The sequence below is a fragment of the Janibacter sp. HTCC2649 genome, from assembly GCF_000152705.1.
Classification (GTDB): Bacteria; Actinomycetota; Actinomycetes; order Actinomycetales; family Dermatophilaceae; genus Knoellia.
In genome coordinates, this window is record NZ_CH672413.1 from 2,284,369 (window position 1) to 2,509,349 (window position 224,981).

Below are 224,981 nucleotides of genomic sequence, written 5' to 3' on the forward strand. Positions count from 1 at the left end.
CCGTCCTCGACCGCATCGAGGAGCTCGGCGAGGACGCGAAGTACGTCCCCGCGCTCCACTCGCTCGGCGCCCCCCTCGAGGAGGGCCAGGCCGACGTCAAGTGGCCCTGCAACCCCGAGAAGTACATCGTGCAGTTCCCCGAGGAGCGCACGATCTGGTCCTTCGGTTCCGGCTACGGCGGCAACGCCCTGCTCGGCAAGAAGTGCTACTCCCTGCGCATCGCCTCGGTGATGGCGCGCGACGAGGGCTGGCTGGCCGAGCACATGCTCATCCTCAAGCTCACCTCACCGGAGGAGCAGGTCTACTACGTCGCAGCCGGCTTCCCCAGCGCCTGCGGCAAGACCAACCTCGCCATGCTCAAGCCGACCATCCCGGGCTGGAAGGTCGAGACCCTGGGTGACGACATCGCCTGGATGCGCTTCGGCAAGGACGGTCGCCTGTATGCCGTGAACCCGGAGTTCGGTTTCTTCGGCGTCGCGCCCGGCACCAACGAGCACACCAACCCCAACGCCATGTCGACGATCAACAAGGGCAACTCGGTCTTCACCAACGTTGCGCTGACCGACGACGGCGACATCTGGTGGGAGGGCCTCGAGAACATGCCCGACCACGCCACGAGCTGGAAGGGCGAGGACTGGACGCCTGAGTCGACCGAGCTCTCCAGCCACGCGAACAGCCGCTACTGCACCCCGATCAAGCAGTGCGACATCCTCGCCCCCGAGTACGACGACCCGCAGGGTGTGCCGATCTCGGCCATCTTCTTCGGTGGCCGTCGCAAGACCACCGTGCCGCTCGTGACCGAGTCGCGCGACTGGACCCACGGCACGTTCATGGGTGCCACGCTCTCGTCCGAGACCACCGCTGCCGCGACCGGTCAGGTCGGCGTCGTCCGCCGCGACCCGATGGCGATGCTGCCGTTCATCGGCTACAACGCCGGTGACTACTTCCAGCACTGGATCGACATCGGCAAGGGTGCGGACGAGTCGAAGCTGCCGAAGATCTTCTACGTCAACTGGTTCCGTCGTGACGAGGAGGGCAACTTCGTGTGGCCCGGCTTCGGCGAGAACGCCCGCGTCCTCAAGTGGGCCATCGAGCGCATCGAGGGCAAGGCTGCCGCGGTCGAGACCGCCATCGGTCACGTCCCCACGCCCGAGTCGATCGACACCGAGGGCCTCGACATGGACCTCGAGGAGCTCGCCAAGGCACTCACCGTCAACAACGACGAGTGGAAGGCCGAGATCCCGCAGATCGAGGAGTGGTTCGCCAAGTTCGGCGACAACCTCCCGACCGCTCTCCAGGTCGAGCTCGACGGCCTCAAGGCTCGTCTCGGGGTCTGAGCCTGACTCGCTGAAACGCCGTAGAGGCGCCGCTTCCCTTCCGGGAGGCGGCGCCTCTCGCGTTGCCGGCCGCGGGCGTCCGCGCCGATGGTCACCTTCTCGACCATCGGCGCGGACATTGTGGGTGTGCCTGCCGCTTGCGTCCGCGCGGATGGTCGGGTTCCCGGCCACCCGCGCGGACACAAAAGGGTGGGTATGCCGCCCGCCCGCCTCGCGCGTGAACGTTCCGGGAACGGTGCGCACACCATGGGTGAGGCGGGCGCTCGGGTGGCGGGACGGCATACACAGGGATTCACTGAAGGGCATGACCTCTCATGGACCCCGTCGTTTCCCACTGGCCGTCGGTGCGGCCGCGATCGCTGCGACGGCTGCCTTCGCGTTCACCCCCGGGACCGCGCCATCTGCCACGGCCACCACCCCGATCAAGGCGGGTGCCGCAGCGGACGCCCGCATCGACCAGGTCGGGACGTGGGGGACGGCGGTCGACTCGACCGCCCTCAAGGTCGTCGACCAGACGGTGCGCAACATCGTCCACACGAGCGTGGGCGGGTCGAACCTGCGGATCTCGCTGTCGAACGCGTACGGCTCGGTGCCGGTGACGTTCGACTCGGTGTGGGTGGGGCAGGCCGGTCAGGGAGCGGCGATTGCAGCGGGCAGCAACCGTCGCCTGTCCTTCGGCGGCAGTCCGTCGGTGACGGTGCCGGTCGGTGCCGAGGTGCTGAGCGACCCGGTGCCGGGCGACGTGCCCGCGCAGTCGACGTTGTCCGTCAGCATCCACGTCGTCGGGGATGCCGGGACGGTCAGCGGCCACAAGCTGGCCCACCAGACCAACTTCATCTCGACCCCGGGCGACCACGGGGGTGAGGAGTTCGCGGGCTCGTTCCAGACGCCGACGACGAGCTATGCGTGGGTCGAGTCGGCTGTCGTCGATGCGCCCCAGCAGGTCGACACGGTCGTCGCGCTGGGTGACTCGATCACCGACGGCGACAAGTCCACGACGAGCACCAACCGGCGCTGGCCCAACCTCCTGGCGAGCCGGATCCTGGCCGGGCCGAAGCCGCACCAGTTCGGCGTCATGAACGCCGGCATCTCGGGCAACCGGGTGCTCGCCGACGGGCCGGGCGTCAGTGCGCAGGCGCGCTTCGACCGGGACGTGCTCGCCCAGCCGGACGTGAGCACCGTTGTCGTCATGGAGGGTGTCAACGACCTGCGCTGGGAGCTCGCGACCAAGCCCGCGGACCTCATCCAGGCCTATCGCCAGCTCATCGGTCGCGCCCATGCCCGCGGGGTCTGCATCGTCGGCGGCACCATCACACCGTGGGAGGGCGGGAGCCTCTGGTCCGAGCCCAAGGACGCGATCCGCGGCGAGGTCAACGCGTGGATCCGCACCAGTGGTGAGTTCGACGCGGTCGTGGACTTCGATGCAGCGGTGCGCGACCCGGCCCAGCCCTCGCGCATCCTCGCGGCCTACGACAGTGGCGACCACCTGCACCCGGGCGACGCGGGTTATCAGGCGATGGCGAACGCCGTCGACCTCGATTCCCTGGAGTGCACCCGCTGACCCGCTTGCGTCCGCGCAGATGGTCGAGTTCGCGACCAAGGGCGCGGACGTTGTGGGTATGCCGCCCGCTTGCGTCCGCGCCAATGGTCGCGTTTCCAGCCATCCATGCGGACGTTGCAGTTCAGTCGGTGGGGCGGGTGAGGCTGACCTTGACCGTCGGCACCGGCGATGGCGCCTGAGCCATGGTCCACATCCGGGCCAGTGCCGGCTGGAGCAGCAGTGCACCCAGCTGGCGGACGAAGACCGCCACCGCCTGCTCCTCGACGGGAATGCGGCTGCGGGCGATGCCGTGGTCACGCAGCGTCTGGGTCCGCCGGATGGTCTCTTCCATGAGCATGCGCGCCAGCCCCTCGGCCCCCGGGTCCGGCGTGACGACGGCTCGACGCAGGTAGTCGACCGCGTGGGGGTTGGCCTCGAACATCTCCGCCGCAGCCCGATCGCGTGCGGCGACCACCTCGTCGGCCGGTCCGTCGAGCGGCACGGAGTCGACCGCGACCCGGAAGAGGTCGACGACGGACTCGTCCACGGCGTGGCGCAGCCCGTCCTTGCCACCGAAGTGGTGCACCACGAGGCCCGGCGCAACTCCGGCCTCACGAGCCACCTCGCGCAGGCTCGTCGCCGCAGCGCCCTGTGCCGCGAAGAGCCGCAGAGCGGTCGCCAGGATGCGCGAGCGCGAGTCGCCGGCCTGAGTCGTGGTCATGGTGGGTGACAGTCAACACTCGACCCGGGGATTGCACAAGTGTTCAATGCCTGCGTATCGTGCAAAGCGAACTGAATCGCCTTTTCTCAGAACATCTCAGTACATCTCAGAAGGAGCCGGTCCATGCCCGAGCAGCCCCAGGCCGTCATCTATGACGCCATCCGCACCCCCCGAGGGAAGGGCAAGTCGTCTGGCTCCCTCCACGAGGTCAAGCCGATCGACCTCGTCGTCGGCCTCATCGACGCCGTCCGCGAGCGCAACCCCGGACTGGACTCCGCCCAGATCGACGACATCGTCCTGGGCATCGTGAGCCCGGTCGGCGACCAGGGAGCGGTGCTCCCCCGTGTTGCGGCGATGTATGCCGGCCTGCCCGAGCCCGTGGCCGGCGTCCAGGTCAACCGCTTCTGCGGCTCCGGCCTCGAGGCCGTCAACCAGGCCGCCTCGCGCGTCCGCTCCGGCTTCGAGGACCTCATCCTCGCCGGTGGTGTCGAGTCGATGTCCCGCGTCCCGATGGGCAGCGACGGCGGCGCCTGGGCCATGGACCCGGCCACCGCACTCGCCACCGACTTCGTGCCCCAGGGCATCGGCGCCGACCTCATCGGCACCCTCGAGGGCTACGACCGCGCCGAGGTCGACCGCTTCGCTGCGCAGTCACACGCCCGCGCCGCCGCGGCCTGGGAGGCCGGCCACTTCGGCAAGTCGGTCATCCCCGTCAGGGACAAGAACGGCCTGACGATCCTCGACCGTGACGAGACCATTCGCCCCGGCACGAGCGTCGAGTCCCTCTCGGCCCTCAAGCCGTCGTTCGCCGGCATCGGCGAGGCGGGTGGGTTCGACTTCGTCGCCCAGGAGAAGTACACGCAGGTCGACCAGATCAACCACATCCACCACGCCGGCAACTCGTCGGGCATCGTCGACGGCGCCGCCCTGCTCCTCATCGGCAACGAGCAGATCGGCAAGGAGATGGGCCTCACCCCCCGCGCCCGAATCATCTCGACCGCCGTCATCGGCTCCGAGCCCACGATCATGCTCACCGGCCCGGCCCCCGCCTGCCGCAAGGCCCTCGACCGCGTCGGCATGAGCGCCTCCGACATCGACCTCGTCGAGATCAACGAGGCCTTCGCCGCCGTCGCACTCAAGCTCATGCGCGACATGGGCTGGAACGAGCACCAGACCAACGTCAACGGTGGAGCCATCGCCATGGGTCACCCGCTCGGCGCCACCGGCGCGATGATCCTCGGCACCCTCGTCGACGAGCTCGAGCGACGCGACCTCGAACGCGGCATCGCCACCCTCTGCATCGGCGCCGGCATGGGCATCGCCACTGTCGTCGAACGCATCTGATCGCGCATCTGAGACACGGACAGGAACCCCACAAACCATGAGCGACAACATCATCCGTTACGAGCGCGACGACGAGGGCATCGTCACCCTGACGATGGACGACCCGAACGCGGGCGCCAACACCATGAACGCGGCATACAAGGCCGCCATGGGCGAGACCGTCGATCGGCTCGAGTCCGAGCGCGACGACATCACCGGCGTCGTGTTGACGTCGGGCAAGAAGACCTTCTTCGCCGGCGGCAACCTCGCCGACCTGCAGAAGGCCACCGCGGAGACCGCCGGTGACGTCTTTGCCGAGGTCGAGGGCATCAAGGCCCAGCTGCGTCGCCTCGAGCAGCTCGGCAAGCCCGTCGTCGCCGCGATCAACGGTGCCGCGCTCGGTGGCGGCCTCGAGATCGCGCTGGCCTGCCACCACCGCATCGCCGTCGACGACAACAAGATCAAGCTCGGCCTGCCCGAGGTCACCCTCGGCCTGCTCCCGGGCGGCGGCGGCGTCACTCGCCTCGTGCGCATGCTCGGCATCACCGAGGCCCTCATGGGCTGGCTGCTCCAGGGCCAGCAGCGCACGCCCGCCGACGCGCTGGCCAAGGGCGTCATCGACGAGCTCGTGCCCACCCGCGAGGAGCTCGTCCCCGCGGCCAAGGCGTGGATCCGCGCCCACCAGGAGGACGCCACCGCGGCGACCAAGCCGTGGGACGTCAAGGGCTACAAGCTCCCCGGTGGCACGCCCACCACGCCGGCCTTCGCGGCCAACCTGCCGGCGTTCCCGGCCAACCTGCGCAAGCAGCTCAAGGGCAGCCCGATCAAGTCCCCGCGCTCGATCATGTCGGCCGCAGTCGAGGGCGCACAGGTCGACTTCGACACGGCGAGCCGCATCGAGTCGCGCTACTTCGCCGAGCTCACTGCCGGCCGCGAGTCCACCGCGATGATCCAGGCGTTCTTCTTCGACCTCCAGTCGATCAACTCCGGCGCCCTGCGCCCGGCGGGCATCGAGCGGTCCAAGGTCAGCAAGGTCGGCATCCTCGGCGCCGGGATGATGGGCGCCGGCATTGCCTACTCCTGCGCCACGTCCGGCATCGACGTCGTCCTCAAGGACGTGAGCATCGAAGGCGCGGAGAAGGGCAAGGCCTACTCGGCCAAGCTCCTCGACGCCAAGGTCGCCAAGGGTCGTCTGTCCCAGGAGGACCGGGACGCCACGCTCGCGCGGATCACGCCGACCGCCGACGCGGCCGACCTCGCCGGCGTCGACGCCGTCGTCGAAGCCGTCTTCGAGGACCACGACCTCAAGGAGAAGGTGTTCGCCGAGGTCGAGGCCGTCGTCGGGCCCGACACGCTCCTCTGCTCCAACACCTCGACGCTGCCCATCACCGGACTGCAGGGCTTCGCCACCCGCCCCGCGGACTTCATCGGCCTGCACTTCTTCAGCCCGGTCGACAAGATGCAGCTCGTCGAGATCATCCGCGGCGAGCACACGTCCGACGCGGCCACGGCCCGCGCCATCGACCTCGTCCAGCAGATCCGCAAGATCCCCGTGGTCGTCGGCGACGGTCGCGGCTTCTACACCAGCCGCGTCTTCGGCACCCTCATCATCGAGGGCGCCCAGCTCGTCGCCGAGGGTGTCGACCCGCAGACCATCGAGCGCGCCGCGACGTCGGCCGGGTTCCCGGCCCCGCCGCTCGCCATGCTCGACGAGGTCTCGCTCACCCTGACGCAGCACATCCGCTCGGAGGCCGCCAAGGCTGCTGCCGCCGAGGGCCGCGAGATTGCCTCGACCCCCGGCGAGGAGGTCATCGACACCCTCGTCGAGCTCGGCCGCAAGGGCCGTGCATCGGGCGCTGGTCTCTACGACTACCCCGCGGGCGCTCCCAAGGTCCTGTGGCCCGAGCTGCGTCAGCGCTGGTCCAAGGACACCCAGATCCCGCTGCGGGACCTGCAGGACCGCTACCTCTTCCGCATGGCGCTCGAGACGGCCGCCTGCTTCGAGGAGGGTGTGCTCACCGACACCCAGGCGGCCAACATCGGCGGCATCTTCGGCATCGGCTTCCCGCCGCACACCGGTGGCCCGGCGACGTTCATGACGAACTACGAAGGCGGCCTCGCCGGCTTCGTGGCTCGCGCCAACGAGCTCGCCGACACCTACGGTGAGCGGTTCCGTCCGTCGGCGTGGCTCACCGAGCGCGCCGCCACTGGCACCCTCGTCGACGTCCAGGAGTCGGCGGCCTGATGACCGGGCCCCTGGAGGGCGTACGCGTCCTCTCGATCGCCATCAACCTGCCGGGGCCGGCCGCCGTTGCGCGGCTGGCCTCGCAGGGGGCGAGGGTCACGACCGTCCTCCCACCCACCGGCGACCCGATGGAGCAGTTCGCCCGGGCCTACTTCGACGAGCTCCACGAGGGTCAGACCATCGAGCGCGCCGACCTCAAGAGCGACGAGGGCCGGGCCCGGCTCGATGAGCTGCTCGCCGAGACCGACATCTTCCTCACGAGCTCGCGGCCCTCTGCCCTGGCACGGTTGGGACTCGACCACGCAACCGTGAGCGGGCGGCATACCCACGTCTGTCAGGTCGACATCGTCGGCCACCCCGGCGACGGTGCCGAGATCGCCGGCCACGACCTCACCTACCAGGCCGGGACCGGTCTCGTTCGGGACGGGCGTATGCCGGCCACGACCGTTGTCGACCTCGCCGGCGCCGAGCGGGCGGCTGGCGAGGCCGCGGCGGCTCTCGTCGAACGCGCTCGCACCGGTCGCGGCAGTCGTCGCGAGGTCGCGCTGTCGGACCTCGCGCACGCGATGGCGCGACCCGTCGTGCACGGGTTGACCGTGCCCGGTGGACTGCTCGGTGGCGGACTTCCGGTCTATGACGTGTATGCCGCGTCAGAAGGTCACGTGGCGCTCGCCGCGCTCGAACCGCACTTCACCACGCGGCTGCTCACCGCCCTCGAGATCAACCCCGACGACCTCAGCCGCGAGCGCCTGGCGGAGGTCTTTGCGCAGCGCACCGCTGTTGAGTGGCAGCAGTGGGCCGACGAACGCGACATCCCGCTGGCCGCTGTTGCCATTGCTTGACCGTTCCGCCTGATCCTCAGCTCGACCCGTCTCAGCTCGACCCGACAAAGGAGTCACCGTGCCCGAGATCCTGCCGCCCCCGACCTATGTCTCCCCCTGGATGGCGGATGAGGTCGCAGACGTCGTGACGCTGGCCCGCACCTTCTTCGAGCGAGAAGTGACTCCGAACGTCGAGCGCTTCGCCGGGCAGCACCAGGTCGACAAGGAGACGTGGCTGGCGGCGGGCGCGGCCGGGCTGTTGTGCATCTCGATCCCCGAGGAGTACGGCGGCGGTGGCGGCACGTTCGCCCACGAGGCGGCGGTCATGTGGGAGCAGGGGCGGGCGGCTGACGACGCGTTCGGCTACTCCGTGCACTCGTCGATCGTGGCGCACTACCTGCTCAACTACGGGTCCGAGGAGCAGAAGCAGCGCTGGCTCCCGCGCATGGCCACCGGCGAGCTCGTCGGCGCCATCGCCATGACCGAGCCGTCGACCGGGTCCGACCTGCAGCGCATCCGCACCACCGCCAAGCGCGACGGCGACCACTACGTCATCAACGGCAGCAAGACCTTCATCACCAACTCGTCGCACGCCGGGCTCGTCGTCATCGTCGCGCGCACCGGAGGCGAAGGGGCACAGGGGGTTTCGCTCATCGTGGCCGAGGTCGACGGCCTCGAGGGTTTCGAGCGGGGGCGCGTGCTGCAGAAGATCGGGCAGCACGGGCAGGACACCCGCGAGCTGTCCTTCACCGACATGTTGGTCCCGGTCGGCAACCTGCTCGGCGACAGTGAGGGGCAGGGTTTCTACCAGCTCATGCTCCAGCTGCCGCAGGAGCGCCTGGCCATCGCGGTCGGCGCTGTCGCGTCTGCCGAGAAGGCCGTCGAGCTGGCCATTGCCTACTCCAAAGAGCGCGAGGCGTTCGGCAAGCCCATCGGCTCGTTCCAGACCCTGCGGTTCACCCTGGCCGAAGTCAGCACCGACGTGCTCGCGGCCCGCACCTTCCTCGACTACTGCATCGGGCTGCACGTCGAGGGTCGGCTCGACGCCGCCACCGCGTCACGGGCGAAGTACTGGACGACCGATGTGCAGTGCGACGTCATCGACCGGTGCCTCCAGGTGTTCGGCGGCTACGGCTACATGCTCGAGTACCCGATCGCCCGCATGTATGCCGGCGCTCGCGTCCAGAAGATCTATGGCGGGACCAACGAGATCATGAAGGAACTCATCTCCCGCACCCTCTGACGCTCAGGTTGTGGTGGCGGTGCCCGGCTGGCTCGACTGGCCGGGCACTTGCTGGTTCTGCCCCTGCTGACCCGGCGCCTGGCCGGGCTGGAACTGCTGACCCTGCTGGCCCGGGAACTGACCACGCTGCCCGCCCTGGCCGCGCTGACCCTGTTGGCCCGGCTGGCCGGGGAATCCCCCACCGAAGCGGCCGTCCTGAGTCGGGGCGGACGAGCCTCGCTCGTGGGCCGCGGCCACACCGACGGCGCCGATCGAGGACAACCCGAGGGCGAGGGCTGCCGCAACGGCAGTCTTCTTGCCGGACCAGCGGACCGGGTTCACGGCCGGAGCAGTCGTGCTCTCGAGGACCGTCGTGTCCTCCGGGGTGGACGCACTCTCAGCGGTGGCTGCGTTCTCGGAGGGCGCGGCCCCCGACCAGTCCACGGAGGTGCCAGAAGTGGTGTCGTCAGTCGTCATGACAGCGACGGTGCCCCGCAACGCTGTGGCGAACCTGTGGTGAGCATGTCGACCAACTGGCACGACACAAATCGTCCAATAGGGCACGAATGGCGCTCACCCGGGGCCAACCATTCGTGCCCTATTGGACGATTTTGTTCCCGCCCTGGCCGCGCTTCTGGAGCGGACGGCATACACCGTCATTGTTTCCCCTCGGCTCACAGACAACGCACAGGCGATGCATGGGCAACACTGAAGGCATGAGGATTCACTGGGTGTCATGAGCACAGCACCGACCTCGTCCGCCAAACTGCAGCGCCCTGATGGGAGCCCCGTCCGGGTCCTCGTCGTCGACGACGAATCCAACCTGACCGAGCTGCTGTCGATGGCGCTGCGCTACGAGGGCTGGGAGGTCCGCGCGGCGGCCACGGGCCTCAAGGCGGTCAAGGCGGCGCGTGAGTTCCAGCCGGACGCGGTCGTGCTCGACATGATGCTCCCCGACTTCGACGGCATGGAGGTGCTGCGCCGGATGCGCGCCGACAACGACGCCGTCCCCGTGCTGTTCCTCACCGCGAAGGACGCCGTCGAGGACCGCGTCGCCGGCCTCACGGCGGGCGGCGACGACTACGTGACCAAGCCGTTCAGCCTCGAGGAGGTCGTGGCCCGGCTGCGCGCCCTCATGCGCCGCACCACCGTCGTCGCCGACGAGTCGTCCTCGATCATCGCGGTCGGCGACCTCACGATGGATGAGGACAGCCACGAAGTGACTCGCGGTGGAGTCGAGATCCACCTCACCGCAACCGAATTCGAGCTGCTGCGCTACCTCATGCGCAACCCCAAGCGCGTGCTGTCCAAGGCGCAGATCCTCGACCGCGTGTGGAACTACGACTTCGGCGGCCAGGCCAACGTCGTCGAGCTCTACATCTCCTACCTGCGCAAGAAGATCGATGCCGGTCGCACCCCGATGATCCACACGATGCGCGGTGTCGGCTACGTCCTCAAGCCGGCGGAATGAGCGACACCACCACGGCCCAGAGCATCGCGAGCACCCCGAAGCGCTCCTGGTTCGACCCCGCTGGGTGGTCGCTCTCGACGAAGCTCGTCGCGGCGGTCGTCGGCCTGTTCCTCGTCATCACCGCGGCGACGTCGACATTCACGGTCCTCGCCCTGCAGAACCATCTCGTCAACCAGATCGACCAGGACGTGAGCTCGACCCTGTTCCGCGCAGGCGGGCCTCGCGGACCCGTGGGCGGCGGCGGCCCGATCCCAGGCGGTGGCGGTGAGTCGCTCCTCCTCGTCCTGAGCGATGGCACGGTCAAGGCCAACCGCGTCGAGCACGGCCAGACCATCGACACCCTGACCACGGCCCAGATCACCCAGCTCCAGAAGGCCGGGATCGGGTCGAACCCCAGGACCGTCGACATCGAGGGGCTCGGCGACTACCGCGTGGCGAGCGCTCTGGAGGATGACGGCGACGTCGTCATCTCGGGCTTGCCCATGAGCGGCATCACTCGCATCGTGGACGCCATCATCGGGCTCGTCATCGGCACGACCATCGCGGGCCTGGCCCTGGTCAGCCTCGGCGGCCAGTGGCTCATCCGACGCAACCTCGCTCCCCTGTCTCGCGTCGCCCACACCGCCACCCAGGTCAGCAAGCTCGAGCTCGACTCTGGCGCGGTCGCGTTGGCGCAACGCGTGCCCTTCGCCGACACCGACCCACGCACCGAGGTCGGTCAGGTCGGCCTCGCCCTCAACAGCATGCTCGACAACGTCGAGGGTGCACTCAAGGCCCGCCACGAGTCGGAGACCCAGGTCCGTCAGTTCGTCGCCGACGCCTCGCACGAGCTGCGGACGCCGTTGGCGTCCATCCGTGGGTATGCCGAGTTGTCCCGTCGCGAGCGCGAGCCCGTTCCCGCTTCGGTCACCCATGCCTTGACGCGGGTCGAGTCGGAGGCGTTGCGGATGCAGGGCCTTGTCGAGGACCTGCTGCTCCTGGCGAGGCTGGATGCCGGCCGTCCGCTCGATCGCGAACCCGTCGACCTGTCGCTCCTGGCCATGGACGCCGTCTCTGACGCGCATGCTGCGGCGCCCGGCCACCGCTGGGAGCTCAACCTGCCCGAGGAACCTCTCGAGGTGACCGGCGACCAGGCGCGCCTGCACCAAGTCATCGCCAACCTGCTCGCCAACGCCCGCACCCACACCCCTGAGGGCACGCGCATCGTCACATCGCTGCGACAGGATGACGGCTGGGTACGCCTGGCCGTCTCGGACGATGGGCCCGGCGTGCCAGAAGCGTTGCAGGAGAGCGTGTTCGAGCGTTTCACCCGTGGCGACGAAGCTCGCACGCGGGCCAGCGGTTCATCCGGACTCGGGCTCTCGATCGTTGACGCCGTCGCGAAGTCGCACGGCGGTCGGGTCGAGCTCGACAGCACCCCGGGCCAGACGACCTTCACCGTCTCCCTCCCCGCCTGACCGGACCCCTTGACCACAATCGTCCAATAGGGCACGAATGGTTCGCGGGCGCCATTCGTGCCCTATTGGACGATTGTGTCCGGCCCCGAAGTCACCCAATAGGACGGTTGGGGACACACCCCGAATGTGCCCAAGCGTCCTATTGGGTGACTTCGGGACACGGCTCAGGCTGGGCAAGTGGGGGGCGCGACTTGGCTTGGACGGGGTCGGCGTGGGTTCATTTGGGTGCGACAGGAGGGGCACAGCAAGGGCACAGGGCGCGGCCCGACGGTGGAGACATGAACGCGATGACCTTCTCCCCCGGCCCCGCCTCCACGGCCACCAGCCCGCCCACCGAGCAACTCGCGGGCACGCCGGACGCCGCCCGTCCCACCACCTCGCGGGTCCAGCGGTTCATCCGCGGCAACGCGGAGGACCCCACCTGGGCGCGCCCCGCACTCCTGGCCCTGCTGGCCGCGACGGCCCTGCTCTACACCTACGGGCTCACGAGCAACGGCTGGGCCAACAGCTTCTACTCGGCCGCGGTGCAGGCGGGCAGCGACTCCTGGAAGGCGTTCTTCTTCGGCTCCTCCGACGCCGGCAACTCGATCACCGTCGACAAGCCGCCAGCAGCCCTGTGGGTCATGGCGCTCAGCGTCCGCGTCTTCGGCCTGAGCTCGTTCGCGATCCTCTTCCCCCAGGTCCTCATGGGCGTCGCGACTGTCGGTGTCGTCTACACGAGCGTCCGCCGCCACTGGGGCGCCGCCGCGGGACTCATCGCCGGCGCCGTCATGGCACTCACTCCCGTCGCCGTGCTGATGTTCCGGTTCAACAACCCCGATGCCCTGCTCGTCCTCCTCATGGCCCTCGGCGCCTGGGCGACGATGCGGTCCATCGAACGCGGCTCGGCCCGCTGGTTCGCCCTCGCCGGTGTCTTCATCGGTCTCGGCTTCCTCACCAAGACCCTCCAGGTCCTCCTCGTCGTCCCGTTCTTCGGCATTGCCTATCTCGTTGCCGCCGACACCACCCTGCGTCGCCGCATCATCGGGGCCGCAGCCGGAGTGGGCGCGATGCTGCTCTCCGCCGGCTGGTGGGTCGCCATCGTCGAGCTCATCCCCGCGAACATGCGCCCGTACATCGGCGGCAGCCAGACGAACTCCTTCCTCGAGCTCACCTTCGGCTACAACGGCCTTGGGCGCATCAACGGCGACGAGACCGGCTCCGTCGGTGGCGGGGGCGGTTGGGGCACCACGGGTCTCGGCCGCATGTTCAGCAGCAGCATCGGTGGCCAGATCTCCTGGCTCATCCCGAGCGCGGTCATCCTGCTCGCCGTCGGACTGTGGATCCGCGGCCGCGCACCTCGCACCGACATCCGTCGCGCCGGCTACGTCGTCTGGGGCGGCTGGCTCGTCGTCACCCTGCTGACCTTCTCGCTCATGGCCGGCATCTTCCACGAGTACTACACCGTCGCACTCGCCCCCGCCGTCGCCGCACTGGTCGGCATGGGCTCGGCCGAGGCCTGGGAACGCCGCAGTTCCTGGCTCGGCGTCGGAGCGCTCTGCGTCGCGACTCTCGCGGCAGCGATCTGGAGCTTCGTCCTGCTGAGCCGCACCACGGCATACGGAGACTGGCTTCGCGTCAGCGTCCTCGCGCTCGGCATCACGGCGGCACTCGGCTTCCTCGTCCTCGACCGGCTGCACCGTCGCGCCGTCCCGGCCGTCATCGCGACTGCCCTCATCGCCGCGCTCGCCGGCCCCACGGCCTACAGCCTCACGACCGTGAACACGAGCTACACCGGATCGATCATCACCGCGGGCCCGAGCACCGGGGGCATGGGCGGCCCCGGAGGCGGCGGCATGCCGGGCGGCGCGATGCCCACCCTCCCCGGTGGGACGATGCCCACGTTCCCCGGCGGAGGAGGCGCACCGACCGGTGGCGGTGGCGGCATGGGCGGTCTGCTCGACGCCAGCACCCCGAGCACCGAGGTCGTCGCTGCCCTGTCCGAGGGCGCGAGCAGCTATCGCTGGGTCGCGGCCGCCATCGGCTCGCAGAACGCCGCCGGACTCCAGCTCGGCTCAGGCCTGCCGGTCATGGCGATCGGCGGGTTCAACGGATCCGACCCGAGCCCGACGCTCGTGCAGTTCCAGGACTACGTCGACCAGGGCCTCATCCACTACTTCGCGGCCAGCGGCAACGGCGGCGGGATGCGTGGCGGCGGGATGGGTGGCAGCGGGACGGCCTCCGAGATCTCCGCGTGGGTCCAGGCGAACTTCACCGCGGTCACCATCGACGGGACGACGTTCTACGACCTCACCGCGCCGGTCGGCAGCACCGCCACGACCGGATCCAGCACGACCACGGCGACGACGGTATGACCACCGTCCTCGACGTCGTCGTCCCGGTCTTCAACGAGCAGGCCACGGTCGGGGCGTGCGTACGCCGGCTCCACGCCCACCTCGTCGCGACCTTCCCCTACCCGTTCCGGATCACGGTCGCCGACAACGCGAGCACGGACGCGACGTGGGCGACGGCGCAGGCCCTCGCCGCTGAGCTCCCCGGCGTCCACGCCGTCCACCTCGCCCAGAAGGGCCGGGGACGGGCGCTCAAGCAGGTGTGGCTCGGCTCCGACGCCCTCGTCCTCGCCTACATGGACGTCGACCTCTCGACCGACCTCGACGCGCTGTGGCCGCTCGTCGCACCCCTCATGTCCGGCCACTCGGACGTCGCCATCGGGTCCCGCCTCGCCCGCGGCTCCCGGGTCGTGCGCGGTGCTCAGCGAGAGGTGATCTCGCGCTGCTACAACCTCGTGCTGCGTGGCGCCCTCGGCGCCCGCTTCACCGACGCACAATGCGGCTTCAAGGCGATCCGTGGGGACGTGGCGCGCGAGCTCCTGCCACTCGTCGAGGACCCGAGCTGGTTCTTCGACACCGAGCTCCTCGTCCTCGCCGAACGCGCCCAGCTGCGCATCCACGAGGTCCCGGTCGACTGGTACGACGACCCCGACAGCCGCGTCGACGTCGTCAGCACCGCGCGCGATGACCTGCGCGGCGTGTGGCGGATGCGTCGCACCCTCTCGTCGTCGTCCGCGCCCGTCGCCGCGATCGCCGAAAAGATGGGCCGGCGTATGCCGGGTGCTCGCGTCGCGCGTCAGGCCGCCAGTTTCGTGGTGATCGGCGTCGCCTCGACGGTGTTCCACCTCGGGCTCTTCGCACTCCTGCGACAGGGCATGGCCTCGGCCACCCTCGCGAACGCCATCGCCCTCCTCGTGGCCACGATCGTCAACACCTCGTGGAACCGGCACTGGACGTTCGGCCTTCGTGGGCGAGAAGGTGCCGGGCGGCAGCAGCTGCAGGCGCTCGTCGTCTTCGTGCTGACCCTGGCCCTCACGACGGCCGGGTTGGGGCTGCTGCACACCGTCGCCCCGGGAGCGCCCACCTGGCTCGAGACCACTGCCGTGGCGATCACGACGGCCCTGTCGACCGCCGTGAAGTTCGTCCTCATGCGCACCTGGATCTTCGCGCCCGCGTCGACCTCCCCGCCAGTGGCCGCGCGAGCGACCTCAGTAGAGGGTGGCGAGATACCCACCCTCGTTGTCGAGGAAGACCAGCACGATCGTCGAGTCCAGCTCATCGACCAGGGCTGAGCAGGTCGCGACGGTGTCCTTCTTGGGGCCGGGAAGCGCTTCGCAGAAGACCTCGTCGACGGGGACGCCATCGTCGAGCGCTTCGTAGAGTGCGTCGGTCACGCTGCTGGTCAGGGCGAGCTCGGTGGCTGCACCGGAAGGCGCCAGATCGACAGAGCCCCAGGACGGCATACCGGCGTCGTAGTAGAAGTCCTCGCTCGACCCCGACGAGCCCAGTCGATCCGCGGCATAGATGATCCCGATGCTCATCGTGATGAGGAACGACAGGGCGCTGAGGCCCAGGGCCGTCCACGCCACCCACGAGGGGCGTGCTCGACCAGAACCCGGTACCTCCTGGGGCGGGCTCGACCACGGTGCGCCGGCCACGGAGGGCGAGGGGCCGGCATACGCCGGAGGTGCCGAAGGCACGCGGTACGGGTCGCCGGCGGACGGCGGGGTGACGCTCATGAAGGACTCCTGGAGGAGGGCGAGGGCAGCGGCTCATTGTGTCCCGTGAAGCCTCTGCAGGCGGCCGCTTTGCTCGGCGCGGTACAGGACGGTTACCCTGATCCGGCTGAGGAGGCGTCGCCTAGCCCGGTTTATGGCGCCGCACTGCTAATGCGGTTTGGGTTTAAACCCATCGGGGGTTCAAATCCCCCCGCCTCCGCACAACGGATCGGCCCTGGGAGCTTCATGCGCCCGGGGCCTTTTCCGTGCCCGTCCGCGCCCTTCACTCACAGTCGTCGGTGCTGCGTCGTTCAATGGGCATCATGACGACGACCCAGCCCCCACGGCGCCACACGACCCTGGCCACGGACCTGGGCGACCTCCTCGCAGTGGCCGAGGGTGACGCGCTCGCGGGCCTCTACTTCCCCGCCCACTGGCACCCACCGGCCGAGGGCACGATCGGCCCGCGGGTCTCACCCACGGGCGACACGGTCTTCGTGGACGCGGCACGCGAGCTGGCGGAGTACCTCCGTGGCGAGCGGACGACCTTCACCGTCGCCACCGTGACCCATGGCGACGCCTTCTCGGAGCGAGTGTGGGACCACCTCGCGACCCTCGACTACGGCACCACGACGACCTATGGCGCGATCGCCCGCGAGTTGGGCAACGCCGGCCTGGCGCAGCGCGTCGGGCAGGCGGTGGGCCACAACCCGATCAGCATCCTGATCCCGTGTCACCGGGTCGTCGGTGCCGACGGTTCACTGACCGGGTATGCCGGTGGGCTGGATCGCAAGGCCCGTCTCCTTGCGCTGGAGGAGCCTCCCGAAGCCGCCGAGTCCCGCCTCTTCTGAGCTCGGCGGCTAGGGGCTGGGCCTACCCGGAGGTCAGGAGCAGAGGTCGGCGTCGGCCTTGCGGGTCTGGATCGTCCCGGACGTGGCGGGTGTCGACGACAGGGTCGGGGTGGGGATGGGCTCGGTGCCGAGTCGGTTGGGGACGGCGACGACGTCGGGCGCACCGACGCCGAGGGTCACTCGGACCCGCGACCCGAGGTTGGTCTCGGCCTTCTTCACGGTGGCTCCGGGGAACGCCGCAGCGACCGTGCGCGCGTCTTCCTCGTGCTCGCCGGAGAACTCGATCGTGGCGCCCTTGGTCGCACCGTCGCCGTTGATCGAGGTCGGGTTGTCGAAGCCCTGCACGGCCAGTGCCGCGACAGCCTGCTTGGCCAGGCCCGGGACTCCCGACGCGTTGACGACCTGGACCCGGATCTCGTCGGGCGTCACGGTCAGCGGGACGGTCGAGGTGGGGGTGGGCGTGGGTGCCGGGGTGCCGAGGTCGCGATCGGTGCGGATGGCCTCCCACAGCTCGTCGGCCCCCGGCGCCCACTGGACCCGGTTGGTGTCCTTGGGGTAGGCCTCGGTGGGCACGGTGACGAACTGGATCTTGTCGACGCCGATGTTCTTGACGCTGGCCGCGATGTCCTTCATCGGACCCAGGCCGAAGTCCTCGTCCATCTGGAGTGAGCTCGTCGCCGCTCCGAGGAAGCGCAGGAGCTTGTCGGGTCGCAGCAACAGCTTGGAGTCCGTGGCCTGCTGCGCCACCGATGACAGGAAGGCCTGCTGGCGCTTGATGCGGCCGATGTCAGAGCCGTCGCCCAGCGAGTAGCGGGTCCGGACGTAGCCCAACGCCTGCTCACCGTCGAGGGTGTGCCGGCCGGCGGAGAGCGCAAACTTGGCCTTCGGGTCGTTGATCGCCGTCGGTGTGCAGACGGGGACGCCACCCAGGGCATCGACCATGTCCTTGAAGCCGCTGAAGTCGACCACCGCGAAGTGATTGATGAAGATGTTGGTGTTGCCCTCGAGGGTGCGGATCACGCAACCCGGGCCGCCGGTGTTGAAGTTCTGGTTCCACTGGTGGACGCGCCACTGCGTGACGGGAGCATTGCCGTCGCAGTCGACCGGAGAGGGCACCATCGAGTCACGAGGGATCGACACCATCGTGACCGACTTCCGGTCACCCGAGATGTGCATGACGATGTTGGTGTCCGAGTGCTGCCCCGGCTCCCAGTTGCCGGTGCCGTAGTCCTCGTTGCCGTCGCCCTCACGCACGTCCGAGCCGATGAGCAGGATGTTGAGCGGGCCGGTCGCGAGGTTGCCGGCCGGAGTGGGCCGGTCCTTGCCGACCATGTTGGAGACGTCCAGGCGGTCGATGTTGCCGTTGAGCTTGGCGTAGGTGGCCACCATGGCGATGACGAGCATCGAGGCGACGACACCCGAGGTGATGAGCAGGCGCCGGCGACGCACACGCTGGCGATCACGCTTCTGGGCACGCAGACTCTCGCGGGAATCGGCTCTGCGGCGGGCGTCGCTTCGACTCAGCGCGGTGTCGTCGACACCAGTCTCGTCGTCATGCTCGAACTGCACGGAGTCCTCTTCATCCGGGGGCAACATGGCGCGGCGCCCAACCCCCGTTCGGCGCCGCACCTGCCCGAGTGTAGGGGCCGACCCTGAGAGGTCTCTGGGACCCACGCGCACGTCGTGTCGTGCCCCGGACAGGCGACGAGGCCCCCACCGCCGGGGCGGAGGGGGCCTCGCTCAAAGACTGTGTGAGTCCTCGATCAGAGGGGGCGGACCTGCTCGGCCTGCGGACCCTTCGGACCCTGGGTGACCTCGAACTCAACCTGCTGGTTCTCATCGAGGCTGCGGTAGCCCTGGGTGTCGATGGCGGAGTAGTGGACGAACACGTCCGGTCCACCGCCGTCCTGGGCAATGAAACCGAAGCCCTTCTCAGCGTTGAACCACTTCACGGTGCCCTGTGCCATGGGGTAACTCTTTCCTGTGTGTAGCACGAGGACGCAGCAGAATCGCGGCGCCCGCGGAAGCACGCAACCAACCCCATCTCGAGTCCGGAGGTCACTCCGGCCCGGACACATCAACGCCCGCCTTCTGTGGAAGCGAGACGGGCGCGTACTGCGACCTGCGAGGACTTGCTGTTGTGCAACCGAGCACCAATTTATCAGGAATCCGTGCTCAGAACCCGTCGAGACGGCCGCCGTCACCGAGTGTTCACGAACTGCGCAAAAGCGAAAAGGCGGCGTATGCCGGGTGCTCGCAACCCGGCATACGCCGCCTTCTCGTGTGGTCACTCTTGCGTCGGTCAGGCCTTGACGGCCAGGACGGCGCAGGTCGCGTCGAGGAGCACCTGTTGGGCGGTGCTGCCCGTGACGAGCTTGCCCAGCGGTGACCGTTTGCGGACTCCGATGACGATGAGCTCAGCGTCGACCTCGGCGGCGACCGACAGGATCTCGTCGGCCGGAGCCAGACCACGCGTCATCTGGCGGACCTCGTGGTCGATGCCGCGCTCGGTGAGCTGGGCGTCGAGGGCGTCGAGGTCCTGGGGTTCGGCGAAGCTCGGGCCCGAGTAGTCACCCAGGACGCCGGAGTTCACGACGACGAGCCTGGAGTGACGGCGTTCGGCCTCGACGATGGCGGCGTCGACGGCTGCCAGCCCCGGCGGGGTGGGGATGTAGCCCACGACGACGGTCACGACGCCTCCGGCAACTTCGTGGCGCCGGTCATGATCGCCACACCTTCGCCCATGTCGTGCGTTGCCGGCGTGATGACTCCGGCGCGACCGCCGAGGCGTTGGATGTGAATCCGGTCGGCGACCTCCCACACGTGGGGCATGTTGTGCGAGATGAGGATGACCGACAGCCCGCGGTCGCGCAGCTGCTTGATCATGTCGAGGACCATCCCCGACTCCTTGACACCGAGTGCGGCAGTGGGTTCGTCGAGGACGACGACCTTGCTGCCGAACGCTGCCGCTCGCGCGACGGCCACGGCCTGGCGCTGACCACCGGAGAGGGTCTCGACGGCCTGACCCATGTTCTGGATCGTCTGGATGCCGAGGTCCTGCACCGATTCGCCGGCCCGCTTCTCCATGCCCTTCTTGTCGAGCATGCGGAACACCGAGCCGAGGGGACCCTTGCGGCGCTCCTCACGACCGAGATAGAGGTTGCTCGCAATGTCGAGCGCGGGGATGACGGCCAGCTGTTGGTACACCGTCTCGATGCCGGCGTCGCGGGAGTCCTGCGGCTTCTTGAAGCTCACCGGCTCGCCGTTCATCGTGATCGTGCCGGAGTCGGGGACGTAGGCCCCGGTGAGGCACTTGATGAGGGTCGACTTGCCGGCACCGTTGTCGCCGATGACCGCGAGGACTTCGCCCGGGTAGAGGTCGAGGTCGACGCCATCGAGGCCGACGACGCGGCCGAAGGTGATGACGAGCTTGCGGGCGGAGAGCACCGGCTGCTGGGCGTAGAGCTCCTCCTTGCCCGCCGGAATGCCGCCGTGGGCGACCTCGAGCTCCGACGTTGTGATGCTCATGCCTTGACCTTCCTGATCCACTGGTCGACAGCGACGGCGACCACGACGAGGACGCCGATGGAGAGGTACCGCCACTGCTGGTCGACACCCAGTTGGGAGAGTCCGAACGCGAACGTCTGGACGATGAGCGCACCGATGAGCGTCCCGACCAGGCGACCTCGGCCACCGAAGAGGCTCGTGCCGCCGATGACGACGGCGGTGATGCTCTGCAGGTTGGCATCGGGGATGGCGTTGGGAGTCGCCGCACCCGCCCGGCCGATGAGGATCCAGGCGGCGATGCCGTAGATGAGGCCGGCCACGGTGTAGACGGTCAGCAGGATCCGCTTGCTGGGGACACCGGAGAGGCGAGCCGACTCGGGATCGTCACCCACGGCATACACATATCGACCCCAGGCAGTCTGGGACAGCACGAAGGCCATGACCAGATAGATGAGGGCCACCACGACGATCCCCCAGGTCAGCCGGAACGAGCCGATGCCGAACCCGTCACCGAGGAAGTTGATCAGGTCGGGCAGGTGGCTGGCCTGGATGCTGGAGCCGCCGGAGTAGAGCAGCGCGATCGCACCGAAGATGCTCAGCGTGCCGAGGGTGACGATGAACGGCGGCAGGTTGATCCGCGTGACCAGGAGGCCGTTGATGGCGCCGGCTCCCGTGGCGAGCAGCAGGCCCGCGATCAGCCCGACGATGCCGGGCATGTTGCCGTCCTTGGACAGGGTGGCCATGACCATCATCGACAGCACCATGATCGACCCCACGGAGAGGTCGATGCCGGCGGTGAGGATGACGAGCGTCTGACCCACGGCCAGGGCGGCGACGACCGCCGTCTGCTGGAGCAGGATGCCCATCGAGCTCGCCGTGAGGAACGTCGGCGTGGCGACGAAGAAGGCGATGAACGCGATGAGCAGCAGGAACAGCGGACTCAGCCAGGGCTTGCCGTGCAGCTGGTGCTGCACTCGCTGGAGGGGCGACTGCTGCCGCCGAGCGAACTCGGCAGCAGCAGACGTGACGTCGGCGGACATGGTCAGTTGCCCCAGCAGATCTTGCTGCCTTCGTCGGACGTGATGCTCTCGACGCCTTCAGCCTTCTTGTCGGTGACGAGTGCGACACCGGTGTCGAAGAAGTCGAGGCCGGAGGTGACCTGCGGCTTCTCTCCGCCACGGGCGATCTTGGCGATGGCCTCCATGCCGAGCGTGGCCATCTTCAGCGGGTACTGCTGGGCCGTCGCCCCGATGACGCCACTCTTGACGCTGGCGACGCCGGCGCAGCCACCGTCGACCGAGACGATGAGGGCGGTCTTGTTGGCGGCCTTGAGCGCTGCGTCCGCGCCGACAGCGGTCGGCTCGTTGATCGTGTAGACGAGGTTGATGTTGGGGTTCTTGGCCAGGCACTTCTCCATCGCGGAGCGGCCACCGTCCTCGGCGCCCTGTCCGGCTTCGTTGCAGACGATCGTGTAGTCGCCGCCCTTGCCGCCGGTGTACTTGCCGGTCTTGGCCTCGTCGCCGTTCTTCTTGCCGTCGGCGACGTCGATGCCCATGCCCTCGAGGAAGCCCTGGTCGCGGTTGTAGTCGACCGAGACGATCTTGTCGTCGAAGAGGTCGAGCAGCGCGATGACGGCCGGCTTGCCGTCGAGCTGGGTCGCGGCCCACTGACCGTCGAGCTTGCCGGCGTTGCGGTTGTTCGTGGCAAACGTGATGTCGACGGTGTCGGCGGGGTCGGGCGGGGTGTCGAGGGCGATGACGAAGAGCTTGGCGTCGCGCGCCTTCTTGATGGCCGCGTTGACGCCGTCGCTCATCGGGGTGATGAGGATGCCCTTGTCGCCGCGGGCGATCGCGTCCTCGATGGCCGTGATCTGTCCCTGGTCGTCGCCCTCCTGCTTGCCGGAGGCCACGGTCAGCTTGACGTTGTTCTTGCTGGCGTCTGCCTTGGCGCCCTTCTGCATGGCGACGAAGAACGGGTTGGTCGAGTCCTTGGTGATGAGGGTGACGCCGACTGCGGCGTCACCGCCGGTGCCACCGGTGCCAGCCGTGTCGGAGTCGCTCGACCGGTTGCAGCCCGCGAGCCCGAGGGCAGTCGTGGCGGCCACCGCACAGATGATGGTGCGGGAAGCGCGAGAGGAAATGCGCATGGGGGTAACTCTCCTTTGAGTGTCCGATGACAACGTTGTCATGGCCATTTATATGCCCCTCTTGCGCTGAGGTCAAGGGATAGCGTAGAAATCGCTACATGCCCGTGACATCGTTGTCAGGAACGGCGCCTTCAGCCGGTCACCATGAGTGACCACGGTGGACGCGCCACCATGCGCGACGTCGCGGCCCTGGCGGGCGTGAGCATCAAGACCGTGTCGCGGGTCGTCAACGACGAGCCCGCAGTCGCCGACGCGGTCCGCGTTCGGGTGCAGGACGCCGTCGCGCGCCTTGACTACCGGCACAACCTCGGCGCCAGCAACCTGCGTCGCGGCAAGGGTCGCAGCGGCCTCATCGGCGCCCTCCTCCAGGACGTCAGCAACAGCTTCTCCGCCGCCCTGCTCCGGTCACTCGAGGATGCAGCGCGAGATCGTGGCACTGCGATCCTCGCGGCCAGCCTCGACGAGGAGCCCGATCGCGAGCGCTCCCTCGTCCACGACCTCGTGACCCGTCGCGTCGACGGACTCGTCCTCATGCCGTCGACCGACCGTCAGGACTACCTCGCGTCAGAGGTTCGCGCTGGACTGCCTGTCGTCTTCGTCGACCGCGAACCCCGCGGAGTGGCGGCCGACTCGGTCACCGTCGAGAACTTCGAGGGGGCCCAGATGGGCGTCGAACACCTTCTCGCACAGGGGCACCGGCGCATCGCCTGCCTGACGGACCTCGGTGAGATCTACACCGCTCGAAGCCGTCGCGACGGCTTCGTCGAAGCCTTCCGGGCCCGCGGCAAGCACCCCGACGAAGAGCTGATGGTCTCCGGACTGCGCGGTCCGGGAGCCGCCGAGGCCGCCGTCACCCACCTGCTCGATCTCGCCAGGCCGCCGACGGCGATCTTCGCCGGTCGGAACGACCTGACCCAGGGCGCGGTTCGGGCCCTGCGTCAACGCGGACTGAGCGAATCCGTGGCGCTCGTGGGCTTCGACGACTTCCCGCTCGCCGACCTGGTCACGCCGGCCCTCACCGTCATCCGCCAGGACGTCGGCCGCATCGGCCGCCTCACCGCCGACCTGCTCATGGCCCGCATCGACGGCGACACGTCTGCACCGCAACGCATCATCATCGAGCCGACCCTCGTCGTGCGCGGCTCGGGCGAGATCGCGCCACCCGCCTGACCATCGATTCGACTTCGTGCCCCGCACGGACGCGCTCGCGGTTTCCGCGGTCCGTGCGGGGCACGAAGTCGGGACGTGTCAGGGCGTCATCGGCGTGATCTTGATGTCGATCGCCTTGGCGGTCCCACCGACGACGTAGGTCCCGACACCCGTGGCTGATGCCGGCGGATAGATGAGGTCCGTGATCGAGACCTGCCCGGCCTGCGCCAGCACCTCGACGGAACTGCGATCGAGGTATGCCGTGAACGTCACCTCACCGTTCGCGACCGTCACCGGCGCCTTCTCGAGGCTCGCGAAGAGCGGGTTGAACGCCACGTTGCCGCTCTTCGTGCGGTCGACGATGAGCGTGCCGTCGTGACGAACGCCGACCTTGGTGCCGACGGCACCGTCGGCGCTGCGGCGCAGGACGACCCCGGCCTCGCTCGCCGAGCCCAGGGCGACCCGGACCTCGACTCTCGCCAGCTCCGCACTCCTGCCGGTCGGCGCCTCGCCGGCGGCAACCCCACGGGCCTTCACCTGCTGCTTGGAGCGGTTCACGAGGAGGTTGTCGATGCCCGTGACCGGGCTCTGCGACAGTCGGGGCCCGTCGGGCGTGGAGACCAACGACAACTGACGAGGCATCGTCATCTGACCCCGCCACGGGTCGGTCGGGACGTCGCCGGCGTACTGCCAGTTGTTCATCCAGCTGATCGAGATCCGCTGGTCCTGGGGCAGCCCGTTGAAGGTCACCCCGGCATAGTTGTCCCGACCGAAGTCGACCCAGGACGCTCGTGTCGTGCTGCTCTTGGCGGGTGCCGCGGCGAGCGTGAACTGGTCAGCGAGGATGTGACCCCACCCGCCACTGTTGTGGTCGACGACCCGGATCTGCGCCGACGTTCCCTGGAGGTCGGCGAGATCCCACGATGCCCAGTCCAGGGACTCACTGTCGCCGCCCGTCTCGCTGCGCACGACCTTGCCGTCGACGACCAGGTTGACGGTTGTCTGGGTGTCACGAGGTCCGGCCGCGGTGGCGCCGAAGCGGATGTCATCGACCATGAGGTGACCCCAGTCGCCGCTGCTGCGGTCGTCCCGGACGACGAGGTGAGCCTGCTTGCCCACCACCGAGGACGCGTCGATGTTGCGCCAGTCCATCTCACCGGAGTTGTTGCCGGTCACCGAGCCGACGACCTGACCCTCGACGACCAGCTCGACGACAGTCGGCGCGCTGGCAGCCAGCGGGTGCGTCCCGCCGGCGACGAGGAGGTTGACGAACTTCTGGGTCACCGTGAAGTCGGGCGACTCGAACGTGCCGACGGCGCTGTCGCACTTGTCGGGCACGACACAGGTGTCGAGCACGTTCTGCCCCTGGTGGTTGGGCAGACCCGACGGCGTCGCACCGAATCCGACGAAGTCACCCGTCGCCTTCCAACCGGTCGGCAGGTGCGTTCCGGGATCGAGGTTCTCGAAGTCGGCAAAAGGCGTGCCGCCCGGATCTCCCTGTGTCGCACCGGGAACCGCGGGATGACGACCTCCACCGACGAGGAAGTTGAGGTGGCGCGCATTGACCGTGAACGCCGGTGAGGTGAGCTCGCCCTGCGCGTTGTCGCCATCGATGAAGCTGTTGACGAGGTGCGATCCCTGGAAGCCGGTGACGGTCTGCTGCCCGGGGAAGGTCCCCGCAACGGGCGCGGAGCCGAAGGCGGTCCCGGTCGGCGACCACCCGGCATACCCTGCTTCGAAGTCCTGGAGGACTGTCCCAGCGGGCGGCTCATAACTCGCCGGCCCATCGGACGTGAACGTCGTGCCGTCGAAGTCGCCGACGAAGTACTGCGTGCCCGAACCACCCGCGATCCCACCGGGGTTGAGGCTCACGAGCATGACCCACTTGACGTTCGTGGGGTCCCCGTCGATCGCGAGCGGGAAGAGGTCGGGGCACTCCCACGCCCCACCCGTGGCGTTCTTGGGACCGAAGTCCGACAGGCGGGTCCAGTTCTTGAGGTTGGCCGATCGCCAGATCGTCACCTTGTGGTGGAGTACGCGAGCGACTGGGCCTGGATCCCGTCGCGTCCGCTCGCGGCCGTGTAGGCGCTGGTGTAGATCGCGACCATCGGCGGGTTCTGGGCCGTGCCGAGGCCGGAGCGGTTCTCCTGGTCGACGACGACCGAGCCCGAGAAGACACCCTCGTTGGCGTCGAAGGGGATGGCCACCGGCTGCTCGGTCCAGTGGACGAGATCCTTGCTCGTGGCGTGCCCCCAGGACATGTTGCCCCAGCCGGTCCCGATCGGGTTGTGCTGGAAGAAGAGGTGGTAGACGCCCTTGTGGAAGACGAGGCCGTTGGGGTCGTTGAGCCAGTTCTTCGACGCACTGAAGTGGTAGGCCGGGCGGTGCTGGGACGTGTCGGCACTGGCGGGAAGGCCAACCATCACGAGGGCGGCGGCGACGAGGGCGGTGACCCACGTTCGGGCCCGACGGGACAACTGCGAGGTGGTGCGCATGGGGCTCTCCGTGGCGTTGACAACGTTGTCATGCGTCAGTAAAGACGGCAGTGCCAAGGCGGTCAAGGGCCTGAGCGTCCACGTCGTGGACAGCACGGGCCATCCTGTGGGCTACTGCACCGCAAACGGCGGCGGGTGTGGGAACCACTGCGATCGGACCGCGCATTGTTGAGGGGCTGGATGCACGCATCCAGCCCCTCAACTATGCGGCGGGTGTGGGATTTGAACCCACGAGAGCTCTCACTCTGGTCGCTTTCAAGGCGACTGCACTAGGCCACTATGCGAACCCGCCAGGCACATCGGCTGGACCGACGAACCGACAGACAGGGTATGCCGGGAGTGCCCCGGATGCGGAACCCGGACTCACGCTTCGGGCAGGTAGGGTCGCAACCCAGAACGGAAGGGACACGCCTCATGCCCAAGTTGAGCTTCATCGTCGGCCTCACCGCCGGCTACGTCCTCGGCGCCCGCGCCGGCAAGCAGCGCTATGCCCAGATCAAGAAGGTCTCGGGCAAGGTCTGGCAGAGCAAGCCCGTCCAGAAGCAGGTCGCTGCGGCCAAGGAGAGCGCCCGCACCAAGGCCGCACCCGTCGTCGCCGACTTCGTGGCCGACGCCGCCAAGGCGACGAGCGAGAAGCTGCGCGCGTCCAGGACCATCCCCTCCCAGGTCAGCAACGGGCACATCCGCTCGACCACCGGCGACCCGTGGGTGGCCTCAGCCCCGGTCCGCGGCGACGACCCCTGGGCCACGGCCACCAAGCGCTGACGCTTCACCAGTCGACCTGACGCCACCGAGGCCGAGCAGCACGAGTGACGGCACGGTCCCGGGCTGAGCGAGGTCGGTGAGCAGCATTGCCGTGCCCGCGACCCCCGTGGCGAGCGAGACGTCACCGTCGGCGCCCTTGAGTCCCGACGGCCACTCCTCAGGGTCGGTCGGCGCCACCCGGACCTGGGCTGCCGCAGCCGCGACGGCGCGTTCGCGGTGCTCGGGCACCCCGAAGACGTCGGCCGCGAGCGCCACGACGCCCGCCGGCCCCCCGGCCCCGTGACAGAGCGTCCAGCCACCGGCGACGGCATCCACCCCGTGTGACACCGCTTGGTCGGTCGCCTCGTGCATCGCTGCGCCGCACCGCTGCACCGCCATCTCGGCCTCGGCGCGAGTCGTGTCGAGCGACCACGGCAGGTCGAGCCCGGCGGCCGCGAGCTCGAGCAGCCGCAACCTGACCGCACCCGCGCCCGCAGCGCCGTGGCACCACAGGTCGGGCCAGGTGACGTCTCCCTCGCGCAGGTCGGGCCACCCGCCGCGGGCCGGGTCGGACCAGGACGCCTCCCACGCCAACGCCTCGCCCGCCAGCTCGAGGGCTGCCGGCGCCACCCGTGGCCACACACCGGCGGCCTCGACCAACGCCCACGCAATCCCTGACGCGCCGTGGGCGAGCCCGCACAGGGGCCGGGCGGAGTCGCCGGGCAGCCTCAGGTCGGGCCAGCTGCGGCCCCATCCCTCCTTACGCGAACGGTGGCGCAGCTCGGCGACGATGCTCGCCGCGTGGCTCTCGTGGCGGCGGGCCCGAGCCAGGGACAGCAGGATCCCGGCGAGACCGTCCGTGAGGTCGCTGCCCTCGGACCATCCAGCGGCCACCCGGTCCCCTGCGCGAGCCAACAGGTCCACGCCGGCCTCCCCCACGAGGAGACCTGCAGGCGCGCCCAGGTCGGTGGGGCGCGCCTGCAGGAGTGTGCGGGCACCGGACGCCGCGAGTTCGGTCGCGTCCGGGCGGTGAAGGGCGGTGCCGAGATGGGTCAGAGCCCACACCACCCCGGCATCGCCGTCATAGAGGGAGCGCCGACCCGCGACGACTCCCAGGGCCTGACCGTCCGCGCCCAGCTCCCACGCCGGCCACGTCGGCCCCGCGCGGTCGATGACCGCTGTCCGCACGAGGAGGTCGACGCACCGGTGGGCGGCGTCGAGCACGCGCTCGCGGTCCTGTGAAGCGGGGTCTGTCGGCATGGCGCTCTCAAGCTCTCGGTCGTGCGTGGCGGCGCTCATGGCGCCACCCCAGCGGTCATCGGCGATCGGTGCGGGGCAGCGGGATCGAGCCCTCGACGACCGAACTCGGCCGCGACGGTCTCGAGCCAGACCCCTTCGGTGACTGGACGTCCAAGAGCCGCGTATGCCGCCGCGATCGCTGCGCATCGCACCTCACCGAAGCTTTCTCCCGTCCCGGGGTCCTCGGCCCACCCGACGCCGTCGGCGAGGGGTTCGGTGAGTGGGGGTGGCGACCCGTCGGTGAGCCCGACGACCGCAACAGCCACTGTGTCGCGGACCACCTCTCGAGCCGGGCCGGCGAGATAGGCGACCACGGCGTCGGGGCGAGCGAGCCCTTCGGGTGTGGGTGCCACCTTGAGCAGCCATGAATCTGCCTCTGCGAGAGCGCTGGTCACGGCACTGACCAGAGGTGCCACCTGGCCAGCAAGGGGCCGGAGATAGACCCGGACGAGCGGACCGGGGTGGTGCTGCGGATCCCAACCAGCTCCCCACGTGCGCCACCACCCATCCTGGACAACAGCGCCCAGCCGACGCGGACACCGCACCTTGTCGCCCACGCGCGGCGGAAAGCCGGGGCGACCGCTCGTCGTGACGTACTCCCCACGGCACAGCGCCCGTCGGCCTCGTGGCGTCGCCACGACGACGACTCCGGCGATGCCCGTCGCGAGCACCTCGACCTCGTCCCCGGACCAGTCGGACAGTCCACGATGGGCCGCCCGGGCCGCCGAAGCGGCCGGCGGATCCCAGCGACGCGAGCCGGAAGCGTGAGGAGAGCCGACGGCATACCAGTGCCGGTAGAGCAGTTCGGCGGGCGCGCCGTCACCGGATCCGTGACGCAGGACGGCGTAGGCCGCAAGCAGGTGATCGGCGTGGTCACGCCGCCACCCGCTCATGGCGTGACCTCCGAAGCCGCTGCGACGGCCCGGGCCAGAAGGCGGGTCACGTCGGCGGCCCCGTCCTCACCGTGGGTCAGGGCAACCTGCCAGGCCGTGAGCAGGGCGCGCACACACCGCCACGGCGCGGACGGCGAAGCCGGCCCACAGGCGGTCCAGTAGGCATCCAGGCAGAGCTGGGCCAAGTCGTCCCCGACCGGGGAGAGCTCACCGAGCATGGCTGCCGCGGAGGCCAGATCCATTGCAGGACAGCCCTTCCCGCCGAGTTCGAAGTCGACGAGCCCCACTCGCACGTCCCCGGTCGACGAGATCCGCACGATGACGTTGCCGGGCGAGACGTCGCCGTGGATGACATGCGTTGGACGCCACTGTTCGCGCGCGAGGTCAAGAGCTCGCCGGACCGCAGGTTCACCCAGCGTGTCGAGGATGGGGCGGGTGTCGGCTCGCTGCACCCCGCCCTCCATCGATGTCGGGAGCCGGTCGAGCAGCGGCCACGGGAGCGGGGCGTCGGGGACGCCGACACCGACGCCCACCTCGGGGACGGGATGGCGGTGGAGCCGCGCCAGGGCACGGCCCAGGTCGACCGCAGCCGGCCGGAGCACCGCCGGGTCACGGACCAGCGACAGCTCCTCACCCGGCAGAGCGGTCATCCACACCGAGCCCGATCCCCCCTGCAGGATCGGGCTCGGTGCAAGGTGCAGGGACGCGATCGCGCCCAGGAGTGCCGCCTCCACCGCGACGGTGTCGTCACCGTCGAGGCGGGCGGCCGCCCCGGCCTGCTTGACGTAGCCCACGGGTGCACCGCTGTGCTCGATGACGTGCACGGCGTTGCTGCGCGACACGGCGCGCACGCGGACCAGGCCGGCGCGGACGTCCGTCACGGGCACGAGCCCGTGACGGACGGCGGCACCGAGCAGGCTGGGGGAGGAAGCCACGGTCAGGCACCACCGGGGGTGCCGGAGCCCGGGCCGCCGGAGCCACCGGAGTCGAGCGCGTCGATCTCCTCGAGGGCGGCGAGGTAGCCGCCCCAGTAGGCCTCGTCGGCCGCCGACTCGATCTCGGTCGCGGACGTGCCGTAGCCGCCCCCGCCGCCCTTGAACCACTCCTCGATCGGCGGACGCTCCCAGTCGCCACCGCACGCCCGGGTCGGCAGGTTGCAGCCCGGCCGGGTGTACTGGAGGTCGCACAGCGGGATGCGCGTGACGTCGCACGTCGTCGGCCGAGTGATGAAGTCGCAGATCGCCGGCTTCGTGACCAGGGTCGGGCAGAGCGCCGGGATCCTGGTCTTGATCGTCGGGCAGCTGAGGTCGATGCGGGTCTTGAGGCAGACCACGATGCGCGTGTTGAGACACGTGCTGATCGGTCGGGTGAGCGTCAGGACGGGAGCGGTGAGCAGGTCCACGCCGAGCTCGTCGAGGACGGCTTGGACCGGGTTGGCGAAGGTCATCGATCCGTCGTTGCTGCCCGCGAAGAGGAGTCCGACGACGTTGCGCGAGTTGTCGAGGACGACCGACCCGGAGTCACCGTGGTCCGAGAAGCGCGGGTTGCGCGCCGTGTCGGTGTCGATGCGGATCTGGTGCCGGAGCGTGTGCGACCCCACGTCACTGCCGTAGTTGATGGTGACCGTGAAGTCGGTCGAGGCGACCGTGCCGAAGGTGTGCTCGGTCGTGCGACCGCGCTTCTGCACAGCCATGCCGACGGTGGCCGGCGTGCTGCCGGCGACGTCACCGACGCCCGTGACCGTGGCGGTCCAGGGCTGGGCGGCGTCGACCGTGATGACAGAGCCATCGACGTTCTCGGACAGCGTTGCTCGGGTCAGCGACCCGAACTCTCCCGTCGGGGCGCCACCGTCGACGAGTGAGGGCTGGACCTGACGGTCGCCGACGCTCCACGTGTTGTTGACGCAGGCAACGTGGAAGTTGGTGAGCGCCATCGTCGCCCCGGTCGCCCGGTCGCGGACCATGGCGCCGAGGGTGCCGACGAAGACATAGTTGCCGGGCGCGGGGACGTCGGGCGGAGAGAGGAAGACACTGCGCCGCGGCCCGATGCCGATGCCACCGGCAAGGGTCGGGTAGTCCGCCGGGTCGACCTGCAACTCCCCGTCGACGAGCTGGCGGTAGGCCGGCTGCAGCTCGATGACGAGCTCCTGGACGTCGGTCTTGATGCCGTCGATCTCCTTGGGGATCGTGGCAGCCTTGCTGAGCTTGGACGTCGGCTTCTTCTGCTCGACGAAGACGACGATGCTCTGCTCACCGGTCTTCTTGCCGTCCGTCACCTTCTCGGCGATGTCGACGGCGACGACTCCGGCCTTGGCCAGGAGCTCGTCCTCGATGGACTCCTTCACCGGCCTGATTGCGGCGCGCTGCGCTGCCAGTTCGTGCTGTGTTGCCATGGCGTGCTCCTCGGGGTGATGCGGGGCCGCCCCTGCGCGGCCCCGACGCAGACAAGGAGTCCGCCTGCACCCGCCAGATACGTCATGGCCGAGAAACTTCATCCCGACGAGGTCCGCAGAAAAAGTTCTGGCAAACGTGTATCTGGATCGCTCCCCGCAACTCTTTCCCTGTGACCGGACCAGTCCCTACGCTGAGTCGACGGCACCAGCCGTCGGGGTTCAGCTGCGAGCTCACGGAGCATCCACATGAAGCATGACGACGGTCGCGAGCAGAAGCCGCGACGCATCCCGCCACTCGTCATCCCCGACACCGCCGTGCGACGCCTGGGGGCGCGAGTCCTCGACCCGACCACCGCCGCAAGGGTGACGGGCGACGCGATGCCGGACCCCACGGCATACATCGGAGATGTGCTGCTCATCCCGGGCATCGTGGGACGGTCCGCGGACCGCGCGTTCGACGCCGTCGAGGCTGCCGCCAAGAGCCTGGGGTATGCCGCCGTCCCCCAGGACGATCCGAACCTCGCCAACGCGACCAGGAACGAGCTGCTGGACGTGCTCGATCAGGTCGGCAACACCGTGGTGGAGCTCACGCGGCTCGACGAGGTGGAGGGGCGCCGGGTCTCCGCCGAACCCCTCGACGCGTGGGAGGTCCTCCAGGCAGCGCGAGCGGCGAACCCGGAGGCCATGGCGGGCGTGGGGTTGTCCCACGTCATGACGGCCAGCGGGTGGGGTCAAGGAGTCGGCTGGGGCCAGGGTGTGGGCTGGGGCCAGGGCGTCGGTTGGGGACAGGGCGTGGGCTGGGGCCAAGGCGTCGGCTGGGGCCAAGGCGTCGGGTTCGGCCCGACCGACCGCATCCCCGTGGTCTGGTCAGCGCCACCGCCGGCCCGATCGCAGGCCGGCCCCGTCGTCGCCATCCTCGACACTGGCCTGGGTCAACACCCCTGGTTCAGCGGGGCTGATGACGCCGAGCGACTCCCCGAGCCGGCCGGCATGCCTCCCGAGACCGATGGCGTGACGATCGACCTGGTCAACGGCCAGCTCGACCCGCTGGCAGGACACGGCACGTTCATCGCCGGGGTGGTTCGCCAGCACTGCCCGGACGCCAAGATCCTCTCGATTCCCGTGATGTGGGGTGATGGGGTCGCCAACGAGGTCGACGTCCTCAAGGCCCTCACCTACCTGTCCTTGCGGCAGGCACTGGCCCTGCGCTCGGGCAACACCTCGTGCGAGGCCATCGACGTCATCAGCCTCTCGCTGGGCTACCGCCACGAGACGCCCGGCGCGTTCGATGACGAGGAAGGGCTGTTCCGCCTCCTGCGTGGGCTCGCCGAGCTGGGCGTGACCGTCGTGGCGGCGGTCGGCAACGACGCCAGCGACATCGAGTACTACCCGGCGGCCTACGCCGCAGCGGTGACGAAGGGCGCGCCCCTGGTGAGCGTCGGGGCACTGAACCCCGATCACCGGACCGTGTCCATCTACTCCAACACGGGCACCTGGGTTCGTGCGTATGCGGCTGCCACGTGCGTCGTGAGCACGATGCCGACCACGTTCAACGCCTCGCGCCGAAGTGAGCTCCTCAAACAGGCGAACCCCACCGTCCAGCCCGCTGTGCCGACCCGTGGCGCCGCTGACGGGGACGACTACAGCTGCGGTTTCGGTCTGTGGAGTGGGACGTCGTTCGCGGCCCCTGCCCTCGCCGGCGACATCGCGAGTCGACTCGGCACGGATCGTTCCGCTCCGGCCGACAAGCGCAGCGCGGTGGCCTCCGACGTCGTGACCTCGGTTCTCGAGGCAGCCGCCAAGGCCGTCGAGGACACGCCGTGAACGCCGGCAAGGTGGATCGCACGGACCGCGCCGGACACACCGCCCCCAGTCTCGCGGCAACCGCGGCCAAGGCCTTCGCGCTCCACCGTTCCGGTGACTCGAGTGCCATGGCCGAGCTCGTCGACGAGGTGACCCCCCTGCTCTGGCACACCGCTCGATCGCAGGGTGCCGACACCGCGACCGCGGAGGACGTGGTCCAGACGACCTGGCTGCGGCTCGTCGAGCACACCAACGACATCGCCGATCCACAGGCCGTGCTCCAGTGGCTGCTCATGACGACGAAGCGGGAGGCCTGGAGTTCCGTGCGACGTGGGCGACGGACCGTCCCGCAGGAGCCGTGGGAGGAGTCACCGCCCGGTGACCCCACGGGTCCGGCCGCCGTGGCCGACCCCGTGCTGGCCACCGAGGACGCAGAGTCGGCACAGACCGTCTGGCGCCATGTCGAGAGCCTGCCGGAGCGCTGCCAGCAGCTGCTCCGCCTCGTGGCCTTCGTCGACCGCCCCGACTACGGCGTCGTGAGCGCCGCCCTCGGAATCCCGGTGGGCAGCATCGGACCCACCCGAGGACGCTGCCTCGCGAAGCTGCGACTGGCCCTCATGTCCGACCCGACGTGGGAGGTGACGGCATGAACGCCCCCCAGAACCGCGAGGAAGCCCTTGCCGCGCAGCCCTTCGACCCCACGGACGAACGCACCCTCGGGCTCATTCGCGCGCACCTGGAGCTCACCGACCCCGTCCCCGTCGACCTCACCGAGCGCGTGAAGTTCGCGATGACGGTGGCCAACCTCGAGGCCGAGATCGCCCACCTCATGAACGACAGCGCCCTGTCAGGAGCCACTCGCACCACGGAGTACGACCGTGCCACCACGGTCACCTTCGAGAGCGCCGGGCTGAGCATCATGGTGACGCTCGAGCCCATCGGGAACGACCTCACCCGCGTGCGGGGTTGGGTCACCGCGCCCGGCGCCGACGTGGAGCTGCGTGAGCGATCACGCACCCAGGAGGCGACCTCCGACGACGAGGGCCGCTTTGTCTTCGAGCGGGTCGAACACGGCACCGTGCACCTCGTCATCCGGCGGACCGATGAGCCGGGCGCCCGCCCGGTCATCACGCCGGGGATCGAGATCTGAGAGGACGACTCGACGACACTCGACGCAGCTCGCGAACTCCACGCCCGGGGCCGGTCCGAGAACACGGCAGGTCACTACCGGCGAGCCGATGCTGCCCTCACTCGCGCCCTCGCGGCGTTGGAGGGGCCGGGTTCGGAGCGGCTGCCCGCCTCGGAGGTCTTGCCCCTGCGTGCTCGGATCCACATCACGCGGGCTGTGTCTCTCTTCGGCATCGACGGCCCCGAAGCGGGGCTGGCCCTGCTCGATGACGTCCATCGCATGCTCGAAGGGAAGGCGCCAACCCTGCTCGGGGCCATCGCCCACATCCAAGCGGGCGCCATCAACGTCATGTCGTCCAACTGGGGGGCAGCGTTGGTCGAGCTCGCCATGGTCGAACCCCACCTCGAGGAGCTGTCGCCACCCGAGCAGTGCGCGACGTTGATCAACCGTGGTCTGGCGCACGTCTCGCTCCACCACCTCGACCGAGGTCGCGAGGACCTCGAGGCTGCGGCCGCGCTGGCCGTGCGGCACTCGTTGCCCATGGAGGAGTTCAAGGCGAGGCACAACCTGGGCTGCCTGGCCTACCTCGCGGGTGACATCCCGGGCGCGCTGCGGCTCATCGGAGAAGCCGCCGAGATGGAGGTCGGCATCACGAGCGCTCGCGGTCACCTCGACCACGGCAAGGTGCTCCTGGACGCGGGCCTCGTCGACGAGGCCGAGCAGGTGCTCACTCGCGGCCTCGACGCTGCCCGTCACGACCAGCAGCCCATCGAACGCGGTGAGATCCAGCTCGACCTCGCCCGGGCGGCCCTGCTGCGCGGGGAGCTGAGCCAGGCGCGCTCCTGGGCAGGACGCGCCGCCCGAACCTTCCGGGCGAAACAGGCACCCACTCGCGCGGACGAGGCCGAGCTCCTCGGTGCAGCGATCGACATCGGCCTGGGTCGCAACCTCACCCGCGCCGCGGCCGTCGCCGAACGCTGGTTGACCCCGGTCCCGGTCCAGCCCAACGAACGGCTCGGCACTCGCATTCGCGCCGAGATCGCCCTGGCCAGACACGACCTCGAGACGGCCCGACGCGAGGTGTCGAGCCTCGCGGGCGTGACGTCGGTGCCTCTCGGGGTCTTCCTCCACGAGCAGCTGCTCGCGGCCCGCATTGCCGCGGCGGACGGGGACCGCGACCGCTCCACCTCGCTGCTCTCCGCTGCGGCGCAACGGTTGGCGCGCGACCAGGGCTCGGTCCACAGCCACGAGATGCGCGCCGGGCTGGCGCTCCACGCGGCCCGCATCCGCGACGCGGATGTGGCGATCGCCACCGACTCGGGCTCGCTGGAGGAGCTCTTCGACGCGACCGAGCGGTGGCGTGCCGCGTCGTTGCGGTCGGCCCCCATCCGCCTGCCCGACGATCCCGCAGTGGCCGAGCTGGTCGGGCGACTCCGTCAGCTCAGGCGCCGATCGGTCGCGAACGCAGCCACGGTCGACCACGGCCAGGGCGCCGCCTCCGAGGTCATCCGCCTCCAGGGCAAGATCACCGAACGCCTTCGTCGGACGGCCGGGCCCCGCGCCGACGCCGACGTCCAGGCCATGACCCTGCTCGACACCCACGCCCTCGTGAACCGACGCAGGGTCACGGTCGTCACCTTTCACGAGGTCCGGGGGACGGTCGTGCGACTGGTCGTGGGCGCGCGAATCCACCAGAGCGTCATTGGTGCGGCGGCTGATGTGGCGGCCGCGACCGGGCGGGCCGTCGCCGATGGGCGCGCTGTCGCCCTCTCTCGCCCATCCATGGCCGCCTTCCTCGCGAAGGCCCGGGAGTCCTCCCTGGCCCGGGTCGACGAGATGCTCCTGCGCGGTCTCGAACTCGACCGCCTCGTGGTGATCGTGCCGACGGTCGGCCTCGCCTCGATCCCGTGGCGGGCCCTCCCCTCACTCAGGGACGTCGCCGTCATCGCGGCACCGTCGGTCACCGCGTGGGCCCGCCGCAACACCACCGCCAGTCGCGTACCCGACGTCGTCGCCCTCGCCGGGCCGGGGCTTCACCGAGCCCACGACGAGGTGACCGCAGTCGAAAAGGCGTGGGGGCGGCATACGCGCGGCCGTTCCGGAACCACCACCACGGCGTATGCCGGCAGCGCAGACGTGCGCTCCGCACTCGCCTCCGCGAGTGTCGTGCACCTTGCGGCGCACGGGCACCACGTCGACCAGAGCCCGCTGTTCTCCAGCCTCGACATGGGCGACGGGCCGGTCTTCGCCCATGAACTGACCGCACCACTGGCGGCGGAGCTGGTCATCCTGTCGGCGTGCGACGTGGGACGCAGTCGCGGACGCGTCGGTGACGAACCCCTCGGTCTGGCCGCGGCACTTCTCAGCCTCGGCGTGCAGACCGTCGTGGCCGCGACGAACCCGGTGCCCGACGACGTGGCGGCTGCCTCGATGGCCGACCTGCACCAGCGGCTGGCGGCGGGTACGGACGTGGCGACGGCGCTGCAACAGACCGCGGCGAGCGTGCCTGGGGCAGAGGCGTTCTGCGCCTACGGCAACACCTGGTCCCGTCCCCCAGACCCGACCACAATCGTCCAATAGGGCACGAATGGCGAAAGCCAAACGCGTCCTATTGGACGATTGTGTCGCGTTAGATGAAGAGGGCGGGTTCGCGGAAGAGCGCCTCGTAGGGGTCCTCACCCGGGTGGTCCGGCATGCGCACGATCGCGGGGATGCCCGTGGCGATGGCTCCGTCCGGAATGTCCTTCACGACAACGGAATTGGCGCCGATCTGTGCGTCATCCCCGACCTCGATCGGGCCGAGGATGCTGGCGCCGGCGCCGATCGTCACCCGGTCGCCGACGGTGGGATGACGCTTGACCTTGGCCAGGGATCGGCCACCGAGCGTGACCCCGTGATAGAGCATCACGTCGTCGCCGACCTCCGCCGTCTCGCCGATGACGACACCCATGCCGTGGTCGATGAAGAAGCGTTTGCCGATCGTGGCACCCGGGTGGATCTCGACGCCGGTGACCGCGCGGGTCACGGTCGAGAGTGTGCGAGCGACCGGCTTGAGGTGTGGTCGCGTCCAGAGCTTGTGGGCCACGCGATAGGACCAGATCGCGTGCAGCCCAGGCGAATTCAGCACCAGGTCCGAGCGGGACGCCGCCGCCGGGTCGCGGGCGATCGCCGAGTCGACGTCCTCCCGAACGCTCGCCGCCGCCCGCTGGACGCGGGACCGGAGGCGAGCGAACGGCATACTCGAAAGTTTCGGAAGGTCAGTCAACGAGTCCCTCGAAGAGGATGGTCGAGAGGTAGCGCTCCCCGAAGCTCGGGATGATGACGACGATGGTCTTGCCGGCGTTCTCGGGACGGGTCGCGACCTGGTTGGCGGCGGCGAGGGCAGCGCCCGAGGAGATGCCGACGAGCAGGCCCTCCTGGGTGGCGGCCTTGCGGGCCCACTCCACGGCGGTGCCGGCGTTGATGTCGATGACCTCGTCATAGACATCGGTGTCGAGGATCTCGGGGACGAAGTTCGCGCCGAGACCCTGGATCTTGTGCGGGCCCGGGGCGCCGCCGTTGAGGATCGCGGACTCTTCGGGCTCGACCGCGATGATCTGGACCTCGGGCTTGCGCTCCTTGAGGACCTGGCCGACACCCGTGATCGTGCCGCCTGTGCCGATGCCCGAGATGAGGATGTCGACCTTGCCGTCGGTGTCGCGCCAGATCTCCTCCGCGGTGGTCTTGCGGTGGATCTCGGGGTTCGCGACGTTGGCGAACTGGCGGGCGAGGACGGCGCCTTCACGTTCGGCGGCGATCTCCTCGGACTTGGCGACGGCGCCCTTCATGCCCGTCGCCGGGTCGGTGAGGACGAGCTCGGCGCCGTAGGCACGCAGCAGGGCGCGGCGCTCCTTCGACATCGACTCCGGCATCGTGAGGACGACCTTGTAGCCGCGGGCCGAGCCGACCATGGCGAGGGCGATCCCGGTGTTCCCGGAGGTGGCCTCGACGATCGTGCCGCCCGGGGGCAGCTCGCCGGACGCCTCGGCCGCGTCGACGATCGCGACACCGATGCGGTCCTTGACCGAGCTGGCAGGGCTGTAGAACTCGAGCTTCGCGGCCACGGTCGTCCCCGAGTCACCGGTGTCGATGATCCGGTTGATGCGCACGAGGGGCGTGTTGCCGACTGCCTGGGTGACGTCGTCAAGGATGGGCATGAGTTCTCCGTGTCGTGTCTCGGGGACGACCCGAGCAGGGTCGCACTTATGACTATTCAAACATTGAGTTATCAATCAGCACAAGCAATCGTTCGAACCTCTCGCCCTGTCACACTCGGCGCGTGAGCGGACAGTTCCCAGGTGAAGGCACCCCACCCGAGGAGAACGTCATGCCGACACCACTCGACACCCTGCTCACCCAGTCCGATCCGCTGGCCGACAACCCGCCCGACACGGAGCGACTCAGCGCTCTGTCCACGGCTTTGGCACACGACGTGGTCGAAGCCGACCGGGCCCTCAAGGGTCGCCGGCTCGGCCTGCTCCGTCGCCACAAGTGGGCAGCCATCGCGGCCGCCGCTGTGGTCGTCGTCCCCACCACCGCGTATGCCGCATCGGCCCTCTTCGCGCACACCGGCACCTTTGGTGACCCAGTCCGAAACCCGGATTTCGAGGACGGCTCGGAGTACATCGAGATGTGCGCCGCCGACTACTCCACCTATGTCACGTCGGTCGCGCCCACGGACCTTCCCGCCCCTCCCCATCACCCGTGGGCGTCCTACGCGCCGACCGTGATGAAGGTTCTCGGCGGTTGCGAGGGCACGTCGTCGGGCACGTTCCAGGCCAGCCAAGTCGCGCTCAGCTACATCGCGCAGGCGCACAACGACTGGGGCTGCGCGTACGTCTGGGCCACTGAGGACGGCGACACCGCCGGCGCCCGCACCGCTCACGACGGCATGAACACACTCACGCAGGCTGCGGACCGGATCGCTCCGACGCCCGGGACCCACGGTGTCGGCATCTCCCCCGAGACGTTCCTCGCCAACAGCAAGCTCCCGCAATGGGTCGGGTGCAAGCGATGAGCGCAAAGACATCGGGACAGGCGCCGGCAGGAACCCCGGCAGAGCGTCGCCTCGAGGAGCTCGCCCGCGTGCAGGGGCCGCGGGTGCTCTCCTACCTGGCGCGCAGGACCACGCCGCGCGAGGACGCTGCCGATGTCTATCAAGCCGTCCTCACCACGACGTGGCGCAAGATCCACAAGGTGCCCGAGTCCACGCCGGGCGTCGAGGGTGGTGACGCGGCCCTGGGATGGATGCTCGCCGTCGCCCGACGCGAACTCGCCAACCACCGTCGTTCAGCCAGCCGACGGCTGGCGGCGACGGATCGCCTGCGAGGTGAGCTGACGGCATACCCGATGCAGGGAAACGGGACCGCAGCTGAAGGCGACGGACACGACCACGTCCACGACGCGGTCGCAGGGCTCGACGCCGACGACCGCGAGATCGTGACGCTCACCTATTGGGATGGGTTGACGAGTGCGCAGGTCGCTGCCGCCACGGGTCTGAGCGCGTCCGCCGTGCGCAAGAGGCTTGAACGCGCACGTCAGCGGCTCGCGCAGCATCTCGTGAGTCGCGACACAACTGCTGCGAGAGGCGTCACTGAGCGCTATGCGCGCGCTTAGCCGTCAGTAGAGTTGCGGGCATGTCCGCGCTCCAGATCGTCGCCTCCGCCATCTGTTTCCCGCTGATGCTCGTCGGGTGGGCACTGCTCTTCCGACAGATCGGGCGGTTCGTCGCGCTCTACCGCGTCGGACAGGCGGATCCGCGCCGCACGGACGCACCGCTGGCGCGCTCCTGGACGCTGGCCAAGGAGTTCCTCGGCCACACCCGCATGTCGCGCCTGCCCGTCGTCGCGGTGGCGCACTGGTTCACGGCCCTGTCGTTCATGTTGCTCTTCGGGACGCTCGTCACGGCGTTCGGCCAGCTCATCGAGCCCGAGTGGCAGCTTCCGATCATCGGACACTTCCCGCCCTATGAGTGGGTGACCGAGTTCTTCGCGTGGACCGGCCTCGTCGGCATCATCGTGCTCATCGCCATCCGCCAGCTGAAGCACCCGCGCTCGGCGGCTGGTGACGACGGACGGCGGTCGCGCTTCTTCGGGTCGAACTGGTGGCAGGCCTACTACGTCGAGTTCACGATCCTGGGCGTGACGCTCTGCATCCTCACGCTGCGGCTGCTCGAGGGCGCGCTGACCAAGATCGAGCAGCCGGGTGAGGGCCTGGCGCTGCACTTCCCGCTCACCGGCTGGCTGTCCGGCATCTTCTCGGGCCTGTCCGTCGACGGCATCCACACGGCCATCGTCATCGTCGCCACGATCAAGATCATCATCTCGTTCGCGTGGATGATCACCATCTCGCTCACCCCGACGATGGGTGTCGCCTGGCACCGCTTCCTCGCCTTCCCCAACATCTGGTTCAAGCGCGAGTCCTCGGGTCGCACCGCGCTCGGCAACCTCAAGCCGATGACGATGGGCGACGGCCAGCCGTTCTCGATGGAGGCCATGGAAGCCGCCTCGGAGAACGAGGACGAAGATGCGCCGGAACCCGTGCTGGGTGTCGGCAAGATCGAGGACTTCACCTGGAAGGGCCTCCTCGACTTCTCCACCTGCACCGAGTGCGGCCGCTGCCAGTCGCAGTGCCCGGCATGGAACACCGACAAGCCGCTCTCCCCCAAGCTGCTCATGATGACGCTGCGCGACCACGCCAACGCGAAGTCGCCGTGGCTGCTCGCCTCCGAGGAGGCCCGCGAGTCGCTGCCCGCCGCCACGACTGCTCTGGCCGAGGTCCCGCTCATCGGCGAGACCGGTTACGACATCCGCAACCCGCTTACGGCCTACAACCCGCACGGTCCTGACGCCGTCATCGACCTCGACGTCCTGTGGTCGTGCACCACCTGTGGCGCGTGTGTCGAGCAGTGCCCCGTCGACATCGAGCACGTGGACGCCATCGTCGACATGCGCCGCTACCAGACGCTCATCGAGTCGGCCTTCCCGTCCGAGCTCGGTGGCCTATTCAAGAACCTCGAGTCCAAGGGCAACCCGTGGGGCATGGGCTCGCGCGCCCGCCTCGACTGGGCCAAGGACCTGCCGTTCGACGTGAAGATCCTCGGCAAGGACATCGAGTCCGCCGACGAGGTCGACTACCTCTTCTGGGTCGGTTGCGCCGGCGCCTACGAGGACCGCGCCAAGAAGACCACCCGCGCCGTCGCTGAGCTGCTCGACACCGCTGGCGTCTCGTTCGCCGTCCTCGGTGACGGCGAGACCTGCACCGGTGACTCCGCCCGCCGCGCCGGCAACGAGATCCTCTTCTCGATGCTCGCGCAGCAGAACATCGAGACGTTCGGCGAGATGGGCGTCCAGAAGATCGTCGTCACCTGCGCCCACTGCTTCAACACGATCAAGAACGAGTACCCCGACCTCGGCGGCAAGTTCGAGGTCGTCCACCACACGCAGCTCCTCAACCGCCTCGTGCGCGACAAGAAGCTCGTGCCGGTGGCTCGCCCCGCAGATGTGCCCGGCATGTCGTCCGCCAAGAACGCGGCCTCGACCGCGGCGACCGTGACCTACCACGACCCGTGCTACCTCGGTCGTCACAACAACGTCTACGCACCGCCGCGCGAACTCCTCGGCGCCCTGCCCGGTGTCGAGCTGCGCGAGATGGAGCGCTCCAAGGAGAAGTCGTTCTGCTGTGGCGCCGGAGGGGCGCGCATGTGGATGGAGGAGAAGCTCGGCGGTCGCATCAACATGAACCGCACCGAGGAGGCTCTCGCGACCGGTGCTGAGCGCATCGCCATCGGTTGCCCGTTCTGCCGAGTCATGATCTCCGACGGTCTGACCTCGAAGCAGGCCGAAGGCGTCGGCGAGGACGTCGAGGTCGTCGACGTCGCCCAGATGCTGCTCGCGGCCGTGCGCCGTGGGCAGGACGAGGACGTTGACTCCGGTCCCGTGGACGAGGCGGCTGCCGCTTCGGTTGCGTCCGAATCTGCCGCGTATGCCGCAGAGTCCCCTGCCGCTCCTGCTGCCACTGCCGCTGCAGCTGGCACTGTCGCCGCTGGCGCGGCCGTGGCTGGTTCGACCGACGCGTCTGGCGACGAAGCCTCCACGGGTACCGCCCAGGAGAGTGCTGTTGCAACACACACTGAAGCAAGCCCTGCGGAAGCGCCGTCTGCCGAGGCGGACCCGTGGGACGAGCCCGCCGCCGCAGCACCCACAGCCGAAGACAAGCCGTCCGAGGCTGCTGCTGCTGCACCCGCAGCCGAGGCCGACCCCTGGGACGAGCCCGCCGCCGCAGCACCTGCAGCGGAGACCAAGCCGGCCGAAGCTGCTGCTGCTGCTGCACCCGCAGCCGAAGCCGACCCCTGGGACGAGCCCGCCACCGCAGCGCCCGCAGCGCAGACCAAGCCGGCCGAAGCACCCGTCGCTGAAGAGGCAACACCATCTGAGGCACCCGCCGCACCCGCAGCGACCGACGACGTCGACCCCTGGGACGAACCCGCCGACGCAACCCCGGCAGCACCCGCCACAGAAGAGGCAACGGCACCCACCGAGCCCCCGGCCGAAGAGCCGGCCGCTGAGGAAGCGCCGGTCACTGAGGAGGCGGCAACACCATCTGAGGCACCCGCCGCGCCCGAAGCGACCGACGACGTCGACCCCTGGGACGAACCTGCCGACGCAACCCCGGCAGCACCCGCCGCAGAAGAGGCAACGGCACCCACCGAGCCCCCGGCCGAAGAGCCGGCCGCTGAGGAAGCGCCGGTCACTGAGGAGGCGGCAACACCATCTGAGGCACCCGCCGCGCCCGAAGCGACCGACCTCGTCGACCCCTGGGACGAACCTGCCGACGCAACCCCGGCAGCACCCGCCGCAGAAGAGGCAACGGCACCCACCGAGCCCCCGGCCGAAGAGCCGGCCGCTGAGGAAGCGCCGGTCACTGAGGAGGCGGCAACACCATCTGAGGCACCCGCCGCGCCCGCAGCGACCGACGACGTCGACCCCTGGGACGAACCCGCCGACACAACCCCGGCAGCACCCGCCACAGAAGAGACAAAGGCACCCACCGAGCCCCCGGCCGAAGAGCCGGCCGCTGAGGGGGCGGCGATGAGCGAAGAGGTTTCGGACGAAACCGAGACGCCTGCCTCGACCGAGGCTGCATCGAGCGAGCCGACCTTGCCAGCTGCGGACGACGTGCTCTCGGCACCCGACCCCTGGGATGAGGTCGACACCTTGTCCGAGCGCTCAGCCGTCACGACGGACGCGGCCACCGAGGCCGCCCACACCGACGACGAGCTGGCGACGGCGGAACCAACGGAACCGGCCGAGGCCGCGGCCGACTCTGCAGAAGACGTCGAATCCAGTGACGAGGCCAAGGCGCCCGAGGCGGAATCTGCCGACATACCCAAGGCTGGCGATGAGGCCGAGCCAGAGGCTGAGGTCACTTCGAGCGACGAGGCCGAACCCGCCGCGGCCGAGGAGAAGGCGGCTGCACCGGAGGCGTCCACGCCGGCCAAGCCCGCCAACGCGGACGAACTGCTCAACGCTCCCGACCCCTGGGACTGATCAGACCCGCTCCACATTGAGCCCCGCCGAGAAGTTTGTCGGCGGGGCTCAATGAATTTCCATCCATTTTCTGGCCCACTCTGTGCCCTTGCGTCCGCGGATGTGGTCGTTAGAGCGACCACTTGCACGGACGCTACAGAGGCGGGGGCGAATACCCATTCACGGCGTGAATAGTGTTGCAGTGCAACCTGATTCAGTGGTCGATGACTGTCAGTGGTGGTCCGTAACGTTCTATCCATGAGCACGGCACCGGAGCTGACCTACACGCAATGTGTGGACCGGTTGCGCGCTGCCCAAGAAGCCGCCGCTGTCCTGCACTCGGTGGTGTTCCAAGCCACCGGGGCCGAACTGGCGCAGGGCCTCGAAGTGCTGGGCGAACTGTCCGCCGTCGCTGAGGGCGCCGAAGCCGCGATCACCATCGACGCGATCGAGCGTGGTGAACCCGCCACCTCCACCCCACCCGTCAACGCCCGCGAATGGGTCGCCCTGCACCACCGCCGATACGCCCAAGCCGGCGCCGGACAACTCGCCCACGTCGCCGACGCCTGCCGCGACCCCCGCCACAGCATCCTGCGCGACGCCGTCATCTCCGGCCGGGTCAGCATCTCCACCGCGGCGGTCATCCTCAAAGAGATGCGGCTGCTCAAACCCCACCTCAACCCCGACGCCATCGACAGCATCTGGCACGCGTTCATGACTCTGGGCGAGCATCACGACCACCGCACCGTGCGCCGACTACGCGAAGAACTTCTGGCCCGTCACGGCCTCGACGGCGAGTTCGACGACACCGAGAACCGCGCGAAGAAGGGCGAATCCCTGTCCCTGGGCAAGGAAATCGCACCCGGACTGTGGGAGTACGTCCTGCGACTGTCCCGCGAAGGACGCGCCGCCCTCGAAGCCGCGATCGAACCCCTGTCAGCCCCCACGCCCACCCCCGCCGACGAACACGGACCCGCCGAACCCGACCTACGCCCCCACGACCTCCGACGAGCCCACGCCCTCCTCGCGCTCATCGGCCGTGCCCAAAAAGCCGGCGACACAACCTGGTCCTGCACCAAAGCGCAGATCTTCGTCCAGATCAGCCTCGAAGACCTCCAACAGCGCGCCGGAGCAGGATCCCTGCTCGGAGGGCTGACCACCGGCGAACTCATCACCCCCGAAACCGTGCGCCGCTGGGCCTGCGACGCCACGATCATCCCCACCATGCTCAACTCCTGCGGCGAAGCCGTCGACCTCGGCCGCGCCGAACGCTTCTTCACCCCCGCCCAAATCAAACGCCTCTGGCTCAGGGACCGACACTGCACCTACCCCGGCTGCGACGCCCCAGCCGCCTGGACCGACGCCCACCACCTCATCCACTGGGCCGACGGCGGCCCCTCCGACCTCGACAACGCCGCCCTGCTCTGCGAACGGCACCACACCATCGTGCACACCCAGCGCTACCACGGCTGGATCGAACCCGACGAACACGGACGCCGACACGTCGCGTGGGACCGCACCCGCGGCGCCTACGACCACGCCCTCGCACAACTCGACTCAGGACACGGGCGTGGCGGACCACCAGGAGCGACCACCCAGCCCGGCCACGACCACCAACGCGCCTCCGGCGACCCCAACATCTGGCACCGACGATGACCACGCCCCACACCCCGACGCCACCAAGGCGACGGGGACAGTGGGCTGCTCAGCGCCGGGCCAGTGCTGCGATCCGCTCCATGTCTGCGGCACCCTCGAAGTCGGGGAGCGCGAGGAACACCGTCCCGACGCCTTCATCGAAGAGGCGGTCGTGCCGTTCGCGGTGGGCCTCGACCTCCGCGGCATGGTGGCGGGCCGCGAAGGCTGCCGCTTTCGTGCGCCCACGCAATCGCTCGACTCGGACCCACGTGTCGTCGCGGTCAGAGCCGACGATGGCGATGTCGAGCACCGTGACCCCGACCTCGTCGCGGGGTCGCCCCACGTGGTCGCAGTGGCGATGCAATACCGCGGTCTTGTGCCTGACGGTGTCCAGATCACCCTGGAGGTTGCAAGCGTCGCCCCATCGTGCCGCGATCCGCAGGGTGCGTTGCTCGCCTCCCCCGCCAATGATGAGGGGCAGCTTGCCCACGGGCCGGGGGTAACAGGTGGTCTCGGGCAGTGACACGCGCTCGCCGGCATACGCCTTGGTGCCGGGCGCCCACAGGGCCCGCACGGTCTCCGCAGCCGTCTCGAGTCCATCGAGCCGACCCGCGGCGCCCGGGAAGGGGAGGCCGAAGGCTGCATGTTCGCGCTCCCACCACCCGGCGCCGAGTCCGCAGAACGCGCGACCTCCGGTGAGGACGTCGAGGGTGGCGGCCGACTTCGCGATGATGCCAGCAGTGCGGAAAGTGGCGGGTGTGCAGAGCGTGCCGAGCTCGAGATCGGTGCCGAGCCCGGCCAGGGCGCCGAGCGTCACCCACGGTTCGGGGATCGGATCCCACGCACGACCCACCTGCGGGATCTGGATGAGGTGGTCCATCAGGGCGATGCCCGCGAAGCCCGCCTCGTCGGCAGCGAGCGCGACCTCGCGCAGCCATGCGAGCGGGTCCTCACCCCAAGGAAAGCGTGAGACCTGCAGCATCACCCGAGGCTCGCCAGGCGTAGCGGTCGACCGAGCTGGCGCGGCTACGGAAGCCTCGCGCGATCCGACGTCTGACCCCGTGACCGATCCAGCCATCGAGGCAACGTTCCAGCCGGGCTCGTCGCCGCTCACGACGTGGACGACCCAACCCTCGGCCTCGAGTTCACTCTGGACCTCGCGCACGCGTTGGAGCTGGGCGTTGAGCACGTTCGCCGGAACAGACCGATCACGGCGAGCGTTGCGCGCCCGGCAGGTGGCAGCCGGAGTGTCGAGGACAACCGCCACTGTGGCGAACCCGGCCTTGCGCGCCATCGCCGCCCAGCCCGCCCGCCGATCCGGATCCAGCCCGAGGGTGTCGATGACGACAGTGAGCCCACGCCAGGTTCGGCCCGCCACGACTTGGTCAAGGAGTGAGAAGGCGTCATCAGAGGCGTCGAGATCAGCCGTTCCGCTGCCGACCACCGCACGCAGGGCATCGGACGAGACGACTTCGGTGACTCGATAGTGCGTCGCCGCCCAAGTCGACTTCCCGGAGCCGGACGCGCCGACCAGCAGCACCAGCGCTGGGTCCGGGATTCGCATCATCGCAGTCTCGCAGCCAAGGACGACGTCAGCCCGTGAAAACCGATGGGGCCAAACGCGCGATGTGCCGCGCGTTTGGCCCCATCGGAGGTCCTTGCCGAGCGGGTCAGCCCAGGTTGTTGGCCTTGAGGAACTCGGCCGCCACGTCCTTGGCGTCCTTCTTGTCCGTCACCGTCTCCTTGAGCAGGCCGGAGATGACCTCGGTGGTGAGGGCCTTCGACACCGCGTTGAGCGCCGGTGCCAGCTCGTCGGCACGGTCCTTGGCGACGAGCGGGACGATGTTCTGCGAGCCGAAGAGCTTCTTGGTGTCCTCAAGGGAGACGAAGCCGTTCTCGGCGATCGACGGGTCGGTCGTGAAGATGTTGGCCGCGTCGACCTGGCCGTTCTTGAGCGCCTGGACAAGGCCCTGACCGGTGAGCTCACGGAACGACTTGAACGTCACGCCATAGGTGCTCGTCAGTCCGGGCACACCCTGCGGGCGGGCCTTGAACTCCGGCGGCGCTCCGAGGGACATCTGGCCGGCAACGGCCTTGAGGTCCTCGATCGTCTTGAGCGACTTGGAGTCCGCCGTCGCCTTGGTGACCACGATGGAGTCGTTGTCCTCGGCCGCCGACTTCTCCAGGAGGGCGAACTTGGCGGGGATGAGCGACTGGATCGCGGTGTAGACCTTCTCGGGATCGGTCTCCTTGAAGTTCTTGTCGTAGAAGAAGCCGATCGCCCCGGTGTACTCGGGGATGGCCTGGATCGAGCCGTCCTCGAGCGCCTTGAGGTAGATCTCGCGCGAACCGATGCGCGGCTTGGTCGTGGCGTCGATGCCCTTGGCCTTGAGCGCACCGGCATAGATCTCGGCGAGCAGCTCGGACTCGGGGAAGTCAGCGGAGCCGATGACGACGGCCCCGCCGCCGGCTGAGCTGCTGCCGGAGGGCGAGTCCGATGCCAGGGGGTCGCCTCCGCCGCCGCAGGCAGACAGGCCGAGGATCGCAGCGGTGGTGAGAGCGAGTACGGAAGTCATGCGCTTCATGAGGAAGTCCTTCGGTAGCGATCGCTCATGCGATCGGTCGTGCGTTCGGGCTGGGCAATGACGAACTGAGCAGTGAAACAGGGACAACTCGTGGCAGATCGAACATGCGACATCGCCGGGGGTCAGGCCGCATCAGGATCAACTCCACCACCGGGCACCGACATTCCGGCCTGAGGCAACGACTCGGTCTCGGCCGCGACGACATCCGGACTCGTGCGCCCCCGCAGGGACCGGCCCTTGCGCCCACCGGTGAGCCCGGGCGACACGACGAGACGCTGCACGACCGCGAGGATTCCGTCGACGATCAGGGCGAGGAGGGACACGACGAGCGCTCCGCCGGCCGTCGAGACGTAGTCACCGGTCTTGATCCCGTCGACGAGATACCTGCCCAAACCACCCAATCCAACGTATGCCGCGACGGTCGCCGTCGCGATCACCTGCAGGAACGCTGAGCGCAGGCCCGAAAGAATGAGCGGCAGAGCGTTGGGGATCTCGACCTGTCGCACGACCTCGAGGCCCCGCATACCCATGCCGCGCGCAGCGTCACGGGTGGCGGGATCGACCGCCTCGACACCGGCATACACGCCGGAAAGGATCGGCGGGATGACGAGGACGACAAGGACGACGATGCTGGGAATGAGGAAGGCGAGGTCGGACTGGAACTTCGGGCCGAGCCACAGGGCCACCGCGAAGAGCAGACCCAGAGTCGGCACGGCACGAAGTGAGTTCGCCAGTGTGACAAGCCATTTGGCGCGACCAGTGTGACCGACCCACAGCCCCAGCGGGATCGCGATGACAGCGGCGATGACGACGGCGAGCAGGGAGTACCAGAGGTGCTGGATGAGGCGAGCACCCAGACCGGTGTCACCCGACCAGGTTGCCGACGAGGTCAGCCACTCGAAGATGCTGGCGATCATGAGCGGCCTCCCTGGGCTCGGACCCACGGAGTGAGCAGGCGCTGGCCGAGCAGGATGAGCCCGTCGAAGAGGAGAGCCAGGACGACGCACGAGACGATGCCGATGACGATCTCGGGCGTGATGAAGCGGTCATAGCCGTCGGTGAGCAGGTTGCCGAGCTGGGAGACACCGATGAGCGAGGCCACCGAGACGATGCTGACGTTGCTCACGGCCGCGACACGCAACCCGGCCGCGATGACCGGGATCGCCAGGGGCAGCTCGATGCCGAAGAAACGCCGGAACCCGCGATAGCCCATCGCCCGAGCCGCTTGGAGGACGTGGTCCGGCACAGAGCCCAGTCCATCGGCGACGGTGCGCACGAGCAGTGCCACGGTGTAGACCGTCATCGCCACGACGACGTTGATCGGATTCAGCACCTGAGTGCCGAGGATCAAGGGCATCAACACGAACAGCGCCAGGCTCGGAATCGTGTAGAGCAGACCCGACGTCGAGATGAGCACGGGATAGAGCCGCGACCAGCGTCGGGCCGCCCACCCCAGCGGCAGCGCGATGAGCAGTCCGAGGATCAACGGGACCCCGGCGAGCCACACGTGGCTGCGCGCCAACGTGAAGATCTCGCTCCAGTGGTCGTTGATCCAGGTCATGCAGACGTCTCCGTGCCCGACTCGACGAACTCGGACTCGACGAACTCAGCGGCGTGGTCGACGTCCGGTCGGTCGGCCGACTCGATGAGCGAGAGCACCTCATGGGCCCGAACCGAGCCGACGAGCGAACCCGAGTCGTCGACGATGACGCCTCGACGCGAGGGTGACGACAGGGCGGCATCGAGAGCGCCACGCAAGGAGCCCGACGCGCGAGCGACGGTGCCACCGCGGTGCAGTGCCTTGGACGTCACCTCGCCGTTGACCCGCGAGGGTTCGACCCAGCCCAGCGGGCGACGCTCGTCATCGACGACGAGCACCCAGTCACCGGACACGCCTGCCGTGGACTCCCCGACGACCAGCGTGTGCTCAGCAGCCAGCGGTAACTTGGGGGCGGGCTGGAACTGCAGCGACCGGTATCCGCGGTCGCGTCCCACGAAGTCCGCCACGAAGTCATCGACCGGGTGCGCCAGCAGGAACGCCGGGTCCGAGATCTGGGCGAGCTTGCCGCCGACGCGCAGCACGGCCACCTGGTCGCCGAGCTTGATCGCCTCGTCGATGTCATGGGTGACGAAGACGATCGTCTTGCCGAGCTCGGACTGGAGGTCGAGGAAGACGTCCTGGAGCTGGTCTCGCACGACCGGGTCGACGGCGCTGAACGGCTCGTCCATGAGCATCACCGGCGGGTCGGCCGCGAGCGCCCGGGCGACGCCGACGCGCTGCTGCTGACCACCCGAGAGCTGCGAGGGATAGCGGTCTGCCAGCTCTGGCGCCAACCCCACGCGGTTGAGCAGGTCACGGGAGCGCTCGAGCGTCTCCTTCTTGTCCCAGCCGAGCAGGCGCGGGACGGTGCCGACGTTGTCGACGACGGTCCGGTGCGGGAAGAGCCCGGCGTGCTGGATGACGTAGCCGATGCCACGGCGCAGCTCGGACTCGTTCATGCCGGCCGTGTCCTGGCCGTCGAGACTGATCGTGCCGCTGGTGGGCTCGATCATCCGGTTGATCATCCGCAGCGACGTCGTCTTGCCACAGCCGGAGGGCCCCACGAGGACCGTGATCTTGCCGGTCGGAGCCGTGAGGCTCAGATGGTCCACGGCCACGGTGCCGTCGGGGTATTTCTTGGTCACGCCGTCGAACCGGATCATGCTCAGCCCCTTGCCAAACGAATGGTGAGGTCAAACGTAACCGCCGGGGACGGCATACGCGCAGTTCAGAGCCTTGACAATCGCTGATGGAGAAAAGCGACGTTGATTGGCCCCATGTGGTCAGAAAGTGGTCTGAGCGGCTTAGCATCAAGCGGACTGCCCACAACGATGAGGACATGACGTGACGCTGACTGCCCACTGCCACCGGGTGGCGATCGATGAGTAATCCCGTCACCAGCACCGTCGGCGCGGAGGGGCGCCGCGAACGGTGGGTCGCTGTCGGTTATCTGCTGCCGGCGCTCGTCGTCTTCGGGCTGTTCATCTTCTGGCCGCTCGTGAAGTCCATCCTGCTGTCCGTGCAGGGCACCGACATCCTCGGCAACCCGAGCGGCTACGTCGGCTTCGTCAACTACACGCGGATGTTCAACGACCCGGACTTCCTCCAGGTGCTGTGGGTGACGTTCGCGTTCACGATCCTCACGGTCATCCCGAGCATCGCCATCGCGTTGGTCATCGCCCTGCTCCTGCAGTCGCGCATCCGCGGGGTTCGGTTCTTCCGCACGGCCTTCGCGCTGCCGTTCGCCTTCTCGGTGGCGACGGCCTCGGTCATCTTCGGCGTGCTCTTCAACCCGGCTTCGGGTGTCCTCAACGGCATCCTCAGCCACCTCGGCATGGACAAGGTGCAGTGGCTGACCAACCCCGACCTCGCGCTCTGGTCCGTGTCGGGCGCGACTGTGTGGATGCAGGTCGGCTACAACCTCCTCGTCCTGTCGGCCGGTCTCGGCGCCCTCCCCGAGGACGTCATGGAGGCCGCGCGGCTCGATGGGGCCTCGGGGCTGCGGCTCCAGCGCTCCATCGTCATGCCGCTGCTCACCCCGCAGCTCTTCTTCCTCATCGTCGTGGGGACGATCCACTCGCTGCAGAGCTTCGGTCAGATCAAGATCCTCACGGTCGGTGGACCCGAGGACCGGACGACGACGCTCGTCTACTCGATCTACGAGCAGGCGTTCGCCAACAACAACAGCAACTACGGCTACGCCTCGGCGCAGGCCATGGTGCTGCTCCTCATCGTCCTCATCATCACGGCCTTGCAATTCGGGGTCCTCGAGAGGCGGGTGTTCTACCGATGAGCACTGACACGACCGTGAAGCCGACGACGGCCACATCGTCCAAGCCCACACGCAGCCCCCGCAAGCCGGGCAACATCGGGACCTACCTCATCCTCGGGGTGCTGTTCCTCATCGTGCTGTTCCCGGTCTACTACGGGCTCGTCGGATCACTCATGGGTGAGCGCGACACCAACAGCTTCCCGCCGGCTCTCTACCCCAAGAACGGCGTCCACCCGGAGAACTACTCCAAGGCGCTCGACATCATCCCGCTGGGCAACCAGTACCTCACGAGCGTCCTGCAGACGCTCGGGATCACGCTCGGCCAGATGGTCACGAGTGCCCTCGCGGCCTACGCCTTCGTGTTCTTGAACCTGCGCTGGCGCGGGTTCTGGTTCGCCGTGTTCCTGTCGACGATGATGATCCCGTTCGAGTCGATCATCATCCCGAACTACCTGCTCATCTCGCAGTGGGGACTCAAGGACACGATCGCCGGCCTGACGCTGCCGTTCCTCGCGACCGGCTTCGGGACGTTCCTGCTGCGCCAGTCCTTCCTGTCGTTCCCGATGGAGCTGCGCGATGCGGCGCGGGTCGACGGGGCCGGGCACTTCCGGTTCCTCTTCTCGATCCTCATGCCACTGAGCCGTCCCAGCCTGGCGGCGCTCGGCATCTGGTCGGCACTGTCGGCCTGGAACATGTACTTCTGGCCACTCCTCGCCACCGAGGACCCGAAGCACCAGACGATCCAGATCGGCATCAGCCAGCTGCAGAGCTCTGACTCCGACTCCCCCGGCATGGTGCTCGCCGGCGTCATGCTCGCCCTCTTCCCCACCCTGCTGCTCGTCATCTTTGGGCAGCGATTCATCGTCCGCGGTCTCACCACGGGTGCCGTCAAGTGATGCGCAAAGGAGTGCACGAAATGAAGAGAACAACCTCAGGTGGCACAAGCCGCCGACTCCGGTATGCCGTGCCGGCAGGCCTGGTGACCGTGTCGCTGTTCCTCGCCGCCTGCGGCGGCGGCTCGGGGGATGACGGCGATGGAGGCAACGGGAGCAGCGGAGGAGCTCCCGCCGCCGACGTCCTCGACAAGGCAACGGGGGTCACCACCGTCGCGTTCTGGCACGCGATGGACGGCACGAACGCCGAGGCGCTCGACAAGCTCGTCGCCGACTTCAACACCGCCAAAAAGGGCAAGATCGAGGTCAAGTCGACCTACGCCGGCAAGTACGACGACGCCATCACGAAGTACAAGGCGGCCATCCAGAGCAAGTCGACGCCGGACGTCATCCAGATCTACGACATCGGCAGCCGCTTCATGATCGACGCGAAGCAGACGATCCCGATGCAGTCGTTCATCGACCGCGACAAGCTCGACGTCTCGGACCTCCAGGCCAACATCACCGGCTACTACAGCATCGACAAGAAGCTGAACTCGATGCCGTTCAACACCTCCATGCCGGTCCTGTACTACAACAAGACCCTCTTCCAGAAGGCTGGCCTCGACCCCGAGAACCCGCCCCAGGACCTCGCCGGCATCCGCGCCGCCGCCGAGAAGCTCGCCAAGAAGGCCGGCGGCCCGGCGGACTACGGCTTCGGTGCCGCGATCTACGGCTGGCTCCTCGAGCAGTTCATTGCCACGGACGGCAAGGAGTACTGCGACCAGGGCAACGGTCGTGACGGCAAGGCGACCAAGGTGCTGTTCGACCAGCCCGAGAGCGTCGAGGTCGTCAAGTGGTGGCAGCAGATGGTCAAGGACGGTCTCGCCGCCAACACCGGTCGCGACACCAAGGCCGCGCAGGCAGCCTTCAAGTCCGGCCAGCTCGCCATCACGCTCGAGTCCACCGGTCAGCTCGGCGGCTACAGCAAGGCAGCCAAGGAGGGCGGCTGGGAGCTCGGCGCAGCCAACTACCCGCACATCAAGGCAGGCACCGAGGGTGGCCCGATCATCGGCGGCGCCTCGCTCTGGATCAACGGCGAGAGCCACAAGGACGTCAACAAGGAAGCCGCTTGGCAGTTCGTGAAGTTCCTCGCCGACAAGAAGAGCCAGTCGCAGTGGCACATCGGCACGGGCTACTTCCCGATCAGCAAGGGTGCGCTCGACGAGCCCGCTGACGTCGACTACCGCAAGGCCAACCCGCTGTTCGACGTTGCCGTCAAGCAGCTCGAGGACACGAAGCTGAGCAAGGCCACCCAGGGTTGCCTCCTCGGTGTCATGCCGCAGGCGCGCAAGGCGTCCGAGGACGGCCTCGAGGCTGCCCTCAACGGCACCGACGCGCAGGAAGCCATGACCAAGGCGGCCGAGTCCCTCACCGCTCAGATCAGCCAGTACAACAGCTCGGTCAAGTAGTCCCCACTGACCCACTGATTGCCAGGGTCGCGAACGGTGACGCCTCCTCGAGATCGAACGCGATCTCGAGGAGGCGTCGCTCGTCTCCGAGGCGTCCGGACAACATGATCCCCACGGGGCGGCCGTCGGCGCCCTGCCCCAGGGGCAGCGAGATCGCGGGCCCACCAGTGGCGTTGGCGAGTGGCGTGAACGCCGCGTAGTCGACCAGCTTGGCGAAGTGCTCCTCGAACGTCTGGTCGGCGTTGAGGTGTCCGATCGGCGGCGGGGTGTGGACAAGCACCGGTGAGAGCACCAGGTCCACGTCACCAAAACGCCTCTGCTGCACCGCTCCTGACGCCGCGAGTCGCGCGATGAACAGGGGCGCGCGGTGGGCGCGACGACGGAAGCGCTTGGCGAGTCCGAGCGTCAGGGGGTCGAGCTTGGTCGCATCGAAGTCGGAGCCGAACATGCCCCCACGATTGGACGCCACGGCATACGCAAGCAGTGACCAGTAGTCCTCGAAGTCTGTCTTGAAGGAGGTCGGCACGGGAGCGACGTAGTCAACAACGCTGTGCCCCAACGCTTCCAGCAGGTCACGAGTGCGCTCGACCGCGGCGCGGGTGTCGGCATCCGACGGCGGCGCGAAGGGCGAGTCGGGCAGGAAGCCGATGCGCAGGGGCCGCGCTGGTCCGTCCTCGACGTGACCGATGGGCTGCAGGCGCGGGTTGCGATAGCTTCGCTCGGACGCCTCGAAGAATCGCGCCGTGTCGCGCACCGACCGGGTGAGGACGCCGTCGACGACGACCTTGACCGGCATCGTCGCATTGCCCTCGTCGAGCCGCAGGCGACCGCGCGACGGCTTGAGGCCGACGAGTCCGCAGGCTGCCGCCGGGATGCGGATCGAGCCGCCGCCGTCGTTGCCGTGCGCGATCGGGAGCGCGCCCGATGCGACGAGGGCGGCAGAGCCGCCGGACGAACCACCCGTGCTGTATGCCGTGTTCCACGGGTTGCGGGTCACGTCACCGCCCACGCGTTCGGTCGTCGCGGTCCACCCGAACTCGGGCATCGTCGTCGAGCAGATCGGGATGACGCCGGTGTCGAGGAACTGGCGGGTGAACGCACCGTCGAGCTCGCCCGGACGTGCGGACACGGCCTGCGAACCCATCGTGGTCGGCATACCTGCGACGTGGATGTTGTCCTTCGTCGCGCTGGGGACGCCGGCGAAGGCACCGCGGATCCGGGTGGCGCCGGCACGGCGGCGGGCACGGTCGTGGTCCGTTGCGGCAACGGCATTGAGCGCACCGTTGACCGCCTCGACGCGGGCGATGGCGGCGTCGACGGCCTCGGCGGACGAGATCTCGCCGCTGGCGATGCGTTCGGCGACACCGGTGGCGTCGTCGGTGCCGAGCGCGTCGTCGGTGAAGGCGCTGACGACCTGGGGGCGCGATTCTGCAGAAGTCATGCCCCCAGTCCTACCGGACGGTAGCCAGTGACAATGGCCTGTGTGACAGAACTCCTCGCACGTGACTCGACCCGCGGCCGCCTGACCCTCACGGCAGTGACCCTCGGATCGGGCATCGCCATCCTCGACGGGTCGGTCGTCAACGTCGCGCTGCGCACCATCGGCACCGAGCTCGACGCCTCACTCGAGCAGCTGCAATGGGTCATCAACGGCTACATGCTGGCGCTCGCGTCGCTCGTCCTCGTCGGTGGCGCGCTCGGTGACCGGTTCGGGCGGCGACGGATCTATCTGGGGGGCATGGGCTGGTTCCTCATCGCGAGCGCGCTGTGTGCCGTGGCCCAGACGCCGGGCCAGCTCATCGCCATGCGAGTGCTCCAGGGGGTCGGCGCTGCCCTGCTCACGCCGGGCGGCCTCGCCATCATCCAGTCGGTCTTTCGTCGCGAGGACCGGGCGGCGGCGATCGGGACGTGGGCCGGGCTGTCCGGCATCGCGGCGGCGATCGGACCGTTCGTGGGCGGGTGGCTCGTCGACAACGGTGGCTGGCGCTGGATCTTCGGGATCAACGTGCCCCTGTGCATCGCGGTCATCGCGCTCACCCTGTGGGCCACACCGGAGTCGCGGGACGAGACACCTCGAACGGCGCAGGAGGGCGCCAGCCGCGGCTTCGACATCCCGGGCGGAGCCCTCACTGTGTTGTCCCTCGGGGCACTGACCTACGCCTTGACCTCGTCGGCGACGATGAGCCGGGGACTGCTCGCGGTCGTCGTGGCTGTGGCCGTCGCTGCTGCCGTGGGGTTCATCATCGTCGAGCAACGTTCTCGCACACCGCTCGTGCACCTGTCGCTGTTCGGGGACCGGGTCTTCTCGGCGGCCAACGCAATGACGTTCGTCGTGTATGGCGCGCTCGGCGTCGTCTTCTTCATCCTCGTGCTGCAGCTTCAGGTGTCGGCTGGTTGGTCGGCCCTGTCTGCCGGGTTGACCGGGTTGCCAGCAACGGTGGCGCTCATGTTCCTGTCGTCGCGGGCGTCGCAGCTGTCGGAGCGCATCGGGCCGCGCATCCCCATGGCCGTCGGACCGATCATCTGCGCGGTCGGGGTGCTCCTGCTGCTCCCGGCTGGTCGCGATGCGACGTGGTGGACGGTGCTCCCGGGGCTGGTCATCTTCGCTCTCGGGTTGGCGCTCCTCGTCTCTCCTCTCACGTCGACCGTGCTCGCGGCTGCGCCGGACCGGTATGCCGGTGTCGCCAGTGGCGTGAACAACGCCGTCGCGCGTGCGGGCTCGCTCATCGCCGTGGCCGCGCTTCCTGCCCTGGTGGGACTGTCCGGTGACGACTACCTCGACCCCACTGCCATGACGTCAGGCTTCCGCGCGGCCATGGTCATCTGCGCCGCCCTGCTCACCGCCGGCGGAGTCGTGAGCTGGTTCGGCCTCGCCAACTCCCCGCCTCCTTCGGGTGGCCAGCGCCTAGGCTGAGGGCGTGACTCTGCACTACGAGACACGCAGCTCCGACCACCCGCTCATCGACACGATCATGGTCGGCGAGATCGGCGCGTCGCAGCTCGTGCAACGTCCGGCCGAGCCACGGTGGCACCTCATCGTCCTCGACGGGCCCGGTCCCGACCGGGTCGTCCTCGCTGGCCCCAAGTCGACCGCCGCGGAGTTCGCGGTGCCCGGTGACGTGCGGGGCACCTGGGTGCAGCTGCGACTCGGCGCCCACGTCTCGGGGATGCGGATGAGCGACCTCGTCGACGCCGAAATCACCCTGGCCGACCGCGGGCGCCGCACATTCGAGCTGCGCGGGTCACGAGTGGAGATCCAGGAGGACGACGACGCCGAGGCCATGGTGGGCAAGCTCGTCGGCGACGGCGTCCTGGCGTTCGACCCGATCGTCGCCAGGGCACTGTCCGGCGTGAGCTCTGCCGTCCCCGAACGCACCGTGAGACACCGCATCCGCTCGTCCACCGGCCAGTCGCGCGAGCAGATCCGCCAGATCGAGCGCGCGAAGCAGGCCGCCGCACTCATCACGACCACTGCCCTGCCGCTGGCAGTCGTCGCGGCCGAGGCCGGCTACACCGACCAGCCCCACCTGACGAGGTCGATCAAGCGTTGGCTGGGCCGCACGCCGGGGCAGCTGCGTGTCGATGGCTGAGTTGCCGTCTCGTACAAGACCGTGACCCCGTCCCGCTCATAACGTCGTTCTCAGCAGCCGCACCACTCTGGTCGGCCTCGATGAAGGAGAACGGACATGAGCACGATTTCAGCAGGTTTCTCGGTGTCGCTCGACGGTTTTGTCGCCGAGGAGAACGACGACATCAGCAAGCTCTACGGCTGGATGGTCGGACAGGTCCAGCAGGAGACACCCCTGGAGGACATGGAGTACACGGACGAGGGCAAGGACGTCAACGAGACGAGGTCGACCAGCTTCGGCGCCATCGTCAGCGGTCGTCGGACCTTCGACCTCGCGCAGGGCTGGGGTGGCCAGCACCCGCTCGGCGTCCCGGTGGTCATCGTGACCCACGAGGCACCGTCACAGTGGGCCAACGACGGGAAGCCGTTCACGTTCGTGACAGGCGGCGTGGCGCAGGCAGTGGCCAGGGCCAGGGAGATCGCGGGCGAGGATAACGTTGCGGTCTGTGGACCCGACGTGATCCGGCAGTGCCTCGAGGAGGGCCTGCTCGACGAGGTGGGCATCGACCTCGTCCCGCTCCTGCTCGGGAAGGGCGTGCGGATGTTCACGGGTGAGTCGCCGGTCCAGCTCGAGAAGCTCTCGGCAGACGACGCCGACGGTGTGACCCACCTGCGCTACCGAGTCGTCCGCGACTGAACCCTCGCGACGGGCTGGGGCGGGACGGGCTGGAACGAGACGGGATCGGAAAAATCTTCCGTCACGGCATACACGGCTGTAGGGTTTCTCCGGTCACCCAGACACAGGAGATCGACGATGATCCGCACGCCCCGCCCGTCCGCCCCGATGAGTCTCGCGGCAGTCACCGCCGCCTCGCTGGTGCTCGTGAGCGCCTGCTCGAGCGGCGCCGGCAACGCGCCGGACGCCAGGACGGAGCCCGGAAAGGCGGGCGGCACGGCTGTCGTCGCGATGACGAGCGACCCGGACACGCTCATGCCGTGGAAGGCGACGCAGTTCCAGGCGGTCAACGTGCTGGGCAACATCTACGGGACGCTCACGGAGTACGACAAGGACCTCGGCACCGTCCCGGGCCTCGCCGAGAAGTGGGAGCCAGCGGCCGACGGGAAGTCCCTCACCCTGACCCTGCGCAAGGGCGTGAAGTTCACCGATGGCAGTGACTTCGACGCGGCCGACGTGAAGTTCTCGCTCGATGCCATCCGCGACGAGAAGACCGCAGCGGTCGCCCGCAGCGCCCTCGCCAACGTCACCGACGTCGTCGTCGTCGACCCCACCACGGTGAAGCTCGCCCTGTCGGCCCCCGACGCCGCACTCCCCTCGGGGCTGGCCAGCGTCAACATGGCGATGCTGCCGTCCGAGGCCAGCGCACCCGCCACGATGTCGGGTCTCGAGACGAAGCCCGACGGCACCGGTCCCTTCACCTTCGAGAGCCGCACTCCGTCGCAGTCGGTCAAGCTCAAGCGCAACGACGCCTACTGGGGCGACAAGGCGCTCCTCGACGGCGTGGAGTTCCGCGTGATGCCCGACGAGAACGCGATCGTCACGGCCCTCAAGTCCGGCAACGTCCACCTCGCCTCGATCAACGACCCCCTGGTCGCCAAGACGGCCGAGGGCGGCGAGCTCACCGTGACCAAGACCCAGCAGCTGAGCTATCACGCCCTGCAGCTCAAGGCGACGAGCACGACCAACCCGGCGCTCAAGGACCTCAATGTCCGCCTCGCCATCTCCTGCGCCATCGACCGGCAGCAGGTCCTCGACACCGCGGCCTACGGCGAGGGCGAGGTGACGGGCCCGATCACGGCACCGGAGTTCACGTCTGACGCAGCGGCTCGACCGTGCCCCAAGCGCGATGTCGCCAAGTCCAAGGACCTCCTGAGCAAGGCCGGCAAGCCCTCGCTCACGATCAAGACGATCGTCAGCCAGGGCGAGTACGCGACCTCGGTCAACGAGGCGCAGAACCTCAAGTCCCAACTCGCCGAGGCCGGCATCACCCTCGACCTCGAGGTCCTCGACATCGCGGCCTTCGTCAAGCGTTGGGTCGCCGGCGACTTCGAGGCAGCGGTCGCGCTCAACGGCGGGCGACCGGACCCCGACACGATGTACGGCCGCTACTTCACGAGCACCGGCAACCTGCAGAAGGTCGCTGGCTACTCCTCGCCCGAGCTCGACACGCTCTTCGCCGAGGGCAAGGCGACGTCCGACGAGGGCAAGCGCAAGGACATCTACGCGCAGGTGTCCAAGCAGCTCGAGGACAACGCGGCGTGGGTGTGGCTTTTCACCGGCAACACCTACACCGTCGCGTCCACGAAGGTCGCCGGCTTCACCCCGATGGCCAACAGCAGCCTGCAGTCACTGCGCACGACGACCATCCAGTGAGCCCCGGCTCCCTCACACTCGCCCGCCGCGTCGGTTGGCGCGTACTGGCCGTCGCCGCAACCCTCCTCGGCGTCGCCCTGCTCGTCTTCATCATGTTGCGCGCGATCCCCGGCGACCAGATCACGGCGTCGCTCGGCACGGAGGCAGCGGCGTTGACACCGGCGCAGCAGGCGTCCTTGCGGGAGTACTACGGTATCGACCAACCGCTCGTCACGCAGTTCTTCACGTGGCTCGGTGAGCTGCTGTCGGGCAACCTCGGCTTCTCGGTGCGGTCACACACGAGCGTGGCCTCGCTCACGGCCTCGGCGCTGCCGGTGACGCTGGAGCTGGCGTTCCTGTCGATCGTCGTGGCACTGCTCATCGGCATCCCGGTGGGCATGCTCGCGGCAGGCGCACCCAACACGTGGCGCGACGGAGTGGGCCAGGGGATCGCCCTGCTGGGCCTGTCGATCCCGTCCTTCCTGCTGGCGTCGTTCCTGCTCACCTATGCGGCTTCCGGACTCGGGTTCAACCCGAACGGCCAGCCGTATGCCGCGCCCTGGGTCGCGCTCTCGACGAACCTTCAGCAGATGGTGCTGCCCGCGCTGACTCTCGGTTTCGGGATCGCTGCGCCGATCGCGCGGACGACGCGCACCGCTGTGTTGGCGGTGCGGGACGAGGACTTCGTGCGGACGGCTCGCGCCAAGGGGGTGGGCGAACGGTTGCTGCGGCGACGCCACGTGCTGCGCAACGCGCTCCTCCCGGTGACGACGATGACCGGGCTGCAGCTCGGCTATCTCCTGGGTGGTGCAGTCGTCGTCGAGCAGATCTTCTCGTTGCCGGGGATCGGGCGACAGGTGCTGCTCGGCATCCAGCAGAAGGACTATGCCGTCGTGCAGAGCACCGTGCTCGTCATCGCGCTCGCGTTCGTCCTCGTCAACGTCGCCACGGATCTCGCCTATCGCGTCGTCGACCCGCGGGTGCGTGCGTCATGAGCGAGCTCACCGTCGACGTCACGTCGGCCCCGACGCGGCCGTGGCACCGGTTGCGACGATCCGTGCCGGGCGTCATCGGGCTCGTCATCATGGCCGTGCTCCTCGTGGTCGCCGTGCTCGCCTGGCTCGGCGTCACGCCCTTTGACCCGATCGCCCAGGACGCGCCGAACCGGCTCCAGCGCCCGTCGGGAGGGCACTGGTTCGGGACGGACCAGTTCGGTCGCGACGTGTACTCGCGGGTGGCTGCCGGACTGGCCAACTCGATGCTCATCGCTGGGGTGGCCGTCGCCCTGTCAGCAGCGCTCGGGACGGTGGCCGGAGTGGTCGCGGGCTACATCCGGGGTGCGGCCGACGCGGTCGCCGGCGGCGTGGCGAACGTGTTCTTCGCCTTCCCGCCGCTCCTCCTCGCCCTGACCCTCGTGTCGGTGCTCGACCGGACGTGGTTCACCGTCGCGCTCGCGATTGCTGTCGTCTATGTCCCGATCTTCTTCCGGGTCGCGCGTGGGCCGGTGCTGTCGCTGCGTGAACAGGACTTCGTGCGAGCTGCCGTGAGCACGGGGCAGAACCCCTGGGCGACCATGGCGCTCCACGTGCTGCCCAACATCAGCGGGCTCGTCATCGTCCAGACCGCGCTGTCCCTCTCGTGGGCCGTGCTCACCGAGGCGTCGCTCTCGTTCCTCGGACTCGGCGCGCCACCGCCCGCGCCCTCGCTCGGCTCGATGATCTTCGAGGCCCGCAACGTCATCTCCATCGCGAACTGGACGATGATCGCGCCCGGCATCGTCGTCGTGCTCCTCGTGGCCGGGCTCAACCTCCTCGGCGACGGACTGCGCGACGCCTTCGACGTCAAGGGACGTGACTGACATGGCTGAGACCACTGGGGCGACCCGCACAACCTCCATGCGCTGGCTCGGCATGATCTCGGGCACCTCACTCGACGCGGTCGACGCCGTCGTCATCGAGTTCACCCCGCGCGGCGACGGAAGCGGGGTGCTCGAGGCGCGCGTCGTCGGTGGGCGTTCGACGCCTTATCCGCCGGACCTGCGCGCCCGACTGGTCACCGCCCTCCCGCCGGGTCCGTGCACCGCCCATGAGCTCACACAGCTCGACACCCTCGTCGGTCAGCACTTCGCGGCCGTGGCGGCTGCGGTGATCGACGAGCTCGGACCGGTTGACGCCGTCTCCAGCCACGGCCAGACGACCTATCACTGGGTCGAGGACGGACATGCCCTCGGCACGATGCAGATCGGTCAGCCCGCGTGGATCGCCGAGCGGCTCGGGGTGCCGGTCGTGAGTGACCTGCGGGCCAGAGACGTTGCGGCACAGGGACATGGTGCTCCGCTCGTGCCCTTGCTCGATGTCCTCGCCCTCGCGGGGGCGAACGACGGGAACGCCACCTCCGAGGTGGTCGCTGCACTCAACCTCGGAGGCATCTCCAACATGACCCGGGTCGAGCCTGCGCCGAACACAGAAGGTGACCCGGGCCGCGAACCCAGCATCACGGCATACGACATCGGTCCGGCCAACGCGCTCGTTGACGCGGTCGTGACCGACCGCGGGCTCACACCCGAGGGTTATGACGTCGGCGGCGCGATTGCCGCGACGGGCACGGTCGACGACGACCTCCTGGAGCGCCTGCTCGCCGACCCGTACTACGACCTGCCGGCGCCGAAGTCGACGGGCAAGGAGTACTTCCACCTCGGGCTGGTGCGCGCGGCCGTCGGCAACCGAGAGCTCTCCGACGCCGATCTCATCGCCACCCTGACCCGGCTCACGGCCGAGGTCGTCGGCCGAGAACTGTTGCGCACCAATGTCACTCGCGTCCTCGCCTCTGGCGGTGGCTGCGACAACCCCGTGCTCATGCGGGCCCTGGTCGAGGCCGCACCGGGGGTGCAGGTCACGACGACGGCCGACCTCGGCATCCCCACGGACCTCAAGGAGGCCTTCGCCTTCGCCCTCATGGGCTGGGCCACGTGGCACGGCCTGCCCGGCAACGTGCCTGCGGCGACCGGCGCCGTCGGCCCACGGGTCCTCGGCTCCATCACGCCGGGCGCCACACCGCTGCGCCTGCCCGAGCCGCTCCTCTCACTGCCGCGCGCCCTCGTGGTCATCCCATGACCGACACCAACCCCGCGGAGGCGCTCGTGAGTCGACGCGTCTGCGCCGACGACACCGAGAACCCACCACCGGGCGCGGTCGTGGGCGCCTGGTCGTCCGAGCGGGCGCAGGTCTGGGTCGCGGGGTCCTGTGACACAGCAGGCGCACCGATGGAGGCCGACACCATTCATGACCTCGCGTCGGTGACGAAGCTCGTGACGACCTGCACTCTCATGGCGCTCGTGTCACGTGGCGACCTCGATCTGGACTGGCCCGTCTCACGGCACATTTCGTGGTCGGGTCCGGATCCGACCACTCGACAGCTGCTCCAGCATCGCGCCGGGCTGTTGCCCTGGCAGCCGCTGCACCACGCCGCTCGGCGGTCTGCCGACGTGCACGCGCTGGTTCCGGCTCTGCCGCGCGGCGGGCCCATGGACCTGGCGTTCGCCTACTCGGACCTGTCGTTCATCACGCTCGGGGCCGTGGTCGAGGCCATCACCGGCCACCCCCTCGACGTCAGCCTCAGCGAACTGGTCACCCGCCCGCTCGGCCTGGGTCTGCACTACCGGCCAAGCTTCGACTCCCCTCACGACGCCCACTCGGTTGCCGAGTCAGCGCTGGACGAGTCGTGGGAGGAGCGGATGATCGCCACCGGTCAGCCGTATGCCGTGCACCTGGCCCCCGACCCCCAGCTGTCGCCGGTGACGCGTCGGCCCGGCCCGATCGGCGGCACCGTCCACGACGGCAACGCCTTCCACGCCATGGGTGGCGTCTCGGGGCACGCCGGTCTCTTCGGGACAGTGCCCGACCTCGTGAGCCTGGGGCAGGCGCTGCTCGACACGACCCACGGGCTCTGGAGCTCTGACGTTGTCGAGGAGTTCACGACGCCCGGGCCAGATCCTTTGCAGGCCCTGGGATTCCGTGTCCGACCCCTGCCCCGAGGCCGACTCGCGTGGCACCCCGGCTTCACCGGGACTGCGCTGGGTGTCCGACTCGGGGGTGAGCCTGCGGTCATCGCCATGGCCACGAACCGGCACCTGCAGGACGGCGCGCCCGTCCCGACCGACCGCCTCTGGGAGCACGTCCTGCAGTCCGAGGCGACCGGCTCGCTGCTGCCGAACCCGACGGAGGTGCACCCGTGACCGCCCACCCCGCGCTGAGTGTGAGCGACCTGCACGTCGGCTTCCGATCGCGCCGCGGCCTGTCACCCGCGGTCCGCGGTGTCTCGTTCGACATCGCCCGCGGCGAGACTCTTGCCCTGGTCGGCGAGTCAGGATCCGGCAAGTCCACCACTGCCTCCGCCGTGAACCGGCTGCTGCCCGACACCGCCGAGATCTCCTCGGGCCGCATCGTCGTCGATGGCCGCGACATCGCCGAGCTGCAGCCGCGTGAGCTGCAGGCCCTGCGGGGTGCGGGCATCGGGCTCGTCCCGCAGGACCCGATGACCAACCTCAACCCCGTGATGCGCGTCGGCGACCAGATCGCTGAGGCGCTGGAGGTCCACGGCACCTCCGCGTCCGACGCGCGCAAACGCGCCCTCAACCTGCTCGAGGCCGTCGGCATCGCGGACGCCGTGGTGCGGTCCCGGCAGTACCCCCACGAGTTCTCCGGCGGCATGCGCCAGCGCGTCCTCATCGCGATCGGTCTCGCGTCCCGGCCCGCCCTGCTCATCGCCGACGAGCCGACGTCGGCCCTGGACGTGACGATCCAGCGCCGGATCCTCGACCTCCTCGACGAGCTCACCGGCGACCTCGGCACCGCCGTTCTCCTCATCACCCACGACCTCACCCTGGCCGCCGAGCGGGCCGACCGCGTCGCGGTCATGCAGAACGGCGAGATCGTCGAGATCGGCACCGCCCGCGAGGTCATGCACTCCCCCCAGCACGAATACACCAGGCGCCTGCTGGCCGCCATCCCCGGCACGACCGCCACACCTCGCCCCAGCGACCCCGCCGAATCCCACGGCACCGGACCCGGGCCAGCCCCCCTCCTCGAGGTCCGCAACCTGGTGAAGGTCTTCGGAGGTGGGCACACGGCATACACGGCGGTTGATGGGGTCAGCCTTGCCATCCCGCCCGGGAGGACGGTCTCGATCGTCGGTGAGTCCGGCTCGGGCAAGTCGACCGTCGCCAACATGTTGCTCGGCCTCGAGACGCCCACGTCGGGCGACGTGCTCGTCGGCGGCCAACCCCGCGGCACCGGTCGGCGGGCGCTCAAGGCCGTGCGGCGACAGATCCAGCCGGTGTTCCAGAACCCCTACGCGTCGCTCGACCCGCGCTACACGGTCGGCCGCAGCATCGCCGAACCCATGGCGGTGCACGGGATCGGGACGAAGGAGGCGAGGCGAGCGCGCGTCGCCGAGCTGCTCGACCAAGTCGCCCTTCCTGCAGAGGTCGCCGACCGCCACCCGCACCAGCTGTCCGGCGGGCAGCGGCAACGCGTCGCCATCGCCCGTGCCCTGTCGCTCGAACCCGACCTCGTCGTCCTCGACGAGGCGGTGTCGGCGCTCGACGTGCTCGTGCAGCAGCAGATCCTCGAGCTCCTCGCGCGCCTGCAGTCCGAGCTCGGGCTGGCCTATCTCTTCATCAGCCACGACCTCGCCGTCGTGCGCATGATCTCCGACGAGGTCCACGTCATGCAGGCAGGCAAGATCGTCGAATCCGGTTCTCCCGAGACGCTGTTCACCTCGCCGCAGGAGGACTACACGCGAGAGCTCCTCGCTGCCATCCCCCAGGGCGCCTGACTAGCGCAGGAGGGAGTCCGTCACGAACTCGGCGACCTCACGGTGCCAGGTGAGCGGGTGCCGCAGCATCGCGTGACCCTCACCCTCGACCGGTCGCCACGTCACGTCGGCCCCCTGACCACGCAGCACCTCGCCGAGCGCCTCCGTGCGTCGCGGGTCGGTGGTCTGGTCGTTCGCACCGTGCATGAGCAGGACCTTCAACCCGGGCCGACCCAACCGCGGATCCCCGTCCTCGACCCAGGGCGCGAGAGCCACCACCGTCGTCACGTCCGCCTCCCCCGCGAGGTGAGTCGCGACCCGACCACCCATGGAGTGGCCGATGAGCGCGATGGGCCGCCCGGCATACCTTCCACGGATCTCGTCCAGGGCCCAGCGAGCATCCGTGAGTGGCGTCTGCTCGTCGCCGTTCCACCCGAAGTGGCGGTTCCGGAGCCTCACGACGGCAATGCGGTCGCCAGCACGCCGTTCGATGGCCGAGGCAAACGGGCGCATGCGCACGACCGGTCCCTTGAGCCACGACATCGGCGCGTGACCGTGCTCCCCACCGCCGTGGAGGATCAGGGCGACCGCCTCGGCACCCGCTGGGGTGCTCCCTCGCAGGTCAGCGAGGTGGGCGGGCGGAACGGTCACACGCGCTCGCCGGAGGCGAGCTCACCGAGCAACCACGCGGCATACGCGGCACTGGCATCGAGAATCGGGACGGCGATGATCTCGGGCGTCTCGTAGGGGTGGATCTCGCCGACACGCTCGCAGATGCGGTCGAAACGGCCACGATGCGACTTGGCGAGGACGAGGTGCTCCTGGGCCGTGACGACTTCGCCATCCCAGCGGAAGGTCGACGTGATGCCGGGCAGGACTTGGGCGCAAGCGGCCAATCGCTCCGTGACGAGGAGCCGCGCGATGGCCGCCGCATCCCCTGCGGGAGCCGTGATCCGCACCTCGAGGATGCCGTGGTCGGACGCGCGGTCGTTCGTCATGGGCGCCCCGCGTCAGACCTGGGTGCGGTGGAAGTTCTTGAACGAGCGGCTGGCCGTCGGGCCACGCTGCCCCTGGTAGTGCGAGCCGTACTTCGCAGAGCCATACGGGTTCTCGACCGGGCTCGACAGGCGGAAGAAGCACAGCTGGCCGACCTTCATGCCCGGCCACAGCTTGATCGGCAGGGTTGCGACGTTGCTCAGCTCGAGGGTCACGTGGCCCGAGAAGCCCGGGTCGACGAAGCCAGCGGTCGCGTGGGTGAGCAGGCCGAGGCGCCCCAGGCTCGACTTGCCCTCCACGCGCGCAGCGATGTCATCCGGCAGCGTCACGGCCTCAAAGATCGACCCGAGGACGAACTCGCCCGGGTGCAGCACGAACGGCTCATCCGGCTCGACCTCGACGAGGCGGGTGAGGTCGGGCTGGTCCTCGCGCGGGTCGATGTAGGGGTACTTGTGGTTGTCGAACAACCGGAAGAAGCGATCGAGTCGCACGTCGATGCTGCTGGGCTGGATCATCTCCGGATCCCAAGGATCGAGGACGACCCTTTGGGAGTCGACCTCGGCCTTGATGTCTCTGTCGCTGAGCAGCACCCGCCAAATCTAGCCTTGATCGCCGAACTCGTGGGCGTCGGCCGGGATGAGTCGGGTCGCGAGGGCCACGAAGCCGAGGAGCACAGCCGCCACGACAAGGACGACGAGGTATGCCGGCCGGAACAGTTCCACGGGTACGCGCGACTCCTGCGCGCTGGCCACCTGGAAGAACAGCGTCCCGATTGCCGCGGCACCCACGGCGTTGGCGAGCTGGGTCGACGTGTTGAACAGCCCCGAGGCCGATCCGGCGTGACGCCCTTGGACCTTGCCGAGGGCGAGCGGCGCGATGGACGAGACCATGAACCCGAAGCCGAGACCGACGACCGCGAAGGCCCCGGCGAACACCCAGAAGCTGGTCGTGGTGGTCGCGTCGGCCACCACGATGCCGAGCAGCCCAAGTCCCGCAGCCATGATGACGGCGCCCATGAGGAGCACCTGCCGACCCATCTTGGCCAGGAGTACGGCCGCACCAGTGCCGGCCCCGATCGTCGCGGTGATCGCGAACGGGACGTTGACGAGCCCCGCCTTGAGGACCGACCAGCCCAGACCCACCTGCAGATACAGGGTCGTCGAGAGGAAGTAGCCGGCGCAGACGATGAAGAGCAACGAGCCCACGAGAGTGGCACCGCGGAAGCCGCGACCGGCATACAGCGACGTCGTCACGAGCGGTTCGCCACCGCCCGACTCGACGCGACGCTGGGAGCGGAGGAAGACGGCGAGGACGGCGAGACCGCCGGCCATCACGGCAAAGGTCCAGGTCGGCCAGCCGAGCTCGTGACCCATGGTGAGCGGGTAGAGGACGCCGAGCAGGCCGACCGCGAGGATGAGGACGGAGCGGATGTTGATGGGCGCGGGGTGCTCGGAACGCGACTCGGGGATGAAGCGCAGTGCCGCGGCGAGGGCGATGACGCCGACGGGGACGTTGACGAGGAAGACCGCGCGCCAGCCGCTGACGTCGGTGAGGACGGCGCCGAGGATCGGTCCGGCAACGCTCGCGAGACCGGCGAGACCCGAGAAGATGCCCATGGCCTTGCCGCGCTCGGCGGGTGCGTACATCACCTGGATGCTCGTGAGGACCTGCGGCACCATCGCGGCGGCGGCGATGCCCTGGATGGCGCGGAACGCAACGAGGAGCTCGATGTTGCCGGCGAATCCGCAGGCAGCCGACGCGACCGTGAAGCCGACGAGGCCGGCGATGAAGAGGCGCTTGCGACCGAAGCGGTCACCGAGACGGGCGCCGGCGATGAGGGCGATGCCGAACGCGAGCGGGTAGGCCGCGACGACCCACTGGAGCATTGACGCACTGGCGTTGAGCGAGCGCTCGATGGTCGGGAGGGCGACGTTGACGATGGTGACGTCGATGAGCTCCATCGTCGAGGCGAGGAGCAGGCTGACGAGCGCGAGCGTGCGCGCCCTTCCGGAGATCGGGGTATGCCGCCCACTAACCTCGGGCGCTTCGGTCATGTAGGTCGTGGGCTGGGCTTCTGCTGGCGTGGGTTCCGCTGTTGTCGTGTCCATGTCGACGACGCTAGAAGTCCTTCCGGTCACTTTCTGTCCGGTATTCCTGTCAGTCTTGATGCATGGCCAACACGAGCTCTCGCACCCTCCGGTTGCTCTCGCTGCTCCAGACCCACCGGTTCTGGCCCGGCGTGGAGCTGGCATCGCGACTCGACGTCTCGGACCGCACCCTGCGGCGCGACGTCGAGCGACTGCGCGAACTCGGCTATCCGGTGACGTCGTCACGCGGTGTCGAGGGCGGCTATCAGCTCGGGTCGGGCGGGTCGATGCCGCCGCTCGTCGTCGACGAGGACGAGGCGATCGCGATGGTCGTGGCATTGGGCCAGACGGCGTCGGCTCAGTCCGGGGCGTTGGCGGACTCGACGTTGTCGGCCCTGTCGAAGGTCGTGCAGGTGTTGCCGGCGCGGTTGCGGCGACGGGCAGAGGCGCTGCGCGCTGTCACGGTGGACTCGCCCTTTGCGGAGGCACCCGAGGTGGAGGCGTCAGTGCTCGGCGCCATTGCTCAGGCGATCCGTGACACGGAGCGAATTCGGTTCTCCTACACCGCTCGTGGCGGTGTCGCGGCGGGCGAGCTGGCCCGGCGGCATGTCGAGCCGCACCAGCTCGTGACCGTGGGGCGCCGCTGGTATCTCCTGGCTTTCGACCTCGAGCGTTCCGACTGGCGATCGTTCCGACTTGACCGACTCACCGAGCCACTGGGAACGAAGTCGATGTTCCGGAGGCGCGAGATCCCGGGGGGCGACGCGGCGGCCTACGTGCGAGCCGGCCTGTCCGGCCGCGTGCAGGGGCACCGGCTCGTCACGCTGGTCGAGGCTCCGGCGGCCGATGTCGAGAAGCGGATCGGTCGGTGGACGACGGTGGAAGCTGTCGGTGAGGGGCGGTGTCGGGTGACGGGCGAGGCGCCCGACGTCGGGTTCCTCCTGCTCGGGATGGGGCTCGTCGGAGCGCCGTTCACGATCGAGGAGGCGGGGCCGGAGGTGCGCGAGGCGATGGCGTCCTGGTCGGAGCGCTTCGGGCACGCGCTGGCCTGACAGCCTGACGGCCTGACGGCCAGGTGCGGTCAGGCCTCGGCACCTTCTGAGGCGGCCGCGCGACGCTCGCGCACCTTCCACACGATGAGGCCGATGACGACGATGGCCACGATCGCATATGCCATGTCCCGGCCCAGCACCTTCTCGACCTTCGCGTAGGACGCTCCGGCGAGATAGCCCACTGTCACGGCCAACGCACCCCAGCCCACCCCGCCAAGGGCGTTGTACGCGAGGAACTTGGGGTACGGCATACGCACCGTCCCGGCGAGAGCCGGCATGACCGCGCGAAAGAAGGCCGTGAAGCGACCGAGGACCACGGCGATGCCGCCACGCCGCGCGAGGAAGTCCTGGGCGCGGTCCAACTGCTTGCGTCGCTTGTCGAGGATGCGCCACGAGAGGATCCGCGGACCGAGCTTTCGGCCCACCTCATAACCCACTGAGTCGCCGACGACAGCGGCCACGATGACGGTGGCGAGCACTGCCGCAAACGAGACGTGGCCCAACTTGGCGGCGACGCCACCCAGGATCGCAGCGGTCTCACCCGGGATGACGAAGCCGACGAAGAGCGCGTCCTCCGCGAAGACCACGAGTCCGACGATGAGCAGGACCGACCACGCCGGAGCCCCGAGGACTTGGTCCAGGAACGATGTCACAGGGGGCCTTCCCGAGGCGGAGCAGTGATGTGAGCGTACCGAGACGGGTGTCGGCGACAGACCGTGACATCAACGCACAAACGGCACGGGGTATGCCGCGTGGTCCCGTGTGGTGCGATCGCGGCCTGGGGATGGCGTCGGGTTAGACTGCCTGCCGCGCTGTCATCCGGCCCAGAATTCGGGCTCCGGGCGGCTCGCGCCGGTGTAGCTCAATGGTAGAGCGCCAGCTTCCCAAGCTGGACACGCGGGTTCGATTCCCGTCACCGGCTCCACATTTCCGCAGGTCAGATGCCCAGAGCACTGATTCGCACGACTTCAGTTGGGCCCGCCACCGAACGGTTGGGACACAACTAGGGCACAAGCCACGCCGGATCGCGTCTCCGCCGCGTCACCTTCCCGCCGATGTGACGATTGCCCAATGGACCTTCGACTACTCACTCCCCTCGTCATGGCCGCCTTGTCCATCCTGGCCACGTCGGCGTGCAGCGGTCCGTCCGAGTTCGAGTACACGTGCTTCGAAAATGGTCGAACCACAACGGAGGGCCCCTTGCTTGATCGGGTCACAGCCTTGGAGTCCACAACCCGGACCCGCGTCGCCGACAGTTGCGACAGTGGCGATCCCTTGACTGTTGAGTTCGAAAGCACCGACCTCGAGAAGGCCATGGACGAGCTCCATGCAGCGGGCTGCCGTCAAAGGCCTCTCGATGGTGAGACGGAGGACTACGGAGACGTCGTTCGGTGCCCCTTCGACTTTGGCGAGACCGAGATCTGGGTCAGCGCCGACCCCACCGTCGGCAACTCGGCCCAACTCGTGGTCCCCGACTGAACCTGTTCACCTATGGCAGGAGGTCCAGGTACTTCTTGCGGGCCGGCATAGCGTGGATCAACATCTCGTCGCCGCTCTCGAAGACCAAAACCACCGTCTCCAACAGCCGTGCGCGAGTATCGAACCCCAGACGCAACTCCCGGTCAGGCGGCCACTCCCCCGTCAAAAGGTTCGATCCACAATGGCCACTCCGCCGCTTGGATCGCGTCCTCCGAAGCGACGCCGTGCTTGAGCGCGCTCGGGTGAACTTTCACGCAGCGAAGTGGGCCAGCGCGGCCCGAATGGCCTCGGACCTGCTCATGTGACCCTTGGCTGCCGCCACATCGAGAGCGTCCAACTCCTCCGCCGTCAGTCGAACCGCCACAACCTGCATCGGTTCTGCTCCGCGTCCAGGTCGCCCACGGCCCCGATGCTTCAACTCCTTGACGTCGTAGCCGGCTTCAGCCTCGTCGGCCCATTTCTGGATCTGCTCCTCGCTCACCATGAACATATCGTATGACGAAAATGGTTCGGGCGCCAGAGTCTGGCCACTGGTGGACCATAAGTGGCGGTACTTAGGGGTCGGCAAGGGGCAGTGGAGGGCAGCCGATTGAGCGTGCGCAGCGCGCTCGTGCGGGGCTCGTTAGATTCCCAAGCTGGACACACGGGTTCGATTCCCGTCACCGGCTTCAGGCGAACAAAGTCACGCACATTGCCGACCCGGGCGGCTCGCTCCCGGGGTCACGCCCGGCGGTTGGACACACTTTCCGCGACACCGATCAGCAGCACCGCGGCAACCACCGCTGCGATGAAGCCAATGACATTCAGCTCGAAGATGTCACCCGTGCCCAACAGGTTCGCGAGCAGGCCACCGATGACCGAACCCGCGAGGCCGAGCAAGAGCGTCATGATGAGGCTGAGGCGTTGCTTACCCGGCTTGATCAGCCGCGCCAGCACTCCGATGACCAAGCCAGCAACGATGAAACCGATCACGGTGTTCTCCTTCTCAGGGGCGACGTGAGTCCAGAACGCTCGTCAGATTACCGGTCTCCCTTCGTCAGGGGCTCCATCTGCCGCCGCCACGCCGGGCCGCGACGGCCTACTTCTTCGGCGGCAGGGCGCGCACGAACGCCACCCCGCGCTGAACCCATTCACCCAGCGACGCGTCGTCTGCCGTGGCGGTCGACTCGACCAAGAGCCACCCGCGCATGCTGCGCCCACCCATCTCCATGAGGTTGACCGCCACGCCGTCGACGAGCTCGTCAGAGTCCTCGGGATCCACTCGCACCATGAGCGATCCCCGGCTCCCTGCGGCCACAGCCATGTGCCCGTCGAGCATGAACCCCAGCCCACCGAACATCGCTCGCTCGGTGAGTCCGCTCTCGCCCGACAGGACGTCACGGATCCGGTGTGCGAGCTCCTCGTCGTAGGCCACGAGGACCAGCGTAGAGCTGGCACACAAGGGCTTTCATCGGCCACCTCTGGGAGGCAGGGCGAGCAGGTCGACGTGGTGCACCGTGACGGCGAGCCCGCGAGCGAGCTGCCTGCGACGCCGAGCAAGATACGCGGGGCCGATCTCGCCGAGCTCCGGCCGCTGCTCGCAGGCGGCATCGACCCAGCTCTCGAGCCACTCGCCGGCGAGTTCGGCCGACTCCGTGCCCAGGCGCCAGGGGCTCGCGGCCAGTTCCACGCTCCACCCGACGGCTCGGAAGCTGTCGGCCGCCACCCGTGCCGCGTCGGGTCCGAGGAGTTCTCGATCACCGAGGGTTCGCCGCTGGTGGTCGTTGAGAGCGGCTTCGAGGACGGCGTCCCACGGATCACTCGGCCTGAGGGTGATGTGCCCGGCAACCGTCAGGGTGAGGAGCGCCGGGCACGCGGCGGCCACCACCGAGCCCACGAGTCGCCCGATCTCCGCCGCGGTCAATCGGTCGAGCAACGCCGAACCGGTGACGAGCGATGCGCCGATGAGGTCCTGCGGGGCGAGCCGGGTGAGGTCCCCCGGCCGGGTCTCATCGGTCACCGCGCCACCGTTCGTCGTGGGACGCACCGGATCAGCAGCCGTGTCGTGCAGGAGCTCGGAGTCCCCGTCATGCCTGACCCAGTGCTGCGGACCGGGAAGCTGCGGCGCCAGCCACCGCCGCATGGTGCCACCGCCACCGCCGAGGTCGTGCACGACGATCCGACGATGCGACACGCTCTCGCCCCAGCGGTCACGGATGGTCAGCGCGGCGCCTTCGTGTGCCCGCCCCTCGAGTTCCGCGGCAAGGGTGGTCACCAACGACCTCGAGCGCGCGGCCGCGTCCGCGGGCTCCCGCAGCTCCAACCAGCGCGAGCCGACTCGTGTCTCGACCTCGGTCACGCCGCCACCTCCCGTTCTCGCACGTCTCCCACGCAAGAACTCACGGACCACAAGCCCCAGCGGTTCAACGGGTGAACCAACCCGTTGCCGAGACCGTGATTGTCGAAGGGGACGAGCATCGTCCCGGCATCGAAGGAGGCCACCATGTGGGTGCGGATCGTGACGGCTCTGGCCGCCCTGGTCTCGGCGGCGGTCCACCTCTACCTGTGGTTCGACGGCTTTCGCGACATCGACAAGATCGGCCCGGCCTTCATGGTCAACGCCATGGCCGGTGCCGTGATCACAGTGCTGCTCATGACGTGGCGCCACTGGATCCCGGCGTTCCTCGTGCTCGGCTTCGGCGCCAGCACCCTGGGGGCGTTCATCGTCTCCTCGACGGTCGGACTCTTCGGTGTCAACGAGCAGTGGACCGGCGGCTGGGTGCTCTCGGCGGCCGCGTCCGAGCTCGTGTGCATCCTCGGCGGCCTGGCCCTCCTGCGTCCCGTGCTGGCACGCCGACGGTCTGCAGCACTCACACGCTGAGCCGGAGAACCACGACCCCACCGGAGGTGCGGACCTCCACGCGCTGGATGTCCTCTCGCTGGGCGGCCGTCGCCGCCTGGAGGTTCATCGTGCGACCCGGCAGTCCCTTCCACGTGGCGACCTGCTCGAAGCGGCCGTCGCGGGTCTGGACGAAGAGGCCGTAGACCCAACCGTGGATGGCCTCGTAGTCGTCCTCACCCTCCCCGTACGAACAGGTCATCTCGAGCCGTGTCCCCCAGGCCACGCCCGCGAGCGCCACGTCGGCGCTGATCGGGCTGGAGCCGACCGACTCCATGTGCAGCTTCGACGCAGTGCTCGTCGCGCTCACCGTCGGTGTCGCCGCCGACGCCACGAGCGGCTGCTCGCCGCCGCCCAGGCCGGTCGCGACCGCGAGGGCTCCCCCAGCAACGGCCGCCACCGAGGCAGCGATCGCCCCGACCCACACCGAACGCCGGCGCTCCGCCGAGCGGACCTCGCTCACGAGCGATGGCAGCAGCGTGGCCGGGACGGGTGGCACGGAGCCGTCCTCGATGTCGGACAGGTCGACCTGCGCAAGAAGACCGGGTATGCCGGCCAGTTCCCTCACGCTCTGGCTGCACTCCGCGCAGCTCGCCAGGTGGCGCTCGAACTCGAGGCGCTCGGTCGGCGACAGGGCGCCGAGCACGTAGGACCCGTCGAGGTGTGCGAAGTCGCAGCTCATGCTCCGACCCCCATCTCCTGCAGTCTCAACCGCAACGCCTGCAAGGCGTAGTGGGTTCGCGACTTGACCGTACCGTCGGGGATCCCCAGACGGTGTGCAGCCTGAGCCACCGACGCCCCCTTGAAGTAGCACTCGACCAGGACCGCCCGGTGGTCCGGCGACAGGCCGAGCAGGGCGTCGGCCACGACCCAGGACAGGAGCATCTGGTCGGTCTGGTCGCCCGGCTCGCGCACCTCGGGCACCTCGGCGACGGACAGCTCGCTCTGGGTGCGCTTGGTGCGCCACTCGTCGATGACGATGTTGCGCGCCACGGTGAACAGCCACGCCCGCACCGACCCGCGGCTCTCCTCGAGCCGGTCGTGGTTGCGCCAGGCGCGCAGCAGCGTCTCCTGCACGACATCCTCGGCCCGGGCATGGTCGCGCCCCGTCAGGCTGAGGCAATAGCCCCACAGGGCAGCCGCATGTTCGTCATGAAGCTGCGTCATCAACACTGCGCCACTGTCCGGCATACGACCTCCCAACGATTCATACGCACGTCAGGCCCTCACGGTTCAGCCCACCGACCGCTGGGTTCCATGTCCGTGGACGTCAGGCCCCTCGGCTCCTTGGCCATGGAGGCAGTGTGGCTGACTGCTGCACGAGTCGGCGAGCACCGTGCGCAGCAAAGGGTCGAGCCCCAGGTGCCACCCGTGCTCAGCCGGCCGTCAGGCGGGTCGAGTCAGAGCGTTTGCCGCTCGCAGTGCCTGCTGCTCAGGCGCCGCGAGCGAACCGGCTGGCAGCGAAGGGCTCGAGGACCGGCGAACAGTGGCCGCGCACGATCAGGTCGGTGAGGGCGGCCGCCGTGCCGGGCGCCAAGGTCACGCCGAGCATCCCGTGCCCCGTGGCGACGTAGGTGTTCACGAGCCGACCGAGTCGTCCGATGATCGGCAGCCCGTCCGGCGTCATGGGTCGCATGCCGGCCTGCGGAGCAGCCGAGCCGCAGTCCGTCGACCAGTCACGGAAGTATGCCGCCGGACCCTTGCGAATCGCGTCGACCCGCACCTCGTCCACGGTCTCGTCCAGCTCCCCGAACTCCATCGTGCCCGCCAGGCGTAGTCGCCCGTCGAGGGGCGTGACGGCCACCTTGGCCTCGGACAGACTGACGGCGCTGCGCAGCGGCATGGGCGCCACGTCGAGCGAGTAGCCCTTGCCGGACCGCACCGGCAGGGGCTCACGGAACAGCCGCGAGAGCACTCCGGTCCAGGCCCCCGCGGCCAGGACGACGTTGTCGGCGCCGAACCGTCGCCCCCGCGAGACAACCTCCGTCACCCGGTCACCACGCACCGCCACGTCGTCGATGGGCGCGCCCTCGACGATCTCGACACCCAGCGAGTCGAGTCGCAGCCGGAGCGCCGCGACCAGGGCACCCGGGTCGAGAAACCGCTCGCCGGGGAAGTGGATGCCACCTCGCACCCGGTCGGACAGCAGTGGCTCCTGCTCGCGCACCGCGTCGCCGAGGAGCACCCGCGACTCGATGCCATGCCCACCCACGAGTTCGAGATCGTCGGCGTAGTGCTCAAGGTGCGCCTCGTCGAGGAAGGCCAGCAGAAGACCGCCATCGTGCATCTCGAAGTCGAGCCCGTCGGCGAGGTACTCGTCGAGCATCTCCATGCTTCCCGCCGCCAACCGGAGGTGCGCCTCGAACCCGCGCCGGTAGTCCCGCGCGTTCGAGTGCCGCCACATGCCGAGCATGAAGCGCACGAAGTCGGGATGCACGGACGGCCGGATCGACAGCGGGCTGTCCCGTCGGAGCATCCATTTCATCGACGCGAGCACCATGCCCGGCGCGGGCACGGGTCCGCTGACTGCAGGGACCACCCACCCGGCGTTGACGTCCGACGCACCCAGGCCCGACTTCCGGGCATCGACGACCGACACCGGGTGCCCCTCGCGGGCGAGGTGGTAGGCGGTGGTCAGGCCGATGATCCCGCCACCGATCACGATCGTGCTCACGCCTCAACCTTTCGAGAACAGGGCGTATGCCGTGTCGCCAGGTCTCGCTGTCTCCCGACAGCGCGAGCCCGTGACGGCGTTCAGGCCTGCGAGTCGGTGTCGACGCGCGCCGGCGGGTAGGGCGTGAACATCCCGTCCGGGAGCCCGGCCACCACGGGGCTGACGGCGGACAGAGCCCCCTCGACCAGGTGAGGGGGTGCCGTGCCTGCCGGCAGACGCAGGGCCTCGGCGAAGGCCGCAGCATCGGCTGGGCGCCGCTCGGGCAGCTTGGCCAGACCCGCCAGCACGGTCGTGCGCAAGGGCTCGGGCACGGAGTCCGGCAGTTCCGGCACGGGCTGACCGACGTGCGCGAGCGCAGTCGTGACCATGGACTCGCCGGCGAACGGCCGGGTGCCGGTGATCATCTCGAACCCGACGACCGCGAGGGCGTAGATGTCGCTTGCGGGGGTGGCGGGGCGGCCCTGGACCTGCTCGGGGGCGAGGTAGTGCGCCGTGCCCAGCATCTCGCCGGTCTGGGTCAGGGCGGAGCCCGACATCGCCTTGGAGATGCCGAAGTCCGTCAGCCGCGCGTAACCGTCGGCATCGACCACGATGTTCGCCGGCTTGACGTCCCGGTGGACGACACCGGCCTCGTGAGCGGCCTGGAGCGCTGACGCGGTCTGGTGAAGGATCTCCGTGACCTCCTCGGCGGGGAGGGGACCCTGCTCGGCGATGACCGCGGACAGCGGCTTGCCCTCGATCAGCTCCATGACGAGGAAGGCCGAGTGCTCTCCCTCGCCGAAGTCGTGCACGGTGACGATGTTGGGGTGCTGGAGGCCAGCAGAGTTCACTGCTTCGACGCGGAACCGCTCGACGAAGGTGTCATCACTGCCGGTGCCGGGTCGCAGGACCTTGACCGCGACGGTCCGTTGCAACGTCTCGTCCAGGGCGCGCCAGATCTGGCCCATCCCACCCTCGGCGATGAGTTCCTCGAGGCGGTAGCGGTTGCTCAGGAGCAGTCCTGAGGTGTAGTTCACGGGCGGGGACCCGGGACGCCCGCGGCGGGAGATGCGCCGGGCGTCGGAAGGCAGGGGGAAACGGTGGGCACGAGAGTCCTGAGCGGGAGGGCTCCCTCCGGATCGGAGGGATGACTGGAGACCATTGTCGCAGGTCACGGGCCTGCAGCGGGCCACAGAGCGTGACCCATGCGCGGGTCACGCCCAGCGGTCCACTGCATCCAATCCTCTGGTAGAAAGGCCCGGTGACCAGCGCAGATGCCACAACGCGGGCCCGCAGCCGCCTGCGGCGCGTGGCTCGGGCCCTGGCCTATGGCCTCGTCGTCGCGCTCGTCGTCACGGCGCTCGCGTTTCTCGTGCGCACCCAGTTCGACCCGCTCATCAGTGCCGACAAGGCAGCGATCAGGTCGGCGACCGACATCACGAGGGGGCACCCGGACCTGCGGCGCCTCCTGCTCGTCTGGCAGCAGTTCAGCAGCCCCACCTACCTCTATGTCGTGGCCACCCTGGTCTGCCTGTGGGTGTGGCGCCGCCAGCACCTCACGACCCGCGCGCTCTGGGCGTTCGTGACGATGATGGTGGGCTGGAACCTCGCGCTCGACCTCAAGTACCTCGTCCAGCGCGCCCGGCCCATCGTGTCCGACCCCGTCTCGCACGCTCCGGGCTACTCGTTCCCGTCGGGGCACGCGGCCAACGCGACGATCGCCGCGACGACGGTGGTCCTGTTGCTCTGGCCGAGCCTGCACCGCGGTGCGGTCAGGGTCGCCGCGGTCGCCGTCGCCACCGTCGTGGTCCTCCTGACCTGCCTTGACCGCGTCTTCCTCGGCGTCCACTTTCCCTCCGACGTCACGGCCGGCGTGCTGCTCGGCGTGGGCCTCGTCGGCGCGTCCTACGTGGGCTACATCGACTGGAAGCCGCCGTCCCTCGACCCCGAACCCGCCCCCACCACCCCCAAGGAGCGCACCTGATGGCCTTCCTCACCCGCTACGAGGACGACACGAGTCGACCGTCGGTCGGCTCCGCCCTCAAGGACGCCGCTGTGCGTGCCGTCGCCCCCTCACTCCTGCTCTTCGCGGGAATCGTGGGCATCGGGCTGCTCCTCGCCGGCCCACTCAAGAGCGTGGGGTCGAGCGAGGAGTCCGTCAACAGGGACCTGGCCGCCGGTCGTACGCCCACCTGGGACTCGATCACGATGGTGTGGTCCCACATCGGCAACACCGAGTACGTCATCGGCGTCGCAGTGCTCGTGGCGCTGATCGTGTGGTGGCGCACGAAACAGTGGTGGTATGCCGTGGTCCCGGTTCTCGCGATCTCGCTCCAGGCGACGATCTTCGTCATTGCGACAGCCATCGTCGGGCGTCCCCGGCCGGAGGTCAGCCACCTCGACCCGGCACCGCCGACCTCCAGCTACCCCAGCGGTCACCAGGGAGCCTCCACGGCGCTGTATGTCTCGCTCGTCCTCATGGCCAGCCGCATCACCCACCCGGTCCTGCGCACGGTGGTCATCGTGCTGTGCGGGATCGCGCCGTTCCTCGTGGGGTATGCGCGGCTCTATCGCGGGATGCACCACCCGAGCGATGTCGCGATGGGAGCGGTCAACGGCATCCTGAGCGCTCTGCTCGCCTGGGGCTACCTGCGTCGCGAGCGCCCCAGCGGTCAGACCCGGGCGTAGCGCGCCCGCGCCCCGCAGTACACGCCGAAGGCTGCGAGGCCCACGGCGACGAGGGTGAGCAGGATCGTTCCCGCAGGCGCCTCGCGCAGGGTTCGCAGCCCGCCGTCGAGGCCGGTGGCCTCTGAGGGCGCCTTGCGCACGGCAGCGACGACGAACAGACCGCCGACGACGATGAGGGCCACGCCCTTGGCGACGTAGCCCGCACGCCCGGCCCGCACGGCCCATTGTCCGGGGTGCTCCGTGAGGTCCTCGAGGAACTTCGCCTTCCACCCCTTGTAGATGTGGTAGCCACCGACAGCGGCGACACCCACCCCGAGAGCACCGACGAGGAGCCGGCCTCCGGTGTGCCCCATCAGGCTGGTCGTGAAGTCCTTGGTCTGGTCACCGCTCGAGGTGGACGACCCGGTCGCGAACTTGAGGGCAGTCCACGTCAGCGCCGCGTACGCCACCAGCTTGCCCAACGCCTTGACCCTGTCCCCGAGCTCAGCACCGTGTGCTCCGGTGATGGCCTCGGTCAGCTGCCAGACCGCCAGGAGCGCGAACCCGACGACGGTCACCCAGAGGATGAAGGGCCCGCCGCTGCTGCTCGCCAACGTCGCGAGGGCGCCGGACTGGTCTGCGCTTCCTCCCCCGGAGGTCCAGGCGACCTTGAGCGCGATGTAGGCGATGAGCAGGTGGAGCAGCCCGCTCACGGCGTAGCCGAGCCTTGCCCCCCGCTCGACAATGGCGGAGTTGCCGGCCTCGTGTGCCGCAGTCTTGACGTTGGGGGTGTCCACTGCGCCAGCCTCCCACAACAGCGCAGGTCAGAAGGCCTTTGGTGGCGTACGGTCAACCCATGCCCAGAGCAGTGGTGATCGTCAACCCCACGAAATTCGAGGACCTCGAGGCGGTGCGGCGGACCGTCGAGTCCGCGGCGAGCGCCGCGGGGTTCAGCACGGCGACGTTGGTCGAGACCACCGAGGACGACCCGGGCTTCGGCCAGACGCGTGAGGCGCTGCTGGACCGGCCGGACATCATCTGTGCCCTCGGCGGCGACGGCACCGTGCGCGCGGTCGCTCAGGTCCTCACAGGCACAGGTGTGCCTCTGGGCCTGCTGCCCGGCGGCACCGGAAACCTGCTGGCCCGCAACGTCGGGGCACCGGTGGACGACCTGGCCGATGCCGTCACGAGCGCCCTCACCGGCGTCGACCGCACGATCGACGCCGGCTGGCTGCTGCTCGACCCCACTGAGGACCAGCTGGCCGACCCGACACCGGTCGTTCAGCGGCCCGCCAACGCCCACCTCTTCACGGTCATGGCCGGCCTGGGCTTCGACGCCGCGATCATGGACGACGCACCAGAGGGCCTCAAGGGCAGGGTGGGCTGGGCTGCCTACGTGCTGGCCGCGAGCAAGAACCTGCGTGGGGAGGGGTTCCAGCTGTCGGTCACGCTCGACGACGTGAAGGCCGAGCCGGTCACGGCGCGCACCTTGGTCGTGGGGAACTGCGGAACGCTCACCGGAGGCATCACGCTCCTGCCTGACGCCGTCCTCGACGACGGACTGCTGGACATCGCAACGCTCACCCCAGAGAGCCTGGCGCAGTGGGCCGGTGTGGCCTCCACGGTCCTGCGAGGACAGACCGACGACGGTCCCTCGATCGAACGCCGGCAGGGTCGCGACGTCGTGGTCACCGTGAGCCCGGGGCAGAAGGTGGAGGCCGACGGCGACGTCCTGGGGCTGGCCACTCGACTACGACTGGTCGTCGATCCCGGCAGCCTGGTGGTCCGCGTGCAGCAGCGCTGACCCGCCGGGCTGGCATGACGCGTCAGGCTGGCGCCTGCCAGGTCATGCCAGCACGCGCTACCGCAACGAGAGGCGAGCTGTGTCCATACCGTTCCTGGACGATTTCGTCATAGGAAGCCCCCGGCCACAAGTGCGTCAGGAGAACCTGGCGGGCGCCCGCAGCAGCTCCCTGTTCGACAGCGGTCGCGAGGTCGGTGAGCAAACCGGCGTCCTCGCCCGTGATCGGTTCGGCAAAGGTCGCCTCGGCGATGTGCAGGTCGGCATCCGCAGCCAGCTCGACCACCGCAGCGTCAGGGCCGCCGTCGCCGGTGTAGGAGACCGACGTTCCCTCGGCGCTGAGCCGCACGCCCAGGTTCGTCACGTGGTGCGGCAGCTCGGCGAACGCCGCATCGAACTCTCCCATCCGCACCTTCGACCCGTCAGAAACGACCCGGAGGTCCGCCGCTCGCTGGACCGCGCCCACCGCGTCGCTCGCCAGGAGGTGGTCGAGGGCGCCGGCGGGGGCATAGACCGGCAGCGGATCTGCGGCAGGTTCCGACAGGGCACGCGACCGGAGCAGGGGCAGCAGGTCGGCGCAGTGGTCCGGGTGGCTGTGCGAGACCAGAACCGCGTCAATCTCGAGCGGATCGGCGAGCCGGAGGAGTCCCTGAAAGGTTGCCCACCCCGGGTCCATGAGGATCCGCTGGCCGCTGGCCTCGACGAGATACCCGCTGCACCCCGCATCCGCCGTCGGCCACGCCCCCTGCCCTCCGATGACCGTGACCTTCATCTTCGCCATGCCGGCAGTGTTCCTGACCTCGGCCGCGATTGACACTGAATGCAGAGGTCACCAAGAGCAGAGCCGACGAGCACAGCGCGCGGCAAAGGGTTGCCGCCACCCCAACACTCGTGCTCAGCACGTGCAGAGATCGCGTGCGCGACAGCCGTTTGCCGCGCCCCGTGCTCGCGGGCTCGGGTCCTCAACGACCGTCAGGCGCCGGGGACCATCCAGCGCAGGATCTGCACGAGCCCCACGATCGCGCACACGACCACGAGGGCAGCGATGACCCACGCGATGATCTGGGCTGCGTCGATCCCGCCACCCGAGGACGAACCGGACGCCGACGAACCCACGCCAGAACCCGCCGGGTCAGTGGCCTCCCCCTCGGCCTCACGGGCCTCGAGGGCCTTGCCACGCAGTGCCTCGACCTTCTTGGAGCGCGGCTCCTGACGCACCGACCGCGGCAGCGAGCGCCACATCGCGCCGAAGTCATCGCCGTGGGCCGAGCGCCAGGCAGCCACGGCGGCCTGCACCTCGGGACCCTTCACCCCGGCCCCGAACCACGCCGCGCCCGCCGCCGGCAGGTCGCCCATGCCGTGGTGCACCTCGCCGAGCAGACGCAGTGCCTCGACGTCGCGCTCCTCGCGCACGTGTGCGGCCAGCAGGTCCCGGGCAACCCACAGCTGTTGGGCGTCGATCGCCCTGGTCGCCTCCGCGACGACGGAGTTCTCTTCGGCGGTGGGTTCGGGTGGTGCGACCTTGCGGTCCTGCTCAGGCATGAGATCCAGCGAACCACACCGCCGCACCGGTCTCCGTCACCGGCACACACGGCATACCCGGCCTTTTGTTCTTTGTATGCCGTCCGCCCACCAGCGTGACGCAGGCCACTAAGCGTGCGCTTAGTCACAAACCCCGGATCTGCCTTGCCCGGCATTACCGACCAGTAGCACCATGGGTGCATGGGCCACTACAAGAGCAACCTGCGCGACATCGAGTTCAACCTCTTCGAGGTGCTCGGTCGCCACGACGTTTTGGGCCACGGCCCCTACGCGGACCTCGACTCCGACACCGCACGCGAGATGTTGAAGGAGATGGCACGGCTCTCCGAGAACGAGATCGCCGAGTCGTTCCAGGACGCCGACCGCAACCCGCCCGTCTACGACCCCGAGACCCAGGTCGTGACGATGCCGGAGTCGTTCAAGAAGTCCTACAAGGCCTACCGCGACAGCGGCTTCTGGGGCATCGACCTGCCCGCCGAGCTCGACGGCACCGTTGCCCCGCCGAGCCTGCGCTGGGCCATGAACGAGCTGGTCCTCGGCGCCAACCCCGCGCTGCTGATGTTCAACGCGTCCTACGGCTTCGCCAAGCTGCTCCACATCCTGGGCAACGACGAGCAGAAGAAGCTCGCCCGCTGGATCGCCGAGAAGGACTGGCACTGCACGATGGTGCTCACCGAGCCCGATGCGGGTTCCGACGTCGGCGCGGGCCGCACCAAGGCCACGCAGAACGAGGACGGCACCTGGGACATCACCGGCGTGAAGCGCTTCATCACGAGCGCCGAGTCCGACATGGTCGACAACGTCGTCCACTTCGTCCTCGCCCGCCCCGAGGGCGCTGGCCCCGGCACCAAGGGCCTCTCGCTCTTCATCCTCACCAAGTACGCCGTGGACCTCGAGACCGGTGAGCTCGGCGAGCGCAACGGCGTCTACGTCACCAACGTCGAGAAGAAGATGGGCCTCAAGGTCTCCACGACCTGCGAGCTCACCTTCGGCGGCGAAAAGGCCGCCACCGGAACGCTTCTGGGCGATGTGCACGACGGCATCGCGCAGATGTTCCGCGTCATCGAGAACGCCCGCATGCTCGTCGGCACCAAGGCCATCGCGACCCTGTCGACCGGCTACCTCAACGCGCTCGAGTACGCCAAGGAGCGCGTCCAGGGCGCCGACCTCACGCAGCAGACCGACAAGGCCGCGCCGCGTGTGACGATCACGCACCACCCCGACGTGCGCCGCAGCCTCATGTTGCAGAAGGCCTACGCCGAGGGTCTGCGCGCCCTCGTCCTCTACACGGCGGCCCAGCAGGACATCGTCGACTCGGCCCAGCTCGAGAGCGGCGCCGAGACCCTCGAGCACGGCTCCCCCGCCGAGCAGGCCAACCGCGTCAACGACCTGCTCCTCCCGATCGTCAAGGGCCTCGGCTCCGAGCGCGCCTGGGTGCTGCTCGGCACCGAGTCGCTCCAGACGTTCGGTGGCTCCGGCTTCCTCCAGGACTACCCGGTCGAGCAGTACGTCCGCGACGCCAAGATCGACACCCTCTACGAGGGCACCACCGCCATCCAGGGCCTCGACTTCTTCTTCCGCAAGATCATCAAGGACAAGGCCCAGGCCCTGACGACGCTGGCCATGCAGATCCAGGAGTTCGCCAAGGACCTCGGCGGCCACGGCGGCAAGCTCGACCGCGAGCGCGAGCTCCTGGGCGAGGGCCTCGAGAACGTCCAGGGCATCCTCGGCTACATGGTCGGCGAGCTGATGAAGTCCGACCCGCGCCAGGGTGGTGACGCCGACATTCGCAATTTGTACAAGGTCGGCCAGAACACCACGCGCCTGCTCCTCGGTGCCGGTGACCTCGTCGTCGGCTGGCTGCTGCTGAACCAGGCCGACATCGCGCTCAAGGCTCTCGAGGGCGAGGTCAGCGACAAGGATCGCGACTTCTACACGGGCAAGGTTGCGGCCGCGCAGTTCTACAGCCGCCAGGTCCTCCCGCGCCTTGCCGCCGAGCGCGCCATGGCCGAGGCCACCGACAACGAGCTCATGGACGTCCCCGAGTCCGCCTTCTGATCCAAGACACCGAAAGGCCCCGGTGACCGTGTGGTCACCGGGGCCTTTCGCGTATGCCGTGTGCTCGCCTCAGAGACGCGAGTCCGGGTCGACGCGGGTCTCGTCGACGCGCGAGCCGGTGGTGGGGTCGACCTGCGTGGAGCGGGTCGCCGTGTAGCCCATGGGGCGGGTGCGGCCGCGCATCGCGAAGGACAGCAGGATCGCGATGACTCCAGCGCCGATGAGGATCCAACCGAGCATGTTGTCATCCATGCCGGGGATATCCACCTGCAGGACGAACGACAGGATCGCGCCGATCACGATGAGGACGATTCCGAGTCCGATGTACATGGGTCACTCCCAAGGGTCCGCGTCCGGGTTCAGGGTTCCCGGATCGGTAGATGACCCTACCCGTGCATGGCGCTGACCTGCGGATTTACTGCCAGGGGTGTTTGGTTCAGCGCGCGGCGAGCACAGAGCCGGGGTTGAGGAGGCCGTCGGGGTCGAGGGCGTCCTTGATGCGCTGGTTGAGTTCCATGACGTCGGGGCCGAGCATCGCGGGGAGGGCAGCGCGCTTGAGTCGCCCGACGCCGTGCTCACCGGTGATCGTCCCGCCGAGGGCGATGGCGGCCGTGAGGATGTCGTCGAAGGCGGCGTGGGCGCGGGCACTCGACTCCGCGTCGGCGGCGTCGTACATGACGATGGGGTGGGTGTTGCCGTCACCGGCGTGGGCGACGCAGACGATGTCGACACCGCGCTCGACGCCGATCTCCTCCACGCGCGCGACGAGGTCGGGGAGCAGCGGCACGGCGACCCCGACGTCCTCGAGGAGTAGTGAGCCGGCAGCCTCGGCGGCGGGGAAGGCCAGGCGCCGCGCGCGCACGAAGCTCTCGCCCTCGGCGGCATCGTGGGTCACGAAGACGTCGACGGCGCCGGAGTCGACGCACGCCTTCTCGATGACCGCCATCTCGCCGGCGCGGGCACCTTCGGGCGCATCGGACTGGACCAGGAGGAGCGCGCGCTCGCGGTCGAGGCCCATCGGCGCGAAGTCCTCGACCTGGTTGACCGTCGGTCGGTCCATGAGCTCGACCATGGACGCGCGCACCACCCGACCCATGGCCGCGACCGCCTCAGCCGCCGCGCGCACGGAGTCGAACGTGGCGACGAGTGTGGACGGCGCGAGCTGAGCAGGGATGAGCCGCAACGTTGCTCGCGTGACAATGCCCAGCGTGCCCTCGCTGCCGACGAAGAGCTTGAGCAACGAGAGACCGGCGACGTCCTTGATGCGCTTGCCCCCCAACGTGATCAGCCGCCCGTCCGCGAGGACGACATCGAGGCCGAGGACGTAGTCGGTCGTCACGCCGTACTTCACGCAGCACAGGCCGCCCGCGTTGGTCGCGACGTTGCCGCCGATGGAGCAGATCTCGAACGAGCTCGGGTCCGGCGGGTACCAGAGGCCGTGTTCGGCGGCGGCCTTCTTGACCGCCGCATTGAAGGCACCGGGCTCGACGACGGCGCAGCGCGCAGCCGGGTCGATCTCGATGGCGGTCATCCGTTCGAGGCTGACGACGAGTCCGCCCTCGATGGCCGAGGCGCCACCGCTCAGGCCACTGCCCGCCCCACGCGGAACGACGGGTATGCCGTGACCCGCCGCCCAGCGGACGGCGACCTGGACGTGTTCGGCAGATTCAGCGCGAACGGTGGCACACGGCATACCGGCGTCCGGGTCCTTGGCCCAGTCCCGGCGGTACTTCTCGAGCGACTCGGGCGACGTCGCCACCACCCCCTCCGGCAGGGAGGCGACGAGTTCGGCGACGGCAGCGCTGCGATCGGTCACCCGTTCATCCTAGGAACGGCGTCCACCCGGGGCACGATGGGCGCATGACGACCCCTGCGCCCACGAGTTCGTTGCCGGGAGCCGCGCGCCTTCTGCGCGCTGCAGCCGAAGGAGACGTTGCGGCGGTCACGGCCGCTCTCGACGAGGGGGCGGGCATCGAGTCGCGGGACGAACACGGCCGCAACGCACTGCTGCTCGCCGCGACCGGGGACCACGTGGAGGTGGCGCAGCTCCTCGTGACACGCGGGGCCTCTCCCGACGCCCTCGATGACCGCCATGACACACCGTGGCTCGTCACCGGCGTGACAGGGAGCGTGGCGATGCTCGAGGCACTGCTGCCGGCGGATCCGGACCTCACGATCCGCAACCGGTTCGGCGGGGTGTCCGTCATTCCCGCGAGCGAGCGAGGGCATGTCGACTACGTGCGCCGCGTGGTGCGGACGGGCATCGACGTCAACCACGTCAACGACCTGGGCTGGACCGCGCTGCTCGAGGCCGTGATCCTTGGTGACGGCGGGCAACGTCACCAGGAGATCGTGCAGATCCTGCTCGATGCAGGCGCGGACACGTCACTCGCTGACAGGGACGGCGTCACGGCGCTCGAGCACGCGCAGCGCATGGGCCAGTCCGCGATCGCCGGGATCCTGAGCACCGATTGAGTCGATGTCGGTGGGCCGGGGGAGGATTGGGTCATGGCCACGATCGTTTTTCTCCATGCCCACCCCGACGATGAGGCCTCCGGGACCTCCGGCACGATGACCCGACTTTCGCGCGAGGGCCACCGTGTCGTCGTGGCCTATGGCACCGGCGGCGAGCACGGCAGCGCCCCGGAGGAGCTCCCCGAGGGCATGACCCTGGCCGACTACCGCCGCGGCGAGGCCGAGGCGTCCGCCAAGGTCACCGGGGCCGAGCGCATCGTGTGGCTGGGCTATCAGGACTCGGGCATGCACGGCTGGGAGCAGAACTCGCACGACGAGTCCTTCCACAGCGCGGACCTCGACGAGGCCGCCGGGCGACTCGTCGACGTGCTCGACGAGGAGGATGCCGATGTCCTCGTGACCTATGACTGGCACGGCGGCTACGGCCACCCCGACCACATCAAGGTGCACAAGGTCGCCCATCGCGCCGCCGACCTCGCCGCCCAGCGTCCCCGGCTGCTCGAGACGACGATGAACCGCGACGCCATGCGCGCCGGCTGGGAAGCGGCGAAGGAGGCTGGCCAGGAGGCCGGCTTCGACCCCGACCAGCCCATGGAGGACGGCGAGCCCATCGGCACCCCCGAGACGCAGATCCACTGGCGGGTCGACGTGTCCGGCGACATCGAGTCGAAGCGGGCCGCGCTCGCCTCCCACGCGAGTCAGGTGAGCGACGTCGGCATGATGCTGCAGCTGCCGCCCGAGATCTTCCTCGCATGGTTCGGCACCGAGTTCTACATCGAGCCGGGGCGTCCTGCGGGCATCGTCGACGACTGGCCGTTCGCCGACCTCGAGGCCTGACGCCTCAGGCCGCCGAGCGCGTCAGAGGCGGCGGTCGGCGAGGACCGGGAAGCCTTCACGGGTGCTCGTGACGAGCGCCGGGTCGATGTCGACGACGAGGACCTCTTCGTCGGCACCGGCCTCGGCCAGCACCTCACCCGTCGGCGCGACGATCTGGCTGTGCCCGCCCATCTCGGTGGCAGCGTGCGTGCCGGCGGTGTTGCACTGGACGACGAACGCCTGGTCCTCGACTGCCCTCGCCCGACCGAGCAGGCTCCAGTGGGCGACCCGGGCGGCGGGCCACGCGGCCGGCACGACGTAGAGCTCCGAGCCCGCGTCGAGCTGCTGGCGATAGAGCTCCGGGAAGCGCAGGTCGTAGCAGGTGGACATGCCCACCGCGATCGATTCGCCTGCGCCGGAAGGGATCTGGGTCGTGACGACGTCGGTGCCGGCCTCGAGCAGCTTGGGTTCACCCGAGCCGAAACCGAACCGGTGAATCTTGCGGTATGCCGTCCGCCCACCCTTCGCGGTCACGAGGACTGAGGTGTTGGCGAGCGTGTGCCCGTCCGGCCCGGGTTCGGGCAGACGCTCGATGAACGACCCCGCGTGAAGGGTGATCCTGGCGTCGGCGGCGAGCGCCGTCATGGCGGTGACCCATGGGCCGTCGAGCGGCTCGGCGAGCCCCTCCCACCGGCGGTAGTCGAAGCCGGTCGGGCCCCACAGCTCGGGCAGGACGACGAGGTTGGGACGGTGGTCGTCGGCCACGTGGCGCACGAGGGAGGTGACCCGCTCGACGCGCTCCGGCATGGACTCGTCGTCGCCGTAGCCCAGCTGGATGACCGCGATGCGCATCAGTCGCTCTCCTTGGTCTCGTCGCCGAGGCGTCCGAGCCGCGCGTTGTAGGCACGCAACGCCGCGTCGTCGTCGCGGTCGGCCTGCCGGTCGAGTCGCACCGTCTCCTGACGGTCACGGCTGAACCATTGTCGCGCGACGAGGATTGCCAGGATGAGGGTTGGTGCCTCGCCGAAGCCCCACGCGATCTCGCCGGCACGTTCCTGGTCGGCGAGCAGCTGCGGACCCCACGGCAGGTTGATCTGCTCGAAGAACCCGGGTGCGAGGACGAACTTCGTGCCGGTGAGCGCCACCCCGAAGAAGGCGTGGAACGAGATCGTCACGAAGAGGATGACGAGGAGCATCGCAGGGGTCCACTTCGGCGGCCCGGGGTCGATGCCGATGAGCACCCAGGTGAAGAGATACCCGGTGATGAAGAAGTGGGCCAGCATCAGCAGGTGGCCCGAGTGGGTGGTCAGTGCCACCTCGAACAACGGCGACCAGTAGAAGGCGGCCAGGCTGCCGAAGAACAGCACCGCGGCGACGACGGGGTTGGCGACGACCTTGAGTGCCCGCGAGTGGACGAGCTGGAGGATGACCTCGCGCGGACCCCAGGTGCGGTCCTGACGTGAGGGCAGGGCCCGCAGCGCGAGGGTGAGTGGAGCCGCTGGCACGAGCAACAGCGGCACGACCATCGCAACGATCATGTGCATGACCATGTGGACCGAGAAGAGCACCCGGCCCCAGATGTCGGGGGCACCGCTCGTGGCCCACACGAACATGATCCAGCCGAGGGTCCACAGGATCGTGCGGTGGATCGGCCACGTGTCGCCGCGCCGTTGGAGCTTCATGACCCCAGCGACGTACAGCCCCACGGCGAGCACGGCGATGCTGATCATGAGCCAGTTCGGCCGCCACGCGGAGAACCAGTCCGCGGCAGACATCGGACCGGGGTCGGGGAAACCGGTGATCGCGAGGACCGCACTGGGCGACTGCTCGGCGTCGGGCACGGGCGGTGGGGTGCGACCAAGGACAGCACCAAGTCCCATCGCCGCGGCCATGAGGGCGAGCTCGACGAGCACGAGGCGGGAGAAGGCGTTGCCACCCTGACCGATGCTGGCGATGACGCGTCGGCGCTGCTGCCAACCGAAGATGCCGAGCACGACGATGATCGCGGTCTTCGCGACGATCATCGCGCCATAGGCCGAGTTGAGGCCAGCAAGGGAACCCAGCCGGATGACCGCCTGCTGCAGACCCGTGATGGCCACGGCGGCATACGACCAACCGGCCAGCACGGAGTAGCGCGCGACCGTGGCACCGAGGTCCTTGCCGATGCGCGGTCGCATCAGGGCGATCGCCAGGAGGCCACCGACCCAGACGGTGACGCCGATGAGGTGGACACCGAGCGAGTTCACCGCGTCCTCGTGGCTGGCGCTCCCGGCCGAGTGCCCGGTGAGGGCGACGATGACGATGCCCCCGAGCGCGAGGGCGGCCAACCAGGCGTAGGCCGCACGCGTCCGCGCCATCATGGCGCCACCGGTCACGACCAGGGCCACGCCCGTCGAGATGGACAGGACGCGGGTGACCTCGAGCGACCACACGAACGTGAGGAACTGGCGCCCCAGCTCCGGGCTGCCCAGGCCGAGGCCGGCGAGGGAGGCAAAGGTGAACAGGACTCCGAGGCCGGCCGACACGAACCAGATGACACCGGTGACGGCGGCGAGGCGCGAGGCCTGGATGCGGCGTTCAGTCGTCTTGCGCTCCGGCACGAGGAACGCCGCGAGGATGAGCAGACCCAGCGTGGCCGCCGACGAGAGGTCGCTGACGACGCGCAGCAGGGGCAGCGCCCAACGCACCAGGGGCCCGGGGTCATCGAGCACGAGTGGGGACAGGACACCCGCCAACGTTGCCGCGACCAGGGCGACGACGAGCCCACTCACGGTCACGACCGCCACCGGACCCAACGGTGTGCGCGCGGGGAGGGGGGCAGTGCTCATGTGCGACAGCCTAGGCAGGGCGGCTGGACGGCGCGGTCCTGCCCCGACCGCGCCCGACCCGGATCGGTGCCAGAGTGGAGGCGATGAACTTCTCCCCGCCTCCCCTGACTGTGGGACTCGACGTCGAGGCGAGCGCCGATGTCGTCTGGAACCTGCTCATCCGGGTCGACGAGTGGCCGCGCTGGGGCCCGTCGGTGAGTCGGGCGGCCATCGACGGTGGTGGACCACGGATCGGCCCCGGTGCCACGGGAACGGTGTGGACCACACCCGGCCCGGCGGTCCCCTTCCGGATCGAGGCCTGGCAGGGCACGGGAGCCGTGCGTCACTGGTCCTGGCGAGTCGCTGGGGTGCCAGCGACCGGGCACACCGTCCGGGAGCGTGACGGCGGGTGTCGCGTCGAGATGTCGGCCCCGTGGTGGGCCCCGGGATACCTACCTGTCCTCTGGGTGGCGCTGCGCCGTGTCAAGGCTCTCGCGCAGGACCCCGCACCCACGTCCCCTCGCTAGGGTCGCTTCATGTCTCCGATCACGACGGCCCCGCAGGACCTTGCCGAGCTCACCGCGGCCTACTCGCACACGGTGCAGGCGATCGTCGACCTCGGGCACTCCCTGCGCGAGGGCGACGAGGAGCTCGCGACCGACTGCCCGGGCTGGTCGGTGAAGGACCAGTTCGCCCACGTGGTCAGCCTCGAGGCGTGGGTGCAGGGCGAGACCGTCCCCGACATCGACGTGCGCGGTCGCGCCCACGTGAAGAGTGGGCTCGGCGCCGTGGTCGAGAAGTTCCTCGAGTCCCGGCGGGACCGCTCCCTCGAGGAGCTCCTCGAAGAGCTCGACAGCCTCTCGACCGCCCGGATCGCCCACCTCGGGGCCGAGACGACGTCGCCCGACGACCCGGCGCTCGGCCCGTTCGGCCCGACCACCCTGCTCGGCCTGATGCAGAACCGCGTCTTCGACCTCTGGGTCCACGAGCAGGACATCCGCGGCGCCATCGGTCGCCCCGGCAACCTCGACTCCCCCGGTGCCGCGCTCACGGTGCAGACCCTCTTTGCCGCCCTACCCAGGGCCGTGGCACGCACGGCCCAGGTCCCGCCCGGCGAGGCCGTCATCCTCGACCTCACCGGGCCGGTCATCGGCCGGGCCGGCGTGCGGGTCGAGGAGCGTGACGGCAAGCCGCACGGCATACCCCTGTTCTCCGGCGGTTCGGAAGACACGGCGGAACACGCACCGGTGGTGGCGACGACGATCACCCTGTCGACGCAGGCGGCAACCCGTCGCGCCGCCGGCCGCATCGCGACAGCCGACACGCACTACACGGTCGTCGGCGACGAGGACGTCGCCCGCCGGGTCCTCGACGCCCTCGTCATCGCCCCCTGACCGGAAGTCCTCCAGCAGGACAGTTGCGCTCTGCAAGCATTCGGGTGCAGACTTGCTTGTATGCCGCAAGCAACAGAACCGCTCAAGCCGCGGGAGGAGTTCGGAGACTCACTCGTCCGCTCGTTCAAGCTCATGGGTGCCGTGAAGCAGCGCTCGCCCCGCCTGCACCCCAAGGTCGACCCGATCGGCTACCCGCTGCTGTTCAACCTGCGCGACGAACCGCGCCGCGTGTCCGAGATCGCCGAACGCGTCCACCTCGACATCTCCACCGTGAGCCGCCAGGTCACGACGCTCGTCGGGCAAGGGCTCGTCGCCAAGGTCGCTGACCCCAGCGACGGCCGCGCCCAGATGCTCACCCTCACCGACGAGGGTCGCCAGATGCTCATCGAGGTCCGGGCCCGCCGCAACGCCTGGCTCGCCGAGGTCGTCGACGGCTGGTCCGACGCCGACCTCGCCACCTTCGACTCCCTGCTCACCCGCTTCGCCGACGACGTCGAGGCCCACCCACTCTTCGCACCGAAGGACCTCGCATGACCGCAACCACGTCCGCACCGGACCAGCCCCTGACGCACCGTCAGATCGTCACGATCCTCGTCGGGCTCATGTCCGGCATGTTCCTCGCCGCACTCGACCAGACGATCGTCGCGACGTCGATCCGCACCATCGCCGACGACCTCAAGGGCCTCGAGCACCAGGCGTGGGCGACGACGGCCTACCTCATCACCGCCACGATCGTCACGCCGCTCTACGGCAAGCTCTCCGACATCTACGGCCGCAAGAAGTTCTTCATCACGGCCATCAGCATCTTCATCGCCGGCTCGATCCTCTGCACGTTCTCGACCTCGATGCTCCAGCTCGCGGCGTTCCGCGCGATCCAGGGCCTCGGCGCCGGTGGCCTCTTCTCGTTGGCACTGGCGATCGTCGGCGACATCGTGCCGCCGCGTGAGCGCGCGAAGTACCAGGGCTACTTCCTCGCCGTCTTCGGCACCTCGTCGGTGCTCGGCCCGGTCGTCGGCGGGTTCCTCGCCGGCACGGACAGCATCCTGGGCATCACCGGATGGCGCTGGGTCTTCCTCGTGAACGTCCCGATCGGCATCGCCGCCCTCGTCCTCGTCTCCAAGACGTTGCACCTGCGCCACACCCGGCTCAACCACCGCATCGACTGGACCGGCGCTGCCCTGCTCTCCGTGTCGCTCATCCCGCTCCTCCTCGTCGCCGAACAGGGTCGCGAGTGGGGCTGGACCTCGGGCAACGCCATCGCCTGCTACGCCATCGGTGTCCTCGCCGCGGCCGCGTTCTTCTGGCAGGAGGCCCGCATGGGCGAAGAGGCGATCCTGCCGCTGGCCATGTTCAGGAACCGCACGGTCGGTGTCGCGTCAGGCGCCTCGGTCCTCATCGGTATCGCGATGTTCGGCGGGCTCGCCTCGCTGCCGCTCTACCTCCAGATCGTCAAGGGCGCGTCGCCGACCGAGGCCGGGCTGCTGCTCCTGCCGATGACGCTCGGCATCATGTCGGGCTCGATCGTCTCGGGCCAGATCATCAGCCGCACCGGTCGCTACCGGATCTTCCCGGTCATCGGCGTCGCGCTGCTCATGGTGTCGCTGTTCGTCTTCCACTACATCCACTTCGACACCCCGTTGTGGCAGACGATGATCGTCATGGTCTTCTTCGGCCTGGGACTCGGCTTCAACTTCCAGCCGCTCACCCTGGCCGTCCAGAACGCCGTGCCGCCGCAGCAGATCGGCGTCGCCACGTCGACCGCGACCTTCACCCGTCAGATCGGTGGCACCATCGGCACCGCCGTCTTCCTGTCCATCCTGTTCTCGCTCGTCCCGGACAAGATCGCTGGCGCGATGAAGGCCGTGGCCCCCACCCCGGAGTTCCAGCAGGCGCTGCGCGACCCGGCCAACGCGGCCTTCGCCAAGCAGCTCGCCGAGTCCCAGGCGGGCGGCGCCGGTTCGGCGGCCGCGAGCAGCGGTGTGCTGCAGGACAGCTCGTTCCTCACCAACCTCGACGAGCGACTGGCCAAGCCGTTCCTCATGGGCTTCAGCGAGGCGATGGACCACGTGTTCCTCGTCGGTGCAGCGGTCATGGTGCTCGGCTTCATCGTCATGTGGTTCCTGCCCGAGGTCGAGCTCCGCAAGGGTTCGGCCTATCAGGAGCGCAACGACTCCGCCGACGCCGACGCTGCAGCAGCGGACGCGACCACGGCCTGAGCGCCTTCGTCCCGAACCCGCCCCCAACTGGGCGGGTTCGGGACCGGTTCGGGCGGGCGTCAGGCGCGGATGGCGCGGCCGATCTTGCGGCCCCAGGCCGCGGCGATGAGGGCCGAGAGCAGCGCTGCCGTCACCGGGAGTGCGAACGTCTCGTGAGCACCCCACGAATCGACGAGTATGCCGCTGAGTGCCGTTCCTGAGGCGACTCCGACGAGCAGCCCGGTGATCGCCACGGCGATGCCCTCGGTGATGAAGGCCCGCGGGACGAGCTGTTGCGCGAGCGTGATTCCCGTGATGAGCGTGGGTGCCGTCGCGGAGCCGGCGATGAACATCATCGCGGTGAGGCCCCACAGGTTGTCGATGAGGAGCACCGGAGCCTCGAGGACGAACATCGCGAGGGCGCACCAGACGAAGCGTTTGGCGATGCTGCCGGTGAACTTGCGCGTGCCGAAGACGATGGCCGACAGGGCAGAACCGAGGGCGAAGGCGCCGAGGATGACCGAGCTCATGCCCGTGCGACCAGCCTCGTCGGAGACCGCGACCGCTACCACCTCGTTGCCGCCGAACACGCACCCGACCATGAAGAGGGCGGCCCCCACCGCGGCAACTCCCGGGCGCGTGATGGCCAGACCGTGTGGCCGTTCGTCGTGGGGAACGACGGGCGGCTCCGAGCGGCGCTCGGCCAGGAAGAACAGCGATCCGGCCGTGAAGATGATGTAGGCGAGGAGCAGCCCCGCCTCTGGGAAGAGCGTCGTCGCAGCGAGGACGGCCAGCACCGGACCGAGGACGAAGGTGCCCTCCTCGACGACCTGCTCCAGGGACATGGCGGCGTGCAGGGCGTCCGGCTCATCTCGCAGGAGGTGGGCCCACCGTGCGCGGGACATCGGTCCCATCTCGGGAAGGAAGGCCGACACGGCATACCCGACGAAGAGGGTCCACGCGGGCGCCCCGGCGGCCGACAGCGCGACGGTGACCAGACCGGCGACGAAGGTCATCAGGATGAACGGCATCGAGGCGCGACGCTGGCCGTGCTTGTCGACGAGTCGGCCGATGTAGGGGCCGGCCGCGGCCAGGACGATGATGCCGCCAGCCGAGACCGCACCGGCCAGACCGTAGGAGTCGCGACGGGTGGCGACCATGACGATGACCGCGACACCGAACATGGCCCCGCCGACGCGAGACAACGCACTGGCCGCGAGGAACCGCCAGGCACCCGGGATGGCCAACAGTGGGCGATAGGTCGAGAGCACGGGCCAACTCTGACACGCGGCCACCACTGTCCCGAACCGACTTCACCGGGACAGCGGACAACCAGTGCTGTGGAATCAGCCCCAGACGAGGGCGCGGGCCGGGTCCTCGAGGATCGCGGCGACGTCGGCGAGATAGCGCGACCCCAGCTCACCATCGACGAGTCGGTGGTCGAAGCTCAACGCGAGCGTCGTGACCGAACGCGGCACGATCTCCTCGTTGCCATCGGCATCGGTGACGACCCACGGGCGACGGCTGATCGTGCCGAACGCCAGGATCGCGGATTCACCGGGGTTGAGGATGGGCGTGCCCGCATCGATGCCGAAGACACCGATGTTGGTGATCGTGATCGTCCCGCCAGCCATCTCGGCCGGCTGCGTGCGACCCTCGCGGGCCGTGGCCGTGAGGGCTCCGATGCCCTCGGCGAGCTCACGCAGGTTGAGCCGGTCGGCGTCCTTGATGTTGGGGACGACGAGCCCCCGCGGGGTGGCCGCGGCGATGCCGAGGTTGACGTAGTTCTTGAGGACGATCTCCTGCGCCGCCTCGTCCCACGCCGCGTTGATCTCGGGGTTGCGACGGGCCGCCAGGATCATCGCCTTGGCGAGGATGAGCAGCGGCGTGACCTTGACGTCCTTGAACTCGCGATCCTTCTTCAGCTTCGCGACGAGGTCCATCGTGGCGGTGACATCGACGGTCACCCACTCGGTGACGTGCGGCGCCGTGAACGCGCTGCCGACCATCGCCTGGGCGACCATCTTGCGCACACCCTTGATGGGCACGCGGACTTCGCGTTCGCCTCCGGCCCACGCCGCTGCCGGGGCCGCTGCGGTCCCGGCCGAAGCGGCAGGTGCAGCAGCAGCGGAAGCGGCGCCTGCGGCATACCCCTCAAGGTCTGCCCGGGTGACGACTCCGCCGTCGCCCGTGGCCACGACGGCGCCAAGATCGACGCCGAGGTCCTTGGCGAGCTTGCGCACCGGCGGCTTGGCCAGCACTTTCCCGCCCGACACAACGGGAGCAGGTGCGGCCACCGGTGCGACGGGTTCGGGCACGGGCGCCGGGGCCGGAGCGGCAGCCACAGGGGCAGCCACCACCGGAGCTGCGGTGGTCTTGCGAGCGCGACGGGCCGTCCCACCGGCCTTGGGGCCGTAGCCGACGAGCGTCTTGACCGGCTCCTCCTCGGCCTCGTCCGCAGCGGCGGACACAGGCTCGGCAGAGGGAGATTCGGCCGGAGCGTCGCCACCGAGCCCGTCGTCGATGGAGATGATCGGCGTGCCGACCTGGACCTCGTCGCCGACGTTCACGTGCAGTGCCGACACCGTGCCGGCCCACGGGATGGGCAGCTCGACGAGCGACTTGGCCGTCTCGATCTCGACGACGATGTCGTTGACCTTGACGGTGTCGCCGACGGCAACGTTCCACGTGACGATCTCGGCCTCGAGCAGACCCTCACCGGGGTCGGGGAGGTTGAAGTGCTTCACACCCATTGCGTCCTCAAACTCTCAGTAGGCGAGCGCGCGGTCGACACCGTCGAGCACGCGGTCGAGATCGGGCAGGTAGAGCTCTTCGAGCTTCGATGCCGGGTAGGGCGTGTTCCAGCCCGCGACCCGGATGACCGGCGCCTCGAGGGAGTAGAAGCAACGCTCCGTCACCATGGCGGCGATCTCGGAGCCGACCGACACGAACGACGGCGCCTCCTGGGCGACGACGAGACGGCCGGTCTTCTCGACCGACCGCGTGATGGCCTCGATGTCGAGCGGGCTGATCGAGCGCAGGTCGATGACCTCGAGCGAGCGTCCCTCCGCCTCGGCGGCCGCAGCCGCGTCGAGGCAGACCTTGACCATCGGGCCCCAGCAGGCCACGGTCACGTCGGTGCCCTCGCGGACCACGTGCGCCGAGAACAGGTCGCGGGACGCGGCGGGTGCGTCGAAGTCGACCTCACCCTTCTCGTGATAGCGCCGCTTGGGCTCGTAGAAGATCACCGGGTCGTCGCACTCGATGGCCTGCTGGATCATCCAGTAGGCGTCCTCCGGGTTGGAGCAGAACACCACGCGCAGCCCGAGGGTGTGCGCGAAGTAGGCCTCGTTGGACTCACTGTGGTGCTCGACCGCGCCGATGCCACCACCCATGGGGATGCGGACGACGACGGGCACCTTGATGGCGCCGCGCGAGCGCGAGTGCAGCTTGGACAGCTGGGAGACGATCTGGTCAAAGGCCGGATAGACGAAGCCGTCGAACTGGATCTCGACGACGGGCCGGTAGCCGCGCAGCGCCAGGCCGATCGCGGTGCCCATGATCCCGGACTCGGCGAGCGGGGTGTCGATGACACGGTCCTCGCCGAAGTCCTTCTGGAGGTGCTCGGTGATGCGGAAGACGCCGCCGAGCTTGCCGATGTCCTCGCCCTGGAGGATGACCTTGGGGTCGTTCTCCATGGCCTTGCGCAGGCCGGCGTTGAGGGCCTTGGCGATCGTGGATTTTTGAGTTGCCATGGTCGGTCACGCACCTTCCGCGGTCTCGAAGGACGCTTGGTATGCCGTGAAGGTCGCCTTGTCATCCGCGACCTGCTGGTGCGGCTCGACGTAGACCTGGTCGAAGATGTCGCCGACCTCGGGGTCCGCCATGCCGACGGTGGCGGCGCGCACGTGCTCGCCCAGCTCGTCGGCCTCCTGCTCGATGGCGTCGAAGAACTCGGCGTCGGCGATGCCCTCGTGGGCCAGCCAACGCTTGTAGCGGGCGATCGGGTCGCGCAGCTTCCAGATCTCGACCTCGGCCGAGATGCGGTACTTGGTGGGGTCGTCCGAGGTCGTGTGCGCGGCCATCCGATAGGTGAAGGCCTCGATCAAGGAAGGCCCATCACCGGAACGGGCACGGTCGAGCATCGCGGTCGTCACGGCATACGAGGCAAGAACGTCGTTGCCGTCGACCCGGATGCCCGGGAAGCCGAAGCCGTCGGCGCGCTTGTAGATCGGTGCGCGGGTCTGGCGGGCGTTGGGCTCCGAGATGGCCCACTGGTTGTTCTGGCAGAAGAAGACGACCGGGCTGTTGTAGACACCGGCGAAGACGAACGCCTCGTTGTTGTCGCCCTGCGCGGTCGCGCCGTCGCCCATGCAGGCGATGACGGCGGCGTCGCGCGCGTCGTCACCCGTGCCCACGGCACCGTCGCGCTGGATGCCCATGGCGTAGCCGGTGCCGAGGAGGCTCTGGTTGCCGATGACGATGGTGTAGCTGTGGAAGCCGAACTCGGCCGGGTCCCAGGCGCCCTTGTCGACACCGCGGTACATCGCGATGAGGCGCATCGGGTCGAGGCCGCGGGCCCAGGCCAGACCGTGCTCGCGGTAGCCGGGGAAGGCGTGGTCCTGCTTGCGCATCGCGCGGCCGGCGCCGATCTGGGCGGCTTCCTGGCCGAGGAGCGAGGCCCACAGGCCGAGCTCACCCTGACGCTGGAGCGAGGTCGCCTCGAGGTCGAAGCGGCGGACGAGGACCAGGTCGCGATACAGGCCGCGCAGGTCATCGTGACTCAGGGCGTCAACGATCTCGTCGTACTCAGCATGGGGAATGCGCTCACCCTCAGGGGTGAGGAGCTGGACCATGTCGGGGCCACCATCGGCGGCTGCGCGGGGCTCTACTGCTGCGGGATCCACTGACACGTGGTGGTCCATTCCGCCGACGGGCGGCGTTGCAGCGACGTCAATGTCGCTCACGGGCACTCCTGTTCCCTGGGGCGCCATTGGTGGCGACGCCCGGTTCGGGCCGCCGGCTCCACACGCTCGTGCACGCGCGGCCCGGACGGCGGTGTCTGGCGAGGTCCTCGGGGTGTGAGGGGGCTCACCAAGCCTGCTGGGCCAAACCGTACCGCGAGGGTGGCGCTGCCTCCCAAACGCACTGGCCACGGAACCCTTCCGGGCCTCGCGGCGTCCTAGGTTCATGCGTATGCGAACTTCCGTGGGCCACCGAACGACCGGGTATGCCGTGAGCGCACTGTGCGCTGTTGCCCTCCTGTCCTCGTGTGGTTCGGGAGAGTCGGGGGGTGGGGCGGGTGCGACGCAGAGCCCCGGCGCGACGGTGTCGGCCAGTCCCAGCGCATCGGGCTCGCCGACCGCGTCCATGCCCTCGAACGGGCGGGCCCGACCGACGGTGATGTCCGGGCGGGTGACGTCGATCAAGGACGGCTGCATCGTGTTCAAGAACGACCGGGACGCCCACCGATGGGTCCTCATCGGTGAGACGAAGAGCCTCATCGGCGGGACGGCATACGTGATCCAAGGGGTCGCGATGGACAGCCTGGACCCGACCTGTTCCGACGCACTGCCCTTCCACGTCACCGATGTCACCGTGCGGGAGGAGCAGGAGTCAGTCCCGCTGCCGAGCGGGAGCTCCCCGGGTCAGGCGGTCACCCTGACGGGCACCGTCGCCGATGGTGTCGAGGCCGGGTGCCGGGTGCTCACCACCGATCAGGGCACCTTCGTCCTCATCGGCTCCGTCACGGTGCCGAACGGACGCGTCACGGTGACGGGGCAGCGGAGCGCCACCACGATGTCAACCTGCCAGCAGGGTCCGCTCTTCGAGGTTTCGAAGGTCTCGCCCGCCAGTTGACCGTGGGCGGTAGCGTCCGAGCATGCGTCGCCGCCGCTGGCCCCGAGTCCTCGCCGGACTGCTCGCCCTGATCGTCCTGGCCGCGATCGGCGGCTACTGGTACGAACGTCCGCTGCTGCGCACCGGGACGGGGTATGCCGCGCACAACGCGTGCGCTCTGGCGTTCATCGCCCACCGCTCGAACCCCGAGACCGACCTGCCGCCGAACCCGCTCGTGCCCTACCTGTCGACAGGCATCGACGACGGCGCGAAGAGTGCGAAGACCTCGATCAAGGGACTGCTCGCGGGACAGGAGGCGGCTTACTCGCCCGAGACCGGGTGCACGGTGGGCGGCAAGCCCGAGGTGGCCACCCCCGGCCCGGCTCCCGCGGCCATGGCGGCCAACGCCCTCGGGGCCAATGCGTTGCCCGGAACGAGAATCGCCTCTGACGCGGGTATGGATCAGCTCATCGATGCAGCGTTCGGCAACGAGCTCGCTCCAGCAGCGAAGGAGCGGCTCGGCACTCGGGCCGTGGTCGTGGTCCGCGACGGCGCGATCATCGGCGAGCGCTACGCCGACGGCTTCACCAGGGACACGCCCCAGCTCGGCTGGTCGATGACGAAGTCGGTCGCCAATCTCATCACTGGGCGCCTCGTCCTCGATGGAACCGTCAAGGTCACCGATGACCACCTCCGACCTGAGTGGAAGGACGACCGCTCCACGATCACGATCGACCAGCTGCTCCGGATGACCGGTGGCCTGGCGTGGGACGAGACCTATGACCTCGGCACGCCCATCACCCAGATGCTCTACGGCGAGTCCGACATGGCTGGCTACGTCGCATCGCAGAAGCTCGCCCACCCACCGGGCTCCTATCAGCAGTACTCCAGCGGCAGCACGACCCTCCTCTGCTCCGTGCTCGGCGCGAAGGCGAAGGCCACCTCGAAGCTCGCGGCGGCTCAGGTCTTCGCACCGCTCGGCCTCAGCTCGGCCGTCCTCGAGACCGACGGGGTCGGGACGCCGGTGTGCAGCTCCTACCTCTGGGCGACTCCGCGGGACTGGGCGGCGCTCGGCCAGTTCGCCCTGCAGGACGGCGTGTGGAATGGCCAACGGCTGCTGCCCGAGGGGTGGATGGCCTCGTCGACCAAGGTCACACCGGTGAAGACGACCGAGGAGAAGGGCTACGCCGCGGGCTGGTGGTCCAACACCGACGCGGACGGCAGCCTCGTCGAGCCCACCCTCACGGCGGACACCTATTCGATGCAGGGCCATGACGGACAGCGCGTCTATGTCGTCCCGAGCAAGAAGCTCGTCGTCGTCCGGCTCGGCTTCAGCCCGGACCTGGCCGGCGAGGACCCGGCGATTACGCCTCTCGTGGCCGCCCTCTCACGCTGACGCGCTTCGCCCGACGTCCTTGAGGGTCGAGACGGTGCGGCGCACGACGGCTCGTTCGGCCCGGTCCGGACGGGACAGAGCGACGATCCACCGGCGGGCATTGACCCCGCGCAACGGCCGGAGCACCACCCCGTCCCGGGGCCGCGTGGTGAAGCGAGGGAGCAGCGCCAGTCCGATCCCGCGCACCACGAAGGCCTCGGCAACCCGGTTGTCCCGCACCCGCTGGACGACCCTGACCGGGCGGCCGGTGACGCGCTCGACCCCGTCGAGGACGGTCGCGAACGGATAGCCCTCGGGCACCCCGACCCACGGTTCGTCCACGACGTCCCGGGGGCTGAGCTGGTCCTTGGCCGCGAGCAGGTGGGTGGCGGGCAGGGCCACGTCGAGGGGTTCGCGGGCCAGCACCGTGCGGGCGAGGTGCTCGGCTCCGCGCGGAACAGCACTGAGCAGGCTGTGCCCGATGACGACGTCGTGGTCGGCGGCGAGCGTCGCGTAGTCCTCCTCCGACACGTCCGTGTCACTGAGCTCGAGGTCGATCCCCTCGTCGGCCAGACGCACCAGAGCCGGTGGCACGAGGAACTCCGCCGCGCTCGTGAGCGAGGCAATGCGCACGGTCCCGGTCGGTCGGCCGCGGAACTCGTCGAGTCGCGCCTCCACCCGGGCCAGCGAGGTCTCGACGTCGACGGCGGCGTCTGCGAGGAGTCGCCCGGCATCAGTGAGTCGCAGGCCTCGGCCAACGGGCTCGACGAGCCGGATACCGAGGTCACGCTCGGCGGTGCGCAGCTGCTGTGACACGGCTGAACCGGTGCGGTGGGTCGCGAGCGCCACCGCCGTGACGCTGCCGCGGTCGGCGAGCTCGCGCAGCAGGGCCAGGTGTCGAACGTCCATGAAGTCAGCCTAAGGACTAAGGCAAGAAAGATTCAGTAGACCGAAGCAATGTATGCCGGTCACGCTGGACCCGTGCCCACTCGCCACCGTCTCCTCGCCATGCTCGTCGCCGTCCTGTGGGGCGTGAACTTCATCGCCATCCACGCCACGCTCGTGCAGTTCCCGCCGTTCTTCGCCGTCGCCCTCAGGTGGGCGCCGCTGGCGATCGCCGCCGTCCTCTTCGTGCCGAAGCCGGACGTGGCCTGGCGCTGGATCCTGCTCTACGGGTTGGGGTTCGGCATCCTGCAGTTCACCTTCCTCTACTGGGGCATGGCGACGGGTATGCCGGCCGGTCTCGCCTCGCTCGTCCTGCAGAGCTCCGCTCCGTTCACCGTCGTCCTCGGCGCCCTGCTCGGCGAGCACCTGTCACCCCGGCGCGGGCTCGGCGTCCTCATCGCGGTGGGCGGGCTCGCCGTCGTGGGCTCGCAGCGCGGCGACGTCTCGGCGGTGTGGCCGTTCGTCCTGACCGTCCTCGGCGGGCTCGGCTGGGCCGTCGGCAACCTTGCCGTGCGTCGAGCGCGGGCAACGCAACCGGTGCGCCTCACCATGTGGATGAGCGTGGTGCCGCCGATCCCGATGTTCCTGCTCAGCCTCGTCGTCGAAGGTCCAACCCGCATCGCGGACTCCCTCACGACCCTCGGGACCCAGGTCGGTCTCGCGGCCGTCCTGGGCCTGATCTACACGAGCCTCATCGCCACGGTCATCGGCACCGGCATCTGGTCCTGGCTCATGGCGCGGCACCCGGCGGGCACCGTCGCACCGTTCTCGATGCTCGTCCCTGTCACCGGCCTGACGTCCGCGTGGCTCCTGCTCGGCGAGCGGCCCTCACTCGTGGAGTGGCTCGGGTGCGCGATCGTGGTGGTGGGCGTCCTGCTCACCGCGGGCGGCCGGCACACCCCCCGTCCCTCACCTGCAGCGTCCGCGCCGACGGTCGAGAACGCGACCATCCGCGCGGACGCAAGCGGTCAGTCGCGGGGGAAGGCTGCCGTGACCTCGAGCAGCCGGTCGTTGGCCTCGCGCTCGGCGATCGTCGCCCGCACCCCGTCGGTGCCGTAGGGCCGGACCGTCAGGCCGACGGCCTGGCACGCGGCCGCGAACTCGGCCGTGCGCTCGCCCACCGGGAACCACACGAAGTTGGCGTCGGTGTCGGGGATGTCCCAGCCCTGCCTGGTGAGCTCGGCCACGACCCGGGCGCGCTCGGCGACGAGCTCCTTGACCCGGACGTCGAGCTCGTCGAACGCCTCGAGCGAGGCGATCGCGGCCACCTGGGCGAGGGAGTTCACGCCGAACGGAATGGCCGCCTTGCGCAAGGCCTCGGCAATCGGTTCGTGCGCCACGGCATACCCGACGCGAAGCCCCGCCAAGCCGTAGGCCTTCGAGAAGGTGCGCAGCACAAGGACATTGGGACGCGCACGGTGGATCGCGAGCGCATCGGGGGCGTCGTCCGAGGTGACGAACTCGAGGTACGCCTCGTCGAGCACGACCAGCACGTCATCCGGGACGCGGTCGAGGAACGCCTCGAGCTCAGCGGTCCGCACACTCGGGCCGGTCGGGTTGTTGGGCGTGCAGACGAGAACGACCTTGGTGCGGTCGGTGATGGCCTCGGCCATGGCGTCGAGGTCGTGCCGCGCCTCGCTCGTGAGCGGCACCTGGACGGCCTTGGCACCGGCGAGCGCGACAAGGATCGGGTAGGCCTCGAAGCTGCGCCACGCGAACACCACCTCGTCTCCCGCCTCGCAGAACGCCGTGATGATCTGCCCGAGGACGCCGACGCTGCCGGGGCCGGTGGCGATGCGCGCGGCCGGCACGTCGAGCCGCGCGGCGAGCGCCTCGGTGAGCGCGGAAACCCCCATGTCGGGGTAGCGGTTCATCTGCCCGGCCTGCTCGCGCACGACGTCGAGGACGGACGGCAGGGGCGGGTACGGGTTCTCGTTGGAGGAGATCTTGTATGCCGTGATGCCGGCTTGCGCTGCCGCCGGTCGCCCGGCGACGTAGGCCGGAACGGCGTCCAGCGCCCCTCGGAGGCGGACGCGGGGAGCAGGGGTGGAAGCGGTGCCGTCGGTCATGCTCGACACTGTAGAGGCCACCTCACGGGAGCGACGAACGCCACATACGTCACACGCACAGGCCAAGAGGGGCCTTCTTCGTGGGACCATGACCCGGTGCAGAACTTCCTGATCAGAGTCCTCATCAACGCCGTCGCCCTCTGGGCAGCAGCCGGTCTCCTCGACGGCATCAGCTTCGGCACCGACGACGCATGGACCAGCAAGGTCGTGACGATCGTGCTCGTGGCCCTCGTCTTCGGCCTCGTCAACGCCGTCATCCGGCCGATCGCCAAGGTGCTGTCGTTCCCGGCCATCGTGCTGACGCTGGGGCTGTTCACGTTCATCGTCAACGCGTTCATGCTGCAGATCACGGAGTGGATCACCAAGCCCATCGGCCTGGCCTTCACCATCGACGACTTCTTCTGGGACGCAGTCTTCGGCGCGGTCATCATCACCGTCGTGTCGTGGCTGCTGAGCGTCGTCCTGCCCGACGGCGACGACGACTGAGCCACCGCTCGGCCCTCCCCCTCCAGCTCCCTTTTCAGCTCCCTCCTCACTGAACAGCGTCGTTTTCATGGGTCGTCATCACAATGCAGACAGCGCTCCGAGCCAGCGCGGCGTCGTTGCCGCTCTGGTCGCGGGTGCCATCGTCATCGCCGGTGGCGCCTTCGCCCTGGGCAAGGGCACCGGCTCCGACGGCTCCGGCGACACGAGCTCCGGCACGGGGTGCACGGCCGGGGCCCTGCGCGTCGAGGTGACGCCCGAGCTCGCTGACCTCGTCAAGGCCCAGCTGGCCACCGCGACCAAGGCAGATCCGTGCCACCGCTACGAGGTCACCAGCCTGCGGTCCTCGAGCGTCGCGAGCCGCATCCGACAGGGCCGGGCACCTGATGCCTGGATCGCCGACTCCTCCGTCTGGCTCGACCAGACGACCGCCGGCAGCAGCGGCTCCGCGGTCAAGGCCGACTGGGTCGCCGGCGGATCCCTCGCACACTCCCCCGTCGTCCTCGCGAACCCGGTCAAGAGCAAGGACAACTTCAGCGGCGAGTTCACGTCATGGATCGACCTCGTCAACAAGGGCGGCGCGATCCACCTCGCGAACCCCCACCTCGACACCGCCAGCCGGTTGGCCTTCCTCGCCTCACGCGGTGACACACCGACGACCAAGGACGTTGCCGCGGGGCAGCGCATCATCCTGCTCTCACGCTTCGCCGCGACCGGGTCGGCCGACCTCCTCGCCGGCGTCCAGGACCCGACGAAGTCCAACACCACCCGAAGCGAACCGTTCCCGCTCAGCGAACAGGCCCTCGCGGCATACGCCGCATCGGCTCCGGGCACCCTGGCCGCGATCACGCCCAAGGCGGGGACGCTCTCGTTGGACTACCCCTGGGTGCCGGCGCCCGATCTCAGCCCGGAGCTCAAGGAGACTGCTGACGCCGGGCTCAGGGCGCTGACCTCCGCCGGCGCCGTCGATGCGTTCACCAGGGCCGGTTTCCGCAGCGACGACGACGCCGGTGGCCCGACGATCGACGGCGTCGCCCCGCCCACCATCACGGCCCTCAAGCAGATGGCTCCGGCGGCTCGGCTCGACGCCCTGCGCCAGTGGGACGTCCTCAAGGCCGACGCCCGCATGCTCGTCATCATGGACGTCTCCGGCTCGATGAAGACCGTGGCCAAGGACACCGGCGGCAAGACGCGCGCCACGGTGGCTGAGGAGTCCCTCATCACCGCCGCCCAGCGACTGCCCGACGGCAGCGAGGTCGGCGGCTGGATCTTCTCGACCGACAAGGGCGGCAAGGGCAAGGACTGGGCGGCGATCGCTCCCATCGCTCGCCTCGACGAGCCCGAGGGCACGGGAACCCACCGCGACGCCCTCGTCGCCGCACTCAAGAAGTTCCAGACCTACATCAGCGGCGACACCGGGCTCTACGACACGACGGCCGCAGCGTTCGAGGAGATGACGAAGACCTACGACCCCGAGTACTTCAACTCGGTCGTCATCATCACCGACGGCAAGAATGACGACCCGGGCGGCGGACTCGACCTCGACCAGCTGCTCGCCCACATCAAGAAGGGCCACGACCCCACGCGTCCGGTGAGGATCGTCACCATTGGCATGGGCGAGGCCGACACCAAGGTCCTCAAGACCATCTCGACGGCCACGGGCGGCACGACCTACACCGCCAACACCTCGGACGACCTGCTCACGGTGTTCGTCCAGGCCCTGCTGGCGCGCGAACCCGCCCAGGCTCCCTGAGGCGCCCGGCTCGGCTCAGTTTTGCCGGCCCAGCCCACCCTGCTCTGCCAGCCCGGATCTAGGGCTTGGGCTTCGGCGGCTTCTTCGTCGCGCCGGGGGCCGACCCCGACTTTCCGGGCGCCGACTCGGAGGTCGTGGGACTGGGCTGGGTCGTGGAGCTCGATGACGTGGACGGAGCTGTCCGTGCCGTGGGCTGGCCGGGAGTCGATGCCCTGACCCCAGCTGACGTCGACGTCCCGCTCGGGCCGTCGGTGACCACCGCGACGTTCGGGGACGTCGTCGGCACGGGTGCTGAGGTGGAGGGTGTCGGATCCTCGGTCGAGCTCGCAGCCGGCTCGGCGGTCGGTGCATCCTCGTCCTGGCCCTCACCCGATGTGACGTGCACACCCGTCGGGCCCTGAGGGAAGAGCGGTCCGCCCAGGCTCGGTCCGCCCAGCGCCGCGGTCCCGACCAGCACGGCATACACACCGCTTGCGACGAGCATCATCCAGAGCCCGCGACGGACGTCGCGGCGTGGGCGACCGGCCGCCCCGAGGGCGGCGGGGGCGGCGCAGTGGCGCGGACGGTGGGGAGCACTCATGACCCATCCACCGTAACGAGGTGGCCACCAGAACCCCAGCGAGCGTCAGGACCAAAGCCTCTACCGCCTCGCTTGTCTACTACGTATCGTCGTATTACTATCAGTCGTAGTAGAACCTTGAGCCCCTCGAGGGACCGATCTGCAGGAGAGCCATGGACCCCGTCGACCTCGCACGGTGGCAGTTCGCGATCACCACCGTCTACCACTTCCTCTTCGTCCCGGTGACGATCGGCCTGTCCTTCGTCGTCGCCGTGACGCACGTGCTGTGGGTACGGACCCGACGCCCCGAGTGGCTGCGCCTGACCAAGTTCATCGGCAAGCTCTTCACGATCAACTTCGCGCTCGGGCTCGTGACGGGGATCGTCCAGGAGTTCCAGTTCGGGATGAACTGGTCGGACTACTCGCGCTTCGTGGGGGACATCTTCGGAGCACCGCTGGCGCTGGAAGCGCTGCTCGCCTTCTTCGTCGAGTCGACCTTCCTGGGGCTCTGGATCTTCGGCTGGGGGCGCATCCCCGAGAAGCTGCACGCGGCCACCATGTGGATCGTCCACATCGGCACCCTGCTCTCTGGCTACTTCATCCTCGCGGCGAACTCGTTCATGCAGAACCCCGTCGGCTTCCGCTACAACCCCGAGTCGGGGCGTGCCGAGATGACCGACTTCCTCGCGATCCTCACCAACAAGGTGCAGCTCGTCGCCTTCCCACACGTCATCACGTCGGCCTACATGGTCGGTGGCGCGGTTGTCATGGGCGTCGGGGTCTGGTTGTGGCGGCGGGCCGCGCAGCCGGGCGCGGCTGACGCCGAAGACGTCCCCATGTATCGCAAGGCCACCCGCCTCGGCGCCGTCCTCACCCTCGTCGCGAGCCTCGGCGTCGTCATCACCGGCGACGTGCAGGGCAAGATCATGACGGAGGTCCAGCCGATGAAGATGGCTGCCGCAGAGGCGCTCTACGAATCCCAGACGGGCGCGGCCTTCTCGATCTTCACCATCGGCACGCTCGACGGCAACCACGAGGTCTTCGCGATCAAGGTGCCCAAGGTCCTCGCCTTCATGGCGACCGGCAACCCCAACGGCACGGTCGAGGGCATCAACGAGATCAAGGCGCGCAACGCCGAGATGGTCGCGGGGATCGAACGCACCTACGGGACGGACGTCGCGCGGATCGCGGCCGACGCCGACTACACCCCCAACGTGCCCCTGGCCTACTGGACCTTCCGCCTCATGATGGGACTCGGCTTCGCCTCGATGGGGCTGTCCCTGTTGTTGCTGTGGGTGACGCGTGGCCGCTCGCGACCACCGGTGTCACGCCTGTGGGTGTGGGCGGGGATCGCCGCACCACTGCTCCCGATCTTCGGCAACAGCTTCGGCTGGATCTTCACCGAGACCGGCCGCCAGCCGTGGCTCGTCAACGGGTTGATGACGACCGCCTTCGGTGTCTCGCCCTCGGTCTCCGCAGGTGAGATCTGGACCTCGATGACCGTCTTCACCCTCCTGTATGCCGTGCTCGCCGTTGTCGAGGTCCGCCTCTTCCTGCGCTACGTCGCCCACGGCGCCGAGCCCTTCCACGAACCGGAGGACGCGCCCGCCGAGGACGCACCCCTCCAGTTCGCCTACTGACCCCTCCTTCCCACCTTCCCCAACCCCGCGAGAGCGAGACCGACATGGACTACCCGCTCATCTGGTTCATCCTCATCGGAGTGCTCTGGACCGGCTACCTCACCCTCGAGGGCTTCGACTTCGGGGTCGGCGCCCTCCTGCCCGTCCTCGGTCGCCGCCCCCACGTGGGCAACGGCGTCGTCGAGTCCGAGAACCGTCGCCGGGTCATGCTCACCGCGATCGGTCCGCACTGGGACGGCAACGAGGTCTGGCTGCTCACCGCCGGCGGCGCGATGTTCGCGGCGTTCCCCCACTGGTACGCCACGATGTTCTCCGCCTTCTACCTGCCGCTGCTCGTCCTCCTCGTCGCGCTCATCGTGCGCAACATGGGGCTGGAGTACCGCCACAAGCGGGATGACGACACGTGGCGGCAGCGATGGGACATGGCGATCGTCGCGGGTTCGGTGCTCGCGCCGTTCCTCGTCGGCGTGGCACTGACCAACGTCGTGCGCGGCGTTCCGCTCGATGCCAACTTCGAGTATGCCGGCTCGTTCTGGACCCTGCTCAACCTCCCGAGCCTGCTCGGCGGCGCCACCTTCGTCGCCCTGTCGGTGACCCACGGAGCCCACTTCCTCGCCCTCAAGACCGACGGGCCGATCCGCGAGGAGGCCCGCCAGATCGCGTGGCAGGTGGGCATCGTCGCCGCGGTGCTGGCGGTCCTGCTGCTCGGCTGGCTCGTCACCACCCAGGGATCGTTGGCCGTGGCCGCCCTGGCAGTCGTCGCCGCAGCCGGACTCGTCGGCGGTCTGCTCGCGGGCCGCGCCGGACGCGAGGGACTCGCCTTCGGCGGAACGGCCCTCACCTGGGTCGCCGCCACCGCCTCCTACTTCGTCGCCCTGTACCCCGCGGTCATGCCGACGACCCTGGCGGGTGGCGCCTCGCTCACCATCGAGAACGCATCGAGCACGACGATGACACTGCAGATCATGACCGTCGCGGCGCTGCTCTTCGTGCCGATCGTGCTGCTCTACACGGCCTGGACGTACTGGGTCTTCCGTCGGCGTCTCTCGACCCACCACATCCCCGCACCGGTCCTCGTGAAGTGAGCGGACGGCATACCCCATGAAGCCTTTTGACCCCCGGCTGCTGCGGGCCGTGCCGGCCGTTCGACGACCGGTGGCCATCCTCGCCGTGGTCGCCGCGTTGCAGGGAGCTGCGGCCATCGGCCTGGCCGTTGCCCTCGCCCGGCTCGTGACCGACGTTGTCTCACAGGGCAACTGGCAGCGAAGTGCAACCTGGGTCGTCGTGGCGTTCCTCGTACGAGCGGGGCTGGGGATGCTCGTCGAGCGCATCGGAGCGAGCACGGCGACTGCCGTCAGCTCGGCCCTGCGGCGTCGGTTGCTCGCACGCTGGGTGAGTTCGCCGGCAGAGGGGCGACCCGGGGTCGAACGAGCATCGACGCTCGCCGCGCAGGGCGCACATGCCGTCGAACCGTATGCCGCCCGCTTCCTCCCGGCGCTCGTCGCCGGAGCAGTCGTGCCGGTCCTCGCCGTGGCCACCCTCGTCGTGGTCGATCCACTCAGCGCAGTCATCGTCGTGGTGACACTGCCCCTGCTGCCGCTCTTCGCGGCCCTCATCGGACGGACGACGCAGGACGACACCCTGAGCCGGTGGCGAGCGCTCGAACAGCTCGCCGGTCACTTCGGTGATGTGATGCGCGGCCTGCCCACTCTCGTGGCCTATGGCCGGGCGCGGCGTCAGGTCGAGGTCGTGAAGGACGTTTCTGAGCAGCACCGGCTCGCCACGATGCGAACCCTGAGGTTGGCGTTCATGTCGTCGGCCGCGCTCGAGCTCCTTGCGACGATCTCGGTGGCGATCGTCGCGGTCTCGGTTGGCCTGAGGCTGACCCACGGATCGATGACCCTCCAGGCCGGGCTGCTCGCGATCCTCCTTGCGCCCGAGGCCTACTGGCCCATCCGACGGGTCGGCGCCGAGTTCCACGCCGCCGCCGACGGAGCCACCGCCATCGACGACATCCTCACCGAACTGAAGACCCCCAACCTGCTGCCACTTTCGTCCAATAGGGCACGAATGGCGGAAACCATTCCTGCCCTATTGGACGAAAATGTTCGGGCAGAGGGCGTGGGGTACGCCTACCCGTGGGCGGAGGGGCTCGTGCTCGACGACGTCACCCTGAGCGCCGGGACCGGGCTGACGGTGGTCACCGGGGAATCCGGGGCCGGCAAGACGACTCTGCTCGACCTGCTCGCGGGAGTCCGCACGCCAAGTGCAGGCGAGATCGCGACGGGGCCCGTGCACTACGTGACGCAGCGACCGTTCCTCCCGGACGGGACCATCGAGGAGGCGGTCCGACTCGGCACCAGCCCCGACCTCACGGAGATCGACGTGTGGGCGGCGTTGTCGCGGGTCGGGCTCGACGAGTTCGTCGCCGGCCTGCCGGACCGACTCTCGACAGCGCTCGGCGACGACGGGTTCGGCCTCTCGGCGGGGCAGCGGCTCCGCCTCGGTCTGGCTCGGGCCGCGCTCTCCGAGGCGCCCGTCCTCCTCCTCGACGAACCGACCGCCCACCTCGACCACGCCGGCACCGACCTGGTCGTCACCTTCATCCGCACCCTCGCCCGGGATCGCTGCGTCATCGCTGCCACCCACTCCTCCGAGCTCGTCTCCGTCGCCGACGAGCACCTGCACCTCGGACACGCGATGGCGGTGGTGGGGTCATGACCGTTCTTGAGTCAGTCGTCCCCCGTCGTCGCGATGCTCTCGCCGGAGCCTGGGGTGGACTGGCCCTGACCTCGGGCGTCGCCCTCACGGCGACCTCCGGCTGGCTCATCGTGCGCGCGGCCGAGCGCCCGGTCATTCTCACCCTGCTCACAGCGATCGTCGGGGTGCGCGCCTTCGGCATGGCCCGGCCCTTCTTCCGTCACCTCGAGCGGCTCCGCTCCCACGACTCGGCCCTGAGCGACCTCGCCACCGCACGAACGTCCGTGTATGCCGCCCTCATCCCTCTCACTCCGGCTCGCCTTGGCCGCCGGTCCCGAAGCGCCGTCCTCGGCGGGGTCGTCGACGACCTCACCGACGTCGTCGAAGCCCATGTCAGGGTGCGGGTCCCGGTGCTGTCGGCCACTGTCGCCGCTCTGTTCGCCGTCCTCCTCACCGGCGCCCTCGAGCCGATCGCCGGCGTCGTCGTCGCGGTCTGGATGCTGCTCGTGGCGCTGACCTCCCGCGTCGGGTTGGCCCTCGAACGCGACGCGCAGCCCCTCCTCGGAGAGGCTCGCGCGGAGGTGAGTCGCGCGGCGGAGCTGGTGGCACGGCATACTCCGGAGCTGCAGGCCATCGGAGCGACGGGTGACGTGCTCGATCGACTCGACCGAGCGCACGCCGACCTGGCTCGGGCCCTGGGTCGGCAGAGCCGCGGGCGGGCCCTGGTCACAGGAGGCGTCCTCGCCCTGACGGGCGTGGCAACGATCGTGATGGCTGCGGTGGCCACCACTTCCAGCCTCTCCCCCGCTGTCGTCGCGCTCCTCGTCGTCGTTCCCGCAGCCCTGGCAGACGCGGTGCTGCCGCTCGCCGACGCCGTGCGCGCCCAGGCCCGGGCCGAGCAGAGCCTGTCGCGGGTCGATGCCCTGCTGGACCAGACGCCCGCAGTGGCCAACGCCGGCTCAGGACAGCCCTCTTCGCGAGCACCCCACCTGCGACTCGAGGGCGTCGTGGCCGGCTGGACCGACGGTCGCGTGGACGTCGGGCCGGTCGACCTGGACCTCCCGCCCGGACGTCGGATCGGGCTCGTCGGCGCCAACGGGACCGGCAAGTCCACGCTGCTCGCCGTCCTCGCCCGAGCCCTCGACCCCGCCGCCGGTCGCTATCTCATCGACGGTCGAGACGTCACCGACCTGGACGCCGATGCCGTGCGTGACCTCCTCGCCATCGTCGACGACGAGCCGCACATCTTCGCCGCAGACCTGCGCGCCAATCTGGTTCTGGCACAGCCGGATACGAGCGACGCGGAGATCATCGCCGCCTTGCGCGTCTCGGGTCTGGGCACGTGGCTCGCGGGGCTGCCCGCTGGGCTGGACACCCGCCTCGGCGCCGGTGGGCGCGGGGTCTCCGGCGGCGAGCGCGCCCGGCTCGCCCTGGCCCGCGCGGTGCTGTCGGGGCGACCGGTCATCCTCCTCGACGAGCCCGTGGCCCACCTCGACCACGCCACTGCGGTGAGCGTCATGCGGGACGTCTGGGTCGCCACCTCGGGGCGTACCGTGGTCGTCGTCAGCCACCGTCACGAAGGCCTCGACGCCGTCGACGAGGTCCTCGAACTCTCGCCCACCCGCAAGGACTGATCGCCGTGCCCACCACCCCCGCCGCTCCCCGCCTCGGTGATCTCGAGCGCGTCGTCATGGAGCAGCTGTGGGAGTCGTCGGAGCGTCGACCCGAGGGTGCGAGCGTGCGCGACGTGCTCGAGGCCCTGCCCGCTGACCGGAACCTCGCCTACACCACGGTGATGACGGTGCTCGATCGCCTGTCCAAGAAGGGACTCGTCACCCGCGAGCGCGACGGGCGGGCTTGGCGCTACACCCCGGCCGGCACGCGTGCGTCGCTCACCGCCGAGACGATGCGGGCCTCCCTCGGGGACGCGAACGATCGTCGGGCGACGTTGCTGCACTTCCTCGATGGTGCGACGCCCGAGGAGCTCGACGACCTGCGCGCTGCGCTCTCCGAGGTCGAGCAGCGGCGCGGCTGAGGGTCGAACCTCGAGCATGTACGCCCTCCTCCTCGCAGCCCTCGCCGTCGTCCTTGCTGGCGTTGCCCCGCGAGCAATGGCCCGGCTCGTCAGTTTCCGTCGAGCGCCACGCCCCGCCCTGGTGGCTTGGCAGGCCGTCTCCCTCTCGGCCGTGATCGCCGCGCTGTGCGCTGGGCCGGCAGCGGTCGCGTACCTCAACGACACCACCTACGGCTGGTTCGCGTGCAGCAGCCAGAACGGTTGCGCCACCACGATCTGGTGGATGGAGAACCGGCGCTGGATCGTCCTCACGATCGCGGCCGTCGTGACGGTCCTCGTGCTGGGTCGCCTCCTCCTCTCGGGCCACCGCATCGGCACCCGACTCCGGGCCGCCCGGGCCCGCCACCGTGAACTCGTCGACGTCCTCGCCGCACCAGAGAGCGATGGGCGAGCGGACGGCATACGCGTTCTCGATCACGCCACTCCGACGGCGTACTGCCTCCCCGGGCGACGGTCGCGAGTCGTCCTGACGCAGGGCGCCCTCGCTGCCCTGCCCGACGACGAGCTCGATGCGGTGCTCGCCCACGAGCGGGCGCACCTGCGGGGGCGGCACGACCTGCTCATCGAGTACTTCACGGTCCTGCACCACTCCGTGCCCAACCCGGTGCGTTCGCCCGAGGCTCTGCGGGAGGTGCGCCTGCTCGTCGAGGCCCTGGCCGACCGGGCGGCCGTGCGCCGCTCGGGTCCGGTCACCACGGCCCGGGCCCTCCTGACCCTCGCGCAAGGACAGGCACCCGAGGCCGGACTCGGCGCCGGTGGCGACGGCACGACCGCCGCCCGGATGCGCCTCCTCGCCGCCGAACCCCTGTCCTCACTGACCATCGTGCTCATGTACGCCTACGCCGCAGTCGTCCTCATCCTTCCCCTCGCCCTCCTCGGCCTTGCCTGGCAGTGAGAGGCTGCGGGACATGAGTGAGAGAACGCCAGGCGAGCAGACGGCATACCGGATCTCCGTGGTCTGCACCGGCAACATCTGTCGGTCGCCGATGGGTGAGTGGCTGCTGCGGGAGGCGTTCGAGGACGCGGGTCTCGACGTCGAGGTGACGTCAGCCGGCACGTCCGCGGAGGAGAGCGGCAACCCGATGGACTCGCGGACCATCGCCGTCCTGCGCCGCAACGGGCACACCGACCACGGCTGGGACGGGCACCGGGCGCAACGCTTCACGGCGCAGGACTTCGCGGAGCTCGACCTTGTGCTCGCCGCCGACAGCGGCCACCAGCAGAGGCTGCTCAGGCTGGCGCCGAGCGACGAGGACCGCGCCAAGGTGAAGCTGATGCGTTCGTTCGACCCCACCTCGGTCGCGGCCGAGGACCTCGACATGGACGACCCGTGGTGGGGCGACGACGCGTCGTTCGACCAGACCTACGCCGAGGTTCGGGCCGCCGTGCCCGGCATCGTCGACCACGTGCGGGCTGTGGCCTTCACCGGATAAGCAGTTGTCCGGAAGGCCGCTGGGCCTGATGCTGCTCGCATGTATGCATTGGAGCGAGCGCGACACGACGCGGCTGAGGGCCGCGCGTGGAAGGCGCGCGACCGTTTGAGGGGGGCTCCAGACCCATCGACCGGATGCTGCCGTCGCCGACGAGCTCGCGCAGATTCACCACGTCATGCACGACCTGCCGGCCGCAGGAGCTCTGTGGTTCGTCACGGGTCGTGACGACGCCAACGCGCGGGAGGCCATCGCGGCCTGGCGTGAACAGCATGGCGATGCCGCCGCTCAGTGGCGCACGATCCCCGGACCCTTGCGGGCGGCCTTGGCGTCCGAGCCCCACCTGGTTCACCTCCAGGAGGAGGCTCGTCAGGCCGAGCGAACCACCATCCAGCGTCACGAGGCGAAAGTGCGGGCTGCCCAACCGCGAGCCGACCGTGTGCTGGACGTCGTGGGCACGCTCATCCTCTGTGGCGTGGCGCTGTCGATCATCGCGATCTTCGGCGTCGGCGTGTGGACGATCGGAAGGTGGATCGCCTCGTGAGGTGCGTCAGCGAGCGGCCGGGTTGAGCGCGCGCGTGAGGACGTAGTCGAGGACCACGAAGTCGTCGACGGTTCCGCCCACTGTGTCGTCCGGGATGACGTCATTGAAGTCGACGAGATAGCTCAGCGCGGCGAGAGTCATGTGGCGCCGGGCGACGAGCGCCGCTGAGTCGTCCGCCTCGAGGGCCGAGCCACCCAACCAGTCGACGGCCTGGGCGACGAGCCCTGCGAGAGGTGCCAGGCGCTCGTCGTTCTCCAGGTGACGCAACCGCACCAGGTCGAGAAGTTCCTCGAGCAGCACCGGTTCGGTGTCCAGCCGATGGGCGAAGCGGCGGCTCCTCGCGAACGGCTCCGAGCGCAGCAGGCGCCGCACGACCTCGGGGTGCACCGGTGACGACTCGCCGGGCGCTCGGGTGGGGATGGACACCCGGGGAGTCTAGGTCCCCGCGGAGCCTTGCAACCTCAGTCGGAGCCTTCCTCGCCTCGACGCAGCGACGCGCGGTCCTCCGGGTTGAGGACTCCCATTGGCGCTCCCGACGCACTGCGTCCCGCGACGTCGACCCGTTGGTTGCGCCAGACGTAGTAACCGGCGAGGACGCCCACCACGGCCAGCAAGATGCCGATCCAGCGCCGGGGGTCGTCGGAGTTGGAGTTGACGAGGAGAGCCGGGACGACGAACGCCAGGGGCAGGCCCAGAGCCAGGACCCGCACCACCGCCGCGTTGCGTGCCCGGTGCTCGGGGGCGCGGCTCAGACCCTGCTCCCGGATGAACTGGTCGGGGTCGCGGAAGGCCGTGACGGGCAGGACCACGAAGACCGCCGTGAACAAGCCCACCACCCCCGCGATGGCCATCCCGCCAATGGTCAGGTCGAAGCCGACGGACTCAAGGACGGACTGCCCCTCAAGCGGGAACCAGGAGTGGCCCTCATAGACCTCGTCAGGGCGCTGGAAGGAACGCACCCGATCGACGAAGGGTGGGAGCTGCACGAAGATCGTGTCCAGGATCCCGATGGGCAGAGCCGTCACCACTGCCACCACGATGCTGCGCCCGACGGCCGGGAAGAGCACTCCGAGTTCGCGATCTCGCCGCCACAGCGACTCCAAGCAGGCCCAGGCGGTCACTGGCGCCGCCATGAAGAAGAGGGGGTAACCCAGCAGACCCAGGCTCCCGTCGTAGTCCGCGGCCACGATCCACAGCCCAGGGATGCTGAGGACCACACATATCCCGAAGAGCACCCACGCCCCGGGGCTCATCAGCCTCCGCCAGAAGGAGTCGTCGGATGAGGTGACCGCAACGGTCGTGCGAGGCTCGGCAGGGACCGCGAGCGCGCCGACGACAGCTTCGGTCGCTGCACCCGCAGCGGCCTCGGCCCGCTGCGAAGCCGCCTTGGCCGACGGGAGTCCATGCACCAACGACACGAGCCTGACGACGGCGGTCGCCATGACGGCAACCACCGTGACGAGAGCGATGAGATAGGGATAGTCGGCCCCGAGCGGCTCCCCACTCAGCACGCGAGGCAGAGCACTTCCCCTGATGCCGGACTCCTGCGCGATCAGGAGCAGCAGCGCGAGGGCCACCGCACCCACCACGAGCGGCAGTGCGCCCCACACAAAGTCGATGGCCCGGGGCGCCACCTCTTCACGACGACCCGAACGCACGGTCCTCACCAGCCAGACCAGTGCGCACCCATGGAGGGCGGCGGCCACGACGAAGGGCCACGGCGACTGGTAGGGAGCCACGACTGCGACCGCAAAGGTGCCGAGCAGGGCCACGACACACAGGGCAACGGCCCCCGACCCATGGCTACGTCGCTCGACACCGGCATGCGTCAGCCCTTGATTCATCTCTCCCCCTGCACTTGCCCCACCTGAAGATTCGGGGCCAGTGTGGCAGATCGCGGCGCGCACGACCGGGGACTGGAGCCACGGCATACGCAGGCCGTCGGCGATGGGAGAATGCGCGTCATGGGTTCTCTTGCTGACGTCACTCCCTCCATCGCGCTCGGCGCCCTCGACGGTCGCTATCGCGGCGCGGTGGCTCCTCTCGTCGACCACCTGTCCGAGCCGGCGCTCAACCGCCAGCGGATCCACGTCGAGATCGAGTGGCTGATCCACCTCACCGACCGCAAGGTCGTGCCCGGTGTCCGCACCCTCACCGACGACGAGAAGGCCCAGCTGCGCCAGATCGTCGCGGACTTCGGTCCCGACGAGATCGCCGAGATGGCCGACACCGAGAAGGTCACCCAGCACGACGTCAAGGCGGTCGAGTACTTCCTCAAGAAGCGCCTCGCGCAGATCGCGCCGAGCGAAGACGACAAGGGCCTCGCCGAACTCATCCACTTCTGCTGCACCAGCGAGGACATCAACAACCTCTCCTACGCCCTCATGGTGCAGGGCGCCATCGAAGAGGTCTGGCTCCCGCGCGCCGCGACCCTCGTCGAGGCCGTCTCGACCATGGCGTCCGACCTGCGCGCCGTCCCCCTGCTCTCGCACACCCACGGGCAGCCCGCGACGCCGTCGACCCTGGGCAAGGAACTGGCCGTGCTGGCCTGGCGCCTGCAGCGTCAGCTCCGCCGGGTCGAGGACGCGGAGTTCCTCGGCAAGCTCAACGGCGCCACCGGCACCTACGGCGCGCACCTCGCGGCCGTGCCCGAGGCCGACTGGGAAGACATCAGCGAGACGTTCGTCGAAGGCCTCGGCCTCACCTGGAACCCGCTGACCACCCAGATCGAGAGCCACGACTGGCAGGCCGAGCTCTACGCCGACGTCGCGCGCTTCAACCGTGTGCTGCACAACCTCTGCACCGACGTCTGGACCTACATCTCGATGGGCTACTTCGCGCAGGTGCGCGGCCAGGGCACCGTCGGCAGCTCGACGATGCCGCACAAGGTCAACCCGATCCGCTTCGAGAACGCCGAGGCCAACCTCGAGGTCAGCAACGCCCTCCTCGACGTCCTCGCCTCGACCCTCGTCCAGTCCCGCCTCCAGCGCGACCTCACCGACTCGAGCATGCAGCGCAACATCGGTGTCGCCCTGGGCCACTCGCTCCTCGCCCTCGACAACGCGACCCGCGGTCTGGCCGGTCTCGACGCCGTGCCCGCCGCGATGGAGCGCGACCTCGACGGCAACTGGGAGGTCCTCGGTGAGCCGATCCAGTCGGCGATGCGTGCACTCGGCGCCCAGGGAGTTCCCGGCATGGAGGAGCCATACGAGCGGCTCAAGGAGCTCACTCGCGGTCGTCGCATCGGCCAGCCCGAGCTCGTCGAGTTCGTCAAGGGCCTCGGCCTCCCGGCTGAGGTTGAGGAACGCCTCGCCGCGATGACACCCCAGACCTACGTGGGCATCGCGCCGGCACTCGTCGACCACCTGGCCTGACCCAGCCGCACCTCTAACAACGCGAAGCGCCCCGCCGGACCGTGGTCCGTGCGGGGCGCTTTCGGGTATGCCGGCCGGCTGGGCCGGCGTTCAAGGGTTCAGACGGTGACCGGACCCGAAGGGGTCTCGAAGGTCACCGACAGGATCCCCGGGTTGCCGCGGGGCGCGATGAAGTTGAACTCGACATCGGCGGGGACGTAGTCCTCATCGACACCGACCCAGTCACGCACGCGCTCGGGGTCGCCCGCGATCTCGAGCGAACGCAGCGCCACCTGGGTGACGCCGCCGGACGACGGGTGGGGCACGTCCTTGTCCCACTCGATGAAGAACGGGAGCTGCGGGTCGGACTGCAGGCCCTTGACGCCGAGCTGCTTCCAGCGGAGCTCGACACCGTCGGGGCGGTGACGGTTGCCCGTGACCGACTCGCGACCGAGGCGCTGCTCCTGCTTGGTGATGTCCTCGACGCTCACCACCCAACCGAGCCAGCCTCCACCGGCCAGGGAGCGGGCACGCACGACCTGGCCGAACGGCGCCTTGTCGGACGCGGGGTGGTCGAGCACCTCGACAACCTCGAGATAACGGTCACCGAGGAGAGGAAGGATGACGTTGCGCGTCCCAAAGCGCGGGTGCACACCCCCGTCGACGGCTGCTACTCCGAGCTGCTCGGCCAGACGTCCGGCCGTGGCTCGCGCCCCGTCGTTCTCTGCGGCATAGACAACATGGTCGACTCGCATGCCGATAATCGTGACACACCTTGAGGGGTGGTCTTGACACGGGTGTGGCTGAGGGGATTTCAGTGACCAGACAGTTGAGCGGTCAAGTAGATCTCCGCTGGCGCACGGCCTCGTAGACAACGATCGCCGCGGCCGCGGACGCGTTGAGTGAATTCACCTGTCCGTGCATGGGAATGCGAACCCGCAGGTCAGCCGCCCGAAGTGCCTCATCGGTCAGCCCGAACTTCTCGGTGCCGACGGCAATCGCGACACCTCCGGTGAGGTCTGCATCGGTGTGCAGCGTCTCCGTGTCGGGGGTGGTCGCGATGAGGCGTATGCCGCCCTCCCGCAGCCAGTCGATCGTCTCACCGAGCGTTGCGCTCGCCACCGGGATCGAGAAGACCGTGCCCTTGGACCCACGCACGACGTTGGGGTTGCCCCAGTCGGTGACGGGGTCGACGGCGATGACGGCGTCGACGCCGGCGGCGTCGGCGGTGCGGAGCATGGCCCCGAGGTTGCCCGGCTTCTCCAGGCCCTCACACACGAGGAGCAGTGGCGAGGAAGGCAGCTTGAGATCCGCGAGCCCGGCCCGGACTGACGGAACCAACGCGATGAACCCGTCCGGCCCCTCCCGGTAGGCGACCTTCTCGAACGCCGACCGCGACACCTTGATCGTCTCGACGCCCGCCGCACGAGCCCCGTCCACGACCTTCAGCTGCTCGGCGGCATCGAGCATGAGCTCCGGCGAGTAGAACACCGTCCGCGGTCGCACCCCGGCGTCGAGCGCCAGCCCCAGCTCCTCGAAGCCCTCGACGACCGTCACCCGGGCCTCGTCGCGCGCCCGGCGACGACGCAACGCCACGAGCTGCTTGAGGCGGGGGTTGGCAGGTGAGGTGATCTCGAGATCGGGACGGGACGGCATACCCGTCATTGTCCTTCCGGCAGCAGCGAACGGAGCACGGGCACGAGGCCGTCGTCGTCGACATCAAGAGTGGTCTCGTCCGCGACGGCCTTGACCTCGTCGGGCGCATTGCCCATCGCGACTCCACGGGCGGCCCAGTGGAGCATCTCGAGATCGTTGCGCTGATCGCCCACGGCGACCGTGTATGCCGGTTCCACACCGAGGTGACGCCGCACGAGTTCCAGCGCGGAGCCCTTGCTCACACCCTCGGGGTTGATGTCGAGCCAGGCCGTGAACCCGACGGCGTAGTTGACCCCGTGCAGGCCGATCCGTTCGGCGAGGTTCATGAAGTCCTCGGCCGTGCCCGTCGGGTCGCGGAAGGTCACGCGGGTCACGGGGTGGGCGAGGAGCTCGTCCCACGGCACGACGCGCTGCTCCCCACCGAGCTCACCGTCGGGGAAGTGCCCGCTGACCTTGAAGCCGACGCCGAGCTCCTCGACCGCGACAACTGCGTCGGGCCAGGCGTCCTTGAGCAGGTTGAGGGCGGGCGCCGCATCGAACGTCACGGCCTCGATGATCTCGTAGCCGCCCTCGAGACCCGGATCGAGACGCAGGGTGACAGCGCCGTTGGAGCACACGGCATACCCGGTCTCGATCCCGAGCAGCGCAAGGATCGGCATCGTCGCGACGATCGACCGGCCGGTCGCGATCGTGACGTGATGACCCGCGTCGGCGACGGCGCGCACGGCGTCGTGGACGACCGGCGACATCTCGCCGGCGTGGTTGATCGTCGTGCCGTCGACGTCGAGCGCGACGAGGTGTGGGGTGACCGTCATGGCGCCAACCTATCGAGGCCGACCGTCACCCGTTTGCTCAGCCGCGTTCCTGCCCGAGCTTCCAGTAGCCGGAGAACAGGACCTGGCGCCGGTCCACTCCCACGACCTTGACGAGGTGGCGACGGCCCTCGGTGACCATGCCGGACTCACCGCAGATCCACGCGTAGTCGAGCTTGCCGAGCTTCGCGCCCTGCAACGCCGGAAGGACGACGGATCCCGGGACACCATCCGTGCGCACGTGCACCGTGACGTCGGCTCCGCCGAAGGCGTATGCCGCGAGGATGGCCGGGTCGGCCACCTCCACGTGGATCGTGGCTCGGTCCAGAACGGTCGGGTGCGCGTCGACGATGGCCGCGAGCGCGGGCAGGGCGGTCTCGTCGGCGACGAGGAGCACCGGGCCGTCGCACTCGTGGCCGCGGAAGAGGGCACCACCGGAACGGAACCCGACGCGGTCGCCCACCTGGGCTGCGCAGGCCCACGCGGAGCCGGGGCCGGAGTCGCCGTGGGTGACGATGTCGACGTCGATGGTCCTGTTGACGGCGTGGTGGGCGCGGACGGTGTACCAACGCAGGTCAGGGCGCTCGGCCTCCGGCATGTCGGCGATGGCGGCGCGGACGTTCTCGCGGGAACCGTCGGGGAGGGTGAGCGCGGCGCCCGCGCGCGGCATGAGGAGTCCGAGGTACTCATCACAGCCGACACGACGGAAGTCGCCGAAGTCGTCTGCGGAGAAGGTGATTCGACGCATGCCACCGCCGAGGCCACTCACTGCGGTGACCGTCATCTCGAACTGCGACTCCTCGTCGCGATAGATGGGTGAGGCCATGGTGAGGCGGGCATAGGCGGTGGCGGCCTTCATGGCGACCCGGTCGAGAACGGTCATGACTTCTCTCGCTTCCTGCGGTGGGGGATGACGACGGGGTCACCGGTGGTGGGGTCGGCGACGACGGACGCCGCGATCCCGAAGACCGACTCGATGACCTCTGGGGTGACGATCCGGGCTGGTGGGCCCTCGGCGACGATCACGCCGTCGCACATGGCGACGAGGTGGTCGGCGTAGCGCGCGGCCATGGCGAGGTCGTGCAGGACCATGACGACGGTCGTGCCCTCGGTGGCGTTGAGGTCGCGCACGAGCTCGAGGACGTCGATCTGGTGGGCGATGTCGAGGAAGGACGTCGGCTCGTCGAGCAGCAGCACCTGGGTGCGTTGCGCGAGGGCCATCGCGATCCAGGCGCGCTGACGCTGTCCGCCGGAGAGGCTGTCGACGGGGATGCCAGCGAGGTGGACGAGCTCGGTCACCTCGAGGGCACGGGCGACGATCGACTCGTCCTCACGGGACCACTGCTTGAAGAGGCCGTGGTGGGGGTGGCGCCCGCGCTCGACGAGTTCGACGACGGTGATGCCCTCGGGGACGATCGGCTGCTGCGGCAGCAGGCCGAGCCGCTTGGCCACGTCCTTGGTGGGGAGGTCACCGATGACGGTGCCGTCGAGGAGGACGCGCCCGGCGCTCGGTGGCAGCAGGCGCGAGAGTCCACGGAGCAGCGTCGACTTGCCGCACCCGTTGGGTCCGACGATGGCGGTCACCCGACCCGTGGGCACGGCGAGGTCGAGGCCCTCGATGATGACGCGCTTGTCATAGGCCAGAGTCAGTGCCTCTGCGGCGAGGGTGGCGGTCATGGCTACTTCTCCTGGATCGATCGGCGGCCGGCGATGAGCAGCCAGACGAGGACAGGGGCGCCAGCGAGGCCGGTCACGACACCCACGGGGTAGGCCGTGCCGGGATCGGCGTATGCGCTGATGTAGTCGGCGGCCAGCACCATGGCGGCCCCGACGAGGGCGGCTGCGGGGATGGACGTGCGGCCCTTGCTGAGACGTCGCGCGATCGGGCCACTGAGGAAGCCGACGAACGCGATCGGCCCACACACCGCAGTGGCCGACGCGGTGAGCAGGACCACGAGGGCGGTGATCATGATCCGCAGCCGATGGGCGCGAACCCCGAGGCCCGCGGCCAGGTCGTCGCCGAGGCCGAGGACGCCGAGTTGCCGGGTCACGGCGGTGAGGAGCGGAAGACCAATGACGACAACGGTTCCGAGCCGGGCGATCTCCCCCCAGGAGACCGAGCCGAGGCTGCCGGTGAGCCAGACGAGGGCGTCCTGCGCGCGATAGATGTCGGCCCGCAGCAGCACCCAGTGCACGACCGAGCTGAGGACGGCGGCGAGGCCGACTCCGACGAGGATCATCCGACCGGTCGCCGCTCCCCCACGACCGGCGAAGGCGTGGATGGTGAGCGCGACGACAACCGCACCGGCGAACGCGACGAGCGCGACCGGCATACCCGTCCAGCCGAGCAGGACGACAGCGAAAACGGCTGCGGCACTCGCGCCGAGATTGATCCCGAGAACGTCCGGGCTCGCGAGCGGGTTGCGGAGCATCGACTGGAAGGCCGCGCCGGCCGAGGCGAACGCCGCGCCGGCGAGGACGGACATGCAGGCGCGGGGAAGCGTGGACTCCATGAAGATGAACGACGCACCGGGGATCGTCGTCCCGGAGATCATGCGTATGCCGTCCACGAACGACACGCGGTAGTCGCCCAGAAGCGCTCGGGTCAAAAACAGCGCGACGACGAGGGCACCGAGCCCGAGGAGGAGCAGCAGCTGTCGGCGACGCACTCCACGCCGCACGGCGCGCAGCGTCGTGACGGTGTCGAGAGCGACCGCGTTCCCGGAGCCGTCGGTCGAGAGGCGAGAACCCGCCGCGTATGCCGGTGCGCTCACGGCGTGTTCTCTCCTCTCGACTGCTTGTCGGCCCCGGCTCATGCGACGTTCATCCTCCGGACGAGGGCCACGAGGAAGGGGGCGCCGACGACGGCACACACGATGCCCGCCTGGACCTCGCTCGGCGCTGCGACGACGCGGCCGATGGTGTCGGCGACGACGACGAGCACGGGTCCGGCGAAGAGGGTGCCGAGGAGGATGCGGCGGTGGTCGGGCCCGACGACGGCACGCACGACGTGAGGAACGACGAGGCCGACGAAGGCGATGGGTCCGGCGAGCGGCGTCGCCGCAGCTGCGAGAAGGATCGCGCCGGTCGCCGCGAGGAGCCGGTGGAGCAGGACGCGTTGGCCGAGGCCGCGCGCGAGGTCGTCACCGAGGGCGACCGCATTGAGGAGCGACCCCGACGCGAGCGACAGCGCGAAGCCGATGACGAGGAAGGGCGCGACGTCGACGATGATCCCGGCGTCGCGGCCGGCGACCGAGCCGACCTGCCAGAAGCGGAAGACGTCGAGGGCGCCTTGGTCGGAGACGAGGATGGCGCCGACGATGCTCGTCGAGGTGGCCATGACGGCGGCGCCCGCGAGCGCCATGGTCACTGGCTGGGCCCGCACGGGCGCGAGAAGCGCGAGGACCTGGACGACGACCGCGGTGACCACCGCTCCGATGAGGGCGAACCAGACGTAGCCGCCGACGCTCGACAGGGCGAAGAGCTTGATGCCGATGACCACGGCCAGCGCGGCTCCCGAGTTGATGCCGAGGATGCCCGGCTCGGCGAGCGGGTTGCGGGTGAGGCCCTGGAGCACGACGCCGCAGATGCCGACGGCAGCCCCCACGACGAGGCCGATGAGGGTGCGGTCGATGCGGGAGTCGACGATGCCGCTGACCTGCTCCGTGACCGGGTTGCCGAGTAGTGCCGCGACGATGTCGGACGGCGCGACCGACTGGGTGCCGACGAGCAGCGACACGGCCGCGGCGACCCCGACTGCGAGCGCGCCCCCGAGGACGATCACGGCGACGGGGAGGCGACCGCCCCGGCTCACCTTCCCTGAGAGGTGAGCCGGGGCCGCCGGCTTGGGGTGCTGCCTACCGGGCGCGGTGGTGGCCCGGACCGTCACTGAGCCGGGGTTCCGTCCACGGCCGAGGCGATCTTGGGCAGGAACTTCTCGAGCGCGACCGGCATCGAGAGCGGCGACGGCGACGACATCGTCAGGGCCGTGGCGTTGTCGGCGCTCGCGACGTAGTGGTTGCTCTTGAGCGCCGGGATCTGGCCGAGGAGCGGGTGCGCCTTGAGTGTGTCGACCTGCTTGGCGTCGTCGACGTAGAAGATCAGGGCGTCGGCGGCGAGGGTGGAGGACTTCTCGGCCGAGAGGTTGGCGCTGAACTGGTTGTTGCCCTTGCTCAGTGCCGCAACGGTGGGGGCGTCGACCATGCCGAAGCGGCGCAGGATCTGCGGGCGCAGGTCGCTGCTCGTGTAGAGGCTGACGACGGACAGGTCGGTCGGCGTGAACCAGGCCCAGGCGGCGGACTTGCCCTTGATCCGGGGGTACTTCGCGACGGCGTCGTCGATCAGCTTGTTCGTGTCGGCGGCGATCCTGGTCGCGGCGCTCGAGCGACCCAGGGCCTGGCCGACGACCTTGACGCTGTCCTCCCACGACGTGCCCCAGGCCGCGCCCGGGTAGGCCACCGTCGGTGCGATCTTGGAGAGCTTGTCGTAGTCCTCCTGCGTGATGCCCGAGTTGACCCCGAGGATGAGGTCCGGCCTGGTCGCCGCGATCTTGTCGAGCGGGACACCGGCCGTGTCGTCGTAGCGGGTGATCTCGGCGGTGGCGTCGAGCTTGGCGACCCCCGCGTCGAACCAGTCGGTCGAGCCCTTGGCGTTGCCGCCCCAGGTGATCTTGGTGGCACCCACCGGCAGGACCCCGAGCGAGACGACGATGTCCTGGTCGTTCCACCCGACGGTGGCCACGCGCTTGGGCTCGGCGGCGATCGTGGTCTCGCCGAAGGCGTGCTTGATCGTCGTGGGGAACGCGTCCTTGTCCACGGCGGCAGAGGTCGAGGTCGCCGGGTCGGCGCTCGCCTGAGAGGTCGGGCCAGTGGAGCAGGCGGTGAGGGCGAGCGCGACGGCGCCGGTGGCAGCGGCGGCGACGAGGGAGCGGCGTGTGAACATCAGGCCTTCTGGGGTCAGGGCTGCGAACAACGCAGCGGCGAGGTCAGTAAGGCCAACCTAATTTAGGTAAGGCTTACCTTGTCAAATCCCCTTCACATCGTGAAAGAACTGTGAAGCCCTCACGGGTCGCCGTGAAAGGCAGTTCCGGCCTTGGCACGATGTCCGCATGGCGGCTCGGCGATCTTCCTCAGCCGTCGTCATGACCCTCGGCGCCCTCGTTCTCGGTCCGTTGCTGGCGGCCTGCTCGCTCGACGCACCAGCGCGAGACCGCGTGGCAGAGTCGGCCGTCCGGCAGCTCGCCCAGGCGCTCGACAGTGCGCTCGCGGGCGCCCACGTCTCGGACCGGGAGCAGCTCACGGGACTGGTGCGGGCGGCATACCCGACCGTCGTCCAGAGCACCATCGGGGCCGACCTTCGCTACGCGACCTACCAGGGCAGGGGCCAGCGTCTCGGCGACGACGTGCCCGTCGCGCTGGCGGTCTGGGAGCGCAGCAGCGGCGCTGATCCGTTCACGGATGACGTGCCGCGGTGGCATCGCTACTGCGCACAGCTGGGTGTCGACTTGGCCGAGGCTGGCTTCCGGCCCACCGTGGTGAGGTGCCCTCGCGGGACACCCGAGGAACCGGCGGTGGGTTCGGAGGACGCCGACTCGGCACCCACGCTCGACCACGACGCCCCGGACGAGGGGAGCCTGCTCATCGGCAGCCCGGCGCGCGTCGGCGGCCCCGCCGGGCTCTACCGACCGACCGCGGCGACCGCCCCACCGGCACCGTGCCTCGAGGACGAGATCGCGGTGTCGCTCGAACTGCTCTCGACGGCCGGCAACACCGACGAGGCCGAGCTCCGCGTCGTCAACACTTCATCGTCGCCGTGCGTCGTTCGGGGTCCGTTGCGCCTGGCGGTGAACCAGGGTGGAGCCCCACCGTCAACGGGTCGGGCTCCCCAGCAGAGCGAGGTCGCGCTGGCGCCCCGGCAGTCGGTCACGTCGCCCGTCTCGTGGCGGCCCAGCCAGAAGGTCGGCCCGACGGCCCAGCGGATCACCCTCACCCTGCCCTCGGGAGCGCTGCCGGTGCGGGTCACCAACGCAGCAGACGGGAGCCCGGTGCGCTCGGACGTCGGCGAGACGCTGCGGATCGGCAACTGGCAGTCACCGGGCTACGGCGTGCGAGCCGAGGACCGAACGCCCGCAGCAGTGGACATCGTGGCACCGTGCCATCCCGACGACCTCGCGGCCCAGACGCGCAAGGAGCCCGGAACGAGCGGCAGTGCACCCGCACCGCCCACCGTGTCCGTCATCAACATCGGAGCGGCCGCCTGCAGGTTCGGTCGAGGCGACGGGCCGGCCTTCCAGGACCTCGCGGCCCTCGCGGGATTCGCGCAAACGCCGGTGACCGTGCTGCGACCCGGCGACCAGGTGGAGGCACGAGTCACGACCGCAGTCCAGGACAGACCTGGCCAGCTCGTCACCGGCCGCTGGGTGGCCGTCACCCGCGAGTAGTCACGAGCCCGGTCACGTCGGCGTGGACCACGCCTGCTTGATGCTGAGTCGACCCGTCGTCTGGAGCAGCGAGCGCTGGTAGAGCCGCGCGGCCGCACGGACGATGAGCCCGGCCGACGCCATGAGGATCGCCAGGGCCACGAGCGCCTGCCACCACGGGGCCGTCCCCTCGAGGACCCGCATCGGCATGATGATCGACGAGAACGGCGGCACGAACGACAGCACCGTCTTGGCGGTCCCGTCGACGAGCAGCGCAGCAAAGAACATCGCCATCGTCAGCATGGTGAGCGGGGTCGAGGTCGACTGCACGTCCTCGGTCCGACTGGCCAGGGCCCCGGCCACGGCCCACAGGCACGCGACCAGCCCGAAGCCGACGACGAAGAAGATGACGAACCACCCGACGGCACCGGAGATCATCGGCAGGAACCGGTCGTACTCCGTGAACGTCAGTCCGATCAGCCCGACCCCGACGAACAACGCCATCTGCGCGAAGGCCAGGGCGAGGTTGCCCATGACCTTGCCGGCCAGGAGCTCGCGGACCGAGATCTTGGTGGTGATGATCTCGACGATGCGGCTGGCCTTCTCCTCGACGACGCTGTTGGCGAGCGCCAGCCCGAACGTGAACGAGGCCAGGTAGAACATCATCGCCAGCGCGAACCCGACGACCTGGGCCACGCCCGCGCGGTCGGCATCACCTTCGAGAATGCCTGTGGTGACAGCCGATCCGCTCGTGAGCTCGGCAACGGTGGTGTCGGCCGCGGCCGCATTCGTCGTGAGGGTGGCATCCCGGATCGCGTCGGTGGCGGCCCGCGTGAGGTCACCCGGAACCTCGTCGCGGCCCGTGAGGACCCACCCGTCGGCCCCCTCGTGCAGCCACGCCGTGGCGTCGTCGTTCTTCACGGCCGAGGTGGCAGCGGCATCGTCCCCGACCGTCGTCAGCCTGACCGTCGTCTTGTCGTCGTCGGCCTCCGCGACCGTCTTGACCTCCTGCGCCATCTGGTGCGCCGCGCTGGAACTCGTGACGACGGCATACTCCGTCGCTTTGTTCGCCACAAACGCCTGCACCCCGAAGACGGCGGCCAGGATGGCGATGAGTCCGAGCGTGCCCAAGATGAAGGCACGGTCGGTGAGCTTGCTGATGATCTCGCGGCGAGCCACGATCAGCCACGCGGTCGACTTCATGCCGTCACCTCACGGTAGATCTCGGACAGGGCAGGGACCTGGCGGGTGAAGTCGAGGACGTCACCCCGGTCGACGGCGGCGCGCAACAACGCGGGTCGGGCGCGGTCGTCGTTGAACTCGAGGAGCGCGCTGCTCCCGTCGACGTCATGGACGTGTATGCCGGACAGGTCGCGGACCCAGCCCGCGTCACCTCCCAGCGTGATCCGGTAGCGCTCGGTCCCGCGGTTGCGCAGCTCGGCGACGGTCCCGGCCGCGACGACGCGCCCCTTGGACAGCACGACGAGACGGTCGCAGAGTCGTTCGACGAGGTCGAGCTGGTGGGAACTGAAGAGGACCGGGATGCCGCGGGCGGTGTGTTCGCGCAGGAGGTCGACCATGGAGTCGACAGCCTGCGGGTCGAGGCCTGAGAACGGCTCGTCGAGGATCAGCGCTTGAGGCTGAGTCATGAGCGCGGCGATGATCTGGACGCGCTGCTGGTTGCCGAGAGAGAGCTTCTCGACCTTCTCGCCAGAGCGGTCCTCGAGGCCGAAGCGGGCGAGGTTGTCCATGACCGCGGCCTTGGCGGCGCCCGCCTTCATGCCGGAGAGCTCACCGAGATAGACGAGCTGGTCGAGGACCTTCTGCTTGGGATAGAGACCGCGCTCCTCGGGCATGTAGCCGACGCTGCGACGGTCGGTCGCCGTCATCGGGCGCCCGTCCCACCGGACCTCACCGGCGTGGGTGGCGAGCAGCCCCATGATCATCCGCATGGTCGTCGTCTTGCCCGCGCCGTTGCCCCCGACGAAGCCGGTCATGAGCCCGCCCGGGACGGTGAAGCTCACGTTGTCGACGGCCCTGAGGTCCCCGAAGGAGCGGCTGAGTCCGTCGACCTCGATGAGCGCTTCGTGCCGTCTGTCTGTCATGGCCTCAACGCTAGGTGGAGGCGGCAGGAGGCGGATCAGCCGTGCGGGTGACTGCCGCTCTCCGTCGGACGGATGAGACCCACCTCGTAGGCGAAGACCACGGCCTGGACCCGGTCACGCAGATGGAGCTTGGCCAGGCAGTTCGACACGTGCGTCTTGATGGTCGCCTCGCCGAGGAAGAGGTCGGCAGCGATCTCGGCGTTGGAGCGGCCGCGACCCATGAGGATGAGGACCTCGAGCTCACGGTCGGTGAGGCGGGAGATCTGGTCGGCCGAGCCGGGGGACGTCGAGCCGGTGCCGGGGGTCGCGGTTGCGGCGGCAGCGCCCGCGCCCGTCCCGACCATCGCCGCGATGACCCGCGTCGTCACCTCGGGCGCGAGGAGGGCGTGCCCACCGGCGACGGAGCGGATCGCGTCGACGAGCTGCTCGGGGTCGGAGTTCTTGAGCAGGAAGCCGCTCGCGCCGGCGCGCAAAGCATCGAAGAGGTAGTCGTCGCGGTCGAAGGTCGTGAGCATGACGACCCGGCCGAGGTCGGCCGCCACGATGGCGCGCGTCGCCTCGATGCCGTCCATCACAGGCATCTGCACGTCCATGAGGATGACGTCGGGTGCGAGTTCATGGGCGGCCGTGAGAGCGAGTTGGCCGTTCTGGACGTCCCCCACGACCTCGATGTCGTCCTCGACCGAGAGCATCATCGTGAACCCGGAGCGCACGAGGTGCTGGTCGTCGACGATGAGCACCCTGATGGGAGCGGTCGACTCAGATACTGGCAACATCCAACTCCCCCAACGGAATTCGCACTCGCACACGGTATCCACCCGTTGGCCGGGCGCCGATCTCGACCGTGCCCTTGTGCGAGGCCGCGCGCTCACGCATGCCGAGCTGTCCAAGTCCTGTGCCCGAGGTCCCGACCCGCGCCCGCCCGTTGTCGAGCACCTCGACCTCCGCGTAGGCACCTGCGGGCGCGTCCTCGACCACACGCAGGACGACATCGGAGGTGGTCGCTGTGGAGTGCCGCGTGATGTTGGCCAGGGCTTCCTGGGTGATCCGGTAGAGCGTGAGGGCGATGGGTGGCGCGACGCGTGCGTGCGCACCCTCGCGTGTTTCGACCAGCTCGTATGCCGTCGTCAGGCCGTTCGCGGTGCGCTCGGCCACCAGCGCCGGCAGGTCCGTGAGACCCGGCTCGGGACTGCGCGAAGGTTGAGCGGCGGGCCCCTTTGCACGCTTGCTCCGGACCTGTTCAGTTGCTGCAGCATCGTCGACGTCGGCGGTCTCCTGGATGTCACGCAAGGTCCCGAGGAGGCTGCGCATCTGCGAGACCGCATCGCGCGAGCTCTCCTCGATCTGGCTCAGGGCCTTGGCCGCCTCGTCCGGGCGCTTGTCGATGACCCGCCTGGCTGCCGCGGCCTGGATCCCGATGACGGAGACGTGGTGGCCGACGACGTCGTGGAGTTCGCGGGCGATGCGCAGCCGCTCGTCGACGACGGCCCGGCGCTTCAGCGAGTCGGCCTGACGGGCGATGGTCTGCGCCTGCTCCTCGAGGCGGGCGCGCTGCCGGGCACCTCGCCAGGCGATCTGCCCGACGAGGATGGCCCCGACGAAGTAGAAGGCGTTGACGGCCACCGTCGTGGCGACTGCCCCGACGTTGGGGCTGAACCAACCGTCGGCCCCGTCGGCGACCGAGTCCTCCGTCATCTCGGCGAGACCGCCACCGAGAGCGAGCTGCCAGCCCACCCACAACAACATGAAGACGGTGATGCCCGCGACGACGAGCAGGGCCGAGCGCCGGTGCCGGGCGTAGGCGACGGCCGCATAGATCGCGACGAAGTAGACGGTCTGCAGGGCCAGCTGGGCCATGACCATCGGCATCGTGACGCCGACGATGAACATGTGGCCGGCCGCGAGCACCCCGACGAGGATCGGGTGCTGCCGACGCCAGACCATGAGCATCGCGCCCGAGACGATTGCGGCCCACTGCACCCACAAGGGCTGGCCGCCGGCGTGGATCTCGACGACGCTGCGGGCCAGCTCGAGGAAGAGGATGCCGGCCACCGACAGCACGATGCCGACGAGCCAGTCGCGCCGCCCGATCGGTGACGCGGGCCGTTCCCAGTCGTCGTCGATCGCGAAGAACTCGCCGACGCGAGTCGACAGCGAACGGCGGGCGGACGGCATACCCCTCAGCCTAGGGACGGAGACGCCGTCGGCGGATCCGTCCTGCGACGGAGACGCACCCTCAGGGCGATGCCAGCTTCATCCCGATCGAGGTCGGCGCCGACTCCCGAAAGCCGAAGCGTCGGTAGAGCGGGCGACCTGGCTCGTCGGCCATGAGGGTCACATAGGGCTCGTCGTCGACTGCCGCGCGGATGGAGTCAAGCAGCCACGTCATCACCCAGGCGCCCAGCCCGAGCCGCTGGTGGTCGGGGTGCGTGGCCATGTCGGCGATGTGGAAGTACCAGCCGCCGTCACCGATCACTCGGCCCATGGCAACCGCTTCACCCGTCGATTCGTCCACGACGTGGCAGGCCACCCAGGAGCCCTGGACTGCCCCGGCGGCCTGCGCCAACGACTTGACCGAGAGGCCCGCCGCTCGACGAAGCTCGCGGTACGCCTCGAGGGAGGGTGCTGTCGGGTTCAGGCGATAACCCGGGCGGCCCTCGATGGTCACGCGGGGGTGAGGACGTCGAGACCGATGAAGGGACGCAGCGCGGCCGGGACGGTGATGGAGCCGTCGGCCTGCTGGTGGTTCTCGAGGATTGCGACGAGCCAGCGGGTGGTGGCCAGGGTGCCGTTGAGCGTCGCCGCAGTGTCCGTGGGTCCGGCGCCACCATCACCACTGACGCGGTAGCGCGTCTTGAGACGCCGCGCCTGGAACGTCGTGCAGTTGGACGTCGACGTCAGCTCGCGGTACTTCTCCTGGGTCGGAACCCACGCCTCACAGTCGAACTTGCGCGCGGCCGGGCCACCGAGGTCACCGGCTGCGGTGTCGATGACGCGGTAGGGCAGCTCCATGAGGTCGAGCATCTCCTTCTCGAAGGCGAGGAGCTTCTGGTGCTCATCGGTCGCGTCCTCGGGACGGCAGTAGACGAACATCTCGATCTTGTTGAACTGGTGGACGCGGATGATGCCGCGGGTGTCCTTGCCGTAGCTCCCGGCCTCGCGGCGGTAGCAGGTCGACTGCCCGGCGAAGCGGATCGGACCCTTGGCCAGGTCGATGATCTCGTCGGCGTGGTAGCCCGCGAGCGCCACCTCGCTCGTGCCGGTGAGGTAGAGGTCGTCGGCCTCGAGGCGGTAGACCTCGTCGGCGTGGTGGTCGATGAAGCCGGCGCCGGCCATGACCTCGGCCTTGACGAGGGTCGGCGTGATCATCGGGACGAAGCCGGCCTCGATGGCCTTGGTCATCGCGAGCTGGAGCATCGCCATCTCGAGCCGCGCACCGACACCCTTGAGGAAGTAGAAGCGCGAGCCCGACACCTTGGCGCCGCGCTCCATGTCGAGGGCGTCGAGGCCCTCGAAGAGGGTGAGGTGGTCCTTGGGCTCGAAGCCCTCGGCCGCGAAGTCGCGGGGCGCGCCAATGGTCTCGAGTACGACGTAGTCGTCCTCACCACCGACCGGGACGCCGTCCTCGATGACGTTGCCGATGCTGCGCTGGAGTCGGTCGAGCTCGCCGGCAGCTTCGTCGGCGGTGGTCTGGTTGAGCTTGACCTGGGCCGAGATCTCCTTGGTGCGTGCCAGGAGCGCCTGCTTCTCGTCGCCCTGGGCCTGCGCGACCTGCTTGCCCATGGCCTTCTGCTCGGCGCGCAGCTGCTCGAACGCGGTGAGACTGTTGCGGCGCTTCTCCTCCGCGGCCAGGACGGCGTCGACGACGGACTCGTCCTCACCCCTGGCACGCTGCGAGGCGCGCACTCGGTCGGGGTTGTCGCGGAGCAGCTTGAGATCAATCACGCGGCCCAGCCTAGTCGGGCGTCAGGGGTCACTCGATCGAGATATCCCCGCCGAGAGCTTCTGCGCGGCTGGCGCGAGCCGCGCACCTCTTCGCCAACCGCGCCCCCATGGGTGCGCGGCCCGTCACGTTCTGCACGGCCGGCGCCAGGCGCGCACAAATGGAGCCCGGCCGAATCCGAAAGGCTTGGCAGCGGGCGGGTCAGGTGCGGGCGTCGGCTCGGCGGCGGGCTTGCTCGCCGCGCTCCTGCCAGGCCATGGCCCAGGGGGCGGTGAAGCCGTGGAGATAGACCGACACCACGACGGTGAAGGCGACCACTGACCACAGCCACCGGACCTCGGGGAAGTCGGCGTGGGTCGCGGCATACGCGAGATAGAAGAGCGAACCGATGCCGCGCACGCCGAAGAACGCGGCCACGACGCGTTCCCGTTTGTCGAAGCCCTGGACCCCACGCTGCCGACGGTGCCCGATGAAGGACGCCATGCCGGCCAAGGGGCGGATGACGAGCAGCAGCGCCAGGGACAGGGTCACCCCCTGCCAGTCGAGGTTCGCCAGCAGCCCGTTCGTCAGCGCCATCCCCAGGAAGAGCAGGACGACGAGGGTCAGCAGTCGCTCGAGGCGTTCGATGACCTCGTGCATGTCGTGGTGATACGAGTGCGCGCGCTCGAAGCTGCGGATGGCCATGGCGCAGGTGAAGACCGCGAGGAACCCGTAGCCACCGACGACCTCGGCGGCGCCATAGGTCGCCAGCAGCGCCGCGATCGCGACGAGCGGCTCCCCGGTCGCGGCGAACCGCAGGTCCTCGGAGCGAGCCGTGAACGCCAACCGGGTGACGGCCCAGCCGATCGCCACCCCCACTGCCACACCGAGGGCGATCTTGCCGATTCCCTCCCAGGCCACCCAGTGCGCACCCCACTGCGAGAAGGCACCGACCGTCGCGAGCAGGATCGCGGCGTGGACGAACGGGAAGGCCAGTCCGTCGTTGAGCCCTGCCTCACTCGTGAGGGCGAAGCGGACCTCGTCCTCCTCATCGACCTGCTCCTCCTCACCGTCGGCGGTGTCGGCGGCGTTGGGCCCGCCCACCTGCACGTCGGAGGCGAGCACCGGGTCGGTCGGAGCCAACGCGGCGCCCAGCAGCAGCGCCGCCGGGGCCGCCACCCCGAACGGGCCCCACGCGAGCAGGGCCACGCCGGCGATGGTCAGCGGCATCGCGATCCCGAGCAGTCGCCACGTCGGGGACCAGCTGCGCCACGACCCCCAGTCACGAAAGCTCAGCGGCCGGTCGAGCGCAAGCCCCACGCCCATGAGCGAGACGAGCACCGTGAACTCGGTGATGTGTGTGATGGCCGCACCGTGGGCAACGGGATCGAGGTCGAGGTCTCGGAACCCCGGGAGCAGACCGACGATCAGGCCAAGCGTCACGAGGACCATGGGGGCATTGACCCGCCAGCGGTCGAGGACGGGAGGAAGGATGACAGCGAGGAAGAGCGCGAGCCCGAGGGCGACGTAGATCCAGGGAGCGCTCACGCGCGAACGTCCCATAGGTGGTGCTTGAGGTCGTGCAGGCCATATCGCCCGAGGGTCAGCACGGTGAACTCGGAACCGTTGGACCGCAGACCCCGGCGCTCCCAATCGGAACCGGACAGGCCGGCATACGCCTCGCTGAGTCGTGCCGCAGCGACCGGGATCTCTTCGGCAACGACGGCCGGCGACTGCTCGGCATACCGGCTCTCGACGGCGGTGACGTCCTGGTCCCAGTTGGAGAAGCGCGCACCGTCCTCGTCAAGCATGAGCCGCACCCGCGCGGCGAAGAGATCGCAGACGTCGCGGACGTGACAGGCGTACTCCAGCGGGGACCAGGTCGTCGGGTCCGGTCGCGTCGCCGAGTCCGGTCGGGCGAGCACATCGGTCCACGGCGTCGTGTATGCCGTGACAAGGCGTGCGATCTCGGCTTCGCCGATCGCTGAGGCGTCGAACCCGCAATCCGGGCAGGCCCGCTCCAAGGTCCAGGTCCAGTCCTTGTCGTCCGGGGCGATCTCACTCATGTCGACAGACTAGGCGGAGGCGAGATACGGCTGGCACGGCTCTGACCTTGGGGTACGGTCCCTGTCGTGAACGACTCCTGGCCCACGATCGTCACGATCGCTGCCCTTTTGCTGCTCATCCTCCTCGGGGTGACGCTGGCGATCGGCATGAGTCGGTCCAAGGGACGCCACGCCTCGCCGAAGCGCCCGACCCGGTCGTCGTTCCGCCCGGCCCAGGATGACGACACTCCCCTGCCGCCGAAGAAGCGGGTCGCGGTGATCATCAACCCGACGAAGTTCGACGACGTGACGGCAGCTCGCGACCTCGTGACGCACACCGTGCTCGCCCACGACGACTGGGACGAACCGATCATCCGCGAGACCACGCTCGAGGACCCCGGGTTCGGTCAGACCCGCGAGGCGCTGGCTGAGGGAGTCGACCTCATCTGCGCCATCGGCGGCGACGGCACCGTGCGGACCGTGGCCCACGTCCTCACGGGGACCTCCACGCCCATGGGCCTGATCCCCGCCGGCACGGGCAACCTCATGGGCCGCAACCTCGGCCTGCCGCTCGACATCGTCGGTGGTCTCGACGTCGCCCTCACCGGCCGCAACCGGCACATCGACGTCGGCTGGGTGACCATGGACCCGACGTTCGAGCAGGCCTCCGACGAGGAGCTCAACCCCGAGAACGACGGCCCCACCGAGCCCGACGTCGGCGCCGACGACACGCACGGATCGGACCCCGCCGAGAACCAGCACGCGTTCCTTGTCATGGCCGGGCTCGGACTCGACGCGAGCATCATGCACACGACCTCCGAGGAGGCGAAGGCGCGCATGGGGTGGGGCGCCTACGTCGCGAGTGGCGCCAAGAACCTCCTCAACGCACGGTTCGCCACCCGGTTGCGGATCGACGGCGGCGACCCGATCTCGCACACGGCGCGCACCATCGTCGTCGGCAACTGCGGTCGGCTCACCGGAGGCATCACGCTCATGCCCGACGCCGAGGTCGATGACGGCATCCTCGACGTCGTGGCGATCACGCCCAAGGGCATCGTCGGCTGGGCAGGTGTCGCGGTGCACGTCCTCGCCAAGCGTGGGCAGAACCACCCCAAGCTCGACCGCTATCGCTGCCAGTCCATCCTCGTGTCGCTCGACGAGCCGCAGATGGTCGAGGTCGACGGAGACGTCATCGGCAAGGCCAAACGGGTCCGCTTCGAGGTGCGCCCCAAGGCGCTCATCGTGCGCACCGACGCGCCCGTGTCGACGCAGGTCTGACCGAGCGGCAACGGCTACGGCTCGCCGATCCGCCGGACCCGCCCGATGTCCTTGACCAGGGCGACGACGACGAGGAGCGGCACGATCGCGAACGCCATCCACGGCGGCTGCGAGTTGAGCACTCCCGTGACCGTGAGGATGAGCCCGACGAGGGCGAGCCCGACCCAACAGACCGTGAGCAGCTGACGGCCCTGGGCGGTCTTGCCGTGCCGCAGTCCACTGAAGATCACGGCGGCCAGTCCGAGCACGACCAGCCCGACGGCCAGGGTGATGAACACACCCACGGCGTTCTGCGCCTCGTCGTCGACGGTCGTCTGCAGGAACACGCTGAGCGCCACGAGCAGCACTCCACCGACCGCGGCGCCGATCGCCACGAGGGTGCCCTTCTGGCGACTCATCTGCTCCTGCTGCACCATCTGGTGAACTCCTCCGCGTCGCGACCCAATCCCGTCAACAAGCACCACTAGGGTAAACGTGGCCGTGGACCGCGCACCGATCTGGCGGGTCCCCACACCGACCAACAGCACTGCACGAGGGGTGAATCCGCATGTCTTTCAAGGTTGTTCCCGCTTCCGTTTCGAAGTTCGGCACCGAGCTCGAAGGTCTCAAGACCGACGCCGACGAGGCGAAGACGTATGCCGCCAAGACGAAACCTGCCGTCTCCGGGGTCGGCGCGATCGTCCGGTTCCTGAATTCCTGTCAGGACGTCCGACCGGCGGTCGAGGAGTTCTTCGGCCACCTGTCCTCGATCTCGCACAGTTCAGGCGCAGAGCTGCACGCTGCCGCGAAGAAGTACAAGACGCTGGACGCCGAGGCCGCCGCGCGGCTCGACGCCAAGTACCCGAAGGGATGATGCGGCATGGGTGACCCGGCAGCAGAACTCACTGATCCCGTCGCAACCCCGCTGATCCCGCCGGCGATGGACGTCTTCCTCCACATCGGCGACCTGATCTCCCTGGGGCACTGGGCGATGGTGGCTCTCGACAAGATGGGCGGACCCAACATTCCCGAAGAGGTCGGTGAGTGGTTCGCCGGCGACTGGGAAGAGGTGTCCAAGGCGGCGGACGCCCTGCGCAACCTCGGAGCCTTCTCCCACGTGGCCGGCACCAACCTCAAGGCGCAGAACACGGCAGCGATGGCGCACTGGGACGGCAAGGCCTCCGAGGCCGCGTCGACCTACTTCCTCAAGCTGGCGGGTGAGCTCATCGACCAGAAGGCCAACTTCGACGACATCGCCTCGCAGTACGAGACGACGGCCTTCGGGGTCAAGGAGCTCGCGAACGCCTGCGGTTCCCTGGTCGAGTCGCTGGCCGACTGGGCGATCACCATCGGCATCACGCTGGCTGCCGCCGCGACGAACTTCTGGAACCCCGTCGGTTGGGGTGCAGGCGCTGGCGCGGGCTACTCGATCTACCGTGGCGCCAAGGTCGTCAAGGAGATCCTCGAGATCCGCGCCAAGGTGTGGACCGCGTGCGAGGCACTGCTCGGCCTCATCGCCGGACCCCTCGGGTCGATCCACGGCTTCACGAGCGTGGCCCTGCCCGGCGGCTACGACCACAAGCAGGTGACGGCGTGAGCGACAACCCGCAGAACGACCTCGGCGACAAGGAACCCAAGCCGCTCCTCGAGACCCTGCGCTTCGAGCCGCGAATGGAGGCGCACCTGCGCGAGAGCCTCGTCATCCTTCGCGATGACAGCGACGACCGTGCCCTGCGCAAGCGCATCGACGACGTGCTCGCCGGCCGCGCCTCACTTCGCGACCTCGCCCGCTCGGCCGACTTCACCGCCGTGATCGACTCGAAGATCGACCGAGCGGTCGAGGAGTTCGACGCGATCCCGGAGGCCGAGCGCGAGGCCGACCTGCAGCGCGCCATCGCCGAGGCTCACACACCGCCGCCTGCGGAACCGCCCACCCGTCGGGACGACCCCGGCACCTGGTGACCGGCACCCACTGACGCGGGCCACCTCCTAGCGTCGCGCGCCACCCTCGGCCGGCGACTGGGGTCCCGGGTCGGGGTTCTTCTCACGCCACTTGCGCTCGAACGGCAGGCGCCAGGTGTGCGGTGACACGAGCTGGTGGATCTGGTTCGGTCCCCACGTGCCCGGCGCATAGGGCCGCACGACGGGCGGGTTGTCGAGCAGCGGCTGGCTGATCTCCCACAGCCGCTCGATGCCCTCGGCCGACGTGAAGAGCGTGTGGTCGCCACGGACGGCGTCATAGATGAGCCGTTCGTAGGCCTCGAGCACGGCCCCCGCCCAGTGGGTCTCCTGCATCGCGAACTGCATCGACAGCTTGTCGAGCTTCATCCCCGGCCCGGGCCGCTTGCCATAGAACGACAGCGACATGCGCGCCTTGTCGGCGAGGTCGAAGGTGAGGTGGTCGGGGCCGTGGTCGCCGACGCCGGATCCGGGCGGGAACATCGACTGGGGCGGCTCGTTGAAGGCGATCGAGATGATGCGCGCGCCCTCGGCCATCCGCTTTCCGGTCCGCAGGAAGAACGGCACCCCGGCCCAGCGCCAGTTGTCGATGTAGCACTTGAGCGCGATGTAGGTCTCGGTGTCGGAGTCGGGCGCGACCCCCGGTTCGTCGAGGTAGCCGTCGTACTGCCCGCGCACCACGTCGGACGGGTGGATCGGCTGCATGGACTCGAAGACCTTGTTCTTCTCGCGGCTGATCGCCTCGGGCTCGAGGGACGTCGGCGGCTCCATCGCGGTGAACGCGAGGATCTGGAAGAGGTGGGTGACGACCATGTCGCGGTAGGCGCCGGTGTTCTCGTAGAAGTCGCCGCGGGTCGCCAGGCCCAACGTCTCGGGCACGTCGATCTGCACGTGCGCAATGGAGTTGCGGTGCCAGATCGGCTCGAACAGCCCGTTGGCGAAGCGGAAGGCGAGGATGTTCTGCGCCGGCTCCTTGCCCAGGAAGTGGTCGATGCGGAAGACCTGCTCCTCCTTGAACACCTCGTGAACGCGCCGGTTGAGCTCGACCGCCGAGGCGTAGTCGGTCCCGAACGGCTTCTCCATGACGATCCGGCTGCGATCGACGAGGTCGGCTTCGCCGATGGTCTGGATCGCCGAGAGCGCTGCCTTGGGCGGCACCGAAAGATAGTGCAGGCGCAGCTCCGTGTCGCCGGGCAGGAGCTCCTCGGCCGCGCGCACCGCGTCACCGAGCGCCTTGGGCCCCGCTGCGAGGGGTACGTAGTCGAGGCGCTGGGCGAACTCGTGCCACTCCTCCTCGTTCAGGACCCGGGTCGAGAACTCCTTGATCGCTTCATGCGCGAGGTCCCTGAAGTCGTCGGCCGACATGTCGTCGAGTGACGTGCCGACGACGCGCAGGTCCTCGAGCAGCCCCGACTGGAAGAGGTGCAACATCCCCGGGATGAGTTTGCGTTTGGCCAGATCTCCCGTGGCACCGAAGAGGATGACAGTGGTCGGCGCGGTGGTCGGCTCGCTCATGGGTCCACTGTGGCACCAAGACGCTCCTTGAGGGCGGCATACACCGAGGGGTCGTGCACGAGCGCGAGGTGACTGACTCCGGGAAGGACGACGACGTCCTCGCGCGCGAAGCGCCTGCTCTCCGGGGAGTGGCGGCCCGCGCCGCGGGCGCTGGCCGCGGTGACGATGCCGTCACCGAAGAGTTGGGCGACCTTGCTGTCGATCTTCTTGCCGAGCAGTCCGACCACCGCAAAGTGGCGTATGCCGGGGTGCAGGGGGACGTCGACCCGCCGCCCTTTGTGGTCGTCGGGATCAAGACCGTCCCACTCGCCGTCGAGGATGTTGCCGTGGCGCAGGTCCTGGATGCCGACACTGCGCGAGCGCAGGAGGGTGGTCACGGGCCGCAGGTGGCGCAGGCCGCCACCCAGGCGGACGACGTTGTTCACTGCGCGCTCGAGGGGCGCTCCGAGGTGAGGTGATCCGAGGGTGATGGTGTCGCTTGTCAGGGTCACCCACTCAGAGGCCTCGACGGTGGGGTCGATGTCGGCCAGCGCGAGCGCGCTGTGGATGACGAGGCCGCCCATGGAGTGTCCGATGAGGACAATTCTGGTGACCGGCACCGGCCAGTGGGCCACGAGAGCAGTGAGGACGCGGTCGAGCTCGTGGCCGTTGTGGGAGATTCGCAGACCGGAGTTGTAGCGGACCTTGACCGTGGTGACGTCGAAGTCGTCCTCGAGCTGCGGCCCGAACTGCCCTGCGTCCCAGACGGTTTCGGTGACGATGAGTCCGTGAACGAGGACGGCGATCTCACTTCTCGCGTCCGGGAAGGCGGCGGCGAGTCCGACATCGGTGAGGGGGACGGACCGCCCGTGCTCGCGCACCCCCATGGTGTGGGACAGCGGTGAGCCGGAGGCATCGAGCCGGTCACCGAAGAAGGCGTTGACGACAGCGCGCGCATTGTTGGGCACGTAGTGGTGGACGACCTTGTCGGCGACACCCGCGACCTTCTTCACGCCGCGCATCAAGGTCTCCTCGACGGCGGTCTGCCCCGAGCCCTCGACGGTGTCTTCCGGGCGCTCGCTCATGCAGTCGAGAGTAGACAAAGTCACGCCCCGGGTACTCCGGGGCGTGACTTTGTCTACTCTCGACTGCTGGGTCCTAGCCGAAGAGCTGCGTGCCCCAGTCGCCGTCCCCATCCAGTCCGGGCGGGCAGGCGAACAGTGCCGAGCCGGTGTGCTCGATGTATTCGTTGAGCACGTCGGACTTGGCCAGAGCCTGCTGCATCGGGACGAACTGCTGGTGCGCATCGCGCATGAAAGCGACGAAGAACAGGCCCGCGTCGAGGTGCCCGCTGCCGTCGCTGCCATCGGTGAAGTTGTAGCCGCGCCGCAGGATGCGCACGCCGTTCAGCTGGCTCTCGTGAGCGAGTCGGACGTGACTCGTGAGCGGAATGCGCGGCTCGCCGTCGGCGCCTTTGGCCGTGAAGTCGAGCGGGGCGAACTCGTCACGCTTGTCGACCGGCAGGTGCAGGGAGGCGCCGACCGCCTTGTCGCGACCGAAGATGTCCTCCTGCTCCTGCAGGGGCGTGCGGTCCCAGACCTCGACGTGCATGCGGATGCGACGCGAGACGAGGTAGGACCCGCCACTCATCCAGGCTGCTGCACCGGGCACCTCGGCAGGGTCGACCCACACGTGCTTGCCCAACGCTTCGTTGTCCTCGGCCTTGATGTTGGCCGTGCCGTCCTTGAAGCCGAAGAGGTTGCGCGGGGTGACCTGGCTCGTGGACGTCGACGACGTGCGACCGAATCCGAGCTGACTCCAACGGACCGAGATGACGCCGAAGCCGATGCGGATGAGGTTGCGGATCGCGTGCACGGCGACCTGCGGGTCATCGGCACACGCCTGGATGCAGAGGTCGCCGCCGCTGCGGGCCGGGTCGAGGTCATCGCCCGCGAAGGCCGGCAGCTCGTGCAGGGCCTCCGGCTTGCGACCCGCGAGCCCGAAACGACCGTCGAAGAGCGACGGGCCGTAGCCGATGGTGATCGTCAGGTTGGACGAGGTGAGGTCGAAGGCCTCGCCCGTGTCGGCCGGCGGGCGGTAGGGCCCGCCGCCGACGACGCCACCCGGCGACGCCTCTGCGCCGTAGGTCATCCGCTCAGCAGCACGCGTCCACTCCTTGAGGAGCAGCTTGAGCTCCTGCGGGTCCTTCGTGACGACGTCGAGCGCGACGAAGTGCATCCGGTCCTGCGCCGGCGTGACGATGCCGGCCTGGCGCTCGCCGCGGAACGCCACGGGCTCCGGGCCGGCCGAGGGGTCGGCCGCATCCGCGGGGGACGAGGACTGGTGTGCGGCAGCGGAACTGGTGCCGGCGGCATACGTCAGGCCCGCGGCAGCGCCGGCCATGGCGACGCCGGCACCCGTGGCGAGAACACTGCGACGGGTCGCCGCTCCGGAGTCTTCAGGGGTGCTCATTGTGAGGCGACGACCCCGGCGACCTTGGAGACGTCCTCGGCGACGGCGTCGAGGGCGTCGCTGAGGGCGCGCACCTCGACGGGGGTGAGCTCGGTGTAGAGCTGGTAGCCGTCACCCTTCTGGTGCTTGGCGACGAGTGCGTCGAGCGCTGCCGCGCGCTTGTCGTAGGACGCGACGAGCGCGGCGTCGCGCTCCTCGAGGACCGGACGAAGGGCCGCGATCGCACCCTTGGAGCCTTCCCAGTTGGCGGCGAAGTCCCAGAGGTCGGTGTGGCTGTAGCGCTCTTCCTCGCCGGTGATCTTGCCGGTGGCCATCTCGTCGAGCAGCGCCTTCGAGCCGTTGGCGAGCTGGAGACCGTTGAACTCGACCTTCTTGGCCTCGGTGACGATCGTCGTCACGTCGGCGAGGAGCTGGTCAGCGATGGCGTTGCTGTCGGCCTGGAGGCCCTTGACCCAGAGGTCCTGCTCGAGGCGGTGGTAGCCGGTGAACTTCATGCCCTCCTCGACGACGTCCTCACGACCGTCGATCTTGGGGTCGAGGTCACCGAACGACTCGGCCACGGGCTCGATGCGCTCCCAGTAGGAACGCGCGACCGGATAGAGCGCCTTGGCCTCGTCGACCTTGCCGGCCTTGACGAGCGCGACGAACTCCGTGGTGCGGGCGAGGAGGGCGTCGGACTGGCTCGCGACGAAGCGGGCGTAGGACGCGGTGGCGGCCTTGAGCTTCGCGTCATCGGTCTGCGGCGCGGCACTCGCACCGGTCACGGTGAACGTCGAGCGAATGCCCTTGCCGACCATGCCGGGCTTGCAGGCGGTCTCGTACTTGCCGGGCTCGGCGATCTCGACGTGGAAGGTGCGGCTCAGGCCGGGCGCGATGTTCTCGACCTCACCCATGATGCGATCGCCCGAGGCGTAGACGTAGAACTCGTTGACCTTGGTGCCCTTGTTGGCGACGGTGAACTCGATCTGTCCCGCGGGTGCCTCTGTGCGCGCAACGTCGCAAGCGCTGTCGTTGGCGGTCACGGTGATCGGACCCTTGCCGTCGACTGTCTTGGCGTCACCGGCACCGCCGCACGCCGCGAGGGCGAAGGTGGCGGGGATGAGGGTGAGCGCGAGGGCGCGACGGGTCATGCGGATTCTCCTGGCTGGGACGAGGCGAGCGGACGGGACGATGCGGGTGCCGGCGCAGAGGCAGGTGTCTTGGCCGGGCGGAGGAAGAACGTGAGGACGACGACGACGTATGCCGTCCAGGCAACGGCCTGGAGGACGGTCGTCGCGGGGGTGAAGTTGAAGATTCCCTTGAGCAGGGCGGCATACCAGCTGTCCGGACGGATCACGCTGGAGACGTCGAAGGCCAGGGTCTGCAGGCCGGGGAGAAACTGGGCTTCCTGGAGGTCGTGAAGGCCGTAGGCGAGGATCCCGGCGGCGACGAGGATGAGCGCGATCCCGGTCCACTTGAAGAAGGAGCCGAGGTTGATCTTGACCGCGCCGCGGTAGATGAACCAGCCGAGGGCAATGGCTCCGCCGAGGCCGATGAGCCAGCCGAGCAGCGGGGTGTTGTTACCGGCACCCGCTGCCTCGGTCGTCGCGTAGAAGAAGATCGCGGTCTCGAGGCCCTCACGGCCGACGCCCAGGAAGCCCACGAGGGCGACGGCGAGGGGGCCGAGGTCAAGGGCCTTGTCGAGGCGGCCCTTGAGCTCACCCGAGATGGTGCGCGCGGCCGTCTTCATCCAGAACACCATCGCCGTGACGAAGGCGACGGCCAGGATGCTGGCGCTGCCGCCGATGAGTTCCTGCGTCTCGAACGACAGCTGGCGGGTGCCGAAGGTCAGCAGCGCGGCCAGTCCGGCGCTCAGGACGACGGCCGTGGCGACACCCACCCACACGTAGCGCAGAGCCCACCGTCGGTCGGTCTTGACGAGGAACGCGACAAGGATGACGACGACGAGTGCGGCTTCGAGCCCTTCACGAAGACCGATGAGGGCGTTGCTGACGAGCATGGGACCTGCGATTCAGGAGAGGTGAGGCTTACTTAGGTGAGGGTTACCTCAGCAAAAGGTACGCGCCCCTCCCCCGCCGGCGTCAATCCGCCCGGATCTCGACTGCGTCACATCGTGGGCCGGTGCCGCCGCTACTGTTGGTCGCGTGGGGGGCAAGGTGACGGCTCAGGGCTCATCTCGACGACGACACGATAGTTTGACGTGGCCGCGCTCATCGGTGGATTTCTATTGTTCTCATGGCTGCACAACCGCTTGGCCACGACGCTGCGGTTTGCCCAAGGAGCTTGAACAATGCCCGGAAGGGCGGTCACGATATAGATTTGACTCGCCTTTTGGCGTCTTGAATCGGGCGACGATCCACGGTTCACGCCGCTGCTTCTCGGAGGCCCCGCCACCAGTCACCTCATCTGTGCAGAGCGGGTCCATACAGCGTGCACAATGGCTGGCGCCCGAGAATCTTCCGACAGCCGCCGCCCTACGGACAATGTCCTGACATTGGCGGGAGAAGTTTCGGATCACGGATGTGAACCATCCATTCTACCCAGCTATCCATTCGCATGTTCAGGTTCGAATCAGCGTTTCATAGGACGCCGGAACGCCTCAAAGACAGCCCCAATGATGATTAACTGCGTCACGACCGCCGCGACGACCCACCAGGCACGATGTTCCCGGGTTTGAGATATTACGGAGGTCGAACTCAGTATGAATGCGATTTCGATGAGGGCGAACTTCCACCACCGCACATGCGAGGCGGTGGTGGAAGTTTTCGAAGAAGGCGCCATTCCTAGCCGTGCTTGCAGCTAACTCGGACGTCGTTGATTGACCAAGACCAGGCCACTCCGACGGCGGCCCACCCGAGCGGACCTGTGGGGGCAGACGTTAGTGTGCCGAGGGCAGTAATCGTGGTGCCTGTAAGGGCCTTAACGCAGTTGATAGACAGAGTGACTCCTCTTGGAAAGAGATCCGGGATGTAGTAACCCGCCTGAGACCCGCTGATGTAGGTCCGCAGGTAGCCGTGACAGGCAAGAAATGCTTTCCCATACCATCCCAGGTACTGCCCATTGTATCCCTGACACGTCACCTCGTACTGTCCAGTCTGCAGCACCCCCGGGGCTAGCCCACTGTCCGATGATGACTTCTGGGGCGCAGCCTTTGGATCTGGGTTCGCCAACACCCACTCCCTAATGACGGCGCGCATACCCTCGCTTTTTGAAGGTGCGGCTAGAAGTTGGTCAAGGGCGCGGGCGTCGCCCGCGACAGCAGACCGCATCGCCGCTCTAGCTGCAGCGTCATCTGATGCTGACGAAATAGGACCCCTAGGCTGAATTGCGTCCGATGTCGAAACAGAAACCCTGGGTTGAATTTTGCTGGTATCAGCTTGTGCCGCCTGCGTCCCAGGAACGCCAAGCACCAACGCAATCCCCACGGACGCAACAATTCCGAATTTTCTCACAGAAATCACCCTCCCTGATTGCGTCAATCATCCCCAACGCGCTCAGTGTTCTGTCAGATTCTGTGAGTGTCAAGCCAAATTTGGTAAAGGCCAAGTAAAAATTTGGGCGTCCACACACTTGATCGTTCGCGCCCGAGGCGAAGGGGCCTCCTGAAGTCGCAGCCTCCCAACGCGCATCGGGCGGAGTCTTAGGTCATGTTGCGCTGCCGGGGCGGAGCCACGCACATGCTCGATTTGGTTAGAGGTACGAGTCGTCGGCGGTGAGTGTGACCGCGAGCCTTACCGATGTTGTGGCTGCACACGACGTCGTGGAAGCGTTCTGCTGGTGGCGATTTCGCTGTGGGTGGCAGGCCTATGGCGGGCCGCTGTCAACCGTCGAGGAGGCCGCGCAGGTCGTCGGCCGTGAGGGCGCTCGAGAGCAGGTTGCCGTCGTCGACGACCCGGGCGAAGAGGTCGCGCTTCTTGTCCTGCAGGGCGACGACCTTCTCCTCGATCGTGTCCGTGGAGACAAGGCGATAGACGTTGACCGACTTCGTCTGCCCGATGCGGTGGGCGCGGTCGATCGCCTGGTTCTCGGCGGCCGGGTTCCACCACGGGTCGAGCACGAACACGTAGTCCGCCTCGGTGAGCGTGAGCCCGAACCCACCCGCCTTGAGCGAGATCAGGAAGACCGGCGCCTCGCCCTCGCGGAACTCCTTGACGACATCAGCACGGTTGCGCGTCGACCCGTCGAGGTAGGCGTAGGCGATGCCCTCCTCCTCGAGCCGGTCCCGGACGATCGACAGGAAGCTCGTGAACTGGCTGAACACGAGTGCACGGTGGCCCTCGGCGGCGAGCTCGGCGACCTGCTCGACGAGCGCCTCGACCTTGGCACTCGGCGCGACACCGCCGTAGGCCTCGGCGTCGACGAGCGAAGGGTCGAGGGCCATCTGGCGCAGCACCGTGAGGGCGCGCAGGATCGCGATCCGGTTGCCATCGAGGTCGTCGATGAGGCCGAGCAGCCGCTGTCGCTCGCGCGCGAGGTGGCGGTCGTAGATGGCCCGGTGCTTGGGGTGGAGCGCGACGTGGAGGATCTGCTCCTGCTTGGGAGGCAGGTCGGAGGCGACGGCTTCCTTGGTGCGACGCAGCATCAGCGGCTTGATGCGCTTGCGCAACGTGGCGAGCAGTTCGGGCGAGGAGCCGTTCTCGATCGGCTTCGCCCACTGCTCCTTGAATGCCATGGGCCGCGGGTGGAGGCCGGGCGCCACGAGCGACAGCAGCGACCAGAGGTCCATGAGCGAGTTCTCGAGCGGGGTGCCGGTCAGCGCGAAGGTGACGCGGGCCGGCAACCGGCGCATCGCGGCATACGTCTTCGATTGATGGTTCTTCACGAACTGGGCCTCATCGAGGACCGCCGCGGACCACGGGACGGCCCGGAACTCCTCGGCGTCGATGCGACCCACGGCATAGGTCGTCACGACGAGGTCCGCGCCCGCAATCGCCTCGGCCATGGGGACGCGCGCCTTGCCGCGGGTGCGGTCGAGGACGGAGACGGTGAGGTCGGGCGCGAACTTCGCGACCTCGTCCACCCACGTCCCCAGCACTGAGGTCGGCGCGACGATGAGCATCGGCTCATTCAGCTCGCCACGCTCCTTGGCCCGCAACGCCATCGCGACCACCTGCAGGGTCTTGCCGAGTCCCATGTCGTCGGCGAGCACCCCGCCGAGGCCGAGGTCCCACAGGAGCGACAGCCAGCGGAAGCCCTCCTCCTGGTAGGGCCGCAGCGTGGCCTTGAGCGCGATCGGCAGCTCGGCCGGAGACGGTGTGTGGGCTGAATCAACGCCGAGCAGGGCATCGACCGACCGCTGCCAGCGATCGGACTGTTCGTCGACGACACCGATCTCGACGAGGTCGTCCCACAGACCTGCGTGCAGCACGGAGAGGCGCAGCGGGTCGGACTGCTTGTCCTGCAACGCCCGCGCCTCCTCGACGAGAGCACGGAGGCGGTGCAGCTCGGGGTGGTCGAGGGTGAACCAGGCGCCGTCCGGCAGGAGCATCCGCTCCTCGCCACGGGCGAGCGCGGTGACGAGGTCAGCGAGCGGGACAGTGTGTCTGCCGACGGTGACGGTGATCCGGAGGTCGAACCAGTCGTTCTCGCCGGACTCGCTCGTGCCGAGCGCGATCCGCGGTGCTTCGATGACTTCGGCGTATGCCGCCGGCTCACCGACGACGTCGACCTCCACCCTCTCGTGTGCCTCGATCTCAGGCAGGAGCTCGGCGAAGGCGACCGTGTCAAAACCGGTGAGGGACACCGCATCTCGCGGCACCCAACCTTGCCGTGAGAGCTCCCAGAGCGCGGGCAGCTCGTCGCGGGTGGGCACGGCCGCCAGGAGTTCGCCCTCGACCACGCCGTCGCGGAAGGCGTTGGGGTCGCGATACGTCGGAGGCTGACGAGCCAGCGGCACGGTCACCGGGGCATCGCGCGGGCCATAACGGAAGGACCACGTGACCTGGGCCGTGTGCTTCTTGTCGAAATGGACTGCCAGGTGAAGCCGGGGCGGCACCACCTCGGGCAACGTCAGGCCTTCGTGGGTGCGCACTGTCGCGCGCCGCTGGAGGACGGGGAGCTTGTCGACGGCGAAGCTCGACCAGTCCTCCTGCGGGATCGTGAATGGTCCACGCTCGACGACCCGGGCCGCGGCCAGATCGACGTCCGCCCCGAATCCGCCCAGCCTCAGGTGGCGACCTTCCTGCCGGAACCACCCGGTGGGCGGATCCCCGACGATGACCACGTCGCCGGACCCCTCGGGCAGGTCGAGGCTCGGAACGGCGCGCACGGCGCCCTCGTCGGTGGGCGAGAGGTCGAGGACGAAGTGACCCTCGGTCTCCTCGAGGTGCACCTCACCGGTGTTGGTCGCGTGGGTCAGCAGGACGACGCCGGCATCACGGGCCTTGGTGAGCAGCTCGGCCCACCGGCGCCCCATCTGGCTCAGCGGGATCGACGGCGGCATGCGCCCGTAACCCGACATCCGGCTCCCCCGACGGTGGGAGTCGGCGATGGCCGTGAGGGCGTCGAGCGGAGCGCCCTCGAGGCGGAAGCTGTTGTAGGAGGCGTAGTAGCCACCAGCCACGGCCTCCCACGAGATGCCGGTCTTGATCCAGCGCCCCGGCGCCGCGCCGGGGATCATCGGCCGCAGCTGGATGCTCGACGTCCCCTGCTCGTCCTGCCAGGACGACGGCCGTCGCGGCCCTTCAACGTCGAGGAGCAGCCCGACGACGCCAGCCTCGGGCTCGGGCTCCGGCACGTCGAGCAGGTCGTCGAGGGCGTCTCGCCAGGAAGGAGAGCGCGTGGGGTCAGCGGCGGTCGCGTCGCTGCGCCACGGGCGTTGGGTGCGCAGCGCGATGAGGAGGGCAGCGGCGTGCTTGCAGGCCACTCCGATGGGGCAGGTGCAGTCGCTGCCCACGAACGTGCCGTGATCATCTGTCGACAGCGTGACCTCGGTCCGATAGATCGCCGCCCCACTACCGATGACCCGCGCGCCCGCTCGAGTGCCGTGGTCGGCGACGACGATGCTCGTCACCCGACCCGCGCGGGCGTAGTCGCCGGCGCGAACCAGCGTCATGCTGTCGAAGGCCGCCGCGAGATCACGGTCCGAGAGGTCGTCCAGCGTGTGTGCCTCGTGCTCCATCGCGCTACCCACCTCCTTCGTCCGCGCAGGACGACAACGGTATGCCGTCCCACGGACATTCCCGACCCGTCATCCACAGGTGCCGCTTGCGTCCGCGCCGATGGCTGGGTTCGCGACCAACCGCGCGGACGTTTGGGGTATGCCGCCCGCTTGCGTCCGCGCCAATGGCTGGGTTCGCGACCAACCGCGCGGACGCAAGCAGGTGCCGGGTCAGGACTCGTCTGGGAGGCGGCCGTTGGGATAGGTGGAGCGCAGCTCGTCGTCGGTGGGGACGTGTCGGTCACGCGACTCCGGCGGGAGGAGCTCGGCGATGGCCGACATGATCCGCTTGGTGTCGGCGGCGGGGGAGCGGTACTTGAGCTCGACCGGCTTGCCGACGCGGATCGTCACCGTGGGCGGATGGGCGAGGTTGAGCAGGTTGGGCATGGACGACGAACGCGGCCACACCTTCTCGGTGCCCCACATCCCGACCGGGATCACGGGTGCGCGACTGAGGGCCGCGAGGCGCGCAGCACCGCTCTTGCCCTTGAGCTCCGGGTCGAAGAACGCCTCCCCACGAGGGATCGTGGCTTCGGGCAGCAGCCCGACCATCTCGCCGCCCGTGAGGGCCAGGGCGGCCATGTCGTAGGACTCTGCGCCGCCCTCACCGCGGTCGACCCGGATGCCGCCGGCCGCAGCGAAGAAGGGCCCGAGCACAGGGATGTCGAACATTTCCTTCTTGCCGAGGAACCGCGCAGCTCGTCCGGACTGGCGCACCACGTTGGCCATGGCGACGGCGTCGAAGTAACTGCGGTGGTTGCCGACGAGGATGACCGGGCCGTGTCGTGGGATGTTCTCGATCCCCGCGACGTCGAAGCGCGCACACGGGAACCACGTCGACCGCAGACCTTCGAAGAGGAAGCGCTGCAACTCGATGCCGACCACAGGAATCTTGAGGACACCCGGCGACACGTCGAAGTGCACGATCGGCCACCGGCGAGCCACGGCATACACACTGAGTCTGGGGTCTGGATTGACAGCCGCAGGCTGTCCGACCGCCTCGAGGAGCGGCAGGTCGAAGATCGAGTCCGAGTAGGCGTAGCTCTCGAGCAGATCGATGTCGTGCTGCTCCGCGAAGTGCTTGACCGCCGCGAGCTTGCCGGTGGACCACACGAACGGGCCGCGGATCGAGCCGTCGAACGTGCCGTCGTCCTTGGTGTTGTAGCGCGTGGCGATGACGTGGTCGAAACCGAGACGGTCCGCCAGCGGCTTGATGAGGTGCGTCGGCGTCGTGGTCGCCATGACCGTGAGGCGACCCTCGGCCTTGTGCTGCTCGATGAGGGCCAGGGCGAACGGGTGGATGTGCCCGGCGATGACCTCGGCGGCGTTGATGGCGGCCTGGTCGAAGCTCTTGGAGTCCTTGCCGCGGGCGACGAGGGTGGCCTGGCGGGCGAGGAAGATCGACGGAAGGTTCTCGCCGAAGAGGTCGAAGGCCTTGAAGAGCAGCCCTTGGCCGGGGAGTGAACGCGGCACGAGGCCGAGCTCCGCCATCGCCTGGGAGAGGTGGGGGCCGGTGCCGCCCTGGAGCAACGTGCGGTCGAGGTCGAAGAACGCTGCGCCTGGCATGGCCTCACCCTATTGCGCCGGGCACGCTCAGGACTCGCACTTATGGTGAGCGTCATGACGACGGCATTCGTTCTCGGGGGTGGGGGCGTCCTGGGCACGACCCAGGTGGGGATGCTGCGCGCACTCGCCGAGCAGGGAGTGCGGCCCGACCTCGTCGTCGGGACGAGCATCGGAGCGCTCAACGGTGCGTTCGTCGCGGCCGATCCGTCGGTCGAGGGCATCCGTGCCCTGAGTCGGGCGTGGGAGGCAGTGAGCGCGAGCGGGATCTTCCTCGACAACCCCATGCGCTCGGCGGCTCGGATCGCGCGCTTCCGGACGCACGTGCTGTCGAGCGCGCCGCTGCGGTCGATCGTCGACGAACACCTGCCCGTGGACACGTTCGAGGAGCTCGCGGTGGAGTTCCAGTGCGTGGCCGCCTGCATCGAAACCGCTGACGCGCAATGGTTTTCGTCGGGTTTGCTCGTCGACCCGGTCGTGGCGTCGTGCACCGTGCCCGGGTTGTTTCCCGCTGTGGAGATTGACGGGTTGCACTATCTCGACGGCGGATTGGTGCACTCAATTCCCGTCGGGCGCGCCCTCCAGCTCGGCGCCACCCGCGTCTTCGTCCTCCAGGTGGGCCGAGTCGAGACGCCCCTCGTCCCGCCGCGTCGGCCGTGGGAGGTCGGTGTCGTGGCGTTCGAGATCGCCCGGCGGCACCGCTTCGTCCACGAGATGGCTTCGATCCCGGACGACGTGGAGGTCCACGTCCTTCCCAGCGGGGCACCCGAGACGCCGTCGGTCTCGTTGCGCTACGGACGGGTCTCGCGCCTTCGGGAACGTGCCGAACAGGCGTATGCCGCGACGACGGCATACCTGTCCCCTCCCTGACGCTTGCGTCACCTCCCCGACCCTTGCGTCTGTGCATGTGGTCGCTGGAACGACCGAATCCGCAGACGCAACAAGAAGGTGAGCGGACGGCATACGCTCGGCTTCATGGGTCTTGCGGGAATCCCGAAGCCACCGCTGTTCGCCCGACGCGCGCTTGCCGTCGTGTGGCCGGTCGGCGCTGCCGCGCTCACGGGGCTCGCGGCACCGGTGATCGTGGCCGGGGCGTTCCACTCGTTCGTCGACAAGCGGGCGCGGTTGTTCCGGGTGAGCGTGCTCGGCGTCGGACTCGTGTGGGTCGACGTCCGGATGCTCATGGAGTGCTGGCGCCTGTCGCTCAAGGACCCCAAGGGAGCGGGACCGACGTGGGAGGACGACCACGAGGCGGTGTTCCTCGCCGGACTGAACCGGGCGATGATCCTTGCGAAGATCTGGGTCGGGTTCGAGGTCAAGCTCGATGACCGGATGCACTTCGGGCGAGAGTCAGCTCCTCTCGTGGCGTTTGCGCGGCATGCCGGGCCTGGTGACTCGCTGGCGCTGGCGTGGCTGCTCGGTCACACCGCCGGTCGCATGCCCAAGATCGTTCTCGCAGAGGCACTCCGGTGGGATCCGACGGTCGATGCGCTGCTGACGCGGATGCGGTCCTACTTCGTCCCGTCACGCACGGGTGCCGGCGACGACCGGACCGCGGGAGTGCGGGGCCTGGCGCGGGGGCTCAAGCACGACGACGTCCTGTTGCTGTTCCCCGAGGGCCAGAACTTCTCGAAGGACCGACGGCGACGGCTCATCGACCGGATGCGCGAGGCGGGGCAGGAGCTGCGCGCCCGCCGTGCGCTGTCCCTGTGGAACACGTTGCCTCCGAAGACGCGCGGCGTCATCGCGGTCCTCGAGGAGCGGCCAGACGCTGACGTGATGATCGTGGCGCACGCAGGCTTCGGGCAGCTCTCGTCACCGAAGCAGATCTGGGGCGCGATCCCCTTCACGGATCGGCCCTTCCTTGTGCGAACCCACACCTACTCCGGCGACGAGATTCCCGACGACCCGGCGGGCATCGAGGAGTGGATCGAGGAGCGCTGGACCAAGGTCGACGAGTGGGTCACCGCCCACGAGGGCCGGCAGCCCTGACGCTGCGGCTGCCGATTTGTGCGCCGCTCGCGCCAACCGCGCAGAAGGTGACGAACCGCGCTCCCATGGCAGCGCGTCTGGCCACGTTCTGCGCCCCTCGCGCCAGCCGCGCAGAACTTCGACCTTCGGCAGTTCGGGCGTCAGGCGTCAGGCGTCAGGCGTCAGGCGTCAGGCGTCAGGCCAGAACTGCGCGCAGTTTGAGAGCCATCTCGTCGCGTTGGGTCTCCGGCAGCCACTGGGCCTCGTCGTCGACGAGGTAGGTGAACACCTTGGGTCCCTTGGCGTCCTGCGGCTGCTCGGGCATGCGAGGCACCAGGTGGAGGTGGAGGTGAGAGAAGCCCTCGGCCTCGGAGAACTGCATGAGATAGGTCTTGGAGCACCCGGTCACGCTCTCGAGGGCACCGCTGAGTCGATGGATCAACCCACCAAGTTCCCCCGCGGCCTCGGCGGTCAGTGCTGTGAAAGACGTCATGTGTCGCCGAGGCACCAGGACGAGCCACCCCGGCAAAGTGCTGTTGAAGGCGTGCGCGACCCGCCAGTGGTCGGTGTTCACGATGTCCTCACCCGGAGGCAGATCAGCGGCCGCCTCGCGATCGCACGGGTAGCAGCCGGGCACGAGATGGGGTGACGTCATTCGAGCACCCTAGGCACAGCACACGGCATACCGGCAGATCGGCGTCGTTCAGCCCGCGGCCGCCGCATCCAGCAGCCTCAACGGTCGGCACCCGTCTCCATCCCATGGCAGGTTCGGGACACGCGGCTCCAGGGGCGCAGAAGGTGACGAACCGCGCTCCCATGGCAGCGCGTCTGGCCACGTTCTGCGCCCCTCGCGCCAGCCGCGCAGAAGTCTGACTAGGACGGCTCAGCTGTGTCGGGCCGCTCGAGCTTGGCGAGGTGGTAGCCGAAGTTGCTCGCCCATGCAGCCAGCGAGATCGTCCACAGCCAACTGAAGCCGTCTCTCTTCAGCCAGAGGACTGACGCAATCATCATCGCCACAGCGGGTATGAGCCGGAGCGCGATCACGAGCCGCGGGTGGCGATCGGACCACGTCGGTGGGTCGACCCGCGGCGGATACACAGCACCCTCCAGCGTCGGCATCGGCTCCATCTCGCCAGACTAGGTGCCGACCGCGTCCCGAACCGTCCTATTGGGTGGGTTCGCAACGCTGGGACGCTCGGGTCAGGGACGGCGGAGGGAGTGCAGCCAGGTGCGGGCCGTGCTGAAGTCCTCGTCGCCGGTGAGCGGCGCGACCTGGACCTGGGCACCGTCCTCACGCGGATAGGAGCCGAGGAAGCGCACCTCGGCACACACCCGCTTGAGCCCCATGAGCGCCTCGCCGACCCGCTCGTCCAACACGTGCCCCTCGAAGTCGATCGAGAAGCAGTAGGACCCGAGCGTGGACTTGGTGGGGCGCGACTCGAGCCGCGTCATGTTGATGCCGCGCACGGCGAACTGCTCCAGCAGCTCGAGCAAACCACCCGCCCGGTCGTCGCGCTGGAAGAGCATGACCGTCGTCTTGTCGGCGCCCGTCCGCTCGGGCAGCGCACCCGGGCGAGCCACGAGCACGAACCGCGTCACGGCGCCGAGACGGTCGCCGATGTCCTCGGCGAGCACCTCGAGCCCGTGGTTGGCTGCGGCCACCGGCGCGCAGACCGCCGCGTCATAGCCCTGCTCCACGTCACCGGCCAGGCCTGCAGCAGCAGCGGCCGTCGACAACGTCGGAACGTAGGTCGCTGACGGCAGGTTCGCGTCCATGTAGCCGCGGACCTGGGCCCAGGCATGCGAGTGGGTGCCGACAGCAGTGATGTCTGCGAGCGGCATACGCGTCCGTGCAGCCAACACGAAGGTGATCGGCACGTTGACCTCGCCGATGACGACGAGCGGATCTCCCGAGGCCAGGGCGTCGAGCGTCGCCGACACGCCACCCTCGACCGAGTTCTCGATCGGCACCATGGCCGCGTCAATCTCGCCGCGCCGCAACGCGTCCAGCGCCGAGTCGACCGACCCGAACGGCACCTGCTCGCCACCGTGCGACGCCGCCCACGACAACAGAGCCATCTGGGTGAACGTGCCCTCGGGTCCGAGGTAGCCGTAACGAGTGGCGGTCATCGCTGCTTTCCTGTCCGCGCTGCACTGAGCGCCTGCTGTTCCTCGGGGGTGAGGGTCGCGTCGGAGCCGCCCTCGGTGATGCCCTTGGCATAGGTCCGGGACTCGCCCCGCGCGTGGATCGACGACAGGACCACGCCGTCTCCCCGGTCGTCGACGATGGCGGCGCTGAAGCTGAGCCGGCCACCCATGTCACCGAACGCGTCGTAGCGCACGACCGCCACGTGCCGCAGCGCCTGACCGATGTCGGCGCGCAGCGCCTCGAGGTCGCCGGCGCCCACGGGTCGCTGCCGTTCGAGGTGCTGGACCCGGGCACGAAGCCGCACGATCGCGACGACCGCACCCACGATCACGGCCAGCGGGAGCAGCACGAGAACCAGGAGGACGAGCCCCTCGCCAGCGTTGATCCCGAACATGACGGCCAGCGTATGCCGTGTGCTCCCGCCCCGCGGGCGCGTCCCGTTCCGTGGGTGTGGGCCGGGTCCGGCGGGGTCGAGCTCGTAGGCTCGTGGCCATCATGGGTATCGACTTCACCACCATCGCCATCGTGTTCGCGACGATCTTCGTGGTCGAACTTCCGGACAAGACCTTCATCGCGACCCTGGTGATGTCGACGCGGTTCCGGCCGCTGCTCGTGTGGATCGGTGTCGTCGCAGCGTTCTTCGTCCAGACGCTGGTCGCAGTCCTCATCGGTGGGGTGCTGTCGCAGCTGCCGAAGCGACCCATCGAGATTTTCGCCGCGCTGATGTTCCTCGTCGGCGGGATCCTGTTGATCCGCGGCGCGGGCAAGGCCGACGCGGAGGAGGCCGAGGCCGAGGAGGAGTTCGGTGAGAAGGCGTCCGCCACGCAGCGCGCTGGCTGGAAGGTCGTGACGTTCTGCTTCACGGTGCTCTTCCTGGCCGAGTGGGGCGATCTGTCGCAGATCCTCACGGCGTCGATGGTGCTGCGGTTCGACGACCCCGTGTCGGTGTTCATCGGAGCGTTCCTCGCGCTCGCCGCCGTGTCAGGCCTGGCGGCCGTGCTCGGCCGGACGCTGCTTCAGCGGATCAGGCTCTCGACGATCCGTCGCGTCGGCGGCACCGTCTGCCTCGTCCTCGCGGCCGTCAGCGTCCTGCAGATCGCCGGCGCCTTCTGACTTTCCCCGGCTCTCCGACCTGACCAGCCTGAGTCAGGTCAGGGCGCTCCGGACGTCGGTCCGGGCGAAATCGTCGCCCTTGAAGAGGAGGGCTTCGCCCGTGGTGCGTGCCAGGGCATAAGGGAAGAGGTCCCCGAGGTTGAGTGAGGCGGGATGCCGACCCTTGCCAAATCGCCGCCATCCCTCGATCGCCGCGGCTGACTGGTCCCCGTCCAGGGGTTCGATCCGGAGGAACAGGGTCGCGATCAAGCCTTCGAGTTCGCGAGCGGCATCGGGGCCCTGTCTGGCCTCCACCACCATCGCGGCTTCAACAGCCGTGACCGGCGACATGACGAGCGAGCCCGGCGGGGCGGCTCGCAGGGCGTCCTTGAACGACTCGGCGTCAGGCTCCCCCAGGACGATCGCCACCAGGGCTGACGTGTCGACGACCATGGTCAGGACGGTAGTCCGTTCTCGTCGTAGCCCAGGATTTCATCCACAGGACGCGCGTCGAGGACGGGACGGGCACGCCCCCGAGCAATGATCCCGTCTATCGCGTCGTCACCCACAGGCCTGATCGCGCGCTGCTGGTGATGAATTCGCTCCAGCCGCTCTTCGATGGCGCGGCGCGCAGCAACCGTGATGGATTCCCCGGTGGCGGCTGCGAGTTCGCGCGCCAGTCGGTCGGTCTCGGGGTCCTTGATGTTGAGCGCCATGCACCCAGATTACGCCGATTCCACCCTCGAAGGAAGAAAGGATGATTCAGAGGAAGAATCTGCCTGGTCGAGATCAGCGGCCAGAGCATCCGCCGCAGGCTCGGTGTCGCGGTTGACCCACCAGAGGAGCGCGAGGGCCACGAGCCCACCGGCGACGTCGGCGTTCTGGAGCATGCGGCCCGGGAGCTCGGGCCATTCGGGGTGGTCGAGATAGGTGATGCCCCACCACGGCATGCGCAGGAGGAACCACACCCCGATGACGACACCCGCCACCAACCGCCGCGAGCGCCACCACGCCCCCGCCCGCGAGCGCGTCCACGGCGACGCCCCCAGCAGCGCAAAGATCACGACGACGATCCAGTGGTAGTGGTGGATCCAGGCCACGGGCGACAGCAGGCACGCGAGCAGCCCGACAACTGCGACCTCACCGATCGAGTCGCCCCGCAGCCACATCTGCCGCGCCAACCGGAATCCGAACACTCCAACAACCAGCACGAGCACCAGCCAGATCGCGGTCCCCACGCCACCCTCGGGCCCGACGCGGAGCAGGAACCCGCGCATCGACTGGTTCGACGTGCCGAAGTTCGGCCCCAACCGCGCCGGGTCCTGCAGCGCGCCACCCCAGAACGCGAACGACGCCTCCGGCAACAGCACCCACGACCCGAGCGTCACCCCGACGGCAGTCCCCACGGCCGTCGCAGCCTCCCGCCAACGACGGTTCACCAGGTAGTGGATGACGAACACGCCAGGCGTCAGCTTGATCGACATCGCCAACCCCACGAGCACCCCCGGCGGCACGTGCTTCAGCAGACCGGGTCGCGGCCGCCGCAGGTCCATGAGGCACGCAAGCACCATGAACGCGTTGACCTGGCCGAAGCGAAGACCGTCCGAGACCGGGTGCAGCCACAGCATCGGCGCGACCAGCGCAGCCAACGCGAGGGGCACCCAAGGGCCAGCGCGATGGATGAGCCGCCACCCGGCATACCAGACGATTGCGGTGGTCGCCGCGACCTGAGCCGCCGTCCAGAGCCAGCCGATCACACCGAAGGGCACCCAGGCCAAAGGGATGGCGAGCAAGGCAGCGAACGGCGGATACGTGAACGGCAACAGCTGCGGAGCCTCGGTCATCGCCGCATAGATGGGACGCCCGGTGAGGATCGACACCCCGGCCTCGCGATAGACCTCCACGTCGACCTGCCACTGGTCCATCGGCCAGAACACGAGGTAGCGCAGCACGGCGGGCACAGCCGCGAGGGCGATGAGGCCGATGGCAAGGGGCCACTGCCACCGCAGCGGGATGTGTCTCGGGCGTGGCTTGGTCAGGGGCACCCCGCCATTGTGTCGGTATGCCAGCCACACACGATCTCCACACGCCCTTCACCTCCACGGCAGGTCGTCGCCGCGGACCCCCCGTAGGATCCGTGAGGTGTCCAAACGATCGCTCGCCGCCCTGTTCGCCGCCCTTGCGACAGTGCTCGGCCTGAGCGTCGTCGCGCTGCCCCTCACGGCCCACGCCACAGAAGCCGGTCGCACCGCCACAGAGCCGGCCGCACCGCACGACCCATTCGGCGCCACCGTCCTCATCGGCACCGGCGGCATCACCTGGACCGACATCTCCGAGAAGGAGACGCCCAACCTCTGGATGCTCCTGCGCGACGGCTCGAGCGCGGCGATGACGGTGCGATCGGTCGAGACCAACACCTGCCCCATCGACGGCTGGCTCGGACTGTCGGCCGCGAACCGCGCTTCCGCTCCGCGCACCGGCACCGGCTCCGTCCAGTCCCGCCCGTGCAGCCCCATCGGCGAGCCGGTGGGCGGCGTCGTCCCCGGGTGGGACTCGTTCGTCAAGGCCGCCGCTGACCGCAAGTTCGACAGCAAGCTCGGCCTGCTCGGTGAGGCCGCCGCCACGTCGGACGTCTGCATCAAGCCGGTCGGCCCGGGTGCCGCAGTGGCCGCCGCGCTCCCCGAGGGCACGGTCGATCGCTACTCCCCCTACTCCGACGCGAACCTCCTCGTCGACATGAACACCTGCCCGGTGACGATCGTCGACGTGGGCAGCGTGCGCGACCCGTCCGACCTCGCCGCTGGCGAGCAGCCCGCCGAGGGCAGTCGCACGGCCCAGATCTCGGCCATCGACAAGAAGGTCGGTGACATCATCAACGCCGCCCCGGGTGGCGCCGACTTCATCGTCGCGAGCCTGTCCGACGCCGGCGTGACCGAGCGCCTGCGCCTTGCCGTGGCGCGCGGCCCGCACTACGGGCCGGGCCAGCTCAACGCCCCGTCGACCCGTCAGCCCGGCCTCATCCAGGCGCAGGACCTGCCGATCACGCTCATGTCCATCACGGGCATCACGATCCCCGGCAACCTCGGCGGCACGACCCTCACGAGCGACCCGGCCCCCGACAACTCCGAGAAGCGCGCGGCCGACCGGCTGCAGAAGCTCGTCGACTACGACCTCGCGAGCCATGAGGTGCACAGCCTCGTCCCGCCGTTCTTCAGCGTGTTCGCCTACGGGCAGCTCGTCATCTACCTCCTCGTGCTCCTCGTCTGGAAGGGCAAGATCGGCGGCCCCGACACCCGCCGCCGGGTCCTGGGCATCGTGCGCATCATCGCGGTCGCGGCGGCGTCGGTCCCGGCGTCGACCTTCCTCGCGAACCTCCTGCCGTGGTGGCGCTTCCCGATCCCGATGGTCTCGATCGTGGCGTCGGTCGGCATCTTCGTCGCTCTGATCGCGTATGCCGCACTGCGGGGTCCGTGGGGACGCGCCGCTCTCGGTTCCCTCGCCTTCGTCTCGGCCGTCACGGTCGCTGTGCTCGCCGGGGACATCCTCACCGGCTCGAGGCTGCAGCAGTCCTCGCTCATGGGCCTGCAGCCGGTGGTCGGCGGCCGGTTCTACGGGATGGGCAACGTGACCTTCGCGCTCTTCGCCACGTCGTCGATCCTGCTCGCGACCGCGGTGTCGAGCTATCTCGTGAGCCATCGTCGACCGCGCGTGGCGGCGGCCGTCGTCCTGGTCATCGGGGTGGGCACGGTCATCATCGACGGGGCTCCGTTCTGGGGTGCCGATGGTGGCGGCCCACCGGCCTTCATCCCGGGCATCGCCTATCTCATCCTGTCGATCCTCGGCCTGCGGATGACGTGGCAGCGCATCGCGTTGATCGGGCTCGGATCCGTCGGTCTGTTCTTTGCCGTGGCCGGCCTCGACTGGCTGCGCCCGGCTGATGACCGCAGCCACCTCGGTCGCTTCATCCAGGCGATCATCGACGGCAACGCCCTCGACATCGTCATTCGCAAGGGCCAGCAGAACTGGAGCATCCTCACCGGCAATGCCCCGCTCACCCTGCTCGTGCCGGCCGCACTCCTCTTCGTCATCTACGTCCTGGCGCGGCCGACCTCCTGGGGATCACGCGGACTCGGCAAGGCGACCGAGAAGGCACCGACCCTGCGCGCCGGTCTCGTGGCCCTCGTCATCACCCTGACCGTCGGCTTCCTCATCAACGACTCGGGCACGGCCATCCCGGCCGTCGGCGCGACGGTTGCCGTGCCGCTCATCGTCAGCGTCGTGGTTCGGACCCTGCAGGACGACCTGCGGGCTGTCGCCGGGACCCGTCGCGCCAGGCGCTCCTGACCAACCAGACCCACACGGCCAACAGGACCGCGGGCGCCACGTGCGTCCGGACGGTCATCGTGAGGTCTTCCACAGCAGGCGTCATGCCGAGCACTCGCCCCGGCGTGTAGGCCATCGACATGACCCACAAGCGGGCCAGCAGGACGAGGTCGACGACCACGACGGCCGCGGCACTCACCGCCGGCAGTCCCGCCCAGACGATGACGTCGTACCAGGGCAACGAGTAGGACGCCGCCAGCGCGTAGGCCCCCGTGAGGATGACGAGCCAGGCCAGTGCCCGAGCACCCATGGTGGTCTCCCGATGGGGTCGGGCGAGGCGGAAGAAGCAGTAGGCGAACCCGATGGCCGCGACTGCCGCCAATGTCGAGATGAGCGATCGCACCGTCGCCCCGCCGTTGAACGCCTCGAGGAACCAGCGCCACGGCGACGCCAGGGCCACCGCCTTCGCCGACCGCCCGATCTGGTCGTAGACGTGGGGCCCGGCCCAGAGCTGCAGGGCACCGACGACGACCACGGTCGAGCCCAGCAGCACGCCACCACGGGCCCACCGTCGGTGCTGGAAGGCGAGGAGGAGCGCGAGCAGCACCACGGCATACGTGAACTTCGACGTCACGGCGAGCGCCGCGAAGGTGCCGGCGACAGCGGCACCGCCGAGGCCGGCATACCGGTGGGCGGCCCACACGGCGAGGATCGCGAGCGCCGTGGCGAGCAGGTCGACGTGTGCGCCGAGGACGCCGACGGAGAAGACGAGGGGGTTGGCCGTCCAGATCGCGTCGATGCGACCTTCGCGACCGGGGAGCATGCGCCGCAGCGCCCAGCGCACCGCGAGCCACGAGGCGATGACGATGAGCTGCCACAGCCACACCGTCTGCCGCAGGTTCTCGCCGCCACCGTGTGAGGTGAGCCCCTGGACGAGAGTCGCGAACGGCCCGTAGACGCTGGGCTCCTCGGTCCACGGTGCTTCGACGTGGCTGACGACCGGGTCGGTGCCGCCGTGGAAGGTGTTGGGTGACTGCAGCCAGGGGTTGTCGCCGAGCGCCAGAATGCGCCCATAGGCCGCGTAGCTCACGTGGTCGCCGGACCCGAACGGCGTCGCGAGCGCGGCGAGGACTGCCAGGGTCGCGACGACGGGGCGGGGGAGTTCGCGACCCCCTTGGCCGGTCACCGCGAGGACGATCGCCGCTGCTCCCAGCGTGTATGCCGTCCACATGGTTGCGGTGACGAGCGCCGGACTGAGGGTGAACGGGAGGAGGTGGCCCGGCGCCCAGCCGCGAGGGCCGAGGTCGGGGGCAGCGGCGTGCGGGAGGCTCAGCCCGACAACGAGAAGCAGGGCGAACGACGCGACCAGCAGGCCCAGGCGAACGCGTTCTCGGGTGACACCAGCGACGTCGCTGGCGTCAGAAGCGTTGTGCGACACCGGGGGCACGATCGGTGAGGACCTTGCGCACCCTGCGCCTGGTGAGTGCCCGCCAGACATCGCGGTACTGCTTGGCCCGGTGGACCTGTCCGCTCCAGTCCTTGCCGGAGACGCGGTGCTGCAGCTCGCACGGCACCTCTGCGACGCGCAGTCCGGCGGAGAGGACGTCGACGGTGAGGCCGACCTCGACCCCCCAGCCGGGGGCGAGCGGGCTGGCCGCGTCGAAGGCCTCAGCGGTCAGGCAGCGCATGCCCGAGAGGGGCTGCCTGGCCGTCCACCCGGTGAGGTTCTTGATGCCGTCGCGGGCGAGCCGGACGACGAACCCGTGGCCGCCACCCGCCGTGGACTGGGGCGGGAGCGTGGCGATGGTCATGTCGGCGCGCCCCTCGAGCACCGGCGGGAGGAGGACGTGCAGGTTGCTCGCGGACGACTCGAGGTCACCGTCGACGAAGAGGAGGTGGCGGGGCGAGTGGGTGTCGATGGCGTTGAACGACTCGAGCTCGCGCAGGTGGCGCACCCCGGTCTCGAGGGCCGCGGCCTTGCCGAAGTTGCGGGCGTGGACGATGACGTCGGCTCCGGCAGCATCGGCCACGGCGGCGGTGTCGTCGCTGCTGCCGTCATCAACGACGACGACCTTGTCGACACCATCGAGTCCGAGCACGGCCTCGACGGTCGCGACGATCCGGTCGGCCTCGTCCTTGCACGGGATGATGGCCGCGACCGTCCGGCGATGCGTCGGCTGGCCGTTGGCCCGACCCGTCGGTGCGTCCGTCCCCACGCCCCCCACCATCAGCGCAGGGTCACCTGGCGGCTGAGCAGACCCGAGCGGGCCCGCCGTTCATCGGCGGTGAGGGACTCAGCGGAAGCCAGCGCGGCGGCATACCGGTCGCCGAAGGCCTTGAGGGCGTCCTCGTGGACGGCAGGTTCGCTGTCGGCGGGGACCTCGAAGACGGGCACGAGAAGGCCACAGGCGCGGAAGGCGCCGAGGAGGCGGGTGCCGTCGCCGAGGCCGGACTCACCGGCCGAGTGGAGGCGGGCGAGGGCGTCGGTGGCGGTGTCCTCGTCGTCGGGCAGGACGAGGCGGATGTAGGTGCGCTCGCCGATGCGGACCCAGTAGGCCGACTTCAGTGCGGCCATGCGCACGGTCGGGACGACGGACTCGTTGGCGCGCTCGAGGGATTCCTTGCCCGCGTCGTCGAGGTCCTGCTCGTCGACCCAGAAGTCGAAGCCCTCGTGGACCTGGACCTCGAACGGAGCGTCGAGGTCGAGGACGTCCTGCAGCCGGGGGCTGTCGACGGTCGGCGTCGGGACGTGCTGCACGGCGCTGCCCGGTTCGGCAGCGGCGGCGGCGAAGAGCTGAGCGGCGAGGTCGCGGCTCGGGTCACCCGAGGTGGAGCCGGACTGGGTGCCGACGAGAACGGTGCCGTCGGCGCGACGCAGGGCCGGCCACGCCATGGGCAGGACGGTGGCGACGGTCGCCGTGTCGGAGCCCTCGGGTCCCTTGCCGGCGGCGAAGCTCACGGCCACGGTCGCGGCGGGCAGGATCTCGCGGATGGCCACCCACTCGGTCTCCTGCGGCAGCCCCTCGAAGGGGCGGTTCACATACGGAGCGGCCGCGGTGCGTTGCCGCTTGGCGGGTGCGCCGGAGTCGTCGGAAGTCCTGCGTCGTCGAGAAGCCTTGCCCATGGCCGTCAGCGTAGTGGTGCGGCTCCGCTGCTTCTGCCTTGCGTCCGCAACTTCGCCGGGTATGCCGTCAGCTCGCCGAACGCTGTGCGCTCACGTTGCGCTCAGGTTGCGCGGCGGCGGCTCGGTCCGCCCATGGCGGCCCACACGGTCTGGCCACCCTTGTCCTCGCCGACGCCCCACTCGTGGGCCAGCGAACGGACGATGCGCAGGCCCCGGCCACTCGACACCCAGACCGCGGCGGGCGCGGGACTCGGAACGCTGTCGCCGCCACCGTCGGTGACCTCGACCTCGACGACCTCGCCGCGAACCTTCCAGCGGACGCGCAGGCAGCCGTCGGCGAGCGGGCGGGCATGGCGGATGGCGTTGGTCATGAGCTCGGAGACGACGATCTCGGACTCATCGACGGTCTCCTCGTCGAGGTCGCGGGCGCGCAGGTCGGCGACGACCGCCTTGCGGACGCGGGTGACCGTGCTCGGCCCCCAGGGCGCCCGGATGGTGCGGACCTGACCCTGCCCGATGGCGCCGCCGAACTCGTCGAGCTTGGGCTCGTCGGCCTTCTTGTCCGCTGCAGTCACGCCGGGAACTCTAATCGAGCATCGCCATGACGTCCCGCGGACGATCGCTGATCATGACGTCGACACCGAGCTCGACACAGCGTTCGACATCCTCGGGCTGGTTCACGGTCCACACGTAGACCTCGTGGCCGCGACGCTGGTGGGCCTTCACGATCGAGGGGTTGCGGCGCACGATCTTGACGTCGAGGCCGACGATGTTGACGCCGACCGGGAGCGACCCATCCCACGAGAGTCGGGGCGCGGACTGCTCGACGAGGTAGACGAGCGGGACCTGGGGCGCGAGGCCGCGCATCCGCACGAGCGCCAACAGCGAGAACGACATGACGCGCACGTGCGGCAGCTGCGTCAGGTCGCCGGTGGTGAGGCCATAGGCGCGCAGGGCCGTGACGAGCTGTCGCTCCACGAGTCCGCCGTAGCGCGTCGGGTGCTTGGTCTCGATGAGGGTGAGGAGTTCCTGGCGCTGGCTGGTGAGGGAGTCGAGCAGCCGGTTGAGGGTGAGGATCCGGCCGCGGTCCGGGTCCCGGTCCATCTGTTCGCTGGCGCTCCCGTCATCGAGCTTCTTCCAGCTGGCCCAGTCGAGCTCCTCGAGCCGCGCCAGTTCCAGGGTGGAGATGACGCCCTTGCCGTTGCTCGTCCGGTCGGCGCGCCGATCGTGGACACAGACGAGGTGGTGGTCGGCGGTGAGCCGCACGTCGCACTCGATGCCGTCGACGCCCAGGTCGAAGGCCGTCGTGTAGGCCGCGAGCGTGTGCTCTGGCTGCATGGCACTCGCCCCTCGGTGCGCCACCACCCGGGGCCGCCCCTCGGACTCGTGCTTCTCCCCAAGATACGGAACGGCCACGGGTCCATGGTGGCAGTGCACGACGCCCGGCGAGCGGAGCGACTCACACAACGAACTCACACAACGACACGGCATACCGTTGAAGGATCGTGAGCCTTCCGCCCTTCCAGAGCCTCGTCGACGCGCACTGGCGCGATGTCGGCCGACTCGCGCACGCCCTCGCCGGACCAAACCTCGGTGACGACGTCGCGCAACAGGCGTGGACCCAGGCACTCGCGGCCTATCCGCGGGTGACCTCGACGCGCAACCTGCGCGGGTGGCTGCTGACGATCACGCATCGGTGCGCGATGGATGCGCACCGGGCCGGTCGGCGGACGGTGGCCCATGAGGACCCCGCGGTCCTGGCGGCGGCACCCGTGGTCGACGGTCCGTCTGTTCCCGACGACGGCTTGTGGGCGCGGGTGGCTGCCTTGCCCGAACGGCAAAGGGAGGCGGTCGTCCTCAAGTACGTCGCCGACCTCGACCACCGCGCCGTCGCTGCGGCGCTCGGCACCACCCCTGCGATGAGCCGCCGACTCGTCTCTGACGCGTTGGCCACCCTCCGCCTCGACCTTGAGGAGCTCCGATGACCACTGCTTTTGATTCCTTCACCCCTGACGTGCGGCCGCCCGTGCTCCCGGAGACGGACATCTCGTATGCCGTCGAGGACACCGCTGTCGGTCGCCTCCTGTTGGCGGTGCGTTCCGATGGTCGGCTGGTCACCTCCGCCTACATCGCCACCGATGTCGACGAGGAGGTCTGGCTCCAGCGCCTTTCCGACGGTGTCTCGCCCCGGGTCCTGCGGCAGACGAAGCCGCTCGATACAGCGCGACGGGAGCTCGCGGCATACCTCGAAGGAAGGGTGACCCGGTTCTCCGTGCCGGTGGACCTGGCGCTGGCGAGCGAGTTCCAGCGCTCGGTCCTGACGGGGCTGGCGGTCTCGGTGGGCTACGGCTCGTCCACGACCTACGGCGCGTTGGCTGCGGCGATCGACCGGCCTCGGGCGTCGCGTGCCGTGGGGACGGCGTTGGGCGCCAACCCGCTGTGCGTCTTCGTGCCGTGTCACCGCGTGCTGCCCGCGGGCGGTTCCGTGGCGGGCAGGCTCCGCAACGTCGGCGGGTATGCCGGTGGGCCGGCTGCGAAGGAGTACCTCCTCACGCTCGAGGCCGGTCACGCGGGGCGCTGAGGACCGGGGGCACGTCCGCGTCACCCTCGCAGGCGGCGCCGAAGACCTACGCTGTACAGACCATGTACACGATCAAGCGGGTCGCAGAGCTGACAGGTCTCGGTCTGTCGACCCTGCGAGCGTGGGAGCGTCGCTACGGCGTGGTGGCTCCGGCTCGGTCGGATGGGCGCTATCGCCTCTACTCCGACGCTGACGTCAGGGCACTGGCCATCATGGCCTCCCTCGTCCATGACGGTTGGACTGCGAGCGAGGCGGCGACAGAGACCTTGGCGCGCACCGAGGGAGATCGGCGCTCAGCGATCGGGGGTGCGCACCAGTCTGGCGATGTCGAGTCGCCAGCTGGGTTGGAGGAGCTGCTCGCCGCCGCGCAGGGCCTCGATGGTCCCGCCGTGAGCGCCATCGTTGCCGGGTCGCTCGGGAGGGCCGAGTTCGCCGAGGCGGCCAGTCACTGGCTCATGCCGACCCTTGCGGCCGTGGGCGGGGCGTGGGCGGAGGGGCGACTCAGTGCCGCAGGCGAGCACCTGATCAGCTACGCGGTGCAGCGTCAGCTCGCGGGCCTCTACGAAGCCGCACCGCGAACCACGACCGGACCGGTGGTCGTGCTCGGCCTGCCGCCGGGGTCACGGCACGAGCTCGGCCTGCTCGCCTTCAGTGTGGCCGCGCGGCAGGCCGGCCTCACGACGGTCTATCTGGGTGCCGACCTGCCATCGCAGGACTGGGAGGCGGCCGTGTCGGGCCGTGAGGCAGGCGGCGCCGTGCTGTCCGTGCCACGTCCCGCCGACGTCGTCTCGGCGCAGGAGGTCGTTGACCGGCTCGCTCGCAGCGCGTCCGGAGTGGTGGTGGCGATCGGTGGCCGTCACCAGGACGAGGTCACAGGGGCACTGCAGCTCGGGCACGATCTCGCGACCGGTGTTGCGCTGCTTCGGGACGCCCTGGTGCGAGCCCAACGCCACAAGCCGGGTCGCTGACTCGACCGGACAGGACAGCACCCGCCCCACCGGTCAAAGGGGGGGGCGGGTGAGGCGGGTGCCGTCGCGGCAATGTTCGTTCTGGGTGGGGTGCTCGGCGCGGTGACTCCGCCTCAGCACCAGGGGTAGATGAACAGGCTCTCGTCGCCCGCACGGTGGTCGGCAAGGACGACGCTCAGGGGAAGCGGGTCCGGCAGGGAGGCAACGTCAGTGGTGGCGCGCGGGGTGACGCCTGCGCCGACGGCCAGGCTGATGGGCAGTCCGTCACGGGCCACGGTCGAGAACAGGCCGAGAGACTTGAGCGTCTCGATGCCAGCGCGTTGGCACGCGGTGTCCGGGGCGGCGATGGCGGCGGGCGCAGAAGCGACCGTTGCGGCGAGAGCTATCGCTGCGGCGGTGGTGACGACCTTGATCATGAGCACTCCTTGATCTCAGTGGCCTCTCGGGTCAGAAGCCTTGCCGACAAGATGGCTCCAGAGCGAGCGGCCTGTCAAGGGTTTGTACAAGGTTGTTCACTCTCTACCGACACACCCCTCGGCAGGACCAGTTCTTGGCGACGCGACCACCTCTGCGCGGTCGCCTCGTCCAGTGCTGGTCGTCTCGGGACTGCCGGTCAGGATTCGGGGAGCTCGGGACCCTCGATGTCGTAGCCGCCGAGCAGCTTGGCCATCGCGAGGTGTGGCTTGGCCTCGTCGTGACGCGACTGGCGCTGCAGGGTCCGGCCGAGCAGGAGCAGCGCGTAGTGGTCATCCGGGTTGTCAACGAGCATCGCGCGCAGGATTTCCTCCGAGCGCGAGAGCTGGGCCGAGTGGTAGTAGGAGCGCGCGAGATAGAGCCGCAGCTCGCTCGTGCCGTGCAACGGCGGCTCCATGACACTGCGGTCCACGAGGTCGGCAAACAGTGGTGCGGCGGCGGCATACTCCCCCGCCGTGAAGCGGTCACGCGCCGCTTCGTACTCCTCCGCGAACGAGTCGTCACTCATGCTGTGCTCTCCTTCGATGTATGCCGCTAGCGTCGTCTACGTCTGAACCTAGACAGCCCTAGCCTGATGAATCAACGGAAGGCCGGAAGCCCGGTGAGGGCCTGGCCGATGACGAGCTGGTGGACCTCGGACGTGCCCTCATAGGTGAGGACCGACTCGAGGTTGTTGGCGTGCCGCATCGGTGAGTACTCGCCACTGATTCCGTTGGCGCCCAACAGGGTTCGGCACTCCCGCGCGATCTTGATCGCCTCACGGCACGAGTTGAGCTTGCCCAGCGAGACCTGCTCGGGCCGCAGGGTCCCGGCGTCCTTGAGCCCGCCCAGGTGGAGCGCGAGCAACATGCCCTTGCCCAGTTCGAGCGTCATGTCGGCGAGCTTGGTCTGGGTGATCTGGTAGCCCGCGAGCTTCTTGTCGAACATGTCGCGGTCGAGCGTGTAGGCGATCGTCGTCTCGAGCGCATCACGCGCGGCACCGAGCGCCCCGAAGATGATCCCGAAGCGCGCCTCCGACAGGCACGACAATGGCCCCGACAGCCCGCGAGCCTCGGGCAGCATCGCCGACGCCGGCAGCCGCACACCCTCCAGGACCAGCTCGGCCGTGACCGACGCGCGCAGCGACAGCTTGCCGGTGATCTCCGGAGCCGAGAACCCAGGTGTCGACGTCGGCACGACGAACCCACGGATCGTCTCGCCATCGCCGGCGTCGGTCCGAGCCCACACGACCGCGACATCGGCGACCGACCCGTTGGTGATCCACATCTTCGAGCCGTCGAGCACCCAGTCTTCGCCGTCGCGTCGCGCGCGCGTACGCATCCCCGCAGGGTTGGACCCGAAGTCCGGCTCGGTCAGTCCGAAGCACCCGATCGCCTCACCGGCCGCCATGCGCGGGAGCCACTCCTGCTTCTGCTCCTCGCTGCCGAACTGCCAGATGGCAAACATCGCGAGCGACCCCTGGACGGAGACGAGCGAACGCACACCCGAGTCGACCGCTTCCAGCTCGGCACAAGCCAGTCCGTATGCCGTGGCGCTCGTCCCAGCGCAGCCGTAGCCCTCGAGGTGCATCCCGAGCAGTCCCAGCTCACCGAGTCGGGGGGCGAGCTCGCGCACCGGCACCGAGGCCGACTCGAACCAGCCGGACACGTGCGGCCGAACCTCCGTTGCCAGGAACGAGCGCACCGTGTCGCGCATGTCGCGATCCTCGGCGCTGATCAGGGCGTCGATGCCGAAGAGGTCCATCGGCGACTGGGGCGACTGGGGCGACGCAGCCATCAGGCAGCCCGCCCTTCGGCCTCGCGCTTGATGCTCTCGAGAGTGCTGCGCATGCCGGTGTTGAGGTCGACCTCGAGCCCGTCGTGACCACCGGGGAAGAGGGTGCCGAACTTGGCCGACATCTCGGAGACCCCCGTGGGCGTCTCGCGCCGCTGGGTCACCCGCGTCCCGATCTCGATCGGCTCGAGGGTGAACGACCACACCGACTTGTTGTCCTTGGCCACGAACGCATAGCGACGGGGCTCGTCGTACTCAATGACCTTGGTCCGCATCGGCCACACCAGGAGCCCTTTGCGGTTGAGGTTGTAGGCGCGCGTCCCGAGCCCCACCGGACGGGAGCGCACGTATGCCGCCATGACCATAGGACTGTGCCGCACCATCGCTGCCGGGTCGGCGAGGATCGACCAGACGCGCTCCGGCGTGGCGGCGATCTCGATCTGCTCCTCGAGCGTGGGCTTCATTCGCGAGGGGTTGGCCATGCCCCAAACCTACTCGGCTGACACCTGAGGGCTCAGTCGACTGAATGGGCTGCGTCGCGGACGAGGGCCGTGTCGACGAACTGCTCGAACCGCACGATCAACCCACCTCGAACGATGAAGTGGTGCGCGACCCGAACGGCCAGGTCCTTGCCGGTCCCCCGGTGGCGAGCCGTGTATCGGGCCAGGACGACGACGTTCTCGCCGTCCACCACATAGGTGTCATCGTGGGCGGCCCAACCGTCCCACTCCGCGCCGAGCTTCTCCATGACGTTGCCCGTGACGCCCTCTGGCGTCCGGTACGTCCCGGCGAGCGGGAAGCCCGCCATCTCGGTCCACTCGACATCCGGAGCCATCGTCGCGCGCAGGGCCTTCAGGTCCCCCGCCGCCGAGGCGAGGTACTGGCGGCGCACGACCTCGGCCGGGCTGGACTCGGCGTTCAGCCCCATGTCATCTCCCCCTTGGCGACCTTGGTCCCGAGACCGGCAGCGATCTTCAGCCCCGCCTCGGGATAGGCAGCCAGCAGGGAGGCCTCAGCCCCGGCAGCGTCGGATGAAGCGGAGATGGTCTTCTCGAAGGTCTGGAGATATTCGCGGGTGTGCGTGATGGCCGTGAGATCCGTCGGAGCTCCCGCGGTCCGGTGACCGGCGACGACAAAGGTCGGGTTCAGCGCCTCCAGGTCGTCCAGGACGCGGATCCACTCGGCCCGAAGCTCCGGGGTGGCACTGTCCGCCGTCCACACGTGCAGACCTTCGAACAGCAGCACTCCGCCGATGAGCGAGCGGGTCTCGGGCTCGAACAGGTGCCACGACCGGTCGCCGAGGAGCTCACTGCCCTTGCGCACCTCGATCCCAGTGCCATCCACCAGGAGCGAGGTCGCGGTCAGCGGGGTCAGCTCGACGAGGCGGGTCGGCAGGTTCGGGCCAAGGTGCGCCCACGCCTGCAGCTTGCCCTCGTAGCTGTGGGCGATGTGCTCGATGACATCAGCGGGAGCCAGGAAGGTCGCCTCGGGGAAGGCGTCGGCGATGACTTCAGCGCCGAAGTAGAAGTCCGGGTCTCCCGCTGTGACGACGACCGTGGTGAGTCGCTTGCCGGAGTCGAGGACTGCGGCGACGATCCGGTGGCCGTCGGCACGGGTGAAGGCCGCGTCGACCACGAGCGCCTCGGTCTCTCCGGTGACCAGCACGCTGGTCTTGTTGAGCGACGTGTCCGCCGCGTCGATGACGATGTACTCAAGATTGCTCATGAGGTAACCGTAGGATCGCTGCTGCCAAGAATCACGGTGTCCACGAGTAGGTGAATGGTGAAAATGGGACAGCAACCGATCCGTCGAGTGCGCTTCATCCCACCCAGTACGAGCACCGGTGACATCGAGGTCAACACCCTCAAGGGGATTCGCGACCGCGGCGGCCCCCACGAGTTCCTCACGACCCAGCGCCTGGACTTCGACCTGCTCGTGCACGTCGAGCAGGGTTCCGCGCGACACATCGTCGACTTCAACGACCACGCCCTGGGCCCGGGTGACGTGCTCTGGGTGAGAGCGGGCCAGGTCCACCACTGGGGCGCGATCGAGGCCCTCGAAGGCAACGTCGCCATGTTCGGACCGCACACCCTCGACGAACGCACGAGCGACCTCCTCAGGTCCTACCCCACCAGCCCGCGGAGCCACTGGTCGGCAACTGACCTCGCGAACACGCCGGTCCCGCAGGCCCTGGGCCTGCTGGTCGCGACGGGCGCCGAGCCTCGGCAGGCCGGTCGCGACGCCCTGCACCAGGCCGCCCTCAGCCACTCCTTGGCTGCGCTCCTCGTGCACCTGTCACTGAGCCGAACAGACGGCGGTCCGCACCCCCAAGGAGCGAAGCCTGAGGTCTACATCTGGTTCAGGGACCACCTCGAGGAGCACTACCGACGGTGGCACAAGGTCGGCGACTACGCGGACCGACTGGGCTACTCCGCTCGCACGCTCAACCGCCTCGCTCGCCGTCACACCGGAATGTCGGCGAAGGAGCTCATCGACGAGCGCATCCTCCTCGAGGCCAAACGACAGCTCAGCCACGTCGACGCCTCGATCGCCGACATCGCTGAGGACCTCGGCTTCGACGACGCGTCCAACTTCTCGTCCTACTTCCGCCGACAGACCCAATTGACGCCGGGGGCCTTCCGCACCCAGAGCCGGCTCGCGTGAGCAGGCCCAGACCTCGTCGGAGGGTCAGCCAACAGCCATGCGCCCGGTGATGAACCGCTGACCACTCGCGTCGTTCCCCATGCTCCGCAACCTACGACGCGGGGGTGACGGGCAAACTCAGTTGGTCGGACGGCATACCGGAAGGGAGACTCGACTCTCGTGGCACATCTTGAGGTCAACCAGGTCGGATTCACCCTCCCCGACGGACGCCCCCTGCTCGACGGCGTCCAGTTCCGCGTGGGTGAGGGGCAGCGCGTGGCCCTCATTGGCCCCAACGGCACGGGCAAGACGACCCTGACCCGCATCATCTCGGGTGACCTCACCGCCCACGAAGGCGCCGTCACGACGTCCGGGACCCTCGCCGTGATGAACCAGTTCGTCGGCAAGGTCCGTGACGACTCGACGGTGCGCGACCTGCTGATCTCCGTTGCGCCAGAGCGCATCCGCAAGGCCGCCCTGGCCGTCGACGCCACCGAGCTGCTCATCATGGAGATCGACGACGAGCCCTCGCAGATGGCCTATGCCCAGGCGCTCGCCGACTGGGGTGACGCCGGTGGCTACGACTACGAGACGACGGTCTGGGACACGGTCACGACCCAAGCCTTGGGTATGCCGTTCGAGCAGGCTCAGTGGCGTGCCGTCACCTCCCTGTCGGGAGGCGAACAGAAGCGCGTCGTGCTCGAGGCCCTGCTCAACGGCCCGGCGGACCTGCTGCTCCTGGACGAGCCGGACAACTACCTCGACGTGCCGTCGAAGCGCTGGCTCGAGGACCGACTCATCGCGAGCGACAAGACGGTGCTCTTCATCAGCCACGACCGCGAGCTCTTGTCGCGGGTTGCCACCGCCGTCGTCACCCTGGAGCCCGGCGCCAACGGGGCCACCGCGTGGATCCACCCGGGCTCGTTCGCGACGTGGCACCAGGCCCGGATCGACCGCAACGACCGTCTCGACGAGATGCGGCGGCGCTGGGACGAGGAGCACACCAAGCTCAAGGCCCTCGTCCTCATGTATCGCACCAAGGCCGCCTTCAACGACGGCCTCGCCTCGCGCCTCCACGCCGCCGAGACCCGCCTCGCGAAGTTCGTCAAGGCGGGCCCACCCGAGAAGGTCGCCATCGCGCAGAACGTCACGATGCGACTCACGGGTGGACGCACGGCCAAACGGGCAGTGGTGTGCACGGGAGTGGAGCTCCTGGCGCCTGATCCCGAGAGCGGCGCCGACGACCTCATGAAGCCGTTCGACCTCGAGGTCTGGTTCGGCGAGCGCGTGGCCGTGCTCGGCTCCAACGGGTCGGGCAAGTCGCACTTCCTGCGACTGCTCGCCGCGGGTGGGAGCGACCCCGACGTCGAACACCAGCCGGTCGGCGACGTTGCCATCGAACACGTGCGGCACAGCGGAACGGCGCGCCTGGGGTCCCGCGTCCGGCCGGGCTGGTTCGCCCAGACCCACGACTCGCCGCAGCTGCGCGGGCGCACCCTCCTCGAGATCCTGCACCGCGGCGACGAGCACCGCACCGGCCGCGGTCGCGAGGAGGCGTCGCGCGTCCTCGACCGCTACGAGCTCGCGCACCAGGGCGAGCAGACGTTCGACACGCTCTCCGGCGGGCAGCAGGCGCGGTTCCAGATCCTGCTGCTCGAGCTGAGCGGCGCGACCCTGCTGCTCCTCGACGAGCCCACCGACAACCTCGACCTCCACTCGGCCGAGGCGCTGGAGCAGGCCCTCACGGCCTTCGAGGGGACGGTCCTCGCCGTGACCCACGACCGGTGGTTCGCGCGCACCTTCGACCGGTTCCTCGTCTTCGGCAGCGACGGTCGGGTCGTCGAGACTCCCGGGCCGGTGTGGGACGAGGCGAGAGTCAGCCGCTCCCGCTGACCGCGAGGATCAGTCCGCGGTCTTCGAGGTCATGAGCGAGAACTCCTCGCCGTCCGGCCCCTTGACCGTGACGATGCGGCCGAACTCGAACTCCCACGGGTCCTCGGCTGCCGAGCCGCCAGCGTCGAGAACCCGCTGCCGCGCGGCATCGACGTCATCCACCTCGAACGTCACACACCACCGCGGACCCAACACATCCTCGGTCGACTGGTCGCCCATGCCACCCGCTGGCCACTCGCCACCCGCCGGCGTGAACGTCGCATAGCTGATGCCGCTCATCGACATGTCGTCATAGGTGAAGCCAAAAACGGTGCCGTAGAACGTCTTTGACGCCTCGAGTCGTGCCGACGCCAGGTCCACCCAGCCGACGGCACCATGCTCGTTGTGCACCTCGTAGCCCGTGTGCTCGCGCGCCTCCCACGCCCCGAACGCAACGCCACCCGGGTCCACCCACAACCCCATCCGCGCGAACGCCCCGATGTCCACGGGCTCCATGAGGGCTTCGGCACCAGCCGCCGCAGCCGCCCGCGCCGTCGCGTCGACGTCATCCGTGGCGAGATAGGTCGTCCACACGGTCGGCCACTCGTCGTCGCCCTCCATCGGCGGAGACATGCCCGCGACTCGTCGGCCACCCACGAGCGCGTTGTTGTAGTGGCCGTACTCCTCACCGCTGTCCTCGAACTCCCACCCGAGCACGACGCGATAGAACCACTGGCTGCGGGCGAGGTCGCTCACCATGATCTCGACCCAACAGGGGCTCCCCGCCGGCCACCTCTCGGAGTGCGTCGCCATGCGCTGAGGCTAGGCCTCCCGTCGTTGAACACGCCAGACGGCGTATGCCGTGTGGTCCCGGAAGGGGGACGACACGGCATACGCCGTCGTGGGTTGTCAGGCGTGGCGCGAAGCGTCAGGCCGTCTTGAGGGTGAGGCCGTAGGCGGAGAGGATCTCGCCGACCGGCTGGAAGTAGGCGATGTTGGGCTGGCCGACCTTCTCGCCGCACACTCCGCTGGAGCCGTAGCCCGCGCCGCCGCTCGTCACGCCCTGGGCAAGGTTGCCCGCCATCCAGGAGCCGCCGGAGTCGCCGCCCTCGGTGCAGGTGTTGGACTTCGTGAGGCCCGAGACCGAGCTCGTCGTGCCGTCACCGTTGTCGTAGTTCACGGTGACGTTCTTGGCCTGGACCGAGCCGCAGGTCCAGTAGGTGGTGCGGCCGGACTTGCAGATCGCGGTGCCGACGGCGGCGTTGCTCGACCCCGTCACCGCCCGTGCGGAGCCGGTCCACAGGTCGACCGCGCCGATGCCGGTCCAGCTCGACGCGAGGGTCGAGTAGGCGTAGTCGTTGCCGGGGAACGAGAAGGCCTGTGTCTTGCCCAGGGTCGTGCCGTTCTTGGAGAAGGTCTGGTAGCCCTCGCCGCAGTGGCCGGCCGTGATGAAGACCGGGGCGCCGGCCTTGGTGGCGTTGAAGCCGAGCGAGCAGACGTAGCCGCTGAACTCGATCTGCTGGCCGCCGTAGACGTTGGCCTGGGTGGAGACCTTGGCCTGCGTGCCCTCGACCGTGACGGACGGGTCGGCGATCTTGGCGCGGGTCGCCTCGACGCGATCCGCGGGCACCGTGAGGATGACCTTGTTGGTGACCGGGTCGACGTAGGACGCGATGGTGTCCTTGCCGGCGACGGTGGTGGCGGCCTTCTCGGAGGCGGCGAGCCGGGACTTGTCGGCGCTGACGACACGGGCGCTCGCCCCGGCGGAACGCACCGTGGACGCGGCGGCGGCGTCGGTGACGTTGACGTGGAGCACGCCCGTCGCCTGGTCGATCCACGTGCCGACGGCCTTGGCGCCGAGCGACGTCTCCAGCGACGTCGCCGTGCGCGACAACCCCTCCTGAGCGGCCACTCGGTCACGGGCGGTCTCGAGGCTCAGGCCCTCCTCCGTCGCGAGCCACTGCGCCGACATCTCGGCGACGGAGTCACCGGAGTCGACAGCCAGGGGTCCGGTGCTCGGGCTGCTCGGGCCGCTCGGGCCAGGGTTCGCAGCGTTCGCGGCGGGCGCGACGCAGAGGGCGGTTGCTGCTGCAGCGGCCGAGAGGGTTCCGGCCAGGACGGTGAGACTTCTGCGAGACATGCGTGGATCTCCTGTCGTGGATCGCCGGGCGGTGTTTCCGCCGACCCTCTCGACGCTAGGAAGCCGCGCCCAAGAGCCCGGTCAGGGACCCGTTCCCATTGCCCCAACGCTTGGTCAAGGGCGCCCATGCATCGTCAAGAGCCGACACGCCGGTGCGCAATGTCCGGGAAACATGGGCGCGCGATGATGACGTCCATGACCGCCGAGACGACGCTGCGCGATGACCCCACTGGATGCTGCGGGGTGCGCGGCGATCTACGGGCACTACGTCGAGCAGTCGACCGCGACCTTCGAGGAGGCCGCTCCGAGCGCCGAGGAGATGGCGGCCCGGATCGCCTCAGCCCAGGAGCGGCACGCCTGGATCGTGGCCGAGCGGGGCGGCACCATCGTGGGTTATGCCTACGGCGGACCGTTCAAAGCCCGTGCGGCATACCGGTATTCATGCGAGGTGAGCGTCTATCTCGATGCCCCCGCCCGCGGTGGTGGACTCGGAAGGACCCTGTATGCCGCCCTGCTGGATCGGATGGAGTCTCTCGGCCTGCGCATGGCGTGCGGCGGCGTGACGATGCCCAACGACGCGAGCGTCGCGCTGCACCTGGCGATGGGGTTCGAAGAGGTCGGGACCTATCGCCAGATCGGCTGGAAGCACGGCGCGTGGCGCGACGTGACCTGGTTCCAGAAGCCACTCGGCGGTGACGGGCCACCGCGCTCCTGAGGATCAGTCGGTCAGGATGCGACGAGGTCCTGGTAGTCCTCGTGCTTGGCGATCCAGCCCTTGATGAAGGGGCACAGCGGCAGCACCGTGAGCCCACCCGTGGCGCGCACGTCGTCCAGGGCGCCACGAGCCAGGGACGAACCGACACCCTTGCCACCGAAGGCCTCCCCCACCTCCGTGTGGGTGAAGGTGATCCGGCCCTCCTCGAGCCGATAGGCCGCGAAGCCCGCGAGCTCGTCACCGAGCCGGGCTTCGTAGCGCAGCAGGTCGGGGTTGTTCGTCACGACGACGTTCTCAGCGTTGTCAGCCATGCTGTTCATCATGACCCACGTTGAGGTTCTGAGCCCGCGCGAGGTGCCCTTGGGCGGGCCGCGGTCGATGACCGTGCGCCGCACCCTGCCCCACCGGGACCGGTCCTTCGTCGGGGCCTGGTGCTTCGTCGACCACTACGGGCCGAACGACGTTGCGACGACCGGCGGCATGGACGTTCCGCCGCACCCGCACACCGGACTGCAGACGGTGAGCTGGCTCTTCGAGGGCGAGGTCGAGCACCGCGACAGCGGCGGTGTGCACGCCATGGTCCGCCCCGGCGAGGTCAACCTCATGACGAGCGGCAAGGGCATCGCCCACTCGGAGGTGTCGACCCCCTCGACCACGGCCCTGCACGGCGTCCAGCTCTGGGTCGTCCTGCCGGAGGCCGACCGCGACCTCGAGCGCGAGTTCCAGCACCACGCCGCGCCCGTCGTTCCGCTGGGTGAAGGAGTCACTGGCCGCGTCTTCATCGGCTCCCTCGCCGGTCAGACCTCACCCATCACCACCCGGACCCCCCTCCTCGGCGCCGAGGTGACCCTCGCGGAAGGTGCGACGTGGACGATCGCGGCTGACGCGGCATACGAGCACGGCCTGTTGGTCGACACCGGGAAGGTGACGTTCAACGGGACGGAACTCGCGCGGGGCGATCTGGGCATCGTCGACGACGGGCTCACCGAGCTCACCGTCGTGGCGCACGAACCGACGCGCGTCATCCTGCTCGGCGGCACGCCCTATGACGAGGCGATCGTCATGTGGTGGAACTTCATCGGGCGCGACCACGACGAGATCGTCGCCTTCCGCGATGAGTGGCAGTCGCGCTCGGAGCGCTTCGGTGAGGTCGACGGGTATGCCGGCCGGCTGAGTTGGTTGCCCGCGCCCGAGCTCCCGGGTGGTCGGCTCCGCAGCCGCACGCGCGCCGGCCGCCACTGAGCCTGCTGCACCCAGTCTCGACACATACCCAAGGGGGGTATAGTATCGAGGCATGAGCGAGCACGAGATCCACCAGCACTCCTACATCGCGAGCGGGCACAAGGACGACTACCTCAAGCGGTTGCGCCGCATCGAGGGCCAGGCCCGGGGCATCCAGAAGATGGTCGATGAGGAGAAGTACTGCATCGACATCCTCACCCAGATCTCCGCGATGACGAAGGCGCTGCAGTCCGTCGCACTCGGGCTCCTCGACGAGCACATGAACCACTGCGTCGCCGACGCAGCGCGCAAGGGCGGGCCCGAGGCCGACGCCAAGCTCAAGGAAGCCAGCGAAGCCATCGCCCGCCTCGTCAAGTCCTGATCCTCCTTCAGAAAGTGAGCACTCCCATGAGCACCCAGACCTTCACCGTCACCGGGATGACCTGCGGCCACTGCGTCGCCTCCGTCACCGAAGAGGTCAGTGAGATCGCCGGCGTCGAGAACGTCGACATCGACCTCGCCACCGGATCCGTCACCATCACGAGCACCACGCCGCTCGAGGACGACGCCGTGCGCGCCGCCGTCGAGGAAGCCGGCTACACGTTGGCATGACCGCGTTCAGAGAGGTCAGCACGCCCGTGAGGGTCGTCGGTTTCATCGCCGCGCTCGCTGCCGTCTTTGGCATCACGCTCGGCGCCGGCCGCCTCTTCGGCCCGGTCGACGCCCAGCCCGCGAGCGCCGGTCACGACACCCACGCGTCGACCGAGCCCACCGGGCCCGGTGACGCGATGGGGTCCGAGCACTCGGACCACCTGCCCGGCGGGCTCCAGGTCTCCCAGGACGGCTACACCTTGCGCCTGCACCACTCCGACCTGGCTGCCGGTTCGAAGACCCCGCTCGACTTCGTCGTCGACGGTCCGGACGGCAAGCCGGTCACGGCATACACACCGCAGCACGAGAAGGAGCTGCACCTCATCGCGGTGCGCCGCGACTTCTCCGGCTTCCAGCACGTCCACCCGACCCGCGCGGCCGACGGCACGTGGAGCACGACGCTCGCGCTGACGCCCGGCGCGTGGCGGGTCTTCGCCGACATCGCCCCCAAGGGTGCGGAGCCGCTGACGCTCGGTGCCGATGTGTCGGTCGCCGGCGCCCATGCGCCCGTCGCCGCACCCGCCGAGGACGTCCGCGTGGCGACGGTCGACGGCTACACCGTGACGCTCAAGGGCGATCTTGCTCCCGGCGCCGACTCGGCCCTCACCCTCTCGGTGAGCCGCGGCGGCCAGCCCGTCACCGACCTCGACCCCTACCTCGGCGCGTTCGGTCACCTCGTGGCGTTGCGAACGGGCGACCTCGCCTACCTCCACGTCCACCCCGAGGGCCACCCCGGCGACGGCACCACCAAGCCCGGCCCGGACATCACCTTCGGCACGACCGTCCCGAGCGCAGGCACCTATCGCCTCTTCCTCGACTTCCAACACGAAGGCGTCGTCCGCACCGCAGCCTTCACCGTCACCGCAGGAGGGACCAATGGCCACCAGCATTGAGCTCGACATCACCGGGATGACCTGCGCGTCGTGCGCCAACCGGATCGAGCGCAAGCTCAACAAGCTCGACGGCGTCGTCGCGACGGTCAACTACGCGACCGAGAAGGCCAAGGTCGAGTACCCCGAGACCGTCTCGACCGACGTCCTGCTCGAGACGGTCGAACAGGCCGGGTATGCCGCCCACTTGCCTCCCGCTCCCGACGCACCTGTCGTGGACGGTCCCGTCACCGATCCGACTGTGGCCCTGCGCGACCGGCTGCTCATCTCAACGGTGCTCACCGTTCCGGTCATCGCGATGGCGATGGTCCCGGCGTTCCAGTTCACCTACTGGCAGTGGGCGTCGCTGGCCCTGGCGGCGCCCGTCGTCGTCTGGGGCGCCTGGCCGTTCCACCGGGCTGCCTGGGTCAACCTGCGCCACGGTGCGACGACGATGGACACCCTCATCTCGGTCGGAACCCTCGCCGCGTTCGGGTGGTCGCTCTATGCGCTCTTCCTCGGCACGGCTGGCACCCCCGGGATGACTCACCCGTTCCGCTTCACCATCGAACGCAGCGACGGTGCGGGCAACATCTATCTCGAGGCAGCGGCCGGGGTGACGACCTTCCTGTTGGCCGGTCGCTATGCCGAGGCCCGGGCCAAGAGGCAGTCCGGTGCTGCGCTCAGGGCCCTGCTCGAGATGGGCGCCAAGGACGTCGCCGTCCTGCGTGAGGGCACCGAGGTCCGCATCCCCGTCGAGCAGCTCGCGGTGGGGGACGAGTTCGTCGTCCGCCCCGGCGAGAAGGTCGCGACCGACGGTGTCGTCACCTCCGGCTCGTCCGCGGTCGACGCCTCGATGCTGACCGGCGAATCCGTTCCGGTCGAGGTCACGGTCGGTGACTCGGTCGTCGGCGCCACCGTGAACTCCGGCGGCCGGATCGTCGTGCGCGCCACCCGCGTCGGTAGCGACACCCAGCTCGCCCAGATGGCGCACCTCGTCGAGGACGCCCAGAACGGCAAGGCCCAGGTGCAACGGCTCGCCGACCGCATCTCGGGGATCTTCGTCCCGATCGTGATCGGCCTGGCGGTGGGAACCCTCGGCTCCTGGCTCGGCACCGGTGCGGGCTGGACCGCTGCGTTCACTGCCGCGATCTCCGTCCTCATCATCGCCTGCCCGTGCGCGCTGGGACTCGCGACGCCGACCGCCCTCATGGTCGGCACGGGACGCGGGGCCCAGCTCGGCATTCTCATCAAGGGCCCCGAGGTCCTCGAGTCCACTCGTCAGGTCGACACGATCGTCCTTGACAAGACCGGCACCGTGACGACTGGACAGATGACCCTGCGCGACGTCATTGCCGCACCTGGCGAGGACCGCGACGAGGTCCTGCGCCTGGCCGCGTCGTTGGAGCACGGCTCCGAACACCCCATCGCCCGGGCCATCGTCACCGGAGCCGGTGATGCGGGCCTCGAACTCGCGCCCGTCGAGGGTTTCGCGAGCGAGGACGGGCTCGGGGTTCAGGGAGTCGTCGACGGTCACGCCGTCGTCGTCGGCCGCCCACAGTTCCTGACCACGTGGTCGATTGTTGTCGGGGCGGAGCTCGAGGCCGCGCTGACCGAGGCCCGAAGCACCGGCGCGACGCCGGTCGTGGTCGGCTGGGACGGGCAGGCACGCGGCATACTCACCGTTTTTGATGGGGTGAAAGCCACGTCAGCACAGGCGATCTCGCGACTCAAGGACCTCGGGCTCACGCCCTACCTGCTCACCGGAGACAACGCCGAGGCCGCCCGCACAGTCGCCGCCGAGGTCGGCATCGACCCGGCCAACGTCATCGCCGACGTCCTGCCCGCCGACAAGGTCGCCGTCGTCCAGCGCCTCCAGGGAGAGGGCAAGGTCGTCGCCATGGTGGGCGACGGTGTCAACGACGCGGCCGCACTCGCCGCGGCGGACCTCGGCATGGCGATGGGCACCGGCACCGATGTCGCCATCGAGGCCAGCGACCTCACCCTCGTGCGCGGCGACCTGCGGGTGGCCCCGGACGCGATCCGGCTCGCCCGGCGCACCCTGTCGACGATCAAGGGCAACCTGTTCTGGGCGTTCGGCTACAACGTCGCGGCCATCCCGCTCGCGGCCGCCGGACTGCTCAACCCCATGCTCGCCGGGGCGGCCATGGCGCTGTCGTCGGTGTTCGTCGTGACGAACAGCCTGCGGCTCAGGGGTTTTCGCGCCGACGCCTGACGTTCGTCTTCGTGCCCCACACGGACATGAAATGGGCGCCTTCGGCGCGCAAACATGTCCGTGTGGGGCACGAAGACGGTTTGGGTGCTCAGGCGGTGAGGGACTCCGCAAGGGTTGCCAGGCGGTCGAGGGACGCGCGCAGCTGCGGTTCCTGCGTGGCTCGGGCACGCGGCATACGCGCCTCGTCGGTGAGCCCGGTCCAGTCATAGGTGTGCGTGACACGTGAGGTGCCGTCCTCCAGGGGCTCGACCTCCCACCGCCACTCGTGACCCGCCGGCGCCTCGCCCTCGTTGCCGGGACGCCACGCGATGCGCCGCCCCTCCTCGAAGTCGACGACGAGGTTGTCGCGGTGGTTGCCCTTCGTCGTGCGCATCGCGAAGATCTCGCCGACCCCGCGGATGCGATCGCCCTTGATGATCTCGACGAGGTTGTCGTTGCCGTCCCATTCGGGCTGCCGCCGCGGGTCCGCAATGAGCTCGAAGACGGCCTCGGCGGGTGCGGCGATGTCGCGCGTGGAGCTGACGACCCGGGTCTCGTTTTCCATGGCTCCATCGAAGCACGTGCGACGCGACGAATGTCGTCGGACAACAATGGGCACATGACTGGCAAGCCCGTCCCCCGCCCTTCGGTCGCCGAGATCCGGACTCAGCTGCGCGCCGCCCTCAAGAACGCCATGAAGGAGCGCGACAAGCTGGCCGTCTCCGCCCTGCGTTCGGGCCTCAGCGCCATCGACAACGCCGAGGCGATCACGACCGAGCCACCCGCCGCGAGTGACGCCGAGTCACCGATCGCGGGCGCGGCCATCGGGCTGGGCGTCACGGAGGCTGCTCGACGCGAGCTCACCGTCGACGACGTGCGGGCTCTGCTGCGCACCGAGGTCGAGGAGCGTCGCGAGGCCGCCACCGAGATCGAGGGCGCCGAACACCCGGACCGTGCTGCTGACCTGCGGCGCGAGGCCGACGTCCTCGAGTCGGTCGTGACCGGATGACGTCCGTCCTGTGGCTGCGCCGCGACCTCCGGCGCGCTGACCACCCCGCCCTCCTCGCCGCACGCGACGCCGCCGGCGGAGAACTCGTCGTCGCCTACGTCATCGACCCCGCCCTCTGGGCCGGTGCAGGGGCCGTGCGGCGGGCCTGGCTCGCGGCGGCCCTCGAGGCAACGCGTGAGGAGTTCGACGACGGCCTGACCCTGCTCTGGGGCGACCCCCGCGAGGTCGTGCCGGCCCTGGCGAAGCGCGTCGGCGCCACCTCCGTGCACGTCACCCGTGAGACGACGCCCTTCGGTCGTCGCCGGGACGAGACTGTCGCCAGTTCGCTTGCGGCACAGGGCATCGAGTGGGTCGAAACGGGGACCCCGTATGCCGTGGGGCCGGGTCTCGTGCAGAACCTGAGTGGTGCGCCCTACAAGGTCTTCACGCCGTTCGCGAAGGCCTGGCGCGGGCACGGCTGGCCCGATCCCGCGCCCCGCCCGAGTGAGCTTCCGCTGCGGCACGTGCGCAACGACGCCAAGGCGACGCAGGCGATCGAGGAAGCGCTCGCCGCGCCGGACCTGCCCGACCTACCGGCCGCCGGCGAACGCGCCGCCATGGCGCGGTGGCGAGAGTTCTGCGAGACGGGACTGACGGCATACGCGACCGATCGGGACCTACCGGCCACGGACGGCACGTCACGGCTCTCTCCCTACCTCAAACTGGGTGTGGTGCACCCGCGCACGTTGCTCGCCGACCTGGCGGGGCGACGTGGCGAGGGGGCGCAGACCTACATCAACGAGCTCGGCTGGCGCGAGTTCTATGCAGATGTGTTGTGGCACAACCCTTCCAGCGCGTGGAAGGACCTGCGCGATCCGCTGGCGGGCATGGCCTATGACGAGCCGGCCGATGCCATCGAGGCGTGGCAGACGGGTACGACGGGCTATCCGATCGTCGACGCGGGGATGCGTCAGTTGCTCGCGCAGGGGTGGATGCACAACCGGGTCCGGATGATCACGGCGAGCTTCCTCACCAAGGACCTGCACGTGTGGTGGCCGGTCGGGGCGCGGCACTTCCTCGAGCTCCTCATCGATGGTGACATCGCCTCGAACAACCACGGGTGGCAGTGGGTGGCGGGGACGGGCACGGATGCATCGCCCTATTTCCGCGTGTTCAACCCGGTGACGCAGGGCGAGAAGTTCGATGTGGACGGCGACTACGTGCGGGAGTGGGTGCCCGAGCTCGCGCACCTCGCCGGCAAGGCTGCGCACCAGCCGTGGGAGCACCCCGACGGCTACGCCCACGGCTATCCGCAGCGCATCGTCGACCATGCCGAGGAACGCCGCGAAGCCCTCCGTCGCCTCGGCGAGCTCAAGGACTCCTGACCGCTGCGCTCCCGACTCGGGACCGATGCTCGATGATGTGGAGATGCACAAGCTGGGGTTGATTGCTGGGCTGGTCGTTGCCGTCATCGGTGCGGCTCTCGTCCCCCTGCCCGGCCCTGGTTATCCGATCCTCGCGCTGGGACTCGTCGTCGCTGCAGCCTCAGCCATGTCGACGCGGCGGGGGCACAGCAAGCGTCCGTAGTCCGGGTGAGCTGCGTCTGCACAACGCACCGACGGCCATACGGCGCCGTCGTACGCTGCGAGCATGGGACTTCTGCGACCTGCGAAGCGTGACCGTTGGCAGAGCCAGTAGGTACCGCATTCGCATTCCTGTCGCCGATGGGCTTCCACGAGATCACATCCGACACCTACCGTCTGGGCCGGTCGACCGTGCTCGGCAACAGCTACGCCGGTGTCCATATCGATGCGGACGCCGACAGTGGAATCGCCGCGGTCACGCTGATGCGCTTGCGGAATCGTTCCGGACGATTCATGCCGCAGCGGCGACGAGCTACCGCAGCCGGCGGACTGGAGCAGCAGAAGGTGCAGGAGAAAGACGCGTTGACATTTAAGGTTTCAGATTTGATACTCTAAGTGCTTTAAAGGTTCAGATTTGGTACTTTAAGGAGCACATGATGGCTGGCACGACGAGTGGGCGCACCCCGGTCGCGGTAGTGCGCGCGCTCGACGGACTGGGCAGGGACGTGACCACATGGCGCAAACTACGTCACCTGACGGTCGAGCAGGTCGCCGATCGTGCTGGCCTTGGCCGCAGCACCGTCCTGCGCCTTGAAGCCGGGCAGGGTGCCTCTTTGGAGAACCTGTTGCGGGTAGCTCGCGCTCTAGGCGTGCTGGACTTGCTCACGAAGGCGCTCGACCCATACGCGACCGATGTGGGCCGCCTCCGCGCCGACGAGGAACTGCCAACCAGGGTGCGTGCACGCGGAGCTGGTCGGTGAACGGCGTCGAGGTGTGGGTGTCTATCGGGGGCGTCGACGTGCGCGCGGGGACCCTGTACCCGCACCGCCGCCGCGGTGGGACCGCCGAGGGCGCCAGCTTCACCTACTTTGACGAGTACATCGCGAACCCGCACGCCTACTCCCTGGAGCCGGGGCTACCTCTTGAGGCCGGCGCGCACCAGAGCACCGTTGGGCATTCGATGTTCGGCGCATTCGGTGACTGCGCCCCCGACCGATGGGGCCGAGCTCTGATTAAGCGGCGTGAAGCCGCCGAGGCGCGTGCCGAAGGCCGCGAAACCCGCAGCCTCGGCGAAGTCGACCACCTTTTGGGGGTCCGCGACGACCTACGACAGGGCGCGCTGCGTTTTCGCCACGGCGACGGCCCGTTTGAGGCGATGGAGGAGCGCGGCGTCCCTGCCTTGACTGACCTGCCCGAGCTGCTGACTCTCGCTGAGCGAGCCGAGACGGACTCCGCCGACCTGCCGGACCTTCAGCGCCTCATCCGCGTAGGCAGTTCCCTCGGTGGGGCGCGGCCGAAAGCGCACGTACGCGACGCCGACGGCAACCTCGCGATTGCCAAGTTCCCGAGTGCCGCCCATGACACGTGGAACGTCATGGCGTGGGAGAAGGTCGCGCTCGAGCTCGCCGCCCGGGCCGGGATCACCGTCCCGACAAGCAGCCTGCTGAATCTCGCTGACCGCACCGTCCTGGTCGTGGATCGGTTCGACCGGACCCGCGAAGCCGACGGTGGACCCGCCGGCCGGGTCGGCTACGTCAGCGCGATGACCATGCTCCAGGCCACCGACGGCGAGCAGGGCAGCTACCTAGAAATAGCAGAGGCCATCGAGATGCGTTCGTCGCGCACAACGGCTGACCTGCGCCAGCTCTGGCGACGGATCATCTTCTCCATAGTTGTCTCCAACACGGACGACCACCTGCGCAACCACGGATTCCTCCACGAGGACGGAGATACCTGGCAGCTATCTCCGGCGTTCGACATCAACCCGAACCCCGAGCCAGGTCCCAAGCACCTGAGCACGGCCATCGACCTCGGTGATGACACGGCAAGCGTCGAGCTCGCGCTGTCGGTCGCGGACTATTTCCGTCTCAACGCCGAGGAGGCCAACGAGGTCATCGCTGAGGTTCAGACAGCCGTCTCGCACTGGGCGCCGGTTGCCCGGCAGCATGGCTTGTCCTCCCAGGAAATCGCCGCCATGTCGTGGGCTTTCGAGGCGCACTCCGCGCGCGCTTCGAAATAGACGCGGCAAACCCCTGACCCCGCCGGGCGCATCGCTCGGTTCGCGGCATATGCGTAAACGCCTCACGCTGTTGACAGGACGATCACCTGGGGAGGGGCTCGTCTGGCGCGTCAGTCTTGGCGTGACGTCCCGAGATGCGGCCCGCTCTCACCGAGTCAACGATCAGAGCAGTCAGGACGCAAGCCTCCAGCACGACAACCGATACAGCAACCGCGGGGTGCGAGGCCCAACTGTCCGAAGCCCCCGTGTTGAGCACGACTATCCAACCGATGAAGACCCCCAGCGCTGCGAATGCGAGCAGCCTTCCGCGCTTGCCAACCGCCGGCCCTACCACGTCTCGTCGCAATCGGTACAGCGCACCCGCTGCGAATGTTAAGACCACCACCGCGATGACGGCCGCATCAACCACGTCCATGACGTCCATTCTGCCTAGCGCCTGCGCCACCTTCCGCACATCGGCAGATCCGGTACCTCGAGTGGTGCAGATTCAGGCGATGGCGCGGAGGTACGCCTCGAGCAGCGGGCCGGCCGTGGTCGCGCCGCCTTCGCCTTCGTCGACGAACACCGCGACGGCGAGGTCGCCCTGGATCCCGATCATCCACACGTGCTGCTTGAGGGCCTTGGCGTCACCGAACTCCGCCGTTCCCGACTTCGCGAGGACCGGTTCGCCCGGAACGTCCGCGAGGAACTTCCCGCTGCCTTGCTCGACGACGCCACGCATGAGTGTCTTGAGCAGCGCCGACTCAGCAGCCGTGACCGGCTTGGCGGGTGCCGGGGCAGCCTCAGCCTTGGCCCCGACGACGAAGACCGGAGCCACCGGCTTGCCTGCGGCGATCGATGCAGCAACGGTGGCCATGCCGAGCGGTGAGGCCTCGACCTTGGACTGGCCGATCATCGAGGCGGCCTCGTCCGTGCCCGGCTTGGGCTCCGGCACCGAGCCGATGAAGGCCGACACCCCCAGCCCCGGCTTGGCCGTGAGGCCCAGACTCGCTGCAGCGGTGGGGAGTTCGGCGGGTGCGAGCTTCTCGCCAGCACGGATGAACGCGGTGTTGCACGAGTTCGCGAAGGCCGTGCTGAAGGGCACCGACCCCAGAGCCGACGTCGGATAGCTGTCGACGTTCTTGAACGTGCGCCCGTCCACGGTCACGGTCGGCGTGCACTCGACCTTGCTCGCGGGTGTCACACCCGAACGCAGCAGGGCGAGGCCGGACACCATCTTGAACGTCGAACCCGGGGCATAGCGACCCTGCGTCGCAGTCGACACACCCTTGCCGCCCGGACCACTCGCGGCGGCGAGCACGTGGCCCGTCGACGGCTGGATGGCCACGATCGCGGATGCCGGGACGACCTTCTCGAGCACGGCTTCGGCGGCTTCCTGCTTCGCGATGTCGAGGGTGAGGGCCACCGGCTTGCCCGGCGTCGACGGAGTGTTGAAGAGCGTGCGCTCCTGCTCCCCACCGGTCGCGAGGACGGTGTAGCTCGGTTGACCGGACAACTGCGCGTCGTATGCCGCCTGCACACCACCGATGCCGACCTCGTCTCCCGCGACGATGCGGCCCTCGGACTTCTCGACGATCTCGGCGGTCGCGCCGCCGACGGTGCCGAGGAGGGGTCGCGCGAAGGTTGAGGTCGGTGCCAGCGGCAGGGTGTCGGCCACCAGGAAGACGCCGGGCGCAGCGAGCGCTCGCGCCTCCGCCTCCTGCGGGCTGCCTTCGCGCACCGTGATCGCCTCGACGAAGGCCTTGGGCCCTGCGTTCTTGACCGCCGTGACGTAGTTGGCGCTGTTGATCCCCAACGCCTCGGCGAGGAGCGGGGCGGTCGCGAGCGCCTCGGACGCGGACACCTTGGTCTTGTCGATGCCGATGCGGGACACGGCGCGCGGCGTCACGATCTGCTGGTTGTTGGCACCGAGGATCTCGGCGCGGGTCGGCTGCTGACGCTTGATCCGCAGGCTCTCACCCTCGACCAGGTCAGGCGCGAGCAGGTCCGGCTTCCAGACGCCGGCCCAGGTGCCGTCGGTCTCGCGCACGTCGAGCGGGGTCTCGTAGGTCCAGGGTGCGGCCGACCCGGGCAGGGTCCATGACTGCTTCAGGATCGCCGAGGCTGCACCGTCCTTGGCCTCGGTCATGGACGCCACCGACACGGTGTGCGTCGCCTTGCCCATCCCCTTGACGAGGGCAGCAAGATCCGGCGGTCCGCCATCAGCAACGACGGACCCTGGAGCGAACTTCCCCGCCGCCAGTCCCGTCGCCACCCGGTCGGCGGCCAGACGCGCCTCACCCTTGTCGCGGCCCAACCACGTCAGGCCACCCCACGCCGCTCCCCCGAGCAGCGCCGCCACCACGACTGCAATCCCGACCTTGAATCCCCACCCACGCGAACGCACGGCACAACCCCTCACGATCCGAACGCCGGGGTTGTCTCCCCGGCCTGACCCCGTCACTCTTTCATCGGCCGCGCGCGAACGCAGGCGCAGCAACGCCGAGTTCGCCGATCCTCACCGGATCTTCACATGCGGCGGCGGCACCTCTGCGGCGGCGGGAGCAGAGCGTCCGGGAAGCAGTCGAGTGACACGTTCGATGACGAAGGCGACAACGAGAGCGATGCCGACACCGATCAGTGCGGCGAGCAGGGGGTTGTCCTGCACCCAGTGACCCGCCAGAGATCCGACCCCGACCGACCACGCCGCCCACGTCACCCCCGACACGAACGAGAAGAGCGCAAAACGTCGCTGCGGGTAGTGCGCCGCACCCGCCGTGAGGTTGACCGCCGCCCGCCCCACGGGAACCCAGCGTCCGACGACGACGATGACGGCGCCGCGCCGATCGAGGTGTCCCCGCGCCCAGGCGAGCGCCCGCCGACCGGGCGCGGTGCGTTCCAGCAGTCGATCGAGTCCTGCGTGCCGTCCCAGCACGTAGGCGAGGTTGTCACCGACCCAGGCGCCCGCCGCCGCAGCAGCGAAGAGCGCGAGCCAGTGCGGGGTCCCGGTCGACGCACCCACCGCGGCGAGCCCGATGAGGACACCTTCACTGGGCAGCGGAGGCACCACTCCGTCGACGGCGAAGAAGACGAACAACGCAGGGAGCAGCCACGCCGAACCCGCGTGCAGCTCGATGAAGCTGTTGATCGCCTCGACCATGGGCCAAGTGTGACCGAGGCCTACCCGACGAAGAGACAGAAGGTGTGGCCCGCGGGGTCCGCAAGGACATAGAGCGGCTCCTCCTCGTCGTCCGTGCGATCCAGCCGCAGGGTGGCGCCGAGCCCAAGAGCCGTGTCCTTGTGTCCCTCGAGCTCCGCGACGCTGTCGACCCGGTAGTCGACGTGCAGCTGCTGCGGCACGGCGTCGTCGGGCCAAGTGGTGCGCGCCAGCCGTTCGACCTGCTGGAACGCGAGCTGGCGAGTGCCGTCCGGCCGGGTGAGGACGAGCCAGTCCGCGTCATCGGCGCTCCCGTCCGTCGGCGGCTCGTCGCCCGGTCGATAGACGAGACCGAGGAACTGCCGATAGAACTCGGCGAGTTCGCGGGGCCGCTCACAGTCCAGAACGGTGTGCACGTATGCCGGGTGCTCGCCCATCGCTGTCGCCTCACGTCGCTCTGTCATCCGTGTCATCCGCCCGTGGCAGACCAGTACGAACACAACCTAGGCTCCCCTGCGTCTGGTTTCTACGGTCGAACGAGCGGCTCAACGACGAGCCGTCCGACCCGGAGGTAGACATGCCGAACCCCTCGACCCACCGACGAGCAGGGAGGCTGGCCACCCTCGCCGTGGCCGTCTCCGCCACCACGAGCTTCTTCGCCACCGCACCGGCAGGCGCCGCTGAGCCAGCGCCAGCGGCCTCTCCTCCCACGCCCACCGCCTGTCCTGCCACCGTTGCGGACATCGCCGACTGCTGGACCGGGCAGGACTCCAACGGCGCCTTCTACGCCATCGCCGTCCCGCATGAGTGGAACCGCTCCCTCCTCGTCCACGCGCACGGTGGCCCAGACCTCGGCGAGACCTCGGACCCGTCGCGCAGCGTCGACGACCTCGACCGGTGGGCGGTCATGGTGCGCGAGGGCTACGCCTGGGCCGGGTCCTCCTACCGTCGCGGTGGCTTCGGCACCGAGATGGCGGCCATCGACACCGAGAGCGTCCGCAAGATCTTCATCGACACGTGGGGGAAGCCGCGCCTCACCCTGCTCCATGGACAGTCCTGGGGTGGCGATGTCGCGGCGAAGACCGCCGAGACCTTCGGCAACGCCGCTGACAAGCCCTACGACGGCGTCCTGCTCACGAGTGGCGTTCTGGCCGGCGCGACCCGCGGCTACGACTACCGCGTCGACCTCCGAGCCGTCTACCAGTACTACTGCCAGAACCACCCGCGCCCGACCGAGGTGCAGTACCCGGTGTGGATGGGCCTGCGCCCGGGCTCGACCATGACCTCCGCCGGCCTGCGCTCGCGCCTGCAGGAGTGCACCGGATTCCAGTCCGAGCCAACCGAGAGGACGCCACTCCAACAGCGGAACCTCGACGACATCCTCGGAGTCACCGGCATACCCGAGAGGACTCTCGAGTCACACCTGAGGTTCGCGACGTTCACGTTCCGTGACATCGTCAGCACCCGCCTCGGTGGACGAAACCCGTTCAGCAACAGGTCAATTCGCTACTCCGGCTCCCACGACGACGCCGCCCTCAACAAAGGGGTGGAGCGCTTCAGTGCGGACCAGTCGGCCGTGCGCGACCTTTCCTTCGACAGCGACCTGACCGGCGACGTCCGCGTCCCAGTCCTGACGATGCACGCCATCGACGACCCGACCGCGTTCGTCGAGCACGAGTCGGCCTACCGCGCCACGCTCACCGCCGCCGGCAACGCCGACCACCTCGTCCAGACGTTCACCCATGAGTCCGAGCACAGCAGCCTGAGCAACTCGGAGTACGCCACCGTGATCCACGCCCTCGAGACCTGGGTCGACACGGGCGCCAAGCCGACACCAGCGTCCATCGCGAACGCCTGCCCCGAGCACGACAGCGACTACAGCACCGGCTGCCTCTTCGACCCCGCGTTCCACCCCGGCTCCTACGCGTCCAGGGTCAACCCGCGACCGGGCGCCACGCGGTGGCCCGCCCTCACCGCCGGTCAGTACTCCGCCTGGGACCGTCAGGGAGGTGTGGGCATCGCGCCCTGAGCGCCGGGCAGGTCAGCCGTAGACCGGCGGGTAGCTGATCTCCCCACGTAGCGACGGATCGTCCGGGTCATACGCCGTGAGCAGAGCCACCTGACCGGCTTCTCGCGGTGCCCAGTCGGGCAGCTCCATGTGTATGCCGTGTGGCCGGGAGTCCTCGAACCCGCGGCTTCCGTACCAACGCGGGCTGCCCTGGAGGATCACCATCGGCTCACCCGCGGCCTCGGCCCCGGCCAGCGCCGCGCGCACGAGGACACTGCCGATGCCGTGGCGCTGGTGCGCGGGCGAGACGGCCAGTGGGGTGAGCATCGCGGTCGTCCTCGCGCCGGCGTCACCCGTGATCGTGCAGTGGGTGATCATCACGTAGCCGACCACCTCGCTGTCGAGCTGGGCGACGAGGGCCAGCGAAGGGATGTAGATCTCGGATGCCCGAATGTTCTCGACACCGTCCGGTTCGCGGGTGTTCCCGAAGGCGGTGCGCACCACCTCCCGGATCGCGGGGAAGTCGCTCGGCGTCTCCGGTCGGATGGTGAGGTCCATGCCCCGACCCTGCCGCCCGGTCGACGCGAACGCACCTGAGTTTCTTTTGCGGAAGCCGATCGTCCGCAAAGGGTCCTAGCGTTCCCACCATGACGGAGAACGAGACCACTGGCCGGGCCTTCCGGGACGAGCAGCTGTTGGGCGCGACCTTCGAGCACGTGGACCTGTCGGGGTCGCGGTTCGAGCGGGTCGAGTTCGAGCAGTCGACGTTCCGCTCCGTCGGCCTCGACCATGTCGACATCCGCAACGCCTCCCTGTCGGACGTGCGGATGCGCGGCGTCGAGCTCCGCCACGTCGAGATCTGGGGAGAGCTCGACGACGTCGTCGTCAACGGCGTGGATGTCGCCCCGCTCATCGAGGCCGAGCTCACCCGGCTCCACCCCGAACGCGCCCGCCTCCACCCCACGGATGCCGCCGGCTACCGGGACGCGTGGACCGTCATCGACGAGCTCTGGTCCGGCACGGTCGAGCGCGCCCGCGCCCTGGACGCCGTCGACCCCGCGCTCCTGCACGAGAGCGTCGACGGCGAGTGGTCCTTCATCCAGACCCTGCGCCACCTCCCGATGGCCACCAGTTCGTGGCTGAGCCGCGGCGTGCAGCGCGACCCGTCGCCGTGGCACCCGCTCGAGCTGCCCTGGGACGAGATGCCAGCGACGGACGGCGTTCCGCACGACCGGGATGCACGACCCACCCTCGACGAGGCGCTCGAACTGCGACACGACCGATTCGAGCGCGTGCGAACGCATCTGGCGTCGCTCACCGACCAAGAGCTCACCGGCAGCAACGAAGTTCCCGACACCCCGGGGTGGCCTCCCCCCGGCGAGCTCATCCCAGTCCGCGACGCCTTCGACACCCTCCTCAACGAGGAGTGGTGGCATCGCCAGTTCGCCGAGCGCGACCTCGCCGCGCTGGAAGCGCGCACCCGGCATACCCACGTTTCGACATCGTTGGAGGAATCATGAGCGACCCCGTGCCCGGTAGCGAAGAAACACCGTGGGAGCCGCCGCTCGCGGGAACCGAGGCCGAGCAGGTGGTCGGAGCGCTCGACCGGCTGCGGTGGACCTTCCGCTGGAAGACAGACGGCCTGTATGCCGCCGGGCTGGGTCAGCGGATCGGCGCCTCCTCCCTGACCCTCGGGAGGTTGCTCAAGCACCTCGCGGCCGTGGAGGACGACTGGTTCCACCGCAAGCTCTCGGGCGACCCCTTGCCTGCCGCATGGGACGACAACGGCTGGGACGACGACGAGGACTGGGAGATGACGTCGGCCGACCAGGACGACCCGGCGACACTGTATGCGTTGTGGGACAGCGCTGTTGAGCGGTCACGCGCCCGGACGGCCGAGGTCTTGACCAGAGGTGGGCTCGACCAGGAGGTGCATGGCAGCGCCCACGGTCAGCATGCGAGTCTGCGGCGACTTATGCTCGACGCGATCGAGGAGTACGGCCGCCACCTCGGGCACGCCGACCTACTCCGCGAAGCGGTCGACGGACGCACGGGCGAAGACCCTCCGCCCGGCTGGCGGCCGACGGCCACGAGCTGACAACCCCAGGGCGACGCGCGCGCCATAGGGTGTGCGCGTGCCTGCCGACGTGACACCGCTCGAGCTCCTCGGTGGGCTCATCCCCCTGGTCGCCGCCGTGCTGACCCTGCTCGTCTTCCGCTGGCGCAGGCGTGACGAGGTCTTCACCGAGGTCACGCCGGGCGAGATGCCACGGCTGGGTGACCGCACGGGAAGTGCCCGAGTGCGGCGCGGTGTGGAGTGGGCCGGATCGGTCGCACCGCGCTTCCAGGCTCCCGACGAGTCCACCCCGGCCATGTCGGGTGCGGTCGTCGACGGGATCGTCCACGGACGCGACCTCACGGCGACCCTCGTCGACCTCGCGCTGCGCCAGATCGTCAGCCTCGAGAAGGACGGCGACGACTGGCGAGTGAGCCGCACCGGCGCCGGCGACGACACCATGGCCGACCACGAGCGGGTGCTCCTCGACGCCCTCCTCGGCGGGTCGGAGTCCGTTCGGCTCAGAGACCTGCGGCAGGCGGAGGTCGCCCAGAGGTGGCGCGTGGCCGAGATCGCGGTGTATCGCGCCGTCGTCGACCGTGGTTGGTACGTCAAGCACCCGCGGTCACGCAACGGCTGGGTGGCCGCGCTCGGCGTGCTCCTCATTCTCGGGGCGGGCGTTGCCGGGGTCGCGTCCGGCATCTCCGACGACCACTGGCGGTGGGTGCCGCTCGGCGCAGGCCTCGGTCTCGGTGGCGCTCTGCTCGTGCGACTGGGTCGTGGCCGGACACCGCGCACCGCGCTGGGATCTGCGGCCCGGATCCAGGCCCTCGGCTACGAGAAGTACCTCGCGACGGCCGAGGCGAACCAGCTCCGTCACGAGGAGCTCGCCGGTGAGGTGCGTTCGATGCTCCCGTATGCCGTCGCCTTCGGTGTTGCTCCGCACGTCGCCTCCGTCCTTGGTGACGCTCTGCGTGCGGCGCGCTTGGCGGAGGGTGCAGAGACGGCGCTCGCGGCAGTGGTCGACGGCGCCCTCGACCCGGGGGTGTTCGACCTCGTCTCGGGCCTCGTCGACCTCGGTGGGGCCCTCGACGTCCCCGACCTCGGAGCGCTCGCCGACCTCATGCCCGATGACGCGTTCGCCGCACTTCTCGACGGCTTTGACGGGCTGGGGTCCGCGTTGTCGTCGTTCGCCGGAGGCATCGGGGATGTCATCCCCGACGGCGACATCCTTGACGGGTGCGACGTCGGCTGCATCGACTTCTGAGCAGGCTGAATAAACGCTCGTCGCAGGGGTGCTCGCGGAGTTAGCGTTCATGACTGACGGCGCGCTGACCGCGCACCAACGGCACGACAGCGCCGGTGGGGTCACAGGACTCCACCGGCGCTGTCATGCCACGGTCACGTCAGCGTGGGCGCCATCACGGCGTCACGCTCTGCACCACCACGTCGCCGAACCCGACGAGGACGTTGGTGTTGGTGCGGACCTGCACCGACCCGAGCAGGAACCGGCCAGCCGCGGGAGCGGAGTTGGCCGTGATCGTTCCTGGCACGGTCCACGACGAGCCAGCGGGCCGAAGCGCGTTGGCATCGGTCACCGAGACTGCGCCGAAGACCGGGTTGGCGAAGACGTCCTCATACTTGAACGTCGTCGTCCCCGCCGGCACGGCATAGCCGTCGACGAGTGCCACCCACGTGCCAGCAGCCGGATTGGCGATCGTCACCGACTCCTCGCTGTCGCCGTCTGCCGACTGCCCCGCGAGGACACAGGACCCCGTGGTGCAGTTGTAGACGAACAGGTCGAGGTCGGCTGCCAGGTCCGACGTGGACCCGATGGTGGCCCGCAGCGACGTGCTGCCCGGCGTGACGTTGATCAGGATCTGCTTCTGAGCAGAATTGGCGATGGATTCGACAGTGCGCTTCGCACTGCCCAGTGAGGTGCCGACCATCCGCCCGGTGAACTCCCCGAACAGGTTGGTCGCCGTGTAGCTGCGAGCAACCGGGACACCGATCGATGCCGAGGCAATCGTGTCGGGGTTCGGCGTGACCGTGGCCCCGAGGATCGCCGCGGTCAACGTGTAGGGCACCGGGTCCGCGTCAGACGTGCGACGCACCTCGACGACGATCTCCCACACCCCGGGGAAGGGGTTGGAGGTCGTGCGACTCGTTGCGGCCGCGACCGTGCAGTTCTCAGAGCAACCCGGAACGGGCGGGTTGTAGCTGTTCGGGGTCGAGTTGTTCTCGAGGCCGACACCGTAGGGGTGGAACCGGAGGAACCGGATCTGCCCAGCGCCCGGGGCGGCACCGCCGCCCGCGAGGTCGATCTTGAGAGCCGGAGCACCAACGGGCACGTTGACGAAGTAGCTCACCGACGTGTCTCGTCCGAGGGTCCCGGACTTCGTGACGGTGTAACTGTTGGCGGCGGTGAACTGGTCCGCAGCCACGACCGTGTTGAGGGTCTGCTTCTCGACGCCCGCACTCGTGGGGTCGTCCAGGTTGAGGATGGCCGAGTGGATTCCGGAGGTCGTCGGGTGGATGGTGACCGGGAGCTGCACGGCAACGCCCAGCGGGAGGCTGATCGAGCCCGCAGACGAGAAGGTTCCGTCATTGCCGACCCAGTTGACGGCATACGCCTTCGTTCCGCCGCCTCCGTTCGTGCGCGTGAACGTGTACGAACGGACGTAGGAGTCTCCGGCCTTCACGCCCTCACGGTCGTAGATGCCCTGACCCCGGCCGGGAGTGGCGAGGAATCCCGAGAGGACCGTGTTGACCGGCACCGACGAGCTGATCGTCACCGTCTTGGCGTTGGTCTTCAGCAGGTTCCAGGCGTCGCCGACCGCCATGAGGCCGTTGCCCTGCTCGTAGGATCCGTAGCCCGCGATCTGGTGGGCACTGGAGGTGATCGCTTTGCGCAGCTGGTCCGGCTGGGACTGCACACCGGTCTGCTTGGCCGCGGAGACGAGCAACGCCGCAGCGCCGGCCGCCTGCGGTGAAGCCATCGAGGTGCCGTTGAACATCGCGTAGCCGACGGGGCAGGCGTAGGGAAGGCACTGGCCGGCCGGGTTCTGCCACGTCGGGATGGTCGAGACAGCCGATCCGGGCGCGATGATCTCCGGCTTGAACCCGCCGTCCTCGCGAGGTCCGCGGGACGAGAACGGGTGCATGTTGTCGGCGGCGGAGACCTCCGACCCGTAGTTGCTGAGCCACGTGTCCTTGCTGATGTAGGACCCGATGCTCAGGACCTTGGAGGCGACGGACGGGTCACCGATCGTGTTCAGGCCGGCACCGCTGTTGCCCGCCGAGATGAAGATCTGGACATTGCTCTGGGTGATGAGCTTGTCGTAGAGGGCTGCCCGGGCGTTGTTGCCGTCGTTGAGGGCCGGGAGTCCGCCGATCGACATGTTGATGACATCGACGTTGGCCGTCTTGGCGGCGTAGATCATGCCCTCGAGGAGCGCGTGGTTGGTGCAACCGACGACGAACATGCACACCCGGACCGACACGAGCTTCGCGCCAGGGGCGGCGCCGGTCATCGCGCCACCGAACATGCCGTTGGCCGCCGTGATGCCGGCGACGTGGGACCCGTGGGCGGCCGAGACGATGCCGATGTTGACGACCTTGTTCTTGCCATCCGTCTGGACGACGAACGGCATCTGCTCGACGATGGCCGTCGCGGGGTTGTCGGTGCCGAAGGTGCCGACGTCCTTGGCCACCTTGTAGTCGCGCATCGCGGACTGGTCGGCGAAGGAGCCGTCCTGGTCGGTGTCGACCCAGACCGTGCCGGCCTTGGCGTCCCACAGCACTGCGAAGAGTCCCGAGGAACCGGCCGGGTTGCCGTCGCGGTTGACGTCGCTCCCGACCTCTCCGCCGAGGCGCCCGTCACGCTCGTTGAACACCCCGAACCGGTAGGAGCCCGCGGCAGGCGCGGTGTAGGTCGATCCGTTCACGGTGAAGCTGGAGCCGGAGACCAGCGTGGACATGTCGAGCCACGTGGGGTCGTCGTCGTTGTTCACACCGTTGGTGAAGGTCGGATCGGTCGCCGTGACCCAGTCGATGACCTTGCGCTCGCCGGTGGTCGTGGTCTGCAACGCCGGGTGCGCGAGGTCGATCCCGGAGTCGATGATGCCGATGGTGGTGCCGCGCCCGTCCCACGTGGGGTGGGCGGCCCTGAACTGCGCCGCACCCGTGTCGCCGATCGGCATGTAGGGGTTGACCGCAGGTGTGGCCGCAGTGGGCGGGGCCTGGGGCAGGGGTCCTTGCTGTCCCGTGGTGGCAGGATCGCCGAGCGGGACGATCTCGTCGACATCGACCGCCTCGACCCCACTCACCGAGGTGACCTGGTTGGCCTTGCTCGTCGCGATGGTCACCCGCAGGTAGCCCAGGGCGTCGTCGCGATAGCCGACCTTGCCGCCGAGGGACGCGAGGCCCGCTGCCGCCTTGGACGTGGACGTCGGAGTGGTGGACACGATGAGAGTGACGGTCTTGTCTCCGTGAGCCGTCGCTGAGGCGAGCAGCTCCCGGTCATGTTTGCCCAGACCGTTGTCGGCCTTGGGTCCTGTCGAGGGGGCGGCCACCGCCCCCGTCGCGAGGGAAGCCACCACCAGGGCGGCAATTCCAGCGGAAGCCACGAGCCGTGGCACAAACCGTGCGTCGAACAATGCACAACCTCCTGAGCCCGGAGAGCCCCGGACCGGCCACATGGCCGCACTCCGCTCGCGACTCTTCCACTCGGCGGCTTTACGCGACGCGGATTGGCTGATCTGCTCGGGCGAGTATCGGCGGACACGACAAAGGCAGGAAGACGCATCTTCCTGCCACTACCAAGATATAGCGCACAGGGGGTCTTGCCGCAAGGCCCCCTGCCTGGCTCATCATGGTCGCCGTGCCCGCGAAAGTCGTTGGCGCACAACCACTTCGTGGAATGAAGGAGATGCATGAACGACGTCATTGTGGTGGGGGCCGGGCCGACCGGTGTGATGCTGGCGAACGAGCTGAAGCTGCACGGCATCTCGGTGGCGATCGTCGACAGGGACCCCGAGCCGAGTCCGATGGTCCGGTCGATGGGCCTGCATGCCCGCAGCATCGAGATCATGGAGATGCGCGGTCTGCTTGATCGCCTTCTGCCGCAGGGGACGAAGTACCCGACCGACGGGTTCTTCGCCGGCATCAGGACGAGCGAACCGGTCGAACTCGACACCACCCACCCCTACACGCTCGGCATCCCGCAGCCCCTCGTCGAAGCGGCGCTGCGCGAGCGCGCCACCGAGCTCGGCATCGAGATCCGCCGCGGCGTCGAGGCAGTGGGCGTGACCCAGGACGCCGAGGGAGTTGATGTCGAGCTCTCCGACGGGACGACCCTGCGCTCAGCGTGGGTGGTCGGGTGCGACGGTGGCAGGAGCATGGTGCGACGACTGCTCGACATCCCCTTCCCCGGGGAGTCCGCCAAGCGGCAGTGGATCCTCGGCGAGGCCGAGCTCACCGCCTCGCTCGACGAGATCGTGGCTGTCATGACCCGGGTCCGCGAGACCCATCGCGGCTTCGGCGCGGGACCGGTCGGCGACGGCGTCTATCGCATCGTCGTCCCCGCCGCGGAGGTCGCAGACGAAGGTGCCCCACCGCCCACGCTCGACGACCTGCGAACTCAGCTCACGGCATACGCCGGAACGGATTTTGGCGTCCACTCGCCGCGGTGGCTGTCGCGGTTCGGTGATGCGACGCGACTGGCCGAGCACTACCGCGTCGGGCGGGTACTCATCGCGGGCGACGCGGCCCACGTCCACCCGCCGCAGGGTGGCCAGGGGCTGAACCTCGGCCTGCAGGACGCGTTCAACCTCGGGTGGAAGCTCGCCGCCACGATCAACGGATGGGCGCCGGAGGGTCTGCTCGACACCTACGAGGCGGAGCGGCACCCAGTCGCCGAGGAGGTCCTCACCGTCACTCGAGCCCAGGCGGAGCTCCAGTCACCCGAGCCCGGACCGCAGGCCGTCAAGACGCTCTTCGCCGAAGTCATGGAGTTCCCGGGAGTGCACGCGCACCTGCTCGGGAAGGTCACGTCCCTGGGGATCCGGTATGCCGTGAGCGACGCCTCTGACCTGTTGGGTCGCCGTCAGCGGGACGTCACCTTTGGGGGCGGTGGGTCCCTGTATCCGTTGCTGCACAGCGGTCGTGGCGTTCTGGTCGACCAGACCGGCGAGTTGTCCGTCGAGGGGTGGGCCGACCGGGTGGACGTCATCACCGAGCAGAGCGATGAGCTGCCTGCGCCAGCTGTGTTGTTGCGCCCGGATGGTCACATCGTGTGGATGGGCGAGGACGCGACGGGGCTGAGCGAGGCGTTCGAGCGCTGGTTCGGCGCGTCATCGGTAGCTCGCGAGGTCCAGTGAGGGGGATTCTGGCCGGGACAGGGTGATGACAGCGTCCTCGATCATGTCCTGACGCTTGATCGCGTCGGAGACCTCGTGCAGCTGCTCGGCCACCCTGGTCTCCACGTCGTCACCGACGAGGTCCACTGCCGCGACCACGAGGATGCGAGCGGCTCCGACGAACTCGAGGTGCATGAAGGTGACCCGCTCGACAGCCGGGTGCTCCAGCAGCCCTTCGAGGGCCTTGCGTCGCAGCTCCAGCGAGGCTGCCTGCCCCACGAGGAAGTCACGGTTGCGACCGATGAGGAAGACGGCAACCACACCGAGCAGGAGGCCGACGGCGACGGATCCGACTGCGTCCCAGCGGGCGTCGCCGGTAGCCTGGTGCAGTCCGATGCCCGCACCCGCGATGACGAGACCGATGAGGGCGGCGGCGTCCTCGAGGAAGACGGCCCGGAGGGTCGGGTTGGAGGTGCGCAGGATGAAGGGCAGGACGGTGAGCCCGATGCGGCGGGCCGCAACGCGCGTCTGCCGGCGCGCCTGGAGGAACGACACACCTTCGAGGACGAACGCCAGGGCGAGAACGGCATACGCCCATCTGTAGTCCACCTCGGCTTCGCCTTCGGCGGCGTTCCAGCTCTGTATGCCGTGCCAGATGGAGACGACCGCACCGGCCGTGAAGAGGCCGAAGGCGGCGAACATCGACCAGACGTAGGCCTCGCGGCCGTAGCCGTAGGGATGGGCCTCGTCGCGCGGACGCCCGGCCCGGCGCTCGGCGACGACGAGGAAGACCTCGTTGCCGGCGTCGGCCCACGAGTGCGCCGCCTCGGCGACCATCGACGCGGAGCCGGTGATGACGGCGACGACGGACTTGGCCACGGCGATGAGGACGTTGGCGCACAGGGCCACGAGCACGGTGACGAGGCTCTCGCCGCCGGTGGGTTTGGTACTCGGTTCGGTCACGCGTTCACTCTGGCACGCAGGCGCGGCGCTGTTGACCTCCTCGGCCTACATCCCGACCTTCTGGTGCACGGGCTCGATGAGCGCCACGACGCGCTCTTGCTCGCGTGAGTAGGGGCCGCCGATGTAGGGCAGCGCCACCTGATCGACGATCTCCCAGGCCGCGTCGCCGTCGAGCCATCGGGTCACGGTGCCGCGGATGACGGTGGGCTCGAAGGGGTTCTCGGGCGACGTGAGCGACAGGGCGACGCGCGGGTCGAGGCGCAGGTTGCGGGCCTTGCGGGAGTCGGGACCGGTGAAGATCGCGACTTGGTCGCCGTGGGTTCCGACGAAGACGGGGACGGTGTGGGGGCTGCCGTCGGGAAGGACCGTGGCGAGGTGGGCGAGAGCCGTGGTCTCGAGGACGCGGCGGACATCGGGGTGAAGCATCATCGTCAACTCCTGTGGTGGTGGGTGCTGGGGTGGTGGGTGGTTCAGTTCTCGACGGCGTAGTGCAGGTGGGTGACGCCCGGCGCGGGCACGGCTTCGATCAGACGGAGGCGGATGTGGTGCGGGAGCTCCTGGAAGTAGGGCCGTCCGGCGCCGAGCAGGACCGGCACCTGGTGCAGGACGAGTTCGTCGACCAGTCCGGCCGCGAGGGCGGTCGTGACGACGCCGCCACCCATGAGGGCCACGCCCTTGTCGCCTGCCACCTTCTTGGCGGCGGCGACGGCGTCCTCGATGCCGGTGGTGATGACTGTCTGGGCTGACGACGCCTCCGGGATGGGCCGGTGGCTGACGACGACGAGCGGCGCCGTCGGGTGCGGACCGCCGCCACCGAAGCGTTCTGAGTCCTCGTAGGTCTTGCGTCCGGCGAGGCTCGCGCCGACCCGGCTGGCCAGGGAGTCGAAGATGCGAGCGCTGGCCGCGCTGAGGTGGAAGAAGTCGAACTCCTGGCTGCGGACGTCGCCGCTGGTGTACCAGTCGAAAAGAGTGCCCCCGTCGCCGAGACCATGACCGGGCCCGGGTTCGCGCCCGGTGATGAAGCCATCGACGGAGACGGACAGTGCGCTGAGGACCTTGCTCATGTCGGTATTCCTTCTTTGGGTTCCTTCAAGAGACTCCATCACCGTAGCAGGCAGGGTTCCCTCAGGGAACCCCAAGTGCTAGATTCCTTTCATGCAGCGCACGAACTTCGGCGACATGGCGTGCTCGATCGCCCGGACCCTCGACGTCATCGGTGAGCCGTGGTCGCCGCTCGTCCTGCGCGACGTGTGGGTCGGCATCAACCGGTTCGACCAGATCCAAGCGGACCTCGGCATCTCCCGCAAGGTGCTGACCGAGCGCCTGAACCACCTGGTCGAGCACGGGATTCTCGAGCGGAGACAGTACGACCCTCGCCCGCGGCATGAATACGTCCTGACCGACAAGGGGACCGAGCTGACCGACGTGCTCATGGTCATGGTCGGGTGGGGCGACAAGTGGCTCGCCGGCGACGCGGGTCCGCCGGTGCTCTATCGCCACCAAGCGTGTGGCCAGATCAGTCACGTGGACCTGCGATGCGCACACTGCGGCGAGCCGATGCACGCTGGCGACATCGACGTGCTTGAAGGCCCAGGCGCGGCAACGACGAACTCCGGGAGCACTCATGCCTGAACCACGGACCGCCTCGTTCTCCATGGTCGACGTCTTCGCGTCTCGGCCCCTCACCGGCAACCCTGCTGCGGTCGTCCCGGACGCCGACGGGCTCTCGCTCGCACAGATGCAGGCCCTGGCCCGTGAGTTCAACCAGTCCGAGACGGTGTTCATCGTTGCTGCCGACGGTGACCGCGCCGACTGGCAGTTCCGGTCCTTCACGCCGATCGGCGCCGAGGTTGGCGGGGCGGGCCACAACGCCCTCGCAGCCTGCTTGTGGCTCGTCGACCGTCGACTCCCCCGCGACCGGACCGAGTTCGTCGTCCAGATCGGCGCCGATCTCCTGCGCACGGGAGTCACGAGGCCTGCCGATGGGCCAGCGATCGTGTCGGTCCAGCAGTCACCCCCGGAGTTCGGAGCGGTTCTCACGGACCCCGACCTCCTGGCCGACGCCCTGGGCCTCACACCCGCCGACTTCACCGAGGACGACATCCAGGTGATCTCGACCGGCGCGGGCCACCTCTTGGTGCCGCTCGTGGATCGAGGCGCTGTGGATCGGGCCCGACCCGACACCCGCCGACTGGCCGCCGTCCTCAAAACCGTTGCAGGAGAGGGCTGCTACCTCTACAGCCTCGATACGGTCGAAGGTGACAGTGCGGCATACGCCCGATTTTTCAATCCCAGATGGGGATCACGGAAGATCCGGCGACCGGAACGGCAGCCGGTCCACTGGTCGCCAAGCTCGTGGCCGAGGGCCGCGTCACCCCCGGCGCCCTCGCCGTCGTGGAGCAGGGCCACTCTCTGGGCCGCCCCAGCCGGATCCTCATCACGGTGGACGGTGCGGATGTGCGGATCAGTGGGGCCGGGCTGATCGTCGCGGACGGAACGGTGCTCGTCTGACGGTGCACGCAGACGTGGCGGCAACTCGTCCTCATCTGACCGAAATTCGCTCGAAGGCTGACACCGCCCCGCCTACTGTTGAACGAGTGACAACCCTCTCCGATGGCACCACACCTCCTCCTCTCGAGACCCCGGTCGAGCCCGCGCGCAGGAGCGGGGGATCGTTCGACTGGCGGGTCCTGGTCGCGATGGCCGTCACTCTCGTCCTGTGGGCCTCAGCGTTCGTGGCGATCCGCCATCTCGGCAAGGACGTACCCGCGGGAGCACTCTCGCTCGGACGGCTGCTCGTCGCGTCAATTGCGTTGTCGTTCTTGGTGTTCCGCCGCCGACCGACCTGGCCGAAGGGTCGTGACTGGTGGCTCCTCGTGCTCTGCGGAGTCGGGTGGTTCGGGATCTACAACCTCGCCCTCAACGAGGCAGAGCGCCGGATCGACGCCGGCACCGCCGCCCTCATCGTCCAGATCGGCCCGTTGATCGTGGCCCTCCTGGCGACCGTGTTCCTCGGCGAACGCATGACGAAGTGGTTGCTCGCCGGCATGGTCGTCGGCTTTGCCGGGGTGGCGATCATCGCGCGCGGCTTCTCGGGCGAGGGTTCGGGCGACACCGTGGGTGTGTGGCTGACCGTGTTGGCAGCCGTCACGTATGCGATCGGCGTGCTCGCCCAAAAGCCACTGCTCGGGCGTATGCCGGGTCCTGAAGTCACGTGGATCGCATGCGTCATCGGGACGGTCGTCTGCCTGCCCTGGGCCGGCGACCTCGTCGACGTGGTCAAGGTCGCCGACGCCGGCACACTGTGGTGGATCGCCTACCTCGGGATCTTCCCGACCGCGATTGCCTTCACGACGTGGGCCTACGTCCTGTCCCGCGGCGATGCCGGCAAGGTCACGCTGACGACGTTCCTCGTGCCGTTCATTGCCACCCTCATCGCGTGGGCGCTGCTGTCCGAGGTCCCGCCCGCGCTCACGTTCGTCGGCGGCGGGCTCGCCATCGTCGGTGTCCTGCTGACGCGGGTCAGCCGAGCCGCTCGGCCAGCGCCACGATGATGCCCTCGGGTCCGCGCACGTAGGTCATTCGCCAGGCGTTCTCCCACTCACCGATGCCGCCGACGAGCTCATAGCCGTCCGCGCGCACCCGTTCCACCATCGCGTGCAGGTCCTCGACCTCGAACGCGACATTGCGCAGCCCGATCTCCGTGGACATGGCGTTCGGCGTTCCCCGCTCGAGCTCCGGTCGGACGAACGTGCAGATCTCGATCGTCGTGCCACCACCGGGGAGCCGCAGCATGGCGACCTCCGTGCGTGAGTTCGGGATGCCGCAGACGGTGTCGAGGAACTCGCCCTCCATGAAGGTGCGGCCCTCGAGCTCCATCCCGAGGCTCACGAAGAAGTCGAGTGCCGCGTCGAGGTCGGCGACGGTGATGCCTACGTGGTCAAAGTGCTTGATGGCTGCCATCTGAACAGTCTCCATTCGTATCGGTGTCCTTGCACCTCAGAGACGGAGCCGAAAGGCGGTTCTCGACATCCGCCCCCTTGGCTGATTTCCGCCAGCCTCCAACCAGCGATTCACCGCCGATCTCTGATTGTCTCGATTCACCTCCTGCCCGAAAGGTTCACCCCCATGCGAAGCACCACCCCACGGCTCACCGCCGTCGCACTCCTCGCGGTCAGCGGCGCGGTCATGGCACCCGCCGCCACCTCGGCCGCACTGACCCCCACGTCCGCGAGGGCAACCACCGCCGCCGCAGTGCCCGCTGACCTCACCCTGGTCCGCACCCGGCAGAGCCTGTTGGGCAGCCACACCTGGTACGTCCAGACCTACCGCGGCATCCCCGTCGTCGGCGGCTACTACGCCGTGCACACGGCCAAGGGCAAGGCGAGTGTCGACGACGGCCGCCTGGTGGTCACCGGTCTGGCCACGACGAGCCCCAGGATCACCAAGGCACTGGCCACCGGCAAGACCACCGCGCACGGCAAGGCCGTCTCGTCGCGCCTCGTCGTCGTCCCCGGCGCAGCCGGTGCCAAGGCCACCCTCGCCTGGGAGGTCGCGACGGACCAGGACAAGAAGGTCCTCGTCGACGCCGACAAGGGCTCCGTCACCAAGGTCACCGACGAGCGGGTCTACGCCGACGGCCAGGGCAAGGTCTTCGACCCCAACCCCGTCGTCGCCCTGCAGAACGAGTCCCTCACCGACGGAGACAATGCCGACTCGGCCGTTCCCGCCAGCGTCTACAAGACCGTGACCCTCAGCAACCTCAAGGGCAACGGCTTCCTCCAGGGCGCGTTCGCCACGGTGGGGAACAAGAAGAACGGCAAGGCGCCGGCGGCATACTCCGCCAACAATGTCTTCGCCTACACCCGCAGCGACACCCGCTTCGAGCAGGTCAACGCCTACTACGCCGTGGACCGCGTGCAGACCTACATCCAGGGGCTCGGCTTCTCCAACGTCAACAACGAGGCGCAGGAGCTGCTCGTCAACACGGTCACGGTCGACAACTCCTTCTACTCGCCCAACAAGGACACGATCACCCTCGGCACGGGCGGAGTCGACGACGGCGAGGACCAGGAAGTCGTGTGGCACGAGTACGGCCACGCGGTCCAGGACGACCAGGTGCCCGGCTTCGGCAAGTCCAACGACGGTGGTGCCATCGGCGAGGCCTTCGGTGACTACCTCGCGGCGACGATGTCGCAGGGCAACTCGAGCGACACTGCGGTGACGCCGTGGGCCTGCGTCATGGACTGGGACTCGGTGTCCTACACGTCCTCGACACCGCACTGCATCCGTCGCCTCGACACGACCAAGACCGTCGCCGACCGCACCGGTGAGGTGCACGACGACGGCGAGATCTGGAGCCACGCCCTCTGGGACATCAACAAGGCGTTCGGTCGCGACAAGGCCACGAAGATCATCCTCGAGGCCCAGTTCTCCTACTCGCCCACGACGACCTGGGCCGCTGCCGCCCAGACGACGGTCGACACGGCTGCTGCCCTCGGCACCGCAGCCGACGCCGCCGTGGTGCGGGCCGCCTTCGCGGCCCGCGGGATCCTCTGACGAGGACCCACCGACGCGTGTGGCCACACCCCTTGCCGGGGTGTGGCCACACGCATTTCAAGCGGAGTATGCCGTGCGGTCCCGTCGGGATTCCGCGTGTCAGCCGAGGAGGGTGAGGGAGTAGCCGCCGGTCTCCTGGAGTTCGCGGTCGACGTGGGCGAAGCGGAGCAGGTGGGCGGCCGGCTTGTCTCCGGCGATGGCGCGGGCGAGGTCGACGGCGTCGAGACCCTGGAGGTCCCAGAGCCGCATCAGTCCTTCGAGCAGGGCCTCACCGGAGTCGCCGTCGACGATGACACCGATCTCCTCATAGAACTTCGGGCCGAGCTTCTCGATGAGGCGGCGACTGCCGTTCGGCGTCGCGAAGGGGTGAGGAGCGGCTTCATCCTTTTCGTAGCCACGCCCTCGGAGGAGGCCGCGCTTCTCGATGAGGGCCCAGGCACGCGCTGAGTCCGCGAGGAGCCAGCCGCCCTCGACCTGGAACATCGTCAGCAGGTGTCGTCCTGTCCCGATGTCGATGCCGAGCCGGAAGGCCCTCGCACCCGGTGCCCGCAGACGCGTCGCCGGTCCGAACTCGGACTTGGCCGTGCCAAGGACGCCTCGCAACATCGGCACGACGGCTGCGCCACCGTGGACGAGCTCCAACGTGCCGCCCTTGGCGATCGCACCACCGAGCATGAAGAGCATGTCCTTCGCGCTCTCGGCTCCCGCGAGAATCGTGAGGTTGCGTTGTCCGACGTGCCGGTCGTTGTTGGCGTCGAGGACACCGCTCCACGGGTCGAGCGGGCAGCTGGCCGTGGCCATGAGGCACTCGTGGCCCGTGAGGGTCGACGGGATGTCCCACGTGTGGTCGAGCTCCACGACGGCCATGGACCCGGGCCGGGTGCGGTCCTCAAGGCGCACCATCGCCCCGCCGATCGGAACCGGTTGGTATGCCGGGTTGTTCGGGTTCCCGCCGAAGAAGCCGGGGTTGACCGCCCACGCTCGGACGTGGACGCCCATCGCCGGGAGCAGTCCGAGGTTCCAGACGCGGACGAAGACCCGGTAGCGGCGACCGGCGGTGGGACTCGCGACGAGCTGGTTCGTGTCGTAGGGGCCGCTCCAGGCCGCGTCGATGAGCCCGATGTCCGGGGACTCCCAGCACGGGACGGGCGGCCATGTGGGACGGGCACCGCGGTCGCCCGGGCTGAACGCGCGGATGAGGAGGTACGGGTAGACGTCCTCCCGTCGCGGCCGGTGCTCACGGCTGCCGTACTTCTTGATGAGCTCCTCGGCGTCGTCCGGCGTGCCGCTGGGCTTCCAGTCGGGTGCGAGGTCCCCGCTCGGTGGGTCGACGTGCCCGAAGGATCCGGGCGGGTCGGTCCCGCGTTGGGCCTCGTCCTCCTTGGGGGTGAGGACCGGGTTCTCGTTGTCGCGGTTGCCACGGCGTCTGGTCGTGCGGGGCATGGTCATCCCCTCCCTTCCGGAATGCGGTCGCGCCACTTCGGGTCGGTGACGAGGTCGTGGTTGTTCTTCTCCAGACACTTCGGTGGCCCGTCGCCGGGCAGGTAGTGGACGGCGAGGTCCTGCGTCTCGACGTACCACTGGCCGGGCAGTGCCGGAAGGTCGTGGTCGGCGTGGAAGAACTGCGGGGAGGTGCAGGGCTGTCGGTACGAGTAGTCCTCTGCGCCAACGGGGTTGATGTCGGGTGTGGCGATGACCTTGCTGCGGTCCCAGTCCCAGCAGTGCCAGGCGTAGCCGCGGTCGGCGTCGAGGTTGAAGTCGGGGACGTCGAACTCGACCTGACCGGCCTTGGCCGCGACGGCCATGCGACCGACGAGATAGAGCCCGTAGTCGATGGGTCCGCCGAGGTGCTGGTCGCTGGGCAGGTGCAGGTTGAGCGCGGCCTCGGTGTCGGCCGGGGACGCAGCCTTCTCGAGAGAGGCCCGCGCGCCGTTGTCGCCGAGGAGCGCGGAGAGCAGGATCGTCGAGTTCGAGCCGACGACGTAGGGCCCGGCATGTGTCTCCGCCCCCTCCTGCGCGACACCCGCCCCGGCCTGGTTGGTGAGCGGATAGCGCCACGGAGCAATCCACTCCGACGGCTTGAACTCGTCGCTCGTCGCGTCACCGCGGTAGCGCAGCGGCCCGGTGAGCCCGAGCGCACCCACGAGGTCCGTCCGGCTGATGGCGCTCGGCAGGTCCCTCACGATGCCGCGGGGATAGGCCTGGTCGAGCCCGCGCGGGTCGGTCGAGGTGAGTCGACCGGAAGGTTCGGTGACCGGGTGGGGAGCGGACGGCATACCCAAGGGGTTGTCCAGAGCGGACGCGATGTCGTAGGTCCCCAGATTGCCGAGCGTCGTGAGGCCGGGGTTGATCTCGGCAGGCTTGGGCATCGCGAAGCCCGACATCACGAGCGCGCGGCGGGCGAGCAGGTAGAGGTTCCACAGCGGGACGATGACGGCCCAGTAGATGACCTCGCGCGCCGGGAAGGTCGTGATGTCGATGATGAGGCCGGGCAAAACGGTGAGCAGCCAGACGATGACCTGGCCGATGTAGACGATCCACGCGAAGAGCGCGAGCAACAGGTCGAGGAGCGAGAACGAGTCGTCGTCGTCCACGTCCGCACCACGGCTCGGGTCATCGTCGATGCCGGAGCCACCTCCGCCGGGAGGCGTCGGGAACGAGTGATCGGTGAAAACGCTTGGGGGAGGCGGCAACCGGAGACTGATCGCGTCCGAGCTCGACATCTTGAGGTAGCGGTAGACGATCTCCCACATCTGCGCCATCGCGGGTTCGTTGGGCCGCCCGTCGGGGTTGCCGGTGTTGGGATCGGTCGCCGAGAACGGCGGGTCCTGGAGCAGGATGTGCGGCCCGTCGGTGCCGTAGACCGACGACATCGCGTCGAGCAGTCCCTCGACGAGGTGGCCGGGCAGCGGGCCGGTGTCGAGATCGAAGAAGGTATGCCGGTGGGCCGTGGCCGTGGGTCCGTCACCGTTGTCGTAGGCCGGGAAGCCGGTCCAGTAGTCGTAGGCCGGCGCGTCGTCGCGGCCGTTGTAGGGCGCGTCGTTGCGGTGCCGGAAGGCGAGGCGGAAGTGCAGCGCGGACGTGCCGTACTCGCCGTAGAGCGGGCCGGGGTGACGGGCGCCGTAGTTCTCGGAGTCCATGTGGTTCTCGACGAGGTGGTGGCGCTGCCAGTGGTCGCGATAGGGACCCCCGGACTTGGCGTTGGTGAAGGCGTGGCCGGTGACGTCGGTCGCGCAGTGCGACATCCACCCGACGGCGAAGGCGATGCGCGCCTCCGCGTCCTGACGTTCCTCGTCGGTCCCGGCGTTGGCCAGCGCGTCCTTGGCCTGCTTGAACAGGACGAAGGGGAACTGGTAGGTCCGGCGGTAGTGGAACATGTCGGACCAGTAGAAGGCATCGTCCCCAAATGCCTGTGGCACACCGGAAGTGAGCACTCCGAACCAGTCGCCCATCTCGGCAAGGAGCCCCTTGAAGGCGGACATGAGGGAGGAGATCACCTCGTCGAGGACCTGGGCGAGCTGGGTCGAGAGCCCGCCGGTCAGCTGCGAGGCGAGCTGTGAGTTGTTGGTCGAGATGGGGTCGATCCACTTCTCCCACTTCGACACGAACTCGGAGTCGAGGACCTCCCACACGTCGAGCGCCCACTGGACGACCTGCCGAATCACCTGCCCAGTCGTGTTCTTGAAGTCGGGGAGCAGGTAGAAGAGGTCGGGTCCGAGTGAGCCGAGCTCGAGGTAGTTGCGCCAGGTGTGGCAGTGCTCGCCGATCGCCTGGGCCTCACCGGTCGGGATGGGGAAGCCGCCGGGGACCGTGCCGGTGCGGAGTCGGGCTGCCGTGTCGTGCGCGGCCTCCATGTGGACGTACCAACCGGGCATGCCGACCTCCTAGCTCGAAACCAATGGGCTCACGAGAGAGAGGAGCGCTCAGGCGGACGCCAGATACCTCAGCCCCTAGGGGCTTCTCTGCGGCGCTGTTAGCCTCCAGAAATGTCCAAGGCCAGGATCCACAACTTGTTCGTCTCCACGGACGGCTTCGCCGCTGGTGACGAGGTCACCCTCGACAAGCCGATCGGCGAGGCCGGGGCCCTGTTCCGCGGGTTCGACGGACGGTTCATCCACGGCTTCGGTCCGGTCGATGCACCGTTCACCCTCGACCGTGCCCTCACGTCCACGTGGGGTCAGGGCATCGGCGCCGAGATCATGGGCCGCGGCAAGTTCGGCCCCCAGACCGGCCCGTGGCCGGAGGACGGGTGGCGTGGCTGGTGGGGCGACGAGCCCCCTTTCATGACACCGGTCTTCGTCCTCACGCACTTTGAGCGCGAGCCCATCGAGTTCGACAACGGGACGGTCTTCCACTTCATCGATGCAGGCCCCGCAGAGGCCCTTGAGGTTGCCCGCGAGGCAGCTGGCGGCCTGGACGTGCGCATCGGTGGCGGCCCCACCTCCGTTCGTCAGTTCTTGGAGGCCGACCTCGTCGACACCATGCACGTGGTGAATGTGCCGGTCGTGCTCGGTAGCGGCAAGGCGCTCTGGCAGGGCCTTGCCGGCATCCAGGACCGCTTCGACATCGACTCCATCTCCGGAGCGAACGGCTACACCCACCAGATCTGGAACCGCCGCGCTCGGTGACGCCGGGACGCAAGTGCTCGTCAGGACGAGGCACCGAGGTGGTGTCGCACCACCCTTCGGCGCAAGGTGGGTGACGTCTCGACCTCGTATCCGGCGTCGAGGAAGACCTGGAGCAGCCCGACCGAGGCCTCGTCCCAGATCACGGTCTTTCCCGGCGGCGGCTCAGTGGGGTAGCCCTCGAGGACGCGAGCGCCGACCTGTCTGCCGTACTCGACGGTTGCCGCGGCGAGCTCGTACATCAGACCCTGTCGACGGAAGCCCTTGCGCACGACGAAGCAGGTGACCGACCAGACGCCCTCGAGGTCGGGGTCCGACCTCATCCACGACTTCTGCCGGGCCCAGATCCTCGGGTAGTTCTCCCGCGGCTCGACGGCGACCCAGCCGGCTGGCTCGCCGTCGGCGTACCCGACGAGCCCGGACGTGGGGCCGACCGTGCCGCAGCCGGCCTGCTCCAGGAGCGCAACATCCCGCTCCTCCTGAGTTGTGTCGCGCCAGATCCAGCCCGGGACCTTGAGCGCCTGACAGCGGCACTTGCGGGCGCCACCAGCTTCGAAGACGGCCTCGACGTCTTCGTCCGTCGCCTCATTGGCCGGTCGCCAGCTGAACTCGGGCACACGGCGAGACTAGCGGTGGACCGCTGGCTCCGTGCTCTTCAGCGGTCGTCCCACCTCATGAGTGGTGATGGACGTGATGCTCGATGAGCGGCTCATTCACGAGCAGGAAGTCGACGACGCTCCAGAACTCGCTGATCCGGGGGTGGGCCAGGGCTTCCTCCCTGGTGAGCTTCTGTCCCCAGAAGGCGGAGTCGCCGTAGGTCTGGGCGGCGTTGACAGCCGTGGCGGCGGGCTCGGGCGACGCCTCGACAGGGCCCACGCGACAACCGAAGGAGATGTGGTCATCGACGCCGTCCTCGAACGTTCCGAAGACCACGTCGATCCACGCTTCCTGGCCGTCGTGATCGTGCAACGCGGTCTTTGCCACGCAGTACACGGACCCGTCCTTGAGCACGAACGATGACACTGTCGAGTACTGCCTGCCGCAGTGGTTGCAGGTTGCCTCACGCGATTCGCTGTCGCCATCCAGAGTCAGGGTCATGGCAGCTCAGGCCGTCTGCTCGCGGAGGTAACGGCCGAAGTGGGGCACGGTGAAGGCGATGCGTCCGCGCTCCCCCGAATAGATGAGCCCCTTCTTGAGCAGCGCATCACGTGCCGGCGACAACGACTGGGGCTTGCGCGCCAGATGCACTGCCACGTCGGAGGTCGGCACGGACTCGATCTCGTCGAGCTCCTCGACCCCACCCTCCGCAATGGCAACAGCAACGTCGGCCATGGCGCGCAGGTACTCGCGCTCCCCCGGCGTGGCTCGCTCGAACCGCGACCCGAAGAACCCGACCGCCAGCTCCGACTCGGCCTCCGGCGCAGCGACCCGCACGTCGTCGACCGTCACGGGTGATTTCGGCGCCCGATCCCAGGCCGCCTTGCCATAGGCCTGGATGAAGTACGGATACCCACCGGTCGCGGCATACAGCGCATCGAGAGCCGCTGGCTCGTATGCCGCACCCTCCTCTTCCGCGGGTACGACCAGTGCCGCGTCGGCCGCCGCCCGCGGCAACCGGTCGATGCGCGAGTAGCGAAAAAGCCTCTCGGAGTATGACTTTGACGCCGACAGCACCGCCGGCAGGTGCGGCAGTCCCGCACCCACCACGATGACCGGCAGCCCCGACTGGGAGATCTCGTGGCACGCCGCGCACAACGCCGACACGTCATCGGGCCCGAGGTCCTGCATCTCGTCGATGAACACCGCGATCCCGCGACCGGTGTCGGCTGCCATCCCGCCCACGTCGGTGAGCAGCTCGACGAGGTCGATCTCGATGTCACCCGAGTCCGCGCGACCAGAGGCAGCCGGTGCATCGATGCCCGGGTTCCACTTCTCGCGCAGCTTCGTCCCGGCGGGTGCATCACGCTGGGCGAACGCCTTGATCACGCCGAGGACGTGCTGCACCTCGTCATCGCTGGGGTGGCCGAGCTCGCGAACAGCCTGGTGCAACGCCGACGACAGCGGCCGCCGCAGCGACTGGTCCGGACGCGCCTCAAGCTTGCCAGTCCCCCACTTCGCGCGAACAGCGGTGGACCGCAGCGCATTCAGCAGCACCGTTTTGCCGACACCGCGCAAGCCCGTCAACACGATCGAGCGCTCCGGCCGTCCCCGCGAGATGCGCTCGAGCACGACCTCGAAGGCGTCGAGCTGCTCGTCGCGACCGGCGAGCTCGGGCGGGCGCTGGCCGGCGCCGGGGGCATAGGGGTTCCGGATGGGGTCCACGATGGCACCGTATCCGCATGTCTAGGGCGGACGGCATACATCCGAATAACGGCGTATGCCGTGTCGCGGGCCCCACGAACGGCGTATGCCGTGTGCCCAACGTGAGCACACGGCATACGCCGTCGTTGGTCTGGCTGTGCCGGTCGGTCAGTCGCCGTAGGGGTTCTGGATCGACACGTGGACGTGGTCGTAGTGACCGTCGGTCACGCCGGAGCCACCGGTGTAGGTGCGCCAGCCCTCCGAGGAGCGAGCGACGCTCCAGATCTTCCCGTCCCAGATGACGTAGCGGACCTGGAGTCGGACCGCGTACTGCTTGAGCCACTCGGCGAGCTTCCAGCCCTGGGCCTTCTGGGCCGCGGTCGGGTAGGTGCCGATGGCGTTGGAGATCGTGCAGTCGAGCGCGTTGCCGGTGTTGTGGTTCGACGTCGCCGCCTGGTAACTGCGGTAGGCGCCGACGTAGCACTGCGTCTCACCCGTGAGGCGGGCGATCTCGTTGTCGACGAACTGCGTGCGTTGTGTGGCCGCGGGGGCAACCGTCGCCGCCGAGGGGTAGGGATTGGTGCCCGGAGCTCCATAGCTGCCACTCGATGACCCGAACTGGTGCGAAGCATTCTGGTTCTTCAACGTGGCGTTGAGGTTGGCCTTGACGCCGGTGGCGACCGCCTGGCTCGAGCCGCCGTAATTGCTGTTGAAGTAGACCGTGACCGTGCCGGACGTCCTGTTCCACACCGACGCCGCGGCGTTCTTGACGCACAGGCCCTGACCGGCGCCCGCACCCTTGAACTCATAGCAATCCGGTTGTGTCGCACCGTAATCGCCGACCGAGGTCGTGAAGTCCGACACCGATCCGAGCTGACCGCTGTTGTAGTAGAGGCAGAACTCCCCCGCGTCGCAGACGCCGTCACGAGCGGCAGCCTGCGCAGTAGGTGCGGTCGCCGTCATCACGGCGACGCTGAGAAGCGTTCCGGCGAGACCGGCATACGCGATCTTCTTCTTCACCCTTGCTCTCCTTCTCCAGGGCGGAGCCGAGGCCCCGCCGCCCCGCGGGCTGCTGCCCGCATGCAACGAAGTCTTGTATGCCGTGGCCATTCCCGCTCGTTGAGCCGGGCTACCAGCGGGGGAACCTTGGCCGACGACTCTGCGTCCAACTCGCATGCGCCAGTTCAGGACGACCCTCACGCTGACCGTGGTGATCTCTGCAGCCCTCGCCGGGTGCGGGTCGGAGGGGCGCACCACACCGCCGGCCGCGTCACTCTCGCCCAGTTCGTCCGCGAGCCCGGTCGCAGACATCGACGTGGACCTGAGTCGCGAGGTCGTCGCCCACGGCATGCTCATGCAGCGCAGCACTACGGCGCCGGTGGAGATCTGCGTCGGTGGGGTGAACACTTCCTATCCACCTCAGTGCGGTGGCCCCACGTTCGCGGGCGAGTTCTCCTGGGACGGGCTCAAGCCCGAGCGTTCGCGGGGCATCACCTGGACCAACGCCTCGGTGTGGGCGGTCGGCCGCTTCGACCCCAAGGCTGGGCCGACCGGCACCTTCACGTTGACCCGACCCATCGCGATGACCGCACCTGCGGGGATGACCGAGCCATCCTCGGACGGGGTCGACTTCCCACAGTTGTGCAAGGACCCGTATGCCGGGGGTGGCAGCAAGGGTGCCGGCGGATCCGGGGCAGACACCAATGCGCTCACGACCCTGCTCCCCACCCTCGACGGCTATGTCGCGTCCTATGTGTCCTCCCTGTTCAACGTCCTCGTGACCGGCGACGCTGCCGCTGCGCAGCGCGAGATCCGCAAGGTCTGGAAGGGCGGACTCTGCGTCGAGCAGCGCGATGGCCCGACCGAGGCCGCCATCAACGCCGCCCACGAGGCCCTGGGCAAGAGGTTCAAGGACCTCGGACTGCTCAGTTCGGGAGGTTCCATGGGCGCGCTCGAGGTCGAGGCAGTGGTCGTCGATGCCGCCACGCGCGCTCGCATCCTCGAGATCGTCAAGCCGTGGGTCACCCCGGACCAGGTGCGCATCTCGAACTCGATCCGGCCCCTGCCCCAGTGAGCCCGGGTCCCTCTGGCAGGTGGTGACCACGTCTCGGACACCCGAGGTGCGCAACGACCGATCACCGCGATGAACCGACCGGTCACCCCGTCAGGACGGCCCGCTCGACGACCCTGACCCGGCCTTGGGTGACTACCTGCGCGTAACGCCGCAACGTCGCACGAGTCAGCACAACGTCGTGTGATCGGAGCCCAACGCATGGACCAGCAACGCCAGGACCACCCAGAACAGCAGGAACGTGCCGGCGGGCATCTCAACCGCCGCACCCTTGTCGCCAGTGCCGGAGGGGTCGCAGCGCTTGCGGCGTTCGGCACCACGGCCGGGACCAAACTGCGGGCGGGCGCAACGCCCGGTGCCGGCCGGTCCGCAGCATCGGCCGCGGCACCCCTCGACCCACTCGCCCTGCTCAAGAAGATGCTCAGCTTCGACACCCAGAACTTCGGTCAGGGCGGCAAGACCCGCCCCCACTCCGAGTGGCTCAAGACGGTCTGGGAGGGCGCCGGAGTTCCGGCCGAGATCATCGACACGCCCCAGCCCGACAACGTCCACCTCATCGCCCGGATCCCGGGCAAGGCCGGCTCGACGCAGAAGCCGCTGCTCCTCCTCGGCCACTCCGACGTCGTCCCCGTCGAGCGCGAGAACTGGTCCGAGGACCCGTTCGCCGGAACGGTCAAGGACGGCGAGATCTATGGCCGTGGCGCCCTCGACATGAAGGGCGCGAACGCCGCGTCTGTTGCGGCCCTGCTCCGCCACCTCTCCGAGGGCGCCGAGTTCGACCGCGACATCATCGTGCTCACCGACTGCGACGAAGAGGCCGGCAGCTACGGCTCGGGTTGGCTCGCGCAGCAACACTGGGACAAGCTCGACTGCGGCATGGTCCTCACCGAAGGCGGTTGGTTCCTCGCCCAGTCGGACAGGACGACGCCGATGCTCATCACGGTGACCCGCCAGGACAAGGTCTACTTCAACCTCGACCTCAAGGCCCGTGGCACCGCGACCCACTCGAGCAAGCCCATGCCGGACTCGGCGATCGTCGGGCTGTCCCGCGCCGTCGCCGACCTCGGCGACGTCAAGGCACCCGTGCACCTCACCGAGGTCACCCGGGCCTACTTCGAGGCCCTCGCCCGCGCCACCGACGACCGCAAGCTCGCGAGCGCTCTGCGCCTCATGCTCAAGGCCCGCAGCCAGCCAGCCCTGGAACGCGCCGCTGCCCTCGTCGTCAAGCTCTCCGACTACCCCTACCTCCACTCCGCCCTGTTGCGGACGACGATGGCGTTCGTCATCGAGGACGCGGGCTACAAGGAGAACGTCATCCCGTCCGAGGCCCACGTGCGGGTCAACTGCCGAGGCATCCCTGGCGGCCAGAAGCCACGGGACTTCCTTGCCACGATCCGCTCGATGATGGACGAGCGGGACATTGAGGTCACGCTGGCCGGCGCCGCTGGCGAGACCGAGGAGCAGACGCTCGCGGCGCTCGACAAGCGTTGGGCCACTCCGCCGGCTGACGTGAACACCCCTCTCTTCCAGGGGATTTCGCAGGCAGCGGTCAAGACCTACCCGGGGGCGGTCTTCACGCCGGCCCTCTTCGAGGCGGGCACGAGCCTGGGTCCGTGGCGCGAGAAGGGCATCCCCGGCTACGGCGTCTACCCCTACGTCATCGACAACGACCAGCTCATCGGGATGCATGGCAACGACGAGCGCATCTTCGTCGACGCCCTGACCAAGGGCACCGACTTCATGTACGAGGTCTTCGCCCGCTTCCGCGCCTGAGGTCTTTCACAACAGAGGGGTATGCCGTGGGGCACCGTTCACGACAACGGTGCCCCACGGCATACGCGATGGTGTGTCAGAAAGCGTCAGGGGACCTGGGGCTCGCTGCCATCGGCGGTCTCCATCTTCTTGCCGGCTGCGTGCCAGGCGCGCATGCCACCGTCGAGGTTGGCCACGTCGTAGCCCTGCTGCGCCAGCCACGGCAGCGTGCGCTCGACGCGACCTCCACTGCGGCAGGTGACGATGACCGTCTCCTCACGCTCGAGGAAGGGCGCGAGCTCATCGACGCGGGCGGGCAGCTCACTCATGGGGATGTGCAGGGCGCCGGGCGCGTGCCCGCGGTCCCACTCGTCCTGCTCGCGGATGTCGAGGACGACCGCGTCGTCGGCGAGGTCGGCCACCTGGATCTGGGAGAAGTCACTCATACCCACGACGCTACGCCAATCCCCAAGCGACCAACTTCGTGCCCGTTCGCGCGGGGCGGATAAGCGAGGCCCGGACCGTAGCCACATTCGTCCAATAGGACGCGAATGGCGAAACCATTCGTGCCCTATTGGACGAAAAGTGTTGGCGCGTGCAGCGTTAGTAGGCATGGGTCTCGGAGGCGATGGTGTCGGCGATCTTCTGCTCGTCGGTGCGGCTCGAGCGCAGCTGCGGCACTGGCGCCGCCTGCACCTGCTGCAGCCCGGCCACGCCGTCCTCGATGACGAACGTCGCGCGGGTGAACGCCTCGGCGTCGGGCACCGTCACCTGCGGCACGCAGCGGAATCGCGCCGTCATCTCGGTCTTGGTGATCGTCGTGGAGACGTAGCCGCGCAGGTTGGTCCAGAAGCGCAGGTTGGGGTTCCACTCCGCCCAGGGGTGCGTCCCGTCGGCCTCGTCGTAGCCATCGCCACCAGAGGTGATCGACGACGTGATGAGCTCGGACCCCACCGGCTTCGTGCTCGCGGCCTCGTCGTAGTTCAGGTAGAGGTCGCTGGCCCAGTGCGCGTGGACGTCACCGGTGAGGACGACGGGGTTGCGGACCTCGGCGTCGACCCAGCCCTGGGTGATGCGCTGGCGGGAGGCCCGGTAGCCGTCCCACGCGTCCATGCCCACAGTGGTGGTTGCCGGGTCCGGGTTGTTGTCGCGGCGCCCGAAGAAGACCTGCTGTCCCAGGATGTCCCACTTCGCGCGGGAGTCACGGAACCCGTCGAGCAGCCACTTCTCCTGCTCGAAACCGGGCAGCGAGCGCGTCGGGTCGTCCGCCTCGGGGCAGTTCTTGTAGCCATCGCCGCACGCCTGGTTGGAGCGGTACTGGCGCGTGTCGAGCATGTGGAACGTCGCGAGGTCGCCCCAGCCGCTGCGACGGTAGAGGTCGAGGTCCGGGCCGGCGGGCACCGAGCGTCGACGGAGCGGCATGTTCTCGTAGTACGCCCGGTAGGCCGCGGCGCGCCTGTCGATGAACCCGGGCTGCTCGACCGGCCGGTCGGCCAGGTCGTCGGCGTAGTTGTTGTCGACCTCGTGGTCGTCCCACACCACGAGCCACGGAGCGACGGCGTGGGCCTCTTGCAGGTCGAGGTCGGTCTTGTACTGCGCGTGCCGCTGCCGGTAGCCGGCGAGGGTCTTGGTCTCCGGCCCCGCGTGCTGGCGGCCGATGCCGGTGCCGGCCCCTTCGTACTGGTAGTCACCGAGGTGCAGCACGATGTCGGGGCGCTCCTCCGCGAGCCGCCGATAGGCCGTGAAGTAGCCGGCCGGCAGGTTCGAGCAGGACACGAACGCCATGGCCAGCGACGACGGAGAGCTCGCGAGCGCCGGGGTGGTCAGGGCGCGACCCGTGCGGGACACGTGCTTCCCGAGGCGGAAGCGGTACCAGTACTCGCGACCCGGCCGCAGCCCGGCGACCTCGACGTGGACCGAGTGCGCCCAGGCGGGCGTCGCCGACGTGGCCCCCGCCTTCACGACGTTCTCGAAACGCTCGTCCGTCGCGACCTGCCAGTTCACCTGGTAGGTGGAGGACGGCATACCCCCGAGTCCGTCCGCTGCAAGCGGTTCGAGAGCCAAGCGGGTCCAGATGACGAAGCCGTCGGGCTCCGGATCGCCGCTCGCGACGCCGAGGGTGAACGGGTCAGAGCGCGGGATGACGGCCGCGGCGCTCGGCCGCTGGTCGAGCAGGATGGCGCCGGGAACGAGGGCTGCGGAACCGACGGCGAGGCCGGTGCGAAGGGCAGTACGACGAGTGGTCTCCATGTCCACGACCCTCACGGACGCGCGGCAACTCCGGGAGAATCCCACAAAGACATCGGGTGAAGTGTCAGCAAGGCACCTCGACCTCGGGCCCCAGACGGACGGGCAAGGGCAGCGAGGCTGTCCGTGTGGGGCACGAAGGCGGCCTGTGGGGACAGCGCTACTTGAGGAACTTGCTCGTGCGGCGGTCGGCGAGGGGCTTGCCGCCGGTCTGGCAGGTCGCGCAGTACTGCAATGAGGAGTCCGCGAACGACACCTCACGCACGACGTCACCGCACTCGGGACACGTCTCACCCGTGCGCCCGTGGACGCGCATCCCCTGGCGCTTGGCGTCCTTGAGCTCGGCCGCAGGCTTGCCCGTCGCGGCACCCACCGCAGCGGACAGCGTGTCGCGCAACGCGGCATACAGGCGCTCTGTCTGTTCGTCGTCGAGCTTGGCGGCCATCGCGAACGGCGACAGCTTGGCCACGTGGAGGATCTCGTCCGAGTAGGCGTTGCCCACGCCCGCGATGATCGACTGGTCGCGCAGGACGCCCTTGAGCTGGGCATTGCGTCCGCCGAGGATCTCGCGGAAAACCTTGAGAGAGAACGCATCCGAGAGCGGGTCCGGTCCCAGCCGCGCAATCCCCGGCACGTCCGAGGGAGACGAGACGATGTATGCCGCGAGCGACTTCTTCGTCCCGGCTTCCGTGAGATCGAAGCCGGATCCGTCGGACAGACGGACACGCAGGGCGATCGGCGACTTGCCCGGGCGCAGTCGCGTGGAGGACAGGGCATCGGACCAGCGGAGCCAGCCGGCACGCGCCAAGTGGAAGACCAAATGCGTTCCGCCGCAGTCGAGGTCGAGGAACTTGCCATGCCGCGAGACCGAGTCGATGGGTGCACCGACGAGCGCCTCGGGCGGTGGGTTGAAGGTCTTGAGCACCGAGATCGACCCGAGCTCGACGCCCGTCACTGCCAGGTCGGCCGTGCGCGTCGAAAGGAAGTCGACCAGCGCTTGGACCTCGGGCAGCTCGGGCATCGCTTCACACTCCCCACATGTCGGAGGCCTCGAGTGCGCGGGCACCGGCCTCTGGGTCGATGACATCACCGTCGACGATCGGGGCGACGAGGCGGGACAGGCCATAGCCGTCGGGGGCACGGACCACGGGTGCCGCGATGTCCTCGGTCGGGGCAGGAGCCAGGTCGTCGTTGGCGAGCGGGATGCCGTGCGAGAGTACCTGTTCGCCGACGGTCAGCTGACGAATGGCGATGGCGCGCACGTTGTCCGGTCGACGCCCAGCGAACTCGGTGTAGAGCTTGGGGTCGTTCTGGCCGTCGTCCCCGACGAGGAGCCACTTCACGTGCGGCAGCTCGCGGGCAAGGCGCGCGAGGGCCGAGCGCTTGTGGTCCTGACCCGACCGGAACCAGCCCGTGTGGGTGGGGCCCCAGTCGGTGAGGAGCATCGGGCCGGGCGGGTAGCCGTTGCGGCGCAGGAAGCGGGTCAACGAGGGAGCAGTGTTCCAGGCGCCGGTCGACAGGTAGATGACGGGCATGCCCGGGTGCGAGTCGGTGAGCTCGCGATAGAACGTCGCCATCCCCGGCACGGGGCTGCGGGTGCCCTCGGCCTTGACGAAGGTGTTCCAGGCGGCGATGACCGGGCGCGGGAGAGAGGTCGAGAGAACGGTGTCGTCGATGTCGCTCACGAGACCGAACGTCTGACGCGTCCCGATGATGAGGACCGACGCCGAGCGCGGCCGGGCGTGCGGCGACGTGATCTCGACCTGGTGCCAGCCCGGGCCGAGACCGTGCCCGTGGACGACGATGTCGACGAGACCCGAACGATCGGTGCGTGCGTCGATCTCGCGCCGCCCGATGCGGATCGTGACGGGCGCGTCCATCGCAGGTGAGGCGACGAAGGCGCGCCAACCGCGCATCTCCTCCTCGGCCGACTTCAGGGACTGGACGGAGCCAGCCGCATCACCGGAGGCAGCGCGCATCGGGTCACGCGACATGAGGACCCGGGCGAGGACGCGCACGAAGGCGACGCTGCCGTAACCCGTGTGCGGAACGATCTTGGTGCCCCAGCCCCGGTCACGCAGCGTCTCGCTCTTGCGTCGGTTCCACGCGTCCTCCATGAGGGCGGCGAGGTGCGGGCGGGCCATGGCCCGACTCTAGTGGGCGGCACCTGCGAGCACCGATGCCCTCAAGCACGGAGACTCTCGAGCACCGAGCCCCTCAGGCAGTGGCCCCGTCGGCGGCGCCGCCAGCAACCAGGCCAGTCAGCACCTGTTCGGCGAGCGTGCGGACCTTGATGTTGCGGGACTGCGACGTCTGGCGCAACCACTCGAATGCCGTGTGCTCGTCGACTCCCCGCATCGCCATGATCGCTCCCTTGGCCTGCTCGATGACCGCCCGGCTCGCCATCGCCTGCTCGAGCTGCCCCGCGAGGCGCTGGGCGCCGTCGAGCTGGAGGACGGCGAGGATCGAGTCGGCGGCCCGACTGGCCGCGATCCGCGCGAGCGAGGCCTCGAAGGTGTCGAAGGCGTGAGCGGCGTGGCCATAGAGGTTGAGGGCACCGACGCACTCCTCACCACTGACCAGGGGCAGCGCGAGGAGGGACTGCATCCCGTCGCGGCGCACCGACTCGGCGAAGAGCGGCCAGCGTTCGTGCGCGCTGCCGTTGGGCCCGAGCGATGCCCGCACCTCGGTGCGCGTGCGGGCCGCCTCGAGGCAGGGGCCTTCGTCGAGCTGGTACTGCACCGCGTCGATCTCGAGGGTCGTCACCGTCGTGTAGGCCACCGTGCTCGGGCGGCCGTCGACGAGCAGGGTGATGCCGACCTCGTCGCAACCCGCGACATTGCGACGGACGGCGTGCACGACCCGGACGAGGTAGTCCGCCATCTCATCGACCGATGTCAGCACGCCGGCCACTTCCTGGAGGAGGGCCTCGTGCGGGTGCGAACCCGCCACGGTGTCGATGTCGGTCATGCGTTCTCCTCGGATCGTGACGTGCTTTCCCAGTATCACCCCGGCCGCGGCATGCACCAACCACTTGGAAAGACCCACCACCTGCGAGGATTTCGAGGGTGAGCGAGGGCTACGTCATTGACGCGTTCGGTGCGAGGTGGTCCCTCGACACCGACGCGCTCGGACCTGTCGATGCCGTACGCCTGCGCCTCCTCTGGGAGCGCTGTCGCATCCCTGATGCTGGGGCCGGCGATGTCGGCGTCGAACCTTTCGTGGTCACCGACAGCGACCCGTATGCCGTGTCGCGCGCGATCACGCTGGCTTCCCTCCAGCGCCAGCGGGGTTCTGCGGTTCTGCTGCACGCGGCCGGGTTGAGCCGCGGCGAGCGGGCCATCGCCCTCGTGGGTCGGTCGGGTGCGGGCAAGTCAACCGCCGCGCGAGTGCTGGGACAGCACTTCGGCTACCTGACCGACGAGACCGTGGCCATCGAGGGCGACGGCCGGGTCGCGCCCTATCCGAAGCCGATCTCGATCATCACCGACCCCGACGCCCCCTGGGACAAAGGTGAGTGGAGCCCCGACGAGCTCGGACTGCGGAAGGCGAGCGAGCCGGCATACCTGACCGGCCTTGTCGTCCTCGAACGCGACCCAGAGCGCACCGCGCCGGAACTCGTGGAACTGCCAATCATCGACGCCTTGCTGGCCGTCATCGCGCAGTCGTCGTCGCTGCCCGCGCTCGACCGGCCGCTGCACCGGCTGGCCGAGGCCCTC

215 protein-coding genes, 3 tRNA genes and 4 pseudogenes (2 of these 222 only partly in view) are annotated in these 224,981 nt (G+C 69.0%); 101 read left to right on the plus strand and 121 right to left on the minus strand.

Annotated features, from left to right (window positions below; all coding sequences use genetic code 11):
• Both JNB_RS10935 and JNB_RS10940 read left to right on the plus strand, forming a co-directional pair.
• Positions 1-1,337, plus strand: partial view of a phosphoenolpyruvate carboxykinase (GTP) gene (locus tag JNB_RS10935; RefSeq protein ID WP_009776527.1) — the 3' portion only. Its footprint begins 484 nt before the window's first position; 1,337 of the gene's 1,821 nt are visible here — the last part of the coding sequence; its start codon lies off the left edge, out of view; its stop codon occupies positions 1,335-1,337.
• Between the two features lie 304 nt (positions 1,338-1,641).
• Positions 1,642-2,898 carry an SGNH/GDSL hydrolase family protein gene (locus JNB_RS10940; RefSeq protein WP_009776528.1) on the plus strand — a complete coding sequence of 419 codons (1,257 nt, stop codon included), beginning with the start codon at positions 1,642-1,644 and terminating at the stop codon, positions 2,896-2,898.
• 121 nt (positions 2,899-3,019) lie between these two features.
• On the opposite strand, the gene JNB_RS10945 is transcribed toward JNB_RS10940, so the two are convergent.
• Positions 3,020-3,598: a TetR/AcrR family transcriptional regulator gene (locus JNB_RS10945; protein WP_009776529.1), complete on the minus strand. Its 579-nt coding sequence runs from the start codon at positions 3,596-3,598 to the stop codon at positions 3,020-3,022.
• A 123-nt stretch (positions 3,599-3,721) separates the two neighbouring features.
• Between JNB_RS10945 and JNB_RS10950 the strand changes: the two genes are divergently transcribed.
• The 4 genes from JNB_RS10950 to JNB_RS10965 are packed head-to-tail and all read left to right on the plus strand — an operon-like array spanning position 3,722 to position 9,230.
• Positions 3,722-4,942 (plus strand): acetyl-CoA C-acetyltransferase, encoded by a 1,221-nt coding sequence (locus JNB_RS10950; protein WP_009776530.1) that lies wholly within the window; start codon positions 3,722-3,724, stop codon positions 4,940-4,942.
• Between the two features lie 37 nt (positions 4,943-4,979).
• Positions 4,980-7,166: a 3-hydroxyacyl-CoA dehydrogenase NAD-binding domain-containing protein gene (locus JNB_RS10955; RefSeq protein WP_009776531.1), complete on the plus strand. Its 2,187-nt coding sequence runs from the start codon at positions 4,980-4,982 to the stop codon at positions 7,164-7,166.
• Positions 7,166-8,008 (plus strand): CoA transferase, encoded by an 843-nt coding sequence (locus JNB_RS10960; protein ID WP_009776532.1) that lies wholly within the window; start codon positions 7,166-7,168, stop codon positions 8,006-8,008. The genes JNB_RS10955 and JNB_RS10960 overlap by 1 nt, the downstream gene beginning before the upstream one ends.
• 58 nt (positions 8,009-8,066) lie before the next feature.
• Positions 8,067-9,230 carry an acyl-CoA dehydrogenase family protein gene (locus tag JNB_RS10965; RefSeq protein WP_009776533.1) on the plus strand — a complete coding sequence of 388 codons (1,164 nt, stop codon included), beginning with the start codon at positions 8,067-8,069 and terminating at the stop codon, positions 9,228-9,230.
• A 3-nt stretch (positions 9,231-9,233) separates the two neighbouring features.
• On the opposite strand, the gene JNB_RS21680 is transcribed toward JNB_RS10965, so the two are convergent.
• Positions 9,234-9,686 (minus strand): hypothetical protein, encoded by a 453-nt coding sequence (locus JNB_RS21680; RefSeq protein ID WP_009776534.1) that lies wholly within the window; start codon positions 9,684-9,686, stop codon positions 9,234-9,236.
• A 259-nt stretch (positions 9,687-9,945) separates the two neighbouring features.
• On the opposite strand from JNB_RS21680, the gene JNB_RS10975 reads away from it, so the two are divergent.
• The 4 genes from JNB_RS10975 (at position 9,946) to JNB_RS10990 (ending at position 15,759) form a co-directional block, all read left to right on the plus strand.
• Positions 9,946-10,680 carry a response regulator transcription factor gene (locus JNB_RS10975; RefSeq protein ID WP_009776535.1) on the plus strand — a complete coding sequence of 245 codons (735 nt, stop codon included), beginning with the start codon at positions 9,946-9,948 and terminating at the stop codon, positions 10,678-10,680.
• Entirely contained in the window at positions 10,677-12,137 is a 1,461-nt protein-coding gene (locus tag JNB_RS10980; RefSeq protein ID WP_009776536.1) for a HAMP domain-containing sensor histidine kinase, read from the plus strand. The genes JNB_RS10975 and JNB_RS10980 overlap by 4 nt, the downstream gene beginning before the upstream one ends.
• Before the next feature lie 278 nt (positions 12,138-12,415).
• Positions 12,416-14,491 (plus strand): glycosyltransferase family 39 protein, encoded by a 2,076-nt coding sequence (locus tag JNB_RS10985; protein ID WP_009776537.1) that lies wholly within the window; start codon positions 12,416-12,418, stop codon positions 14,489-14,491.
• Positions 14,488-15,759 (plus strand): bifunctional glycosyltransferase family 2/GtrA family protein, encoded by a 1,272-nt coding sequence (locus JNB_RS10990; protein WP_009776538.1) that lies wholly within the window; start codon positions 14,488-14,490, stop codon positions 15,757-15,759. Before JNB_RS10985 ends, JNB_RS10990 begins: the two co-directional genes overlap by 4 nt.
• Here the strand turns inward: JNB_RS10990 and JNB_RS10995 are convergent.
• A complete protein-coding gene (locus tag JNB_RS10995) occupies positions 15,676-16,206 on the minus strand; it encodes a hypothetical protein (RefSeq protein ID WP_148232384.1) in 531 nt (176 codons plus the stop codon). The genes JNB_RS10990 and JNB_RS10995 overlap by 84 nt on opposite strands.
• A gap of 110 nt (positions 16,207-16,316) precedes the next feature.
• Here JNB_RS10995 and JNB_RS11000 point away from each other — a divergent pair.
• A tRNA-Ser gene (locus JNB_RS11000) sits at positions 16,317-16,405 on the plus strand.
• A 103-nt stretch (positions 16,406-16,508) separates the two neighbouring features.
• Entirely contained in the window at positions 16,509-17,036 is a 528-nt protein-coding gene (locus JNB_RS11005; protein ID WP_050766703.1) for a methylated-DNA--[protein]-cysteine S-methyltransferase, read from the plus strand.
• A 33-nt stretch (positions 17,037-17,069) separates the two neighbouring features.
• Here the strand turns inward: JNB_RS11005 and JNB_RS11010 are convergent, their stop codons facing one another.
• The 6 genes from JNB_RS11010 to JNB_RS11035 all read right to left on the minus strand — a co-directional run bounded on the left by JNB_RS11010 (position 17,070) and on the right by JNB_RS11035 (position 22,689).
• Positions 17,070-18,605, minus strand: a complete 1,536-nt coding sequence (locus JNB_RS11010; RefSeq protein ID WP_158306138.1) for an LCP family protein — start codon at positions 18,603-18,605, stop codon at positions 17,070-17,072.
• A gap of 194 nt (positions 18,606-18,799) precedes the next feature.
• Positions 18,800-19,003, minus strand: a complete 204-nt coding sequence (locus JNB_RS11015; RefSeq protein WP_009776543.1) for a cold-shock protein — start codon at positions 19,001-19,003, stop codon at positions 18,800-18,802.
• A gap of 335 nt (positions 19,004-19,338) precedes the next feature.
• Positions 19,339-19,728, minus strand: coding sequence for a universal stress protein (locus JNB_RS11020; RefSeq protein WP_009776544.1), 390 nt, complete (start codon positions 19,726-19,728; stop codon positions 19,339-19,341).
• A complete protein-coding gene (locus JNB_RS11025; RefSeq protein ID WP_009776545.1) occupies positions 19,725-20,564 on the minus strand; it encodes an ATP-binding cassette domain-containing protein in 840 nt (279 codons plus the stop codon). The genes JNB_RS11020 and JNB_RS11025 overlap by 4 nt, the downstream gene beginning before the upstream one ends.
• Positions 20,561-21,583: an ABC transporter permease gene (locus tag JNB_RS11030; RefSeq protein WP_009776546.1), complete on the minus strand. Its 1,023-nt coding sequence runs from the start codon at positions 21,581-21,583 to the stop codon at positions 20,561-20,563. The genes JNB_RS11025 and JNB_RS11030 overlap by 4 nt, the downstream gene beginning before the upstream one ends.
• A 2-nt stretch (positions 21,584-21,585) precedes the next feature.
• A complete protein-coding gene (locus JNB_RS11035; protein WP_009776547.1) occupies positions 21,586-22,689 on the minus strand; it encodes a substrate-binding domain-containing protein in 1,104 nt (367 codons plus the stop codon).
• 144 nt (positions 22,690-22,833) lie between these two features.
• Between JNB_RS11035 and JNB_RS11040 the strand changes: the two genes are divergently transcribed.
• Positions 22,834-23,859 (plus strand): LacI family DNA-binding transcriptional regulator, encoded by a 1,026-nt coding sequence (locus JNB_RS11040; RefSeq protein WP_009776548.1) that lies wholly within the window; start codon positions 22,834-22,836, stop codon positions 23,857-23,859.
• 78 nt (positions 23,860-23,937) lie between these two features.
• Here JNB_RS11040 and JNB_RS21920 read toward each other — a convergent pair whose 3' ends face one another.
• The 3 genes and pseudogenes from JNB_RS21920 to JNB_RS11050 form a co-directional block, all read right to left on the minus strand.
• Positions 23,938-24,990, minus strand: coding sequence for a GH32 C-terminal domain-containing protein (locus JNB_RS21920; protein ID WP_371177766.1), 1,053 nt, complete (start codon positions 24,988-24,990; stop codon positions 23,938-23,940).
• Between the two features lie 612 nt (positions 24,991-25,602).
• Positions 25,603-26,261 (minus strand): annotated as a pseudogene (locus tag JNB_RS21925) (glycoside hydrolase family 32 protein); the annotation flags it as partial.
• Between the two features lie 279 nt (positions 26,262-26,540).
• Positions 26,541-26,625: transfer RNA gene (locus tag JNB_RS11050), tRNA-Ser, on the minus strand.
• A gap of 122 nt (positions 26,626-26,747) precedes the next feature.
• Here JNB_RS11050 and JNB_RS11055 point away from each other — a divergent pair.
• A complete protein-coding gene (locus JNB_RS11055) occupies positions 26,748-27,098 on the plus strand; it encodes a hypothetical protein (protein ID WP_009776551.1) in 351 nt (116 codons plus the stop codon).
• On the opposite strand, the gene JNB_RS11060 is transcribed toward JNB_RS11055, so the two are convergent.
• Genes JNB_RS11060 through JNB_RS21530 form a run of 4 tightly spaced genes read right to left on the minus strand, consistent with a single transcriptional unit; the run spans position 27,048 to position 31,661 of the window.
• Positions 27,048-28,376, minus strand: a complete 1,329-nt coding sequence (locus tag JNB_RS11060) for a lanthionine synthetase LanC family protein (RefSeq protein WP_009776552.1) — start codon at positions 28,374-28,376, stop codon at positions 27,048-27,050. The two genes, JNB_RS11055 and JNB_RS11060, sit on opposite strands and share 51 nt — an antisense overlap.
• Positions 28,373-29,269: a T3SS effector HopA1 family protein gene (locus JNB_RS21520; protein ID WP_009776553.1), complete on the minus strand. Its 897-nt coding sequence runs from the start codon at positions 29,267-29,269 to the stop codon at positions 28,373-28,375. Before JNB_RS21520 ends, JNB_RS11060 begins: the two co-directional genes overlap by 4 nt.
• Positions 29,266-30,204 (minus strand): phosphotransferase family protein, encoded by a 939-nt coding sequence (locus JNB_RS21525; protein ID WP_009776554.1) that lies wholly within the window; start codon positions 30,202-30,204, stop codon positions 29,266-29,268. The genes JNB_RS21520 and JNB_RS21525 overlap by 4 nt, the downstream gene beginning before the upstream one ends.
• A gap of 2 nt (positions 30,205-30,206) precedes the next feature.
• Positions 30,207-31,661, minus strand: a complete 1,455-nt coding sequence (locus JNB_RS21530) for a hypothetical protein (protein ID WP_050766606.1) — start codon at positions 31,659-31,661, stop codon at positions 30,207-30,209.
• Positions 31,662-31,907: 246 nt separating this feature from the next.
• Here JNB_RS21530 and JNB_RS11075 point away from each other — a divergent pair, with 246 nt between their 5' ends.
• From JNB_RS11075 to JNB_RS11090, 4 genes are all read left to right on the plus strand, one after another.
• Positions 31,908-33,485, plus strand: coding sequence for a S8/S53 family peptidase (locus JNB_RS11075; RefSeq protein WP_009776556.1), 1,578 nt, complete (start codon positions 31,908-31,910; stop codon positions 33,483-33,485).
• Positions 33,482-34,114, plus strand: a complete 633-nt coding sequence (locus JNB_RS11080; protein WP_009776557.1) for an RNA polymerase sigma factor — start codon at positions 33,482-33,484, stop codon at positions 34,112-34,114. Before JNB_RS11075 ends, JNB_RS11080 begins: the two co-directional genes overlap by 4 nt.
• A complete protein-coding gene (locus tag JNB_RS11085; RefSeq protein WP_050766607.1) occupies positions 34,111-34,614 on the plus strand; it encodes a hypothetical protein in 504 nt (167 codons plus the stop codon). Before JNB_RS11080 ends, JNB_RS11085 begins: the two co-directional genes overlap by 4 nt.
• A 195-nt stretch (positions 34,615-34,809) precedes the next feature.
• Positions 34,810-37,173, plus strand: coding sequence for a CHAT domain-containing protein (locus JNB_RS11090; RefSeq protein WP_148232385.1), 2,364 nt, complete (start codon positions 34,810-34,812; stop codon positions 37,171-37,173).
• A 49-nt stretch (positions 37,174-37,222) separates the two neighbouring features.
• On the opposite strand, the gene cysE is transcribed toward JNB_RS11090, so the two are convergent.
• Positions 37,223-37,831, minus strand: a complete 609-nt coding sequence (cysE, locus tag JNB_RS11095) for a serine O-acetyltransferase (protein WP_009776560.1) — start codon at positions 37,829-37,831, stop codon at positions 37,223-37,225.
• Positions 37,832-37,850: 19 nt separating this feature from the next.
• A complete protein-coding gene (cysK, locus tag JNB_RS11100; protein WP_009776561.1) occupies positions 37,851-38,789 on the minus strand; it encodes a cysteine synthase A in 939 nt (312 codons plus the stop codon).
• 122 nt (positions 38,790-38,911) lie between these two features.
• Between cysK and JNB_RS11105 the strand changes: the two genes are divergently transcribed.
• From JNB_RS11105 to JNB_RS11130, 4 genes are all read left to right on the plus strand, one after another.
• On the plus strand, positions 38,912-39,649 hold the full coding sequence (locus JNB_RS11105; protein WP_009776562.1) for a hypothetical protein: 738 nt from the start codon (positions 38,912-38,914) through the stop codon (positions 39,647-39,649).
• The gene (locus JNB_RS11110; protein ID WP_009776563.1) at positions 39,646-40,248 is read left to right on the plus strand and encodes an RNA polymerase sigma factor; all 603 of its coding nucleotides are present in this window, start codon (positions 39,646-39,648) and stop codon (positions 40,246-40,248) included. Before JNB_RS11105 ends, JNB_RS11110 begins: the two co-directional genes overlap by 4 nt.
• A gap of 20 nt (positions 40,249-40,268) precedes the next feature.
• A complete protein-coding gene (locus JNB_RS20960) occupies positions 40,269-44,180 on the plus strand; it encodes a (Fe-S)-binding protein (RefSeq protein WP_009776564.1) in 3,912 nt (1,303 codons plus the stop codon).
• Between the two features lie 237 nt (positions 44,181-44,417).
• Positions 44,418-45,815, plus strand: coding sequence for an HNH endonuclease signature motif containing protein (locus tag JNB_RS11130; RefSeq protein ID WP_009776565.1), 1,398 nt, complete (start codon positions 44,418-44,420; stop codon positions 45,813-45,815).
• A 49-nt stretch (positions 45,816-45,864) separates the two neighbouring features.
• Here JNB_RS11130 and JNB_RS11135 read toward each other — a convergent pair whose 3' ends face one another.
• The 5 genes from JNB_RS11135 to JNB_RS11155 form a co-directional block, all read right to left on the minus strand.
• Entirely contained in the window at positions 45,865-47,358 is a 1,494-nt protein-coding gene (locus JNB_RS11135) for an LLM class flavin-dependent oxidoreductase (RefSeq protein WP_040884676.1), read from the minus strand.
• Positions 47,359-47,464: 106 nt separating this feature from the next.
• Entirely contained in the window at positions 47,465-48,379 is a 915-nt protein-coding gene (locus JNB_RS11140; RefSeq protein WP_009776567.1) for an ABC transporter substrate-binding protein, read from the minus strand.
• Between the two features lie 122 nt (positions 48,380-48,501).
• Positions 48,502-49,296, minus strand: coding sequence for an ABC transporter permease (locus tag JNB_RS11145; RefSeq protein ID WP_009776568.1), 795 nt, complete (start codon positions 49,294-49,296; stop codon positions 48,502-48,504).
• The gene (locus JNB_RS11150) at positions 49,293-49,940 is read right to left on the minus strand and encodes an ABC transporter permease (protein WP_009776569.1); all 648 of its coding nucleotides are present in this window, start codon (positions 49,938-49,940) and stop codon (positions 49,293-49,295) included. The genes JNB_RS11145 and JNB_RS11150 overlap by 4 nt, the downstream gene beginning before the upstream one ends.
• Positions 49,937-51,082, minus strand: coding sequence for an ABC transporter ATP-binding protein (locus JNB_RS11155; RefSeq protein WP_009776570.1), 1,146 nt, complete (start codon positions 51,080-51,082; stop codon positions 49,937-49,939). Before JNB_RS11155 ends, JNB_RS11150 begins: the two co-directional genes overlap by 4 nt.
• A 218-nt stretch (positions 51,083-51,300) precedes the next feature.
• Here JNB_RS11155 and JNB_RS11160 point away from each other — a divergent pair, with 218 nt between their 5' ends.
• The 3 genes from JNB_RS11160 to JNB_RS11170 are packed head-to-tail and all read left to right on the plus strand — an operon-like array spanning position 51,301 to position 54,535.
• Entirely contained in the window at positions 51,301-52,212 is a 912-nt protein-coding gene (locus JNB_RS11160) for a carbohydrate ABC transporter permease (protein WP_009776571.1), read from the plus strand.
• Positions 52,209-53,087 (plus strand): carbohydrate ABC transporter permease, encoded by an 879-nt coding sequence (locus JNB_RS11165; RefSeq protein WP_009776572.1) that lies wholly within the window; start codon positions 52,209-52,211, stop codon positions 53,085-53,087. Before JNB_RS11160 ends, JNB_RS11165 begins: the two co-directional genes overlap by 4 nt.
• A gap of 20 nt (positions 53,088-53,107) precedes the next feature.
• On the plus strand, positions 53,108-54,535 hold the full coding sequence (locus tag JNB_RS11170) for an ABC transporter substrate-binding protein (protein ID WP_083784471.1): 1,428 nt from the start codon (positions 53,108-53,110) through the stop codon (positions 54,533-54,535).
• On the opposite strand, the gene JNB_RS11175 is transcribed toward JNB_RS11170, so the two are convergent.
• Positions 54,528-55,976, minus strand: a complete 1,449-nt coding sequence (locus JNB_RS11175; RefSeq protein WP_009776574.1) for an amidase — start codon at positions 55,974-55,976, stop codon at positions 54,528-54,530. The genes JNB_RS11170 and JNB_RS11175 overlap by 8 nt on opposite strands.
• 33 nt (positions 55,977-56,009) lie before the next feature.
• Between JNB_RS11175 and JNB_RS11180 the strand changes: the two genes are divergently transcribed.
• From JNB_RS11180 to JNB_RS11220, 9 genes are all read left to right on the plus strand, one after another.
• Positions 56,010-57,449 carry an MFS transporter gene (locus JNB_RS11180; protein WP_009776575.1) on the plus strand — a complete coding sequence of 480 codons (1,440 nt, stop codon included), beginning with the start codon at positions 56,010-56,012 and terminating at the stop codon, positions 57,447-57,449.
• 4 nt (positions 57,450-57,453) lie between these two features.
• Positions 57,454-58,125: a helix-turn-helix transcriptional regulator gene (locus JNB_RS20495; RefSeq protein WP_009776576.1), complete on the plus strand. Its 672-nt coding sequence runs from the start codon at positions 57,454-57,456 to the stop codon at positions 58,123-58,125.
• 96 nt (positions 58,126-58,221) lie between these two features.
• Complete coding sequence (locus JNB_RS11190) at positions 58,222-58,800, plus strand: dihydrofolate reductase family protein (protein WP_009776577.1); 579 nt, start codon at positions 58,222-58,224, stop codon at positions 58,798-58,800.
• A 117-nt stretch (positions 58,801-58,917) separates the two neighbouring features.
• Positions 58,918-60,495: an ABC transporter substrate-binding protein gene (locus tag JNB_RS11195; protein ID WP_050766609.1), complete on the plus strand. Its 1,578-nt coding sequence runs from the start codon at positions 58,918-58,920 to the stop codon at positions 60,493-60,495.
• Positions 60,492-61,469 (plus strand): ABC transporter permease, encoded by a 978-nt coding sequence (locus JNB_RS11200; protein ID WP_009776580.1) that lies wholly within the window; start codon positions 60,492-60,494, stop codon positions 61,467-61,469. Before JNB_RS11195 ends, JNB_RS11200 begins: the two co-directional genes overlap by 4 nt.
• Positions 61,466-62,332: an ABC transporter permease gene (locus JNB_RS11205; protein ID WP_009776581.1), complete on the plus strand. Its 867-nt coding sequence runs from the start codon at positions 61,466-61,468 to the stop codon at positions 62,330-62,332. Before JNB_RS11200 ends, JNB_RS11205 begins: the two co-directional genes overlap by 4 nt.
• A gap of 1 nt (position 62,333) precedes the next feature.
• On the plus strand, positions 62,334-63,587 hold the full coding sequence (locus JNB_RS11210; RefSeq protein ID WP_040883728.1) for an anhydro-N-acetylmuramic acid kinase: 1,254 nt from the start codon (positions 62,334-62,336) through the stop codon (positions 63,585-63,587).
• On the plus strand, positions 63,584-64,708 hold the full coding sequence (locus tag JNB_RS11215; RefSeq protein ID WP_009776583.1) for a serine hydrolase: 1,125 nt from the start codon (positions 63,584-63,586) through the stop codon (positions 64,706-64,708). The genes JNB_RS11210 and JNB_RS11215 overlap by 4 nt, the downstream gene beginning before the upstream one ends.
• Positions 64,705-66,309, plus strand: coding sequence for an ABC transporter ATP-binding protein (locus JNB_RS11220; RefSeq protein WP_009776584.1), 1,605 nt, complete (start codon positions 64,705-64,707; stop codon positions 66,307-66,309). Before JNB_RS11215 ends, JNB_RS11220 begins: the two co-directional genes overlap by 4 nt.
• Here JNB_RS11220 and JNB_RS11225 read toward each other — a convergent pair whose 3' ends face one another.
• The 4 genes from JNB_RS11225 to JNB_RS11240 are packed head-to-tail and all read right to left on the minus strand — an operon-like array spanning position 66,310 to position 69,392.
• Positions 66,310-66,939, minus strand: coding sequence for an alpha/beta hydrolase (locus JNB_RS11225; RefSeq protein ID WP_009776585.1), 630 nt, complete (start codon positions 66,937-66,939; stop codon positions 66,310-66,312).
• Positions 66,936-67,286, minus strand: a complete 351-nt coding sequence (cutA, locus tag JNB_RS11230; protein ID WP_009776586.1) for a divalent-cation tolerance protein CutA — start codon at positions 67,284-67,286, stop codon at positions 66,936-66,938. Before cutA ends, JNB_RS11225 begins: the two co-directional genes overlap by 4 nt.
• Positions 67,287-67,298: 12 nt before the next feature.
• Entirely contained in the window at positions 67,299-67,874 is a 576-nt protein-coding gene (gene dcd / locus JNB_RS11235) for a dCTP deaminase (protein WP_009776587.1), read from the minus strand.
• Between the two features lie 9 nt (positions 67,875-67,883).
• The gene (locus tag JNB_RS11240; RefSeq protein ID WP_158306139.1) at positions 67,884-69,392 is read right to left on the minus strand and encodes an MFS transporter; all 1,509 of its coding nucleotides are present in this window, start codon (positions 69,390-69,392) and stop codon (positions 67,884-67,886) included.
• A gap of 62 nt (positions 69,393-69,454) precedes the next feature.
• Here JNB_RS11240 and JNB_RS11245 point away from each other — a divergent pair, with 62 nt between their 5' ends.
• On the plus strand, positions 69,455-70,423 hold the full coding sequence (locus tag JNB_RS11245; protein ID WP_009776589.1) for a YafY family protein: 969 nt from the start codon (positions 69,455-69,457) through the stop codon (positions 70,421-70,423).
• Between the two features lie 29 nt (positions 70,424-70,452).
• On the opposite strand, the gene JNB_RS11250 is transcribed toward JNB_RS11245, so the two are convergent.
• Entirely contained in the window at positions 70,453-71,076 is a 624-nt protein-coding gene (locus JNB_RS11250; protein WP_009776590.1) for a DedA family protein, read from the minus strand.
• A 198-nt stretch (positions 71,077-71,274) separates the two neighbouring features.
• On the opposite strand from JNB_RS11250, the gene JNB_RS11255 reads away from it, so the two are divergent.
• Together JNB_RS11255 and JNB_RS21315 are read left to right on the plus strand one after the other, a co-directional pair.
• Positions 71,275-71,348 (plus strand) — tRNA-Gly (locus JNB_RS11255).
• Positions 71,349-71,698: 350 nt separating this feature from the next.
• Entirely contained in the window at positions 71,699-71,902 is a 204-nt protein-coding gene (locus tag JNB_RS21315) for a hypothetical protein (RefSeq protein WP_148232387.1), read from the plus strand.
• A 10-nt stretch (positions 71,903-71,912) separates the two neighbouring features.
• Here JNB_RS21315 and JNB_RS21930 read toward each other — a convergent pair.
• The 5 genes and pseudogenes from JNB_RS21930 to JNB_RS11285 form a co-directional block, all read right to left on the minus strand.
• Positions 71,913-72,156, minus strand: a pseudogene (locus JNB_RS21930) (toxin).
• Positions 72,153-72,392, minus strand: a complete 240-nt coding sequence (locus JNB_RS11270; RefSeq protein WP_009776593.1) for a ribbon-helix-helix domain-containing protein — start codon at positions 72,390-72,392, stop codon at positions 72,153-72,155. The pseudogene JNB_RS21930 and the gene JNB_RS11270 overlap by 4 nt, the downstream one beginning before the upstream one ends.
• A gap of 230 nt (positions 72,393-72,622) precedes the next feature.
• Positions 72,623-72,874, minus strand: a complete 252-nt coding sequence (locus tag JNB_RS11275) for a GlsB/YeaQ/YmgE family stress response membrane protein (RefSeq protein ID WP_009776594.1) — start codon at positions 72,872-72,874, stop codon at positions 72,623-72,625.
• A gap of 106 nt (positions 72,875-72,980) precedes the next feature.
• Positions 72,981-73,316, minus strand: coding sequence for a TfoX/Sxy family protein (locus tag JNB_RS11280; RefSeq protein ID WP_009776595.1), 336 nt, complete (start codon positions 73,314-73,316; stop codon positions 72,981-72,983).
• A 33-nt stretch (positions 73,317-73,349) separates the two neighbouring features.
• A complete protein-coding gene (locus JNB_RS11285) occupies positions 73,350-74,240 on the minus strand; it encodes a hypothetical protein (RefSeq protein WP_009776596.1) in 891 nt (296 codons plus the stop codon).
• A 144-nt stretch (positions 74,241-74,384) separates the two neighbouring features.
• Here JNB_RS11285 and JNB_RS11290 point away from each other — a divergent pair, with 144 nt between their 5' ends.
• Positions 74,385-74,762, plus strand: coding sequence for a hypothetical protein (locus JNB_RS11290; protein ID WP_040883730.1), 378 nt, complete (start codon positions 74,385-74,387; stop codon positions 74,760-74,762).
• Here JNB_RS11290 and JNB_RS11295 read toward each other — a convergent pair.
• The 4 genes from JNB_RS11295 to JNB_RS11310 form a co-directional block, all read right to left on the minus strand.
• Entirely contained in the window at positions 74,752-75,462 is a 711-nt protein-coding gene (locus JNB_RS11295; protein WP_009776598.1) for an anti-sigma factor, read from the minus strand. The genes JNB_RS11290 and JNB_RS11295 overlap by 11 nt on opposite strands.
• Complete coding sequence (locus tag JNB_RS11300) at positions 75,459-75,971, minus strand: sigma-70 family RNA polymerase sigma factor (protein WP_040883732.1); 513 nt, start codon at positions 75,969-75,971, stop codon at positions 75,459-75,461. The genes JNB_RS11295 and JNB_RS11300 overlap by 4 nt, the downstream gene beginning before the upstream one ends.
• A 241-nt stretch (positions 75,972-76,212) precedes the next feature.
• Positions 76,213-77,454, minus strand: a complete 1,242-nt coding sequence (locus tag JNB_RS11305) for an FAD-binding oxidoreductase (RefSeq protein WP_009776600.1) — start codon at positions 77,452-77,454, stop codon at positions 76,213-76,215.
• A gap of 80 nt (positions 77,455-77,534) precedes the next feature.
• Complete coding sequence (locus JNB_RS11310) at positions 77,535-78,470, minus strand: serine/threonine-protein kinase (protein ID WP_009776601.1); 936 nt, start codon at positions 78,468-78,470, stop codon at positions 77,535-77,537.
• 224 nt (positions 78,471-78,694) lie between these two features.
• On the opposite strand from JNB_RS11310, the gene JNB_RS11315 reads away from it, so the two are divergent.
• Both JNB_RS11315 and JNB_RS11320 read left to right on the plus strand, forming a co-directional pair.
• Entirely contained in the window at positions 78,695-79,417 is a 723-nt protein-coding gene (locus JNB_RS11315; protein ID WP_148232388.1) for a phosphatase PAP2 family protein, read from the plus strand.
• The gene (locus tag JNB_RS11320; RefSeq protein WP_009776603.1) at positions 79,417-80,121 is read left to right on the plus strand and encodes a phosphatase PAP2 family protein; all 705 of its coding nucleotides are present in this window, start codon (positions 79,417-79,419) and stop codon (positions 80,119-80,121) included. The genes JNB_RS11315 and JNB_RS11320 overlap by 1 nt, the downstream gene beginning before the upstream one ends.
• Here the strand turns inward: JNB_RS11320 and JNB_RS11325 are convergent.
• The gene (locus JNB_RS11325; RefSeq protein WP_009776604.1) at positions 80,106-80,897 is read right to left on the minus strand and encodes a DUF1206 domain-containing protein; all 792 of its coding nucleotides are present in this window, start codon (positions 80,895-80,897) and stop codon (positions 80,106-80,108) included. The two genes, JNB_RS11320 and JNB_RS11325, sit on opposite strands and share 16 nt — an antisense overlap.
• Positions 80,898-80,956: 59 nt before the next feature.
• Between JNB_RS11325 and JNB_RS11330 the strand changes: the two genes are divergently transcribed.
• Positions 80,957-81,904 carry a diacylglycerol kinase family protein gene (locus JNB_RS11330; RefSeq protein WP_040883734.1) on the plus strand — a complete coding sequence of 316 codons (948 nt, stop codon included), beginning with the start codon at positions 80,957-80,959 and terminating at the stop codon, positions 81,902-81,904.
• A gap of 22 nt (positions 81,905-81,926) precedes the next feature.
• Here the strand turns inward: JNB_RS11330 and JNB_RS11335 are convergent, their stop codons facing one another.
• Both JNB_RS11335 and JNB_RS11340 read right to left on the minus strand, forming a co-directional pair.
• On the minus strand, positions 81,927-82,682 hold the full coding sequence (locus JNB_RS11335) for an MBL fold metallo-hydrolase (protein WP_050766610.1): 756 nt from the start codon (positions 82,680-82,682) through the stop codon (positions 81,927-81,929).
• Positions 82,683-82,873: 191 nt separating this feature from the next.
• A complete protein-coding gene (locus JNB_RS11340; RefSeq protein ID WP_009776607.1) occupies positions 82,874-83,443 on the minus strand; it encodes a hypothetical protein in 570 nt (189 codons plus the stop codon).
• Between the two features lie 180 nt (positions 83,444-83,623).
• Here JNB_RS11340 and JNB_RS11345 point away from each other — a divergent pair, with 180 nt between their 5' ends.
• Complete coding sequence (locus tag JNB_RS11345) at positions 83,624-85,501, plus strand: acyl-CoA dehydrogenase (RefSeq protein ID WP_009776608.1); 1,878 nt, start codon at positions 83,624-83,626, stop codon at positions 85,499-85,501.
• A gap of 69 nt (positions 85,502-85,570) precedes the next feature.
• Here the strand turns inward: JNB_RS11345 and JNB_RS11350 are convergent, their stop codons facing one another.
• Both JNB_RS11350 and JNB_RS11355 read right to left on the minus strand, forming a co-directional pair.
• On the minus strand, positions 85,571-85,831 hold the full coding sequence (locus JNB_RS11350) for a DUF6458 family protein (RefSeq protein ID WP_009776609.1): 261 nt from the start codon (positions 85,829-85,831) through the stop codon (positions 85,571-85,573).
• A 106-nt stretch (positions 85,832-85,937) separates the two neighbouring features.
• Positions 85,938-87,317 carry an FAD-binding oxidoreductase gene (locus tag JNB_RS11355; RefSeq protein ID WP_009776610.1) on the minus strand — a complete coding sequence of 460 codons (1,380 nt, stop codon included), beginning with the start codon at positions 87,315-87,317 and terminating at the stop codon, positions 85,938-85,940.
• Between the two features lie 44 nt (positions 87,318-87,361).
• Between JNB_RS11355 and JNB_RS11360 the strand changes: the two genes are divergently transcribed.
• Entirely contained in the window at positions 87,362-87,976 is a 615-nt protein-coding gene (locus tag JNB_RS11360; protein ID WP_009776611.1) for an ankyrin repeat domain-containing protein, read from the plus strand.
• A 33-nt stretch (positions 87,977-88,009) separates the two neighbouring features.
• Positions 88,010-88,813 (plus strand): PIG-L family deacetylase, encoded by an 804-nt coding sequence (locus tag JNB_RS11365; RefSeq protein ID WP_009776612.1) that lies wholly within the window; start codon positions 88,010-88,012, stop codon positions 88,811-88,813.
• A gap of 21 nt (positions 88,814-88,834) precedes the next feature.
• Here the strand turns inward: JNB_RS11365 and JNB_RS11370 are convergent, their stop codons facing one another.
• Positions 88,835-89,644 carry a carbon-nitrogen family hydrolase gene (locus JNB_RS11370; protein ID WP_009776613.1) on the minus strand — a complete coding sequence of 270 codons (810 nt, stop codon included), beginning with the start codon at positions 89,642-89,644 and terminating at the stop codon, positions 88,835-88,837.
• A complete protein-coding gene (locus JNB_RS11375; RefSeq protein ID WP_148232389.1) occupies positions 89,644-91,620 on the minus strand; it encodes a cytochrome c oxidase assembly protein in 1,977 nt (658 codons plus the stop codon). Before JNB_RS11375 ends, JNB_RS11370 begins: the two co-directional genes overlap by 1 nt.
• An 83-nt stretch (positions 91,621-91,703) precedes the next feature.
• Here JNB_RS11375 and JNB_RS11380 point away from each other — a divergent pair, with 83 nt between their 5' ends.
• The 4 genes from JNB_RS11380 to JNB_RS11395 are packed head-to-tail and all read left to right on the plus strand — an operon-like array spanning position 91,704 to position 95,209.
• Positions 91,704-92,126, plus strand: a complete 423-nt coding sequence (locus tag JNB_RS11380) for an SRPBCC family protein (RefSeq protein WP_009776615.1) — start codon at positions 91,704-91,706, stop codon at positions 92,124-92,126.
• A 9-nt stretch (positions 92,127-92,135) separates the two neighbouring features.
• A complete protein-coding gene (locus JNB_RS11385) occupies positions 92,136-92,993 on the plus strand; it encodes a maleylpyruvate isomerase family mycothiol-dependent enzyme (RefSeq protein ID WP_009776616.1) in 858 nt (285 codons plus the stop codon).
• A 60-nt stretch (positions 92,994-93,053) separates the two neighbouring features.
• Entirely contained in the window at positions 93,054-93,527 is a 474-nt protein-coding gene (locus tag JNB_RS11390; protein WP_009776617.1) for a MarR family winged helix-turn-helix transcriptional regulator, read from the plus strand.
• Positions 93,524-95,209: an MDR family MFS transporter gene (locus JNB_RS11395; protein ID WP_009776618.1), complete on the plus strand. Its 1,686-nt coding sequence runs from the start codon at positions 93,524-93,526 to the stop codon at positions 95,207-95,209. Before JNB_RS11390 ends, JNB_RS11395 begins: the two co-directional genes overlap by 4 nt.
• Before the next feature lie 59 nt (positions 95,210-95,268).
• Here JNB_RS11395 and JNB_RS11400 read toward each other — a convergent pair whose 3' ends face one another.
• The 4 genes from JNB_RS11400 to JNB_RS11415 form a co-directional block, all read right to left on the minus strand.
• A complete protein-coding gene (locus tag JNB_RS11400) occupies positions 95,269-96,459 on the minus strand; it encodes an MFS transporter (protein WP_009776619.1) in 1,191 nt (396 codons plus the stop codon).
• Positions 96,460-96,534: 75 nt separating this feature from the next.
• Complete coding sequence (locus tag JNB_RS11405; RefSeq protein WP_009776620.1) at positions 96,535-97,941, minus strand: dihydrolipoamide acetyltransferase family protein; 1,407 nt, start codon at positions 97,939-97,941, stop codon at positions 96,535-96,537.
• Positions 97,942-97,956: 15 nt separating this feature from the next.
• The gene (locus JNB_RS11410; protein ID WP_009776621.1) at positions 97,957-98,943 is read right to left on the minus strand and encodes an alpha-ketoacid dehydrogenase subunit beta; all 987 of its coding nucleotides are present in this window, start codon (positions 98,941-98,943) and stop codon (positions 97,957-97,959) included.
• A gap of 6 nt (positions 98,944-98,949) precedes the next feature.
• Positions 98,950-100,113 (minus strand): thiamine pyrophosphate-dependent dehydrogenase E1 component subunit alpha, encoded by a 1,164-nt coding sequence (locus tag JNB_RS11415; protein WP_202795272.1) that lies wholly within the window; start codon positions 100,111-100,113, stop codon positions 98,950-98,952.
• Between the two features lie 271 nt (positions 100,114-100,384).
• Here JNB_RS11415 and JNB_RS20500 point away from each other — a divergent pair, with 271 nt between their 5' ends.
• Both JNB_RS20500 and JNB_RS11425 read left to right on the plus strand, forming a co-directional pair.
• Entirely contained in the window at positions 100,385-101,047 is a 663-nt protein-coding gene (locus JNB_RS20500; protein ID WP_148232390.1) for a hypothetical protein, read from the plus strand.
• A gap of 22 nt (positions 101,048-101,069) precedes the next feature.
• Positions 101,070-102,422 carry a serine hydrolase gene (locus tag JNB_RS11425; RefSeq protein ID WP_009776624.1) on the plus strand — a complete coding sequence of 451 codons (1,353 nt, stop codon included), beginning with the start codon at positions 101,070-101,072 and terminating at the stop codon, positions 102,420-102,422.
• On the opposite strand, the gene JNB_RS11430 is transcribed toward JNB_RS11425, so the two are convergent.
• Positions 102,414-103,310 (minus strand): LysR family transcriptional regulator, encoded by an 897-nt coding sequence (locus JNB_RS11430; RefSeq protein WP_009776625.1) that lies wholly within the window; start codon positions 103,308-103,310, stop codon positions 102,414-102,416. The two genes, JNB_RS11425 and JNB_RS11430, sit on opposite strands and share 9 nt — an antisense overlap.
• Positions 103,311-103,382: 72 nt before the next feature.
• Here JNB_RS11430 and JNB_RS11435 point away from each other — a divergent pair, with 72 nt between their 5' ends.
• On the plus strand, positions 103,383-104,405 hold the full coding sequence (locus JNB_RS11435) for an EamA family transporter (protein ID WP_009776626.1): 1,023 nt from the start codon (positions 103,383-103,385) through the stop codon (positions 104,403-104,405).
• Here JNB_RS11435 and hisC read toward each other — a convergent pair.
• Positions 104,315-105,415: a histidinol-phosphate transaminase gene (gene hisC, locus JNB_RS11440; protein WP_009776629.1), complete on the minus strand. Its 1,101-nt coding sequence runs from the start codon at positions 105,413-105,415 to the stop codon at positions 104,315-104,317. The two genes, JNB_RS11435 and hisC, sit on opposite strands and share 91 nt — an antisense overlap.
• A 96-nt stretch (positions 105,416-105,511) precedes the next feature.
• Between hisC and JNB_RS11445 the strand changes: the two genes are divergently transcribed.
• Both JNB_RS11445 and JNB_RS11450 read left to right on the plus strand, forming a co-directional pair.
• Positions 105,512-105,901, plus strand: a complete 390-nt coding sequence (locus tag JNB_RS11445) for a phage holin family protein (RefSeq protein WP_009776630.1) — start codon at positions 105,512-105,514, stop codon at positions 105,899-105,901.
• Positions 105,902-105,968: 67 nt separating this feature from the next.
• Complete coding sequence (locus tag JNB_RS11450) at positions 105,969-107,651, plus strand: substrate-binding domain-containing protein (RefSeq protein ID WP_009776631.1); 1,683 nt, start codon at positions 105,969-105,971, stop codon at positions 107,649-107,651.
• 58 nt (positions 107,652-107,709) lie between these two features.
• On the opposite strand, the gene JNB_RS21320 is transcribed toward JNB_RS11450, so the two are convergent.
• Entirely contained in the window at positions 107,710-108,231 is a 522-nt protein-coding gene (locus JNB_RS21320) for a hypothetical protein (RefSeq protein WP_148232391.1), read from the minus strand.
• 152 nt (positions 108,232-108,383) lie between these two features.
• On the opposite strand from JNB_RS21320, the gene JNB_RS11460 reads away from it, so the two are divergent.
• The 8 genes and pseudogenes from JNB_RS11460 to JNB_RS11495 all read left to right on the plus strand — a co-directional run.
• Positions 108,384-109,850 (plus strand): cytochrome ubiquinol oxidase subunit I, encoded by a 1,467-nt coding sequence (locus tag JNB_RS11460; protein WP_009776633.1) that lies wholly within the window; start codon positions 108,384-108,386, stop codon positions 109,848-109,850.
• A 44-nt stretch (positions 109,851-109,894) separates the two neighbouring features.
• Positions 109,895-110,935, plus strand: a complete 1,041-nt coding sequence (gene cydB, locus JNB_RS11465) for a cytochrome d ubiquinol oxidase subunit II (protein WP_009776634.1) — start codon at positions 109,895-109,897, stop codon at positions 110,933-110,935.
• Positions 110,936-110,951: 16 nt separating this feature from the next.
• Positions 110,952-112,571 (plus strand): thiol reductant ABC exporter subunit CydD, encoded by a 1,620-nt coding sequence (cydD, locus tag JNB_RS11470; protein ID WP_009776635.1) that lies wholly within the window; start codon positions 110,952-110,954, stop codon positions 112,569-112,571.
• Positions 112,568-114,184 carry a thiol reductant ABC exporter subunit CydC gene (gene cydC, locus JNB_RS11475; RefSeq protein WP_009776636.1) on the plus strand — a complete coding sequence of 539 codons (1,617 nt, stop codon included), beginning with the start codon at positions 112,568-112,570 and terminating at the stop codon, positions 114,182-114,184. Before cydD ends, cydC begins: the two co-directional genes overlap by 4 nt.
• A gap of 5 nt (positions 114,185-114,189) precedes the next feature.
• Entirely contained in the window at positions 114,190-114,585 is a 396-nt protein-coding gene (locus JNB_RS11480) for a BlaI/MecI/CopY family transcriptional regulator (protein WP_009776637.1), read from the plus strand.
• A 16-nt stretch (positions 114,586-114,601) separates the two neighbouring features.
• Positions 114,602-115,519 (plus strand): M56 family metallopeptidase, encoded by a 918-nt coding sequence (locus JNB_RS11485; RefSeq protein ID WP_009776638.1) that lies wholly within the window; start codon positions 114,602-114,604, stop codon positions 115,517-115,519.
• A gap of 13 nt (positions 115,520-115,532) precedes the next feature.
• Positions 115,533-116,057 (plus strand): low molecular weight protein-tyrosine-phosphatase, encoded by a 525-nt coding sequence (locus tag JNB_RS11490; protein WP_009776639.1) that lies wholly within the window; start codon positions 115,533-115,535, stop codon positions 116,055-116,057.
• Positions 116,058-116,202: 145 nt separating this feature from the next.
• A pseudogene (locus JNB_RS11495) lies at positions 116,203-116,598 on the plus strand (hypothetical protein); the annotation flags it as partial.
• 6 nt (positions 116,599-116,604) lie between these two features.
• Here JNB_RS11495 and JNB_RS11500 read toward each other — a convergent pair.
• Positions 116,605-117,024, minus strand: coding sequence for a hypothetical protein (locus tag JNB_RS11500; protein WP_009776641.1), 420 nt, complete (start codon positions 117,022-117,024; stop codon positions 116,605-116,607).
• 35 nt (positions 117,025-117,059) lie between these two features.
• Positions 117,060-118,442 carry a hypothetical protein gene (locus JNB_RS11505; RefSeq protein ID WP_148232392.1) on the minus strand — a complete coding sequence of 461 codons (1,383 nt, stop codon included), beginning with the start codon at positions 118,440-118,442 and terminating at the stop codon, positions 117,060-117,062.
• 120 nt (positions 118,443-118,562) lie between these two features.
• Between JNB_RS11505 and purB the strand changes: the two genes are divergently transcribed.
• Entirely contained in the window at positions 118,563-119,972 is a 1,410-nt protein-coding gene (purB, locus tag JNB_RS11510; RefSeq protein WP_040884701.1) for an adenylosuccinate lyase, read from the plus strand.
• A 98-nt stretch (positions 119,973-120,070) separates the two neighbouring features.
• On the opposite strand, the gene JNB_RS11515 is transcribed toward purB, so the two are convergent.
• The 8 genes from JNB_RS11515 to JNB_RS11550 all read right to left on the minus strand — a co-directional run bounded on the left by JNB_RS11515 (position 120,071) and on the right by JNB_RS11550 (position 127,360).
• Positions 120,071-120,706, minus strand: a complete 636-nt coding sequence (locus JNB_RS11515) for a VOC family protein (RefSeq protein ID WP_009776644.1) — start codon at positions 120,704-120,706, stop codon at positions 120,071-120,073.
• Between the two features lie 82 nt (positions 120,707-120,788).
• The gene (locus tag JNB_RS11520; protein WP_009776645.1) at positions 120,789-121,607 is read right to left on the minus strand and encodes an RNA methyltransferase; all 819 of its coding nucleotides are present in this window, start codon (positions 121,605-121,607) and stop codon (positions 120,789-120,791) included.
• 5 nt (positions 121,608-121,612) lie between these two features.
• Positions 121,613-122,422 carry an HAD family hydrolase gene (locus JNB_RS11525; RefSeq protein WP_009776646.1) on the minus strand — a complete coding sequence of 270 codons (810 nt, stop codon included), beginning with the start codon at positions 122,420-122,422 and terminating at the stop codon, positions 121,613-121,615.
• A gap of 37 nt (positions 122,423-122,459) precedes the next feature.
• Positions 122,460-123,302 carry a siderophore-interacting protein gene (locus tag JNB_RS11530; protein WP_009776647.1) on the minus strand — a complete coding sequence of 281 codons (843 nt, stop codon included), beginning with the start codon at positions 123,300-123,302 and terminating at the stop codon, positions 122,460-122,462.
• The gene (locus JNB_RS11535; RefSeq protein ID WP_009776648.1) at positions 123,299-124,096 is read right to left on the minus strand and encodes an ABC transporter ATP-binding protein; all 798 of its coding nucleotides are present in this window, start codon (positions 124,094-124,096) and stop codon (positions 123,299-123,301) included. The genes JNB_RS11530 and JNB_RS11535 overlap by 4 nt, the downstream gene beginning before the upstream one ends.
• Before the next feature lie 2 nt (positions 124,097-124,098).
• Positions 124,099-125,193: an iron chelate uptake ABC transporter family permease subunit gene (locus JNB_RS11540; protein WP_009776649.1), complete on the minus strand. Its 1,095-nt coding sequence runs from the start codon at positions 125,191-125,193 to the stop codon at positions 124,099-124,101.
• A 38-nt stretch (positions 125,194-125,231) separates the two neighbouring features.
• Positions 125,232-126,233 carry an iron ABC transporter permease gene (locus tag JNB_RS11545; protein WP_009776650.1) on the minus strand — a complete coding sequence of 334 codons (1,002 nt, stop codon included), beginning with the start codon at positions 126,231-126,233 and terminating at the stop codon, positions 125,232-125,234.
• A gap of 71 nt (positions 126,234-126,304) precedes the next feature.
• Positions 126,305-127,360 (minus strand): iron-siderophore ABC transporter substrate-binding protein, encoded by a 1,056-nt coding sequence (locus tag JNB_RS11550; protein WP_009776651.1) that lies wholly within the window; start codon positions 127,358-127,360, stop codon positions 126,305-126,307.
• 166 nt (positions 127,361-127,526) lie between these two features.
• Between JNB_RS11550 and JNB_RS11555 the strand changes: the two genes are divergently transcribed.
• A complete protein-coding gene (locus JNB_RS11555) occupies positions 127,527-128,858 on the plus strand; it encodes a DUF4232 domain-containing protein (RefSeq protein ID WP_040883738.1) in 1,332 nt (443 codons plus the stop codon).
• Positions 128,859-128,870: 12 nt separating this feature from the next.
• On the opposite strand, the gene JNB_RS11560 is transcribed toward JNB_RS11555, so the two are convergent.
• The 8 genes from JNB_RS11560 to JNB_RS11595 all read right to left on the minus strand — a co-directional run bounded on the left by JNB_RS11560 (position 128,871) and on the right by JNB_RS11595 (position 136,930).
• Positions 128,871-130,040: an ABC transporter permease gene (locus JNB_RS11560; RefSeq protein ID WP_009776653.1), complete on the minus strand. Its 1,170-nt coding sequence runs from the start codon at positions 130,038-130,040 to the stop codon at positions 128,871-128,873.
• On the minus strand, positions 130,037-130,942 hold the full coding sequence (locus JNB_RS11565; RefSeq protein ID WP_009776654.1) for an ABC transporter ATP-binding protein: 906 nt from the start codon (positions 130,940-130,942) through the stop codon (positions 130,037-130,039). Before JNB_RS11565 ends, JNB_RS11560 begins: the two co-directional genes overlap by 4 nt.
• Before the next feature lie 35 nt (positions 130,943-130,977).
• The gene (locus tag JNB_RS11570; RefSeq protein WP_040883740.1) at positions 130,978-131,718 is read right to left on the minus strand and encodes a response regulator transcription factor; all 741 of its coding nucleotides are present in this window, start codon (positions 131,716-131,718) and stop codon (positions 130,978-130,980) included.
• Complete coding sequence (locus JNB_RS11575; RefSeq protein ID WP_009776656.1) at positions 131,702-133,117, minus strand: sensor histidine kinase; 1,416 nt, start codon at positions 133,115-133,117, stop codon at positions 131,702-131,704. Before JNB_RS11575 ends, JNB_RS11570 begins: the two co-directional genes overlap by 17 nt.
• Before the next feature lie 61 nt (positions 133,118-133,178).
• The gene (locus JNB_RS11580; RefSeq protein ID WP_009776657.1) at positions 133,179-133,610 is read right to left on the minus strand and encodes a GNAT family N-acetyltransferase; all 432 of its coding nucleotides are present in this window, start codon (positions 133,608-133,610) and stop codon (positions 133,179-133,181) included.
• Positions 133,607-134,887, minus strand: coding sequence for a serine--tRNA ligase (serS, locus tag JNB_RS11585; RefSeq protein WP_009776658.1), 1,281 nt, complete (start codon positions 134,885-134,887; stop codon positions 133,607-133,609). Before serS ends, JNB_RS11580 begins: the two co-directional genes overlap by 4 nt.
• Before the next feature lie 199 nt (positions 134,888-135,086).
• A complete protein-coding gene (locus tag JNB_RS11590) occupies positions 135,087-136,412 on the minus strand; it encodes a sodium:proton antiporter (RefSeq protein WP_202795227.1) in 1,326 nt (441 codons plus the stop codon).
• Positions 136,409-136,930, minus strand: a complete 522-nt coding sequence (locus tag JNB_RS11595) for a DinB family protein (RefSeq protein WP_009776660.1) — start codon at positions 136,928-136,930, stop codon at positions 136,409-136,411. Before JNB_RS11595 ends, JNB_RS11590 begins: the two co-directional genes overlap by 4 nt.
• Before the next feature lie 66 nt (positions 136,931-136,996).
• Between JNB_RS11595 and JNB_RS11600 the strand changes: the two genes are divergently transcribed.
• Positions 136,997-138,187, plus strand: coding sequence for a diacylglycerol kinase family protein (locus tag JNB_RS11600; protein ID WP_009776661.1), 1,191 nt, complete (start codon positions 136,997-136,999; stop codon positions 138,185-138,187).
• A gap of 14 nt (positions 138,188-138,201) precedes the next feature.
• On the opposite strand, the gene JNB_RS11605 is transcribed toward JNB_RS11600, so the two are convergent.
• The gene (locus tag JNB_RS11605; RefSeq protein ID WP_009776662.1) at positions 138,202-138,603 is read right to left on the minus strand and encodes a hypothetical protein; all 402 of its coding nucleotides are present in this window, start codon (positions 138,601-138,603) and stop codon (positions 138,202-138,204) included.
• Positions 138,604-138,734: 131 nt separating this feature from the next.
• On the opposite strand from JNB_RS11605, the gene JNB_RS11610 reads away from it, so the two are divergent.
• Genes JNB_RS11610 through JNB_RS11620 form a run of 3 tightly spaced genes read left to right on the plus strand, consistent with a single transcriptional unit; the run spans position 138,735 to position 140,128 of the window.
• Positions 138,735-139,040, plus strand: coding sequence for a hypothetical protein (locus tag JNB_RS11610; RefSeq protein WP_009776663.1), 306 nt, complete (start codon positions 138,735-138,737; stop codon positions 139,038-139,040).
• 6 nt (positions 139,041-139,046) lie between these two features.
• The gene (locus JNB_RS11615; protein WP_009776664.1) at positions 139,047-139,763 is read left to right on the plus strand and encodes a hypothetical protein; all 717 of its coding nucleotides are present in this window, start codon (positions 139,047-139,049) and stop codon (positions 139,761-139,763) included.
• Positions 139,760-140,128, plus strand: coding sequence for a hypothetical protein (locus JNB_RS11620; RefSeq protein WP_009776665.1), 369 nt, complete (start codon positions 139,760-139,762; stop codon positions 140,126-140,128). The genes JNB_RS11615 and JNB_RS11620 overlap by 4 nt, the downstream gene beginning before the upstream one ends.
• A 27-nt stretch (positions 140,129-140,155) precedes the next feature.
• Here the strand turns inward: JNB_RS11620 and zwf are convergent, their stop codons facing one another.
• The 7 genes from zwf to JNB_RS11655 form a co-directional block, all read right to left on the minus strand.
• Positions 140,156-141,640 (minus strand): glucose-6-phosphate dehydrogenase, encoded by a 1,485-nt coding sequence (gene zwf, locus JNB_RS11625; protein WP_009776666.1) that lies wholly within the window; start codon positions 141,638-141,640, stop codon positions 140,156-140,158.
• The gene (locus JNB_RS11630) at positions 141,637-142,704 is read right to left on the minus strand and encodes an alpha/beta fold hydrolase (RefSeq protein ID WP_009776667.1); all 1,068 of its coding nucleotides are present in this window, start codon (positions 142,702-142,704) and stop codon (positions 141,637-141,639) included. The genes zwf and JNB_RS11630 overlap by 4 nt, the downstream gene beginning before the upstream one ends.
• A 73-nt stretch (positions 142,705-142,777) precedes the next feature.
• Entirely contained in the window at positions 142,778-144,091 is a 1,314-nt protein-coding gene (efeB, locus tag JNB_RS11635; protein WP_009776668.1) for an iron uptake transporter deferrochelatase/peroxidase subunit, read from the minus strand.
• Positions 144,088-145,221 (minus strand): iron uptake system protein EfeO, encoded by a 1,134-nt coding sequence (gene efeO, locus JNB_RS11640; RefSeq protein WP_009776669.1) that lies wholly within the window; start codon positions 145,219-145,221, stop codon positions 144,088-144,090. Before efeO ends, efeB begins: the two co-directional genes overlap by 4 nt.
• On the minus strand, positions 145,218-146,090 hold the full coding sequence (gene efeU, locus JNB_RS11645; protein ID WP_009776670.1) for an iron uptake transporter permease EfeU: 873 nt from the start codon (positions 146,088-146,090) through the stop codon (positions 145,218-145,220). The genes efeO and efeU overlap by 4 nt, the downstream gene beginning before the upstream one ends.
• A gap of 1,821 nt (positions 146,091-147,911) precedes the next feature.
• Positions 147,912-151,211 (minus strand): DEAD/DEAH box helicase, encoded by a 3,300-nt coding sequence (locus JNB_RS11650; protein WP_009776671.1) that lies wholly within the window; start codon positions 151,209-151,211, stop codon positions 147,912-147,914.
• A 210-nt stretch (positions 151,212-151,421) separates the two neighbouring features.
• Positions 151,422-152,816 (minus strand): HAD-IB family hydrolase, encoded by a 1,395-nt coding sequence (locus JNB_RS11655; RefSeq protein WP_009776672.1) that lies wholly within the window; start codon positions 152,814-152,816, stop codon positions 151,422-151,424.
• 54 nt (positions 152,817-152,870) lie between these two features.
• On the opposite strand from JNB_RS11655, the gene JNB_RS11660 reads away from it, so the two are divergent.
• Together JNB_RS11660 and JNB_RS20505 are read left to right on the plus strand one after the other, a co-directional pair.
• Complete coding sequence (locus tag JNB_RS11660; RefSeq protein WP_040884716.1) at positions 152,871-153,683, plus strand: patatin-like phospholipase family protein; 813 nt, start codon at positions 152,871-152,873, stop codon at positions 153,681-153,683.
• Between the two features lie 105 nt (positions 153,684-153,788).
• Positions 153,789-154,805 carry a 1-acyl-sn-glycerol-3-phosphate acyltransferase gene (locus tag JNB_RS20505; protein WP_009776674.1) on the plus strand — a complete coding sequence of 339 codons (1,017 nt, stop codon included), beginning with the start codon at positions 153,789-153,791 and terminating at the stop codon, positions 154,803-154,805.
• Positions 154,806-154,980: 175 nt separating this feature from the next.
• On the opposite strand, the gene JNB_RS11670 is transcribed toward JNB_RS20505, so the two are convergent.
• The 4 genes from JNB_RS11670 to JNB_RS11685 form a co-directional block, all read right to left on the minus strand.
• Positions 154,981-155,439: an HIT family protein gene (locus JNB_RS11670; RefSeq protein ID WP_009776675.1), complete on the minus strand. Its 459-nt coding sequence runs from the start codon at positions 155,437-155,439 to the stop codon at positions 154,981-154,983.
• Positions 155,440-155,657: 218 nt separating this feature from the next.
• Entirely contained in the window at positions 155,658-155,912 is a 255-nt protein-coding gene (locus JNB_RS11675; RefSeq protein ID WP_009776676.1) for a hypothetical protein, read from the minus strand.
• A gap of 72 nt (positions 155,913-155,984) precedes the next feature.
• Positions 155,985-156,914 (minus strand): prephenate dehydratase, encoded by a 930-nt coding sequence (gene pheA, locus JNB_RS11680; protein WP_009776677.1) that lies wholly within the window; start codon positions 156,912-156,914, stop codon positions 155,985-155,987.
• Positions 156,911-157,327: a DUF4446 family protein gene (locus tag JNB_RS11685; RefSeq protein ID WP_009776678.1), complete on the minus strand. Its 417-nt coding sequence runs from the start codon at positions 157,325-157,327 to the stop codon at positions 156,911-156,913. Before JNB_RS11685 ends, pheA begins: the two co-directional genes overlap by 4 nt.
• A gap of 101 nt (positions 157,328-157,428) precedes the next feature.
• Here JNB_RS11685 and JNB_RS11690 point away from each other — a divergent pair, with 101 nt between their 5' ends.
• Positions 157,429-158,046, plus strand: a complete 618-nt coding sequence (locus JNB_RS11690; RefSeq protein ID WP_050766706.1) for a TMEM165/GDT1 family protein — start codon at positions 157,429-157,431, stop codon at positions 158,044-158,046.
• A 33-nt stretch (positions 158,047-158,079) separates the two neighbouring features.
• On the opposite strand, the gene JNB_RS11695 is transcribed toward JNB_RS11690, so the two are convergent.
• From JNB_RS11695 to JNB_RS11705, 3 genes are read right to left on the minus strand one after another with little or no spacing between them, the layout of a single operon-like run.
• Positions 158,080-158,478, minus strand: a complete 399-nt coding sequence (locus JNB_RS11695; RefSeq protein WP_009776680.1) for a type II toxin-antitoxin system VapC family toxin — start codon at positions 158,476-158,478, stop codon at positions 158,080-158,082.
• Between the two features lie 2 nt (positions 158,479-158,480).
• A complete protein-coding gene (locus JNB_RS11700; protein WP_009776681.1) occupies positions 158,481-158,741 on the minus strand; it encodes a type II toxin-antitoxin system VapB family antitoxin in 261 nt (86 codons plus the stop codon).
• A gap of 9 nt (positions 158,742-158,750) precedes the next feature.
• The gene (locus JNB_RS11705) at positions 158,751-160,070 is read right to left on the minus strand and encodes a glycosyltransferase 87 family protein (RefSeq protein WP_009776682.1); all 1,320 of its coding nucleotides are present in this window, start codon (positions 160,068-160,070) and stop codon (positions 158,751-158,753) included.
• Between the two features lie 97 nt (positions 160,071-160,167).
• Here JNB_RS11705 and JNB_RS11710 point away from each other — a divergent pair, with 97 nt between their 5' ends.
• Positions 160,168-162,369 carry a hypothetical protein gene (locus JNB_RS11710; RefSeq protein WP_009776683.1) on the plus strand — a complete coding sequence of 734 codons (2,202 nt, stop codon included), beginning with the start codon at positions 160,168-160,170 and terminating at the stop codon, positions 162,367-162,369.
• On the opposite strand, the gene JNB_RS11715 is transcribed toward JNB_RS11710, so the two are convergent.
• The 5 genes from JNB_RS11715 to JNB_RS11735 all read right to left on the minus strand — a co-directional run bounded on the left by JNB_RS11715 (position 162,296) and on the right by JNB_RS11735 (position 166,888).
• Entirely contained in the window at positions 162,296-163,786 is a 1,491-nt protein-coding gene (locus JNB_RS11715; RefSeq protein ID WP_148232395.1) for a hypothetical protein, read from the minus strand. The genes JNB_RS11710 and JNB_RS11715 overlap by 74 nt on opposite strands.
• Complete coding sequence (locus tag JNB_RS11720) at positions 163,767-164,576, minus strand: glycosyltransferase (protein WP_009776685.1); 810 nt, start codon at positions 164,574-164,576, stop codon at positions 163,767-163,769. The genes JNB_RS11715 and JNB_RS11720 overlap by 20 nt, the downstream gene beginning before the upstream one ends.
• Positions 164,576-165,472: a DUF5926 family protein gene (locus tag JNB_RS11725; RefSeq protein WP_040883743.1), complete on the minus strand. Its 897-nt coding sequence runs from the start codon at positions 165,470-165,472 to the stop codon at positions 164,576-164,578. The genes JNB_RS11720 and JNB_RS11725 overlap by 1 nt, the downstream gene beginning before the upstream one ends.
• Positions 165,473-165,573: 101 nt before the next feature.
• Positions 165,574-166,047 (minus strand): ATP-binding protein, encoded by a 474-nt coding sequence (locus JNB_RS11730; RefSeq protein WP_009776687.1) that lies wholly within the window; start codon positions 166,045-166,047, stop codon positions 165,574-165,576.
• A 10-nt stretch (positions 166,048-166,057) separates the two neighbouring features.
• On the minus strand, positions 166,058-166,888 hold the full coding sequence (locus JNB_RS11735; RefSeq protein ID WP_237700650.1) for a glycerophosphodiester phosphodiesterase family protein: 831 nt from the start codon (positions 166,886-166,888) through the stop codon (positions 166,058-166,060).
• An 89-nt stretch (positions 166,889-166,977) separates the two neighbouring features.
• Between JNB_RS11735 and JNB_RS11740 the strand changes: the two genes are divergently transcribed.
• The 3 genes from JNB_RS11740 (at position 166,978) to JNB_RS11750 (ending at position 169,021) form a co-directional block, all read left to right on the plus strand.
• Positions 166,978-167,457, plus strand: coding sequence for an RNA polymerase sigma factor (locus tag JNB_RS11740; protein WP_009776689.1), 480 nt, complete (start codon positions 166,978-166,980; stop codon positions 167,455-167,457).
• Positions 167,454-168,053: a methylated-DNA--[protein]-cysteine S-methyltransferase gene (locus JNB_RS11745; protein ID WP_050766612.1), complete on the plus strand. Its 600-nt coding sequence runs from the start codon at positions 167,454-167,456 to the stop codon at positions 168,051-168,053. Before JNB_RS11740 ends, JNB_RS11745 begins: the two co-directional genes overlap by 4 nt.
• A gap of 62 nt (positions 168,054-168,115) precedes the next feature.
• Positions 168,116-169,021 carry a MerR family transcriptional regulator gene (locus JNB_RS11750; protein WP_009776691.1) on the plus strand — a complete coding sequence of 302 codons (906 nt, stop codon included), beginning with the start codon at positions 168,116-168,118 and terminating at the stop codon, positions 169,019-169,021.
• Positions 169,022-169,134: 113 nt separating this feature from the next.
• Here JNB_RS11750 and JNB_RS11755 read toward each other — a convergent pair whose 3' ends face one another.
• From JNB_RS11755 to JNB_RS11780, 6 genes are all read right to left on the minus strand, one after another.
• Positions 169,135-169,437: a hypothetical protein gene (locus JNB_RS11755; RefSeq protein WP_040883745.1), complete on the minus strand. Its 303-nt coding sequence runs from the start codon at positions 169,435-169,437 to the stop codon at positions 169,135-169,137.
• Between the two features lie 197 nt (positions 169,438-169,634).
• Positions 169,635-170,003, minus strand: a complete 369-nt coding sequence (locus tag JNB_RS11760; RefSeq protein WP_009776693.1) for a tetratricopeptide repeat protein — start codon at positions 170,001-170,003, stop codon at positions 169,635-169,637.
• 71 nt (positions 170,004-170,074) lie between these two features.
• Entirely contained in the window at positions 170,075-171,271 is a 1,197-nt protein-coding gene (locus tag JNB_RS11765; protein ID WP_009776694.1) for an acyl-CoA dehydrogenase family protein, read from the minus strand.
• Positions 171,271-171,750, minus strand: a complete 480-nt coding sequence (locus tag JNB_RS11770) for an SRPBCC family protein (RefSeq protein ID WP_050766613.1) — start codon at positions 171,748-171,750, stop codon at positions 171,271-171,273. The genes JNB_RS11765 and JNB_RS11770 overlap by 1 nt, the downstream gene beginning before the upstream one ends.
• 32 nt (positions 171,751-171,782) lie before the next feature.
• On the minus strand, positions 171,783-172,196 hold the full coding sequence (locus JNB_RS11775; RefSeq protein WP_009776696.1) for a nuclear transport factor 2 family protein: 414 nt from the start codon (positions 172,194-172,196) through the stop codon (positions 171,783-171,785).
• Positions 172,187-172,993 carry an MBL fold metallo-hydrolase gene (locus JNB_RS11780; protein ID WP_009776697.1) on the minus strand — a complete coding sequence of 269 codons (807 nt, stop codon included), beginning with the start codon at positions 172,991-172,993 and terminating at the stop codon, positions 172,187-172,189. The genes JNB_RS11775 and JNB_RS11780 overlap by 10 nt, the downstream gene beginning before the upstream one ends.
• 63 nt (positions 172,994-173,056) lie before the next feature.
• Between JNB_RS11780 and JNB_RS11785 the strand changes: the two genes are divergently transcribed.
• Positions 173,057-173,932, plus strand: coding sequence for a helix-turn-helix domain-containing protein (locus JNB_RS11785; RefSeq protein WP_009776698.1), 876 nt, complete (start codon positions 173,057-173,059; stop codon positions 173,930-173,932).
• 159 nt (positions 173,933-174,091) lie between these two features.
• Complete coding sequence (locus JNB_RS11790) at positions 174,092-175,804, plus strand: ABC-F family ATP-binding cassette domain-containing protein (RefSeq protein ID WP_009776699.1); 1,713 nt, start codon at positions 174,092-174,094, stop codon at positions 175,802-175,804.
• Positions 175,805-175,813: 9 nt separating this feature from the next.
• Here the strand turns inward: JNB_RS11790 and JNB_RS11795 are convergent, their stop codons facing one another.
• Both JNB_RS11795 and JNB_RS11800 read right to left on the minus strand, forming a co-directional pair.
• Positions 175,814-176,596, minus strand: coding sequence for a VOC family protein (locus JNB_RS11795; RefSeq protein WP_040883746.1), 783 nt, complete (start codon positions 176,594-176,596; stop codon positions 175,814-175,816).
• A 115-nt stretch (positions 176,597-176,711) separates the two neighbouring features.
• Positions 176,712-177,923, minus strand: a complete 1,212-nt coding sequence (locus JNB_RS11800; RefSeq protein WP_009776702.1) for a S1 family peptidase — start codon at positions 177,921-177,923, stop codon at positions 176,712-176,714.
• Positions 177,924-178,143: 220 nt separating this feature from the next.
• Here JNB_RS11800 and JNB_RS11805 point away from each other — a divergent pair, with 220 nt between their 5' ends.
• Positions 178,144-178,638: a GNAT family N-acetyltransferase gene (locus tag JNB_RS11805; protein ID WP_009776703.1), complete on the plus strand. Its 495-nt coding sequence runs from the start codon at positions 178,144-178,146 to the stop codon at positions 178,636-178,638.
• A gap of 11 nt (positions 178,639-178,649) precedes the next feature.
• Here the strand turns inward: JNB_RS11805 and JNB_RS11810 are convergent, their stop codons facing one another.
• A complete protein-coding gene (locus JNB_RS11810; RefSeq protein ID WP_040884723.1) occupies positions 178,650-178,949 on the minus strand; it encodes a GNAT family N-acetyltransferase in 300 nt (99 codons plus the stop codon).
• A 10-nt stretch (positions 178,950-178,959) separates the two neighbouring features.
• Here JNB_RS11810 and JNB_RS11815 point away from each other — a divergent pair, with 10 nt between their 5' ends.
• Genes JNB_RS11815 through JNB_RS11835 form a run of 5 tightly spaced genes read left to right on the plus strand, consistent with a single transcriptional unit; the run spans position 178,960 to position 183,615 of the window.
• Positions 178,960-179,880, plus strand: coding sequence for a pirin family protein (locus JNB_RS11815; RefSeq protein WP_050766708.1), 921 nt, complete (start codon positions 178,960-178,962; stop codon positions 179,878-179,880).
• Between the two features lie 52 nt (positions 179,881-179,932).
• On the plus strand, positions 179,933-180,241 hold the full coding sequence (locus tag JNB_RS11820) for a metal-sensitive transcriptional regulator (RefSeq protein ID WP_009776706.1): 309 nt from the start codon (positions 179,933-179,935) through the stop codon (positions 180,239-180,241).
• A gap of 26 nt (positions 180,242-180,267) precedes the next feature.
• Positions 180,268-180,471, plus strand: a complete 204-nt coding sequence (locus tag JNB_RS11825) for a heavy-metal-associated domain-containing protein (RefSeq protein ID WP_009776707.1) — start codon at positions 180,268-180,270, stop codon at positions 180,469-180,471.
• Complete coding sequence (locus tag JNB_RS11830) at positions 180,468-181,403, plus strand: hypothetical protein (protein WP_009776708.1); 936 nt, start codon at positions 180,468-180,470, stop codon at positions 181,401-181,403. Before JNB_RS11825 ends, JNB_RS11830 begins: the two co-directional genes overlap by 4 nt.
• Positions 181,387-183,615 (plus strand): cation-translocating P-type ATPase, encoded by a 2,229-nt coding sequence (locus JNB_RS11835; protein WP_009776709.1) that lies wholly within the window; start codon positions 181,387-181,389, stop codon positions 183,613-183,615. Before JNB_RS11830 ends, JNB_RS11835 begins: the two co-directional genes overlap by 17 nt.
• An 88-nt stretch (positions 183,616-183,703) precedes the next feature.
• Here the strand turns inward: JNB_RS11835 and JNB_RS11840 are convergent, their stop codons facing one another.
• On the minus strand, positions 183,704-184,159 hold the full coding sequence (locus JNB_RS11840; RefSeq protein WP_009776710.1) for an SRPBCC family protein: 456 nt from the start codon (positions 184,157-184,159) through the stop codon (positions 183,704-183,706).
• A gap of 54 nt (positions 184,160-184,213) precedes the next feature.
• On the opposite strand from JNB_RS11840, the gene JNB_RS11845 reads away from it, so the two are divergent.
• The 6 genes from JNB_RS11845 (at position 184,214) to JNB_RS11865 (ending at position 188,185) form a co-directional block, all read left to right on the plus strand.
• Positions 184,214-184,603 (plus strand): hypothetical protein, encoded by a 390-nt coding sequence (locus tag JNB_RS11845; RefSeq protein ID WP_040884729.1) that lies wholly within the window; start codon positions 184,214-184,216, stop codon positions 184,601-184,603.
• Entirely contained in the window at positions 184,600-185,967 is a 1,368-nt protein-coding gene (locus JNB_RS11850) for a deoxyribodipyrimidine photo-lyase (protein ID WP_009776712.1), read from the plus strand. Before JNB_RS11845 ends, JNB_RS11850 begins: the two co-directional genes overlap by 4 nt.
• A gap of 43 nt (positions 185,968-186,010) precedes the next feature.
• Entirely contained in the window at positions 186,011-186,169 is a 159-nt protein-coding gene (locus JNB_RS21325; protein ID WP_237700764.1) for a PGPGW domain-containing protein, read from the plus strand.
• A gap of 137 nt (positions 186,170-186,306) precedes the next feature.
• Positions 186,307-186,561 (plus strand): hypothetical protein, encoded by a 255-nt coding sequence (locus JNB_RS11855; protein ID WP_009776714.1) that lies wholly within the window; start codon positions 186,307-186,309, stop codon positions 186,559-186,561.
• 41 nt (positions 186,562-186,602) lie between these two features.
• Positions 186,603-186,926, plus strand: a complete 324-nt coding sequence (locus JNB_RS11860; RefSeq protein WP_148232398.1) for a helix-turn-helix domain-containing protein — start codon at positions 186,603-186,605, stop codon at positions 186,924-186,926.
• Positions 186,923-188,185 (plus strand): type II toxin-antitoxin system HipA family toxin, encoded by a 1,263-nt coding sequence (locus JNB_RS11865; RefSeq protein WP_009776716.1) that lies wholly within the window; start codon positions 186,923-186,925, stop codon positions 188,183-188,185. Before JNB_RS11860 ends, JNB_RS11865 begins: the two co-directional genes overlap by 4 nt.
• Before the next feature lie 82 nt (positions 188,186-188,267).
• Here JNB_RS11865 and JNB_RS11870 read toward each other — a convergent pair whose 3' ends face one another.
• The 4 genes from JNB_RS11870 to JNB_RS11885 form a co-directional block, all read right to left on the minus strand.
• Positions 188,268-188,600 (minus strand): hypothetical protein, encoded by a 333-nt coding sequence (locus tag JNB_RS11870; protein WP_148232399.1) that lies wholly within the window; start codon positions 188,598-188,600, stop codon positions 188,268-188,270.
• Between the two features lie 72 nt (positions 188,601-188,672).
• Positions 188,673-190,571, minus strand: coding sequence for a penicillin-binding transpeptidase domain-containing protein (locus JNB_RS11875; RefSeq protein ID WP_009776718.1), 1,899 nt, complete (start codon positions 190,569-190,571; stop codon positions 188,673-188,675).
• 111 nt (positions 190,572-190,682) lie between these two features.
• Positions 190,683-191,324, minus strand: a complete 642-nt coding sequence (locus JNB_RS11880) for a DedA family protein (RefSeq protein ID WP_009776719.1) — start codon at positions 191,322-191,324, stop codon at positions 190,683-190,685.
• A gap of 20 nt (positions 191,325-191,344) precedes the next feature.
• Positions 191,345-191,758, minus strand: coding sequence for a VOC family protein (locus JNB_RS11885; protein ID WP_009776720.1), 414 nt, complete (start codon positions 191,756-191,758; stop codon positions 191,345-191,347).
• Positions 191,759-191,898: 140 nt separating this feature from the next.
• Between JNB_RS11885 and JNB_RS11890 the strand changes: the two genes are divergently transcribed.
• On the plus strand, positions 191,899-193,350 hold the full coding sequence (locus JNB_RS11890; protein ID WP_009776721.1) for a hypothetical protein: 1,452 nt from the start codon (positions 191,899-191,901) through the stop codon (positions 193,348-193,350).
• 12 nt (positions 193,351-193,362) lie between these two features.
• Here JNB_RS11890 and JNB_RS11895 read toward each other — a convergent pair whose 3' ends face one another.
• Positions 193,363-193,887: a GNAT family N-acetyltransferase gene (locus JNB_RS11895; protein WP_009776722.1), complete on the minus strand. Its 525-nt coding sequence runs from the start codon at positions 193,885-193,887 to the stop codon at positions 193,363-193,365.
• Positions 193,888-193,976: 89 nt separating this feature from the next.
• Between JNB_RS11895 and JNB_RS11900 the strand changes: the two genes are divergently transcribed.
• The 3 genes from JNB_RS11900 to JNB_RS11910 are packed head-to-tail and all read left to right on the plus strand — an operon-like array spanning position 193,977 to position 196,652.
• Positions 193,977-194,849, plus strand: coding sequence for a DinB family protein (locus tag JNB_RS11900; RefSeq protein ID WP_009776723.1), 873 nt, complete (start codon positions 193,977-193,979; stop codon positions 194,847-194,849).
• Positions 194,846-195,427, plus strand: coding sequence for a DUF664 domain-containing protein (locus tag JNB_RS11905; RefSeq protein WP_009776724.1), 582 nt, complete (start codon positions 194,846-194,848; stop codon positions 195,425-195,427). The genes JNB_RS11900 and JNB_RS11905 overlap by 4 nt, the downstream gene beginning before the upstream one ends.
• A gap of 37 nt (positions 195,428-195,464) precedes the next feature.
• On the plus strand, positions 195,465-196,652 hold the full coding sequence (locus JNB_RS11910) for a DUF2207 domain-containing protein (protein WP_040883747.1): 1,188 nt from the start codon (positions 195,465-195,467) through the stop codon (positions 196,650-196,652).
• A 154-nt stretch (positions 196,653-196,806) separates the two neighbouring features.
• Here the strand turns inward: JNB_RS11910 and JNB_RS11915 are convergent, their stop codons facing one another.
• The gene (locus JNB_RS11915; RefSeq protein ID WP_040884734.1) at positions 196,807-200,013 is read right to left on the minus strand and encodes a S8 family serine peptidase; all 3,207 of its coding nucleotides are present in this window, start codon (positions 200,011-200,013) and stop codon (positions 196,807-196,809) included.
• Positions 200,014-200,319: 306 nt separating this feature from the next.
• Between JNB_RS11915 and JNB_RS11920 the strand changes: the two genes are divergently transcribed.
• A complete protein-coding gene (locus JNB_RS11920; RefSeq protein ID WP_009776727.1) occupies positions 200,320-201,765 on the plus strand; it encodes an FAD-dependent monooxygenase in 1,446 nt (481 codons plus the stop codon).
• Here the strand turns inward: JNB_RS11920 and JNB_RS11925 are convergent.
• The 3 genes from JNB_RS11925 to JNB_RS11935 are packed head-to-tail and all read right to left on the minus strand — an operon-like array spanning position 201,739 to position 203,771.
• Positions 201,739-202,707, minus strand: a complete 969-nt coding sequence (locus JNB_RS11925) for a cation diffusion facilitator family transporter (RefSeq protein ID WP_009776728.1) — start codon at positions 202,705-202,707, stop codon at positions 201,739-201,741. The genes JNB_RS11920 and JNB_RS11925 overlap by 27 nt on opposite strands.
• Before the next feature lie 45 nt (positions 202,708-202,752).
• A complete protein-coding gene (locus JNB_RS11930) occupies positions 202,753-203,136 on the minus strand; it encodes a TIGR03618 family F420-dependent PPOX class oxidoreductase (protein ID WP_009776729.1) in 384 nt (127 codons plus the stop codon).
• 41 nt (positions 203,137-203,177) lie between these two features.
• Positions 203,178-203,771: a dihydrofolate reductase family protein gene (locus JNB_RS11935; RefSeq protein WP_009776730.1), complete on the minus strand. Its 594-nt coding sequence runs from the start codon at positions 203,769-203,771 to the stop codon at positions 203,178-203,180.
• A 91-nt stretch (positions 203,772-203,862) separates the two neighbouring features.
• Here JNB_RS11935 and JNB_RS11940 point away from each other — a divergent pair, with 91 nt between their 5' ends.
• The 3 genes and pseudogenes from JNB_RS11940 (at position 203,863) to JNB_RS11950 (ending at position 206,261) form a co-directional block, all read left to right on the plus strand.
• Entirely contained in the window at positions 203,863-204,339 is a 477-nt protein-coding gene (locus JNB_RS11940) for a helix-turn-helix domain-containing protein (protein WP_009776731.1), read from the plus strand.
• A gap of 22 nt (positions 204,340-204,361) precedes the next feature.
• Positions 204,362-205,218, plus strand: a pseudogene (locus JNB_RS11945) (PhzF family phenazine biosynthesis protein).
• 86 nt (positions 205,219-205,304) lie between these two features.
• Entirely contained in the window at positions 205,305-206,261 is a 957-nt protein-coding gene (locus JNB_RS11950) for a DMT family transporter (protein ID WP_009776734.1), read from the plus strand.
• Here the strand turns inward: JNB_RS11950 and JNB_RS11955 are convergent.
• The gene (locus JNB_RS11955) at positions 206,230-206,670 is read right to left on the minus strand and encodes a VOC family protein (protein ID WP_040884738.1); all 441 of its coding nucleotides are present in this window, start codon (positions 206,668-206,670) and stop codon (positions 206,230-206,232) included. The genes JNB_RS11950 and JNB_RS11955 overlap by 32 nt on opposite strands.
• Positions 206,671-206,835: 165 nt before the next feature.
• Between JNB_RS11955 and JNB_RS11960 the strand changes: the two genes are divergently transcribed.
• Positions 206,836-208,266, plus strand: coding sequence for a M36 family metallopeptidase (locus JNB_RS11960; RefSeq protein ID WP_009776736.1), 1,431 nt, complete (start codon positions 206,836-206,838; stop codon positions 208,264-208,266).
• A gap of 99 nt (positions 208,267-208,365) precedes the next feature.
• Here JNB_RS11960 and JNB_RS11965 read toward each other — a convergent pair whose 3' ends face one another.
• The gene (locus JNB_RS11965; protein ID WP_148232400.1) at positions 208,366-209,709 is read right to left on the minus strand and encodes a hypothetical protein; all 1,344 of its coding nucleotides are present in this window, start codon (positions 209,707-209,709) and stop codon (positions 208,366-208,368) included.
• 2 nt (positions 209,710-209,711) lie between these two features.
• The gene (locus JNB_RS11970) at positions 209,712-212,141 is read right to left on the minus strand and encodes a zinc dependent phospholipase C family protein (RefSeq protein ID WP_009776738.1); all 2,430 of its coding nucleotides are present in this window, start codon (positions 212,139-212,141) and stop codon (positions 209,712-209,714) included.
• A gap of 111 nt (positions 212,142-212,252) precedes the next feature.
• Here JNB_RS11970 and JNB_RS11975 point away from each other — a divergent pair, with 111 nt between their 5' ends.
• Positions 212,253-212,894, plus strand: a complete 642-nt coding sequence (locus JNB_RS11975) for a dihydrofolate reductase family protein (protein ID WP_009776739.1) — start codon at positions 212,253-212,255, stop codon at positions 212,892-212,894.
• 20 nt (positions 212,895-212,914) lie between these two features.
• Here the strand turns inward: JNB_RS11975 and JNB_RS11980 are convergent, their stop codons facing one another.
• The 4 genes from JNB_RS11980 to JNB_RS20970 all read right to left on the minus strand — a co-directional run bounded on the left by JNB_RS11980 (position 212,915) and on the right by JNB_RS20970 (position 216,212).
• A complete protein-coding gene (locus tag JNB_RS11980) occupies positions 212,915-213,508 on the minus strand; it encodes a GNAT family N-acetyltransferase (protein ID WP_009776740.1) in 594 nt (197 codons plus the stop codon).
• A 55-nt stretch (positions 213,509-213,563) separates the two neighbouring features.
• The gene (locus JNB_RS11985; RefSeq protein WP_237700651.1) at positions 213,564-213,884 is read right to left on the minus strand and encodes a hypothetical protein; all 321 of its coding nucleotides are present in this window, start codon (positions 213,882-213,884) and stop codon (positions 213,564-213,566) included.
• Between the two features lie 111 nt (positions 213,885-213,995).
• Positions 213,996-215,213, minus strand: a complete 1,218-nt coding sequence (locus tag JNB_RS11990) for an ATP-binding protein (RefSeq protein ID WP_009776742.1) — start codon at positions 215,211-215,213, stop codon at positions 213,996-213,998.
• Positions 215,214-215,360: 147 nt separating this feature from the next.
• The gene (locus tag JNB_RS20970) at positions 215,361-216,212 is read right to left on the minus strand and encodes a peptidase inhibitor family I36 protein (RefSeq protein WP_009776743.1); all 852 of its coding nucleotides are present in this window, start codon (positions 216,210-216,212) and stop codon (positions 215,361-215,363) included.
• A gap of 154 nt (positions 216,213-216,366) precedes the next feature.
• Between JNB_RS20970 and JNB_RS12000 the strand changes: the two genes are divergently transcribed.
• Complete coding sequence (locus JNB_RS12000) at positions 216,367-217,266, plus strand: hypothetical protein (RefSeq protein ID WP_009776744.1); 900 nt, start codon at positions 216,367-216,369, stop codon at positions 217,264-217,266.
• A gap of 198 nt (positions 217,267-217,464) precedes the next feature.
• A complete protein-coding gene (locus tag JNB_RS12005) occupies positions 217,465-219,036 on the plus strand; it encodes a M20/M25/M40 family metallo-hydrolase (protein ID WP_009776745.1) in 1,572 nt (523 codons plus the stop codon).
• Between the two features lie 86 nt (positions 219,037-219,122).
• Here the strand turns inward: JNB_RS12005 and JNB_RS12010 are convergent, their stop codons facing one another.
• The 5 genes from JNB_RS12010 to JNB_RS12030 form a co-directional block, all read right to left on the minus strand.
• Positions 219,123-219,461 carry a rhodanese-like domain-containing protein gene (locus JNB_RS12010; protein ID WP_009776746.1) on the minus strand — a complete coding sequence of 113 codons (339 nt, stop codon included), beginning with the start codon at positions 219,459-219,461 and terminating at the stop codon, positions 219,123-219,125.
• Between the two features lie 157 nt (positions 219,462-219,618).
• A complete protein-coding gene (locus JNB_RS12015; protein WP_009776747.1) occupies positions 219,619-221,265 on the minus strand; it encodes an alkaline phosphatase in 1,647 nt (548 codons plus the stop codon).
• Between the two features lie 157 nt (positions 221,266-221,422).
• A complete protein-coding gene (locus JNB_RS12020) occupies positions 221,423-222,283 on the minus strand; it encodes an Fpg/Nei family DNA glycosylase (protein ID WP_009776748.1) in 861 nt (286 codons plus the stop codon).
• Between the two features lie 4 nt (positions 222,284-222,287).
• On the minus strand, positions 222,288-223,406 hold the full coding sequence (locus JNB_RS12025) for an App1 family protein (protein ID WP_009776749.1): 1,119 nt from the start codon (positions 223,404-223,406) through the stop codon (positions 222,288-222,290).
• Positions 223,407-223,479: 73 nt separating this feature from the next.
• Positions 223,480-224,232, minus strand: coding sequence for a GAF and ANTAR domain-containing protein (locus JNB_RS12030; RefSeq protein ID WP_009776750.1), 753 nt, complete (start codon positions 224,230-224,232; stop codon positions 223,480-223,482).
• A 98-nt stretch (positions 224,233-224,330) separates the two neighbouring features.
• On the opposite strand from JNB_RS12030, the gene JNB_RS20510 reads away from it, so the two are divergent.
• Positions 224,331-224,981: the 5' portion of a hypothetical protein gene (locus JNB_RS20510; protein ID WP_009776751.1), read on the plus strand. The gene runs 417 nt beyond the window's last position; the window shows 651 of its 1,068 coding nt (coding positions 1-651); the start codon lies at positions 224,331-224,333; its stop codon lies off the right edge, out of view.

What these genes read in the sequence shown, in the direction of transcription:
- JNB_RS10940 (WP_009776528.1), top strand. Translation starts at nt 1,642, where the DNA reads ATGACCTCTCATGGACCCCGTCGTTTCCCACTGGCCGTCGGTGCGGCC.
- JNB_RS10945 (WP_009776529.1), bottom strand. Translation starts at nt 3,598, where the DNA reads ATGACCACGACTCAGGCCGGCGACTCGCGCTCGCGCATCCTGGCGACC.
- JNB_RS10950 (WP_009776530.1), top strand. Translation starts at nt 3,722, where the DNA reads ATGCCCGAGCAGCCCCAGGCCGTCATCTATGACGCCATCCGCACCCCC.
- JNB_RS10955 (WP_009776531.1), top strand. Translation starts at nt 4,980, where the DNA reads ATGAGCGACAACATCATCCGTTACGAGCGCGACGACGAGGGCATCGTC.
- JNB_RS10960 (WP_009776532.1), top strand. Translation starts at nt 7,166, where the DNA reads ATGACCGGGCCCCTGGAGGGCGTACGCGTCCTCTCGATCGCCATCAAC.
- JNB_RS21680 (WP_009776534.1), bottom strand. Translation starts at nt 9,686, where the DNA reads ATGACGACTGACGACACCACTTCTGGCACCTCCGTGGACTGGTCGGGG.
- JNB_RS10975 (WP_009776535.1), top strand. Translation starts at nt 9,946, where the DNA reads ATGAGCACAGCACCGACCTCGTCCGCCAAACTGCAGCGCCCTGATGGG.
- JNB_RS10980 (WP_009776536.1), top strand. Translation starts at nt 10,677, where the DNA reads ATGAGCGACACCACCACGGCCCAGAGCATCGCGAGCACCCCGAAGCGC.
- JNB_RS10985 (WP_009776537.1), top strand. Translation starts at nt 12,416, where the DNA reads ATGAACGCGATGACCTTCTCCCCCGGCCCCGCCTCCACGGCCACCAGC.
- JNB_RS10990 (WP_009776538.1), top strand. Translation starts at nt 14,488, where the DNA reads ATGACCACCGTCCTCGACGTCGTCGTCCCGGTCTTCAACGAGCAGGCC.
- JNB_RS10995 (WP_148232384.1), bottom strand. Translation starts at nt 16,206, where the DNA reads ATGAGCGTCACCCCGCCGTCCGCCGGCGACCCGTACCGCGTGCCTTCG.
- JNB_RS11005 (WP_050766703.1), top strand. Translation starts at nt 16,509, where the DNA reads ATGACGACGACCCAGCCCCCACGGCGCCACACGACCCTGGCCACGGAC.
- JNB_RS11015 (WP_009776543.1), bottom strand. Translation starts at nt 19,003, where the DNA reads ATGGCACAGGGCACCGTGAAGTGGTTCAACGCTGAGAAGGGCTTCGGT.
- JNB_RS11025 (WP_009776545.1), bottom strand. Translation starts at nt 20,564, where the DNA reads ATGAGCATCACAACGTCGGAGCTCGAGGTCGCCCACGGCGGCATTCCG.
- JNB_RS11030 (WP_009776546.1), bottom strand. Translation starts at nt 21,583, where the DNA reads ATGTCCGCCGACGTCACGTCTGCTGCTGCCGAGTTCGCTCGGCGGCAG.
- JNB_RS11035 (WP_009776547.1), bottom strand. Translation starts at nt 22,689, where the DNA reads ATGCGCATTTCCTCTCGCGCTTCCCGCACCATCATCTGTGCGGTGGCC.
- JNB_RS11040 (WP_009776548.1), top strand. Translation starts at nt 22,834, where the DNA reads ATGAGTGACCACGGTGGACGCGCCACCATGCGCGACGTCGCGGCCCTG.
- JNB_RS21920 (WP_371177766.1), bottom strand. Translation starts at nt 24,990, where the DNA reads ATGGACTGGCGCAACATCGACGCGTCCTCGGTGGTGGGCAAGCAGGCT.
- JNB_RS11055 (WP_009776551.1), top strand. Translation starts at nt 26,748, where the DNA reads ATGCCCAAGTTGAGCTTCATCGTCGGCCTCACCGCCGGCTACGTCCTC.
- JNB_RS11060 (WP_009776552.1), bottom strand. Translation starts at nt 28,376, where the DNA reads ATGAGCGCCGCCACGCACGACCGAGAGCTTGAGAGCGCCATGCCGACA.
- JNB_RS21520 (WP_009776553.1), bottom strand. Translation starts at nt 29,269, where the DNA reads ATGAGCGGGTGGCGGCGTGACCACGCCGATCACCTGCTTGCGGCCTAC.
- JNB_RS21530 (WP_050766606.1), bottom strand. Translation starts at nt 31,661, where the DNA reads ATGGCAACACAGCACGAACTGGCAGCGCAGCGCGCCGCAATCAGGCCG.
- JNB_RS11075 (WP_009776556.1), top strand. Translation starts at nt 31,908, where the DNA reads ATGAAGCATGACGACGGTCGCGAGCAGAAGCCGCGACGCATCCCGCCA.
- JNB_RS11085 (WP_050766607.1), top strand. Translation starts at nt 34,111, where the DNA reads ATGAACGCCCCCCAGAACCGCGAGGAAGCCCTTGCCGCGCAGCCCTTC.
- cysE (WP_009776560.1), bottom strand. Translation starts at nt 37,831, where the DNA reads ATGCCGTTCGCTCGCCTCCGGTCCCGCGTCCAGCGGGCGGCGGCGAGC.
- cysK (WP_009776561.1), bottom strand. Translation starts at nt 38,789, where the DNA reads ATGCCCATCCTTGACGACGTCACCCAGGCAGTCGGCAACACGCCCCTC.
- JNB_RS11110 (WP_009776563.1), top strand. Translation starts at nt 39,646, where the DNA reads ATGAGCGCAAAGACATCGGGACAGGCGCCGGCAGGAACCCCGGCAGAG.
- JNB_RS20960 (WP_009776564.1), top strand. Translation starts at nt 40,269, where the DNA reads ATGTCCGCGCTCCAGATCGTCGCCTCCGCCATCTGTTTCCCGCTGATG.
- JNB_RS11130 (WP_009776565.1), top strand. Translation starts at nt 44,418, where the DNA reads ATGAGCACGGCACCGGAGCTGACCTACACGCAATGTGTGGACCGGTTG.
- JNB_RS11135 (WP_040884676.1), bottom strand. Translation starts at nt 47,358, where the DNA reads ATGCGAATCCCGGACCCAGCGCTGGTGCTGCTGGTCGGCGCGTCCGGC.
- JNB_RS11140 (WP_009776567.1), bottom strand. Translation starts at nt 48,379, where the DNA reads ATGAAGCGCATGACTTCCGTACTCGCTCTCACCACCGCTGCGATCCTC.
- JNB_RS11145 (WP_009776568.1), bottom strand. Translation starts at nt 49,296, where the DNA reads ATGATCGCCAGCATCTTCGAGTGGCTGACCTCGTCGGCAACCTGGTCG.
- JNB_RS11150 (WP_009776569.1), bottom strand. Translation starts at nt 49,940, where the DNA reads ATGACCTGGATCAACGACCACTGGAGCGAGATCTTCACGTTGGCGCGC.
- JNB_RS11155 (WP_009776570.1), bottom strand. Translation starts at nt 51,082, where the DNA reads ATGATCCGGTTCGACGGCGTGACCAAGAAATACCCCGACGGCACCGTG.
- JNB_RS11160 (WP_009776571.1), top strand. Translation starts at nt 51,301, where the DNA reads ATGAGTAATCCCGTCACCAGCACCGTCGGCGCGGAGGGGCGCCGCGAA.
- JNB_RS11165 (WP_009776572.1), top strand. Translation starts at nt 52,209, where the DNA reads ATGAGCACTGACACGACCGTGAAGCCGACGACGGCCACATCGTCCAAG.
- JNB_RS11170 (WP_083784471.1), top strand. Translation starts at nt 53,108, where the DNA reads ATGAAGAGAACAACCTCAGGTGGCACAAGCCGCCGACTCCGGTATGCC.
- JNB_RS11175 (WP_009776574.1), bottom strand. Translation starts at nt 55,976, where the DNA reads ATGACTTCTGCAGAATCGCGCCCCCAGGTCGTCAGCGCCTTCACCGAC.
- JNB_RS11180 (WP_009776575.1), top strand. Translation starts at nt 56,010, where the DNA reads ATGGCCTGTGTGACAGAACTCCTCGCACGTGACTCGACCCGCGGCCGC.
- JNB_RS11190 (WP_009776577.1), top strand. Translation starts at nt 58,222, where the DNA reads ATGAGCACGATTTCAGCAGGTTTCTCGGTGTCGCTCGACGGTTTTGTC.
- JNB_RS11195 (WP_050766609.1), top strand. Translation starts at nt 58,918, where the DNA reads ATGATCCGCACGCCCCGCCCGTCCGCCCCGATGAGTCTCGCGGCAGTC.
- JNB_RS11205 (WP_009776581.1), top strand. Translation starts at nt 61,466, where the DNA reads ATGAGCGAGCTCACCGTCGACGTCACGTCGGCCCCGACGCGGCCGTGG.
- JNB_RS11210 (WP_040883728.1), top strand. Translation starts at nt 62,334, where the DNA reads ATGGCTGAGACCACTGGGGCGACCCGCACAACCTCCATGCGCTGGCTC.
- JNB_RS11215 (WP_009776583.1), top strand. Translation starts at nt 63,584, where the DNA reads ATGACCGACACCAACCCCGCGGAGGCGCTCGTGAGTCGACGCGTCTGC.
- cutA (WP_009776586.1), bottom strand. Translation starts at nt 67,286, where the DNA reads ATGACGAACGACCGCGCGTCCGACCACGGCATCCTCGAGGTGCGGATC.
- JNB_RS11240 (WP_158306139.1), bottom strand. Translation starts at nt 69,392, where the DNA reads ATGGACACGACAACAGCGGAACCCACGCCAGCAGAAGCCCAGCCCACG.
- JNB_RS11245 (WP_009776589.1), top strand. Translation starts at nt 69,455, where the DNA reads ATGGCCAACACGAGCTCTCGCACCCTCCGGTTGCTCTCGCTGCTCCAG.
- JNB_RS11270 (WP_009776593.1), bottom strand. Translation starts at nt 72,392, where the DNA reads ATGTTCATGGTGAGCGAGGAGCAGATCCAGAAATGGGCCGACGAGGCT.
- JNB_RS11290 (WP_040883730.1), top strand. Translation starts at nt 74,385, where the DNA reads ATGTGGGTGCGGATCGTGACGGCTCTGGCCGCCCTGGTCTCGGCGGCG.
- JNB_RS11295 (WP_009776598.1), bottom strand. Translation starts at nt 75,462, where the DNA reads ATGAGCTGCGACTTCGCACACCTCGACGGGTCCTACGTGCTCGGCGCC.
- JNB_RS11300 (WP_040883732.1), bottom strand. Translation starts at nt 75,971, where the DNA reads ATGCCGGACAGTGGCGCAGTGTTGATGACGCAGCTTCATGACGAACAT.
- JNB_RS11320 (WP_009776603.1), top strand. Translation starts at nt 79,417, where the DNA reads ATGGCCTTCCTCACCCGCTACGAGGACGACACGAGTCGACCGTCGGTC.
- JNB_RS11330 (WP_040883734.1), top strand. Translation starts at nt 80,957, where the DNA reads ATGCCCAGAGCAGTGGTGATCGTCAACCCCACGAAATTCGAGGACCTC.
- JNB_RS11335 (WP_050766610.1), bottom strand. Translation starts at nt 82,682, where the DNA reads ATGGCGAAGATGAAGGTCACGGTCATCGGAGGGCAGGGGGCGTGGCCG.
- JNB_RS11340 (WP_009776607.1), bottom strand. Translation starts at nt 83,443, where the DNA reads ATGCCTGAGCAGGACCGCAAGGTCGCACCACCCGAACCCACCGCCGAA.
- JNB_RS11345 (WP_009776608.1), top strand. Translation starts at nt 83,624, where the DNA reads ATGGGCCACTACAAGAGCAACCTGCGCGACATCGAGTTCAACCTCTTC.
- JNB_RS11350 (WP_009776609.1), bottom strand. Translation starts at nt 85,831, where the DNA reads ATGTACATCGGACTCGGAATCGTCCTCATCGTGATCGGCGCGATCCTG.
- JNB_RS11360 (WP_009776611.1), top strand. Translation starts at nt 87,362, where the DNA reads ATGACGACCCCTGCGCCCACGAGTTCGTTGCCGGGAGCCGCGCGCCTT.
- JNB_RS11365 (WP_009776612.1), top strand. Translation starts at nt 88,010, where the DNA reads ATGGCCACGATCGTTTTTCTCCATGCCCACCCCGACGATGAGGCCTCC.
- JNB_RS11370 (WP_009776613.1), bottom strand. Translation starts at nt 89,644, where the DNA reads ATGCGCATCGCGGTCATCCAGCTGGGCTACGGCGACGACGAGTCCATG.
- JNB_RS11375 (WP_148232389.1), bottom strand. Translation starts at nt 91,620, where the DNA reads ATGAGCACTGCCCCCCTCCCCGCGCGCACACCGTTGGGTCCGGTGGCG.
- JNB_RS11380 (WP_009776615.1), top strand. Translation starts at nt 91,704, where the DNA reads ATGAACTTCTCCCCGCCTCCCCTGACTGTGGGACTCGACGTCGAGGCG.
- JNB_RS11385 (WP_009776616.1), top strand. Translation starts at nt 92,136, where the DNA reads ATGTCTCCGATCACGACGGCCCCGCAGGACCTTGCCGAGCTCACCGCG.
- JNB_RS11390 (WP_009776617.1), top strand. Translation starts at nt 93,054, where the DNA reads ATGCCGCAAGCAACAGAACCGCTCAAGCCGCGGGAGGAGTTCGGAGAC.
- JNB_RS11395 (WP_009776618.1), top strand. Translation starts at nt 93,524, where the DNA reads ATGACCGCAACCACGTCCGCACCGGACCAGCCCCTGACGCACCGTCAG.
- JNB_RS11405 (WP_009776620.1), bottom strand. Translation starts at nt 97,941, where the DNA reads ATGGGTGTGAAGCACTTCAACCTCCCCGACCCCGGTGAGGGTCTGCTC.
- JNB_RS11410 (WP_009776621.1), bottom strand. Translation starts at nt 98,943, where the DNA reads ATGGCAACTCAAAAATCCACGATCGCCAAGGCCCTCAACGCCGGCCTG.
- JNB_RS11415 (WP_202795272.1), bottom strand. Translation starts at nt 100,113, where the DNA reads ATGGACCACCACGTGTCAGTGGATCCCGCAGCAGTAGAGCCCCGCGCA.
- JNB_RS20500 (WP_148232390.1), top strand. Translation starts at nt 100,385, where the DNA reads ATGCGAACTTCCGTGGGCCACCGAACGACCGGGTATGCCGTGAGCGCA.
- JNB_RS11425 (WP_009776624.1), top strand. Translation starts at nt 101,070, where the DNA reads ATGCGTCGCCGCCGCTGGCCCCGAGTCCTCGCCGGACTGCTCGCCCTG.
- JNB_RS11430 (WP_009776625.1), bottom strand. Translation starts at nt 103,310, where the DNA reads ATGGACGTTCGACACCTGGCCCTGCTGCGCGAGCTCGCCGACCGCGGC.
- hisC (WP_009776629.1), bottom strand. Translation starts at nt 105,415, where the DNA reads ATGACCGACGGCACCGCTTCCACCCCTGCTCCCCGCGTCCGCCTCCGA.
- JNB_RS11450 (WP_009776631.1), top strand. Translation starts at nt 105,969, where the DNA reads ATGGGTCGTCATCACAATGCAGACAGCGCTCCGAGCCAGCGCGGCGTC.
- JNB_RS21320 (WP_148232391.1), bottom strand. Translation starts at nt 108,231, where the DNA reads ATGAGTGCTCCCCACCGTCCGCGCCACTGCGCCGCCCCCGCCGCCCTC.
- JNB_RS11460 (WP_009776633.1), top strand. Translation starts at nt 108,384, where the DNA reads ATGGACCCCGTCGACCTCGCACGGTGGCAGTTCGCGATCACCACCGTC.
- cydB (WP_009776634.1), top strand. Translation starts at nt 109,895, where the DNA reads ATGGACTACCCGCTCATCTGGTTCATCCTCATCGGAGTGCTCTGGACC.
- cydD (WP_009776635.1), top strand. Translation starts at nt 110,952, where the DNA reads ATGAAGCCTTTTGACCCCCGGCTGCTGCGGGCCGTGCCGGCCGTTCGA.
- cydC (WP_009776636.1), top strand. Translation starts at nt 112,568, where the DNA reads ATGACCGTTCTTGAGTCAGTCGTCCCCCGTCGTCGCGATGCTCTCGCC.
- JNB_RS11485 (WP_009776638.1), top strand. Translation starts at nt 114,602, where the DNA reads ATGTACGCCCTCCTCCTCGCAGCCCTCGCCGTCGTCCTTGCTGGCGTT.
- JNB_RS11490 (WP_009776639.1), top strand. Translation starts at nt 115,533, where the DNA reads ATGAGTGAGAGAACGCCAGGCGAGCAGACGGCATACCGGATCTCCGTG.
- JNB_RS11505 (WP_148232392.1), bottom strand. Translation starts at nt 118,442, where the DNA reads ATGAATCAAGGGCTGACGCATGCCGGTGTCGAGCGACGTAGCCATGGG.
- purB (WP_040884701.1), top strand. Translation starts at nt 118,563, where the DNA reads ATGGGTTCTCTTGCTGACGTCACTCCCTCCATCGCGCTCGGCGCCCTC.
- JNB_RS11515 (WP_009776644.1), bottom strand. Translation starts at nt 120,706, where the DNA reads ATGCGAGTCGACCATGTTGTCTATGCCGCAGAGAACGACGGGGCGCGA.
- JNB_RS11520 (WP_009776645.1), bottom strand. Translation starts at nt 121,607, where the DNA reads ATGCCGTCCCGTCCCGATCTCGAGATCACCTCACCTGCCAACCCCCGC.
- JNB_RS11525 (WP_009776646.1), bottom strand. Translation starts at nt 122,422, where the DNA reads ATGACGGTCACCCCACACCTCGTCGCGCTCGACGTCGACGGCACGACG.
- JNB_RS11530 (WP_009776647.1), bottom strand. Translation starts at nt 123,302, where the DNA reads ATGACCGTTCTCGACCGGGTCGCCATGAAGGCCGCCACCGCCTATGCC.
- JNB_RS11535 (WP_009776648.1), bottom strand. Translation starts at nt 124,096, where the DNA reads ATGACCGCCACCCTCGCCGCAGAGGCACTGACTCTGGCCTATGACAAG.
- JNB_RS11550 (WP_009776651.1), bottom strand. Translation starts at nt 127,360, where the DNA reads ATGTTCACACGCCGCTCCCTCGTCGCCGCCGCTGCCACCGGCGCCGTC.
- JNB_RS11555 (WP_040883738.1), top strand. Translation starts at nt 127,527, where the DNA reads ATGGCGGCTCGGCGATCTTCCTCAGCCGTCGTCATGACCCTCGGCGCC.
- JNB_RS11560 (WP_009776653.1), bottom strand. Translation starts at nt 130,040, where the DNA reads ATGAAGTCGACCGCGTGGCTGATCGTGGCTCGCCGCGAGATCATCAGC.
- JNB_RS11565 (WP_009776654.1), bottom strand. Translation starts at nt 130,942, where the DNA reads ATGACAGACAGACGGCACGAAGCGCTCATCGAGGTCGACGGACTCAGC.
- JNB_RS11570 (WP_040883740.1), bottom strand. Translation starts at nt 131,718, where the DNA reads ATGTTGCCAGTATCTGAGTCGACCGCTCCCATCAGGGTGCTCATCGTC.
- JNB_RS11575 (WP_009776656.1), bottom strand. Translation starts at nt 133,117, where the DNA reads ATGCCGTCCGCCCGCCGTTCGCTGTCGACTCGCGTCGGCGAGTTCTTC.
- JNB_RS11595 (WP_009776660.1), bottom strand. Translation starts at nt 136,930, where the DNA reads ATGAGTGAGATCGCCCCGGACGACAAGGACTGGACCTGGACCTTGGAG.
- JNB_RS11605 (WP_009776662.1), bottom strand. Translation starts at nt 138,603, where the DNA reads ATGGTGCAGCAGGAGCAGATGAGTCGCCAGAAGGGCACCCTCGTGGCG.
- JNB_RS11610 (WP_009776663.1), top strand. Translation starts at nt 138,735, where the DNA reads ATGTCTTTCAAGGTTGTTCCCGCTTCCGTTTCGAAGTTCGGCACCGAG.
- JNB_RS11615 (WP_009776664.1), top strand. Translation starts at nt 139,047, where the DNA reads ATGGGTGACCCGGCAGCAGAACTCACTGATCCCGTCGCAACCCCGCTG.
- zwf (WP_009776666.1), bottom strand. Translation starts at nt 141,640, where the DNA reads ATGAGCGAGCCGACCACCGCGCCGACCACTGTCATCCTCTTCGGTGCC.
- JNB_RS11630 (WP_009776667.1), bottom strand. Translation starts at nt 142,704, where the DNA reads ATGAGCGAGCGCCCGGAAGACACCGTCGAGGGCTCGGGGCAGACCGCC.
- efeB (WP_009776668.1), bottom strand. Translation starts at nt 144,091, where the DNA reads ATGAGCACCCCTGAAGACTCCGGAGCGGCGACCCGTCGCAGTGTTCTC.
- efeO (WP_009776669.1), bottom strand. Translation starts at nt 145,221, where the DNA reads ATGACCCGTCGCGCCCTCGCGCTCACCCTCATCCCCGCCACCTTCGCC.
- efeU (WP_009776670.1), bottom strand. Translation starts at nt 146,090, where the DNA reads ATGCTCGTCAGCAACGCCCTCATCGGTCTTCGTGAAGGGCTCGAAGCC.
- JNB_RS11650 (WP_009776671.1), bottom strand. Translation starts at nt 151,211, where the DNA reads ATGGAGCACGAGGCACACACGCTGGACGACCTCTCGGACCGTGATCTC.
- JNB_RS11655 (WP_009776672.1), bottom strand. Translation starts at nt 152,816, where the DNA reads ATGCCAGGCGCAGCGTTCTTCGACCTCGACCGCACGTTGCTCCAGGGC.
- JNB_RS11660 (WP_040884716.1), top strand. Translation starts at nt 152,871, where the DNA reads ATGACGACGGCATTCGTTCTCGGGGGTGGGGGCGTCCTGGGCACGACC.
- JNB_RS20505 (WP_009776674.1), top strand. Translation starts at nt 153,789, where the DNA reads ATGGGTCTTGCGGGAATCCCGAAGCCACCGCTGTTCGCCCGACGCGCG.
- JNB_RS11670 (WP_009776675.1), bottom strand. Translation starts at nt 155,439, where the DNA reads ATGACGTCACCCCATCTCGTGCCCGGCTGCTACCCGTGCGATCGCGAG.
- JNB_RS11675 (WP_009776676.1), bottom strand. Translation starts at nt 155,912, where the DNA reads ATGGAGCCGATGCCGACGCTGGAGGGTGCTGTGTATCCGCCGCGGGTC.
- pheA (WP_009776677.1), bottom strand. Translation starts at nt 156,914, where the DNA reads ATGACCGCCACTCGTTACGGCTACCTCGGACCCGAGGGCACGTTCACC.
- JNB_RS11685 (WP_009776678.1), bottom strand. Translation starts at nt 157,327, where the DNA reads ATGTTCGGGATCAACGCTGGCGAGGGGCTCGTCCTCCTGGTTCTCGTG.
- JNB_RS11690 (WP_050766706.1), top strand. Translation starts at nt 157,429, where the DNA reads ATGGGTATCGACTTCACCACCATCGCCATCGTGTTCGCGACGATCTTC.
- JNB_RS11695 (WP_009776680.1), bottom strand. Translation starts at nt 158,478, where the DNA reads ATGGTCGTCGACACGTCAGCCCTGGTGGCGATCGTCCTGGGGGAGCCT.
- JNB_RS11700 (WP_009776681.1), bottom strand. Translation starts at nt 158,741, where the DNA reads ATGGCGCTCAACATCAAGGACCCCGAGACCGACCGACTGGCGCGCGAA.
- JNB_RS11720 (WP_009776685.1), bottom strand. Translation starts at nt 164,576, where the DNA reads ATGGTGGGGGGCGTGGGGACGGACGCACCGACGGGTCGGGCCAACGGC.
- JNB_RS11725 (WP_040883743.1), bottom strand. Translation starts at nt 165,472, where the DNA reads ATGGGCAAGGCTTCTCGACGACGCAGGACTTCCGACGACTCCGGCGCA.
- JNB_RS11745 (WP_050766612.1), top strand. Translation starts at nt 167,454, where the DNA reads ATGACCACTGCTTTTGATTCCTTCACCCCTGACGTGCGGCCGCCCGTG.
- JNB_RS11750 (WP_009776691.1), top strand. Translation starts at nt 168,116, where the DNA reads ATGTACACGATCAAGCGGGTCGCAGAGCTGACAGGTCTCGGTCTGTCG.
- JNB_RS11755 (WP_040883745.1), bottom strand. Translation starts at nt 169,437, where the DNA reads ATGATCAAGGTCGTCACCACCGCCGCAGCGATAGCTCTCGCCGCAACG.
- JNB_RS11760 (WP_009776693.1), bottom strand. Translation starts at nt 170,003, where the DNA reads ATGAGTGACGACTCGTTCGCGGAGGAGTACGAAGCGGCGCGTGACCGC.
- JNB_RS11765 (WP_009776694.1), bottom strand. Translation starts at nt 171,271, where the DNA reads ATGGCTGCGTCGCCCCAGTCGCCCCAGTCGCCGATGGACCTCTTCGGC.
- JNB_RS11770 (WP_050766613.1), bottom strand. Translation starts at nt 171,750, where the DNA reads ATGGCCAACCCCTCGCGAATGAAGCCCACGCTCGAGGAGCAGATCGAG.
- JNB_RS11775 (WP_009776696.1), bottom strand. Translation starts at nt 172,196, where the DNA reads ATGGGGCTGAACGCCGAGTCCAGCCCGGCCGAGGTCGTGCGCCGCCAG.
- JNB_RS11780 (WP_009776697.1), bottom strand. Translation starts at nt 172,993, where the DNA reads ATGAGCAATCTTGAGTACATCGTCATCGACGCGGCGGACACGTCGCTC.
- JNB_RS11785 (WP_009776698.1), top strand. Translation starts at nt 173,057, where the DNA reads ATGGGACAGCAACCGATCCGTCGAGTGCGCTTCATCCCACCCAGTACG.
- JNB_RS11795 (WP_040883746.1), bottom strand. Translation starts at nt 176,596, where the DNA reads ATGGCGACGCACTCCGAGAGGTGGCCGGCGGGGAGCCCCTGTTGGGTC.
- JNB_RS11800 (WP_009776702.1), bottom strand. Translation starts at nt 177,923, where the DNA reads ATGTCTCGCAGAAGTCTCACCGTCCTGGCCGGAACCCTCTCGGCCGCT.
- JNB_RS11805 (WP_009776703.1), top strand. Translation starts at nt 178,144, where the DNA reads ATGACCCCACTGGATGCTGCGGGGTGCGCGGCGATCTACGGGCACTAC.
- JNB_RS11810 (WP_040884723.1), bottom strand. Translation starts at nt 178,949, where the DNA reads ATGGCTGACAACGCTGAGAACGTCGTCGTGACGAACAACCCCGACCTG.
- JNB_RS11815 (WP_050766708.1), top strand. Translation starts at nt 178,960, where the DNA reads ATGACCCACGTTGAGGTTCTGAGCCCGCGCGAGGTGCCCTTGGGCGGG.
- JNB_RS11820 (WP_009776706.1), top strand. Translation starts at nt 179,933, where the DNA reads ATGAGCGAGCACGAGATCCACCAGCACTCCTACATCGCGAGCGGGCAC.
- JNB_RS11825 (WP_009776707.1), top strand. Translation starts at nt 180,268, where the DNA reads ATGAGCACCCAGACCTTCACCGTCACCGGGATGACCTGCGGCCACTGC.
- JNB_RS11830 (WP_009776708.1), top strand. Translation starts at nt 180,468, where the DNA reads ATGACCGCGTTCAGAGAGGTCAGCACGCCCGTGAGGGTCGTCGGTTTC.
- JNB_RS11835 (WP_009776709.1), top strand. Translation starts at nt 181,387, where the DNA reads ATGGCCACCAGCATTGAGCTCGACATCACCGGGATGACCTGCGCGTCG.
- JNB_RS11840 (WP_009776710.1), bottom strand. Translation starts at nt 184,159, where the DNA reads ATGGAAAACGAGACCCGGGTCGTCAGCTCCACGCGCGACATCGCCGCA.
- JNB_RS11845 (WP_040884729.1), top strand. Translation starts at nt 184,214, where the DNA reads ATGACTGGCAAGCCCGTCCCCCGCCCTTCGGTCGCCGAGATCCGGACT.
- JNB_RS11850 (WP_009776712.1), top strand. Translation starts at nt 184,600, where the DNA reads ATGACGTCCGTCCTGTGGCTGCGCCGCGACCTCCGGCGCGCTGACCAC.
- JNB_RS21325 (WP_237700764.1), top strand. Translation starts at nt 186,011, where the DNA reads ATGCACAAGCTGGGGTTGATTGCTGGGCTGGTCGTTGCCGTCATCGGT.
- JNB_RS11855 (WP_009776714.1), top strand. Translation starts at nt 186,307, where the DNA reads ATGGGCTTCCACGAGATCACATCCGACACCTACCGTCTGGGCCGGTCG.
- JNB_RS11860 (WP_148232398.1), top strand. Translation starts at nt 186,603, where the DNA reads ATGGCTGGCACGACGAGTGGGCGCACCCCGGTCGCGGTAGTGCGCGCG.
- JNB_RS11870 (WP_148232399.1), bottom strand. Translation starts at nt 188,600, where the DNA reads ATGGACGTGGTTGATGCGGCCGTCATCGCGGTGGTGGTCTTAACATTC.
- JNB_RS11880 (WP_009776719.1), bottom strand. Translation starts at nt 191,324, where the DNA reads ATGGTCGAGGCGATCAACAGCTTCATCGAGCTGCACGCGGGTTCGGCG.
- JNB_RS11885 (WP_009776720.1), bottom strand. Translation starts at nt 191,758, where the DNA reads ATGGGCGAGCACCCGGCATACGTGCACACCGTTCTGGACTGTGAGCGG.
- JNB_RS11890 (WP_009776721.1), top strand. Translation starts at nt 191,899, where the DNA reads ATGCCGAACCCCTCGACCCACCGACGAGCAGGGAGGCTGGCCACCCTC.
- JNB_RS11895 (WP_009776722.1), bottom strand. Translation starts at nt 193,887, where the DNA reads ATGGACCTCACCATCCGACCGGAGACGCCGAGCGACTTCCCCGCGATC.
- JNB_RS11900 (WP_009776723.1), top strand. Translation starts at nt 193,977, where the DNA reads ATGACGGAGAACGAGACCACTGGCCGGGCCTTCCGGGACGAGCAGCTG.
- JNB_RS11905 (WP_009776724.1), top strand. Translation starts at nt 194,846, where the DNA reads ATGAGCGACCCCGTGCCCGGTAGCGAAGAAACACCGTGGGAGCCGCCG.
- JNB_RS11920 (WP_009776727.1), top strand. Translation starts at nt 200,320, where the DNA reads ATGAACGACGTCATTGTGGTGGGGGCCGGGCCGACCGGTGTGATGCTG.
- JNB_RS11930 (WP_009776729.1), bottom strand. Translation starts at nt 203,136, where the DNA reads ATGATGCTTCACCCCGATGTCCGCCGCGTCCTCGAGACCACGGCTCTC.
- JNB_RS11935 (WP_009776730.1), bottom strand. Translation starts at nt 203,771, where the DNA reads ATGAGCAAGGTCCTCAGCGCACTGTCCGTCTCCGTCGATGGCTTCATC.
- JNB_RS11940 (WP_009776731.1), top strand. Translation starts at nt 203,863, where the DNA reads ATGCAGCGCACGAACTTCGGCGACATGGCGTGCTCGATCGCCCGGACC.
- JNB_RS11955 (WP_040884738.1), bottom strand. Translation starts at nt 206,670, where the DNA reads ATGGCAGCCATCAAGCACTTTGACCACGTAGGCATCACCGTCGCCGAC.
- JNB_RS11960 (WP_009776736.1), top strand. Translation starts at nt 206,836, where the DNA reads ATGCGAAGCACCACCCCACGGCTCACCGCCGTCGCACTCCTCGCGGTC.
- JNB_RS11965 (WP_148232400.1), bottom strand. Translation starts at nt 209,709, where the DNA reads ATGCCCCGCACGACCAGACGCCGTGGCAACCGCGACAACGAGAACCCG.
- JNB_RS11970 (WP_009776738.1), bottom strand. Translation starts at nt 212,141, where the DNA reads ATGCCCGGTTGGTACGTCCACATGGAGGCCGCGCACGACACGGCAGCC.
- JNB_RS11975 (WP_009776739.1), top strand. Translation starts at nt 212,253, where the DNA reads ATGTCCAAGGCCAGGATCCACAACTTGTTCGTCTCCACGGACGGCTTC.
- JNB_RS12000 (WP_009776744.1), top strand. Translation starts at nt 216,367, where the DNA reads ATGCGCCAGTTCAGGACGACCCTCACGCTGACCGTGGTGATCTCTGCA.
- JNB_RS12005 (WP_009776745.1), top strand. Translation starts at nt 217,465, where the DNA reads ATGGACCAGCAACGCCAGGACCACCCAGAACAGCAGGAACGTGCCGGC.
- JNB_RS12010 (WP_009776746.1), bottom strand. Translation starts at nt 219,461, where the DNA reads ATGAGTGACTTCTCCCAGATCCAGGTGGCCGACCTCGCCGACGACGCG.
- JNB_RS12015 (WP_009776747.1), bottom strand. Translation starts at nt 221,265, where the DNA reads ATGGAGACCACTCGTCGTACTGCCCTTCGCACCGGCCTCGCCGTCGGT.
- JNB_RS12020 (WP_009776748.1), bottom strand. Translation starts at nt 222,283, where the DNA reads ATGCCCGAGCTGCCCGAGGTCCAAGCGCTGGTCGACTTCCTTTCGACG.
- JNB_RS12025 (WP_009776749.1), bottom strand. Translation starts at nt 223,406, where the DNA reads ATGGCCCGCCCGCACCTCGCCGCCCTCATGGAGGACGCGTGGAACCGA.
- JNB_RS12030 (WP_009776750.1), bottom strand. Translation starts at nt 224,232, where the DNA reads ATGACCGACATCGACACCGTGGCGGGTTCGCACCCGCACGAGGCCCTC.